202 protein-coding genes, 12 pseudogenes and 1 other annotated feature (2 of these 215 running past the window's edge) are annotated in these 230686 nt (G+C 63.5%); of the genes and pseudogenes, 85 read left to right on the top strand and 129 right to left on the bottom strand.

Features of this window, described 5'->3' with window-relative positions; genetic code table 11:
* The 6 genes and pseudogenes from ACYVB7_RS05775 to ACYVB7_RS05750 all read right to left on the bottom strand — a co-directional run.
* Positions 1-6438, bottom strand: partial view of an IPTL-CTERM sorting domain-containing protein gene (locus tag ACYVB7_RS05775; protein WP_460505677.1) — the 5' portion only. The gene continues 1515 nt to the left of window position 1, outside the view; only the first 6438 of its 7953 coding nucleotides appear in the window; it begins with the start codon at positions 6436-6438; its stop codon lies beyond the left edge, outside the window.
* 100 nt (positions 6439-6538) lie between these two features.
* Entirely contained in the window at positions 6539-9820 is a 3282-nt protein-coding gene (locus ACYVB7_RS05770) for an IPTL-CTERM sorting domain-containing protein (protein WP_460505675.1), read from the bottom strand.
* Positions 9821-9839: 19 nt separating this feature from the next.
* Positions 9840-10043: pseudogene (locus ACYVB7_RS05765) on the bottom strand (SDR family NAD(P)-dependent oxidoreductase); the annotation flags it as partial.
* Between the two features lie 201 nt (positions 10044-10244).
* Positions 10245-12224: a sensor histidine kinase gene (locus tag ACYVB7_RS05760; protein WP_460505673.1), complete on the bottom strand. Its 1980-nt coding sequence runs from the start codon at positions 12222-12224 to the stop codon at positions 10245-10247.
* Position 12225: 1 nt separating this feature from the next.
* On the bottom strand, positions 12226-12963 hold the full coding sequence (locus tag ACYVB7_RS05755; protein WP_460505671.1) for a response regulator transcription factor: 738 nt from the start codon (positions 12961-12963) through the stop codon (positions 12226-12228).
* A gap of 93 nt (positions 12964-13056) precedes the next feature.
* A complete protein-coding gene (locus tag ACYVB7_RS05750; protein WP_460505670.1) occupies positions 13057-14484 on the bottom strand; it encodes a leucine-rich repeat-containing protein kinase family protein in 1428 nt (475 codons plus the stop codon).
* An 88-nt stretch (positions 14485-14572) separates the two neighbouring features.
* Here ACYVB7_RS05750 and ACYVB7_RS05745 point away from each other — a divergent pair, with 88 nt between their 5' ends.
* From ACYVB7_RS05745 to ACYVB7_RS05735, 3 genes are read left to right on the top strand one after another with little or no spacing between them, the layout of a single operon-like run.
* Positions 14573-15232 (top strand): hypothetical protein, encoded by a 660-nt coding sequence (locus tag ACYVB7_RS05745; RefSeq protein WP_460505668.1) that lies wholly within the window; start codon positions 14573-14575, stop codon positions 15230-15232.
* Positions 15233-15271: 39 nt separating this feature from the next.
* Positions 15272-15766, top strand: a complete 495-nt coding sequence (locus ACYVB7_RS05740) for a YeeE/YedE family protein (RefSeq protein WP_460505667.1) — start codon at positions 15272-15274, stop codon at positions 15764-15766.
* Positions 15763-16179 carry a DUF6691 family protein gene (locus tag ACYVB7_RS05735; RefSeq protein WP_460505666.1) on the top strand — a complete coding sequence of 139 codons (417 nt, stop codon included), beginning with the start codon at positions 15763-15765 and terminating at the stop codon, positions 16177-16179. Before ACYVB7_RS05740 ends, ACYVB7_RS05735 begins: the two co-directional genes overlap by 4 nt.
* A gap of 100 nt (positions 16180-16279) precedes the next feature.
* Here ACYVB7_RS05735 and ACYVB7_RS05730 read toward each other — a convergent pair whose 3' ends face one another.
* The gene (locus ACYVB7_RS05730) at positions 16280-16876 is read right to left on the bottom strand and encodes an NAD(P)H-dependent oxidoreductase (protein ID WP_460505664.1); all 597 of its coding nucleotides are present in this window, start codon (positions 16874-16876) and stop codon (positions 16280-16282) included.
* Positions 16877-16927: 51 nt separating this feature from the next.
* Between ACYVB7_RS05730 and ACYVB7_RS05725 the strand changes: the two genes are divergently transcribed.
* Positions 16928-17581, top strand: a complete 654-nt coding sequence (locus tag ACYVB7_RS05725; protein ID WP_460505662.1) for a flavin reductase family protein — start codon at positions 16928-16930, stop codon at positions 17579-17581.
* Positions 17582-17883: 302 nt separating this feature from the next.
* Here ACYVB7_RS05725 and ACYVB7_RS05720 read toward each other — a convergent pair whose 3' ends face one another.
* Positions 17884-18285, bottom strand: coding sequence for a carboxymuconolactone decarboxylase family protein (locus ACYVB7_RS05720; protein ID WP_460505660.1), 402 nt, complete (start codon positions 18283-18285; stop codon positions 17884-17886).
* A 161-nt stretch (positions 18286-18446) separates the two neighbouring features.
* Between ACYVB7_RS05720 and ygiD the strand changes: the two genes are divergently transcribed.
* The gene (gene ygiD, locus ACYVB7_RS05715) at positions 18447-19313 is read left to right on the top strand and encodes a 4,5-DOPA-extradiol-dioxygenase (protein WP_460505714.1); all 867 of its coding nucleotides are present in this window, start codon (positions 18447-18449) and stop codon (positions 19311-19313) included.
* Between the two features lie 25 nt (positions 19314-19338).
* Positions 19339-19575 (top strand): DUF3079 domain-containing protein, encoded by a 237-nt coding sequence (locus ACYVB7_RS05710; protein ID WP_460505659.1) that lies wholly within the window; start codon positions 19339-19341, stop codon positions 19573-19575.
* Here ACYVB7_RS05710 and ACYVB7_RS05705 read toward each other — a convergent pair.
* A pseudogene (locus tag ACYVB7_RS05705) lies at positions 19509-20612 on the bottom strand (tRNA dihydrouridine synthase); the annotation flags it as partial. The gene ACYVB7_RS05710 and the pseudogene ACYVB7_RS05705 sit on opposite strands and share 67 nt — an antisense overlap.
* An 8-nt stretch (positions 20613-20620) precedes the next feature.
* A complete protein-coding gene (locus ACYVB7_RS05700; RefSeq protein ID WP_460505658.1) occupies positions 20621-21715 on the bottom strand; it encodes a YlqF/YawG family GTPase in 1095 nt (364 codons plus the stop codon).
* A 105-nt stretch (positions 21716-21820) separates the two neighbouring features.
* Here ACYVB7_RS05700 and ACYVB7_RS05695 point away from each other — a divergent pair, with 105 nt between their 5' ends.
* Both ACYVB7_RS05695 and cysC read left to right on the top strand, forming a co-directional pair.
* A complete protein-coding gene (locus tag ACYVB7_RS05695; protein ID WP_460505657.1) occupies positions 21821-23167 on the top strand; it encodes an aspartate aminotransferase family protein in 1347 nt (448 codons plus the stop codon).
* A 22-nt stretch (positions 23168-23189) separates the two neighbouring features.
* On the top strand, positions 23190-23708 hold the full coding sequence (cysC, locus tag ACYVB7_RS05690; protein ID WP_460505656.1) for an adenylyl-sulfate kinase: 519 nt from the start codon (positions 23190-23192) through the stop codon (positions 23706-23708).
* Here the strand turns inward: cysC and ACYVB7_RS05685 are convergent.
* The 4 genes from ACYVB7_RS05685 to ACYVB7_RS05670 all read right to left on the bottom strand — a co-directional run bounded on the left by ACYVB7_RS05685 (position 23697) and on the right by ACYVB7_RS05670 (position 26130).
* Entirely contained in the window at positions 23697-24239 is a 543-nt protein-coding gene (locus ACYVB7_RS05685) for a GNAT family N-acetyltransferase (protein WP_460505654.1), read from the bottom strand. The genes cysC and ACYVB7_RS05685 overlap by 12 nt on opposite strands.
* Positions 24240-24400: 161 nt before the next feature.
* A complete protein-coding gene (locus ACYVB7_RS05680) occupies positions 24401-24976 on the bottom strand; it encodes a phage tail protein (protein WP_460505652.1) in 576 nt (191 codons plus the stop codon).
* A gap of 10 nt (positions 24977-24986) precedes the next feature.
* Positions 24987-25553, bottom strand: coding sequence for a phage tail protein (locus tag ACYVB7_RS05675; RefSeq protein WP_460505651.1), 567 nt, complete (start codon positions 25551-25553; stop codon positions 24987-24989).
* Between the two features lie 28 nt (positions 25554-25581).
* Positions 25582-26130: a phage tail protein gene (locus ACYVB7_RS05670; RefSeq protein WP_460505650.1), complete on the bottom strand. Its 549-nt coding sequence runs from the start codon at positions 26128-26130 to the stop codon at positions 25582-25584.
* Positions 26131-26568: 438 nt separating this feature from the next.
* Between ACYVB7_RS05670 and ACYVB7_RS05665 the strand changes: the two genes are divergently transcribed.
* From ACYVB7_RS05665 to ACYVB7_RS05655, 3 genes are read left to right on the top strand one after another with little or no spacing between them, the layout of a single operon-like run.
* Complete coding sequence (locus tag ACYVB7_RS05665) at positions 26569-27942, top strand: S8 family peptidase (protein ID WP_460505649.1); 1374 nt, start codon at positions 26569-26571, stop codon at positions 27940-27942.
* Positions 27943-27944: 2 nt separating this feature from the next.
* Positions 27945-28985, top strand: a complete 1041-nt coding sequence (locus tag ACYVB7_RS05660) for a TIGR03032 family protein (protein WP_460505648.1) — start codon at positions 27945-27947, stop codon at positions 28983-28985.
* A 24-nt stretch (positions 28986-29009) separates the two neighbouring features.
* On the top strand, positions 29010-32672 hold the full coding sequence (locus ACYVB7_RS05655) for an IPTL-CTERM sorting domain-containing protein (protein ID WP_460505647.1): 3663 nt from the start codon (positions 29010-29012) through the stop codon (positions 32670-32672).
* Between the two features lie 72 nt (positions 32673-32744).
* Here ACYVB7_RS05655 and gshA read toward each other — a convergent pair whose 3' ends face one another.
* A complete protein-coding gene (gene gshA / locus ACYVB7_RS05650; protein WP_460505646.1) occupies positions 32745-34352 on the bottom strand; it encodes a glutamate--cysteine ligase in 1608 nt (535 codons plus the stop codon).
* 82 nt (positions 34353-34434) lie between these two features.
* Here gshA and ACYVB7_RS05645 point away from each other — a divergent pair, with 82 nt between their 5' ends.
* Together ACYVB7_RS05645 and ACYVB7_RS05640 are read left to right on the top strand one after the other, a co-directional pair.
* The gene (locus ACYVB7_RS05645; protein WP_460505644.1) at positions 34435-34863 is read left to right on the top strand and encodes an FKBP-type peptidyl-prolyl cis-trans isomerase; all 429 of its coding nucleotides are present in this window, start codon (positions 34435-34437) and stop codon (positions 34861-34863) included.
* 61 nt (positions 34864-34924) lie between these two features.
* Positions 34925-36217, top strand: coding sequence for an NAD(P)/FAD-dependent oxidoreductase (locus tag ACYVB7_RS05640; protein ID WP_460505643.1), 1293 nt, complete (start codon positions 34925-34927; stop codon positions 36215-36217).
* 3 nt (positions 36218-36220) lie between these two features.
* Here the strand turns inward: ACYVB7_RS05640 and selD are convergent, their stop codons facing one another.
* Complete coding sequence (gene selD / locus ACYVB7_RS05635) at positions 36221-37315, bottom strand: selenide, water dikinase (protein ID WP_460505642.1); 1095 nt, start codon at positions 37313-37315, stop codon at positions 36221-36223.
* A 268-nt stretch (positions 37316-37583) separates the two neighbouring features.
* Here selD and ACYVB7_RS05630 point away from each other — a divergent pair, with 268 nt between their 5' ends.
* The gene (locus ACYVB7_RS05630; protein WP_460505641.1) at positions 37584-40073 is read left to right on the top strand and encodes a protein kinase domain-containing protein; all 2490 of its coding nucleotides are present in this window, start codon (positions 37584-37586) and stop codon (positions 40071-40073) included.
* Between the two features lie 91 nt (positions 40074-40164).
* Here the strand turns inward: ACYVB7_RS05630 and ACYVB7_RS05625 are convergent, their stop codons facing one another.
* Positions 40165-40647: an Lrp/AsnC family transcriptional regulator gene (locus ACYVB7_RS05625; RefSeq protein ID WP_460505640.1), complete on the bottom strand. Its 483-nt coding sequence runs from the start codon at positions 40645-40647 to the stop codon at positions 40165-40167.
* Between the two features lie 86 nt (positions 40648-40733).
* Here ACYVB7_RS05625 and ACYVB7_RS05620 point away from each other — a divergent pair, with 86 nt between their 5' ends.
* Positions 40734-41681, top strand: coding sequence for an EamA family transporter (locus tag ACYVB7_RS05620; protein ID WP_460505713.1), 948 nt, complete (start codon positions 40734-40736; stop codon positions 41679-41681).
* On the opposite strand, the gene ACYVB7_RS05615 is transcribed toward ACYVB7_RS05620, so the two are convergent.
* The 4 genes from ACYVB7_RS05615 to ACYVB7_RS05600 are packed head-to-tail and all read right to left on the bottom strand — an operon-like array spanning position 41682 to position 46497.
* On the bottom strand, positions 41682-44642 hold the full coding sequence (locus ACYVB7_RS05615) for an IPTL-CTERM sorting domain-containing protein (RefSeq protein WP_460505639.1): 2961 nt from the start codon (positions 44640-44642) through the stop codon (positions 41682-41684).
* Between the two features lie 5 nt (positions 44643-44647).
* On the bottom strand, positions 44648-45253 hold the full coding sequence (locus ACYVB7_RS05610) for a phage tail protein (protein WP_460505637.1): 606 nt from the start codon (positions 45251-45253) through the stop codon (positions 44648-44650).
* Positions 45254-45265: 12 nt separating this feature from the next.
* The gene (locus ACYVB7_RS05605) at positions 45266-45859 is read right to left on the bottom strand and encodes a phage tail protein (protein ID WP_460505636.1); all 594 of its coding nucleotides are present in this window, start codon (positions 45857-45859) and stop codon (positions 45266-45268) included.
* Positions 45860-45870: 11 nt separating this feature from the next.
* Positions 45871-46497, bottom strand: coding sequence for a phage tail protein (locus tag ACYVB7_RS05600; RefSeq protein ID WP_460505635.1), 627 nt, complete (start codon positions 46495-46497; stop codon positions 45871-45873).
* A gap of 212 nt (positions 46498-46709) precedes the next feature.
* Here ACYVB7_RS05600 and rpoH point away from each other — a divergent pair, with 212 nt between their 5' ends.
* Entirely contained in the window at positions 46710-47648 is a 939-nt protein-coding gene (rpoH, locus tag ACYVB7_RS05595; RefSeq protein WP_460505634.1) for an RNA polymerase sigma factor RpoH, read from the top strand.
* Positions 47649-47801: 153 nt separating this feature from the next.
* Here rpoH and lysS read toward each other — a convergent pair whose 3' ends face one another.
* The 10 genes from lysS to ACYVB7_RS05545 form a co-directional block, all read right to left on the bottom strand.
* A complete protein-coding gene (gene lysS / locus ACYVB7_RS05590) occupies positions 47802-49394 on the bottom strand; it encodes a lysine--tRNA ligase (protein WP_460505633.1) in 1593 nt (530 codons plus the stop codon).
* A gap of 101 nt (positions 49395-49495) precedes the next feature.
* Positions 49496-50212 carry an ABC transporter ATP-binding protein gene (locus ACYVB7_RS05585; protein ID WP_460505632.1) on the bottom strand — a complete coding sequence of 239 codons (717 nt, stop codon included), beginning with the start codon at positions 50210-50212 and terminating at the stop codon, positions 49496-49498.
* A 19-nt stretch (positions 50213-50231) separates the two neighbouring features.
* Positions 50232-51002 (bottom strand): ABC transporter ATP-binding protein, encoded by a 771-nt coding sequence (locus ACYVB7_RS05580; RefSeq protein WP_460505631.1) that lies wholly within the window; start codon positions 51000-51002, stop codon positions 50232-50234.
* Positions 50999-52096, bottom strand: coding sequence for a branched-chain amino acid ABC transporter permease (locus ACYVB7_RS05575; protein WP_460505630.1), 1098 nt, complete (start codon positions 52094-52096; stop codon positions 50999-51001). Before ACYVB7_RS05575 ends, ACYVB7_RS05580 begins: the two co-directional genes overlap by 4 nt.
* A 19-nt stretch (positions 52097-52115) precedes the next feature.
* On the bottom strand, positions 52116-53045 hold the full coding sequence (locus tag ACYVB7_RS05570; RefSeq protein ID WP_460505629.1) for a branched-chain amino acid ABC transporter permease: 930 nt from the start codon (positions 53043-53045) through the stop codon (positions 52116-52118).
* A gap of 322 nt (positions 53046-53367) precedes the next feature.
* On the bottom strand, positions 53368-54672 hold the full coding sequence (locus ACYVB7_RS05565) for a replication-associated recombination protein A (protein ID WP_460505627.1): 1305 nt from the start codon (positions 54670-54672) through the stop codon (positions 53368-53370).
* Complete coding sequence (locus ACYVB7_RS05560; protein ID WP_460505626.1) at positions 54665-55360, bottom strand: glycine-rich domain-containing protein; 696 nt, start codon at positions 55358-55360, stop codon at positions 54665-54667. The genes ACYVB7_RS05565 and ACYVB7_RS05560 overlap by 8 nt, the downstream gene beginning before the upstream one ends.
* A gap of 24 nt (positions 55361-55384) precedes the next feature.
* Positions 55385-56020, bottom strand: coding sequence for a LolA family protein (gene lolA, locus ACYVB7_RS05555; protein ID WP_460505625.1), 636 nt, complete (start codon positions 56018-56020; stop codon positions 55385-55387).
* Positions 56021-56025: 5 nt separating this feature from the next.
* On the bottom strand, positions 56026-58530 hold the full coding sequence (locus tag ACYVB7_RS05550; RefSeq protein WP_460505624.1) for a DNA translocase FtsK: 2505 nt from the start codon (positions 58528-58530) through the stop codon (positions 56026-56028).
* Positions 58531-58564: 34 nt separating this feature from the next.
* Entirely contained in the window at positions 58565-59236 is a 672-nt protein-coding gene (locus ACYVB7_RS05545) for a Crp/Fnr family transcriptional regulator (RefSeq protein ID WP_460505623.1), read from the bottom strand.
* Positions 59237-59325: 89 nt separating this feature from the next.
* Between ACYVB7_RS05545 and trxB the strand changes: the two genes are divergently transcribed.
* The 3 genes from trxB (at position 59326) to rpmG (ending at position 60875) form a co-directional block, all read left to right on the top strand.
* The gene (gene trxB, locus ACYVB7_RS05540; RefSeq protein WP_460505621.1) at positions 59326-60273 is read left to right on the top strand and encodes an NAD(P)/FAD-dependent oxidoreductase; all 948 of its coding nucleotides are present in this window, start codon (positions 59326-59328) and stop codon (positions 60271-60273) included.
* A gap of 178 nt (positions 60274-60451) precedes the next feature.
* Positions 60452-60685 carry a large ribosomal subunit protein bL28 gene (rpmB, locus tag ACYVB7_RS05535; protein WP_460505620.1) on the top strand — a complete coding sequence of 78 codons (234 nt, stop codon included), beginning with the start codon at positions 60452-60454 and terminating at the stop codon, positions 60683-60685.
* 19 nt (positions 60686-60704) lie between these two features.
* The gene (rpmG, locus tag ACYVB7_RS05530) at positions 60705-60875 is read left to right on the top strand and encodes a 50S ribosomal protein L33 (protein WP_460505619.1); all 171 of its coding nucleotides are present in this window, start codon (positions 60705-60707) and stop codon (positions 60873-60875) included.
* A gap of 68 nt (positions 60876-60943) precedes the next feature.
* On the opposite strand, the gene ACYVB7_RS05525 is transcribed toward rpmG, so the two are convergent.
* Together ACYVB7_RS05525 and ACYVB7_RS05520 are read right to left on the bottom strand one after the other, a co-directional pair.
* Positions 60944-62152 (bottom strand): DesA family fatty acid desaturase, encoded by a 1209-nt coding sequence (locus ACYVB7_RS05525; RefSeq protein WP_460505618.1) that lies wholly within the window; start codon positions 62150-62152, stop codon positions 60944-60946.
* Between the two features lie 144 nt (positions 62153-62296).
* Positions 62297-63583, bottom strand: coding sequence for an RsmB/NOP family class I SAM-dependent RNA methyltransferase (locus ACYVB7_RS05520; protein WP_460505616.1), 1287 nt, complete (start codon positions 63581-63583; stop codon positions 62297-62299).
* Between the two features lie 68 nt (positions 63584-63651).
* Here ACYVB7_RS05520 and ACYVB7_RS05515 point away from each other — a divergent pair, with 68 nt between their 5' ends.
* The gene (locus tag ACYVB7_RS05515) at positions 63652-65271 is read left to right on the top strand and encodes a peptide chain release factor 3 (protein ID WP_460505615.1); all 1620 of its coding nucleotides are present in this window, start codon (positions 63652-63654) and stop codon (positions 65269-65271) included.
* A 106-nt stretch (positions 65272-65377) separates the two neighbouring features.
* Positions 65378-65926 (top strand): DUF2242 domain-containing protein, encoded by a 549-nt coding sequence (locus ACYVB7_RS05510; RefSeq protein WP_460505614.1) that lies wholly within the window; start codon positions 65378-65380, stop codon positions 65924-65926.
* Positions 65927-65937: 11 nt separating this feature from the next.
* On the opposite strand, the gene ACYVB7_RS05505 is transcribed toward ACYVB7_RS05510, so the two are convergent.
* Together ACYVB7_RS05505 and purN are read right to left on the bottom strand one after the other, a co-directional pair.
* The gene (locus ACYVB7_RS05505) at positions 65938-66399 is read right to left on the bottom strand and encodes an Lrp/AsnC family transcriptional regulator (protein ID WP_460505613.1); all 462 of its coding nucleotides are present in this window, start codon (positions 66397-66399) and stop codon (positions 65938-65940) included.
* 332 nt (positions 66400-66731) lie between these two features.
* Positions 66732-67334 carry a phosphoribosylglycinamide formyltransferase gene (gene purN / locus ACYVB7_RS05500; RefSeq protein WP_460505612.1) on the bottom strand — a complete coding sequence of 201 codons (603 nt, stop codon included), beginning with the start codon at positions 67332-67334 and terminating at the stop codon, positions 66732-66734.
* Positions 67335-67349: 15 nt separating this feature from the next.
* Here purN and ACYVB7_RS05495 point away from each other — a divergent pair, with 15 nt between their 5' ends.
* From ACYVB7_RS05495 to ACYVB7_RS05450, 10 genes are all read left to right on the top strand, one after another.
* Positions 67350-68051, top strand: coding sequence for a YceH family protein (locus ACYVB7_RS05495; protein ID WP_460505611.1), 702 nt, complete (start codon positions 67350-67352; stop codon positions 68049-68051).
* Positions 68052-68146: 95 nt separating this feature from the next.
* On the top strand, positions 68147-69349 hold the full coding sequence (locus tag ACYVB7_RS05490) for an acyl-CoA dehydrogenase family protein (protein ID WP_460505610.1): 1203 nt from the start codon (positions 68147-68149) through the stop codon (positions 69347-69349).
* 18 nt (positions 69350-69367) lie between these two features.
* Positions 69368-70483 carry an acyl-CoA dehydrogenase family protein gene (locus tag ACYVB7_RS05485; RefSeq protein WP_460505609.1) on the top strand — a complete coding sequence of 372 codons (1116 nt, stop codon included), beginning with the start codon at positions 69368-69370 and terminating at the stop codon, positions 70481-70483.
* Positions 70484-70502: 19 nt separating this feature from the next.
* The gene (locus ACYVB7_RS05480; RefSeq protein ID WP_460505608.1) at positions 70503-71570 is read left to right on the top strand and encodes a bifunctional riboflavin kinase/FMN adenylyltransferase; all 1068 of its coding nucleotides are present in this window, start codon (positions 70503-70505) and stop codon (positions 71568-71570) included.
* 135 nt (positions 71571-71705) lie between these two features.
* A complete protein-coding gene (gene ileS / locus ACYVB7_RS05475) occupies positions 71706-74597 on the top strand; it encodes an isoleucine--tRNA ligase (protein ID WP_460505607.1) in 2892 nt (963 codons plus the stop codon).
* Positions 74597-75169 (top strand): signal peptidase II, encoded by a 573-nt coding sequence (lspA, locus tag ACYVB7_RS05470; RefSeq protein ID WP_460505606.1) that lies wholly within the window; start codon positions 74597-74599, stop codon positions 75167-75169. The genes ileS and lspA overlap by 1 nt, the downstream gene beginning before the upstream one ends.
* Complete coding sequence (locus ACYVB7_RS05465; RefSeq protein ID WP_460505605.1) at positions 75127-76638, top strand: CapA family protein; 1512 nt, start codon at positions 75127-75129, stop codon at positions 76636-76638. The genes lspA and ACYVB7_RS05465 overlap by 43 nt, the downstream gene beginning before the upstream one ends.
* 113 nt (positions 76639-76751) lie before the next feature.
* Positions 76752-78029, top strand: coding sequence for a hypothetical protein (locus ACYVB7_RS05460; RefSeq protein ID WP_460505604.1), 1278 nt, complete (start codon positions 76752-76754; stop codon positions 78027-78029).
* Between the two features lie 12 nt (positions 78030-78041).
* A complete protein-coding gene (locus tag ACYVB7_RS05455; RefSeq protein WP_460505602.1) occupies positions 78042-78503 on the top strand; it encodes a hypothetical protein in 462 nt (153 codons plus the stop codon).
* The gene (locus ACYVB7_RS05450; protein WP_460505600.1) at positions 78493-80199 is read left to right on the top strand and encodes a diguanylate cyclase domain-containing protein; all 1707 of its coding nucleotides are present in this window, start codon (positions 78493-78495) and stop codon (positions 80197-80199) included. Before ACYVB7_RS05455 ends, ACYVB7_RS05450 begins: the two co-directional genes overlap by 11 nt.
* Here ACYVB7_RS05450 and ACYVB7_RS05445 read toward each other — a convergent pair.
* From ACYVB7_RS05445 to ACYVB7_RS05425, 5 genes are all read right to left on the bottom strand, one after another.
* A complete protein-coding gene (locus tag ACYVB7_RS05445) occupies positions 80141-80941 on the bottom strand; it encodes an NUDIX hydrolase (protein WP_460505598.1) in 801 nt (266 codons plus the stop codon). The genes ACYVB7_RS05450 and ACYVB7_RS05445 overlap by 59 nt on opposite strands.
* Complete coding sequence (locus ACYVB7_RS05440) at positions 80938-81159, bottom strand: YdcH family protein (RefSeq protein WP_460505597.1); 222 nt, start codon at positions 81157-81159, stop codon at positions 80938-80940. Before ACYVB7_RS05440 ends, ACYVB7_RS05445 begins: the two co-directional genes overlap by 4 nt.
* A 90-nt stretch (positions 81160-81249) precedes the next feature.
* Positions 81250-83679, bottom strand: a complete 2430-nt coding sequence (locus tag ACYVB7_RS05435) for a putative bifunctional diguanylate cyclase/phosphodiesterase (protein WP_460505596.1) — start codon at positions 83677-83679, stop codon at positions 81250-81252.
* 36 nt (positions 83680-83715) lie between these two features.
* Entirely contained in the window at positions 83716-84711 is a 996-nt protein-coding gene (locus tag ACYVB7_RS05430; protein ID WP_460505595.1) for a quinone oxidoreductase family protein, read from the bottom strand.
* Between the two features lie 25 nt (positions 84712-84736).
* Positions 84737-85606 (bottom strand): MipA/OmpV family protein, encoded by an 870-nt coding sequence (locus tag ACYVB7_RS05425; protein WP_460505594.1) that lies wholly within the window; start codon positions 85604-85606, stop codon positions 84737-84739.
* A gap of 91 nt (positions 85607-85697) precedes the next feature.
* On the opposite strand from ACYVB7_RS05425, the gene ACYVB7_RS05420 reads away from it, so the two are divergent.
* Positions 85698-86615, top strand: a complete 918-nt coding sequence (locus ACYVB7_RS05420; RefSeq protein ID WP_460505593.1) for a DMT family transporter — start codon at positions 85698-85700, stop codon at positions 86613-86615.
* A gap of 12 nt (positions 86616-86627) precedes the next feature.
* Here the strand turns inward: ACYVB7_RS05420 and ACYVB7_RS05415 are convergent, their stop codons facing one another.
* Genes ACYVB7_RS05415 through ACYVB7_RS05405 form a run of 3 tightly spaced genes read right to left on the bottom strand, consistent with a single transcriptional unit; the run spans position 86628 to position 88924 of the window.
* Positions 86628-87464, bottom strand: a complete 837-nt coding sequence (locus ACYVB7_RS05415; protein ID WP_460505592.1) for a Rossmann-fold NAD(P)-binding domain-containing protein — start codon at positions 87462-87464, stop codon at positions 86628-86630.
* Between the two features lie 13 nt (positions 87465-87477).
* Positions 87478-87984 (bottom strand): glutathione peroxidase, encoded by a 507-nt coding sequence (locus ACYVB7_RS05410; protein ID WP_460505591.1) that lies wholly within the window; start codon positions 87982-87984, stop codon positions 87478-87480.
* Positions 87985-88015: 31 nt separating this feature from the next.
* The gene (locus ACYVB7_RS05405) at positions 88016-88924 is read right to left on the bottom strand and encodes a DMT family transporter (protein WP_460505590.1); all 909 of its coding nucleotides are present in this window, start codon (positions 88922-88924) and stop codon (positions 88016-88018) included.
* A gap of 267 nt (positions 88925-89191) precedes the next feature.
* Between ACYVB7_RS05405 and ACYVB7_RS05400 the strand changes: the two genes are divergently transcribed.
* Genes ACYVB7_RS05400 through ACYVB7_RS05365 form a run of 8 tightly spaced genes read left to right on the top strand, consistent with a single transcriptional unit; the run spans position 89192 to position 94126 of the window.
* Positions 89192-89491: a hypothetical protein gene (locus ACYVB7_RS05400; RefSeq protein WP_460505588.1), complete on the top strand. Its 300-nt coding sequence runs from the start codon at positions 89192-89194 to the stop codon at positions 89489-89491.
* 3 nt (positions 89492-89494) lie between these two features.
* Positions 89495-90058: a GTP-binding protein gene (locus ACYVB7_RS05395; RefSeq protein WP_460505587.1), complete on the top strand. Its 564-nt coding sequence runs from the start codon at positions 89495-89497 to the stop codon at positions 90056-90058.
* Between the two features lie 13 nt (positions 90059-90071).
* A complete protein-coding gene (locus tag ACYVB7_RS05390; protein WP_460505586.1) occupies positions 90072-91448 on the top strand; it encodes a phosphatase domain-containing putative toxin in 1377 nt (458 codons plus the stop codon).
* Positions 91435-91842 (top strand): hypothetical protein, encoded by a 408-nt coding sequence (locus ACYVB7_RS05385; protein WP_460505585.1) that lies wholly within the window; start codon positions 91435-91437, stop codon positions 91840-91842. Before ACYVB7_RS05390 ends, ACYVB7_RS05385 begins: the two co-directional genes overlap by 14 nt.
* A gap of 47 nt (positions 91843-91889) precedes the next feature.
* Positions 91890-92285, top strand: a complete 396-nt coding sequence (locus tag ACYVB7_RS05380) for a roadblock/LC7 domain-containing protein (protein WP_460505584.1) — start codon at positions 91890-91892, stop codon at positions 92283-92285.
* 5 nt (positions 92286-92290) lie between these two features.
* Positions 92291-93157, top strand: a complete 867-nt coding sequence (locus ACYVB7_RS05375) for a 2Fe-2S iron-sulfur cluster-binding protein (RefSeq protein ID WP_460505583.1) — start codon at positions 92291-92293, stop codon at positions 93155-93157.
* Positions 93158-93203: 46 nt separating this feature from the next.
* Positions 93204-93749 carry a hypothetical protein gene (locus ACYVB7_RS05370; RefSeq protein ID WP_460505582.1) on the top strand — a complete coding sequence of 182 codons (546 nt, stop codon included), beginning with the start codon at positions 93204-93206 and terminating at the stop codon, positions 93747-93749.
* Positions 93746-94126 (top strand): roadblock/LC7 domain-containing protein, encoded by a 381-nt coding sequence (locus ACYVB7_RS05365; RefSeq protein WP_460505581.1) that lies wholly within the window; start codon positions 93746-93748, stop codon positions 94124-94126. Before ACYVB7_RS05370 ends, ACYVB7_RS05365 begins: the two co-directional genes overlap by 4 nt.
* 3 nt (positions 94127-94129) lie before the next feature.
* Here ACYVB7_RS05365 and ACYVB7_RS05360 read toward each other — a convergent pair whose 3' ends face one another.
* The 8 genes from ACYVB7_RS05360 to ACYVB7_RS05325 all read right to left on the bottom strand — a co-directional run bounded on the left by ACYVB7_RS05360 (position 94130) and on the right by ACYVB7_RS05325 (position 103221).
* Positions 94130-95809 (bottom strand): gamma-glutamyltransferase family protein, encoded by a 1680-nt coding sequence (locus ACYVB7_RS05360; RefSeq protein ID WP_460505580.1) that lies wholly within the window; start codon positions 95807-95809, stop codon positions 94130-94132.
* 71 nt (positions 95810-95880) lie between these two features.
* Entirely contained in the window at positions 95881-97392 is a 1512-nt protein-coding gene (locus tag ACYVB7_RS05355) for a tripartite tricarboxylate transporter permease (protein WP_460505578.1), read from the bottom strand.
* Between the two features lie 10 nt (positions 97393-97402).
* On the bottom strand, positions 97403-97891 hold the full coding sequence (locus ACYVB7_RS05350; RefSeq protein WP_460505577.1) for a tripartite tricarboxylate transporter TctB family protein: 489 nt from the start codon (positions 97889-97891) through the stop codon (positions 97403-97405).
* A gap of 102 nt (positions 97892-97993) precedes the next feature.
* The gene (locus ACYVB7_RS05345) at positions 97994-98710 is read right to left on the bottom strand and encodes a Crp/Fnr family transcriptional regulator (protein ID WP_460505576.1); all 717 of its coding nucleotides are present in this window, start codon (positions 98708-98710) and stop codon (positions 97994-97996) included.
* Between the two features lie 6 nt (positions 98711-98716).
* Positions 98717-99970, bottom strand: a complete 1254-nt coding sequence (locus ACYVB7_RS05340) for a GGDEF domain-containing protein (protein WP_460505575.1) — start codon at positions 99968-99970, stop codon at positions 98717-98719.
* A gap of 56 nt (positions 99971-100026) precedes the next feature.
* Entirely contained in the window at positions 100027-101823 is a 1797-nt protein-coding gene (locus tag ACYVB7_RS05335) for a GspE/PulE family protein (protein ID WP_460505574.1), read from the bottom strand.
* A gap of 62 nt (positions 101824-101885) precedes the next feature.
* Complete coding sequence (locus ACYVB7_RS05330; protein WP_460505573.1) at positions 101886-102200, bottom strand: c-type cytochrome; 315 nt, start codon at positions 102198-102200, stop codon at positions 101886-101888.
* Positions 102201-102408: 208 nt separating this feature from the next.
* A complete protein-coding gene (locus tag ACYVB7_RS05325; protein ID WP_460505572.1) occupies positions 102409-103221 on the bottom strand; it encodes a class I SAM-dependent methyltransferase in 813 nt (270 codons plus the stop codon).
* A gap of 173 nt (positions 103222-103394) precedes the next feature.
* On the opposite strand from ACYVB7_RS05325, the gene ACYVB7_RS05320 reads away from it, so the two are divergent.
* Positions 103395-104207 (top strand): mechanosensitive ion channel family protein, encoded by an 813-nt coding sequence (locus ACYVB7_RS05320; protein WP_460505571.1) that lies wholly within the window; start codon positions 103395-103397, stop codon positions 104205-104207.
* A gap of 9 nt (positions 104208-104216) precedes the next feature.
* Here ACYVB7_RS05320 and ACYVB7_RS05315 read toward each other — a convergent pair whose 3' ends face one another.
* Positions 104217-104873 carry a GntR family transcriptional regulator gene (locus ACYVB7_RS05315; RefSeq protein WP_460505570.1) on the bottom strand — a complete coding sequence of 219 codons (657 nt, stop codon included), beginning with the start codon at positions 104871-104873 and terminating at the stop codon, positions 104217-104219.
* Between the two features lie 69 nt (positions 104874-104942).
* Here ACYVB7_RS05315 and ACYVB7_RS05310 point away from each other — a divergent pair, with 69 nt between their 5' ends.
* Positions 104943-105416: an OsmC family protein gene (locus ACYVB7_RS05310; protein WP_460505569.1), complete on the top strand. Its 474-nt coding sequence runs from the start codon at positions 104943-104945 to the stop codon at positions 105414-105416.
* 23 nt (positions 105417-105439) lie between these two features.
* Here ACYVB7_RS05310 and ACYVB7_RS05305 read toward each other — a convergent pair whose 3' ends face one another.
* The 4 genes from ACYVB7_RS05305 to ACYVB7_RS05290 are packed head-to-tail and all read right to left on the bottom strand — an operon-like array spanning position 105440 to position 108882.
* Positions 105440-106018, bottom strand: a complete 579-nt coding sequence (locus ACYVB7_RS05305) for a uracil-DNA glycosylase family protein (RefSeq protein ID WP_460505568.1) — start codon at positions 106016-106018, stop codon at positions 105440-105442.
* Positions 106015-106881, bottom strand: coding sequence for a TatD family hydrolase (locus ACYVB7_RS05300; RefSeq protein WP_460505566.1), 867 nt, complete (start codon positions 106879-106881; stop codon positions 106015-106017). The genes ACYVB7_RS05305 and ACYVB7_RS05300 overlap by 4 nt, the downstream gene beginning before the upstream one ends.
* A 20-nt stretch (positions 106882-106901) precedes the next feature.
* A complete protein-coding gene (gene lolD / locus ACYVB7_RS05295; protein WP_460505564.1) occupies positions 106902-107627 on the bottom strand; it encodes an ATP-binding cassette domain-containing protein in 726 nt (241 codons plus the stop codon).
* A 4-nt stretch (positions 107628-107631) separates the two neighbouring features.
* Positions 107632-108882: an ABC transporter permease gene (locus tag ACYVB7_RS05290; RefSeq protein WP_460505563.1), complete on the bottom strand. Its 1251-nt coding sequence runs from the start codon at positions 108880-108882 to the stop codon at positions 107632-107634.
* 36 nt (positions 108883-108918) lie between these two features.
* Here ACYVB7_RS05290 and ACYVB7_RS05285 point away from each other — a divergent pair, with 36 nt between their 5' ends.
* Positions 108919-109977 carry a phosphoglycerate mutase gene (locus tag ACYVB7_RS05285; protein ID WP_460505562.1) on the top strand — a complete coding sequence of 353 codons (1059 nt, stop codon included), beginning with the start codon at positions 108919-108921 and terminating at the stop codon, positions 109975-109977.
* Positions 109974-111734, top strand: coding sequence for a single-stranded-DNA-specific exonuclease RecJ (recJ, locus tag ACYVB7_RS05280; RefSeq protein ID WP_460505561.1), 1761 nt, complete (start codon positions 109974-109976; stop codon positions 111732-111734). Before ACYVB7_RS05285 ends, recJ begins: the two co-directional genes overlap by 4 nt.
* 6 nt (positions 111735-111740) lie before the next feature.
* Here recJ and ACYVB7_RS05275 read toward each other — a convergent pair whose 3' ends face one another.
* Positions 111741-112538 (bottom strand): nucleoside-specific channel-forming Tsx family protein, encoded by a 798-nt coding sequence (locus ACYVB7_RS05275; RefSeq protein ID WP_460505559.1) that lies wholly within the window; start codon positions 112536-112538, stop codon positions 111741-111743.
* Positions 112539-112823: 285 nt separating this feature from the next.
* On the opposite strand from ACYVB7_RS05275, the gene ACYVB7_RS05270 reads away from it, so the two are divergent.
* The gene (locus tag ACYVB7_RS05270; RefSeq protein ID WP_460505558.1) at positions 112824-113708 is read left to right on the top strand and encodes a 3',5'-nucleoside bisphosphate phosphatase; all 885 of its coding nucleotides are present in this window, start codon (positions 112824-112826) and stop codon (positions 113706-113708) included.
* Positions 113709-113759: 51 nt separating this feature from the next.
* Positions 113760-114926: a S1C family serine protease gene (locus tag ACYVB7_RS05265; RefSeq protein ID WP_460505557.1), complete on the top strand. Its 1167-nt coding sequence runs from the start codon at positions 113760-113762 to the stop codon at positions 114924-114926.
* Between the two features lie 24 nt (positions 114927-114950).
* Here the strand turns inward: ACYVB7_RS05265 and tatC are convergent, their stop codons facing one another.
* The 13 genes from tatC to hisC form a co-directional block, all read right to left on the bottom strand.
* Positions 114951-115748, bottom strand: a complete 798-nt coding sequence (gene tatC, locus ACYVB7_RS05260) for a twin-arginine translocase subunit TatC (RefSeq protein ID WP_460505555.1) — start codon at positions 115746-115748, stop codon at positions 114951-114953.
* A gap of 3 nt (positions 115749-115751) precedes the next feature.
* Complete coding sequence (gene tatB / locus ACYVB7_RS05255; RefSeq protein ID WP_460505554.1) at positions 115752-116240, bottom strand: Sec-independent protein translocase subunit TatA/TatB; 489 nt, start codon at positions 116238-116240, stop codon at positions 115752-115754.
* A 3-nt stretch (positions 116241-116243) separates the two neighbouring features.
* Positions 116244-116480, bottom strand: coding sequence for a Sec-independent protein translocase subunit TatA (gene tatA, locus ACYVB7_RS05250; RefSeq protein WP_460505552.1), 237 nt, complete (start codon positions 116478-116480; stop codon positions 116244-116246).
* A gap of 96 nt (positions 116481-116576) precedes the next feature.
* Complete coding sequence (locus tag ACYVB7_RS05245) at positions 116577-116936, bottom strand: histidine triad nucleotide-binding protein (protein WP_460505551.1); 360 nt, start codon at positions 116934-116936, stop codon at positions 116577-116579.
* A gap of 40 nt (positions 116937-116976) precedes the next feature.
* Positions 116977-117351, bottom strand: a complete 375-nt coding sequence (locus ACYVB7_RS05240; protein ID WP_460505712.1) for a DUF4870 family protein — start codon at positions 117349-117351, stop codon at positions 116977-116979.
* A 53-nt stretch (positions 117352-117404) separates the two neighbouring features.
* On the bottom strand, positions 117405-117791 hold the full coding sequence (locus tag ACYVB7_RS05235; RefSeq protein WP_460505549.1) for a phosphoribosyl-ATP diphosphatase: 387 nt from the start codon (positions 117789-117791) through the stop codon (positions 117405-117407).
* A 5-nt stretch (positions 117792-117796) separates the two neighbouring features.
* The gene (gene hisI, locus ACYVB7_RS05230) at positions 117797-118204 is read right to left on the bottom strand and encodes a phosphoribosyl-AMP cyclohydrolase (protein ID WP_460505548.1); all 408 of its coding nucleotides are present in this window, start codon (positions 118202-118204) and stop codon (positions 117797-117799) included.
* A 45-nt stretch (positions 118205-118249) separates the two neighbouring features.
* Complete coding sequence (gene hisF / locus ACYVB7_RS05225; RefSeq protein WP_460505547.1) at positions 118250-119053, bottom strand: imidazole glycerol phosphate synthase subunit HisF; 804 nt, start codon at positions 119051-119053, stop codon at positions 118250-118252.
* 12 nt (positions 119054-119065) lie between these two features.
* Entirely contained in the window at positions 119066-120034 is a 969-nt protein-coding gene (locus ACYVB7_RS05220) for a D-hexose-6-phosphate mutarotase (protein ID WP_460505546.1), read from the bottom strand.
* Positions 120031-120771, bottom strand: coding sequence for a 1-(5-phosphoribosyl)-5-[(5-phosphoribosylamino)methylideneamino] imidazole-4-carboxamide isomerase (hisA, locus tag ACYVB7_RS05215; RefSeq protein WP_460505545.1), 741 nt, complete (start codon positions 120769-120771; stop codon positions 120031-120033). The genes ACYVB7_RS05220 and hisA overlap by 4 nt, the downstream gene beginning before the upstream one ends.
* 49 nt (positions 120772-120820) lie before the next feature.
* Complete coding sequence (gene hisH / locus ACYVB7_RS05210; protein ID WP_460505544.1) at positions 120821-121483, bottom strand: imidazole glycerol phosphate synthase subunit HisH; 663 nt, start codon at positions 121481-121483, stop codon at positions 120821-120823.
* 37 nt (positions 121484-121520) lie between these two features.
* Positions 121521-122135, bottom strand: a complete 615-nt coding sequence (gene hisB, locus ACYVB7_RS05205) for an imidazoleglycerol-phosphate dehydratase (RefSeq protein ID WP_460505542.1) — start codon at positions 122133-122135, stop codon at positions 121521-121523.
* Positions 122132-123229, bottom strand: a complete 1098-nt coding sequence (hisC, locus tag ACYVB7_RS05200) for a histidinol-phosphate transaminase (protein ID WP_460505540.1) — start codon at positions 123227-123229, stop codon at positions 122132-122134. The genes hisB and hisC overlap by 4 nt, the downstream gene beginning before the upstream one ends.
* Positions 123230-123527: 298 nt before the next feature.
* Between hisC and ilvA the strand changes: the two genes are divergently transcribed.
* Together ilvA and cobT are read left to right on the top strand one after the other, a co-directional pair.
* Positions 123528-125153 (top strand): threonine ammonia-lyase, encoded by a 1626-nt coding sequence (gene ilvA, locus ACYVB7_RS05195; RefSeq protein ID WP_460505538.1) that lies wholly within the window; start codon positions 123528-123530, stop codon positions 125151-125153.
* Positions 125154-125167: 14 nt separating this feature from the next.
* Complete coding sequence (cobT, locus tag ACYVB7_RS05190; RefSeq protein ID WP_460505536.1) at positions 125168-126331, top strand: nicotinate-nucleotide--dimethylbenzimidazole phosphoribosyltransferase; 1164 nt, start codon at positions 125168-125170, stop codon at positions 126329-126331.
* 12 nt (positions 126332-126343) lie between these two features.
* Here the strand turns inward: cobT and ACYVB7_RS05185 are convergent, their stop codons facing one another.
* Positions 126344-126835 carry a type II secretion system protein N gene (locus ACYVB7_RS05185; protein WP_460505534.1) on the bottom strand — a complete coding sequence of 164 codons (492 nt, stop codon included), beginning with the start codon at positions 126833-126835 and terminating at the stop codon, positions 126344-126346.
* 114 nt (positions 126836-126949) lie between these two features.
* Here ACYVB7_RS05185 and gspG point away from each other — a divergent pair, with 114 nt between their 5' ends.
* The 12 genes from gspG to ACYVB7_RS05125 all read left to right on the top strand — a co-directional run bounded on the left by gspG (position 126950) and on the right by ACYVB7_RS05125 (position 138302).
* The gene (gene gspG / locus ACYVB7_RS05180; RefSeq protein WP_460505711.1) at positions 126950-127408 is read left to right on the top strand and encodes a type II secretion system major pseudopilin GspG; all 459 of its coding nucleotides are present in this window, start codon (positions 126950-126952) and stop codon (positions 127406-127408) included.
* On the top strand, positions 127380-127826 hold the full coding sequence (locus tag ACYVB7_RS05175; protein ID WP_460505532.1) for a prepilin-type N-terminal cleavage/methylation domain-containing protein: 447 nt from the start codon (positions 127380-127382) through the stop codon (positions 127824-127826). Before gspG ends, ACYVB7_RS05175 begins: the two co-directional genes overlap by 29 nt.
* Positions 127823-128212 (top strand): type II secretion system minor pseudopilin GspI, encoded by a 390-nt coding sequence (gene gspI, locus ACYVB7_RS05170; RefSeq protein WP_460505531.1) that lies wholly within the window; start codon positions 127823-127825, stop codon positions 128210-128212. The genes ACYVB7_RS05175 and gspI overlap by 4 nt, the downstream gene beginning before the upstream one ends.
* A complete protein-coding gene (locus tag ACYVB7_RS05165) occupies positions 128212-128886 on the top strand; it encodes a PulJ/GspJ family protein (RefSeq protein WP_460505529.1) in 675 nt (224 codons plus the stop codon). Before gspI ends, ACYVB7_RS05165 begins: the two co-directional genes overlap by 1 nt.
* The gene (gene gspK, locus ACYVB7_RS05160; protein ID WP_460505527.1) at positions 128883-129902 is read left to right on the top strand and encodes a type II secretion system minor pseudopilin GspK; all 1020 of its coding nucleotides are present in this window, start codon (positions 128883-128885) and stop codon (positions 129900-129902) included. Before ACYVB7_RS05165 ends, gspK begins: the two co-directional genes overlap by 4 nt.
* Positions 129903-130050: 148 nt before the next feature.
* Positions 130051-131286 (top strand): type II secretion system protein L, encoded by a 1236-nt coding sequence (gspL, locus tag ACYVB7_RS05155; protein ID WP_460505526.1) that lies wholly within the window; start codon positions 130051-130053, stop codon positions 131284-131286.
* Positions 131283-131777 (top strand): type II secretion system protein GspM, encoded by a 495-nt coding sequence (gene gspM / locus ACYVB7_RS05150; protein ID WP_460505525.1) that lies wholly within the window; start codon positions 131283-131285, stop codon positions 131775-131777. The genes gspL and gspM overlap by 4 nt, the downstream gene beginning before the upstream one ends.
* 8 nt (positions 131778-131785) lie before the next feature.
* On the top strand, positions 131786-132664 hold the full coding sequence (gspN, locus tag ACYVB7_RS05145) for a type II secretion system protein N (RefSeq protein WP_460505524.1): 879 nt from the start codon (positions 131786-131788) through the stop codon (positions 132662-132664).
* A 5-nt stretch (positions 132665-132669) separates the two neighbouring features.
* The gene (gene gspD, locus ACYVB7_RS05140; protein ID WP_460505710.1) at positions 132670-134937 is read left to right on the top strand and encodes a type II secretion system secretin GspD; all 2268 of its coding nucleotides are present in this window, start codon (positions 132670-132672) and stop codon (positions 134935-134937) included.
* 10 nt (positions 134938-134947) lie between these two features.
* Positions 134948-136435 (top strand): GspE/PulE family protein, encoded by a 1488-nt coding sequence (gene gspE, locus ACYVB7_RS05135; RefSeq protein ID WP_460505523.1) that lies wholly within the window; start codon positions 134948-134950, stop codon positions 136433-136435.
* Positions 136436-136448: 13 nt separating this feature from the next.
* Complete coding sequence (gspF, locus tag ACYVB7_RS05130; protein ID WP_460505522.1) at positions 136449-137675, top strand: type II secretion system F family protein; 1227 nt, start codon at positions 136449-136451, stop codon at positions 137673-137675.
* Between the two features lie 3 nt (positions 137676-137678).
* A complete protein-coding gene (locus ACYVB7_RS05125; protein ID WP_460505521.1) occupies positions 137679-138302 on the top strand; it encodes a response regulator transcription factor in 624 nt (207 codons plus the stop codon).
* Here the strand turns inward: ACYVB7_RS05125 and ACYVB7_RS05120 are convergent.
* Positions 138270-140633: an ATP-binding protein gene (locus ACYVB7_RS05120; protein WP_460505520.1), complete on the bottom strand. Its 2364-nt coding sequence runs from the start codon at positions 140631-140633 to the stop codon at positions 138270-138272. The genes ACYVB7_RS05125 and ACYVB7_RS05120 overlap by 33 nt on opposite strands.
* A gap of 142 nt (positions 140634-140775) precedes the next feature.
* Between ACYVB7_RS05120 and ACYVB7_RS05115 the strand changes: the two genes are divergently transcribed.
* On the top strand, positions 140776-141684 hold the full coding sequence (locus tag ACYVB7_RS05115; RefSeq protein ID WP_460505518.1) for a 5'-nucleotidase: 909 nt from the start codon (positions 140776-140778) through the stop codon (positions 141682-141684).
* 12 nt (positions 141685-141696) lie between these two features.
* Here ACYVB7_RS05115 and ACYVB7_RS05110 read toward each other — a convergent pair whose 3' ends face one another.
* A complete protein-coding gene (locus tag ACYVB7_RS05110; protein ID WP_460505517.1) occupies positions 141697-143172 on the bottom strand; it encodes an RCC1 domain-containing protein in 1476 nt (491 codons plus the stop codon).
* 94 nt (positions 143173-143266) lie between these two features.
* Here ACYVB7_RS05110 and ACYVB7_RS05105 point away from each other — a divergent pair, with 94 nt between their 5' ends.
* Complete coding sequence (locus ACYVB7_RS05105; protein ID WP_460505516.1) at positions 143267-145096, top strand: ABC transporter ATP-binding protein/permease; 1830 nt, start codon at positions 143267-143269, stop codon at positions 145094-145096.
* Between the two features lie 742 nt (positions 145097-145838).
* Here the strand turns inward: ACYVB7_RS05105 and queC are convergent.
* The 13 genes from queC to flgB all read right to left on the bottom strand — a co-directional run bounded on the left by queC (position 145839) and on the right by flgB (position 158658).
* Complete coding sequence (queC, locus tag ACYVB7_RS05100) at positions 145839-146558, bottom strand: 7-cyano-7-deazaguanine synthase (protein ID WP_460505514.1); 720 nt, start codon at positions 146556-146558, stop codon at positions 145839-145841.
* 23 nt (positions 146559-146581) lie between these two features.
* Positions 146582-147853, bottom strand: a complete 1272-nt coding sequence (locus ACYVB7_RS05095) for a YuxH family protein (protein WP_460505513.1) — start codon at positions 147851-147853, stop codon at positions 146582-146584.
* Positions 147854-147862: 9 nt separating this feature from the next.
* Positions 147863-149182, bottom strand: a complete 1320-nt coding sequence (gene flgL, locus ACYVB7_RS05090; protein ID WP_460505511.1) for a flagellar hook-associated protein FlgL — start codon at positions 149180-149182, stop codon at positions 147863-147865.
* A gap of 24 nt (positions 149183-149206) precedes the next feature.
* Entirely contained in the window at positions 149207-151195 is a 1989-nt protein-coding gene (flgK, locus tag ACYVB7_RS05085; protein WP_460505510.1) for a flagellar hook-associated protein FlgK, read from the bottom strand.
* Between the two features lie 15 nt (positions 151196-151210).
* Positions 151211-152164 carry a flagellar assembly peptidoglycan hydrolase FlgJ gene (flgJ, locus tag ACYVB7_RS05080; RefSeq protein WP_460505509.1) on the bottom strand — a complete coding sequence of 318 codons (954 nt, stop codon included), beginning with the start codon at positions 152162-152164 and terminating at the stop codon, positions 151211-151213.
* A 1-nt stretch (position 152165) separates the two neighbouring features.
* Complete coding sequence (locus ACYVB7_RS05075; RefSeq protein ID WP_460505709.1) at positions 152166-153269, bottom strand: flagellar basal body P-ring protein FlgI; 1104 nt, start codon at positions 153267-153269, stop codon at positions 152166-152168.
* Between the two features lie 157 nt (positions 153270-153426).
* Positions 153427-154158, bottom strand: coding sequence for a flagellar basal body L-ring protein FlgH (locus ACYVB7_RS05070; RefSeq protein ID WP_460505507.1), 732 nt, complete (start codon positions 154156-154158; stop codon positions 153427-153429).
* 36 nt (positions 154159-154194) lie between these two features.
* Positions 154195-154977: a flagellar basal-body rod protein FlgG gene (gene flgG, locus ACYVB7_RS05065; RefSeq protein WP_460505506.1), complete on the bottom strand. Its 783-nt coding sequence runs from the start codon at positions 154975-154977 to the stop codon at positions 154195-154197.
* 38 nt (positions 154978-155015) lie between these two features.
* On the bottom strand, positions 155016-155750 hold the full coding sequence (flgF, locus tag ACYVB7_RS05060) for a flagellar basal body rod protein FlgF (RefSeq protein ID WP_460505505.1): 735 nt from the start codon (positions 155748-155750) through the stop codon (positions 155016-155018).
* A gap of 32 nt (positions 155751-155782) precedes the next feature.
* Positions 155783-157117 carry a flagellar hook protein FlgE gene (flgE, locus tag ACYVB7_RS05055; RefSeq protein WP_460505503.1) on the bottom strand — a complete coding sequence of 445 codons (1335 nt, stop codon included), beginning with the start codon at positions 157115-157117 and terminating at the stop codon, positions 155783-155785.
* A gap of 39 nt (positions 157118-157156) precedes the next feature.
* On the bottom strand, positions 157157-157813 hold the full coding sequence (locus ACYVB7_RS05050) for a flagellar hook assembly protein FlgD (RefSeq protein ID WP_460505502.1): 657 nt from the start codon (positions 157811-157813) through the stop codon (positions 157157-157159).
* A gap of 12 nt (positions 157814-157825) precedes the next feature.
* A complete protein-coding gene (gene flgC / locus ACYVB7_RS05045; protein WP_460505501.1) occupies positions 157826-158230 on the bottom strand; it encodes a flagellar basal body rod protein FlgC in 405 nt (134 codons plus the stop codon).
* A 23-nt stretch (positions 158231-158253) separates the two neighbouring features.
* Positions 158254-158658 (bottom strand): flagellar basal body rod protein FlgB, encoded by a 405-nt coding sequence (gene flgB, locus ACYVB7_RS05040; protein ID WP_460505499.1) that lies wholly within the window; start codon positions 158656-158658, stop codon positions 158254-158256.
* 207 nt (positions 158659-158865) lie between these two features.
* On the opposite strand from flgB, the gene flgA reads away from it, so the two are divergent.
* The 3 genes from flgA to ACYVB7_RS05025 all read left to right on the top strand — a co-directional run bounded on the left by flgA (position 158866) and on the right by ACYVB7_RS05025 (position 160469).
* The gene (gene flgA / locus ACYVB7_RS05035; RefSeq protein ID WP_460505498.1) at positions 158866-159594 is read left to right on the top strand and encodes a flagella basal body P-ring formation protein FlgA; all 729 of its coding nucleotides are present in this window, start codon (positions 158866-158868) and stop codon (positions 159592-159594) included.
* 141 nt (positions 159595-159735) lie between these two features.
* Complete coding sequence (gene flgM, locus ACYVB7_RS05030; protein WP_460505497.1) at positions 159736-160071, top strand: flagellar biosynthesis anti-sigma factor FlgM; 336 nt, start codon at positions 159736-159738, stop codon at positions 160069-160071.
* An 89-nt stretch (positions 160072-160160) separates the two neighbouring features.
* Positions 160161-160469 carry a hypothetical protein gene (locus ACYVB7_RS05025; protein ID WP_460505496.1) on the top strand — a complete coding sequence of 103 codons (309 nt, stop codon included), beginning with the start codon at positions 160161-160163 and terminating at the stop codon, positions 160467-160469.
* 6 nt (positions 160470-160475) lie between these two features.
* Here the strand turns inward: ACYVB7_RS05025 and ACYVB7_RS05020 are convergent, their stop codons facing one another.
* Positions 160476-161156, bottom strand: coding sequence for a hypothetical protein (locus ACYVB7_RS05020; RefSeq protein ID WP_460505495.1), 681 nt, complete (start codon positions 161154-161156; stop codon positions 160476-160478).
* A 115-nt stretch (positions 161157-161271) separates the two neighbouring features.
* Between ACYVB7_RS05020 and ACYVB7_RS05015 the strand changes: the two genes are divergently transcribed.
* Together ACYVB7_RS05015 and ACYVB7_RS05010 are read left to right on the top strand one after the other, a co-directional pair.
* Entirely contained in the window at positions 161272-161934 is a 663-nt protein-coding gene (locus ACYVB7_RS05015) for a MarC family protein (RefSeq protein WP_460505494.1), read from the top strand.
* 11 nt (positions 161935-161945) lie between these two features.
* Entirely contained in the window at positions 161946-162515 is a 570-nt protein-coding gene (locus ACYVB7_RS05010) for a CreA family protein (protein WP_460505493.1), read from the top strand.
* Positions 162516-162584: 69 nt separating this feature from the next.
* On the opposite strand, the gene ccoG is transcribed toward ACYVB7_RS05010, so the two are convergent.
* The 3 genes from ccoG to ACYVB7_RS04995 all read right to left on the bottom strand — a co-directional run bounded on the left by ccoG (position 162585) and on the right by ACYVB7_RS04995 (position 165422).
* A complete protein-coding gene (gene ccoG / locus ACYVB7_RS05005; RefSeq protein WP_460505492.1) occupies positions 162585-164027 on the bottom strand; it encodes a CcoG/RdxA/FixG family protein in 1443 nt (480 codons plus the stop codon).
* A gap of 230 nt (positions 164028-164257) precedes the next feature.
* Positions 164258-164800 carry a hemerythrin domain-containing protein gene (locus ACYVB7_RS05000; protein WP_460505491.1) on the bottom strand — a complete coding sequence of 181 codons (543 nt, stop codon included), beginning with the start codon at positions 164798-164800 and terminating at the stop codon, positions 164258-164260.
* 67 nt (positions 164801-164867) lie between these two features.
* A complete protein-coding gene (locus tag ACYVB7_RS04995; protein ID WP_460505708.1) occupies positions 164868-165422 on the bottom strand; it encodes a peroxiredoxin in 555 nt (184 codons plus the stop codon).
* Positions 165423-165490: 68 nt separating this feature from the next.
* On the opposite strand from ACYVB7_RS04995, the gene ACYVB7_RS04990 reads away from it, so the two are divergent.
* A complete protein-coding gene (locus ACYVB7_RS04990) occupies positions 165491-165790 on the top strand; it encodes an antibiotic biosynthesis monooxygenase family protein (RefSeq protein ID WP_460505490.1) in 300 nt (99 codons plus the stop codon).
* Positions 165791-165808: 18 nt separating this feature from the next.
* Here the strand turns inward: ACYVB7_RS04990 and ACYVB7_RS04985 are convergent, their stop codons facing one another.
* From ACYVB7_RS04985 to ACYVB7_RS04955, 7 genes and pseudogenes are all read right to left on the bottom strand, one after another.
* Positions 165809-165991 carry a hypothetical protein gene (locus ACYVB7_RS04985; RefSeq protein ID WP_460505489.1) on the bottom strand — a complete coding sequence of 61 codons (183 nt, stop codon included), beginning with the start codon at positions 165989-165991 and terminating at the stop codon, positions 165809-165811.
* Positions 165992-166334: 343 nt separating this feature from the next.
* Positions 166335-166859 (bottom strand): hypothetical protein, encoded by a 525-nt coding sequence (locus ACYVB7_RS04980; RefSeq protein ID WP_460505488.1) that lies wholly within the window; start codon positions 166857-166859, stop codon positions 166335-166337.
* 687 nt (positions 166860-167546) lie between these two features.
* A pseudogene (locus ACYVB7_RS04975) lies at positions 167547-168243 on the bottom strand (IS5 family transposase); the annotation flags it as partial.
* Between the two features lie 15 nt (positions 168244-168258).
* A pseudogene (tnpC, locus tag ACYVB7_RS04970) lies at positions 168259-169449 on the bottom strand (IS66 family transposase); the annotation flags it as partial.
* Between the two features lie 2 nt (positions 169450-169451).
* A pseudogene (locus ACYVB7_RS04965) lies at positions 169452-169697 on the bottom strand (DUF6444 domain-containing protein); the annotation flags it as partial.
* 75 nt (positions 169698-169772) lie between these two features.
* Positions 169773-169889, bottom strand: a pseudogene (locus ACYVB7_RS04960) (transposase); the annotation flags it as partial.
* A gap of 199 nt (positions 169890-170088) precedes the next feature.
* On the bottom strand, positions 170089-171033 hold the full coding sequence (locus tag ACYVB7_RS04955; protein ID WP_460505486.1) for a WYL domain-containing protein: 945 nt from the start codon (positions 171031-171033) through the stop codon (positions 170089-170091).
* Positions 171034-171133: 100 nt separating this feature from the next.
* On the opposite strand from ACYVB7_RS04955, the gene ACYVB7_RS04950 reads away from it, so the two are divergent.
* The 6 genes from ACYVB7_RS04950 (at position 171134) to ACYVB7_RS04925 (ending at position 175968) form a co-directional block, all read left to right on the top strand.
* The gene (locus ACYVB7_RS04950) at positions 171134-171307 is read left to right on the top strand and encodes a hypothetical protein (protein WP_460505485.1); all 174 of its coding nucleotides are present in this window, start codon (positions 171134-171136) and stop codon (positions 171305-171307) included.
* Positions 171308-171314: 7 nt separating this feature from the next.
* Entirely contained in the window at positions 171315-171632 is a 318-nt protein-coding gene (locus tag ACYVB7_RS04945; RefSeq protein ID WP_460505484.1) for a hypothetical protein, read from the top strand.
* Between the two features lie 38 nt (positions 171633-171670).
* Complete coding sequence (locus ACYVB7_RS04940) at positions 171671-172936, top strand: nucleotidyltransferase domain-containing protein (protein ID WP_460505483.1); 1266 nt, start codon at positions 171671-171673, stop codon at positions 172934-172936.
* Between the two features lie 508 nt (positions 172937-173444).
* On the top strand, positions 173445-174368 hold the full coding sequence (locus ACYVB7_RS04935) for an S-4TM family putative pore-forming effector (protein WP_460505482.1): 924 nt from the start codon (positions 173445-173447) through the stop codon (positions 174366-174368).
* A 238-nt stretch (positions 174369-174606) separates the two neighbouring features.
* Positions 174607-175632: a hypothetical protein gene (locus tag ACYVB7_RS04930; protein ID WP_460505480.1), complete on the top strand. Its 1026-nt coding sequence runs from the start codon at positions 174607-174609 to the stop codon at positions 175630-175632.
* Positions 175633-175641: 9 nt separating this feature from the next.
* Positions 175642-175968: a hypothetical protein gene (locus ACYVB7_RS04925; protein WP_460505715.1), complete on the top strand. Its 327-nt coding sequence runs from the start codon at positions 175642-175644 to the stop codon at positions 175966-175968.
* Positions 175969-175996: 28 nt separating this feature from the next.
* Here ACYVB7_RS04925 and ACYVB7_RS04920 read toward each other — a convergent pair.
* Positions 175997-176110: pseudogene (locus tag ACYVB7_RS04920) on the bottom strand (helix-turn-helix domain-containing protein); the annotation flags it as partial.
* A 204-nt stretch (positions 176111-176314) separates the two neighbouring features.
* Between ACYVB7_RS04920 and ACYVB7_RS04915 the strand changes: the two are divergent.
* A pseudogene (locus ACYVB7_RS04915) lies at positions 176315-177033 on the top strand (IS1634 family transposase); the annotation flags it as partial.
* Positions 177034-177108: 75 nt separating this feature from the next.
* On the opposite strand, the gene ACYVB7_RS04910 reads toward ACYVB7_RS04915, so the two are convergent.
* The 8 genes and pseudogenes from ACYVB7_RS04910 to ACYVB7_RS04875 all read right to left on the bottom strand — a co-directional run bounded on the left by ACYVB7_RS04910 (position 177109) and on the right by ACYVB7_RS04875 (position 186112).
* Positions 177109-178437, bottom strand: a complete 1329-nt coding sequence (locus ACYVB7_RS04910; protein WP_460505707.1) for an endonuclease/exonuclease/phosphatase family protein — start codon at positions 178435-178437, stop codon at positions 177109-177111.
* 397 nt (positions 178438-178834) lie between these two features.
* Positions 178835-179761 carry a zinc dependent phospholipase C family protein gene (locus tag ACYVB7_RS04905; RefSeq protein ID WP_460505479.1) on the bottom strand — a complete coding sequence of 309 codons (927 nt, stop codon included), beginning with the start codon at positions 179759-179761 and terminating at the stop codon, positions 178835-178837.
* Between the two features lie 12 nt (positions 179762-179773).
* The gene (locus tag ACYVB7_RS04900; RefSeq protein WP_460505477.1) at positions 179774-180805 is read right to left on the bottom strand and encodes a hypothetical protein; all 1032 of its coding nucleotides are present in this window, start codon (positions 180803-180805) and stop codon (positions 179774-179776) included.
* Between the two features lies 1 nt (position 180806).
* Positions 180807-181127, bottom strand: a complete 321-nt coding sequence (locus tag ACYVB7_RS04895; RefSeq protein WP_460505706.1) for a DUF2914 domain-containing protein — start codon at positions 181125-181127, stop codon at positions 180807-180809.
* 1343 nt (positions 181128-182470) lie between these two features.
* A pseudogene (locus tag ACYVB7_RS04890) lies at positions 182471-182977 on the bottom strand (IS5 family transposase); the annotation flags it as partial.
* A 977-nt stretch (positions 182978-183954) separates the two neighbouring features.
* Positions 183955-184647 carry an HAD family hydrolase gene (locus tag ACYVB7_RS04885; RefSeq protein ID WP_460505476.1) on the bottom strand — a complete coding sequence of 231 codons (693 nt, stop codon included), beginning with the start codon at positions 184645-184647 and terminating at the stop codon, positions 183955-183957.
* Positions 184648-184688: 41 nt separating this feature from the next.
* Positions 184689-185297 carry an HAD domain-containing protein gene (locus ACYVB7_RS04880; RefSeq protein ID WP_460505474.1) on the bottom strand — a complete coding sequence of 203 codons (609 nt, stop codon included), beginning with the start codon at positions 185295-185297 and terminating at the stop codon, positions 184689-184691.
* Complete coding sequence (locus ACYVB7_RS04875) at positions 185294-186112, bottom strand: hypothetical protein (RefSeq protein ID WP_460505473.1); 819 nt, start codon at positions 186110-186112, stop codon at positions 185294-185296. Before ACYVB7_RS04875 ends, ACYVB7_RS04880 begins: the two co-directional genes overlap by 4 nt.
* Positions 186113-187060: 948 nt before the next feature.
* On the opposite strand from ACYVB7_RS04875, the gene ACYVB7_RS04870 reads away from it, so the two are divergent.
* The 3 genes from ACYVB7_RS04870 (at position 187061) to ACYVB7_RS04860 (ending at position 191488) form a co-directional block, all read left to right on the top strand.
* Positions 187061-187969 (top strand): TnsA endonuclease N-terminal domain-containing protein, encoded by a 909-nt coding sequence (locus tag ACYVB7_RS04870; RefSeq protein ID WP_460505471.1) that lies wholly within the window; start codon positions 187061-187063, stop codon positions 187967-187969.
* Positions 187960-190218 carry a transposase gene (locus ACYVB7_RS04865; RefSeq protein WP_460505470.1) on the top strand — a complete coding sequence of 753 codons (2259 nt, stop codon included), beginning with the start codon at positions 187960-187962 and terminating at the stop codon, positions 190216-190218. The genes ACYVB7_RS04870 and ACYVB7_RS04865 overlap by 10 nt, the downstream gene beginning before the upstream one ends.
* A gap of 154 nt (positions 190219-190372) precedes the next feature.
* The gene (locus ACYVB7_RS04860; protein ID WP_460505468.1) at positions 190373-191488 is read left to right on the top strand and encodes an AAA family ATPase; all 1116 of its coding nucleotides are present in this window, start codon (positions 190373-190375) and stop codon (positions 191486-191488) included.
* A gap of 34 nt (positions 191489-191522) precedes the next feature.
* Here ACYVB7_RS04860 and ACYVB7_RS04855 read toward each other — a convergent pair whose 3' ends face one another.
* The 3 genes from ACYVB7_RS04855 to ACYVB7_RS04845 form a co-directional block, all read right to left on the bottom strand.
* Positions 191523-192875, bottom strand: coding sequence for a TniQ family protein (locus ACYVB7_RS04855; protein ID WP_460505466.1), 1353 nt, complete (start codon positions 192873-192875; stop codon positions 191523-191525).
* Positions 192876-193301: 426 nt separating this feature from the next.
* A complete protein-coding gene (locus ACYVB7_RS04850) occupies positions 193302-195041 on the bottom strand; it encodes a TnsD family Tn7-like transposition protein (protein ID WP_460505464.1) in 1740 nt (579 codons plus the stop codon).
* 188 nt (positions 195042-195229) lie between these two features.
* Positions 195230-195358, bottom strand: a complete 129-nt coding sequence (locus ACYVB7_RS04845; protein ID WP_460505463.1) for a hypothetical protein — start codon at positions 195356-195358, stop codon at positions 195230-195232.
* Positions 195359-195450: 92 nt separating this feature from the next.
* Here ACYVB7_RS04845 and ACYVB7_RS04840 point away from each other — a divergent pair, with 92 nt between their 5' ends.
* Entirely contained in the window at positions 195451-195870 is a 420-nt protein-coding gene (locus ACYVB7_RS04840) for a hypothetical protein (RefSeq protein WP_460505461.1), read from the top strand.
* On the opposite strand, the gene ACYVB7_RS04835 is transcribed toward ACYVB7_RS04840, so the two are convergent.
* Positions 195867-196622, bottom strand: coding sequence for a 4'-phosphopantetheinyl transferase family protein (locus tag ACYVB7_RS04835; RefSeq protein ID WP_460505459.1), 756 nt, complete (start codon positions 196620-196622; stop codon positions 195867-195869). The two genes, ACYVB7_RS04840 and ACYVB7_RS04835, sit on opposite strands and share 4 nt — an antisense overlap.
* 305 nt (positions 196623-196927) lie before the next feature.
* On the opposite strand from ACYVB7_RS04835, the gene istA reads away from it, so the two are divergent.
* Together istA and istB are read left to right on the top strand one after the other, a co-directional pair.
* Positions 196928-198532, top strand: coding sequence for an IS21 family transposase (istA, locus tag ACYVB7_RS04830; protein WP_460505457.1), 1605 nt, complete (start codon positions 196928-196930; stop codon positions 198530-198532).
* Positions 198522-199343: an ATP-binding protein gene (gene istB / locus ACYVB7_RS04825; RefSeq protein ID WP_460505455.1), complete on the top strand. Its 822-nt coding sequence runs from the start codon at positions 198522-198524 to the stop codon at positions 199341-199343. The genes istA and istB overlap by 11 nt, the downstream gene beginning before the upstream one ends.
* A gap of 110 nt (positions 199344-199453) precedes the next feature.
* On the opposite strand, the pseudogene ACYVB7_RS04820 reads toward istB, so the two are convergent.
* The 8 genes and pseudogenes from ACYVB7_RS04820 to ACYVB7_RS04785 form a co-directional block, all read right to left on the bottom strand.
* Positions 199454-199807, bottom strand: a pseudogene (locus ACYVB7_RS04820) (transposase family protein); the annotation flags it as partial.
* 146 nt (positions 199808-199953) lie between these two features.
* Entirely contained in the window at positions 199954-200334 is a 381-nt protein-coding gene (locus ACYVB7_RS04815) for a nuclear transport factor 2 family protein (protein ID WP_460505454.1), read from the bottom strand.
* Between the two features lie 50 nt (positions 200335-200384).
* Positions 200385-201320, bottom strand: a complete 936-nt coding sequence (locus tag ACYVB7_RS04810) for a DMT family transporter (protein ID WP_460505452.1) — start codon at positions 201318-201320, stop codon at positions 200385-200387.
* The gene (locus tag ACYVB7_RS04805) at positions 201320-202651 is read right to left on the bottom strand and encodes a zinc-binding metallopeptidase family protein (protein ID WP_460505451.1); all 1332 of its coding nucleotides are present in this window, start codon (positions 202649-202651) and stop codon (positions 201320-201322) included. Before ACYVB7_RS04805 ends, ACYVB7_RS04810 begins: the two co-directional genes overlap by 1 nt.
* 69 nt (positions 202652-202720) lie before the next feature.
* Positions 202721-203650, bottom strand: coding sequence for a fatty acid desaturase (locus tag ACYVB7_RS04800; protein WP_460505449.1), 930 nt, complete (start codon positions 203648-203650; stop codon positions 202721-202723).
* A 56-nt stretch (positions 203651-203706) separates the two neighbouring features.
* Positions 203707-214035 (bottom strand): amino acid adenylation domain-containing protein, encoded by a 10329-nt coding sequence (locus tag ACYVB7_RS04795; RefSeq protein ID WP_460505448.1) that lies wholly within the window; start codon positions 214033-214035, stop codon positions 203707-203709.
* Positions 214036-214099: 64 nt separating this feature from the next.
* Complete coding sequence (locus ACYVB7_RS04790; RefSeq protein WP_460505447.1) at positions 214100-214315, bottom strand: MbtH family protein; 216 nt, start codon at positions 214313-214315, stop codon at positions 214100-214102.
* Positions 214312-215058: a methyltransferase domain-containing protein gene (locus ACYVB7_RS04785; RefSeq protein WP_460505705.1), complete on the bottom strand. Its 747-nt coding sequence runs from the start codon at positions 215056-215058 to the stop codon at positions 214312-214314. The genes ACYVB7_RS04790 and ACYVB7_RS04785 overlap by 4 nt, the downstream gene beginning before the upstream one ends.
* A 111-nt stretch (positions 215059-215169) precedes the next feature.
* Between ACYVB7_RS04785 and ACYVB7_RS04780 the strand changes: the two are divergent.
* Positions 215170-215469 (top strand): annotated as a pseudogene (locus tag ACYVB7_RS04780) (hypothetical protein); the annotation flags it as partial.
* Positions 215470-215484: 15 nt separating this feature from the next.
* Here the strand turns inward: ACYVB7_RS04780 and ACYVB7_RS04775 are convergent.
* From ACYVB7_RS04775 to glmS, 8 genes and pseudogenes are all read right to left on the bottom strand, one after another.
* The gene (locus ACYVB7_RS04775; protein WP_460505446.1) at positions 215485-216756 is read right to left on the bottom strand and encodes an argininosuccinate synthase; all 1272 of its coding nucleotides are present in this window, start codon (positions 216754-216756) and stop codon (positions 215485-215487) included.
* Positions 216719-218146 (bottom strand): argininosuccinate lyase, encoded by a 1428-nt coding sequence (gene argH, locus ACYVB7_RS04770; RefSeq protein ID WP_460505445.1) that lies wholly within the window; start codon positions 218144-218146, stop codon positions 216719-216721. The genes ACYVB7_RS04775 and argH overlap by 38 nt, the downstream gene beginning before the upstream one ends.
* A gap of 25 nt (positions 218147-218171) precedes the next feature.
* Positions 218172-218753 (bottom strand): GNAT family N-acetyltransferase, encoded by a 582-nt coding sequence (locus ACYVB7_RS04765; RefSeq protein WP_460505444.1) that lies wholly within the window; start codon positions 218751-218753, stop codon positions 218172-218174.
* Positions 218740-219609 carry a DMT family transporter gene (locus tag ACYVB7_RS04760; protein WP_460505442.1) on the bottom strand — a complete coding sequence of 290 codons (870 nt, stop codon included), beginning with the start codon at positions 219607-219609 and terminating at the stop codon, positions 218740-218742. Before ACYVB7_RS04760 ends, ACYVB7_RS04765 begins: the two co-directional genes overlap by 14 nt.
* Positions 219610-219898: 289 nt before the next feature.
* The gene (locus ACYVB7_RS04755; RefSeq protein ID WP_460505441.1) at positions 219899-220336 is read right to left on the bottom strand and encodes a hypothetical protein; all 438 of its coding nucleotides are present in this window, start codon (positions 220334-220336) and stop codon (positions 219899-219901) included.
* 37 nt (positions 220337-220373) lie between these two features.
* Positions 220374-220625 (bottom strand): response regulator transcription factor, encoded by a 252-nt coding sequence (locus tag ACYVB7_RS04750; protein WP_460505440.1) that lies wholly within the window; start codon positions 220623-220625, stop codon positions 220374-220376.
* 597 nt (positions 220626-221222) lie between these two features.
* Positions 221223-222459: pseudogene (locus ACYVB7_RS04745) on the bottom strand (IS3 family transposase).
* Positions 222062-222178 (bottom strand) — a sequence feature (AL1L pseudoknot). It overlaps the preceding pseudogene by 117 nt.
* A gap of 464 nt (positions 222460-222923) precedes the next feature.
* Positions 222924-224825, bottom strand: coding sequence for a glutamine--fructose-6-phosphate aminotransferase (gene glmS / locus ACYVB7_RS04740; protein WP_460505439.1), 1902 nt, complete (start codon positions 224823-224825; stop codon positions 222924-222926).
* A 200-nt stretch (positions 224826-225025) separates the two neighbouring features.
* Here glmS and ACYVB7_RS04735 point away from each other — a divergent pair, with 200 nt between their 5' ends.
* Positions 225026-225508: an Lrp/AsnC family transcriptional regulator gene (locus tag ACYVB7_RS04735; RefSeq protein ID WP_460505438.1), complete on the top strand. Its 483-nt coding sequence runs from the start codon at positions 225026-225028 to the stop codon at positions 225506-225508.
* Between the two features lie 383 nt (positions 225509-225891).
* Here ACYVB7_RS04735 and ACYVB7_RS04730 read toward each other — a convergent pair whose 3' ends face one another.
* The gene (locus tag ACYVB7_RS04730; RefSeq protein ID WP_460505437.1) at positions 225892-227205 is read right to left on the bottom strand and encodes an Hsp70 family protein; all 1314 of its coding nucleotides are present in this window, start codon (positions 227203-227205) and stop codon (positions 225892-225894) included.
* A 95-nt stretch (positions 227206-227300) separates the two neighbouring features.
* Here ACYVB7_RS04730 and ACYVB7_RS04725 point away from each other — a divergent pair, with 95 nt between their 5' ends.
* Together ACYVB7_RS04725 and ACYVB7_RS04720 are read left to right on the top strand one after the other, a co-directional pair.
* Positions 227301-227552 (top strand): antitoxin, encoded by a 252-nt coding sequence (locus tag ACYVB7_RS04725; protein ID WP_460505435.1) that lies wholly within the window; start codon positions 227301-227303, stop codon positions 227550-227552.
* Between the two features lie 8 nt (positions 227553-227560).
* Positions 227561-227974: a type II toxin-antitoxin system VapC family toxin gene (locus ACYVB7_RS04720; protein WP_460505434.1), complete on the top strand. Its 414-nt coding sequence runs from the start codon at positions 227561-227563 to the stop codon at positions 227972-227974.
* 100 nt (positions 227975-228074) lie between these two features.
* Here the strand turns inward: ACYVB7_RS04720 and ACYVB7_RS04715 are convergent, their stop codons facing one another.
* Complete coding sequence (locus tag ACYVB7_RS04715) at positions 228075-229328, bottom strand: hypothetical protein (protein WP_460505432.1); 1254 nt, start codon at positions 229326-229328, stop codon at positions 228075-228077.
* An 85-nt stretch (positions 229329-229413) separates the two neighbouring features.
* Positions 229414-230686, bottom strand: the 3' end of a protein-coding gene (locus ACYVB7_RS04710) for a Dyp-type peroxidase (protein ID WP_460505431.1). Its footprint extends 2234 nt past the window's final position; only the last 1273 of its 3507 coding nucleotides appear in the window; its start codon lies off the right edge, out of view; the stop codon is at positions 229414-229416.

The following is a 230686-nucleotide window of genomic DNA, read 5'->3' as shown; positions in this document are numbered from 1 at the left end:
GCTGCTGTCGAGTTTGAGGGCGAAAACGTCCTGCGTGCCGGTCTTGGTCAAGGCCGGGGTGGTGAGGTTGGCATTGAACTGACCGCCCAGATAGACGTTTTCCGACGCATCGACGGCAATGCTGTTGGCCGGGGCCGTCGCCCCGCTGCCGCCGAAGTTCCTGGCCCAGGTGAGCACACCGCTGGCATTGAGCTTGAAGGCAAAGGCATCCTGCGTGCCGATCAGGGTCAAGGCCGGGGTGGTGAGGTTGCCGGTGTAGAACCAGCCGCCCAGGTACACATTGCCTGCACCATCCACGGCGATGCCACTGGCAACGGTGGTTGCCCCGCTGCCGCCAAAGTTTTTGGCCCAGGTCGTAGCACCGCTGCTGTCAAGCTTGAAAGCGAAAACGTCGGTGCCGCCCATCAGGGTCAAGGCCGGTGCGGTCAGGTTGGCTCCCTGGAAATAGCCCCCCAGATACACGTTGCCCGAGCCGTCCACGGCAATGCCTTTCGCATAGGCATTGGCCCCGCTGGCACCGTAGTTCTTTGCCCAGGTAGGGGTGCCGCTACCATCAAGCTTGAAAGCAAAGGCGTCCGTGCCACCCATCTTGACCAAGGCCGGGGTGGTGAGGTTGGCACCGCCAAAGTAGCCACTCAGGTAGGCATTGCCCGAGGCATCGACGGCGATGCCGGTGGTGACCACGGTGGCCCCGCTGCCACCGTAATTCTTTGCCCACAGCACGTTGCCCGCAGCGTTGAACTTGGCGGCAAAGGCATCCGTGGCACCGATGCGGGTCAACGTGGTTCCGCCCAGGGTCAACGTGGCACCCGTGAACATGCCACTCACATAGGTGTTGCCAGCGCCATCGACCGCCGTGGCGGTGATCAGGGTGTCGGCGCTCAGACTGCCGAAGCTTTCGCTGCCAAAGCTTGCCGGGGTGCTGGCGCTGGCACCGCTGGAAGGCGTGCTGCTGCCGATGGCGTTGGTGGCCACCACGGAAAAGCTGTACGTGGTCCCCGCGGCAAGGCCGACGATGCGGTGGGTGGTGGCAAGGCTGCCGGCGTCAATGTCAACGCCGCCCGCTGGGCTGGTGATCACCGTGTAGCCGGTGATCACCGAACCGTTGGCCGCCGGTGGGGTGAAGCTGACGAAGGCAATGTTGCCAATCAGTACAACCGTCGGTGCCGCCGGTTGAGCGGGGCCGTCGAGGTAGGCAAACAGCCCATTGCCAGCAAGGTTGCTGCCCGCGGCATTGGTAACCACCACATCAACCGCGCCGACACCTGTGCTGCTGGCTGGGGTGGTGACGGTGAGCGAAGTGGCTGAGTTGACGGTCAGTGCGGTGCCACTGTTGGCACCAAACTTGACGCCAGTGACACCAGAGAAGTTGAAACCGCTGAGAGTCGTCACCGTGCCGCCGCCAACAACGCCGCTGGCCGGGCTGAGGCCGACAACCAGAGGTACGGCGGTGTTCTGTTGGAGGATGTACGCATCCCGCGTGCCGAACTTGGTCAGCGCCGGTGCGCTGAGGTTGGCATTGAACTGACCGCCCAGATAGATGTTTTCCGACGCATCGACGGCAATGCTGTTGGCCGGGGCCGTCGCCCCGCTGCCGCCGAAGTTCCTGGCCCAGGTGAGCACACCGCTGGCATTGAGCTTGAAGGCAAAGGCATCCTGCGTGCCGATCAGGGTCAAGGCCGGGGTGGTGAGGTTGCCGGTGTAGAACCAGCCGCCCAGGTACACATTGCCTGCACCATCCACGGCGATGCCACTGGCAACGGTGGTTGCCCCGCTGCCGCCAAAGTTTTTGGCCCAGGTCGTAGCACCGCTGCTGTCAAGCTTGAAGGCGAAAACGTCGGTGCCGCCCATCAGGGTCAAGGCCGGTGCGCTCAGGTTGGCACCCTGGAAATAGCCCCCCAGATACACGTTGCCCGAGCCGTCCACAGCGATGCCCTTGGCATAGGCATTGGCCCCGCTGGAACCGTAGTTCTTTGCCCAGGTGGTGGCACCGGCGCTGTCTAGTTTGAAGGCGAAGCTGTCCCAATTGCCAATCTTGGTCAAGGCCGGGGTGGTGAGGTTGGCGCCGGTGAAAGAGCCGCTCAGGTAGGCGTTGCCCGAAGCATCGGCGGCGATGCCGCTGGCCTCAGCCATCACCCCGCTGCCGCCGTAGCTCTTGGCCCAGACCGTGGCACCGTTGCTGTCCAGCTTGAAGGCGAAGGCATCGCGAGCGCCGATCCGGGTCAGGCTGGGGGTGCTGAAATTGCCGTCCTGGTAATAGCCTCCAAGGAAGACGTTACCCGAGCCATCGACGGCGATGCCGGTGGCCCAGGCATTGGTCCCGCTGCCGCCAAAGTTCTTGGCCCACGTGACATTACCGCTGCTGTCGAGCTTGAAGGCAAAGACATCCTGAGCACCCATCAGAGTCAAGGCCGGGGTGGTGAGGTTGGAGCCGAAATGGCCGCCCAGATAGACGTTGCCCGAGCCATCGACCGCGATGCCGCCGGTCGAAGCCGTTGCTCCGTTGCCCCCAAAGTTCTTCGCCCACAGCACCGTGCCGCCAGCACCGATCTTCATCACAAAAACATCGATCGCGCCGATCTTGGTCAAGGTGACGGCACCCAGCGCCAGCGTGGCGCTGTTGAACGTACCCGCCACATAGGTGTTGCCGGTGCCATCGACCGCCGTGGTGGCGATGTTGGTGTCGCTCCCGGCCAAATTGCCAAAACTCAGCCCCACATAACGCGTCGGGCTGCCAGCGGTGACAACGGCGGTGGCACTGGACGAGGTGCTGCCACCGCCGTTGACGGCGACCACGGTGAAGTTGTAGGTGGTGCCCGCCACCAGGCCCACGATGCGGTGGGTGGTGGCGAGGCTGCCCGCATCCAGATCAACACCACCCGCAGGGCTGGTGATCACCGAATAACCCGTGATGGCCGAACCATTGGCCGCGGGCGGGGTGAAGCTGACGAGGGCAACGTTTCCAGTAACAGTCACGTTGGGTGCCGCCGCTTGCGCGGGCGGATCGAAGTAGTTGAACAGCCCATTGCCGCTGGCGTTGCTGCCGCTGGCATTGGTCACGACCACATCCACCGCGCCAAAGCCGGTGCTGCTGGCGGGCGTGGTGACAGTGAGCGAGTTGGTGGAATGAACGGTCAGCGCGGTGCCGCTGTTGGCACCGAATTTGACGCCGGTGGCGCCGGTGAAATTGAAGCCTGTGACCGTCACCGCCGTGCCACCCGCGGCAACGCCATGGGTCGGGCTGATGCTGGCGACAACGGGAAGCTGACTGCTTTGCACGCTTTGCTTGAAGAGGAAAGCATCTTGAGCCCCGATCAGGGTCAAGGCCGGGGTACTGAGATGGGTACCCTCGAAATACCCGCCAAGCATGAAGTTGCCCAACGCATCGACGGCAATGGCTTGCAGGTAGACCGCCGCCCCGCTGCCACCAAAGTTTTTGGTCCAGGTGGAGGTGCCGCCACTGTCGAGCTTGACGGCAAAGGCATCAGAGCCGCCGATCAGGCTCAAGCCCGGGGTGCTCAGGTTGGCCCCCTGGAAATAGCCGCCCAAATGAACGCTGCCCGAACCGTCAACGGCAACGCCAGTGGCATAGGCATTGGCCCCGGCGCCGCCGTAGCTTCTGGCCCAGGTGGTGCTGCCGGTGCTGTCGAGCTTGAAGGCAAAGGCATCGACGCCGCCGATCAACGTCAAGGCCGGCGTGGTCAGATTGGCCCATTCGAAGTAGCCCACCAGATAGACATTGCCCGTGCCATCGAGGGCCATGCCTTTGGCATAGACACTGGCTCCGCCGCTGCCGCCGAAGTTCCTGGCCCAGGTCGTGGTGCCGCTGCTGTCGAGCTTGAAGGCGAAGGCGTCCCGCGCTCCGATCAGGGTCACGGCCGGGGTGCTGAGGTTGGCCGTTTCCACATACCCACCCAGGTAGACGTTGCCCGAACTGTCCACGGCAATGGCGGTGGCAATGGCGGAGGCCCCAGCGCCACCAAAGTTCTTGGCCCAGGCAGTGGTGCCACTGCCATCAAGCTTGACGGCGAAAGCGTCTTGGGTGCCAAGCTTGGTCAGGGCCGGAACGGTCAGGTTGCCGCTGGAGAAATACCCGTCCAGATACACATTGCCCGAACCATCAATGGCAATGGCCTTGCCGAGGGCATGAGCCCCGGTGCCACCGAAGTTCTTGGCCCAGGTGAGGGTGCCGCTGCCATCAAGCTTGAAGGCAAAGGCATCCGTGAGACCGACTCTGGCCAGGGACGGGGTGCTCAGGTCGGCATTGAAAAAGCCGCCCAGATACACATTGCCTGAACCGTCGACAGCGATGCCGCTGGCTGCGGCATACCCGCCACTGCCGCCATAGTTCTTCGCCCACAACACGTTGCCGCTGCTGTTGAGCTTGGCGACAAAGGCGTCCTGGACGCCGATGCGGGTCAGCGTGGTCGCACCCAGCACCAACGTGGCGCCGGTGAACGTGCCGCTCACATAGGTGTTGCCGGTGCCATCAACCGCCGTGCCAGTGATGTTGGTGTTGGTTCCGAAGCTGCCAAAGCTCTCGTTGGCCAAACTGGCCGCCGTGCTGGCGCTGGTACCGCTGGAGGCAATGCTGCTGCCCATGGCGTTGGTGGCCACCACGGAAAAGCTGTACGTGGTCCCCGCGGCAAGGCCGACGATGCGGTGCGTGGTGGAAAGGCTGCCAGCGTCGATGTCAACGCCGCCCACGGGGCTGGAAATCACCGTGTACCCGGTGATGGTGGTGCCATTGGCCGCCGGAGCAGTGAAGCTGACAAGTGCGACGTTTCCCGTGACGGTCACGTTGGGGGCGGTCGGTTGGGCTGGAACGTCGAAGTACGAAAACAGCCCATTGCCGGCGGGATTGCTGCCGTTGGCGTGGGTGACGACCACATCGACCGCGCCGATGCCGCTGCTGCCAGCGGGCGTGGTGACGGTGATCGAGGTGGCGGAATTGACGGTCAGCGCCGTGCCGTTGTTGGCACCGAACTTGACGCTGGTGGCACCGGTGAAGTTGTAACCGGTGAGCGTCACCACCGTGCCGCCGGCGACGCTGCCACTGGTCGGGGCAATGCTGTTGAGGATGGGCGGCAGCGTGCTCTGCCTGAGAACCAAGGCGGTTTGGCTGCCGATCGCGGTCAAGGCCGGGGCGGTGAGGCTACCGCCGCTGAAATTCCCGCCCAGATACAGATTGCCCGAGCCATCCACGGCAATGCCGTTGGCCCAAGCCATCGTCCCGCCGGTACCGCCGTAGCGCTTGAGCCAGGCGGTTGTGCCACTGCTGTCGAGCTTGAAGGCGAAGACATCCCGCGCCCCCACGCGGGCCAAGGTCGGGGTGCTGAAGCTGCCATCCTGGAAATAGCCCCCCAGATACACATTGCCCGCGGCATCGACCGCGATGCCAGTGGCAAACGCATTGGTCCCGGCACCACCGTAGTTTTTGGCCCAGGCGGTGACACCACTGCTGTCGAGTTTGAGGGCGAAGGCGTCCTGAATGCCGATCCTGGTCAAGGCCGGTGTGGTGAGGTTGGCCGCGTTGAAAGTGCCCCCCAGATAGACGTTGCCCGATCCATCCACGGCAATGCCCTTGGCTTGCGCAATCGCGCCGCTGGCACCGTAGCCCTTGGCCCAGGTGATGGCACCGCTGGCGTCAAGCTTGAAGGCGAAAGCATCCTGCGCCCCCATGCGTGCCAACACTGGCGTGGTGAAGTCGCCATCCTGGTAATAGCCACCCAGATAGACGTTGCCCGAACCATCCGCGGCAATGCCGGTGGCCCAGGCACTGGTCCCGCTGCCGCCGTAGCTCTTGGCCCAGGTGGTGACGCCGCTGGCGTCGAGTTTGAAGGCGAAGGCGTCTTGCACGCCGATCCGGGTCAAGACCGGGGTGGTGAGGTTGGCGGTCTTGAAATAGCCGCCCAGATAGACATTGCCCGAGCCATCGACGGCAATGCCGTTGGCTTGGGCCGTCGCCCCACTGCCGCCGTAGTTCTTGCCCCAGACGACGGCGCCGCTGCCATCCAATTTGAGCGCAAAGGCATCCTGCGTGCCGATCTTGGTCAAGGTCGGCGTGGTGAGGTTGGCATTGAAATATCCGCCCAGAACCACATTGCCCGAAGCGTCGACGACGATGCCGGTGGCCCCAGCATTCGCCCCGCTTCCGCCGAAGTTCTTGGCCCACAGTACGCTGCCGTTGGCGTCGAGCTTGGCGGCGAAGGCATCTTGAGTGCCGATGCGGCTGAGCGTGGTCGTGCCCAGAGTCAAACTGGCGCCGGCAAAGTAGCCGGTGATATAGGTGTTGCCGCTGCCATCGACCGCCGTTCCGGTAATGGTGGTATCACCGCCGAAATTCTTCGCCCAGTCCGCCGCCAAGGCCGGGCGAGAAAACATCAAGGCCGTCAGCAGGGCAGCCAGGAACCACAAACCATAACGGCGTAACAACACGGTGATTTCTCCAAGAGACAGGAAGCGCAATGCGACCGCCGCCATGGCGGCGGCGCTGAATGTAGGCAACAGGAGGCTTTCTGTATGTAGCCAGAACTGACTACAAGCGCCGCACAGGCCGTGTGAACACAAACCCCATCAACATCAAGCCCGACAGGCACAGCAAGCCCCACTGACTCAGCGTGGGCACGCCCGCCACCCCGCCACCCAGCGGCACGCCCGGCCCCCCGGCGTCCACGATGGTGCCGTTGGCCAGCAGGTCGTCGTCACCCACACCCCCGTCGGTGATGGTCAGCGTGACCGTGTTGCCCGACACCACCGCCTGCGAGGCAGGCATGCGGTACCAGTGCGGTTCTGCACACGCCGGGGCGTTTGCACAGTCGTACCCCGCCGGGCTGGGGCCGTACTTCCAATACACCGTGCCTGCGGGCAAGGCGCTGGGGTAGGTCAGCACCAGCGTGGCGGTGGAGCCTGACGCGCCGCCAGTCAAGGTGAAGTCGAGCAAGCCGTGCGGAAAGCTGTAGCCCGCGGGTTGGGACGTTGGCGACTTGGCGTGCCCGGTGGCGGGAATGAACCCGGCGGTCTGCGCTGAGTTCAGCACCCAACTGCCCGCGCCCAGTGCGGCTTTTCGCCCGCCCGTGCCCACCACTGCGCCCGGCACCACCGCATTGGACGCCACCGAGGCCACGCTGTCGCCCACGCCGTTGGTGGCGACCACGGTGAAGGTGTAGCTGGTGCCGTTGGTCAGCCCGGTGACGGTGTGGCTCAAGGCTGTGGCACCGGCCTGGGCATCCACCCCGCCCGCGGGGTTGGAAACCACCGTGTACCCCGTGATGGCGCTGCCGCCGTTGCTGGCCGGGGCGCTGAAACTGACGGTGGCTTGCCCGTTGCTGGCGTTGGCACTGGCGCTGACCCCGGTGGGTGCGCCGGGAATGGTGGCGGGGGTGACGGCGTTGGACGCCGCCGAAACCGGCCCATCGCCCACGCCGTTGGTGGCCACCACGGTGAAGGTGTAGCTGGTGCCGTTGGTCAGGCCGGTGAGGGTGTGGCTGGTGGCCGTGGTGCCGGCCTGGGCATCCACCCCGCCTGCGGGGTTGGAGACCACCGTGTAGCGACTGATGGGCAGGCTGCCCGCCGCCGGCGCGGCAAAGTCCACGCGGGCCTGGGTGTCGCCCGCCGTTGCCACCACGGCGGTGGGGGCATTGGGCGTGTCGGCCAGGCGGCGCAGGCGACGGTTACCCTGATCTACAACATAGAGAATTCCGTTGACATCAATAGCCAGGTCGGTGGGGAGTTTCAGTTGCGCTGCCGTTGACGCGCCACCGTCCCCTCCGAAACCCGCCGTGCCCGTGCCCGCCACGGTGCTGATGAGGCCAGTGGCCGTATCCACCTTGCGGATGCGGTGATTTTGATAGTCGGCAATGAAGAGGCTGCCGGCACTGTCGAAGGCGATGCCCGTGGGATACTGGAGCTGCGCGGACGTCGCCGGGCCGCCGTCGCCGCTAAAGCCGCAGACGCTGCCGGCGATGGTGCTGATGACTCCGCTCGCCGCATCCACCTTGCGGATACGGCAATTGCCAGAATCGGCGATGTGAAGATTGCCGGCCGCGTCGAAGGCAAGACTGGCGAGCTGGTTTAACTTCGCCGCCGTGGCGAGGCCACCGTCGCCAGTAAACCCCTGGGTGGTGCCTGCGACGGTGCTGATGATCCCGCTCGCCGCACTCACTTTGCGCACCCGGACGCCGCCATCGGCGATGTAGAGGTTGCCCGCCGCATCCAGGGCCAACCCTTGCGGACGGTTCAGCGCCGCCGCAGTCGCCGCGCCACCATCGCCGCTCGAGCCCTGGGTACCGGTGCCGGCGACGGTGCTGATGAGGCCGCTCGCCGCATCCACTTTGCGCACCCGGTTGCCGTAGGTGTCGGCGATGTAGAGGTTGCCCTGTGCATCCCGCGCCACCCCTGTCGGCCCCGATAACTGCGCGGCAGTTGCGGGGCCGCCGTCGCCGCCGCTAGCAAAGACGCCCGTGCCGGCCACGGTATCCACCAGACCGGTGGAAAGATTCAACTGGTTGAGGAAATTTTTGCTCATGTCAGCGAAGTAGAGCTTGCCGCCCCCCAGCGCCAGGCCGACAGGCGCAGCCAGCGGTGCGGAGGCGGCCGCCATGGACTGAATGGGCGTCGCCGGGCCACCGGTGCCGATCAAGGTAGCGATGTTGCCGCTGGCGGCATCCACCTTGCGCACGCGATTGTTCTGGTTGTCGGCGATGTAGAGGTTGCCCGCCGCGTCCACCGCGATACCGGTAGGCCAGCTCAGTTGCGCCGCCGTGGCCACGCCGCCGTCGCCGCCGAAACCGGCCGTACCGTTGCCGGCCACGGTGCTGATGATTCCGGTAACCGCATCCACCTTGCGGATGCGGTTGTTGTCGTAGTCGGCGATGTAGAAGTTGCCGGCGGCGTCCCGTGCCACGCCGGAGGGCGACCCCAGTTTGGCCGCCGTCGCCGCGCCGCCGTCGCCGCTGTAACCCCATGTGCCGGTGCCGGCTACGGTGGTGATGGTGCCCGTGGCCGCATCCACCCTGCGGATGCGGGCGTTGTTCATGTCGGCGAAATAGAGGTCGCCGGAGGCGACGAGCGCCATGCCCATGGGAGAATTCAATGCCGCTGCCGTGGCCGGCCCCCCGTCGCCGCCGTAGCCTATGGTGCCGTTGCCGGCCACGGTGCTGATGAGGCCCGTGGCTGCAGCGACCTTGCGGATGCGACCGCCACCGGCGATGTAGAGGTTGCCGCTTGCATCCACAGCGACGCGGGTCGGGTAGGAGAGTTGCGCAGCGGTGGCCGCGCCGCCATCACCGCTGAAGCCTGCGGTGCCGTTGCCGGCCACGGTGCTGATGAGGCCCGTGACCGCATCCACCTTGCGCACCCGGTTGTTGTTGAAGTCGGCAATGTAGATGTTGCCAGCCGCGTCCACCGTCAGGCCAGGGTATGCATTGGCATCGGTGTCGCCCGAAATCTGGGCCAAGGTGGCCGGGCCACCATCCCCGCCAAAGTTGGGCTGCGGCCAGCCGCGTGAACAGGAGCCATCCCCCGCCACCCGGTTGACCTGGCTGCCATCGGCAGTCAAGCGGGCCACCCAGCACGCCACGCCGCCGGCCCCAAAGCCACTGGACATCACCACCAACCGCCCGGCCCCGTCCAGGGCCAGGTCGGAGGGGCCGTCCAGGCCAATGCTCAACGGCGGGCCGTCTGGTGGGCCGCTGGCACCGCCCCCCGCCACGGTGGTGATCAGGGTGGTGGCGTGGGCTGTGCCGCACAGGCCCAGCAGCATGGCGGCCAGGCACAGGGCGGTCCGGTGCATGGTGGTCTTGAGGGTGCAGGGCATCATGGCAACTCCGGGTTTGAGTGGGGGCGCGGTGCACGGCGTCGGCATCGCGCACGTCCAGCGCCAGGGCGGTGGCGTGTGGGCCGCAGTCGTGGACCACGCGTTGCGCGGCGTGTTCGTCCATGTCGGTCACGCACACGTGCACACCGCGTGCTGCCAATGCCCGGGCCAGTGCTCGCCCTATGCCCGAGCCACCACCCGTGATGAATGCAGTCTTTGGGGTCATTTCTGCTTGTGTGAAAAGCGCAATAAGCTATGCTTTCAATAGCATTCTCTGGCGCATCCATGCCGCTTCATGAAATCCATGTGAACGGGGAGGCTACCGCCATGCCCGCCAACGCGCTGTACCCAGAACTGGGGACACGCCGGGCGCAAAAGGGACTTGGATGTGACTGCAAACGCTGGGGGGGCGCTTGCGCAGGGCGCATCAGGTTTCGGGCTGGGTGGGCTGCGGCGGGTTCAGCGGCAGCCACAGGTGCAGCAGGGTGCCGTGGGGCGGCGTGGGTTGCGCAGGCCCCATGTGCAGCCGGGCGTGGATGGCCAGGGCACGCTGCTGCATGTTGTTCAGCCCCCGGCCTCGGGACGGAAGGTGCTGCGGCACGGGGCCGGGCGCTGCGGCGTCGGGGTTCAGGCCCACGCCGTTGTCCTGGATGCTGAGCCACACGCCGTCGCCCTCCACCCCGGTGAGCACCCGCACCTCGGTGGCGTGGGCGTGTTTCATGATGTTGGTGAGCGCCTCTTGCAGGATGCGCAGGATGTGCAAGGCGCTGTGGGGCTCCAGCCAGGGCAAGGCGGGCACGTCGGTCACGTCCCACCGCAGGCGGATGCCGGTGTTGTGAAGGCGTGGCTCCAGCCGAAACCGCCAGGTGGCCAGCAACAGCAGCAGGTCGGTCTGCACGGACTCCATGGAGTCGATGGCCAGCTTGAGGTCGTCAATGCAGTTCTTGAGGATGTCGGCCAGCATGGCCTCGTTTTGCTGGCCGTGTTCCACCGCCCACAGGGCCGATCGCAAGGACGAGCCCATGCCGTCGTGCATGTCTTGCATCAGGCGGGCGCGTTCGCGGTTGAGCAGTTCGCGCTGCTCGATTTCGCGCAGGCGTTCGTGGCTTTGGAGCAGTTCGGCCTCGCGCTCGGCCAGGCGCTGGGCCAAGGTGACGCTGGCCCGCCGAGCGGTCTGAATGGCGTCCACATAGCGGCGGTACATGATGTAGGCCAGCATCAGAAAGGCCAGCACGTTGGTGTAGGGGCCCAGGTAGTAGCCTTCAATGTCGATCAGGTTGTTCTGCAAGAACCAGTCGTAAATGCCCAAGCCCATGCCCACCCCGCCCCAGCTGGCCAGCAGCACGCCGTCACGCGACTGGTGCTGGCGGGACTTGCGCAAGTCCAGCACGGCGGCCATGCTGCCGTACACCAGCAAGACCACGTAGGCCAGCGCGGCCACGGTGTAGGCATCAAACGGGGCCCACGACACGGGCAGCGTGCACACGCCCACCACCACCGGGGTGAGCACCATCACCCGGGACAACCAGCGGGAGGGGTGGCCGTGCAGCATGTTCAAGAAGAAGTGCACCAGCGACACCATCCAGAACAGCGAGTTGAGGGTCAGCCAGCTGAACCATTCTTCGGGCAGGGGCAGGCGCTCGGTGCCCACATGGAAGTGCAGGGTGCGCAGGTACGAGGCCACCGACACCCAAAAGAACAGCGGGTACAGCGGCTCTTGTCGCTCTCGGAACCACACCAGCAATGCAAACAGCCCCACAGCCAGGAACGAGGCGCTGCTGAGGGCGGGGATGTCCAGTTGAACCAAGTGGCGCAGGCGGTAACGGATGTCCAGCGCTTGCTCCGGCCCCACCCACACGGAGGAGATGCCGCCGCCGGTGAGGCGGGGGCGCTCCAGGCGGAACAGCAGTTCAGTGGGGGCGGGGGCGTCGGCGGTTTCGTCCAGGGCAATGCGCAACGGGGTGTTCCAGCCGTTCCAGGCCATGCCCGCGTGCGACTGGTACAGCAACCGCCCATTGCCATAGATGGTCAGGGTGCCATCGGCTTTCCAACGGGGCAGGTACAGGGCCAGGGGGTTCGTGTGCGCCCTGCCCGAGCCTGCGGGCTCGGCCCAGGCGGCGAGCGGTATGCGCACGCGGTACCACTCCTGCACGGTGGGGGGGGGCAAGGTTTTGTCCCTCAAAGCATCGTCCACCCGCGATGGTTTGACGGCATGGGGCAGGGCCACCGTTTCCCACGGGCCGGTGAGCGTGCGGCTGTCGATGCTGTAGGGCGGGCGCGAGTAGCCGGTGCCGTCGATGTGCATGAACTCGGCCTGGGTGATGCGCTGGGGTTCTTGCGCCCACAACGTGCCGCAGCAGCCCCAAGCCAGCACACAGGCCAGAAGCCACCGGACCCAGACCTTCACGTCAGCGGTCCAGCAAGCCCATGGCCCGGGCTTCAAAAATGGCTTCGGCCTTGGAAGTGACTTCCAGCTTGGTGTAGATGCGGCGCACGTATGACAGCACGGTGTGGTGCGACACCCCCAGCAGGTTGCCGATTTCTTCCGCGGTGAAGCCTTTGGTGATGAGGCTGAGCACCTGGTTTTCCCGCGCCGACAAGGCCACCTTGGGCACGCGTGCGGTGCCCCCGTAGGCCATGGCCGTGGGGTTGAAGGTGGAGGGTGATTCGTCTGCAGGGGTGTCGGCGGTGGGCACGTCCTGGAACCGCATCAGCACCTTGCGGGCAATCATGGGGCTGATGGGGCTGCCCCCTGCGTGCAGGGTGCGAATCAGGTCGGCCACCCGGTGGGGAGGGGTGTCTTTGAGCAAGTAGCCCGTGGCTCCGGCCTCGATGGCCCGCATCACATGCGACTCGTCCCCAAACACGGTGCACACCATCACGGCGCAGGCGGGCCAACACTCGCGGGCGGCCCGAATCACGTCAACGCCCGAGCCGTCGGGCAAGCCCAGGTCCACCAGCAACACGTCGGCAGGCTCTTGGGCCAGCAGCGACAGGCCCTGGCTGCGGGAAGTGGCCGTGCCGGTGAGCACGATGTCGGGCACGTGGATGAGCGCACTCAGCAGCGCCTTTTGAAAGTCCTGGTCGTCCTCGACCACGACCACGCGAATGGGGGTCAGTGCCGTGATGGGGGACGGGGGGATCATGGTTCGTTGTCGAGCGCAATGGAGCCGATCCAGTCAGTTTGGCACGCTGAACTTAAGCGCTTGTCCCCATTTCTGGGGACAAGCGCCCCCTCCTCACACCCACGCGGCCAGCGTGGCCACCACCTCCGCCATGTGCGGGCGGGTCCGCACGTCGGCCTGCATGCAGGCCCGTGCCAGGTGCTGCAGCTCGCTCAGGGGGGCGGAGCCTTCGGCGTCCGGTTCAGGCGAGCACCGTTGGGCCAGCTCCAGCAGCAGCAGGCCAAAGGCCCGCACCTCCAGCGCCAGCAGGGCCTGGCGCGTGGGGGCGGGCAGGTGGGTGAGGACGGTGGCGGCCCCAAAGTCGCTCAAACAGGCGTGGCCGGTGGCGGGGTGCCACAGGGTGTTGTGGGCGTACAGGTCGCCGTGCATCACGCCGCGGGCGTGCAGGTGGGCCACGGCCTGGGCCACATCCCGTGCCAGCGTGTGGGCCACGGCGGGCGAGAGGCGCAGCGCGGGGGCGTACACGTCGCGGGTGCAGCTGGCCAGGCTGGGCGGACCGGCCAGCACGGTGTGGGTGGGGGGGATCAGCGGCAGCAGCACGCCGGGCAGGCCCTGGGGGTGGCCCACCACCTGCGCCACCGGGGTGCACAGCGCCGGGTGGGGCCCGGCGGCGAGGCTGGCGGCCAGTTCGTCGTGGGGCAGGCCGTCGCTGGTCATGGCCCCTTTGAACAGCTTGAGCGCCAGCGGCTGGCCGTGCAGCGCCTGGGTGGCCGGGTCGGCCACAGCCGCAGCGCCCACCGCCACCTGGGCCTGGTGGATGTGGCCCGAAGCGCCCTCCCCCAGCCGCGGCCCCACGGCCACCTGCGCCCAGTCCACACGGGGGACATTGGGCACATTGAGCACGGTGTCCGCGGGGAGCACGGTGTCTGCGGGGGCCACACCCCCGGGGCTGGCGGCGTCTGCCCGGGGCTGGCCGGGGGCCGCCACCGCCGGGTTGCCCGACAGCGCCAGCCAGGCCAGCGCAGGCAGTTCCGTCAGCCAGCCCGGCAGGGCCTGCAGCCGGTTGGCCGACAGGCGCAGCAGCTCCAGTTGGCTGGCCGCGGCCAGGGTGTCGGGCAAGCGGGTCAGCCGGTTGCCCGCCAGCATCAGCTTTTGCAGCGCCGGGCGCTGGCCCAGCTCGGGTGGGAGCTGTTCCACCGCGTTGTCGGTGAGGATGAGCCAGCGCAGCGCGGGGGGCAGCGCCGCCGCGCTGACGTGGGCGATGCGGTTGGCCTTGAAGCCCACCATCTGCAGCTGCGGGCAGTCGCCCAGCACCTCGGGCAAGTGGGTGAAGGCGTTGTCCGAGCCGAACACCACCTTCAGCTTCTTGAAGCGGGTGAGGTCGTGCGGCAGGTCGGTGAGGCGGTTGCCGCTGAGGTTGAGCACCTCCAGCGTGTCGGCCAGGCCATACACCTCGGGTGGCAGCGCCGTGAGGCCCGCGCACAGGTCCAGCCGGGTGAAGCCCGCCAGTGCGCCGCTGCGCAGTTGTTCAAGCGTGTGCATGGCCGTTCACTTGCCTGGTTTTTTCTGTAAACAGTTTATTTTTTATCGTCATACAATCATTTTTTTGATTCAACAGCTGACTGATCATATGAAGCATCCGGTCCTCCTTTCATTCGGCCGCTGGGCGTCCAACCGCGCCAAGCTGGGGGCTACAGTCTTGGCGGTGGCGGGTGTGCTGGCCGCCTGCTCGGGCGTGCCGCTGGGTTCGGTGCCGCGGCTGATGCAGTTGCCCAACCAGTTGGCCGATGCCGACCCCGCCGAGCTGCAGGTGGCCTTGCAGTTGGACCAGCGGCTGGTGCCCGCATCCGACGCCGCCCCGCAACTGCTGCTGAAACTCACGCCCAAAGACCCCCGGGCCTACGCCCCCATCGACCGCAAGCTGCCGTTGCAACTGGCCACCTCCACCGGAGCCCTGCTGGGGCTGGACGCCCCGCCACCCGGGCGGCGCTGGTGGGTGTACAGCCTGCCTGCCAGCTCGCAAGCGGAGCTGGTGCGCATCCAAACCTTGGTGAAGCAGGCGCGCGCCCAACCCGCTGGCCCCAGCCAAGCCCAGCGCGGCGGCACCCTGAGCCTGGGCATTGCGCAGGACGACCTGGCCAGCCGCCTGACCACCCGCGACCCCAGCCTGGCCGCCAGCCGCTGGGCCACCTGGATGCAGGTGCGCCGCGCCGAGGGTTTTTTTGAGGTGTGGACGGGCACCCTGGCCCAGGTGCGCGACGCAGCCACCCAAGCCGCCACAGGGCGCTGACCCCCCAGGCCATTGCATGGCGCACCCATAATCGGCGCCATGAATGCTTACCCCTCCCTGTTCCCCCTGGGCTGGCAGCACTACCTGCTGGGCGGCCTGCTGATCGGTGCCGGTGTGGCGCTGCTGTTCCTGTTCACAGGCCGTGTGGGCGGCATGAGTTCGGTGTTTTCCAGCACCTGGTCGTATGTGGTGCAGCGGCCCTACTTCCAGCAGCCGCGTTACACCGGTTCACGCGGCTGGCGGCTGGTGTACGCCGCCGGGCTGGTGGCCGGGGCGGCGGTGTGGTGGCTGTGGCTGGGCCGCGCGGCGGCGCAGGGCGTGGCCCCGTCCACCGGTCTGCCCGCCTGGCAACTGGTGGTGGGCGGCTTTTTTGTGGGGTATGGCGCCCGGTTGGGCAACGGCTGCACCTCGGGCCACGGCATTTGCGGGTTGGGCTCGCTGCAGTGGCCGTCGCTGATGGCGGTGCTGACCTTCATGGCCACGGCCTTCCTCACCGCCAACCTGTTCGCCTGGGCGCTGGGGGGTGGGGCATGAACGCACAACGCTTTGGCGCGGGCCTGGCCACGCTGGTGGCGGGCATGTTGTTCGGGTTTGGGCTGTCGCTGGCCACCATGATCCAGCCGCAGGTGGTGCTGAGCTTTCTGCGCTTTCAGGACTTCGGGCTGATGCTGGTGATGGGCGGCGCGGTGGCGGTGGCCCTGCTGGCCTACAAGGGCCTGCCCCGGCTGATGAAGCGCCCGCTGCTGGACGACCACTTCCACCCCCACCCCAGCGCCTGGAACCGCGACACCGCCATGGGCGCAGCCCTGTTCGGCGTGGGCTGGGGCCTGTGCGGCGTGTGCCCCGGCCCCGCCATCGCCGGGCTGGGCACCGGCAACCTGGACCTGCTGTGGGCACTGGGTGGCATTGCGCTGGGCGCACTGGCTCAAGGTTTGATGAAGAAATAAGCGTCTGGCGCTTTATATGAAAGCGCAAGCAGCTATCAAAAACAAAGCAAATCAGGCCATCCCCACCGCGGCCACCCCAGGGCGACCGGCCTGACCCCGCTCACACCGCATCCCGCCCCAGCTGGCGCAAGCGCCGCTCCCAGCGGGCCACACCGGCGGAGCCCAGCTTGTCCACCTGGCCCACCAGGGTGGAGTTGACCGGGGCAATGCCCACAAAACCCAGGATGTTGCGCTCCAGCGACTTGACGCTGTGCGCCCGGTAAAACCAGCGGTACAGGGCGGCGGGCATGCCCATGGTCACCACCACCCGGGCGCTGCGCCCGCTCAGGCCCTTGGCGGCAAACGGGTTGCCGGGCTGGGCCGGGTCGGGTTTGAAGGCAAAGTCGGGCCGCGCCACCTGCTCCAGAAAACCCTTGAGCAGCGCGGGCATGTCACCCAGCCACAACGGAAACAGCAGCACCAGGTGCTGCGCCCAAGCAATGTCGGCCTGCGCCTGGCGCAGCCCCAGGGGCACGGGGGTGGACTCCCATTCGCGCTGGCTGCGCAGCAGCGCAAAGTCCAGCTCGGCCACCCACAGGCGGCGCACGCTGTGGCCCGCCTCCACCGCGCCCTGGCAATAGGCGTCGGCCAACACATGGTTGAGGTGACGGCGGGCAGCGTCAGGGTGCCCTTCGATGAGCAGAATGTGGCGTGACATGCGACCATGTTGCGCCTGCCCCTCCCACCCTGTGTTGACACGGATCAGACCATGCCCCCCTCCAGCACCGCCCTGCCCGCCGGTTCAGTCCCCGCCACCGTGGCCCCGGTGGCCTTGCCCCACGCCTACCGGCTGCTCAACCACGGCCCCACGGTGCTGGTGAGCGCCGCTCACAACGGCCAGCGAAACCTGATGGCCGCCGCGTGGAACATGCCGCTGGATTTCGACCCACCCAAGGTGGCCGTGGTCATCGACAAAAGCACCTTCACCCGCGGGCTGGTCGAAGCCTCGGGCCGCTTCGCGCTGAACCTGCCGCCCGTGGCCCTGGCCGACGCCACGCTGACGGTGGGCAGCGTGTCCGCCCGCGACGGCGGCCCCGCCACCCAGCCCGACAAGTTCACCGCCCTCAACCTGCCCACCTGGCAGGCCACACCCGACGACCCGCCGCTGCTGCAAGGCTGCGTGGGCTGGCTGGTGTGCAAGCTGCTGCCGCAGCCCGAATTGCAGCAGGCACACGACCTGTTCCTGGCCCAGGTGGAAAGCGCCTGGGCCGACACCCGGGTGTTTGCCCAGGGCAAGTACCTGCCGGTGGCCGACATCCCGCCCGAGCTGCGCACGCTGCACCACCTGGGCGCCGGGGTGTTCGTGTCGCCCGGCTGGCAGTGGCAGGCCCGGCAGTTGGAGCCGGTCACGCCCTCGCACTGAACACGGGCGCTGAGGGCCTGCGATGGGCGGGGGCCGGGCCGTGTGTGGGAGCGGCTCCTGCGCCGGTGATCGGCTTTCAGCCGATTGCGCTGCGGTGCTCGACCGTGGGGCGTCGTCGCGGAACTCACGCCGCTTTGCTGCGCAAAGCTCTGTTCAGACAACCGCGACGAAGTCAGAGGTGGAAGCTGCGCTTTCGCGCAGCCGCCCCGCGGTCTGTGCGCCTCGCCACCGGCGAAGTCGCCGCCCCCACACACGGCCCGGCCCCCGCCCATCGCAGGCCCTCAGCGCCCGTGTTCCACGGCTCAGCCCCGGTCGAACACCGGGTCCACCGGCACTTGCAAGCCCACGGCCAGCTGGTTGGTCTTGGCCGCCAGGCCGATGATGGACAACAACTCGGCATGCTGCGCATCGGTCATGCCCTTGGCCTTGGCCGCCGCGGTGTGTGAATGCACACAGTAGCTGCAGCCGTTGACGATGGACGCGGTGATGTACACCAGCTCCTTGGTCAGCGGGTCCAGCGTGCTGGGCGTGGCCATCACCCGCTTGACCTCGGCCCAGGTCTGCGCCAGCAGCTCGGGGTTGAAGGACAGGTAGCGCCACATGTGGTTGATGAACTCGGTGTTGCGCGTGGCGCGGATGTCGTCAAACACCGCTTTGACGCGTGGATCGGCTTCGGGATCGGCAGGACGGGCAATGGTGGACACGGTGAACCTTCAAAACAATTGAATGTCGCCATCAAAGCCCCCCGGCCCGCTGGCGCGGGGCGCAGCATAACCTTGTGCCCATGTTGAACCGACGCCAAACCCTGCAAGCCTGCGCCGCCGCGGCCACCGCCGGGGCTGCCGCCACCCTGCCGAGCCTTGCCATGTCGCCCACCACCGCCCCCGTCCAAGCCCTGAGCCACCTGCCAGGCCTGCAACCCAGCCCCCGCATGCCCGTGGTGTTTGCCGGCCACGGCAGCCCCATGAACGTGATCGAGCCCACCCGCTGGCGTCAGGGCTGGGAAGCGCTGGGTCGCCAGTTTGGCGAGGGTCAGCGCTGGCCCACCCCGCAGCTGATCCTGTGCATTTCGGCCCACTGGATCACCCGGGGCTGGCACGTCACCGGCATGGACAAACCCGCCACCATCCACGACTTTGGCGGTTTTCCCCAGGCGCTGTTCGACATGCAGTACCCCGCCCCCGGTGCCCCTGCGGTGGCCCAGGCCCTGGCCGCGGCGCTGCGCCAACCGTCCACTCAACAGGCGGTGGGCGTGGACGATCACCAGTGGGGCCTGGACCATGGGGCCTGGGGCGTGCTGCTGCCCATGTTCCCCCAGGCCAACATCCCGGTCATCCAGCTCAGCATGGACTACCACCGTCCCCCGTCCGAGCACCTGGCGCTGGGTCGGCAGTTGCAGGCACTGCGCGAGCGGGGGGTGTTGATCGTGGGCAGCGGCAACATCGTGCACAACCTGGGGGCCATGGCGCGCACCGCCGCCGACAACCAGACCTACGACTGGGCGCTGGAGTTCGACGCCCAGACCGCCCGCCACCTCACCCAGGGCGATGCCGACGGCCTGGCGCGGTTCCTGGACTGGGGTCCGGCCACCCGCCTGGCCCACCCCACACACGACCACATGCTGCCCCTGCTGTACACCGCCGGGGCCGCCCAGGCGGGCGAAGCGGTGCAGTTCTTCAACGAGGGTTTCCAGATGGCCGCCATTTCCATGCGGTCGGTGGTTTGGGGGTGAGCCGCCTGGCAAGTTAGAGTGGGGCATGGCCACCAAGCGCTTCCCCGCCAACCCCGCGCACCCCGAGCGCCTGTGCTGGGGCTGCGACCGCTACTGCCCCGCCACCGACATGGCCTGCGGCAACGGCTCGGACCGCACGCAGCACCCGGCGGAGTTGTTCGGACCCGATTGGGCAACATGGATGCTGCTGGAGGATGCCGACAAAAACGCCTCCACGTCAGACACGTCGTTGGTGGTGCGCAAGCCCTCAAACGCGGCCTGAGCCTCGGGGTAGCGGCGGCGCAGCAGGTTGAGCCACTGCTTGAGCCGCCCGGCGCGGTGGCGGCGTTCCACCCGCTGGCCCACCAGCGCCCAGTAGCCTTGCATCAGCCCCAGCAGCTCGGGCCAGGGCACCTGCACCGGCCAGTCGGTGTTCACCTGGCCTTGCACATGGCAGGCCGACGGGCGTTGGGCCGGGGACTCAGGCGCGGCAGCGATTGCTACCAAAACAGGAGCTGCTTGCGCTTTTTCTGAAAGCGCCAGAGGCACTTTTTCCTTGAGATTTTTCCGCTGCCTCGCCACCGCGGCCCGCACGGCCAGGGCCAGGCCGGGGTCGGCCACCATGCCGCGGCCCAGCATCAGGTGGGTGCAGCCGCTGGCCTGCTGGCAGCGCAGCGCGTCTTCGGCGCTCCAGATTTCGCCATTGGCCACCAGCGGCACCTGCACCACGGTGCGCAGGTCGGCAATGCGCTCCCAGTAGGCGGGCGGACGGTAGCCGTGCACCTTGGTGCGGGCGTGCACCACGATTTCGGCCGCGCCCCCGGCTGCAATGGCCAGGGCGCAGTCTTCGGCCAGGGTGTCGTCGTGGAAGCCCAGCCGCATCTTGGCCGACACCGGCACCTGCGGCGGCAGGGCACGGCGCACCGCCCCCACGATGCGGTGCAGCAACTCGGGGTCTTGCAGCAGTGACGAGCCGCCGCCGTGGCGGTTGACCACCTGGGCCGGGCAGCCAAAGTTCAGGTCCACGCCGTGTGATCCCAGCTCGGCCAGGCGCACGGCGTTGGCGGCCAACAGCTCGGGGTCGGAGCCCAGCAGTTGCCCACGCACCGGCACGCCACTGGCGGTGCGCCCGCCGTTGAGCAGTTCGGGGATGGTGCGCACAAAGGCGCGGGCGGGCAGCACGGTGTCGGTGATGCGGATGAACTCGCTCACACAGCGGTCGATGCCGCTGGGGAGCCCACGGTGCGCGCCCACGCGGGTGAGGGTGTCGCGCAGCGCAAAGTCGAGCACGCCCTCCATGGGGGCCAGCAGCAGTTGCATGCGTGGCCTCAGGGTTTGCGGTGTGCGGCCTTGGCCTGCTTGTAGGCCTTGCGGCGCTCGCGCTCGCGTTCGGTCTTGGCGGCGGTGGCCTCGGCGTCGCGCTGGGCGGCGCTGGCCTGCCATTGGGCGAATTCGTCGGGCAGCTCCAGGGTGATGCGGCCCAGGGCGCCGGTGCGCAGGTCGGCAATCAGGCGTTCGCCCGCGCGGTGCCAGTCCATGCTGCCGCCTTTGCCGGTGGCCTTGACGGCCTTGGCCAAGGCTTCCATGGCGGCTTCGTCGCTGAGGGCCTGCACGGCGGCCACGTCCTTGAAGCCATAACGCTTTTGCAGCGCCTGCGGGTAGTGGCGTTGCAGGTAGGCCATGAGGTCCAGGGCCACCTCGGCCTCGTCGTAGGCGTTTTTGCCCACCGCGCCGCTGGCGGCCAGCCAGGTGCCGCTTTCGGTCACGGCAATGCGGGGCCACAACATGCCGGGGGTGTCGAACAGGTAGAAGTCGTCGGCCAGCACAAAACGTTGCTCGTGCCGGGTCACACCGGCTTCGTCACCCGTCTTGGCGGTTTTCTTGCCCACCAGGCTGTTGATGAGGGTGGACTTGCCCACGTTGGGCACGCCGCCGATCAGCACCCGCAGGGGCTTGGCCATGCCACCGCGCAACGGGGCCAGCTGGGTGCAGGCGTCGCGCAGGCGGGCGATGGCGGCCTTGGTATTGGGGCGGGTGGTGGCCAGTTGCGCGGTGGTTTGTGCGCCCGACTGGCCCCAGCCGCTCTTCTGGCCGCCACTGGCCGCACCCGCCTTGCCACCGCCCATGCCGGGCGATGGGGCGGCGCTGAATTCGGTGACCGCCGCCAGCCCGATGGCCCGGGTGTCGGGCCGGGCGTTGTAGTGCGCCAGCCAGAGGGCGGTGCGCTCGGGGTCGGCCAGGTCCTGCTTGTTGAGCACCTTGAGCGTGGGCAGCCCGGCAGTCAACTCGGCCAGCATGGGGTTGGCGCTGGAGCCGGGCAGGCGGGCGTCCAGCATCTCGACAAACACGTCAATGGCCTTGACCCGCTCGGCAACCGCCTGACGGGTGAGGTGCATGTGACCGGGAAACCATTGAACAGACATGGGCAGACAGGGCGGCAGCGGCGCGCAAACAAAACAACCCCCGATTGTCGGGCACCTGCCCGCTACCATGGTGGCCACCCCCTTCATCCATTGCGCGGTCACGCCATGCCCTCCACACCGTCCCCCACCGCTCCACACGCCACCCACGCCACCCGCGATGCCGCGCTGGACGCCGCCGTGGCCCAGGCCCACGCCCGCTTTGCCGCCGCCAACCCGCTCAGCCGCCAGCACTTCGAGCGCAACGCCGTGGTGATGCCCGGGGGCAACAGCCGCTCCACGCTGTTCCACACGCCGTTTCCACTCACCATGGCGTCGGGCAGCGGGGCCACGGTGCAGGACGTGGACGGGCACCGCTACACCAACTTCATTGGCGAGTACACGGCGGGCATCTACGGCCACTCGGCCCCCGAAATCCGCGAGGCCGTGGTGGCCGCCCTGGGCCAGGGCGTCAACCTGTGCGGGCACAACCTGCTGGAGGGTGAACTGGCGCGGCTGATCTGCGGGCGGTTTGCCTCGGTGGAACAGGTGCGCTTCACCAACTCAGGGACCGAGGCCAACCTGATGGCCCTCACCGCCGCGCTGCACTTCACCGGGCGGCGGCGCATCGCCGTGTTCAACGGGGCCTACCACGGCGGGGTGCTGACCTTCGGGGCCACGCCCTCGCCCACCACCGCGCCTTACGACTTTGTGGTGCTGGACTACAACGACGCCGAACAGGCCCGCACCCGCCTGATGGCCGAGGGCGAACGCCTGGCCGCCGTGCTGGTGGAGCCCATGCTGGGCGCGGGCGGCTGCATCCCCGGCGAGGCCGACTTTCTGCGCACCCTGCGCGAGGTCACCCAGTCGGTGGGGGCGCTGCTCATCTTCGACGAGGTGATGACCTCACGCCTGGGCGGCCATGGCCGTCAAGGGCAGCTGGGCATCCGCCCCGACCTCACCACCTTCGGCAAGTACCTGGGCGGCGGCATGTCGTTCGGGGCGTTTGGCGGGCGGGCCGACATCATGGCGCTGTACGACCCGCGCCTGGGCAGGCTGGCGCATTCGGGCACCTTCAACAACAACGTGGTGACCATGGCCGCGGGCATTGCAGGGCTGACCCGGCTGTACACCCCCGCCGCCGCAGAGGCCCTGACCCAACGCGGCGACGCCCTGCGCCAGCGCCTCAACGCCTTGTGCGCCGCCGAAGGCGTGGCCCTCCAGTACACCGGCCTGGGTTCGGTGATGAACGCGCACTTTGTGGCCCAGCCCATCCGCCGCCCGGCCGATGCCGCCGCGGGCGACGCACGCCTGAAGGAGCTGCTGTTCCACCACCTGCTGGCCCAGGGTTTTCACACCGCGGCCCGGGGCCTGGTGGCCCTGCCGCTGCCCCTGACCGACGCCGACCTGGACGCCTTTGTGGCCGCGGTGGGCTCGTTCATCCAGACGCACCGGGCACAATGTGGCGCAGCTTGAAACCCGCCCCTTGCGCTGACGCATGCATCCCCACGTCTATTGGCTCACCGGCCTGCCCGCCTCCGGCAAAACCACCCTGGCCCGCGCGTTGCACGCGCACATTGCCGACACCTTGCACCTGCCGGTGACGTGCCTGGATGGCGACGAGCTGCGCCAAGGGCTGTGCGCTGACCTGGGCCTGGACGATGCCAGCCGCACCGAAAACATCCGCCGCGCAGGGGAAGTGGCGCGGCTGATGCACCGTGCGGGGCTCACCGTCATCTGTGCCTTTGTGTCGCCGTTCCACGCCGACCGGCAGCGCGTGCGCGCCCTGTTTGGACCCTCCAATTTTTCCGAGGTGCACCTCGCCACCTCGCTTGAAGAATGCATTCGCCGCGACCCCAAAGGCCTTTACCGCAAGGCCCAACGAGGCGAGATTCAGGGCATGACCGGCTGGGACGCGCCCTTTGAGCCCCCCACGGCTGCCGAGTTTGTCTTCGACACCCAGCAACTGGCGTTGCCACAGATGGTGAGCGCCCTGACCCAACGGTTACAGGATTGATTCCATTGGACCGCAAGGGTCCGTCAAGTGGCGGCTTTGTGATGACACGGGCCTCCACTCCAGCAAAAGATGGCTGGGTTGCGAATCAATCACAACAAAACCCAGCCTTAAATAAAGGCTCAAGGCCCGATTGGAGGGCCGACATTGGAGTTGCAGGGGCAATTTTTTGGCAACAGCTTCCGCTTGCAATTCACCCATCAGGCGTTGGCCGTAACCCAGGTTCCGAAATTCGGGGAGCAAGCTCAGGTCAGCCAAATGCAAAACTTCACCGCGGCCAACAATCATTCGACCAATGGTTTGCGGAGCACCGCGCCGTGGTTCTGCCACAACAATGGAATCACTGACCGCCTTCTGAGCACGCCGATGGTGCTGCTCATGTGCGGCGAACTGCATGCGCATCATGTGGGTCAACATTGCTTCATCCCAATGGCTTGCTTGCAATTCCTCCAGTTTCACGACAGAAAAAAGATTGAAGCAAAAATCTCGATCATCTGGCAACGTGGGGCGCAGTGAAATGATTTTGACACTCATGACGAACCATTCCTTGATGAAGCGGCCACACTTCACCAGAGAAAATATTTCTCAGGCCAAACTCAGCATGGCCACAATCAACAAAACTGAAGGCCCACCACTTTGTCAGTGGTGGGCCATGACAAGATCAAACTGCATGCTCAGCAGTTGATGAAAACCCATCAGTCTGCCGGAGAAGGGAAATATCCACCATAGTTGATGCAATAAATCATGGGCAAATAGGGCTGGCGATTTTCATGCGCCTGACCAGTCCCAGGATTTGCCCCCAAAGTTGAAGGATGAAGGGGGGTATTGACCGGATCTTTGCTGAAATTGCTGATTGAGTTGAATGAGTTGTCACCGGTGATCTGCATCGGACGTGACAACCACGAACTGCCAGCCACCGGTGTCGCCAACGTGTTGGCCCGAGCGCCTGGAAGGCCCACCAACTCCATGACCATGGTGTGATGATGGACAGCCATTTGAGATTGCTGATTCAGCGCCACGGTTTCATGGCCATACGATTGACCCCGCGTTCGGGGCGTGAGGCCCGCTCCCTGCCCGTCCCCCACCACGGCATTTCCCCTCAGATCGGGTACGCCAAAAGTGGTTCTCCCATCTCCCCCGTAGACAGAACCTAGCACAGCAAACAGACCTTGATATTGCTGGATTGGGTAAGTTTGCCCATTGCATTCCAACCAACCTTCAGGTGCATATTGAAAACCAAATGCCCTGACCTCTCCTATGTATGCATCCATGGTGTCCTCCTCAAGATTCTTGTGGGTAAATGCCGTTGAGCGCAATGATGTAGCTCATGGCGGTACAGGGCATGATGTTGTCATGCGGCTGGCTGGCGCCCGCGTTGCCAATCGTGGTGTCCCCGGGACTGGCCTTGGTCACCGCCGTTGTGGGCAGCCCATCCTTCACATACATGGTGTTCGGGTCGGGGGCGTTGGCAAAGGTCACGTTCTGAGCCACGTTTGGGCTGTTGGCCGTGACACCGGCGGTGCAGAGCGCATGGGTGTGTGCTGGCATGGTGGCGTCGGTCAGCCCCACCGCCTCCACACCCCCCTTCTGCCCCAGCACCCGTGGCGTCAGCTTCGTCGTGGGATTGACAACGCCGGTACCCTGATTGATGGGAACGCGACCACGCAAATCTGGAAGCCCAAAGTCATTCCTGCCATCGCCACCATACGTGGTCCCCAACAGCGAGTAAAGCGCTTGATATTGGTTGATGGGCAGTTTCGAACCGTCGCAAACATGCCAATCCGCCGGAGGTTGCCCCTGGACCAGACCGGCCATGACACGAATTTCACCAATGAAATAGTCAGACATGTTCTTTCCTTTATTTCAAATCAAATCATCAAGGCCGAGGAGGAAAAACACCCTGATACGCGATGCACAGATTGAGCACCTGGAAAGGCTGCATGTTCTCGTGCCCCAAGCCGCCGCCTTCCGGCTGTACGCTGCCAGGATTCAAAGGCACCATGCTTGCTTGACTTGCTGGCGTTGCATAAATATTTTGTGAAGTCGGCACCTTGGCGTTGGCTCCCCACGAGGAAATGGAGCTTCCTGCGACTGCCAGCGTGGTGGCTGCGGCCACCACGGTTTGCACGGCATGCGTATGGGGAGGTATTTGCGCCTGGGTCAACACCACGGATTCGGTGCCACCAGCCGCCCCTTGTTTGTAGGTGGTCCCTTGCTTGCTGGTGCCTCGACCAATGGCGGTGCGTCCTCTGAGATCAGGCAACCCGAAGGTGGTTTTGCCGTCACCCCCATAGGTTGTGCCCAGCAAGGCATTCAGCGCTGCGTAGTTTTGAATATTGAGAACAGCGCCATTGCAGGCCAACCACCCTTGCGGTATTTTTCCATAAGGGAAGGCCCGAATTTCACCGACAAACCAATCTCCCATGACATGACTCCTCATGTGTTGACAACATATGGGAGCAATGTTCATGCGCACCCCTCCCACCTCTGTATCGTCCGCCGTCGTGATCGAAGGCTGGACTTGAAAAATGCTACTACACAAATATCTTTTGTGCCACCCTGCGATGAAACCGACATCACTTTTTTTCATCCCGAGGGGATTGAGTCGTCGTGCAGACTGAATTTGGTGCCCGATGACGAAGGATCCGAAGTGAAACCACTCAGTGGCCAGGCAAAGAGCCCCCACAACGCTGAGCGGCCGACAAATTCACAGCTTCAATCCATATTTCAACAAAAACCAGGTTAAGCTATTGAAACCTTCGTCCCAATCACCCTCCGCCACCTTGCCACATCACACTTTTCAGCCCGGCAACGCTGGCCAAACAAGCTGAGCAGCACAAATGCCCGCATTTGCAATAGCTTCATGAATTTTTTTTTCTCGCTTCCGCACATCGTTGCACTGACATTCATGGCAGTCATTTGTCAGCCAGTTCTGTCCGCATCGATTTCGCTGGAAAATAAGCTAGGTGGTTTGTCCCCCGGAACATCCGTCAGCTTTGCGAACCTGGGTGGTACCCTTGAGCTGAAAGAAGCCCCCACACCGCCTGACGCACCCACTCATCGCGGCGTGCGTTATTTCACGACACCCAACGGCGATGTCGTGGCGATGGCCAACCGTCTGCTGGTGGAGGTCAGGGACCCACACACCCTCAAAGCCGTTCTGGCTTTGCCACAGGTGCAAGACCACGCTGCGCTCGCGCACCTGGAAAAAACCCACATCGAACTGCTGGAAACCTCCGACGTGGCAACGGCGCTTGCGCTGCTTCCCACGCTTGTGCAAATGCCCGGGGTGGTGTCTGCTCAGCCTGATCTTGCTCAGAACGTCACCCGGCATGGCGACCGTCGCTACCTGGACTGGAAGCACTTTGACCTTGCCAAGGCCATTGGCCTGAACGACGCTTGGCGTTTGACACAGGGGCAAGGCGTGCGGATCGCCGTCATCGACAGCGGCATTGATCTGCAACACCCAGACTTGCGTGGCACCCAACTCCTGGCGAGCTTTAATGTGGAGCAACGCACCCGAAACACCACGCCAAAGGCGGCCGACGAAGGGCACGGCACGCTCGTTGCCGGGTTGATTTTTGCTCGCCACAACGGCATCGGAATCGATGGCGTGGCACCACAAGCGGGATTGATTGACATCCGACTGATGAGTGGATGGGCTTCCGCCACGGTCATCGGCTTGCAAGCGGCAGCGCAAGCCGGGGCAGATATCATCAACTGCAGTTGGACGTTTCCTCTGATGCTTGATCCGGTCGCGCATCTGGTGGATGAGCTTGTGAGCCGAGGCCGCCAGGGCCGTGGCATCTTGTTGGTTGTTTCAGCGGGGAATCGGCTGCGTGAAATCGTCCGACCGGATGAGTTTCCGGCCTATCCAGGGCTGCTGACGGTGACGGCGGTGGATCATCACGGCGCTCCTTATGGCGCGGCTTATGGCAAGGGGGTTTTCATTGCAGCGCCAGGCATGGTGAGAACCACGGGCCCCCATTTCGGAGGTTATGAACCTTTGGGAGGAACTTCAGCCGCGGCCGCCTTGGTCAGTGGCACCATTGCATTGATGCTGGCCGTGAATCCGCAACTCAGCCACATTCAGGTGCGAAAGCTGCTGACCGACACCGCTGAAGCCATTGCACCTGGAGAGTATTCTGACCGACGCAAACCCCTGGTGGGAATGGGTCACCTGCACGCAGGGCGAGCTGTCGCGGCAGCGGCAGCGGCAAAAAAGAACAAAGACTGACCATGACAGACCACGACAAAAACACCGACTTCGATCCCTCCTACCTGCATTCCGACAACTTTCCAGCGTTGCTGCAACGCTTGAACATCAGCTTGGCGCTGACCTCCTATCAGGCCAATCGGGTCATGTTCGTGCGCAGCGACGACGAGGGGCTGGACATGTTGTTTCAAGCCATGCCGCTGCCGATGGGAATGGCGGTCACCGACGACCGGCTGGTGCTGGGAAGTTGGGCACAAGTGCTTGACTACCGCAGACACGACGCACTTGCCGCCCAAATTGATCCCAAAGTGGATGCGTGTTTTGTGCCACGCGGCTCGTTGGTCACCGGAGCCATCAACATTCACGACATTGCCTGGGGCCCCGAAGGTTTGTGGGTGGTGAACTCCACGTTCTCCTGCCTGGCGACACTCAGCCCTGACCACAACTTTGTGCCGCGCTGGAAACCCCACTTTGTTGCCGACCTCAAGCCCGATGACTGTTGCCACCTCAACGGCATGGCCATGCGCAATGGTCGGCCTGCCTTTGTCACCACCTTCTGCCGTGACAACCAACCCAACGCATGGCGAGAGTTCAAAGGCGACGGCACGGTCATGACTGTGGCAGACAACCGGGTGATCGTGGATCAGTTGCTCCTTCCCCATTCGCCCCGTTGGATTGACGGGTGGTTGTACTACTGCGAATCCGGTCATGGGCGCGTGTGGCGCTGCCGCGAAGACGGCAGCGAACGTTCTTTGGTGGCCGAATTGCCGGGCTACACCCGCGGCATTGACCATCTGGGGTCGTTGCTCTTCGTGGGTTTGTCGCTCCCCCGAACGTCCCTGGGGGCGCCACGCCTTCCCCTGCTGGATCGGGTGGACGGCTGCGCATGCGGTCTTTGGGTGATTGACCTGAAAAAACTCACCGAGGTCGCCTGGTTGATGTTCACTGGCGATGTGCAACAGATATACGATGTGGTCCTTTTGCGAGACATGAAGTTTCCCCACTTGGTGGAGTGGGACAACGAGAAGCTTGAAAACTGTTATCGCTATCCACCGCTGGCTTAAACAACACGCTTGAAGGGAGTTCCCATGAAAAAGCCACAGACCACGTTGCGCCCGCTGGTCAAAATTGCCCTGCCGACGGTTGCCGTGGTGGTTGGGGCCGGGTTCATCGGCAGCAGCAACCAAAGCCGCAGTTCCGCCGGAAGTTCCCGCAAAGCCAAGACCGAAGTGGCCGCCGTGGTCACCCAGGACAAAACAACCACTTCGCACGACCCCCTGTTTTCTTTTTCGACACCGCCAGCCCAAACCACGCGCCAAGTGGCTCAAAGGCCGGTGGACACGGCCCCCATCGGGACGTGGAATGAAGACCAGCTCTGGCAAGGGCACCGTGCAGGACGCACCAGCGGCTCGCTGCTGAATCGGCTCAACGGCGGCGTGCGATTGGGGAAACCTGGTTTGGCTTGGACCTGCCAGACCTTTGCCTGCATCAGCGGTCCCAACAGCGGCTTAGGGTGCAGCACCGACGCCGACTGTGCTGGCACCCCCGCTCCCACCGTGACCGCCGCCAAGATCACCATCTCCGGAGCATCCGGCGCAGGCGGGGTGTTCATAATTGGCGACACCATCACCGCCACCTGGAACAACACAGCCAGCGGTGACAACAACACGGGCGTCACGGGTGTCACCGTGAATTTCAGCCAGTTCGGCGGTGGCGCAGCCGTTGTGGCAACCAACAGCGGTGGCACCTGGACGGCCACCTACACCATCGTGGCCGGTGGCAACAGCGGCTCCAACAAAAACGTCAGCGTCACCGCCACGAACGGCTCCGCGACCACCACCACCGACGACGCCAACGCCACGCTGGACAATGCGGTGCCCACGCTCTCGGCGGTCGGCGTTTCTGGCACCACAAGCACAGACACCACCTTGGCCGGTACGTCCAACGAAACCGGTACGGGCTACTGGATTGCCGTTGCCAATGGTTCCACCGCGCCCACCGCCGCACAGGTGGTTGCCGCCACAACGTACAGCGGTGTCACCATCGTCGCCAGCGGCAATGGGGCGATGACAGCCACCGTCGCCAAAAACTTCGCCGTCGCCGGACTGTCGGCCAGCACCACCTACACGCTGTACCTGGTGGCCAAAGACACCGCTGGCAATTCCAGCGCGGTGGCCAACACCAACGTCACCACCAATGCCCCGGCCAATGCCGCCCCTGTGGCCAGTGCGGTGACCATCACCGGTACCGCCAAGGTGGGTGTGCAGCTGACGGGCGGCTACACCTATTCCGACGCCAACGGCGACACGGAAGGCACGTCCACCTTCCGCTGGATGAGCGACACCCAAAGCAACGGGGCCACCAAGGCCGCCATCAGCGGAGCCACGGCCAGCACCTACACCCCTGTGGCGGGCGATCAGGGCAAATACCTGTTCTTCTGCGTCACCCCGGTGGCCACCAGTGGCACCTCGCCCGGCACCGAGGTCTGCTCCAGCGCCACAGCCGCTGTGGCCGTGGCCGAAGCCGCCCCCGTGGCCAGTGCGGTGACCATCACCGGCACCGCCAAGGTCGGTGTGCAGCTCACAGGCGGCTACACCTATTCCGACGTCAACGGCGACACGGAAGGCACGTCCACCTTCCGCTGGATGAGCGACACCCAAAGCAACGGGGCCACCAAGGCCGCCATCAGTGGCGCCACGGCCAGCACCTACACCCCTGTGGCGGGCGATCAGGGCAAATACCTGTTCTTCTGCGTCACCCCGGTGGCCACCAGTGGCACCTCGCCCGGCACCGAGGTCTGCTCCAGCGCCACGGCCACGGTGGCCGTGGCCGAAGCCGCGCCGGTGGCCAGTGCGGTGACCATCACCGGCACCGCCAAGGTGGGTGTGCAGCTGACGGGCGGCTACACCTATTCCGACGTCAACGGCGACACCCAAGGCACGTCCACCTTCCGCTGGATGAGCGACACCCAAAGCAACGGGGCCACCAAGGCCGCCATCAGTGGTGCCACGGCCAGCACCTACACACCCGTGGCGGGCGATCAGGGCAAATACCTGTTCTTCTGCGTCACCCCGGTGGCCACCAGTGGCACCTCGCCCGGGACCGAGGTCTGCTCCAGCGCCACAGCCGCTGTGGCCGTGGCCGAAGCCGCCCCCGTGGCCAGTGCGGTGACCATCACCGGCACCGCCAAGGTGGGTGTGCAGCTGACCGGCGGCTACACCTATTCCGACGTCAACGGCGACACGGAAGGCACGTCCACCTTCCGCTGGATGAGCGACACCCAAAGCAACGGGGCCACCAAGGCCGCCATCAGTGGCGCCACGGCCAACACCTACACCCCTGTGGCGGGCGATCAGGGCAAATACCTGTTCTTCTGCGTCACCCCGGTGGCCACCACGGGCACCTCGCCCGGCACCGAAGTCTGCTCCAGCGCCACAGCGGCTGTTGCGCCGGCCAACGTCACGCCGACGTTTGTCAGCGCCGGCGCTGGCTCGCTGACCGTGGCCCAAAGCGCCAGTGCCACCGACATCACCGGCCTGCTGCACGTGAGTGACAGCGACAGCGCCCAGACCGAAACGTGGACGCAAAGCGTGGCCCCCAGCCACGGCACGCTGAGTTTCGCCAGCGCCACAGCCAGCAGCGGGTCCACCGACATCACCCCGGGTGGCACCATCACCTACACCCCCACGGCCAGCTACGTGGGCAACGACAGCTTCACCGTCCAGGTCAGCGACGGCTCGGCCAGCGCCACCCGCGTCATCAACGTCACCGTCGGTTCCGCCCGGACCGTGACGGTGAATGCACTGACGCTCAATGCCATGGTGGCGAACACCCCGTTCGTCAGCCAGAGCTTCAGCGCCGCGGGCGGGTACGGGGCCTACACCTACAGCGTGTCTGCCGGGTCCCTGCCCGCAGGCATGTTGCTCAACACCAGCACCGGGGCGCTGTCGGGCACCCCCACCACCGCGGGTGCCTACAACTTCACCATCCAGGCCGCAGATTCGAGCACGGGCACGGGTCCGTTCAGCGGCACGCGCAACTTCACCGGCTCGGTCGTCCTCAATGGGACTTGCGGCACGGCCAACGGCACGGCCATTGCGTACCAACCCGCAGCGGCCAACCTGTGCAGTGCGGGCACCGCGAGTGCGGTCACGGTGGGCTCTCCGTGGACCTGGACCTGTGCGGGTGCCAGTGGGGGCACCACGGCGAACTGTTCCGCCCCCAATGGGTCCACGGCCACGGGCTCGGGCAGCGGTCGCATGGAAATCACCTCGTCCAGCGGTGGCACGGCCTGGCAGGTTCAAAGCGCTTCTTTCGTGTCCACCGCGTCCACGGGCAGCACCCCTCCGGCCGGTTACAGCTTCCCACACGGGTTGCTGGACCTGCGCCTGGACACCGGTACGGCCGGAACCAGCGCCACCGTCACCATCACCTACCCCTCAGCCTTGCCCGCAAACGCGGTGTATTGGAAATACGGCAGGACCACGGCCAACACCACGCCACATTGGTATCAGTACGCCGGTGCCACCATTTCGGGCAACACCGTCACCCTGACCCTGACCGATGGCGCCGATGGGGACGATGACTTGGACGCAACCAACAGCCTGATCACCGACCCGGGTGGCCCCGGCCTGCCTGGCGACCCGTCGGGGGTTCCCACCTTGTCTCAGTGGGGGCAGCTGGCACTGTCGGGCCTGTTGGCCATGGTGGGTGTGGGGGCGATGCGCCGTCGCCGCACCTTGAACAAGTGATTCAATCACTCCTGAAAAAATAGCACTCTGCGCTTTGTTTAAAATCGCCAGAGGCTATTTTTTTCAACAAACTCACACCGGCGCAGGCAGGTTTTCACCCAGCCGCTTTTCAGACACGTATTCCTGCCGGTAAAGCTCAAACGGCAGGGTGTCGGCGTCTTCAATGGCCTTCTGGGCAACCAGGGACTGGCGGCTTTCGGCTTCGCAGGCGGCCTGTTGCTCGGGCGTCCAAGGCAGATCGAGCAGGTGCTGCCGGGTGTGGGCAGCCTGCTCGCGCACAAAGCCCACAAACGACCGGTCTGACCGGGCCAGCAGCTGCGCCAGCACCTGGGCCGACGGGGCGGTGTCCAGCGCCGACAGGCGTTGCACCATGGCGGCCAGCGCCTGGGTGTGGCTGTGGGGGGCGTGCTCGTCCAGCCCTTGCACGGCGTCCAGCCGCTGGGCAATGGGGTGCATGGCAGACAACAGGTCGTGCCCCCAATCGGTGAGGCGAACGGGGTGGCCGTGGCGGCGCAGGGTCAGGCCCGGTTCGCGCCCGCGGGAGGCGGTGAGCTGCTGGTTGTGGGCCAGCTCGTGGAGTTCGTCGGGCGTGTCGGGCGGGCTGTCGGTCAGCAGACAGTGCAGCAGGAACACGTCCAGAAAGCGCAGCGTCTGGGCGTTGATGCCCACGGGCTCGAACGGGTCGAGGTCGAGCAGGCGCACCTCCACATACTCCACCCCACGCTCGCGCAGGGCGTGCAGGGGCCGTTCGCCCTGGAAGATGGTGCGCTTGGGGCGGATGGTGCCGTAGAACTCGTTTTCGATCTGCAGCAGCGTGGTGGCCAGTTGCAGGTAGTCGCCACCGGGGTTGACGATGCCCAGCGCGTCGTAGGCGGGCCAGGGGCGGGTGAGCGCGTCGTGCAGGCTGGCGGTGTAGCTGTCCAGGCTGTTGTAGCTGACGCAAAGCGAGGCCTGGGCGTCGCTCTGGTAACCCAGCTTGCCCATGCGCAGACTGGTGGCGTGCGGCAGATGCAGGGTGCCGCAGGTGCTGGCGTGTTGCGGGTCGATGGGCACCAGGGGATGGTCGCGCCCTTCCACAAAGGTTTTGCACACCGCGGGTGAGGCCCCCTGCAACGTCAGCAGCAAAAAGGCGTGGCGGCGGAAGTTGCGAATGAGCGCAAAGTACTCGGCACTGCTCACACCGGGCAGCGACCAGTTGTAGTGGATGCCCGAAATGGTCTGCATGCGCCGCCCATACCGCAGGCCCAGGCCCATGCGGTAGACGCTTTTGGCACGCCCCACGTTGGAGCTGCCGTAGCGGCCCAGCGGAATGGTTTCGTCGGTGGGCAGGCCGCAGGGCATGCTGGAGACCCACATCATTTCGTCGCCCTGGGCGGCCAGCACCCGTTGGGTGAACTGGTGGATGCGCGTCAGCTCGGCCAGGCAGTCGTCCACACTGGCGTGTACGCCGGTGATCAGCTCCAACTGGCTTTCGCTGTAGTCGGTGGTGATGTGGGGATGGGTCAGGGCCGACCCCAAGGCCACCGGGTGCGGCGTCAGGGCCAGGCCACCGTCGGGGCGGGCCCGCAGGCTTTCCTTCTCAATGCCCCTTCGCATGCCCAGCAGCCGCTGCTCAGTCAGGCGGTGCAGGGCCGTGCCAGGGTCCAGGGATGCGGGGGCGGAGAAGGTCTTGGCGCTCATGGGCTGGGAACTTACCATGCCGAGTACAGGCCAGCGTGACGCCGGTTTTTGCCGTTTCTGTTACGGTGGTATGGTTGCTGGCATGACTTCCATTCGTTCCACACACCTTCTTTTCACTGTCGCGCTGGCCGTGGCGGGGCCTTCCGTCTGGGCACAAACCACCGCGGCAGCGTCGGTGGAAACCCTGTCCAACGGCGTCAAGATCCAGCACATCACGGTGGGCACCGGCCCGCAGCCGTCCTACAAGGACACCGTGAAGGTGCACTACCGCGGCACGCTGGCCGACGGCAAGGAATTCGACAGCTCGTACAAGCGCAATGCGCCAGCCACCTTCCCGCTGTCCCGCGTGATCCCGTGCTGGACTGAAGGCGTTGCACGTTTGCGCGTGGGCGGCAAAGCGGTGCTGACCTGCCCACCCGCCAGCGCCTACGGCGAGCGAGGCGCGCCCGGAGCTGTGCCACCCAACGCCACCTTGACCTTCGAGGTGGAACTGCTGGGCATTGGCGGTTGAGTGCAGCGGTGAACGTTCAGCCCCCTTTACTGCATTCACAAAGCGTTCACAATATCACCCCATGAACCATCATCGCGACGAGCCTGAGTTCGGGGCCACCGGCCAGTTTGAGCTGACCGGGGTGTACTTCGTGGACAAGAAGGCCGAGTCCTCCTTTGCGACCACGCTGGGCATGGACCGGATCAAAACCCTGCTGATGGTCGGCATCGGGCCCGCACACCTGAAGGTGCTGACCCAATTGGCCGCCCATCGGCGCTCGGACGTGGACGTGACGCTGATCCACCCGTGGTCACACCTGACCCACCCGGCCATGGTGCCGGGTTTTGTGGCGGGACACTACCCCCTGGAGGCGTGCCAGATCAACCTGCAGGCGCTGTTGCGTGAAGCAGGGGTGCGCTGGATCAACGCACGCTGCGGTGGTCTGGACGCCAGCACCAACTCGGTCATGCTGGACTATGGCGGCAGTGGTCCCTCCCTCAGCGCGACCAACGCCGGGGTCATGGTGCCCCGACCGGCCATGCTGACCTACGACTTCCTGAGTGTGGACAGCCACACCGCCATGGAGCGCCGCCACCTGGATGCCCTGCTGCCCGGGGCCAGCGAACACGGCCTGCTGGCCTTGCCCTGCGAACAGTTCGTCAACCGCTGGTCGCAGTGGCTGCAACGGCTCAAGGCGCAGCCCGGCAAGGCATGGAACGTGTCGGTGGTGGGGGCCGATGCTGCGGCGCTGGAGCTGCTGTTTGCCATGCAGCAAGGCTTGCTGAAAGTGGGCATCCTGGCCCATCTCCGTCTGCTGACGCACGGAACGGAACTGGCCTCGGGCTTTTCTGCCGGGGTGCAGAAGCGGTTGATGGCCCGGCTTGAACACCACCACATCGACGTGTTCGCCCAGCGGTGTGCACGCATCCACGCCGATGCCGTGGAACTGGACGATGGCCAGCGCCTGCCTTCCGACCTGACCCTGATCGCCACCGGCGCCTGTGCGCCCGACTGGCTGCAACACAGTGGCCTGGCCCAGGACAGCCAGGGCCTCATCCAGGTCAACAGCCAGCTGCAAAGCGTGTCGTACCGCAACGTGTTTGCGTCCGGTGCCGTGGCCACCCGGGCCGACCGTCCCGGCGCCGCAGGCATGCAAGCCGACAACGTGGGCAGTGACCTCGCCATCAACCTGCTGGCGTCGTTGACCGAACAGCCCCTGTCGGAACACAAGCCCGCCGACCGGGCCATCCAGGTGATTGCCTGCGGCCCCGGGCACGCCATTGCCCAGTGGGGTTGGCTCCACGGCGAGGGCCGCTGGGCCTGGGGCCTGCGCGAAAAGCAGGACCGCGCCTTTGTGGCGCAGTTCAAACGCTGAGCGTCAGCCGCTCACCGTGAGCCGGGCGGCTTGCCCGGCGGGTGCGGGCAACACGGTACCCACCTCGGCCGCCTGTTCAAAGCCATGGCGGCGGAACACGGCCAGCACCTCGTCCACCGATGCTGCGCTGCAGGACACCAGCAACCCACCGCTGGTTTGCGGGTCGCTCAGCAGCGCCTGGTCCACCGGCGTCAGCCCGTCGCCCAGGGCCACCTCGGCGCCATACGCCGCCCAGTTGCGACCGGACGCCCCGGTGACCATGCCCTGTGCCACCAGGTCGCGCACACCGGGCAGCAACGGCACCCGGGACCAGTCGATGTGAACCCCGCACCCTGCGCCGCGGGCCAGCTCCAGCGCATGCCCAGCCAGGCCGAAGCCGGTCACGTCGGTCAGGGCATGCACCCCGGGCAGGGCCGCCAGCTCGGGGCCGGGGCGGTTCAGGCGGGTGGTGTTGGCGATCATCTGGGCATAACCTGCGGCATCCAGCGCGTTTTTCTTGAGGGCGGCGGACAGCACGCCCACCCCCAGGGGTTTGCCCAGCACCAGGCGGTCGCCCACCCGGGCGTCGGCGTTGCGCTTGACGCGCGAGGGGTGCACCAGCCCCATCACCACCAGACCGTAGATGGGTTCCACCGAGTCGATGGTGTGCCCCCCCGCGATGGGGATGCCCGCGTCGCGGCACACGCTTTGCCCACCTTCCAGGATGCGGCCAATGGTCTGCACACTCAGCACGTTGATGGGCATGCCCACCAAGGCCAGCGCCATGATGGGGGTGCCGCCCATGGCGTACACATCCGAAATGGCGTTGGTGGCCGCGATGCGTCCGAAATCGAACGGATCGTCCACGATGGGCATGAAAAAGTCGGTGGTGGCGATCAGCGCCTGTTCATCGTTCAGCCGGTACACCGCCGCATCGTCCGCGGTTTCGATGCCCACCATCAGCTCAGGGGGCAAGGGCATGCCCGGCATGCGTTGGAGGATGTCGGTCAGCACCCCTGGGGCAATCTTGCAACCACAGCCCCCGCCGTGGGACAACGAGGTCAGGCGCGGTTCTTCCGGGCGGGCAGAGGGGTTGGAGGGGGCAACGGGTTCGGACATGGCGCAATGGAAGGACGTGGACACAAGGGCGCCCACCGGGGCGCACGCAAGGTGGATTGTGCGGTAACGAGAAACCGCCCCAGGGCGCGGTCGGTGGCGGTCTGACAACAGGTGTTGACGTCTTCATGCACTCGACCGTGCCCGGTGTTGGCGAGCCGGAGGGCAGGCGATACGATCGTTCCATCACAGGGATGTGACATGAAGCCACACAGAGTGAACACACCACAGTCACCGTGACCCCAACGAGACAAGCCCCCTGACATCGCCCATGGCCAGCAACCCATTCCTCCAAACCGTGTCAGGCACACCACCCCGGCTGGGTCGTTTTGAACTGGTTCAACTGCTGGGCCGTGGTGCCCAGGCCGCCGTGTGGCTGGCGCACGACCCGCTGCTGGAGCGTGACGTGGCCCTCAAGCTGCTGCACGCGCCCGCCGACGGCAGCCTGCCGCCCGAGGCCCAGCAATGGCTCAAGGAGGCCCGCAACCTCAGCCGCCTGACGCACCCGCACATCGTCACCCTGTTCGAGGCCGACGTGTACGACGGCCGCCCGGGCCTGGTGCTGGAGTACGTCAACGGCCCGTCGCTGGCCCACCGGCTCAGGACCGACGGTGCCCTGCCCGCCCCCCAGGCGGTGGCCCTGATGCTGGAGGTGCTGGATGCCCTGGCCACCGCCCACGCCCAGGGTGTGGTGCACCGCGACCTCAAGCCCGCCAACATCCTGCTGGACCCCCAGGGGCATGCCAAGGTCAGTGACTTTGGCCTGGCCCTGCGCCTGAGCGGCACCCAGGCCGCGGCGCTGCCCCCCGGGGTGGAAGGCACCCCCGGTTACCTGTCGCCGGAGGCGGCCCGCGCCCAGCCGCCCGCCCCTGTGAGCGATGTGTTCAGCGCCGGGCTCATCCTGGCCGAGCTGCTCACCGGCCAGCCCGTGGTGGCCGAGACCGACCCGTTCCGGGCCATCTACCGGGCCGCGCACGAGGACCTGACGCTGCCACCCCACCCCGACCACCCGGTGGACGACGGCCTGCGGGCCCTGATCCACCGCGCCCTGGCGCGCGACCCCTCGCTGCGCTTTGCCGATGCCGCCGCCTTTTCCGACGCCCTGCGCCAGTGGGCCAGCCAGGCCGAGGTGGACGACAGCAGCGACGGCCAAAGCGCCACCCTGGCCTTCCTGCTGCGCCGCATGAAGCGCAACAGCGACTTTCCGGCCATGTCCGAGCAGATCATCCGGGTGCAGAACCTGGCCAGCTCCGAGACCGAAAGCCTCAACGGGCTGACCAACGAAATCCTGAAAGACGTGGCGCTGACCAACAAGGTGCTGCGCATCGTCAACTCGGCCCACTTCAGCCATGTGGGGGCGGGGAACATCAACACCGTGTCGCGGGCGGTCAGCCTCATCGGGTTTTCGGGCATCCGCAACGTGGCCACCAGCCTGGTGCTGCTGGACCACATGGAGAGCAAGGCCCACGCCAACCAGCTCAAGGGCGAGTTCCTGCGGGCCTTGCTGGCAGCGTCGCTGGCGTCGGACCTGCGCCCGGCCCAGCGCGAAGCCGAAGAGGTGTTCATCGGGGCCCTGTTCCAGAACCTGGGCCGCATGCTCACCGAGTTCTACCTGCCCGACGAAGCCCAGCAGGTGCGCCAGGCCATGGCCCCACCGCAACAGCTGAGCGAGGAACTGGCCTCGCGAACCGTGCTGGGCCTGTCGTTCGAGGGCCTGGGCCAGGGCGTGGGCCGGGCCTGGGGCCTGCCCGACACCTTGCTCAAGCTCATGCGCAAGCCCTTGGCCGCCCCCCCGATGCGCCAACCCGCCGACGTGCAGGAGCGCATGCAATGGGTGACGGTGGCCGCCAACGACATGGCGGACGCCTTCCTCAACGCCCCCGACGACCAGCTGGCCACCCAGCTGCGCAAGACCGCGGCCCGCTACGCCGGGGTGCTGGGGTCCAGCACCGACCAGCTCGAATCCGCCGCCCGCCTGGCCCGCGACAAGCTGGCCGCCACCGCCCAGGCCATTGGCCTGAGGGTGCCCGCCAACGCCCCCGGCGCTCGGCTGCTCAAACCGCCGTCACAACCCCTGGGGGCCTCGGCGAACCTGGTCGTGCCCGGCACCACCGAGCTGCATGCCACGGTGCATGCCAGTGTGGGCGCCGGGGCGGTGACACCGCCTGCCCCCCCTGCGGCGCCCCCGGTGGAGGCCCCGCCCGCACCGTCGGCCTCCAGTCAGCGCAAGCAGGCCGATGAAACCGCCTCGCTGCTGGCGCAAGGCATCCAGGATGTGACCAACGCCATGATGGACGAGGGTTTCAAGCTCAACGACGTGCTGCGCATGATCCTGGAAGCCATGTACCGGGCCCTGGGCTTCCGGCAGGTGGTGTTCTGCCTGAAAGACCCCCGCAGCGGCCTGATTCAGGGGCGGCTGGGCCTGGGCACGGGGGCCATGGACGCCGCCAAGGTGTTCCGCGTGGACCTCAGCGACCCACGCAACCTGTTTGCGCTGGTGTGCAACAAGGGGCTGGACACCCTGATCCACAACGCCGCCGACCCCAAGGTCATGAACAACCTGCCCGCGTGGTACCGCCAGCACATCAACGCGCCGTCGTTCATGCTGCTGCCCATGCAGTCCAAGGGCAGCCCCTACGGGCTGATCTACGCCGACCAGGCGCAGGCCGACGGCATCGTGCTGGACGACAAGGGCCTGTCCCTGCTGAAGACGCTGCGCAACCAGGCGGTCATGGCCTTCCGCCAAGCCCAAAAAGGCTGACGCCCTGAGGAAACTTCAAAAAAAAATAGCTGCTTACGCTTTCATACAAAGTGCTGGCAGCCATTTTTATATTGAATTTTTCCTCGACTTCTCAGGTCCCTGGCACGTTGCGGTCGCCCCCCAGTTGCAGGGGCCGGTCCTCAAACTCGGTGTTCAGCACCACCGTGCTGGTGGTGCGGGCCACCCCGGCAATGGCCTTGATCTGGTACAGCACATCCTCCAGGGCGCGGGCGTGGGTGACGCGGATCTTGGCCATGAAGTCGTATTCACCGGCCACGCTGTGCAGCTCCAGCACCTCGGGCATGGCCCGCAGGCGCGGAGCCACCTCCCGGCAGTGGATGCCGCCATCGTTGCGGATGGCCACAAAGGCGGTGAAGTTCAGACCCACGCGCTCAGGGGCCACGCGCAGCGAAAACCGCTCGATCACCCCGCGCTCCACCATCTTGCGCACCCGCTCGTGCACCGCCGCGGTGGACAACCCCACCTCTGCCCCCACATCGGCGTAGGAACGTCGGCTGTCTCCACTCAAGGCCGAAAGAATTCTGGCATCCACATCGTCAATCTGTAAATTCATCGAACAAACCTGGAGTTTCCGCGTTAAACTGGCCCACAACCCACCACATCAGTAAATTTTCCGGCCAAACACCCATCATGACAGACATGATTCAGCCACACCATCCCGCAAGTCACCCTTCATTCAGCCGAAAAGGGCCGCTGGTGGTGGCCCTGCTGCTGGTTTACGTGGTGTGGGGCACCACCTATTTTGGACTGTCGGTGGCGTTGAAAACCATGCCGCCCCTGTTCATGAACGCCAGCCGTTTCCTGGCCGCCGGGTGCCTGATGCTGCTGCTGGCCCGACGCCAAGGTGCCGCCTGGCCCACCGCCGCCCAGTGGCGGCAATCCGCCCTCATCGGTTGTCTGATGGTGTTTGTGGCCATGAACCTGGTGGGGTTTGCCCAAAAAATGGGCATCGGCTCCGGCCTGATGGCCACGGTGGTGGCCACCATGCCCATGTGGCTGACGCTGTGGACGCGCCTGGGCGGGGCCCGTGTGCCCGTCACCAGTTGGGTGGCCCTGGGGCTGGGGGTGGCCGGGGCGGGCCTGCTGGCCCTGGAAGGTGACTTTTCGGCCACCTGGCTGGGCGGCCTGCTGGCCTTTGGGGCCCCCTTGGCCTGGAGCCTGGGCTCCTACCTGTCCAAACACGCCGACCTGCCGCCAGGCCCCATGGCCCCCGCCACCCAATGGCTGTGCGGCGGCGTCCTGGGGGCCGCCACGTCGCTGGCGTTGGAGCCGGTGTCGGCGTGGTCTCACATCAGCACCACCTCGTGGCTGGCCTGGCTGTACCTGGTGGTGATGGGCACGCTGGTGGCCCTCAACGCCTACCTGTGGCTGCTGCAAAACACCTCGGCCACGCTGGCGGGCAGCTACTCGTTCGTCAACCCGGCGGTGGCCCTGCTGGTGGGCGTGGCCTTGGGCGGCGAACAACTCACCGGGTGGGTCTACCTGGCCCTGCCGCTGATCGTGGCCGCCCTGGTGCTGCTGCTGTTCGGGCCGCAGTGGGTGGCGTCGTTGCGCCGCCTCAAACGCACGGTGCAGCCCCTTCGCTGATCAGGCCGCCCTGGGGCGGCAGCGTCCCCACGCCACCATGCCCATCAATCCCGCCAGCAGCCACAGCGCCCACTCGCTCAGCGTGGGCACGCCCGACACGTCGGCCCCCGCCCCCAGACCCACCGGGTCGTCGATGGTGCCGTTGAGCGTCCAGTCGTTGTCCCCCTTTTGGCCGTCGGTCAGCACGTAGGTCACCGTGCCCGCGTTGCGGTCGATGGTGGCGGGGAACACAAACCATTGGCTGCTGGTGTCGGTGGCCGCTTGCTTGCCGTACTTGTAGAGCCGTGCCCCCGCCGGAATGCTGCTGAAGCGCAGCACCACCGTCGCCTGGCTGCCCAGGGTACCCCCGGTCAGCACCACCTTGGTGGCCCCCCCTGAGAACGTGACTCCCGCCGGAGCCGGGGCCGGCAAGGCGATGAACCCCGACGTGGCGGTGCTCACCTGCCAGTTGTTGGTGCTGGCCGCCTGAATGGCCCCCACCACCCCGTTGGTCCCGGGGATGGTTTCAAACGGGGCGGAACAGGTGGCGTGGGTACCGCCGTTGCTGCTGCCGCTGCACGTCCAACCCCAGGCGCTGCTGCCAGCGGTCACCGCGCTGGCGGTGCCACCGTTGGTGGCGCACAGATTGGCGCTGGCCGGGGTGTAAGCACTGGCGGTGTTGGCCGCGCTGCCACAGGTGCCGTTGACCACGGGGATGAACTGCGCCGTCACGGCCTTGGTGCTGGTCACGTTGCTCAGGCTGCAAGCGCCCGTGCCCGTGCAGTCGCCACCCCAACGGTCAAAGGTGTAACCGGCATTGGGGGCGGCGGTGCACGTCGCGCTGCTGCCGTGGGACACGGGGTTGGGCGAACAACTCACCGAGCCCCCGGCCAGCGGGTTGGCGGTGAGGGTGATGGTGTAGGTGTTGAGGGTGAAGGACGCGGCCACCGCGCAGTCGGCGGTGACCGCGCTGGTGGTGTAGGTGCCGCCGCTCAGGCTGCCGCCGCACGTGCCGCCCACGCTGGCGGTGTAACCGCTGTTGGCGGTGACGGTGAAGGCGGGCTGCGCGTTGTAGGCCACCACTTGCGCGGTGTTGGGGCTGATGCTGCCGTTGGCCCCGGCACTGGCGGTGACGGTGTAGCCACGGCCTGCCGAACAGGCATTGGCCGCGGTGCTGGTGCCGCCGTTCTGCCCGTTGCAGCCCCAGGTGTAGCTGCTGTTGCCCGTGGTCACGCTGGTGGGCGTGCCGCTGCTGCACAGGTTGGCACTGGGCGCGGTGGTCACCAGTGCGGCGTTGCTGGAACTGCCACAAGTGCCGTTGACAGGCGCGGCCAGGGTGGTGATGGCCACATTGGCCACGCTGCTGGGGTTGCCCGCCGCGTCTTTGGCCACGAAATACAGCTCGTAGGCGGTGCTGGGGCTCAGGCCGCTGAGGGTGATGGTGGCTGGGGTGTTGGCCACCAGGGCCAGGTTGTTGGCGGCCACCACGGTGACGGCACCGTAGTTGACCCCGGCCTGCACTTCGGCTGCGCTGGGGGCGGCAGAGCCTGCGGGCACCAGCACCCAATACCCGGTGCCGGCTTCATCGGCGGTGACGCTCAGGCTGGCCCCGACATGGCTGGGGCCGGTGCTGATGCTGGGGCCGGTGACGGTGGGGGCGGTGATGTCGGCAAAGCTGGCCGACACCGTGCAACTGGCGGTGACGGCGTTGGTGGTGTAGGTGCCGCTGCTCAGGCTGCCGCCGCAGGTGCCACCCACGCTGGCGGTGTAACCCCCGCTGGGGGTGACGGTGAAGGCGGGCTGCGCGTTGTGGGCCACCACCTGCACGGTGTTGGGGCTGATGCTGCCATTGGCCCCGGCGCTGGGGGTGACGGCGTAACCACGGCCCGCCGAACAGGCATTGGCTGCGGTGCTGGTGCCACCGTTCTGCCCGTTGCAGCCCCAGGTGTAGCTGGCCGTTCCCGGGGTCACGCTGGTGGCGTCTCCGGTGCTGCACAGGTTGGCCGCGGGCGCGGTGGTCACCAGCGTGGCGTTGCTGGCGCTGCCGCAGGCGCCATTGACTTGGGCCGCAAAGTGAGCGGTCACGCTGACGGTGCCCGTGACACCGGTCAGGGAGCAACTCGCCCCCGAACACCCGCCACTGAAGCCGGTGAAGGTGTAGCCACTGTTCGGCGTGGCGGTGCAGGTGGCATTGCCGCCATGGGTGACGGGATTGGGCGAGCAACTCACACCCCCACCCGCAACAGGACTGGCCGTGGCGCTGATGGCGTAGCTGGCCACCTCGAAGTGCGCCACCACATTTTTGGCCGACACCACGTTGCTCAGGACGCAACTGCCCCCGGTGCAGTCGCCACTGAAACCCGTGAAGCTGTAGCCCGCTTGGGGGGTGGCCGTGCAGGTGCTGCTGCCGCCCAGCGTCACACTGCTGGGCGAGCAGCTCACCGTGCCCCACCCCACCGGGTCTGCGGTGGCGGTGATGGCGAAGTCGCCCGCCAGGTCGCCGCTGAGGGAGACCGCGTAGTCGCCATCCCTGGGGAACACCGCGTCCACGCGGTCTGAATAACTGGTCAGCACCAGCTGATACGTGGTGTTGGCGGCCAAGTTGACACCAGAGAGGCGGGCATGCGGGTAGCCCCCGCTGTCGTCGTCTGCCGCAATGAGGTTGGCCCGGGGTTGGGCCGGATCAAACGCCGAATACAGCGCCAGGAAAGAATCGAACGCGGTGCTGCCATTCACGGTGAACGTGAATGTGCCTCCGCTGCTGCCGGTGGTGACGGGAATCACCACACGCGGCATGGCGGTGTTGGCAGAAGCCTGATAGCTGCCGCTGACCCACCGGTTGCTGGGCCGGTCAAACGTGGAAGCGCTGGCCGTGAGGGAGCCGTTGACCACCACATCCACGGCATGGGCGGAGCCCATGAAGCCCCAACAGGCCGCCAAGCCCCACAAAATCCGTCGGCAAAACGCTTGAAACACAGCCATGCCTCTCAGGGATGCGTGGGGAACACGCCTTGCACCGCGATGATGCAGCGCAGGGTGGTGTACGGCATCATGTTGTTGTGGGCTTGGCCACCGCCCACGCTCGCCAGTGCACCCGCGGCCAGGGTGCCGTCTGTCGAAGGGCTGTACAGGTGGCCACTGGCCGCAGCCCCCAGCACATGGTTGGCCGGGTCGGTCAAGGTGGCCGTCTGGGTGCTGACCTGCACGGCGTGGGTGTGCGCAGGGATTTCGTTCAGGGTCAGCGTGTGGGTGGCCTCACCACCCGACTGACCCAAGGTGTACGCCGACAATCCCGGGCCTTGACCGGCCTGCACAGGCACCCTTCCTCGCATGTCGGGCAGGGCAAAGGTGGTGATGCCGTCCCCGCCGAACCGGGTGCCCAACAACGAAAACAACGCCGAATTGGACGCAATGCTGAGCAGTTGCCCGTCACACGACGCCCACCCCGTCGGGGCGAAGTTGTAGGGCACCCACATGATTTCCCCCAGGATGGGCGATGACCCACCCGCCCGGCAGCCATCGGGCATGCCCAGCTGAAGGGCCGCCACCACGGCGGATGCAACGACACGCCAGTTCTTGTTTGTGATGTTCATTGGCAATGTCGCTCAGTTCTGACTGGGGAACACGCCTTGCAACGCGATGATGCAAGTCAACGCAATGAAGGGTTTCATGTTGGTGTGGGGTTGACCGCCCCCCACGGAGGTCACCGACTCCGCAGCCAGCGTTGTGCTGGGGGTGCTGCCGTAAGCCGAAGTGCCCCCGCTGGTCTTGGCCAGGTAGGCGGTGGTATCGGGGGTGGGCAGCGTCGCCTCGCGCCCGTCCACCTGCACCGCATGGGTGTGGGAGGGCAACTCGGCCAGGGTCAGCGTGTGGGCTTCGGTCCCACCCTTTTGCCCCAGAACGTACCCTCCTCCCGCATTCACGTGCAGTGGGGCTCGTCCCTGCAGATCCGGCAAGGCAAAGTTGGTCGTCCCATTGCCCCCATAGGTGGTCCCCAGCAACGAAAACAACGCCACGTTCTGGTTGATGGGCAGAATCTGACCTTTGCACAACGCCCAATTCTTTGGCGCATAGCCAAACGCCACCCAGCGAATCTCGCCCAAAAAGGGGTCGCCTTCCGCCCAGGACAACCCGGGCAGCAAAGCCAGCACCGCGGCCAACAACCGCACACTCAACCGCCACTGGCGTGGTTTCCACATGTGGTTCACCCTCAAGATGGCGTGGGAAAAACACCCTGCAGCGAAATGCAGCACTTCACCGCCAGATAGGGTTGGAGGTTGTTGTGGGGCTGGCTGCCGCCCACTGTGCTCACCGATGCAGGCGCCAACGAGGCGTTGGCACCTGTGCCGTAAATGGGGGCGCTGGCGGGTGCCACCCCTGGTACCCGATCCCGTGGGGTGGCGGCTTTCTCCGCACCGCTGTGCGCTTGCAAGCCATGGCTGTGACTGGGAATTTGCTGAGACGAAAGCACCACCTCCTCAACCCCCCCCGTCTCGCCCAGGGTCCGGCTTTGCAAGCCGGCGCCGGTGCCCATCCCGATCACCGTGCGACTTTGGATGTTGGGCAGCGCAAACGTAGACTGGCCATCCCCACCATAGGTGGTCCCCAGCAGGGTGAACAATGCGTCGTTGTCGGCAATGGGCACCTGCTGGCCATTGCATTCAGCCCACCCCGCGGGGCAGAAATCCCAGCCGCCGCACATCACTTCGCCAATGAACGGCCCGGTCTGTGCCCGCCCGACCAGGGGCAGAACGGACAGGCCGACCCAGCCGACCGCCACCACACCCCGCAAGGCGCGCCGCCATGGCGAGCTGCGGCGGCTCTCTGTTGTGAACATGCTTTTCAACCCCATGAATATGTTGGCCTTCCGGTGCCCAGCGTGATCCGCTGGCGCCACCAAATGCGAACTGTTCACCACAGGCGTCACAACAGCGTCACAACGCTCGCCAAACGCCACCGCGGTATGCTGAAACCCACGGCGCCACGGGAACTTGTGCTTTAGCACTCACTCACAGAGAGTGCTAACATTTGGATTGAGGAGGGTTCCACATGACCGCTGCATTCAACACCCCCGCCCTGGCGGCAGCCCAAACCTGGGCTTTGGTGCCGCCCCTGGGCCACCTGGACGCCTACATTTCGGCCGTCAACCGCATGCCCATGCTCACCCACGAGGAAGAGCAGGCTTACGCCCGCCGCCTGCGCGAGCAAAACGACCTGGATGCCGCCGGCAAGCTGGTGATGTCCCACCTGCGGCTGGTGGTGTCCATCTCCCGCCAGTACCTGGGTTACGGCCTGCCGCACGGCGACCTGATCCAGGAAGGCAACGTGGGCCTGATGAAGGCCGTCAAACGCTTCGACCCCGACCAGGGCGTGCGCCTGGTGAGCTACGCCATGCACTGGATCAAGGCCGAGATCCACGAATACATCCTGAAGAACTGGCGCATGGTCAAGGTGGCCACCACCAAGGCCCAGCGCAAGCTGTTCTTCAACCTGCGCAGCATGAAGCAGGGCTTCCAGGCCGATGCGGGCCTGGACGACAACGCCCCCCACCGCAGCACCCTGTCTGACCGCGAAATCGACGTGGTGGCCAGCGAGCTCAACGTCAAGCGCGAAGACGTCATCGAGATGGAAACCCGCCTGTCCGGCGGCGACGTGGTGCTGGACCCCACGCCCAACGACGATGGCGAGGAAGCCTTTGGCCCCATCGCCTACCTGAGCGACGCCAGCCACGAGCCCACCGCCGTGCTGGAGGCCCGCCGCCGCGACGCCCTGGCCACCGACGGCGTGGCCCAGGCCATGGCGGCGTTGGACGACCGCTCGCGCCGCATCGTGACCGAGCGCTGGCTCAAGGTGAACGACGACGGCACCGGCGGCATGACGCTGCACGAACTGGCCGCTGAATACGGTGTGAGCGCCGAACGCATCCGCCAGATTGAAGTGGCGGCCATGAAGAAGATGCGCAAGAGCCTGAGCGAATTTGCCGCCTGACGGCGCGGCGTTTCGCCTGCGTCATGCGCCCCGCCTCAGGCGGCCTGCAAAAAAACCACTGTCGCCCTCAGGGCCACAGTGGTTTTTTTCATGGAATTTGCAAACTTTTTTGTACCCTATCGCTTTATTGGCGGCACAAGTTTGCTATGGAAATCAAACTTCCCGGCGCAGTGCGGGGAACAGGATGATGTCTCGGATGCTGGGGCTGTCGGTCAACAGCATCATCAGGCGGTCCATGCCAATGCCACAGCCACCGGCCGGGGGCATGCCGTACTCCAGGGCGCGCACGAAGTCGTGGTCGAAGTACATGGCTTCGTCGTCCCCGCCGTCCTTCTGGGCCACCTGGGCATGGAAGCGGGCGGCCTGGTCTTCGGCGTCGTTCAACTCACTGAAGCCGTTGCCGAACTCGCGCCCGGTGATGTAGAGCTCAAAACGCTCGGTCACTTCGGGACGGGTGTCAGAGGCCCGGGCCAGCGGCGAAATTTCGGTGGGGTGCTCGCAGATGAAGGTGGGGTTCCACAACTTCTCTTCCACGGTTTCCTCGAAGTACAGCACCTGCAGCCCTGCCAGGGTGCGGGCGGAGAGTTTGTTCTTCTCTTCGCTCATGCCCAGCTTCTTCAGGGCGTTGATGAGCCACTCGCGATCGTCCACCGCGGCCACGCCATGGTGGCCCAGGTCGCCGCCCGCCGCGGTGTGCTTGAGGATGGCTTCGCGGATGGTCAGGCGCTCGAACGGTTGGCTCAGGTCCACCGGCTCGCCGTTGTAGGTGAGCTGCAGCGTGCCCGCCGCCTTCATGGCTGCATCACGGATCAACTTTTCGGTGAAGTCCATCAGGTCCTGGTAATTCCAGTACGCCGCGTAGAACTCCATCATGGTGAACTCGGGGTTGTGGCGGACGCTGATGCCTTCGTTGCGGAAGTTGCGGTTGATTTCAAACACCCGCTCGAACCCGCCCACCAGCAATCGCTTGAGGTACAGCTCGGGCGCAATGCGCAGGAACATCTGCTGGTCCAGCGCGTTGTGGTGCGTCTCGAACGGCTTGGCGTTGGCACCACCGGGAATGGGGTGGAGCATGGGGGTTTCCACTTCCAGGAAACCGTGTTCCACCATGAATTCGCGAATGCCACTGACCGCACGGCTGCGGGCCACAAACCGCTTGCGGGTGGCCTCGTCGGTCATCATGTCCACGTAGCGCTGGCGGTACTTGACCTCCTGGTCGTGGATGCCGTGGAACTTGTCGGGCAGCGGGCGCAGGCTCTTGGTCAGCAGGCGCACGCGGGTGGCGTGGATGGACAACTCGCCCGTGCGGGTCTTGAACACCTTGCCCTCGGCGGCAATGATGTCCCCCAGGTCCCAGTGCTTGAACTCCGCCAGCGCTTCGGCGCCCACGCTGTCGTTGTTCAGGTAGATCTGGATGCGGCCATTGCTGGGGCCAAACGAGGCGTCTTGCAGCGTGGCGAAACAAGCCTTGCCCATCACGCGCTTCAACATCATGCGACCGGCCACGCTGGCGGTGGCTGCCAGGGGCTCCAGTTCTTCCTGGCTCAGGGCATCAAAACGGCCAAACAGGTCTTCAGCCCGGTCGGCGGGCTTGAAATCGTTGGGAAATGCCACCCCGCCTTGGGCCTGGGCCTTCTCACGGATGCCTTTGAGCTTTTCGCGACGCTCGGCAATGAGCTGGTTGTCGTCAAAGGCTTCGGAGGCGTGGGCGTGCGCGGCAGACGCGGGAGGGGTTTGTGAAGTCATGATGGGGAAAAAGAAAATGGGCTGCGCCGTAAAGCGCAACCCATCATTTTAAGTTTGAACGACATGCGGGGACGAAACCCGCCCCGCACAGCGGAAAAACCTCACTCGCCCAGGTACGCGGCGCGAACCTTGGGGTCGTCCAGCATCAACTTGGCGTCGCCGGTCATGGTGATGAGACCGGAGTCCATCACGTAGCCACGGTCGGCAATCTTCAGGGCGCGGCTGGCGTTCTGTTCCACCAGGAGGATGGTCACGCCCTGGGCGTACACGTCGCGCACCACTTCGAAGATCTTGTCCACCATGATGGGGGACAAGCCCATGGAAGGTTCGTCCAGCAACAGCACCTTGGGGCGGCTCATCAGCGCACGCGCCATGGCCAGCATTTGCTGCTCGCCACCCGACATGGTGCCGGCCAGCTGGTCCTTGCGTTCGCGCAGACGCGGGAAGATGTTGAACATCTTTTCCATGTCGGCGGCAATGCCGTCGTTGTCGTTGCGGGTGAAAGCACCGATTTGCAGGTTTTCCGTGATGGTCATGCGGGTGAACACCCCACGACCTTCCGGCACCATGGCCAGGCCTTCCTTGACCAGGTCCCAAGAGCCCTTGCCCTTGATGCTCTGGCCCAGGTACTCGATGTCACCTTCGGCAAAGGGCAAGGTGCCCGTGATGGCCTTCATGGTGGTGGTCTTGCCTGCGCCGTTGGACCCGATCAGGGTGACCAACTCGCCCTCGTTCACCTCCAGATCGGCACCCTTGACGGCCTTGATGCCGCCGTAGTTGACCTTGAGGCCCTTGACTTTCAGCAGTGTTTTTGCCATTGGGAAGTTCTCGCTGCGTTCAGTGGCCCGTGCCCAGATAGGCTTCGATCACTTTTTCGTTCTTCTGCACCTCGGCCGGCGTGCCGCTGACCAGCGGCTTGCCATAGTCGAGCACGGTGACATGGTTGCACAGGCCCATGACCAGCTTGACGTCGTGCTCGATGAGCAGGATGGTGCGGTTGTCATTGCGGATGCGGTCGATCAGCTCGCGCAGCTGCACCTTTTCGGTCGCGTTCATGCCGGCGGCCGGTTCGTCCAGCGCAATCAATTGCGGGTCGGTGGCCAAGGCACGGGCAATTTCCAGACGACGCTGGTCGCCGTAGGACAGGGTGCGGGCCTTGAAGTCGGCATACTTGCCAATGCCCACGTAGTCCAGCAGCTCCTGGGCGCGCTTGGCAATGGCTTGCTCTTCTGCCTTGAAGGCGGGGGTGCGGAGCACCGCGCCCAGCAGGCCCGACTTGGTGCGCACATGGCGACCCACCATCACGTTTTCCAGCGCGGTCATTTCGGCAAACAACCGGATGTTCTGGAACGTGCGGGCAATACCGGCCTTGGCCACTTCATGCACCGCAGTGGGTGTGTAGGGCTTGCCAGCCAGCTCGAACGTTCCGCTGTCGGGCGTGTACAGCCCCGTCAGCACGTTGAAGAAGGTGGTTTTGCCAGCACCGTTGGGACCGATCAGGCCATAGACCTGACCCCGCTTGATGGTGATGCCCACATCGCTCAGGGCCTGGAGGCCACCGAACCGTTTGGACACACCCGCGACTTTCAGCACGATGTCAGCGCTCATGCTGCATCTCCTTTGCTCAGGGACTTGCCGTGCTCAGGCGCTGGCCACAGGCCGCGCGGACGAGACAGCATGATGATGATCATGGCCAGTGCAATCAGCAGCTGACGCAGGATTTCGGGGGCCAGACGGCCATCGGTCAGCATGGTCAGCGGACCGGCCATGTGACGCAGCAGCTCAGGCAGGGCCGCCAGCAACAGGGCACCCAGGACCACACCAGGGATGTGACCCAGACCACCCAGCGTGACCATGGCCACGATCATGGTGGACTCCATCAGGCTGAAGGACTCCGGAGACACAAACCCTTGGAAGCTGGCGAAGATCACGCCCGACACGCCACCGAACGACGCGCCCATGCCGAAGGCCAGCAACTTGAGGTTGCGGGTGTTCAGGCCCATGGCCTTGGCGGCAATTTCGTCTTCACGGATGGCCATCCAGGCACGGCCGATGCGCGAACGCTCCAGGCGGGTGGACACCAGCACGATCAGCAACACAAACAGCAGGATCAGGTAGTAATACAGCGTGACCGACTGGAACGTGATGCCGAAGAAGGTCTGCTTCTGGCCCAGGCTGACACCAAACACCGAAATGGCGTCGATCTGCATCAGACCCTTGGGGCCGTTGGTGATGTTGACCGGGCGGTCCAGGTTCAGCATGAAGATGCGGATGATTTCACCGAAGCCCAGGGTCACGATGGCCAGGTAGTCACCGCGCAGCTTGAGGGTGGGGGCACCCAGCAGCATGCCCACCGTTCCCGCGACCACCAAGGCGGCAATCAGGATCCACCACACGCTGTTGTGCATGCCGTTGGGGAACATCGCCGCCAACGCCGGAAAGGTGTCGGTCAGGTGGGGCGAGTTCAGCAAGCCCATCAGGTAGGCACCGGTGGCGAAGAACGCCACGTAGCCCAAGTCCAGCAGACCGGCAAAACCCACGATGATGTTCAGGCCCAAGGCCAGCATCACGTACAGCAGAGCCATGTCGACGATGCGAACCCAGGCGTTGCCAAAGGGTTGCAGCAGCAGGGGCAGCACCAGCAGCCCCAAGCCACAGAGCGCAAACCAAATGAATTTGCCTTGTTGATTTTTGTAGTTCATGAAGTTTCTCCTCGGTCGCTCAGGCGCGGTCCGCCACGCGCTCACCCAACAGACCCGAAGGACGCAGCGTCAGCACGATGATCAGCACGACAAACGCGAAGATGTCTGAATACTGGCTGCCCAGCACACCCCCGGTCAGGTCGCCCAGGTAACCCGCACCAATGCCTTCGATCAGGCCCAGGGAAATCCCCCCGACCACCGCACCGGCCAGGTTGCCGATGCCACCGAACACGGCTGCGGTGAAGGCCTTCAGACCCGGCATGAAGCCCATGGAGTGCTGCACGGTGCCGTAGTTGGCGGCCCACATCACGCCAGCCAGCGCGGCCAGCATGGCCCCGATGACGAAGGTGGCGGAAATCACGAAGTCGGGTTTGATGCCCATCAGGCCGGCCACGCGGGGGTTTTCAGCCGTGGCACGCATGGCACGCCCCAGCTTGGTGCTGTTGACCAGCCACATCAGCAGGGCCAGCGTGATGGCGGTGGAAGCCAGGATGAACACCTGGGTCACCGAAATCACCGCTCCGCCAATGGCAAAGGGCTCGGTGGACAGCACCGACGGATACGACTTGGGATTGGGTTTCCAGATGATCATGGCGATGGTCTGCAGCAGCAGCGACATGCCGATGGCCGTGATCAGCGGAGCCAGACGAGGCGAATTGCGCAGAGGCCGGTAGGCCAGCTTCTCGATGGTGAAGTTCAACACCGAGCACACCACCATCGCAATGAGGATGGCCAGCACCAGAACGATCCAACCCGGCGCACCGGGCATGGCCTCTTGCATGGCAATGATGATGGTCCAACTGGTGAGCGCACCCACCATCAGCACGTCACCGTGGGCAAAGTTGATCAGCCCGATGATGCCGTACACCATGGTGTATCCCAGCGCCACCAGTGCGTACATGCTGCCCAAGACCAGACCGTTGATGATCTGCTGTAGCAAGATATCCATATGTGTGTTTCTCCGTTGTTGGGGCACCTGCCAACCAGGTCCAAGTCGAACTGGCTAGCAAAAAACCCGCCAGCCAACTTCCTGTAGGAACCTGGCTGCGGGCTGGAGGCGGATTGTAGCCAAGGGGCTTACCCGAAAAACCGCCGCACGGCGCCGGATTGCTCGGGTTTTCCCGAGGGCATTGGGGTCATTTCAACCCGTTTCCCTGCTGCATCAGAGAAGCAGCATCTTCATCAGCCCGACTGATTATTCAGCAACACACTGAAGTCATGCTAATTTTTCATGAAGCTGTCATGCGCTTCGGCGGATAAACCCCAATGGGTCAGCACGGGTCGGCTTCATCGTCCAGTTTTTGCAGAAACGCCAGCTTTTCCCCGATCTTCGCTTCCAGCCCCCGCGGCACCGGCTGGTACCAATGTGGTGCAGCCATGCCCTCGGGCAGGTAGGTTTCGCCCGCCGCATAGGCATGGGGCTCATCGTGGGCGTAGCGGTATTCGCGGCCGTGCCCCAGCTCCTTCATGAGCTGGGTGGGCGCATTGCGAAGGTGGACAGGCACCTCGCGGCTCTTGTCCTGCTTCACAAAGCTGCGTGCGGCGTTGTAGGCCTTGTAGCCCGCGTTGCTTTTGGCGGCCACCGCCAGGTAGATGACCGCCTGCCCCAGCGCCAGCTCGCCCTCGGGGCTGCCCAAACGCTCAAAGGTGAGTGCAGCGTCGTTGGCCACCTGCAGGGCCCGCGGATCGGCCAAGCCGATGTCTTCCCAGGCCATGCGCACGATGCGGCGCGACAGGTAGCGAGGATCGGCACCGCCATCGAGCATGCGGCACAACCAGTACAGCGCAGCATCGGGGTTGGAGCCCCTGACCGACTTGTGCAAGGCGGAAATCTGGTCGTAGAAGTGATCCCCGCCTTTGTCGAAACGGCGGGCGTTCAAGCTCAGGGCGTTGGTGACGAACGCGGCGTCCACGGTCTGCGTGCCCGCCGCCCCGGCCGCCGTGCTGCACTGCTCCAGCAGGTTGAGAAAACGCCGTGCGTCGCCATCGGCATACCCCACCAAGGTGTCCACGGCCGCCGCCTCCAACTGAAGGTGGGCCAGGGCCTCGCGTTGCGCCCGCTGGAGCAGCAAACGCAGCTCGTCGTCGGTCAATGACTTCAGCACATACACCTGCGCCCGCGACAGCAGGGCCGAATTCACCTCGAACGAGGGGTTCTCGGTGGTGGCCCCGATGAAGGTGAACAGCCCCGATTCCACATGCGGCAGCAACGCGTCCTGCTGCGATTTGTTGAACCGGTGGATTTCATCCACGAACAGGATGGTGTGTTTGCCCTGGCTGAGGTGCTGCTGGGCCTGCTCCATGGCGGTGCGGATGTCCTTGACCCCCGAAAACACCGCCGACAGGGCAATGAACTCGCTGCCGAAGGCGTGGGCGGTCAGCCGGGCCAACGTGGTCTTGCCCACGCCGGGCGGCCCCCAGAAGATCATGGAATGGGCCTTGCCCGACTGGAACGCCAGCCGCAGCGGCTTGCCCGGCCCCAGCAAATGGCTTTGCCCCACCACCTCGTCCAACGTGCGGGGGCGCAACAGCTCGGCCAGCGGGGCCATGGGCTCCTGTGCAAACAAATCAGTCACCCCCACACCCTCCTCCGCTGCAACCACCGTCGCCCGAACCATCGCTTCCCGCATCCCCGGAAGTGCCGTCCGGACCCCAACCGTCGGTGGACCCATCCACCGAGGCGTCTGAAAAATCACCCGCGCACTGCGTCCCACCCGAGCCATCGTCCCGCCGCACGCCCGAGCAGTCGGGCACATACCGGTAGCCGTCGGGGATGCCGAACTTGGCGTCCAGCGCGAACAGCAGGGGCAGGCGCGACGGCTTGGCGGGTTGGATGGACTCGATGCGGCAACACCACCACCAGCAGCGCCGCAACCCGGCGTTGATGTCCCGCTTCTTGCCCAGCACCGCCGCTGGCGTGTGGTGGAAGAACCGCCCAAAGGCCTGGCGGCAGAACGCGTCGTAGGCCTTGGTGTACAGAATGAACTCGTGCCACAGGTCGTCGGCCAGCTGCGAGGGCATGGCCAGCGAGGCATGGCCGCTCATCTGGTAGGCCCGGAAGAACTGCCGCAGGCCCTGGGCCACCAGCTCGGTGTCTCGCGGGGTCAATTGCGGGCGACGCTTGCGCAAACGCTCCAGCAGGCCCCGGGGCCAGGGGTATTGGTCGAGAAACGCCGTGCGCCGCTGCCGCACCCGCATGCGCCACACCACACCGGCCAGGGTCACGGTGGCCAGCGCCAAGCCCCCGCTCAGAAGGCTTGCCAAGTTCAGGGCCACCGTTGGCCTGCCTCAGGGTTTGAGCACGTCCGCACCGGGCGGCGGCTTGAAATTGAAATGCCCCGCTTCAAACGCCGGGTTGGCCTTGAAGCCCTCGAACTTGAGCACCGAGCGCTGGCCAAAGCTGTCTTCCATTTCCAGCACCGCCAGCTGGCCGTCGGCAAAACCCACACGCACGCTGCGCAGCGTGCCATCGGCCTGGCGGGGCACGGCCTTGGCCCAGCTCAGGCCCTGGGCTTCGGGCTCGTCGGACAGTTCGAACACCTCGGCCAGCTTGGACAAACTGGCCGACGACGTGACCAGCGCCGCCGGTGCACTGCCCAGCGCCTGGGCCTGGGGCTTTTGGGTCACCTGGTTGAGGTCGCGGTCGAACAGCCACAGCGTCTTGCCATCGGCCACGATGGTCTGCTCGAACGGGCGGCTGTACTCGAAGCGAAAGCGGTCGGGCCGCTGAAACTCGAAACGCCCGCCCGAGGTCTTGGTGCGCGGCGCAGCCTGCCCGGCGCGGCTGGGCGCGGTCACGGTCTGGGTGAAGGCGGCACTGCCCGCCCGTGTGCCCGACAGAAAGTTTTCAAGGTCTTTCAGGCCTCCAGCGCTTGCATTGAAAGCGCAAGAAGCTATAAAAACAGAAGCAACTAGTTTGTGCATGTGGGTCAATCGGCGCGGGGCGCCACCAGGATGTCGCGCTGGCCGCTGCTGGTCAGGGCGCTCACCAGACCGGCTTTTTCCATGTCTTCCAGCAGGCGGGCCGAGCGGTTGTAGCCAATTTTCAGCTTGCGCTGCACATAGCTGATGCTGGCCTTGCGGTCTTTCAGGACGATTTCCACCGCCATGTCGTACATGGGGTCCTTTTCGCCGGAAGCGCCACCACCGTCGACCTCGCCACCAAAACCATCGCCCTCGCCCACCGGGGCTTCCAGCACGCCGTCGATGTAGTTGGGCTCGCCGCCTTGTTCTTTGAGATAAGCCACCACGCGGTGCACCTCTTCGTCGGACACAAACGCGCCGTGCACCCGCTGGGGGAAGCCCGTGCCACTGGGCATGTAGAGCATGTCACCCATGCCCAACAGGGCTTCGGCGCCCATCTGGTCGAGGATGGTTCGGCTGTCGATCTTGCTGGACACCTGGAAGCTGATGCGGGTGGGGATGTTGGCCTTGATGAGGCCGGTGATCACGTCCACGCTGGGCCGCTGCGTGGCCAGGATGAGGTGGATGCCCGCGGCCCGCGCCTTTTGCGCCAGGCGGGCAATGAGCTCTTCGATCTTCTTGCCCACCACCATCATCAGGTCGGCCAACTCGTCGATGACCACCACGATGTGCGGCAGGCGGTCCAGCGGTTCGGGCTGCTCAGGCGTGAGGCTGAAGGGGTTGCCAATGATCTCGCCCCGCGCCTTGGCCTCGTCGATCTTGGTGTTGAAACCGGCCAGGTTGCGCACGCCCATCTTGCTCATGAGCTTGTAGCGCTTTTCCATTTCGGCCACGCACCAGTTCAGGCCGTTGGCGGCCTGTTTCATGTCGGTGACCACCGGGCACAGCAGGTGCGGAATGCCCTCGTAGACGCTCATTTCCAGCATCTTGGGGTCGATGAGCATGAGGCGCACGTCGTGGGCGTCGGCCTTGTACAGCAGGCTCAGGATCATGGCGTTGATGCCCACCGACTTACCCGACCCCGTGGTGCCGGCCACCAGGCAGTGCGGCATCTTGGCCAGGTCGGCCACCACCGGGTTGCCCACGATGTCCTTGCCCAGACCCATGGTGAGCAGGCTCTTGGCGTCGTTGTAGACCTGCGAGCCCAGGATTTCGCTCAGGCGGATGGTCTGCCGCTTGGCGTTGGGCAGCTCCAGCGCCATGGTGTTCTTGCCCGGGATGGTCTCGATCACGCGGATGGACACCAGGCTCAAGGACCGCGCCAAGTCCTTGGCCAGGTTGACGACCTGCGCCCCCTTAACCCCGGTGGCGGGGTCGATTTCGTAGCGGGTGATGACCGGGCCGGGGGCCGCCGCCACCACCGTGACCTGCACACCAAAGTCAGAGAGCTTTTTCTCGATGAGGCGGCTGGTCATTTCCAGCGTTTCGGGCGACACCGTTTCCTGCCGTCCGGGCGGGCCATCCAGCAGGTCCACCTGGGGCAGGTGCGAATCGGGCATTTCGGAGAACAGCGGTTTTTGCCGTTCCTTCACCACCCGCTCGCTGACGGCAATGTCGGCGGCCACAGGCTCAATGTGAATCGCCCGCTCCACCCGGTGGGTGCTGGGTGCCGCTGCAACTGCCGCGGCATGGGCAGGGGCCTCGTCCCAGGGCGGGGTGAGCTCGTTGAGCAGGTCAGGTCCCGTGGGGGCCACGGGCAAGGGGCCGTCCAGGGTGGGTTCCTTGAACACCGCGGGTGATGGATGACCATGGGGCAAAGCCTCGGCCCAGTCGGCCACCGACTCTTCGCGCTGACGCACCGCCTGGCGCCCGATCTGGGCGTCTTCGTTCGCTTCCAGGCGGTCCTTGCGGGCCTGCCACCAACCGTCCAGGCGAGCACCGATGGATTCGGCCCAGTGCCCCCACGAAAACTGGAACACCCGGGCCGACGCCAGCACCATGACCACAATGGCCAGCAAGGCCGAACCGTTGAACCCCAGCCAGCGCACCGCCATGGGCCCCAGCCAATAGCCGAACGCCCCGCCCGCATGCCCGGGCAGCCAGGCCTCCAGCCGGTACAGGCGGCTCCATTCCAGCACCATGCTGGCCACCAGCAGCGCCAGAAACAGCGCCCAATAACCCAGGCGGCGCAAGGGAGCCGCATGCACCCAGGCCCAGCGGCCTTCGGGTTCAGGCTCAGTCGGCGCACGCTCGGTGCGCAGCCAGTTGGCCAGCGTGCCCAGCCACACCCGCACCCCCACCAGCACCATCCACCAGGACGACAGGCCAAACAGGTACAGCGCCATGTCGGACACATAGGCCCCCGCCCGGCCCGCCCAGTTGGTGACAGCGCCGCCTTGCCCTGTGGTGGACCAGGCCGGGTCGGACGCATGGTGCGTCAGCAAGGCCAGCAAGGCAAACACCAGCAGCACCAGCCCCACGACCAGGCCCATCTCCTGGGTGAAACGGCGAATGCCCGACGGGGGGGCCGTGGCGCGATCGGTGTTGAGGGTGTTGAGTGAATAAGTCATGCAAAAGGGGAAAGACGCGGATGTGCGTCAGGGCTCAGGGGCGAAGCAGGCGGTCGTGAACCAAGGTGCGGCCATCGGCCTGCACCTCGATGAAGCCCCGGTCCTCCAGGTCCTTGAAGACCCGGCTCACCATCTCACGAGAGGCACCGATCATCTTGGCCAGCTCCTGGCGGGACACCTTGCCCGCAATGACCCATTGCCCCGGGGCCTGTTCCACCGCCAGATCAGTCAGCGCACGCGCCACCCGGCCATAGACATCCATCAGCGCCAAAGATTCAATCTTGCGGTCGGCCTGTCGCAAACGCTGCACCAAACCCTTCATGATGGCGTAGGCCATGGCGTTGTTCTCGGGCAGGCAGCGGGCAAACTCGGTGCGCCCCAGCAACAACACGTCGGTCTGGATGTCGGCCCGCACCGTGGCCGAATGGGGCTGGTTGTCGATCAGGCTCATCTCGCCCAGGTGGTCACCGGGGTGCAAGGTGGCCAGGAACACCTCGCGCCCACGCTCGTCCGAAGTCAACACACGGGCGCGTCCGGTGAGCAGGATGGCCAGGAATCCCGACTTCTTGCCCTGCTCCACGATCACGTCGCCCCGGCGGTATCGCTGCTTGGTCACGGCGTCGGCCACAAACTGTGCCTGCGTGGGCGTCAGGGACGAAAACAGGGGAACCCTGCGGATCAGGTCAAGATTGGACAGAATCGACATGGTTGCCTGGACAGTGAGGGTGGTTGCGGGACCGCGAAGGTCGGAGCTTAAGGCCAGCCAAAGCTGTCTCCCTACAATGTTGAACCACCATGAAGCATTCTAAAGTTCTGATTCTGGGCTCCGGCCCTGCCGGTTACACCGCAGCCATTTACGCCGCCCGCGCCAACCTGTCGCCCACGCTGGTGACCGGCATCGCCCAAGGCGGACAACTCATGACCACCACCGAGGTGGACAACTGGCCCGCCGACGTCAACGGCGTGCAGGGTCCGGAACTGATGCAGCGCTTCCAGCAACATGCGGAACGCTTCAAGACCGACATGGTGTTCGACCACATCAACGCGGTGGACCTGTCCAAACGCCCGTTTGTGCTGACCGGCGACAGCGGCCAGTACAGCTGTGACGCCCTGGTGATTGCCACCGGTGCCTCGGCCAAATACCTGGGCCTGCCCTCCGAAGAAGCCTTCATGGGCAAGGGCGTGAGTGGTTGCGCCACCTGCGACGGCTTCTTCTACCGCGGCCAGCCCGTGGCGGTGGTGGGTGGCGGCAACACCGCCGTGGAAGAGGCGCTGTACCTCTCCAACATCGCCAGCAAGGTCACCCTGATCCACCGCCGAGACAAGTTCAAGGCCGAGGCCATCATGATCGACCACCTGATGGAAAAGGTGGAAGCCGGCAAGATTGAACTCAAACTGTTCAGCGTGCTCGACGAGGTGCTGGGCGACGACAAGGGCGTGAACGGCGTGCGCCTGAAAAACGTGCAGACCGGCGCCACCGAAAACGTGGACGTGCAAGGCTGCTTCATCGCCATCGGCCACCAGCCCAACACCGACATCTTCAAAGGCCAAGTGGAGATGAAGGACGGTTACATCATCACCCGCGGCGGCCACACCGGCTTTGCCACCATGACCAGCGTGCCCGGCGTGTTTGCCGCCGGGGACGTGCAGGACCATGTGTACCGCCAGGCCATCACCAGCGCCGGCACGGGCTGCATGGCCGCGCTGGACGCCCAGCGCTTCCTGGAACAAGGCGGGGCCTGAGCCCCGTTGGTCGGTCGACCACCCCGCATTTGCCCGGCTCTGCAAGGCCGGGCTATAATCGCAGGCTTTTCAGGGTTACCGCCACCCTTTTTTTGGCGAGGTGAAGCTGCCAAGCCCGGTGCAAACGGGCTTTCAGGCCGACAGGCCACGGCAGCTGTGTTTTTCGGAGTGTCCACACATGGCACGCGTCTGCGAAGTCACGGGCAAGAAGCCCATGGTGGGAAACAACGTTTCCCACGCCAACAACAAAACCAAGCGCCGTTTCCTGCCCAACCTGCAATACCGCCGGTTCTGGGTTGAGAGCGAAAACCGTTGGGTGCGCCTGCGCGTTTCCAGCGCTGCCCTGCGCCTGATCGACAAAAACGGCATTGAAGCCGTGCTCGCTGACATGCGTGCACGTGGTCAAGCCTGATCACTGAAAGGAACCGACCATGGCAACCAAAGGCGGACGCGAAAAGATCAAGCTGGAATCCACTGCGGGTACCGGCCACTTCTACACCACCAACAAGAACAAGAAGACCACGCCCGAAAAGCTGAGCTTCATGAAGTTCGACCCCAAGGCTCGCAAACACGTCGAGTACAAGGAAATCAAGCTGAAGTGATCCACTTCAACTGACCCACAAAAAAAGCCGCTGGATTCCAGCGGCTTTTTTGTTGCCTCCGGCAACCATCACACCCGCACGGCGCGCAGGGTGTACGAGAACTCTTTCAGCGCGGCCACGCCGCTGTCTTCCGCCCGGCGACACCAGGCTTGCAGTTCCTTGGCCAGCTGCTCGCGCGACAGCGTGGTGGACGACCAGAGCAGCCGCAACTCTTCACGCATGCTGTGCATCTTGTCCAGCACCGGGTGCTGGGCCCGCACCTGGGCCAGCTGCGGACGCAACGCGGCAGGCACCTTCTCGTCGTCACGCGGCAGCCAGCGGCGGGCCACCTTCAGCACAGACACATCGGCCAGATCGGCGCTGCGGGCTTTGGCGGCCTCCAGTTCGGCGGCACAGGCGCGGCGCATTTCCCGGGCGTACTGGGCCATGACCTCGTAGCGATGGGCGATGATGGCCTCCAGCGTTTTTTCGTCAGCCACCGGCTTCACGTCACCCAGCACCATGTGGGGCACGGTCTTGCGGGCCTTGGCCAGACCCAGCATTTCCAGGGCGCGGATGTAGACCCAGCCAATGTCGAACTCGTACGACTTGACCGACAGCTTGGCCGACGTGGGGTAGGTGTGGTGGTTGTTGTGCAACTCTTCGCCCCCAATCAGGACGCCCCAGGGCGAGACGTTGGTGCTGGCGTCGGCCGCCTCGAAGTTGCGGTAACCCCAATGGTGACCCAGCCCGTTGATGATGCCCGCGGCAGTGATGGGAATCCAGGCCATCTGCACGGCCCAGATGGTCAGGCCGATGGCACCGAACAGCAGCACGTCGATGATCAGCATCAGGCTCACCCCCAGCGCGGAATGGGGCGCGTAGACCTTGTTTTCCAGCCAGTCGTTGGGCGTGCCGTGGCCATAACGGGCCATGGTTTCGGCGTTTTTGGATTCGGCGCGGTACAGCTCGGCCCCTTGGGTCAGCACCTTCTTGATGCCGAACACCACCGGGCTGTGCGGGTCACCCTCCTGCTCACACTTGGCGTGGTGCTTGCGGTGGATGGATGCCCACTCCTTGGTGACCATGCCCGTGGTCATCCACAGCCAGAAACGGAAGAAATGGGAGGGAATGGGGTGCAGGTCCAGCGCCCGGTGCGCCTGATGGCGGTGCAGAAAGATGGTGACGCTGGCGATGGTGACGTGGGTCAACCCCAGGGTGATCAGCACCACTTGCCACCAGGTGGTGTTGATCAGACCATGGCCCAGCCAATGGACCAAGGTGTCCAGAACATTCATGTGTAGCCTACTTTCGCAAAACAATCCCTGCGCAGGCGTGTGCGCAGGAGCCCCAACGATGGGCTCTTGATTGTAGAGAGCGAAGCGGCTCAGCGCACCTGCCGCATGTCGCGCAGGCAACGAATGACGGATGGGGCCTGCCGGTCAGCCCTTGCGCTGCCAGACGGCCGCAAAAAAACCGTCGGTCTGGTGGCGGTGCGGCCACAGGCGCAAATGCGGGCCGTGGCACAGGCTTTGGGCCTGTTGGGCGGCCTCGGCCTCACTGGTGCCCTGCGCCAGCAAGCGGGCCAGGAGGTCGGGCACGGGCAGCACGTCAAAGTCGGGGTGTTCGGCGGTGAAGCGCTCGGCCACGGCCTCGTTTTCGTCGCTCAGGATGCTGCAGGTGGCGTACACCAGCCGCCCGCCCGCCTTCACCAGGCGCGAGGCGCTGGACAGGATGGCCAACTGCTTGGCCTGCAACTCGGCCACGGCCTGGGCGGTCTGCCGCCATTTCAGGTCGGGGTTGCGGCGCAGGGTGCCCAGGCCGGAACAAGGTGCGTCCACCAGCACCCGGTCCATCTTGCCGGCCAGGCGCTTGATGCGCTCGTCCCGCTCGTGGGCAATGGCCACCGGGTGCACGTTGGACAGGCCACTGCGCGCCAGACGGGGCTTGAGCGCATCCAGCCGGTGGGCCGACACGTCGAACGCATACAGGCGGCCCGTGCTGCGCATCATGGCACCCAGCGCCAGGGTTTTGCCCCCGGCCCCGGCACAGAAGTCGGTGACCATTTCGCCACGTTTGGCCTCGGTGAGCCAGGCCAGCAGTTGCGAGCCTTCGTCCTGCACCTCCAGCTCGCCGCTCAGGAAAGCGGGCAGCTTGTGGATGGCGGGTTTGCCGGGCACGCGAATGCCCCAGGGCGAATACGGCGTTGCTTCTGCTTCAATAGCAGCCTTCTTAAGCAGATCAAGCGCAGCAGGCCTTTTTTGCTTCAAATCGTTGACCCGCAAGTCCAGCGGCGCGGGCTGGTTGAGCGCCTCGGCCAAGGCCTGGAAGTCGTCGCCCACCTGGGCCTTGAGCGGCGGCACCATCCATTCCGGCAGGTTGTGGCGGTGGTGGGGTTGCAGGTCGCCCGAGGGCACCTGGTCGGTGGCGTCCAGCCAGGTTTTTTCGGCGTCGCTCAGGGCGGATTTGACAAACCCCCGGTCGCCATGGAAGCCCAGCACCGCCAGCTTGCGCTCGCGCGAACCGGGGCCGCTGCGGGCCAGGTACTCGAACAACAGCTTGTGGCGCAGCACCGCGTAGGCGGTTTCGGCCAGCGTGGCCCGCTCGCGGGGGCCCAGGTTGCGGTGTTCGCGGAAGTAGCGCGACACCACGGCGTCGGCGGGATGATCGAATTTCAGGACCAGCCTCACCAGGTCGGTGCAGGCGTCCAGCAAGGCTTTGGGATGCATGGGCCCGATTGTCCCATGGCCCCGCCCACCCGCCGGGCGCCCACCCCGGGCTGGGATAATCGCGCCCCATGTCCGACATTCAAGACCAAGTGCGCCGTCGCCGCACCTTCGCCATCATCTCCCACCCTGACGCGGGTAAAACCACCCTCACCGAAAAGCTGTTGCTGTTTTCGGGTGCCATCAACATCGCGGGTTCGGTCAAGGCCCGCAAGGCCGCCCGCCACGCCACCTCGGACTGGATGGAGATTGAAAAGCAGCGCGGCATTTCGGTCGCATCGAGCGTGATGCAGATGGAATACCGCGACTGCGTCATCAACCTGCTGGACACCCCGGGCCACCAGGACTTTTCGGAAGACACCTACCGCGTGCTGACCGCCGTGGACGCCGCGCTGATGGTGATTGACGCCGCCAACGGCGTGGAACCCCAAACCCGCCGCCTGCTCCAGGTCTGCCGCGCCCGCAACACGCCCATCCTGACCTTTGTGAACAAGATGGACCGCGAGGTGCAGGCCCCGCTGGACGTGATGGACGAAATCGAGCGCGAGCTGGGCATGACCGTCGTGCCCTTCACCTGGCCGGTGGGCATGGGCAAGCAGTTCCACGGTGTGTACGACCGCCGCACCGACCAGATGCGCGTGTTTGCCGCGGGTGAAGACCGCGCAGGCGGCGACGAAGAGGTGCTGGTGGGCCTGGACAATGCCGACACCGCCAGCCGCTTCGGCATGGAATGGACCCAGGCCAAGGACGAAATGGAGCTGGTGGAAGGTGCCAGCCCCGCGTTTGACGAAGCCGAGTTTTTGGCCGGGCGCCAAACGCCCATGCTGTTCGGCTCGGCCATCAACAACTTTGGCGTGCGCGAGGTGCTGGACGCCCTGGTGGACCTGGCCCCGCCGCCCGGCCCCAAGCCCGCCATCCAGCGCGTGGTGGAGCCGACTGAACCCAAGTTCAGCGGCGTGGTGTTCAAGATCCAGGCCAACATGGACCCGGCGCACCGCGACCGCATCGCCTTTGTGCGCGTGGCCAGCGGCAAGTTCGAACGCGGCATGCCCCTGAAGGTGGTGCGCAGCGGCAAGGTCATCAAGCCCAACACGGTGGTGACGTTCATGAGCCAGCGCCGCGAGCTGCTGGACGAGGCCTTTGCGGGCGACATCATCGGCATCCCCAACCACGGTGTGCTGCAACTGGGCGACACCCTCACCGAGGGCGAGCAACTCCAGTTCACCGGCCTGCCCTTCTTTGCGCCGGAAATCATCCGCAGCGTGGAAGTGGCCGACCCGCTGCGCACCAAGCAGCTCAAGGCCGGGCTCACCCAGCTGGGCGAGGAAGGGGCCATCCAGGTCTTCCGCCCCGTGGCAGGCAGCGTGCTGATGCTGGGGGCCGTGGGCCAGTTGCAGTTTGAGGTGGTGGCGCACCGGCTGGAAACCGAATACGGTGTGAAAGCTCGCATCACCCACAGCAACTACCAGGTGGCCCGCTGGGTGACCTGTGCGCCGGAAGACGGTGGCGAGCAGGAGCTGAAACGCTTCATCGACGCCAACCAGCACCGCGTGGCGCTGGACGCGGTGGACGCTCCCACCCTGCTGGTGGACCACAACGCCACCCTGCGCGCCGTGGAGGCCAACTGGCCCAAGATCAAGTTCCACGCCATGCGGGAACACGCGGGGCTGGTGTTCCACAAGGCAATGTGAGCCGTCGTCGCCCCCCGCCAGCCGCCCCGTGGGAACCGGGGCAGAATGAACGGGTCTCAGCGCCGATTCAGACTGCCTTGGAGTCCCCATTTTGACCATTCACCGAATGCCCCCTCTGTGGCGCTTTGCCGCCTGGGGTCTGGCCGCCCTCCTGACCCTGGGGCTGGGCGCTTGCGGCTCGCAGCCTCCCGTGCGCCCGCCTCTGCAGGAAAAATTCGACTCGGAAGAAACCTATTCCCGCCTCATTCCGGGATCGGCCCCGCAGAGTTGCGAGGCCGCGCGGCGGGCCCTGCTGAGCCAAGGCTACATCCTGGTCAACACCAAGCCCGACCTGATCGACGCCAAGAAGAGCTTCCAGCCCACGCCCGAGGCCCAGCAGGAAATTCTGATCCGGGTGGTTTGTGCGCCCGACACCCCGCCCGAACGGTGGAGCCTGGTGTTCGTCACCGCCATCAAGGACACCTATGCCCTGAAGAAGTCGGCGTCATCGGCCAGCGTGGGGCTGGGGGGCATCGGCTCGGTGTCGCTGCCGTTTTCGTCGACCGACGAAGCCCTGGTGAAGGTCGGCAGCGAAACCATTTCGGTGGAAAAGTTCTACGACAGCTTTTATGACCTGGTGCGCCGCTACCTGGCGGACGACACCAAGCCAGAGTAGTCCGCGCCCCCTCACACCGGCAAAGCCGTCTTGTCCACCACCCGGCGCAGCACAAAGCTGGAGTGCACGCCGGTCACCCCCTCGATGCGGGTGATCTTGTTGAGCAGCAGGTCCTGGTAGTGGTCCATGTCGCGCACGGCCACCTTCACCTGGTAGTCGGCATCCTGCCCGGTGATGAGCAGGCATTCCAGCACCTCGGGCAGCACGCTCACGGTGGCCTCGAAGTTGGCAAAACGCTCGGGCGTGTGCTGGTCCATGGAAATGTGGATGAGGGCCATGAGCGTCAGGCCCAGCTTTCGCGCGTCCAGCACGGCGCGGTAGCCCCGAATCAGGCCCGCCTCTTCCAGCGCCCGCACGCGGCGCAGGCAGGGTGAGGGCGACAGGCCGATGCGCTCGGCCAAGTCCTGGTTGGGAATACGCCCCTCGGCCTGCAAGATTTCCAAAATTTGCCGGTCATAGCGATCAATATCCATGATTCACCCAAAAAATGTATTTCATTGGCAGATTCTGCCAAATCCAATGGGTATTGACGCAACTTCGCAATCCACTGCCCCGCCCCGCGGCCTACACTTCTTTCCATCTGTTGATCGCAGCACATCCCCCGGCAGGGCCACCCGCCCCAGCCGACACACCCAGGCCTTACCGGGCCTGCCTGTGGCAAAAACAAGCCCCCACACTGTCACCACAGCGCGGGGGCTTTTTGTTGGGGGCGGGAGGGGCCGTGCCGGGCCCGGCACTCAGCCTTTGACGTCAATTTTCATAGCTATCAATGCTGATGGAAAAAGCGCCAGATGCCAAAAAACCTTCAAGCCTTCAACACATCTTCCACGGCCTTCGGGTACATCAGGTGCTCCTGCGACAACACCCGTGCGGCCAGCGCTGCCGCAGTGTCGCCGGGCAGGATGGGCACCACCGCCTGCGCGAGGATGTCGCCGTGGTCCAGCTCCGCCGTCACCCGGTGCACGGTGGCCCCGGCAAAACGACAGCCCATGTCAATGGCCCGTTGATGGGTGTTCAAGCCGGGGAATGCGGGCAACAGGCTGGGGTGGATGTTGAGCATGCGCCCGGCGTAATGCGCCACAAAGCCGGGGGTGAGGATGCGCATGAAGCCCGCCAGCACCACCAGATCGGGCTTGCCCTCGGGACGGCCCTGGCCGCCCAGGCGGTCGATCTCGGCGCTCAGCGCGGCGTCGAAGGCTTCGCGGCTGGGGTGGGACTTGTGGTCCACCACGGCGGTGGCCAGGCCGTGCTCGGCGGCAAACTTCAAGCCTGCGGCGTCGGCCTTGTTGCTGATGACCGCTGCCACACGCGCCCCCAGGCGTTGCGCCCAATCGTGGCGCTGGGCATGGCGGACGATGGCGGCCATGTTGGACCCCCCGCCAGAGATGAGAATGACGATGTTTTTCATGTCCGCCCGAGTGTAATGAACCCTACCCTGCGCCCCGACCTCCGCCCCCTGTCTGCCACCGAAGCCCGCGTGCTGGCCACGCTGATGGAAAAAGCCCGCACCGTGCCCGACAGCTACCCCCTGTCCATGCAGGCCCTGCTGACCGGCTGCAACCAGAAAACCACCCGCGACCCGGTGATGAACATCACCGAAGCCGAAGCCGCCGAGGCCATTGACGAGCTCAAGTCCCTGGCCCTGGTGGTGGAACAGAGCGGTGCCCGCGTGCCCCGCTACAGCCACAACTTTGTGCGCGGCGTGGGGGTGCCCGACCAGTCCGCCGTGCTGCTGGGCCTGCTGATGCTGCGCGGCCCGCAGACGGCGGGTGAGCTGCGCATCAACGCCGAGCGCTGGCACCGGTTTGCCGACATCTCGTCGGTGGACGCCTTTTTGGAAGAGCTGCAAGACCGCAGTGAGGACAAAGGCGGCCCGCTGGTGATCAAGCTGCCCCGGGCACCGGGTGCCCGCGAACAGCGCTGGGCCCACCTGCTGTGCGGCCCGGTGGACACCCAGGCCCTGGCCGCCCAGGCGGGGGCCACTGGCTCCACCGCCACCGAGGGCGAGGTGATCACCCTCACCCGCCGGGTGGCCGCGCTGGAGGCCGAAGTGTCCACCCTGCGCACCACGCTGGCCGACGTGTGCCAGCAGTTGGGGCTTACCCCGCCTGCCAGCGGCGACTGACTGGGGTTTACCCCGGGTTGTCCCGCCGTGGACAACCCAAAACCGAACGACCGTGCTAAAAAAGTCTCCTTTCAAATGCCGATGGAGACATGTGCATGGATCTGGCCTTCACGCCCGAAGAACAAGCGTTTCGCGAAGAGGTGCGCACCTGGGTGCGTGCCCACCTGCCCGCAGACATTGCCCACAAGGTGCACAACGCCCTGCGCCTGAGCCGCGACGACCTGCAACGATGGGCCAAGATCCTGGGGGCCAAGGGCTGGCTGGGCTTCGGCTGGCCCCAGCAGTTTGGCGGCCCGGGTTGGACCGCGGTGCAAAAGCATTTGTTCGAAGAGGAATGCGCCCTGGCCGGTGCGCCGCGCATCGTGCCCTTCGGGCCGGTGATGGTGGCCCCGGTCATCATGGCCTTTGGCACGCCCGAGCAGCACCAGCGCTTCCTACCCGGCATCGCCAGCGGTGAGGTGTGGTGGAGCCAGGGCTACAGCGAACCGGGCTCCGGTTCCGACCTGGCCAGCGTCAAGACCCGCGCCGAGCGGGTGGGCGACCACTACATCGTCAACGGCCAGAAGACCTGGACCACGCTGGGTCAGTACGGCGAGTGGATCTTCTGCCTGGTACGCACCAACACCGAGGTCAAGCCCCAGGCCGGCATCAGCTTCCTGCTGGTGGACATGAAAAGCCCGGGTGTGACGGTGCGCCCCATCAAGCTGCTGGATGGCGAGTGCGAGGTCAACGAGGTGTTCTTCGACAACGTCGAGGTGCCCGCCGAGAACCTGATTGGCGAGGAAAACAAGGGCTGGCACTACGCCAAACACCTGCTGGCCCACGAGCGCACCAACATCGCCGACGTGAACCGATCCAAACGCGAGCTGGAACGCCTGAAACGCATTGCCAAGGCCGAAGGCGTGTGGGAAGACAGCCGCTTTCGCGACCAGATCGCCCTGCTGGAGGTGGACATCGTGGCGCTGGAAATGCTGGTGCTGCGCGTGCTGAGTGCCGAGCGCTCGGGCAAGCCCTCGCTGGACCTGGCCGGGCTGCTGAAGATCCGCGGCAGCGAAATCCAGCAGCGTTACGCCGAGCTGATGATGCTGGCCGCCGGACCGTACAGCCTGCCCTTCATCTTCGACGCCATGGAAGCCGGTTGGCAGGGGGATGCGGCATTGGGCCTGTCGGAATTCCCCGGCGGCAACCTGGCCAACGCCCCGCTGGCCAGCACCTACTTCAATTACCGCAAGACCACCATCTACGGTGGCAGCAACGAAGTGCAACGCAACATCGTCGCGCAGACGGTGTTGGGCTGAAGCGAATCAGGAGACACCATGGACTTTGATTTTTCCGACGACCAACAGCAACTGCGCGACGCCGTCTCCCGCTGGGTGGACAAGGCCTACACCTTCGAACGCCGCCGCCGCATCGTGGCCCAGGGCGGCTTCGACCGCGTGGCCTGGGGCGAACTGGCCGAACTGGGCCTGACCGGCCTGTGCGTGCCCGCCGACCACGACGGCATGGACATGGGCCCGGTCGAGGCCATGGTGGTCATGGAGACGCTGGGCCAGGGCCTGGTGGTGGAGCCCTACGCCCAATGCCTGGTGGCCTCTGCCGTGCTGAGCCAGTTTGCGCCCGCCGACCTCCAGTCCACCTGGTTGCCCCGCATCGCCTCGGGCGACGCCCTGGTGGCCTTGGCCCACCAGGAACGCAAGGCCCGGTACCGGCTGAATGTTTGTGAAGCAAAAGCAACCCCAGCGCTTTCTGCATATGCGCTGACTGCTACCAAAAACATGGTACCCGCGGGCGACCAGGCCCAGGCCTGGATCGTCCCTGCCCAGCTGGACGGCCAACTGGCCCTGTTCCTGGTGGAGCGTGGGGCCACGGGTGTCAGCACCGCAGGTCACCCCTGCCAGGACGGCAGCCGCGCCGCCAACCTGGTGCTGGACAACGCCCCGGCCCAACTCATCACCCGCGACGGCCTCACCGCCCTGCAACTGGCCACCGACGTGGGAGTGGCTGCGTTGTGCGCCGAGGCCGTGGGCGTGATGGACAAGGTGTTTGCCCTGACCGCCGAGTACCTCAACACCCGCAAGCAGTTCGGCGTGCTGATCGGCAGCTTCCAGGCCCTGCGCCACCGCCTGGCCGACATGAAAATGCAGCTGGAACTGGCCCGCAGCATGAGCTACTACGCCACGCTGAAGCTGGGTGCCCCCGCCGACGAACGCCGCCTGGCCATGGCCCGCGCCAAGGTGCAACTGGGCCAGAGCATGCGCTTTGTGGGCCAGCAGGCGGTGCAATTGCACGGCGGCATCGGCGTGACCGACGAGTACATCGTCAGCCACTGCTTCAAGCGCCTGACCCAGATGGAAATGACCCTGGGCGACACCCTGCACCACCTGGGCGTGCTGAGCGACGGCCTGCAGGAGACGGCGGGCGTTTTCGCCTGAGCGGGCACAATCGGGGGCCATGAACATCCTTCGCGGCCACCCCCACCTCAAGCCCGCCCCGCTGACCGCGGGCGCAGTGGGACGGGCCATCACCATCGGCAACTTCGACGGCGTGCACCGGGGCCATCAGGCCATGCTGGCGCTGCTGATCAACGAAGCCCGCCACCGCGGCCTGCGCAGCTGCGTGATGACCTTCGAGCCCCACCCGCGCGACTACTTCGCCGGGGCACACCACAAGCCCGACCTGGCCCCGGCCCGCATCGCCACCCTGCGCGACAAGCTCACCGAGCTGCAACGCTGTGGCGTGGACGAGTGCCTGATCATGCCCTTCGACGCCCGGCTGGCCGCACAGACGGCCCAGTCGTTCATCCAGGACACGCTGGTGCGCGGGCTCAACGCCCGTTACGTGCTGGTGGGTGACGATTTCCGCTTTGGCGCGGGCCGCCAGGGCGACTACGCCATGCTGGACGCCGCGGGCGAAGCCAGCGGGTTTGATGTGGCCCGCATGCAGTCCTACGAGGTGCACAGCCTGCGCGTGTCCAGCTCCGCCGTGCGCGATGCCCTGGCCCAGGGCCGCATGAACGATGTGGCCGCCTTGTTGGGCAGGCCCTACAGCATCTCGGGCCATGTGGTGCATGGCCGCAAGCTGGGCCGCGAACTGGGGGCCAGCGCCCCGGGCAAGGGCGACGGTTTTCGCACCCTCAACCTGCGGTTCTCCCACTGGAAACCGGCGGCCAGCGGCATTTTTGCGGTGCAGGTGCACGGCCTGCACCCCGACCCCTCGGCCCCACCGCTGCCCGGCGTGGCCAACCTGGGCGTTCGCCCCTCGCTGGACCCCGACGACGTGAACGGGGGCCGCGTGCTGCTGGAAACCCACTGCCTGAGCTGGCCCGACGAGGTGGCCCGCCAGGAGGCCTACGGTAAAATTGTGCGCGTGGAGCTGCTGCACAAACTGCATGACGAACTGAAGTACAACAGTCTGGACGCCCTGACCCAGGGCATCGCCAAGGACTGCGACGACGCTCGTGCGTTTTTCGCCGACTCCCACACCCAGACCCGTCGCCAGACCACGCGCGACCGAATTTAACGCCCGCCCCACGCTTGTCGTGCCGGTGCCAGTCCGGCACGAAGAGCCCCTGCCGCGCCATGCGCCTCCTCCCCGTTGCCGACACGGGGCCCCGTTGTCCAGGGCATTGCCTGCCCACCGCCGTTTTCACCCACCATGTCCGACGCCAAACCCGAATACCGCAGCACCCTCAACCTGCCCGACACCCCTTTCCCCATGCGCGGCGACCTGCCCAAGCGCGAGCCGGGCTGGGTGAAGGCCTGGGACGACAACGGCCTGTACGCCAAGCTGCGCCAGGCACGTGAAGGTGCGCCCAAGTTCATCCTGCACGACGGCCCGCCCTATGCCAACGGCCAGATCCACATCGGCCACGCGGTGAACAAGGTGCTGAAGGACATGATCGTCAAGGCCCGCCAACTCAAGGGCCTGGACGCGCAGTACATCCCCGGCTGGGACTGCCACGGCCTGCCCATCGAAAACGCCATCGAAAAACTGCATGGCCGCAACCTCAGCCGCGACGACATGCAGGCCAAGGCCCGCGCCTTTGCCACCGAGCAGATCGCGCAGCAAATGGCCGACTTCAAGCGCCTGGGCGTGCTGGGCCAGTGGGACAAGCCCTACCGCACCATGGACTTCGCGACCGAGGCCAACGAAATCCGCGCCTTCAAGCGCGTGATGGAACGGGGCTTTGTGTACCGGGGCCTGAAGCCTGTGTACTGGTGTTTTGACTGCGGCAGCTCGCTGGCCGAATTCGAAATCGAATACCAGGACAAGAAGAGCCAGACGCTGGACGTGGCCTTCCCCTGCGCCGAACCCGACAAGCTGGCCGCTGCCTTCGGCCTGCCCGGTTTGAGCAAAGAGGCGTTTGTGGTCATCTGGACCACCACCGCCTGGACCATCCCCGCCAACCAGGCGCTCAACCTCAACCCCGAGCTGGTCTACGCCCTGGTGGACACGCCCAAGGGCCTGCTGATCCTGGCCGACACGCTGGTGGAGAAGTGCCTGGGCCGCTACGGCCTGGAAGGCCATGTGGTGGCCCGCGCCCAGGGGGCCAAGCTGGAAAAAATCAACTTCCGCCACCCACTGGCCCATGTGCACGAGGGCTACAACCGCCTGTCGCCCGTGTTCGTGGCCGACTACGCCACGGCGGACGACGGCACCGGCATCGTGCACTCGTCACCCGCCTACGGCGTGGACGACTTCAACAGCTGCGTGGCCAATGGTTTTGCCTACGACGACATCCTCAACCCCGTGCAGGGCAACGGCCAGTACGAGGCCGAACTGCCGCTGTTCGGCGGCATGAACATCTGGAAAGCCTGCCCCGTCATCATCGACACCCTGCGCGAGCACGGTCGGTTGATGGCCACCGAGGTCATCACCCACAGCTACCCGCACTGCTGGCGGCACAAGACGCCGGTGATCTACCGCGCCGCCGCCCAGTGGTTTGTGCGCATGGACGAAGGCGACGGCATCTTCACCACCGACAAGGCCCCGCAAACCCTGCGCCAGATGGCGCTGGCCGCCATCGACGACACCGGCTTCTTCCCCGAAAACGGCCGTGCCCGCCTGCGCGACATGATCGCCAACCGGCCCGACTGGTGCATCAGCCGCCAGCGCAGCTGGGGCGTTCCCCTGCCCTTCCTGCTGCACGTGGACACGGCCGAGCCGCACCCGCGCACGCCCGAGATCGTGGACCTGGCCGCCAGCGTGGTGGAGCAAGGCGGCATCGAGGCCTGGAGCAAGCTCAGCGTGGCCGACATCCTGGCGCGCATTGGCGACAGCGCCAACCCCGCCAGCTACACCAAGAGCACCGACATCCTGGAGGTGTGGTTCGACTCCGGCACCACCCACACCACCGTGCTCAAAGGCAGCCATGGCCAGAAGTGCGCCGACGGCAGCCTGGCCCACGCCCACGACGAGGGTTGCGAGGCCGATCTGTACCTGGAAGGCCACGACCAGCACCGCGGCTGGTTCCACAGCTCGCTGCTGACCGCCTGCGCCATGTATGGCCGCGCCCCGTACAAGGGCCTGCTGACCCACGGCTTCACCGTGGACGGCCAGGGCCGCAAGATGAGCAAGAGCGTGGGCAACGTGGTGGCCCCGCAGGAAATCAGCAACAAGATGGGGGCGGAAATCATCCGCCTGTGGGTGGCCGCCACCGACTACTCGGGCGACCTGGGCATTGACGACAAGATCCTGGCCCGCGTGGTGGACGCCTACCGCCGCATCCGCAACACGCTGCGCTTCTTGCTGGCCAACATCTCCGACTTCAACCCCGCCACCGACGCGGTGCCCGACGCCGAGCTGCTGGAAATCGACCGCTTTGCGCTGGCCCGTGCCGCGCAGCTGCAAGCCGACATCCTGGCGCACTACGAGAAGTACGAGTTCCACCCCGTGGTGGCCAAGCTGCAGGTGTACTGCTCGGAAGACCTGGGCGCGTTCTACCTGGACGTGCTGAAGGACCGCCTGTACACCACCGCCCCCCAGAGCCTGGCCCGCCGCAGCGCCCAGACCGCGCTGCACCGCATCACCCACACCATGGTGCGCTGGATGGCCCCGTTCCTGAGCTTCACCGCCGAAGAGGCCTGGGGCTTCATGGCGCAGGCCGGGCAGCCGCACAGCGAGTCCATCTTCATCGAGACCTACACCCAGTGGCCCGAGCCCACCGCTGCCAGCGAGGCCTTGCTGAACAAGTGGCAGCGCATCCGCACCCTGCGCGACGCCGTCAACAAGGAGATTGAAGCCGTTCGCACCACGGGTGCCGTGGGCTCCTCGCTGCAAGCCCATGTGACGCTGACGGTGCCTGGCGACGACCACGCCCTGCTGGCCAGCCTGGGTGACGACCTGAAGTTCGTCTTCATCGTCTCCACTATTGAATTGGTAGCTGGTGACGCTTTACAAATAAGCGTGGAAGCCTCAAAACACCAAAAATGCGAACGCTGCTGGCACTACCGGGACGACGTGGGCCACGACGCCGCCCACCCCGGCCTGTGTGGCCGCTGCACCAGCAACCTGCACGGGGCGGGTGAAGCCCGGGTCCACGCCTGATGGCCACGCGCAAACCCGGTGCCGCCAGTGGCCGCAGTGCGGGCAAACCCTCGGCGGGCGGCAGCCGCCCCGCCGACGGTGGGGCGCTGCTGTGGCCGTGGCTGATCTGGTCGGCCATCGTCATCGTGCTGGACCAGTTCACCAAGACGCTGATCGTGGGTTATTACCAGCTGGGCGACAGCACGGTGGTCACCCCGTTCTTCAACATCGTGCGGGCCCACAACATGGGGGCGGCGTTTTCCTTCCTGCACGACGCCGGGGGCTGGCAGCGCTGGGCCTTCACCGCCGTGGGCGTGCTGGCCGCGGGCTTCATGCTGTGGATGCTGAAGAGCCACCCCGGCCAGCGCCTGTTTGCCTTTGCCATCAGCAGCCTGCTGGGCGGGGCGCTGGGCAACGTGATCGACCGGGTGATGCACGGCTACGTGGTGGACTTTCTGGACTTCCACTGGCGCTGGCTGGAACCGCTGTTCCACGGCGGCCATTTCCCGGCGTTCAACCTGGCCGATTCGGCCATCACCCTGGGGGCCGCATGTTTGATCCTGGACGAAATCTTGAGGGTGCGCCGCGGCTGAACCGTCGGCTGAGCGCCCTGTGCATGGGCCTGGGGGTTTTGACCGCCCCGGCATGGGCCGCCTCCCCCGCCACACAGGCACCGGTCCCGTCGGTCGTCTGCCATGTGGACTACGGCGGCGAGGTGCGGCACATCGCCGCCCCCGCGGTCGATTCGCCCTACACCGTGGCCCCGGTGGAGGTGGGCTCGTACTTCCTGTTCCGCGTGGTCAACGAAACGCAGCCCGCGGACCTGGCCAGCGTCAAGGTGTATGTGCTGGCCAACCACGACACCGGGCCGGTGCCCATCCACCAGGCGCAATTCGCCCCCTCCGCACCGCAGCCCCTTTCAACCGGTTCGCCCGCTTCACGCCGCCCCCGGCCTGCGGGCAAAACGGCTTCCTCCCACGGCTTCACCGGCCTGCACCGGGTGTACGAGCCGCTGCGCGACGGCGAGCTGACGTATTGGTGTGAACACACCCGCGCCACCCTCGCGGCCCCGGCACCCGCCCCAAAAATATCAAATTTGATAGCACCTTACGCTTTATATGAAAGCGCTAGAGCACCAAAAGATACTAAAACGGTGAGCCTGCTGTTCGCGGGCGACCTGATGCTGGACGACGGCCCGGGCCGGGTGATTGCCCAGGGCGGGGACCCGCTGGCCGATTTCAACGCCGTGCTGCGCTCGGTGGACCACCGCATCGGCAACCTGGAGGTGCCGGTGGCCACGGTGGGCCAGCCCACGCCCAGCAAGATCTACAACTTCCGCGCCGACCCGCGCACGCTGAAGGTGCTGCAAGGCCGCTTCGATGCACTGTCGGTGGCCAACAACCACTCGGGCGACTACGGCCCCGCCGCCTTCCTGGAAACCCTGCAGCATGTGGCGCAGGCGGGCATCGCGTCCTTTGGCGGGGGGCGCAACCTGGTCGAAGCCCACCGCCCGCACTGGGTGGAGCGCAACGGCATTCGCATTGCGGTGCTGGGCTACAACGAGTTCAAGCCCCGCTCGTTCGAGGCCGGGGCCACCACCCCTGGCATCGCCTGGAGCGAGGACAGCCAGGTGGTGGCCGACATCCGCGCCGCCCGCGCCGCGGGGGCCGACCTGGTGATTCCCTTCATGCACTGGGGCTGGGAACGCGAACGCCAACCCTCTGAACGCCAGCGCCAGCTGGCCCGCACCCTGATCGACGCCGGGGCCGACGTGGTGGTGGGTGGCCACCCACACGTCACCCAGGGCGTGGACGCCTACAAGGGCAAGCTCATCGTCTACAGCCTGGGCAACTTTGTGTTCGACAGTTTTGACGACGTGCCCGGCGGCACCACCGGGTGGTTGCTGCGCCTGACGCTGGACCGCCGCGGCCTGGTCCGTTGGGACACGGTGGTGGCCGAAATGGACGCCGACGGCGTGCCCCACCGCCAGCCCGGGCTGCGCTCGCCCTGTGGCAGCGTGGTGAAACACCGCGTGACGTTGGAGGAATGCGTCAACCCCTGAGCACTGGGTCACGGTCCGTGAAACCACGGATGCGACGCAGCCCTCTAACCTTGATACTCGCCTTAAAGTATCATGAACAAACGTTTTCCCTGTCCAATATTCCGCGTTCCGCCGTGAACCTCATCCGCAACAATTCCCTGGCCTGGTTGCTCGGGCTGTCATGTGCCGTGGCGTCGGCACAAACCGACGATGCGCCTCCCCGTGTGCGCCTGAACGGCTTTGCCACCGTGGGCGTGGTGGAGGGCAGCTCCAATTTCGACGGCATTTTTGTGCGTGATGTGGCCCAGGTGGCCGACCGCGCAGGCCTGCAAACCAAGCCCGACAGTCGCCTGGGCCTGCAGGCCAACGTCAACGTCAACAGCGAACTGGAACTGGTCGGTCAGGTGGTGGCGCGCCCTCGCTCCCCAGGGGCCAAGCGCACCGACGCCGTGGAATGGGCCTTTGTGTCTTACCGCCCCACCAACGACATCAACATCCGGGCAGGGCGAACAGGGGTGGACCTGTTCCTCATGTCCGACCACCGCAACGTGGGTTATGCCTACCTGACAGCCCGCCCGCCGGTGGATTTTTATGGGGTGCTGTCGCTCACCAGCCTGGATGGCGTGGACATCACCAAAAGCTGGCAGACCGACGACGCCCTGTGGAAGCTGAAGGGCTTCACAGGCAACACGGCCTACGACATCAACCGCAACCGGGGCCAAGTCCGCCACATGACCGGCGTGGTGCTGTCCCGTGAAACCGAGGGACTGACCCTGCGCGGCACCTACGCCCGCGCCAAGCTCAACCTGACCTCGTTCACCGACGTGGAAATGGCCCGCCAGGGCCTGGAATCCCTCAGCAGAATCCCCATCCCCACGGTGGCGGCAAGGGCCGCCCAGCTGGCCACCGAACTCGATTTTCGCAACATCCCGGGCGTGTATTCGTCACTGGGCCTGTCCTATGACCGCGACAACTGGGTGGCCACCGCCGAACTGATGCGGGTCAGCGCCGCGTCGTCCGTCACCTCGGGCTCGGGGGCCTATGTGGTGCTGGGTCGGCGGCTGGGCAACGTCACACCTTATGTGGGCTTCAGCCGCAGCCGCCTGGGCAAGGGCATCGCCGCCGACCCCCAATGGGGTCAGGCCCTGGCCCCGCTCACCGGATTGCTGGGCCCCTCGGTGGTGCAACAGGCGGCCCTGCTGGGCACAGCCGCCGCCGACGCCATCAACAACGCCCGCGTCGATCAGCACACCCAAACCTTGGGCGTGCGCTGGGACTTCAGCCCGCAAGGCGCACTGAAATTCCAGCATGACCTGGTGCATGTGGCCAACAAAGGCAACGGCATGTGGCGCGGACAAAACACCGGGGGCCGTGCCCGGGTGACGTCTGTGGTGCTGGAACTGCTGTTCTGAGGAGGCGAGACCATGAAACGTGTCGCACTTCCCCTGCTCACCCTGTGCCTGTGGGTCGCCCTGCCTGCACAAGCCGACATCTATGTGGTGGCGTCTGCACAAAGCCCACTCAAGGCCGGATCGGTCAAAGACATCCAGGCCCTGTTCATGGGACGCACACGCACCTTGGGTGACGACAACACCGTGGCCCAGCCGGTGGACCTGCCCCGCGACAACGAGTTGCGCAACCAGTTCTACAAGCTGATCACGGGCTGGAGCCCCGCGCAGGTCAACAGCTACTGGGCGCGGCTGCTGTTCACCGGCCAGGTGACGCCGCCCCTGCCCTTGCCCACCGAGACCGCCGTGGTGGCCCACCTGAGCCGCAACCCCAAGTCCGTGGGTTACTTGCCACAGCCCCCCGTGGATGGCAAGCTGAAGGTGCTGCTGGTGCTGCGCGCCGATGCAGAACCTGACGACCCCCGCCGTGGCCCCTAACAGCCTGCAAATCCGGTTCATCCGCGCGCTGCTGGTGGCCGCGGGGGTGTTTGCGCTGGTGGCGGCCAGCCTGAGCTACCTGTTCAGCTACGAACGCGCCATTCGACAAGGGGAAGAGTCCTTGCAAAGCCTGTTGACGGCGGTGGAACGCACCGCCGTCATCGGGGCCTACGCGTCCGACAAGGTGCTGTTGAAAGAGGTGGCTGACGGCTTGGTGATGAACCACCTGGTGGACGAAGTCCGGGTGCTCGACGCCGCTGGGCAGGTGTTGCTGGTGGCCACGCACCCCCAGGTGTCCCCTGCCCCACGCCCCAGCACCGACACGTCGGTGCGGGCGGTGCGGACCTTGATGTCCCCGTTCGAATCAAGTGAGCAGGTGGGCAGCCTGGAAATCCGGGCCAACATGGCCAAACTCAAGGAAAACGCCCGAACCGAGGCCGTGATTTCCGCGTTGCTGATGCTGACCCAGGCCGTGGCCGTGGCGGCGGTGGTGTACTTGGTGGCCGCCAAGGTGGTGTCCAACCCCATCCTGAACATGGCCACCTCGTTGCGGGCCATGCAACCCGGCACCGCGCAGCGGGTGCCGCTGCCCCCCGAACACCAGAGCGACGAAATTGGCAGCCTCATCGTCAGTGCCAACCAGCTGTTGCAAGCCAACGAAGATGCACTGCTGCGCGAACGCCAGTTGCGCGAAGAAGTGGCCAGCATGGAGGCCCTGTACCGGGCCATTTTCGACGCCAGCAGCGCCGGCATTTTTGTGCTGGGGTTGGACCGGCGGCTCATCAACAGCAACCCCACGGCCTTGCAGGTGGCGGGTCTGGCTGAACACCCCATGGACGAGTTGCGGCAGGTGGATTTCATTGCCGCCACGTTTGCCACGCCTGAGGCGGTGCACGAGATGATCGAACGGGCCTCGGCCACCGGCCAGACCCTGACCGCCGACCTGGAGCTGCGCCAACCCCACCGCTTGGCCCGCTGGGTGCACTGCCTGATTTCCGTCCAACGGGGCACGAGGAGCCCGGCAGGTGCGCCAGGCACGCAAGGCACCCAACCCACCGAACGCATCGAAGGGGTGATGTACGACATCACCGACCGTCGCCAAGCCGAACGCGCCGCACTGCACCTGGCGTCTCACGACCTGCTGACGGGCCTGAAGAACCGCTCAGGGGCCGATGCAGCCATCGACCGCATGCTGGCCGAGGCCCGAGCCAGCCAGACCGCCGTGGCCCTGCTCTACATGGATTTGGATGGGTTCAAACAGGTCAACGACCTCCACGGGCACAAGGCCGGTGATGCGGTGCTGGCCGAATGCGCCCGCCGCATGAAAACCCAGGTGCGCCGGGCGTCCGACCTGTGCGCCCGCATCGGGGGGGACGAATTTGTGGTGGCCCTGCACCACACGGGACCGGACAGCCCCATCCTGTGCCGCATCGCCCAAGGGCTGCTGGCGCAATTCCAGGAGCCGTTTGAACTGGACGACGGCAGCCGGTTGCACGTCGGTCTGAGCATCGGCGTGGCCTGCTTCCCGCTGCATGGCCAGCAGCGCAAGCAACTGCTGCACATGGCCGACATGGCGTTGTACGAGGTCAAACGCACCGGCAAGCACTGCGTGGCCATGAGCTACGCGGCCGACCTGGTCATCCAGGCGGCGGCAATGCCAGGACCTGCGCCAACACCCAGTGGGCCTCCGGTGTGAACCGCCCCTGGGCCAGGGCTTCGGCCACCTGCGCGGGCGTCCAGGCCTCGAAATGGTCCACCTCGCCGTCCTGGTTGACTGGCGTTTGGTCGGCAGGCACGGTCACGGTGAACCAGTGGGTGTCTTCCACCAGGTAACCGGCGTGGTCGCCGTCGGGCACGGGCCGCGTGGCGGTGAAGCTGCCGCCGTGCTGCAAGCCAGGCAGGGTGTGGAGGTGCAGGCCCGCCTCCTCCCAGGTCTCGCGCTCCAGGGTGAGGACCAGCGTTTCCCCGGCTGACACGGTGCCCCCCATCAGGGTGTCCCACAAGCCGGGGTCGTTGGGCTTTTGCCAGGACCGCTGCTGCACCCAGAGGCATCCGTCGGGCCGCCAGCCCACCAGGTGAACCGCCTGCGTGCGAAAGCCCAGCACCCGGACGGCCCCGCGCTCCACCTCGGCCCAGGCACGCCCTTGGGCGTCGAACACCGGCAGGCGCTCGTGACGCCAGGGGCCACAACAGCCACAGGTGCGCAGGCTTTCGGCCAGGCTCGCCAGGCTTTGATTCAAATCACCCTCTGGCGCTTTTTCCAATTCACCTTTTTGCTGCAATTTTTGAAGCAAATCAGGCCACCCGCCCGATGCCGGGGGGGTGGCCTGACGCAGGGCGGCCAGCACGCGGGGCTCCACCGAGCCCACCTCGCCACCACCCGCCCACAGCGTGAGCCGAGGGGCGCACGGGGGGCGTTGAACGTCCGCCAGCTTCACTGCGCGGTTTCAACCTTTTTCAGGTGTGCGTAGATCTGGTCCTTGAGGGCGAGCTTTTCCTTCTTCAGGTTTTCGATGTCGGTCGCCGAACCGGGTTCGATGTGCGACTCGATGTTCTTGACCTTCTGATCCAGTTCGTTGTGCTTGTCGAACAGGCGGGTGAAGTGGGCATCGTGCCCTTTGAGTTGGCTGATCAGGTCGCGGTACTCGGGGAACATGGGTGTTTTCTCCTCAGGTTGAACACATTGGAAACGTCTGTGGCTCAGGTGTACCAGAACCCCACTCCTGCGGGGTTGACGCAATCGGCATCACAGCAAGGGCGCGGGGGATGTGGGCACCAGGTCCAACGCCTCATGCCCCCCGGCACATTTGACGGTGTAGGGCGACGACGCCAGCCAGTGCAGCAGGGCGGGGTCGGACATGGGACGGGCCACCCAGAACCCCTGGATGCGGTGCACGCCCAGGCGAAGCAGGTGGTCCAGTTCCACCTGGGTTTCCACCCCTTCGGCCACCACCTGCAAGTTGAGCTGTTCGGCCAGGTCCTTGACGGTGCGCACCATCACGTCGTCACCACGGTCCAGGGGCACCACAAAGCTGCGGTCGATCTTGAGGGTCTGGAACGGCAGGGCTTGCAGGCGGTACAGCGACGAATGGCCGGTGCCAAAGTCGTCAAGCATGAATTCAAAACCCTGACGGTGCAATTCGGTCATGGCCAGGGCCAGCTCGGCGTCGGAGTGGGCCACCAGGCTTTCGGTGATTTCGAGCCGGACAGCCGAATGGGGCAAGCCGTGTGAGGCCAGCACACGCGGAATGTCCTCGACCAGGTTGAACTCCAGGAACTGCCGCAGCGAGAGGTTGACGCTGCACGGCAGGTCCACACCCCGCCGGCGCAGCCGCGCCACCATGCCACAGGCTTTGTCCAGCACCTGCATGCCCAGCTTGCCGATCAGGCCCGACTCTTCGGCAATGGGAATGAACTCGGCCGGGGACACGGCCTCGCCATCCAGCGACCAGCGGGCCAGGGCCTCGATGCTCACCACACGCTGGGCCACCATGTCCACCACCGGCTGGTAGACCACCTGGATGCCATCTTCGACCACGGCTTGCTTGAGTGCCTGTTCCAGGCGGTTGCGGCGTTGGGCCTCGGTCTTCAAGGCGTCGTTGAAGGTGGCGCAGCTGTCACGCCCCTGCTGCTTGGCCTGGTACATGGCCAGGTCGGCGTTGCGCAGCAGCTCGGCAGGGCCGGAGACCCCGTCGCAAAAGGCCAGCCCCACCGACCCGGTGGTGGCCACCTGCATGTCGTTGTGGGTGAAGGGCTGGCGCAGGTGCTCCAGGATGCGCTGGGAAAAGCCCGCCACCGCCTCACGCTGCACGTTTTGCAGCAGCACGGCAAATTCGTCGCCGCCCAGCCGCGCCACGATGTCGCCCTGGCGCACCGCCAGGGTCAGTTGTCGCGCCACATGCACCAGCAGGGCATCACCCACGTCGTGGCCAAAGCCGTCGTTGACGATCTTGAAGTTGTCCAGGTCCATGAGCATCAGGCAGCTGGTGCGGCTGCGGTGCTCAAACCCGTAGTAGGGCAGCTCGGACAACACCCGCTCCAAGCCTTGGCGATTGAGCAGGCCGGTGAGCGGGTCGTGGGTGGCGTTGTGCTCCACCTGCCAATGCACCAGCTTGACCAGCTCGTTGAGCGAGTGCCCCAGGTTGTCGATTTCGTCGCGCCCGGAGGCGGGCCAGGAGATGGACCAGTCGCCCGTGATGCGGTACTCGTCGGCCAGGTAAGAAAACCGCATGAGGCGGCGGATCACCATGGCGTACAGCAGGCTGTACAAAACCATGCCCCCCACGCCCGCCAGCAGGGCAAAGCCCCCCACCATCCACCACATGACGCCCCGGCGCTCGTCGGCCAGGGACTCATCCACCCGCACCTGCAAGGTGGCTGGCCACGGAGACAGAAGCTGCTGACTCACCCAGTGACCCAGGCCATCCCGCTGGGTGGTCAGCAACGCACCGGCTTGCGGCAGCAGGTCGAACTTCACGCCCAGTTGAGGCTGCAAGGCGCCAATGTAGTCGGCGTCGATCAGGCGCATCATGACCAGGCAACCGCGCGAAGGCTTGTCGGCCGCGGTGTTGCGCATGGGTGACCAGGACACCATCAGGGCCTGTTCCTGCACCCAGACCAGGTCGTTCACCCGCCCCTGGCAACGGCCCAGCGCACGCTCGCCGGACACGGCATCGCGCCATGCGGGCGGCAACTCAGGCTCCAGCCCTCCTGCCGTGGCGTAACGGGCCTTGAGCACCTTCCCTTGCAAGTCCATGACCTGCACCGCCTGCACCCGGATGTTGCGCATGGACGAGGCGGTGAAGTTGTCGTCCATGAAGGTGTCGGACGGCTTGCGCAAGAAGGCATAAAAGTCGTCCCAGTGAGCGTAGTCCACCAGCAGCTCGCCCAGGGTCTGGCTGTCGCGCTGGAGCACGGTGCGCACGCGCACCAAAGCGTCGTCTGCCGCGGCACGCTCGAACGAATCGAACGACCGGTTGAGCAGGTACTGCCCCAAGGTGAGCACCGCCCCCCCCACCAGCAACAGCACCACCGCCAAGCGCCCCACCAACCGCCGCCCCAGGCGGCCTTGCAGGGGCATCATCCGCACAGGGGGAGCCGCAGGGGGTTGAATCGGTTCGTGCACCGCATCCACCGCTTCGGCACGGGTGTGGTGAGGGTGATCAGGCGCATCCATGGCGCTGCCAATATAGCCCACAAGCACCGCTCGGCGTCAGGGCAACAACACGGTGCAGCCGGTGGTCTGGCGGGCTTCCAGGCTGCGGTGGGCGGCCTGCACATCGGCCAGGGCAAAACGCTGGTCGATGTGGATGTTCACCTGCCCCGACTGCACCACGGCAAACAGCTCGTCGGCCATGGCCTGGGTGCGTTCACGGCTGGTGATGTGGCTGAACAAGGTCTGGCGCGTGACGTACAACGAGCCCTTGGGACCCAGGATGCCGGGGGCAAACGGCGGCACCGGGCCGGAGGCGTTGCCAAAACTCACCATCAGGCCAAAGGGGCGCAGGCAGTCCAGCGAGCCGTCCCAGGTGTCCTTGCCCACCGAGTCGTACACCACCTTGACGCCTTGGCCCGAGGTGATGTCCTTGACCCGCTGGCTGAAGTTCTCCGTTCTGTAATTGATAGCAAACTCTGCCCCATTGGAAAGCGCCAGTCGGCATTTTTCATCTGAACCTGCGGTGGCAATCAGCCGCAGCCCCAGCGCCTTGGCCCATTGGCAGGCGATCAGCCCCACCCCACCCGCGGCGGCGTGGAACAGCACGAAGTCCCCGGCCTCCAGGCCCTCCACCGGCTTGCAGCGGCGCAGCAGGTACTGGGCGGTCAAGCCCTTGAGCATCATGGCCGCGCCGGTCTCGAAGGAAATGCCGTCGGGCAGGCGGCACACGTTCATGGCGGGCATGACCCGGCGTTCGCAATAGCTGCCCGGCGGGTTGGCGGCATAGGCCACGCGGTCGCCCACCGTCAGGTGGGTGACGCCCTCGCCCACCGCCTCCACCGTGCCCGCACCTTCCATGCCCAGTTGCAGCGGCAGGGGCAAGGGGTACAGGCCGGTGCGCTGGTACACGTCGATGAAGTTGAGGCCGATGGCGGCGTGGGCAATGCGCACCTGCCCCGGGCCGGGTTCACCCACGGGCACGGTGACCTGTTGCATCTGCTCCGGGCCGCCGGGTTGCTGGATCTGGATGGCCAGGGTGTGTGTGAGGGTCATGTGTTGTCTCCTGAAAAAAGGCGGATCACCAGCCCACGTAGGCCAGCATCACCTGTCCGGTGGTGGACAGGCGGGAGGTGGTCAAGGGGCTGTGGGCGGCAGCCCCCAGCAAACGGCCTTGCCCCACCTGCACCGACACCCGCCAGTGCCGGTCCACGGCCTTGGACATGCCCAGCCCCCAATGCCATTGCTCCCAGCCGCCACCGGGTTGCCACAGAGGGCGACTGGCGTTGGCCTGGGCCGCAGTCACGCCGTGAAACGTCTGCATGGCCCGGGTGTTGGCCCAGGTGGCCCCCAGGCTGGCGTCCAACACCCAGCGGTCGGCCACCGGCTGCTGCCAGCCCACGCCCAAGGTGGCACGGCCCCCTTGCCTGTGGGCCAGGTCCTGCTGCCAACCCACGCTGGCACGCCATCGCTCGGACAAGGCATACCCCGCCGACAGGCGCATGGCCAAGGAGCGCTTCACGTCGGGCAGGCCGACCAACAGGGGATCGTCCGCGCTGGTGCGCCCGTGCGTGAGGCGGAACCCCACGCCCAGCTTCCACCGGTTGGCGGCTTCCCACTGGGTGCTGACACCGCCCGCCACCGAGCCGCCGCTGAGGCTGCGGGCCGACGAGGTGGCCAGCATCCAGCGCCCCACCCGTCCGGCCAACACGGGGCGCAAGCCCACACTGCGGTCACTGGCCCCTGCCCGGCTGGGGCTGGAGGTGATGGCCATGCCCAGCACCCAGCGGGCCCCGGCCTCGGGGTCCACCTGCAACGGCGGCAAGGCGGTGGCCTCGGCCTGTGCATCCAGGGGCTGGCCGGGCGCAAACGGCTGGGCCTGCACCCCCGAACCCCACAAGGCACCCAGCCCGATCAATCCCCCGCAAACACTTCGAAAACCGTGGTTCATGGGAACCAGTATGCAACACGCTCACGCCTCTGCGGTGCATCCATTACAGTGCCCGTTCTCCTGTCATTCCCCACCTCCCCTTGCCCCCACCATGTTTCCAGGACTGACCCCCCGCAGTGCCCTGCTGCTGTCCACGGCCCCCTTGCTGTGGGCCGGCAATGCGGTGGTCGGTCGGCTGATGAGCGACCAGCTGCCGCCCATCACCTTCAACCTGATGCGCTGGCTCACCGTGCTGGTGCTGCTGTGGCCCCTGGCGTCGTGGGTGCTGCGCCGCGACAGCCCGCTGTGGACGCGGTGGCGGCGCATGGCCTTGCTGGGTTTTCTGGGCATGGGTTGTTACAACGCCCTGCAATACGTGGCGCTGAAAACCTCCACGCCCCTCAACGTGACCCTGGTGGCCTCCAGCTCGCCCATCTTCATGCTGGGGCTGGGCAGGCTGTTTTTTGGCGCAGCCATCCACCGCAGGCAATGGTGGGGCGTGCTGCTGTCCACCGCCGGGGTGCTGGTGGTGCTGACCCGCGGTGAACTCTCCCAACTGGGCGCCCTGAGGCTGGTGCCCGGGGACGTGCTGATGCTGCTGGCCACCGCCACCTGGAGCTGGTACAGCTGGCTGCTGATTCGCCCCCCGGCCCAGCAGCCTGACCCCGCCGCGCTGCGCGGCAACTGGTCGGCCTGGCTGATGGCGCAGGTGCTGCCCGGGGTGTTGTGGTCCAGCCTGTTCACGGGCCTGGAATGGACGCTGATGCCCGGCCTGCACATCCAATGGGGCTGGCCCTTGGCCCTGGCGCTGGTGTACGTGGCGCTGGGCCCCTCCATCCTGGCGTACTACTGCTGGGGCAACGGCGTGGCCGCCGCAGGGCCGCAGGTGGCGGGCTTCTTCGTCAACCTCACCCCCCTGTTTGCCGCCGTGCTGTCGGCGGCGGTGCTGGGCGAATGGCCCCACCTGTACCACGGCGTGGCGTTTGCGCTGATCGTGGGCGGGATCGTGGTGTCCTCCGGTCGGCGTTGACGGGGCGCCGACTCAGTACGTGCCCGGGTAGGCCCCACCGTCCAGCAGGATGTTCTGCCCCGTGAGGTAGCCCGCCTGCTGGCTGCACAAAAACGCGCACACCTGGCCGAACTCCTGCGCCGTGCCGTAGCGGCGGGCGGGGATCTGCGCCACCTGGGCGGCGCGCACCTGGTCGGTGGTCTGGCCCGACTTGGCCGCTGCGCCGTCGATGGTGGCCTTGAGCCGGTCGGTGTCGAACTTGCCGGGCAGCAGGTTGTTGACGGTCACGCCCTGGGCCGCGATCTGCGGGTTGCGCGCCAGCCCGGCCACAAAGCCGGTGAGGCCGCTGCGTGCGCCGTTGGACAGGCCCAGGATGTCGATGGGTGCCTTCACCGCGCTGCTGGTGATGTTGACGATGCGCCCGAACCCGCGCTGGGCCATGCCGTCGATGGTGGCCTTGATGAGCTCGATGGGCGTGAGCATGTTGGCCTCCACCGCGGCCAACCAGGTGGTGCGGTCCCATTGGCGAAAGTCGCCCGGCGGCGGCCCGCCCGCGTTGGTGACCACAATGTCAAACGCCGCGCCCGGCCCGCCCGCCACCGCCAGTGCGGCCTCGCGCCCGGCGGGGGTGGTGATGTCGGCGGCCACCGTCAGGATGCGCTGATTTTCAGAATGTTTTTGGCCTCTAGCGCTTTCATTGAAAGCGCAAGCAGCTCTTATTTCAATAGCAGCCTGTTCCAGAGCCTCTGCGCCCCGGGCCACCATCACCAGGTTCACTCCCTCGGCCGCCAGGGCCTGGGCACAGCCCAGCCCCAGGCCTTTGCTGGCCCCGCAGACCAGCGCCCATTTGCCCGTCAAACCCAAATCCATGTCGTCTGTCCTTTCAGGCTGCCAAGGCCGCTTCGATGTCGGCCACCAACTTGGCCGGGGTGTCCTGGGGCGCATAGCGGCGAATCACCTGCCCGTTGCGGCCCACCAGAAATTTGGTGAAGTTCCACTTGATGCCCTCACTGCCCAGCAGCCCGGGGGCCTGCTGCTTGAGCCAGCGCCACAGGGGGTGGGCGTCGCCGCCATTGACGTTGACCTTGGCCATCATGGGAAAACTCACGCCGTAGTTGAGCTGGCAGAACTGGGCAATCTCGGCATCGCCCTTGGGGTCCTGCCCGCCAAACTGGTTGCAGGGAAAACCCAGCACCGCCAGCCCCTGCGGGCCATGGCTGCGGTGCAGCGCCTCCAGCCCCTCGAACTGGGGCGTGAAGCCGCAGGCGCTGGCGGTGTTGACGATCAGCATCACCTGACCGCGGTAACGGTCCAAGGACACCGGCTGACCGGTGATGTCGATGGCGGAAAAGTCGTACACGCTGGCCGGGGTGGCCGTATTTGAGCTCATGAAACAGTCTCCTGAAAGGGGAATGGCACGATCAACGCGCCTTGGACGACGCCCGGGTGACCACCAGCACACCGGCCACCACCAGCACCGTGCCCGCAATGATCCACGCATTGAAGGGTTCACCCAGCAGCCACACCCCCATGGCAATGGTGGACATGGGGCCAATCATGCCGGTCTGGGCGGCCAGGCCAGAGCCGATGCGCTCAATGGCCATCATCACCATCAGCACCGGGGCCGCCGTGCAGGCCACGGCATTGAGCACCGACAGCCACACCACCTCAGGGGCCACCACCGCCGCCGACAGCGGGCGCAGCAGCACAAACTGCGCCATGCACAGCACACAGGCCACGGTGGTGGCCAGTCCCACCAGGCGCAACGAGCCCAGGCGCTTGACCATTTCGCCGCTGTAGACCAGGTAGATGGCGTAACTGACCGCACTGGCAAACACCAGTGCGCCGCCCAGCAAGGTGTGGGGCCCGTCAAAACGGACCTCGTGCCCGAACACCAGCAGCACGCCGCCATAACTCACCGCCATGGCCACCGCCTGCACGTGCCCGATGCGACGCCCGTACAGCCACCACCCCAGCACCAGCACCAAGGTGGGGTTGAGGTACAGGATCAGCCGCTCCAGGCTGGCACTGATGTACTGCAAACCCCAGAAGTCCAGAAAGCTGGCCAGGTAGTAGCCCGAAAACCCCAGCCCCAGCACGCCCGCCCAGTCCTTGCGCGACAGCGGGGCCTTGCCCCGGCTGGCCCACCAGGCCATGGCCGCAAACAGCGGCAGCGCAAACAGCATGCGGTACATGATGAGCGTGACCGCATCCACCCCGTGGCGGTAGGCCAGCTTGACGATGATGGCCTTGCCGCTGAAGGCGATGGAGCCTGCGGCGGCCAGCGCGAGGCCCACGGCCGTGTGAGCCGTCGCTGTGGGGTCTTTCAAAACAACCTCTCTCTCTTCTTGTGGGGTGACACCTCATCACGCAACAGTTTTTGAGGAAGTCACCTAATTCATCTTGCGTTAATCTGATTTACACTGGCCGTTCATTATTCTTGTCAATGATCTGGATCAACGATGGCCCACCATGCTCAATCCACGATTTCGCCGCATCAGACCCATGCATGGGTTCATGCATCGACCCATGGTGTGGCACAAATCGGCCTTCAGCACAGTGTGGTTCGCCTGAGATCATGGCCCACACTGTCCACCATGCCGTCGGAACTGACGCCAGACATTGCCCGGGTTTGTGCTCTGTTGGCAGTGCGCCCCACGGGCGTTCCACTGGTGCACCTGCTGTTGGGCCTGCCTCGGGACCACGTGAGTGGCATCGTCGGCATGCTGCACGAATTGGGTCACCTGACCAGCGCGGCACACGTCAGCACCAAAACATCGGTCTCTCCACAACGTCCTGACGAACTTGTCTCGCCGAACCTCGCGCGAGACACCCTGCCCCCCCCTTCCACCCTGGTGCAACGTCTGTGGCGGCGACTGTCCGCGCATTCGGGGTAACGCATGGAGTGGTCTATCTTGTTCATGGGGCCTGTGGGTGCAGGCAAGACACAAGCCATACGCACCCTGTCGGACATCGAGACCGTCGGCACCGACGTGCAAGCGTCGGACTGGGCAAGCCTGATCAAACCCCAGACCACGGTGACCATGGACGTCGGCATGTTGGAGCTGGACCAAGGTGACCGGGTTCGCTTGCTGGGAGCCCCCGGACAAGACCGCTTCGACTTCATGTGGGACATCCTGCTGAAACAGGCGCAGGCGGTGGTGGTGCTGATTGACCACAGTCGGGACAGCCGTTTGGCCGACCTGGATCATTTCATTCGGCAAATCGGCTGGCGAGTCGAAAACCGTCGCCTGCCCTTGATCATCGGCGTCACCCATGTGGACATCCAGCCCACCCGGGATTTGGAGACGTACCACCGTCGCATCTACCAGCTGTCACCGCACTACGCTTGCGGTGTGGTTCCCGTTTTCCCGGTAGACGCCCGCAATGCCACCGACGTTCGTGCGCTGGTGATCAGCGTGGCGGCCATGCTGGAAATGGAGCAGCGTTTTGGTCAACGGTGAAACCGTCCCCGCCGTGCCACCGCAGCCTGTGCTCTCGCTCAACGGTGTGGGCTTGGCGTTCCATGAGCGCACCGTGCTGCGGTCGGTCAGCTTCCAGGTGCCCGCCACGGGCTGCACCGTGCTCCTGGGGCCAGCGGGCACCGGCAAATCCGCATTGCTGCGTACGCTGGCGGGCTACAACGACAACCACCCCGCGCTGCGACGTTGGGGCAACGTGCTGTACCAAGGACAAGCCCTGTCGCCTGCACACCGCCCGTCCATGGTGATGCAAAAAGCCCAGCTGATGGTGGCCAACGTGCTGGACAACCTGCAGGTGGGGCTGCCCGACCGAGCCCAATGGACGCGGGCGCAGCAGATGGAGCGCATCACCGCACACGTCAACGCCTGGGGCGAAGGCTGGGTGAGCTCGCTCTACGCCGTGCCCGTGGTCAGCTTGAGCCTGCACCAGCAACGCATCGTGGCCATCCTGCGTGAAACGCTGCGTCAGCCCGCGTTGCTGATGCTGGACGAACCCACGGCCGGATTGCCAGAGGCGGACGCGAACCGCGTGATCCAGCTGATGTCCCGCGTTGCCGAGCAACGGGCCGTGCTGGTGGTGATGCACCATTTGGCACAGGCCCGTGAACTGGCCCACCAAGTGGTGCTGCTGGCCTGTGGCAGCGTTCAGGAAGCGAGCGACGCCGCCCGCTTCTTCAGCGCGCCAAGCAGCGAAGCAGGACAGCAATTCCTTCGAACCGGCTCCTGTCCGGAAACCGCCACAGCCCGCCCATCAGCCGCCGGTGCAGGACGCTGGACAAGCTCTGCGTTGCCCCCCAGCGCGGGCCGTGGCCCCAACGGCTTCGTCTGGCTGATCCCCGGTGAACTGGCCGGTACGCCCTGGCCAGGCATCGTGAGTGATGTCACCCACGACCTGAAGGCCCTCCATGACGTGGGCATCACCCGCTTGATCAACCTCACGCCCGAACCCTTCAACGCCGCCTTGGCCAAAGGCTTTGGCATAGAGGTTTTCCAGAGCCCCATCGCCGATGGGCAAGCCCCCACCGCCACGCAGGCGGCCCTGCTGTGCACCCAGTTGGAGCAATGGATCCAAGCGGGCGAAGTCATTGCCCTGCATTGCCGTGCCGGGTTGGGCCGAACCGGCACGCTGTTGGGCGCCTTCTGGCTGTGGCGGGGCAATGGCACACGCAGCGCCGTGGAAAGCGTGGAAGTGATCCGGCGACTCAACCAAAACATGATTCAAACGATGGCGCAAGTGGAGTTTCTGCACACATTCGCCCAGCGCCTGTCGTCTGCCCCCAGCAAGCCGTTGTTGACGGCCTCCCCCAGTGACCATGGGCCATGGTCTGCCCCCTCCCCACACGAAAAGGAAAATTCCCATGAGCAAACTTGACGACAACCTGCAGCGCGCCATGACCAGCATCCCCGAATGCCTGGCTGCTGGCATGGTGGACCTGGCCTCTGGCATGGTCCTGAGCATCAAGACCGTGGACTCCCACCCCAGCCAAGTGTTTGACTTGCTGGCCGCGGCCACCTCCGACCTGTTCCAAGGCCCCAACGTGGTCGCCATTGAGCAGGTGTTCAAAAAAGCCCGCGGCCTGCCCGAAAGCCACGACCACCACTACTTTCAGGAAATCATCGTCAACAGCGACAACCTGATCCACGTGTTCCTGCGCGGCAAGCGCCAACAGCAGGTGGTGTGTTTTGTGTGCCGCAAAGGCGCCAACCTGGGCATGGTGCTCACCAAAGCCCGTTTGGCCATGCCCGACGTGGAAGCCGCCCTCTGAACCTGGGCGCCCCCACACGCACGGCAGATCCGTGGGCTGCGTGAACCATGCACAACACAGACAAAGAACAGTTGGTCAGCCGGTTGCGGGGGGTGCTGCGCAACCTCCAAGTGACGCTGCCCGACATTGAGGCCTCTGCGGTGGTGACGGTGGACGGCATCACCATCGCATCCCAACTGACCTCTTCAGCCGACCCAGACCGGCTGGGGGCCATGTGTGCCTCGTTGCTGGCCTTGGCCGACCGGGCGGGCCGGGAGGTGAACCGGGGCCGCCTGCGCCAGCTCATCCTGGATGGCAGCAGCGGCCCCATGCTGCTCACCCATGCGGGCGATACCGCCGTGCTGGCGGTGGCTGCCGCACCGTCCATCAACCTGGGACGGCTCATCTTGGAAACGCGCAAGGTGGCCGCTGAGGTGCAGGCACAGTTGCCCCATCCGGGCTGAGCACCATGCCCACCCTGACCTACCAGAGGCACTGCGTGCCATGCCACGACGGGGAAACCGTGCTGGCCGCACTGACCCGCCACGGCCTGAACATCCCTTTCTCGTGCAAAAGCGGCGTGTGCCGTCGCTGCATGCTGCGCTGCACCGACGGCGAGGTACCGCCCGCGATGGCCACTTTCCTGCCCCCACCACTGCTGGCACAAGGGCTCGTGCTCGCTTGCCAATGCAGACCACGGCACGACCTTGCGCTGGCCCCCGTCGACAAGCCCCCCGCCAACCCAACCCCGGAACCCGGGCTGCCACAGCCCGCAGACGCCCTGCAACCCAACCCCGCGCTGTGGGCCGCGCTGGGCCATGGTCAAGCCGTGCGCACCCTGCTGGAACGGTTTTATGCCCAGGTGTATGCCGACCCGGTGCTCAGCCCCTTTTTCGGACGGGTCACGCTGGATCGGGTTATCGACAAGCAATACGCCTTCATGCGCCAGTGCATCACCGGCGAACCCGTGTACCTGGGCGAGCAACCCGACAACGCCCACCACTGGATGGTCATCTCCGAAGAGGTGTTTGATCGACGCCAGCGCCTGATGCGCCAGACCCAGCAGGCCTGCGGCTGGAGCCCCGAACAGATGCACGCCTGGGCGCAAATTGAAGAACGGTTTCGCAACCACATCGTCAAGGCCCAGCCCCGCCCCAAACGCATCGGTCACCTGAGCGTGGACACCGAGGGCCTGGACTCGGTGGTCTTGGACGTGGGCACCGTTTGTGACCATTGCGGGCAGGAAATTCCTGCGAACACCCTCGTTCAGTTCCACAAACGGCTGGGGCTGGTGGGTTGCCGCGATTGCACACCGTTCATCCATGCCGCAACCTGACCCCACCCGGGCATCACCCACGCCCAGGCCACCCTGGCGCCCCCCTGTGGCACCACGTTACCTGCACGCCTTGCCCTGTGGGGTTGTCCGATGGTTGGGGCGAAAGCCGCCTGCCGACCCGGACGGCACCACCTTGCACCGGCTGTTCACCCACATCCTGTTCGCCCCCTCCCCGGTGGCCCTGGACTTGCCCACCTGGTCCCGCACCCTGAACATGCCGTCCCCGAACCTGGCCCAAGCCTTGTTCGCGCTGAACCGCGAACACTGCGTGCAGGTGGACACCCAAGCCCAAACCCAAGCCACACCAGGCTGGCACACCCTGCAAGAGCAACTTCATGCCATGTCTATCCGGCTGGGCCGCACCCCGCTGGTGCTGGCCGACCCGGATGGGCTCTGCATCCACGCCTGCCACGCCGCCGCCGAACCAGCCCAAGCGCTGGCTGCCTCGGACGCCCCCTTGTTGCACCGCATGCCCCTGTTCATGGGCGTGCGCCCCTTTCAACTGGTCAGCCCGGCTGCACTCCCCACCACCGACCCGGGTTGGACCGACATTGCCCGCAGCTTGTGGGTCCTGACGCCGCGCTCCGCATGAACATCGAAGACGCACTCCGCCCGATCACCCTCTGCCCCGGGGTGGAAGGTGTCGTGATCGCCTCCGCAGAAGGGCTGCTGCTCGCCGCTCACGGACAACTCCAGGGTGACGAAGCAGCCGCTTGCGCTGCCCAGCTCACCATTGAAACCCAGACCACCATGGCCATCCTGGGCCACGAGCGCCCCATGGAAGCCATGCTGTGGACGGACACCCACGTGTGGTACCAAACCCGCACCCCGTCCAACCACTCTGTGCTGGCGGTGTCAGCCAGCCACGCCCACGCCGGGGCCCTGCGAATGGCCGTGCTCTCGGCGCTCCCCGCCATTCAGGACGCCATGGACCAGCTGCACACCGACCCGGCCACCCACGGGGATTGACGCCTACCAACCCGCCGCCAAGCCATCGCGACGCGGATCGCTGGCGACCATGTAGCCCTCGGTGCCCGGATCGCCCAGACGCCAGATGAACTGCCCCGCCCCAAAGTCCTGGTAGCTGTCGTGGATCACCTCCACCCGGTGGCCCAGGGCCTGCAAACCGGCCACGGTGTCGGGGTTCATGCCCGCTTCCACGTTGAGGGACAGGCCGCTGTTGAAGCGCCAGCGCGGCGCGTCACAGGCCGCCTGCAAACCCTGGCCATGGTCCAGCAGGCGCACCAGCGTCTGCACATGGCCCTGTGGCTGCATGTTGGCCCCCATGACACCAAAGCTCATCACCGGCTCCAGCCCGCCGGTGGCCGTGGGCCGGGTCAGGAACGCCGGGATGATGGTGTGGAATGGCCGTTTGCCCGGGGCCACCAGGTTGGCTGGGTTGCCCGTGACCTGCCCGTCGGGCCCCATCAGACCGGCGGGCAAGGCAAAACCATGCCCCCGGTTTTGCAGGCTGATGCCGAACGTGGGCTCCACACAGCCCGAGCCAAAGCCCATGTAGTTGCTCTGGATGAAGCTGACCATCATGCCCTGCTCGTCGGCGGCGGTCAGGTAGATGGTGCCGCCACGGCGGTGGGTGTCGGCGGGGCTGCCTGCCTCGAAGGCCTGGGCCTTGCGGGGGTCGATCAGGCGGGCACGCTGGGCCAGGTAGTGCGGGTCCAGCATCTGCGCCACGCTGACGTGCATGGCGGCCGGGTCGGCCACAAAGCGGTAGACGTCGGCAAAGGCGAGCTTCATGGCCTCAATTTGCACATGCTGGGCAGCCACGCTGTCCACCGGCAGGCTGGCCACGTCCCAGTGCTGCAACAGCCCCAGGGTGATGAGGGCGGCAATGCCCTGGCCGTTGGGGGGAATCTCGTGCAGCGTGTGCCCCCGGTAGCCCTGGGCAATGGGTTGGACCCACTCGGGCTGGTGGGCGGCCAGGTCGGCCTCGGTCAGGGCACCGCCATGCCGGGCGGCAAAACGGGCCAGGGCCTGGGCGATCTCGCCCCGGTAGAACGCCTCGCCCCCGGTGGCGGCCAAGGCCTGGAACGCCCGGGCTGCGGCAGGGAAGCAGAAGCGCTCGCCCACCTGGGGCGCGCGCCCCCGGGGCAGGAAGGTCTGGGCAAAGCCGGGCTGGCCTTGCAGCTCGTCCACCACCGCGGCCCATTTTCCCTGCACCACAAAGGGCACGGCGTACCCGCGCTCGGCCACTTCGATGGCGGGTTGCATCAAATCGGCAAACGGCAGGCGGCCAAACCGCTGCGACAACGCCATCCAGCCGCTGACGGCACCGGGCACGGTCACGCTGTCGATGCCGCGTTTGGGCGGGGTGCGGGCGTCGGCGCCCCAGCGGCGGGCAAAGTACCCGGGCGTCCAGGCCTGGGGTGCGCGGCCTGAGGCGTTGAGGCCGTGCAGCTCGCCTCCCGCCCACACCAGGGCAAACGCATCGCTGCCCAGACCGTTGCTGACCGGCTCCACCACGGTCATGACGGCGGCGGCGGCCACCGCGGCATCCACGGCATTGCCGCCACTGCGCAGCATGTGCAGCCCCGCCTGCGCCGCCAGCGGGTGCGAGGTGGACACGGCGTTGCGCGCAAACACCGGCAGGCGCACGCTGGTGTAGGGGTTGGGGGTTTGAACAACGGAGGACATGGCAGGCACCATAAAACAAAACGGCACCCCGAGGGGTGCCGCTGGCCATACAAAGGGGCGTTGGGAGGGGATCAATCCTCCACAAACGCCTCCTCGCGTTTGCTCTTGACCGCAGGCAGGGTCACCACCACCAGCAGGGCCAGGGCGGCCACCAGCAACGAGGCCGACAGCGGACGGGTGACGAACACGCTCCAGTCACCACGCGACAGCAACAAGGCGCGGCGCAGGTTCTCTTCCATCATGGGGCCCAGGATGAAGCCCAGCAGCAGGGGCGCGGGCTCCAGCCCCAGCTTGATGAAGGTGTAACCCACCGCGCCAAAGGCAGCCACCATCCAGATGTCCCAGGTGTTGTTGTTGGTGGAATACACGCCGATGGCGCAGAACAGCACGATGGCCGGGAACAGCCAGCGGTAGGGCACCGACAGCAGCTTGATCCACAGGCCGATGAGCGGCAGGTTCAGGATCACCAGCATCAGGTTGCCGATCCACATCGAGGCGATCAGGCCCCAGAACAGCTCGGGGTTGCTGGTCATGACCTGCGGGCCGGGCTGGATGTTGTGGATGGTCATGGCACCCACCATCAGCGCCATCACGGCGTTGGGCGGAATGCCCAGCGTCAGCAGCGGGATGAACGAGGTCTGCGAACCCGCGTTGTTGGCCGCCTCAGGGGCCGCCACGCCGCGGATGTTGCCTTGGCCAAAAGGCACTTCGCCCGGTTTGACCTTGGTCTTCTTCTCGATGGAGTAGGCCGCAAAGGCCGACAGCAGCGCCCCACCACCGGGCAGGATGCCCAGCGCCGAGCCCAGCGCCGTGCCGCGCAACACGGCAGGCACCATGTTCTTGAAGTCTTCCTTGGTGGGGAACAGGCCCTGCACCTTGTCGGTGAACACTTCGCGTTTCTCTTCCCCGTGCGACAGGTTGCTGATGATTTCGCCGTAGCCGAACACGCCCATGGCAATCACCACAAAACCGATGCCGTCGGTCAGCTCGGCAATGTCAAAGCTGTAACGTGGCACGCCGGAGTTGACGTCGGTGCCCACCATGCCCAGCAGCAGCCCCAGCACGATCATGGCCAGCGCCTTGAGCAACGAGCCCGAGGCCAGCACCACCGCACCGATGAGGCCCAGAACCATGAGCGAGAAGTACTCGGCAGGGCCGAACTTGAAGGCCACTTCGGTCAGCGGCGCAGCAAAGGCCGCCAGAATCAGCGTGCCCACGCAACCGGCAAAGAACGACCCCAGTCCTGCCGCGGCCAGCGCCGGGCCCGCACGGCCCTTGCGGGCCATCTGGTAACCGTCGATCACCGTCACCACCGACGACGATTCACCGGGCAGGTTGACCAAAATGGCGGTGGTGGAGCCCCCGTACTGGGCCCCGTAATAGATGCCGGCCAGCATGATGAGCGCAGCCACCGGGGGCAGTGCGTAGGTGGCGGGCAGCAGCATGGCGATGGTGGCCACGGGGCCGATGCCGGGCAGCACCCCGATCAGCGTGCCCAGCAGGCAACCCACAAAGGCGTACATCAGGTTCTGGGCCGTGAAGGCCACGCTGAACCCGAGCGACAAGTTGTTGATGAGATCCATGTGCAGCTCCTCAGCCGGTGATGAAGGTGGGCCACACCGGGAACTGCAACTTCAGCGCCCAGACAAAAGCCACATAACTGCCTGCCGACAGGATGGCCGACAGGATGAGCACTTCCTTCAGGCGGAAGTCATCCCCTGCCAGGCTGGCAATGAAGGTCAATCCAAAAATGGCCACCACCAGACCCATGCCAGGCAAACCGATGCTGGGCAGGCCAACGAGCAGCACGCCAAACACCACGTTGGCCAGCAGCACAAAACTCAGGGGACGCCAGGCAATGGCCCCGATCTTGTCGCCATCGGGCGAGCCGTGCACAAACGACTTGGCCAGCACGGCCAAACCCATCAACGCCAGGATGACCCCCAGCATCAACGGAAAGTAACCGGGCCCCATGCGTGCGGCATCACCCACCTGGTACGTGGTGGCGCCATAGGCAAAACCACCGCCCACCACCGTGAACATGAGCCCTGCGCCGAAATCGCGCTGGCTTTTGATCGTCACATCGGTCTCCTCAGAAAATACAGACCGACCGATTGTGGGAGCGCTTGGCCTTCAGCGGGCCTGTGGTAAACACATACACCAACACCAGGGTTTACCCTGGATTCAAGACTTCGACAGCAGCGATCGATCCCGAATCCGGTAGCTGCGCCCCTGCCTGTCCACCGGCTCCAACGCACCTTCCCGGATGAACGCGCTCAGGGCACGGCTCACGGTTTCCAGTGTCAGGTTGAGCATGGAGCCCATGTCCTCACGCGAAAACAGGGTGACCAAGTCACTGTCCTCCGAGGTGGCGTGCCGTTCGTTCATCTTCAGCACCAGACCCGCCAGGCGCTGGCGGGCATTGCCGAAGTTCAGCTCGGCCAGCCAGTCGTCGGCCTCGCGCAGGCTTTGGTGCCATTTCTCCATCAGGCGCTGGTGCAGCCGCGGCGTTTCGCGGTTGAGGCGATGGATCACGTCCACCGGCAGGCGACACACCTTCACGTTCTGCAAGGCCACGGCCTCGGTCTCGTAGGCGGACACAAACAAGGCCTCCAGACCGATCACATCGCCAGGGCTGAGCACCCGCACGATGCGCTGTCGCCCATCCTGCATGTTGCGCACCAGCTTGACCATGCCCGTTCGCAAGGTCATGAGGCTGGAGGCCGCCTCACCCATGTGGAACAGGCTGTCGCCGGGGTTGAACTCCAGGTCGTCGATGGGGGAGTGGATGAGGTTGAAATCGTCCGCTTGCAGGTCGGCAAACAGCACCATGTCCCGGATGCCACAGGTGCGGCAATCGGCGGTGCCACGCCAGGCGGACTCGGTTTTGATGGGGATCATGCGCAATCAGGCGACGGGACGATCGGCAGTCAACGGTGTGCCGCCCGACGGTTGGAAGCGGGACGGCAGGGCCGCCGACTCGGACGAAGCCAGCCGGATGCGTGCGCCCCCTTCCCGGCGGGCCCGCAGCGCCGCCTGACTGGCCGATTCGACCAGGGCATCGACCGTCACGCTGCCGTCGTCCCAGCTGGCCAGCCCCATGCTCAGGGTGAGGTTGATGGCTTGCCCACGCCACAACATGGGGTTGGCCTTGACCGTGGCCTGGGTGCGCTCGGCCACCAGGGTGGCACCCACCGCCGGGGTGGAAGGCAAGAACAGCAGCAGCTCACCCTGCAGGGAACTGGCCAATCGGTCGGTCTTGCGCAGGTTTCGACCGATCACGCCCGTCACATGGCGCAAGGCCGCATCTCCGGCGGCAAAGCCCAACTGACGGTTGAGGGCGTCGTACTGGTCAATCTGGCACACCACCAAAGTCTGCATCTGCGGGTGGCGGCGCAGGCGCTCACGCTCGGCATTGAGCAGGTTGATGAAAGTGCGCATGTTCATGGCACCGGTCAGGTCGTCTTCGGTGCTGAGGTCGCGGATCTTGTCGATCAGCTTGAGCATCACCAGCCCCAGCAACGTGCCGTTGATCAGCGCCCAGGTCACCAGCCACACCAGGGCAAAAGGCACCCCCAGGATGTCTGCCGCCCCGCCCTGTCCCGCCCCACCCGAAAGCAGCGTGACACGCAACCCGGCCCAGACCATGCCCCCAATCCAGGCAAACCCGGCCATGCCCACGGGCATCAAGGCCCAACGCGCCGCCGACACCCCGGCCGACGCGGCAATGGACGGAAAGCCCTGCTGCACCGTCACCCCCAGCATCCACAGGCAGGCCCCGCAAGCGGCCATCAGGATGGACTGGCCGCTGCCATCCACCCAGGCCACCGCGGCCATCACCAACCCCAGAAAAGGCAGCATGAAGGGGGAAACCGCATAGGTGGCCTTGAAGTCGTGCAGTTTGTGCAAGCCCAGACACAGCCACTGCATGCCAGCCAGCAGGACCACCAGCCCCAGCGTGAGCCGATAGGTGGGGGGAAACGCATTGAGCACCGGCAGCGGCCACCACACCAGCGACGCCACAGCCACCAGCCCGTTGAAGACCACAAAGTCACGGGACGGGCGGGCAAACACATGCAGCGGCCCGGCCGCCACCATCCAGCCCATGGCACACAAACTGGCACCCAGCGTGAGGGCCTGGACCCAAACCTGGGCGTTCATGAGGGGTCACACCCGTAAGTTGTCAACATACCCGTAGCTTAACAAGGCCCAACCGATCAGGACAGCGGGGGCGTGCACAGCAACACCTCGTCCAGCGTCGTCAAGCCCTCGGCCACCCGCATGGCCCCGCCCACGCGCAAGGGCCGCATGCCGTCGGCCACGGCCTGGCGGCGCAGGGCGTCCATGCTGGGCTCGCGGTTCACCTTGTCTTTGAAGGTTTCGCTCAAGGCCATCAGCTCGTACAAGCCCATGCGGCCCTTGAAGCCGGTCATGCGGCAGTCCACACAACCCACCGGCTTGTACGGCGCGTAGTGGCCGTTGGCCTGCCAGGGTTTGATGACGTCGTCAAACGCCTGCCGCTTGGCATCAGGGTCGGGCTGCTTGCATTGCGGGCACAGGGTGCGCACCAGGCGCTGCGCCAGCACACCCAGCACCGTGGCGTTGATGAGGTAGGGCGGCACGCCCAACTCCATGAGCCGCATGATGGCCGAGGGGGCGTCGTTGGTGTGCAGCGTGGAGAACACCAGGTGCCCGGTCAGCGCCGCCTGCACCGCCATGTCGGCGGTGGGCAGGTCGCGGATTTCGCCCACCATGATGATGTCCGGGTCCTGCCGCATCAGCGCCCGCAGGCCCTGGGCAAAGTCAAAGTCCAGGTGGGCCTGCACCTGGGTCTGATTAAAGGCCGGTTCGATCATTTCGATCGGGTCTTCGATGGTGTTGACGTTGACCTCTTCGGTGGCCAGGCGCTTGAGCGTGGAGTACAGCGTGGTGGTCTTGCCCGACCCCGTGGGGCCGGTGACCAAAATGATGCCGTGGGGGCGGTGCACCAGGTCTTCCCAGCGGCGGGCGTCGTGGGCGGCAAAACCCAGCGCGTCCAGCGTCTTGACGGTGGTGTCGGGATCAAAAATCCGCATCACCGTTTTTTCGCCAAAGGCGGTGGGCAGGGTGGACAGGCGCATTTCCACCTCTTCCCCCCGCGGGCCTTTGGTCTTGATGCGACCGTCTTGCGGGCGGCGTTTTTCCACCACGTCCATGCGGCCCAGCAGCTTGATGCGCGCCGTCATGGCCGCCAGCACCGGCGTGGGCACCTGGTACACCGGGTGCAGCACCCCGTCGATGCGGAAGCGGATCACCCCCTGCTCGCGCCGGGGCTCCAGGTGGATGTCGCTGGCGCGTTGGTCAAAGGCGTACTGCCACAGCCAGTCCACCACCTGCACCACGCCCTGGTCGTTGGCGTCCAGCTGGCGGTTGCTGCGGCCCAGCTCCACCAACTGCTCGAAGCTGGCCTGCGCCACCGCACCGGCCTTGGTGGCCGCCCGCACCGATTTGGCCAGGGCAAAAAACTCGGCGGTGTAGCGCTTGATGTCCAGCGGGTTGGACACCACCAGACGCACCGTGCGCTTGCTCTGGCGCTCCACCTCGGGAATCCAATCGGTCAGGCCCGGCTCGGCCGTGGCCACCACCACCTCGGTGGGGGTGACCTGCACCGGCAGCACCTTGTGGCGCTCGGCATAGGCCGCGGACATGGCATCGGCCACCCGCCCCACGTCCACCTTGAGCGGGTCGATGCGCCAATACTCCATGCCCACATGCTGGGCCAGCCATTGGGTCAGGTCGTCCAGGGACAGGGTGGCCCCGTCGCTGGAACGCACCATGCCCACCACACTGAGGCGCTGCAACGGGGGCTGGCTGCTTTCCGCTGCCGAACAGCGAGCCAGGGTGCGGTCGGCCTCATCGGCGGAAATGACCTTGTCGTCGGCCAGCCACTGGATCAGCCGCTTCCAGTCCAGGGGACCGATGGGGCGTACGGGCAGCGCCGCTGCACTGCGATGGGGGGCGGAACCTGCTTTCATGCCGCCATGCTACGCCGCCGCCGCACCGCCCCGTCGACCCAGCGCCCGACTTTGCACGGCGTTCACATTTTCAGGATGGCTTCGATCACGGTTTTGAGGTCGGCGTCGCTGATCTTGTCGGGGCCGGTGGGCGTCATGGCCAGGGTGCCATACACCCCCGAGCCGCCCTTGCGCACACGCTCCATCAGCTTGGCCACCACATCCTGCCCCTTGTACTTGGCGGCAATGTCCTTCTGGGCCGGACCCACGGTTTTCTTGTCCTTGGCGTGGCACGCCACGCAACCGCCCTTGAGCATCAGCTGGTCCACCGTGTCGGCCTGGGCCCCGCAAGACCAGGCCAAAGCGGTGGCGGCCACCAGCAACGTGCGTGCAATCATGAAAAAAACTCCTGCAATGAGATGGGTTCATGGGCAGCCAACCGACCGCCCCTGTCCATGGTAGGCCCGCCCCGACCGACGTTGTGCAAGACCGAGTGAAACACTCCGGCGGACGGGCAACCAGCCGAGCCCCCCAACACACCCACACCATCACTTCAAATAACAGAGCACAGAGTGCAGAAAGAAAAAGCGCCAGGAGCCAAAAACATCACACATCCAGCGGCTTGAACACCTTGAGCCACTTGGGCGCGGGCAGGCCCCAGCGGGTCTGGATCTCGGCGGCGCGGTCTTCCAGCTCGGCTCGGGTGGGGCGGCTGGGGGTGGCCTGGGCCAGCACCACGGTGTTGCCTTCCTTGGTGGGCTTGAACAGCCACACCGCGTCGCGGCCAAAGGCGGCGGCGATTTCCTCCACGCTGTCGGGGTACTGGTTGCGCGAGCCAAACAGGTTGACCGTCATGCAGCCCTGCTCGGACAGGGCGGCGCGGCAGTCGCGGTAGAACTCGAAGCTGTCGAGCACCGGCGCGGCGGCCTCGTGGTCGTACAGGTCCACCTGCAAGGCGTCCACGCCCCCGGCCCACTCGGCGCTGCGGATTTCCTCGCCCGCGTCGGCCAGCACCACGCGCAGCTTGCTGTCGTCGGGCGGCAGCTTGAACCAGAAGCGGCAGGCGGCCAGCACCTGCGGGTTGAGCTCGATGGCGGTGGTGCACATCTTGAGCTTCTTGCGGCAGAACTTGGTCAAGGCCCCCGACCCCAGCCCCAGCTGCATGGCGTGCAGCTTGGCCACCTGCGCCGGGGGCATGAACAGCAGCCAGGCCATCATGCGCTGCACGTACTCCAGCTCGATGTCGTAGGGCCGGTCGATCAGCATGCTGCCCTGCACCCACTCGGTGCCCAGGTGCAGGCAGCGCACGTTGCCGTAGTCGGAGAAGTTGACATCGGGCAAGGCCGCGGCAGCAGCGCTGGCGCGGGCCGCGGCGGACGGGGTGGACGACAGGGGAGCGGGCTTGGCGGGTTTGACCATGGCGGGGCGGAAAGCGGTGAGGAAAGCAGAAAGGCCGAAGGAGCGACGCGGCGTTGCAACAGGCCCGCCACGTTCCGTGACAGGCCACACGGGGACTGGCCCCAGCCACAGCGTCCAAGCGACCTGGACGGGGACACTGTTCGGCTGGCTCAACCCGTGTGAAAGGACCGATTATGAACACCGAAGCCATCTGGACCTTCCTGTCCACCCAAGGGGCCGACTTTGGCCTGAAGCTGCTGGGTGCCATCGCCGCGTGGGTGGTGGGGCGCTGGCTCATCAACCTGGCGGTGAGCCTGATCGGCGGGGCCATGGAACGCGCCAAGAAGCTGGACCAGACGCTGATCCGCTACCTCAAGTCCATCATCGGCGTGGCGCTGACGGTGGTGCTGATCCTGGCCATCCTGGACATTTTTGGCGTCAAGACCACCTCGTTCGCCGCCCTGCTGGCCGGTGCGGGTCTGGCCATTGGCGCGGCCTGGAGCGGGCTGCTGGCCCACTTTGCCGCCGGGGTGTTCCTGCAGGTGCTGCGCCCCTACAAGGTGGGCGACTTCATCAGCGCGGGCGGCACCACCGGCACGGTGAAGGAGCTGGGGCTGTTTGCCACCACCATCCTCACGCCCGACAACGTGACCACCGTGGTGGGCAATAACAAGGTGTTTTCCGACAACATCCAGAACTTCAGCGCCGAGCCCTTCCGCCGCGTGGACTGCGTGGCCAAGGTGGCCAACGGCGTGGACGTGCAAGACGCCATGGCCCGCCTGCGCAGCGCCGTGGCCGCCATTCCCAACGTCAAGGCCAGCCCAGCGCCTGACGTGGAAATTTTGCAGTTCACCCCCGAAGGCCCGCTGCTGTGCGTGCGCCCCTACACCCACACCGACACCTACTGGCAGGTCTACTTCGACACCCACAAAGCCGTGGTCAGCACCTTTGGCGCGGCGGGCTACCCGGTGCCGGAAACGCCGGTGGCGCATCGGACGGTGGGGTGAGGCGCAGCATCAAACAGCCGACACGCCGTCTTTGCCGTTGATTGCCCTCAACACCACTTGTTTGGCTGACGTCAGGTGGCGCCTGACTTCAGCGCAGGCTTTCTCCGCATCGCCGACCTTGCACGCCGCCAAGATGGCTGCGTGTTCGGCTTGAAAAAACGCTGTGTTCACCAGCAGCCGGCTTTGCAAACGCTCATAACGCTCCATCTCGCCTCGCAACTCCCAAAGGGTTTTCAACAACCGTGTCTGCCCGCACGGCGCGTACAGCAGTGCATGAAACTGCCGATCCAACGCCCCCTGCTCGGATGCAGTGATCGCTTGCCCTAACTGTGCATGCACAGAATCCAGGGCAGAAAGTCCTGCTGCGTCCAACTTGGCCACGCTGCGGGCCATGGCCTCGCCCTCCAGCATCATGCGCAGGTCGTAGATTTCCAGTACGTCTTGCTCAGACAGCCCTCGAACGCTGGCCCCACGCTGTTTGGACACCTCGACCAAGCCTTCGCGCACCAGTCGCTGCAAAGCCTCGCGCAGCGGGACTCGACTCACTGCATACCGCTGAGCCAGATCGCGCTCCACCAAACGCGTTCCCACCGACAGAACACCGTCATTGATCTCTTGACGAAGCAGTGCCGTGACCACATCTGCCGCGGAATTTTTTGAACTCATAAAACAATATAATTTTGGTATACCAAAACAATTACAATGCAAACATCAGCATCCGAACAAGGAAACTTCATGATCAATCGCCAACACCATTATCAAGTCACCGTTCAATGGACTGGAAACAAAGGGAGCGGAACGTCGGCTTACAAGGCTTACGCGCGGGACCACATGATCAACGCCGAGCACAAGCCCTCCATTCAGGGATCATCCGACCCCGCTTTCCTGGGAGACCCCACCCGATGGAACCCGGAGGAATTGCTGCTCGCATCTGTCTCCGCATGTCATCAACTGTGGTATTTGCATTTGTGCGCAGACGCGGGCATTGTCGTGATTTCGTACGCCGATGAGGCAAAAGGCACCATGGTTGAAGATCCCCGAGGCCATTTCACCGACATCGTTTTACACCCACACATCACCATTCGCCCCGAAGACGACATTGAGCTTGCCACTCAATTGCATCACCTCGCTCACGAAAAGTGCTTCGTTGCAAACTCGCTCAACTTCCCGGTGCGTTGCGAGCCCGTCATCCGCACCGCAGCGATGTGACCCGCGCTCACCCGTTTCACCCTTCACGTCAACACTGACCCCACCAACACATCCCCCAAAGCCGCCCCCCACGCGGCTTTTTTTTGCTCCAGGCTCCAGCTGGCGTTGGCCGGGCTGGTGGAGGGCAGCTGAACCACCGCCACGCCCCGCGGACCGAACAGGGCGCGGGTGTGGCGGGCGTGTTTGCCACTCTCGCCACCGTTGTGGGCCACCAGGCGCAGCTGGGGGCACTGGGTCAGCAGGGCCGACAGGTCGTTGGGTTCGGCGGCGCGGATGTCGGCGTCCAGGCTGCCCGGGCGTTGGCAGGCGGCGTACACGTCCCACAGGCCCACGCCATGGGCCAGCAGCCAGGCGCAGCGCCAGGCGTAGTCCCTTGGCACACCATGCTCATCTTTTTGATAGCTGCTTGCGCTTTCAGAATAAGCGCCAGAGCCCAAAAAAGCTTGAAACACATGCGCCATCACCGGCCAGAACTGGTTGCGCGGATGCCCGTAGTACTGCTGGGCCGCCAGCGAGGCCACGCCCGGGAAGCTGCCCAGCACCAGCACGCGGGTGTGCGCGTCCACCAGCGGCGGCAGGCCGACCAGGCGGGGCGTGGTCACAGCAACGGCCCCAACCGGGGCAGCGCGGCCACGGCGTTGGTGGTGGTCTGGGCCGCCCAGTCGGCCACCGGCACGCCCCGCAGACCAGCCACCACCGCGCCCATGCGCGGCAGCTCTGCGGGGGTGTTGAGGCCCTGGGCTTGCCCTGCCTGACGCTGGGCGGCGGTGGCGTACAGCCACTGGGGCGGGATGTCCGGCGCGTCGGTTTCCATCACCGGCACGGTGGCGGGCAGCTGGGCGGCCAGGCGGCGGATCTGGCGCGAGGTGTCGAAGGTGACGGTGCCGCCAAACCCCAGCCTGAAACCCAGCGCCACAAAGGCCTGGGCCTGCACGTCGCTGCCGTTGAAGGCGTGGGCAATGCCCGCCTGGCCCGGCGGGGGGCAGCCCCCGGGGGCGTTGCACCAGACGTCGCGCAGGTGTTTGAGCAGCGCATCGGCACTGCGGCGCACGTGCAGCAGCACGGGCAGGCCGTGGTGGCGGGCCAGTTGCAATTGGGTGCGGTACACCTGGGCCTGGCGCTCGCGCAGGGCCGGGGTGCACAGCGCGGGCACAAAGAAGTCCAGCCCGATTTCGCCCACGGCCACCAGGCGCGGGTCGTCGCGGTGGCGGGTGAGGTGTTCGTCCAGCAGGGCCAGGTCGGCGGCCACCTGGGCGTCGGTCCGGTCCAGCAGGTACAGCGGGTGCAGGCCCAGGGCGTAGGCATCGCCCTGGGCATGGGCCAGCTGGCGCACGGTGTCGAAGTTGAAGGCCGCCACCGCGGGGATGACGCACAGGGCCACCCCGGTGGCGCGGGTGGCCTGGCAGCGCGGGGCCGCCTCCAACAGCTCGGGGGCGTCAAGGTGGGCGTGGGTGTCGATCCACATCGACTCGGCCTTTGCGCCCCTCAGCCCTCTTGCAAGCACCCGGCGGTCAGGCGGGCGCGGCGGGCGCAGCGGGCGGCCAGGGCCTCGTCGTGGGTGACCACCACAAAAGCCGTGCCCTGGCTGCGGGCCAGTTCCATCATCAGTTCGAACACGCCGTCGGCGGTGCTGCGGTCGAGGTTTCCGGTGGGCTCGTCGGCCAGCACGCAGGCGGGCTGGGTGACCAGTGCGCGCGCCATGGCCACACGCTGGCGCTCGCCGCCCGACAGTTCGGCGGGCCGGTGGTGCAGGCGCTCGGCCAGGCCCACGCGGGCCAGCATGGCGGCGGCCTGGGTGGCGGCCTGGGCACGGTCCATGCGGCGAATCCACAGCGGCATGGCCACGTTGTCCACCGCGCTGAACTCGGGCAGCAGGTGGTGGAACTGGTACACAAAACCCAGGTGGCGGTTGCGCAGCTCGCCTTGTTGCTGGGCGCTGAGGGCCGACAGGTCTTGCCCCATCAGCTGCACGCTGCCGCGGGTGGGGGCATCCAGCCCGCCCAGCAGGTGCAACAAGGTGCTTTTGCCCGAGCCCGAGGCCCCGACGATGGCCAGGGTGTCCCCGGCGCGCACGCTCAGGTCCACCCCGTGCAACACGGTCACGTCCAGGCGGCCTTCGGTGAAGCGTTTGGTCAGGCCCTGGGCCTGAAGCACCAAGGTTTTTTGGGCTTCAGCGCTTTCAGAAAAAGCGCAAGTAGCTACAACATTCATAGCATCACTCATAACGCAGGGCCTCCGCCGGGTTGACGCGGCTGGCCCGCCAGCTGGGGTACAGGGTGGCCACAAAGGCCAGCACCAGCGAGATGACGCCGATGGGCACGATGTCCGAGGCCAAGGGTTCGCTGGGCATGCGGCTGATGAGGTACATGTCCGGCGGCAAAAAACGGGTGCTGAACAGCCGCTCCAATGCGGGCACGATCACGTCGATGTTGAACGCCACCCCCAGCCCCAGCAGCAGGCCACCCAGGGTGCCGATCACCCCCACCATGGCCCCCTGAACCACAAACACCCCCATGATGCTGCGCGGGCTGGCCCCCAGCGTGCGCAGGATGGCGATGTCGGCCCGTTTGTCGGTCACCGTCATCACCAGGGTGGACACCAGGTTGAACGCCGCCACCGCCACGATGAGGGTGAGGATGATGAACATCATGCGTTTTTCCAGCTGCACGGCGGCGTACCAGGTGCGGTTGACGCGGGTCCAGTCGCGCACGAACAGGTCGCCGCTGAGGGTCTGCACCAGCTGCCGGGCCACGGTGGGGGCCTCGTGCAGGTTGGCGATTTTCAGGCGCAGGCCGGTGGGGCCTTCCAGGCGGAAGATGCGGGCCGCATCGTCCATGTGCAGCAGGGCCAACCCGGCGTCGTACTCGTAGTGGCCCGAGTCGAAGGTGCCCACCACCGTCATCTGCTTGAGGCGGGGCACCACGCCCGCCGGGGTCACCTGCCCGCTGGGGGCGATGAGGGTGATGGAGTCGCCCTCCATCACACCCAGGTTGCGCGCCAGGTCGGCCCCCAGCACGATGCCAAAGGCCCCGGGCTTGAGGCGTTGCAGCACGGGGTTGCGGGCAAACACGTCGCTCACCTCGCCCTCCAGCGCCGGGTCCACGCCGCGCACGATGGTGCCTTTCATGTCCTCGCCCCGCGCCAGCAGGCCCTGGGCGGCGATGAAGGGCGCGGCCCCGCGCACCTCGGGGTGGGCCTTCACCTCGGCCAGGGTGCGCGGCAGGTCGGGCAGGGCCGCGCCATTGGGCGCAAACACCTCGATGTGGGCCAGCACGCCCAGCATGCGGTCACGCACTTCCTTCTGAAAACCGTTCATCACGCTCAGCACGATGATGAGCGCCGCCACCCCCAGCGCAATGCCCAGCATGGACACGCCCGAGATGAAGGAGATGAAGCCGTTTTTGCGCGTGGCCCGACCGGCGCGGGTGTAGCGCCAGCCCAGGGAGAGTTCGTAGGGGAGGTTCATGGCGCTGGGGATTGTGGCATCCCCGACAATCCCCGCATGCCGCCCACCCCCTCCCCCGATCAGCCCTCCGCTCAGCCCCCCGCGCAGCCCCCGGCCCTGCACCTGGTGCTGCCCTTCGCCCAGACGGGCGGCGATCCGCACGAAGCCCCCGCCCTGGCCGCCTGGCCCGAGGCCCTGCCCCACCTCCAGGCCCTGCTGGCCCTGGCCAGCACCCGGCACTGGCACCGCGGCACACTGGACACCCGCACCCCACCGCACGAATGGGCCCTGGCCCTGGCCCAAGGCCAGCTGCCCAGCCTGCCCGCCACCTTGCCCGCCACCACCACCCTGCCCTGGGCGGCGTGGGAGGCCCGGGCACACCACGCCCACCGGCTGCCCGCACCCAACGCCGCTGCGGCCTGGTTCATGCCCGCCCACCAGGAGGTGGGCATGGACCATGTGTCGCTGCACCCGCCCGAATCGCTGCGGCTGGACGACGCCACCTCCCTGCAACTGATGCAGGCCCTGGCCCCGCTGGCGGCGGAAGACGGCATCACCTTGCACTGGGTGTCGGCCCACCGCTGGCTGGCCGTGGGCGAGGTGTTTCGCGGCCTGGCCGTGGCCTCGCCCGACCGCGTGACCAGCCCCAGCGGCGAGCGCTCCATTGGCCCCTGGATGGCCGACCTGCCCCCCAGCCTGCGCCGCCTGCAGACCGAGGCGCAAATGCTGTACTACACCCACCCCGCCCACGACCAGCGCAGCCAACAGGGCCTGCCCCCGGTCAACAGCGTGTGGATGGCGGGCACCGGTGCCGCCAGCGCGGACACCCCACCGCAAGCCATGCGCCCGGTGGACCTGGTGCATGGCTTGCGCCAAGCCGCGCTGGCGGGTGACGCCGCCGCCTGGACCCGCGCCTGGCTGCACACCGATGCCGAGGTGCTGCCCGCCTGGCTGGACCGCGCCCGGGCCGGAGAACCCATCACCATCTGCCTGTGCGGCGAGCGCAGCCTGCTGCGCTTGGGCTTTGGCCCCCGCAGCCTGGGCGAGCGCTGGGGCGCCAGAATTTCAAAACTTTTCAAGCCCCAGCGCTTGAATGACATTCAGAGTTTGCTATGAAATTCGTTACACGCACCACCGCACCCCGCGCCGCCTGGGCGCTGGAGCAGGCGGGTGTGCACCCGCTGCTGTCCCGCCTGTACGCGGCCCGCGGTGTGCAACAGCCCGACGAGCTGGACGACCAGTTGGGCCGTCTGCTGCCCCCCAGCACCCTGCTGCACGCCGACGCCGCCGCCCGCCTGCTGGCCGACGCCCTGCTGCAAGGCCAACGTGTGTGTGTGGTGGCCGACTACGACTGCGACGGGGCCACCGCCTGCGCCGTGGCGCTGCGCGGCCTCACCCAACTCGACGCCGCCGTGGCCCAGGCCCAGGGGCGTGCACCGCGGCCCGGCCACTTCAGCTTTCTGGTGCCCGACCGGGTGGCCGACGGCTATGGCCTCACGCCCAGCATTGCCCAACGCGTCAAGGCCAGCGGGGCCGACATCCTGATGACGGTGGACAACGGCATCGCCAGCCTGGACGGCGTGCAGGCCGCCCGCGAGCAGGGCCTGCAGGTGCTGGTGACCGACCACCACCTGCCCGCCCAGGTCAACGGCGAGGTGGTGCTGCCGCAGGACTGCGTCATCGTCAACCCCAACCAGCCCGGCTGCCCCTTCGAAAGCAAGGCCCTGGCCGGGGTGGGCGTGGTGTTCTACGTGCTGCTGGCCCTGCGCGCCGAGCTGCGTGCGCGTGAAGTCATCACACCGCAAAATCAACCCAAGCTCGACGCCCTGTTGCCCCTGGTGGCCCTGGGCACCGTGGCCGACGTGGTGCGGCTGGATGCCAACAACCGCCGTCTGGTGGCGCAGGGGCTCAAACGCATCCGCGCCGGGGCCCTGCCCCCGGGCCTGGCCGCGCTGTACGCGGTGGCCGCCCGCCAGACCGCCAAGGCCAACGCCTTCGACCTGGGGTTTGCCGTGGGCCCGCGCCTCAACGCCGCAGGCCGCCTGTCGGACATGACGCTGGGCATTGCCTGCCTGCTGACCGACGACCCCCAGCGCGCTGATGAGCTGGCCCGGGCACTGGACGGCATCAACCGCGAGCGCAAGGCCATCGAGGGCGACATGCGCGACCAGGCCCTGCAACTGGCCGACGAGCTGATGGACGACACCGACACCCCGCCCCCGGCGCTGTGCCTGTTCGACCCCGATTTCCACGAAGGTGTGGTGGGCATCGTGGCCTCACGCATCAAAGACAAGCTGCACCGCCCCACCTTTGTGTTTGCCCTGAGCCAGGCCGACGGTCACGAGGACGAACTGAAAGGGTCGGGCCGCAGCATCCCCGGTTTTCACCTGCGCGACGCGCTGGACCTGGTGGCCAAACGCTGCCCCGGCGTGCTGCGACGTTTTGGCGGGCATGCCATGGCCGCGGGCTGCACCATCGACGCCGACCGGCTGGACGAGTTCGAAGCCGCCCTGCAGCAGGTGGCGCACGAGTGGCTGGACGCCGCCACCCTCACCCGCCGACTGGAAACCGACGGCCCGCTGGACAAGGCCTTTCGCCGCCTGGACGTGGCCGAGCTGTTGCAGCAACCCGTGTGGGGCCAGGGTTTTGCCCCGCCCGTGTTTGCCGAGGAGGTGGAGGTGGTGGGCCAGCGCCTGGTGGCGGACAAGCACCTGGCGCTCAAACTCAAGCACCAGGGTGACCCGGTGGACGCCATGTGGTTCAACCGCACCGAGCCTCTGCCCCCCAAGGCCACCCTGGCCTTCCGCCTGGAGGCCGACGAGTGGCAGGGCCAGCGACGTCTGCGCTTCCTGGTGGAAGGCGTGGAGGGCTGAACCGCCTCAGAAGTTGTATTTGGCGGTGAAGATCAGGGCGTCCTGGTACGCCCCGTGGCCCAGCTTCTGGTCGGCGTAGCGGTAGGTGGCCCCCAGGGTGACCGTGGGGTTGAGGTGCCACCACAGCGACACCGCGCCGTTCTGAGCGGTCTTCTTGGCGGTGGTCACACCCCCGTTTTTGGCCACGGTCAGGTACTTGTCTTTGCGGCCAAACTCGGTTTCGTGCCAGTTGGTGAGCATGAAGGACTGGTCACCCACCTTGAAGCTGTAGCCCAGCACCCAACCCAGCATGCCCCCGTTCAGGCCTGCACCCAAACCGGTTTTATCCTCCTGGTGCAGGCCCACGAAGGGCTTGATCCAGTAACCGCCTTTGCCCAGGGTGGTGCCCAGACCCAGCACGCGGTTTTCGTCGCGGAAGCCGTGCTCCTCAAAGTGGTACACATGGCCGTACAGCTGCACCGGCACGCCTCCGGCCTCGGTCAGGTTGTAGCGGCCCACCACCTTGGTGGCAATGCGGCGCCCTTTGCCCACCGTGTTTTCCACGGGGCTGTTGGTGGGGTTCTCGATGTCGAAGAAGCCATACACATCCCCCCATTTGCCACCCATGCCCCCTTCCAGCTCCAGGAAGGTGAAGTCCTTCTTCTGCCCGAAGGGCCCGGTGCCGGTGTGGCGCTCGGTTTTGCCAGACCAATCCAGGTGATTGATGCTGACGTTCTTGAACGACCAGTCCTGGGCCATGGCGGCAGGACTGAACACGGCGGCGGCCAACAGGGCAGCAAGCAGAGACAAGCGTGGGGTTTTCATGGAGGGGTTCATCAAATGGACGGTGACAACAGGCCTGTCACCTTGGCGGGTGCCTCACAACGGCAAGCGTCAGGCATCAAGCAAACATTGCGCCAACTTCATGTAGCAAACATTTGCGCAAACGTTTGTACTTTAATTTTCTGGGTCAATTTCACCCCATTCAGGCAAATTTGGCAGAGACGCGCCAAGATCGTGTGAAATACAACATCACCCCTTGACGAGCCCCACCCCCGCGCACACCCGCATCGCTCCCCCGCCCACCCGGGCGCTCCCTACAATCTCCCCATGGCCCGTCCCAACCCTGCCGACCTGCTCAACGCCGACTTGCACTGCCATTCGGTGGTTTCCGATGGCACGCTGACCCCCGAAGCCCTGGCCCAGCGCGCCAAGGCCAACGGCGTGGAACTGTGGTCCCTGACCGACCACGACGAGGTGGGCGGGCAGCACCGGGCTTGTGCAGCCGCACTGTCCTTGGGACTCCCCTACGTCACGGGCACGGAGATTTCGGTCACCTTCGCCAGCGTGACGGTGCACATCGTGGGCCTGGGCTTCGACCCCGACCACCCCGCCCTCATCCAGGGCTTGGCCAACACCCGCGGGGGCCGCGGCGCCCGTGCGCTGGAAATGGCCGAGCAGTTGGCGGCCGTGGGCATCCCCGGCACCTATGAGGGTGCGCTGAAATACGTGGGCAACCCAGAGCTGATCTCCCGCACCCACTTCGCCCGCTACCTGGTGGAAACCGGGGTGTGCGCCGACACCCACGAGGTGTTTCGCCGCTTCCTGACCGAGGGCAAGCCGGGCTTCGTGCCGCACCGCTGGGCCAAGCTGGGCGATGCCGTGCGCTGGATTCGCGAGGCCGGTGGAGTGGCGGTCATTGCCCACCCCGCCCGTTACGACCACAGCCCCACCGCCGAGTACGCGCTGTTTTCCGAGTTCCAACGCCACGGCGGGCAGGCGGTGGAGGTGGTGACCGGCAGCCACACGCCCGACGAGTACCTCACCTACGCCGACATGGCGCAGGAGTTCGGCTTGGCCGCCTCGCGCGGCAGCGACTTCCACAGCCCCGAAGAAAGCCATTGTGATTTGGGCCAGTTGCCCCATCTGCAAGGGCGGCTCACGCCCGTGTGGACGCTGCTGGGCGACCGCATCCAGTGGCCTGCGGGCGTGTGACGCTGCTCAACGCTTCATTCTGTTCAACCCCCACCAGACGAAACTTTCACCATGAAGAAAGCCTGGCTGCTGTTTTCCCAGACCGTCACGGTGCTGCTGGCCGCGTATTTCGTGGTGGCCACCCTCAAACCCCAATGGTTGGACCGTCGGCCACGCCTGGCCTCGGTGGTGCCGGTGATCGAAGCCCCCGCCACCTCGTCCGAAGGACCGGGTGTCAGCAGCGGGGCCACGTCGTTCCGGCATGCGGCCCAGGTGGCCTCTGCCGCGGTGGTCAGCATCCGCACCAGCACCGCCCCCCAGCGCCACCCCAACAGCAACGACCCCTGGTTCCGCTTTTTCTTTGGCGAGCAGGGCATGGCCCAGCAACAGCCCCAAACCGGGCTGGGCTCGGGGGTGGTGGTCAGCCCCAATGGCTACCTGCTGACCAACAACCACGTGATTGAAGGGGCCGACGACATCGAAGTGATGTTCAACGACGGGCGGATCGTCAAAGCGTCGGTGATCGGTACCGACCCCGAAACCGATCTGGCCGTGCTGAAGGTGGAGCTGGACGGCCTGACCCCCGTGACCCTGGGCGACTCCGACGCCTTGCAAGTGGGCGACCCGGTGCTGGCCGTCGGCAATCCCTTCGGCGTGGGCAAGACCGTGACCAGCGGCATCGTCAGCGCCCTGGGCCGTTCCCAACTGGGTCTGAACACCTTCGAGAACTTCATCCAGACCGATGCCGCCATCAACCCCGGCAACTCCGGCGGGGCGCTGGTCGATGTCCACGGACACCTGGTGGGCATCAACACCGCCATCTATTCACGTTCGGGCGGCTCCATGGGCATTGGCTTTGCCATCCCCACCTCCACCGCCCGCACCGTGATGGAAGCCATTGTTCAAGAGGGCAAGGTCACCCGGGGCTGGATTGGCGTGGAACCCCGCGATCTGTCCCCCGAATTGGCCGAAACCTTTGGCCTGCCCCCACAAACCACCAACGGCGTGGTCATCGTCGGGGTGTTGCAAAACGGTCCGGCCGCACTGGCGGGCGTGAGGCCGGGTGACCTGGTCACCCAGATCAACGGCCATGCGGTGGACAACGTGCCGCAGCTGCTGGCGCAAGTGGCCTCGGTGAAACCCGGCTCCCCGGCCGACCTGACCGTGCTGCGCAACGGCAAGGAAACCCACCTGAGTGTGGTGGCGGGCAAACGCAACCCGGTGCGGGTGCAGCAGTGAGAAGCTGAGGGCTGAACGCCAGCGTCAGTTGGCCGCGTCGGTGCCGGATTCGCTGCTTTCGGGCGGGTGGACCTTGGCCATGTAAGCCGCCCCCAAAATGCCCAGCTCGTACAGCAGCGCCATGGGCACCGCCAAGGCCAGTTGCGAAATGACGTCGGGCGGCGTGACCACCGCGGCGATCACGAACGCCAGCACCACAAAGTAGCCGCGGAACTCGCGCAGCTTGTCCACCGTCACCAGCCCGAAGCGCACCAACAGCACCACCACGATGGGCACTTGGAAGGCCAAGCCGAACGCCAGATACAGCGACAGGATGGCCTCCACATACGACGCAATGTCGGGTGTGGCCGCCACACTGGCCGGGGTGAAGCTCTGGATGAAGGCGAACATGCGGTCCAGCACAAAAAACTGCACGAACGCAATGCCCGCATAGGCCAGTGCGCTGCCGAAGACAATGAGCGGCAGCGCAAACCTCTTCTCGTGGGAGTACAGCCCCGGGGCCACGAAGGCCCAGGCCTGGTACATCAGCCAGGGCAGCGACATCAGCACCCCGGTCATCATCAGCACCTTGAGGGGCACGAAAAACGGCGTGAACACGCCCACGGCAATCAGCTTGGCGTCGGGTGGCATGTGTGCCCGGATGGGCATGGCCACGAGGTCAATCAAGCCAGACGGACCCGGCCAGATGGCCAGCAAGGCCATGCAGGCCCCCACGCCGTACAGGGCATAGAGCATGCGGTCCCGCAGTTCAATGAGGTGCTGGACAAAAGGCTGCTCGGTGCCCGCCAGTTCGTCGTGCGGGTCGGGTTGGGATGAAGACATGGATCAGGAGGTCCGAGATTTGGGGCGGAAGCGCGCCACACGGGCGGCACCCGACTGCACCCGGCCCCGCACGCCAGCCCGGGCCTTGTACCACTGGGGCACCGCCCCCTGCTTGACACGCCACTTCTTGCCCGGGTGCTTGTACTGTGGCACCAGCGGTTGCCCCAATTCGGACAGTGCCGCACTGTGGTCGGTGGACGACGTGGTGTATTCGGTGGTGGCTTCGGCCCAGGATTTTTCAAAGTCGTTGGCCGACGACTGGATGGAGGACTCGACGTCGCGCGCCGCGCTGGTCATCGTGTCCTTCATCTTCTTGAGCTCTTCGAGCTCGATGGAGCGGTTGACCTCGGCCTTGACGTCGGCCACGTAGCGTTGTGCCTTGCCCAGCAAGGCGCCCACGGTGCGGGCCACCTTGGGCAACTTCTCAGGACCGATGACCACCAGGGCCACGGCCCCAATCATGGCCAACTTGGAGATGCCGAGGTCAATCATGCATCAGGACTTGGTCTTGGCTTCAACGTCGATGGTGGTCTTCTCGACCGCGGACTGGCCCACCTGAGGTTTGTCCGCAGCGGCCTGCTCTTCAGAGGCGGCACCGTCGCGCATGCCATCTTTGAAGCCCTTGACCGCGCTGCCCAGGTCGGAGCCCACGTTCTTGAGCTTCTTGGTGCCGAACACCAGCACCACGACCAGCAAGACGATCATCCAGTGCCAGATGGAAAAACTGCCCATGATTCAACTCCAGTGTGTTTCAGCGGGCCACAACGAGTGGCCGGTCTGCTTGGGATTCTAAGCCGTGGGGGAAGTTCGAGCCGGGCCCTGCCCCGCTCAACCTTTCAGCCACGGACGTGGACCGCCCATGACGTGAACGTGCAGGTGATGCACCTCCTGCCCCCCCTCGGTCCCGGTGTTGGACACGATGCGGAACCCCCCATCGGGGTAAGGGTTGCAGCCTTGCTCCAGCGCCAGCTTAGGGGCCAGCACCATCATGCGGCCCAGCAAGGCCTCGTGCTCGGGTCCCAACTGCGCCATCGACGGGATGTGCAGCTTGGGAATCAGCAGAAAGTGGACCGGGGCCCACGGGTGGATGTCGTGAAAGGCATAAATCTGATCGTCTTCATAGACCTTGCGGCTGGGGATGACCCCGGCGACGATTTTGCAGAAGATGCAGTTCGGATCGGCACTCACGTTGACTCACTCCAATGAAGTTTGCAGCCCGACACGGCGGTCAGGCCACCTCGCGCCCGGCATTGAGCGCCAGCATGCCTTTGACGATGCGGTACAGGAACCACACCGAAATCAGCCACCAGGCGATCTGCCCGGGCACAAACAGCAGCAAAAACAGCGGCGATGTCACCACATACAGCCCGCCGGCGATCAGCAGCGTCTGAAGCCGCCAGCGGAAATGGCTGGCGTGCCAGGTGCCCTTGGCGTCGTCACGCTTGACCAGGTCGATGATCACCGCCACCACCAGCAACACCACACCCGCCTGCGCCCCCGGGAACACGGCGGAAGCCGCCACCACCAGGTGCAGGATGTAGCTGACCATGCCCCAGGTGTTGAGGGCGTCGAGCAGGCGCACGTCCACGCCGTCTTCGGACACGGTGATGGGTTCTCGGTCGGTCATGATCGTTCTCCTGGGGGCTGGCGTGTGTGTCAGGCTTCCCCGGCGCGGGTCTTGGCCTTGCGCAGGGCTTTTTCTTCCAGGCCGCTCAGGCCCTCGCGGCGCACCAGCTCGGCCACCACGTCGGCGGGTGACAGGCCATAGTGGGCCAGGGCCACCATGCTGTGGAACCACAGGTCGGCCACCTCGCCCACCAGGGGCTGGGTGGGGGCACCGTGGCTGGCGTCCTTGGCGGCCAGCACCACCTCGGTGGCCTCTTCGCCGATTTTTTTCAGGAAGGCGTCGGGGCCCCTGTGCAGCAGCCGGGCCACGTAGCTCTTCTCCGGGTCGCCGCCGTTGGCGGGTTTGCGGCTTTCGATGACCTGGGCCAAGCGGTCCAGCGCATCGGTGGTGGCCAGGGTGGGGGTTTCAGCGGTCATGCCAGTCATTTGTAGATGTGTTCGGGGTCTTTCAGCACCGGGTCCACCGCTTGCCAGCGGTCGCCTTCCAGGCGTTGGAAAAAGCAGCTGTGGCGCCCGGTGTGGCAGGCGATGCCGGGTTCGTGCCCCAGCTGGGTGACCTTGAGCAACACCACGTCGTGGTCGCAATCGAGGCGGATGTCGTGCACCGTTTGCACATGGCCCGATTCCTCGCCCTTGAACCACAGCTTGCCGCGCGAGCGGCTGAAGTACACCGCACGCCCCAGCTCAGCGGTTTGGGCCAGGGCCTCGCGGTTCATCCAGGCGAACATCAGCACGTCGCCACTGCTGGCCTCCTGGGCGATGACCGGCACCAGGCCCTGGGCATCCCATTTGACCTGATCTAGCCAGGGCACAGAAACTACATTATTCATAGCATGCTGCGCTTACATAATAAGCGCTAGAAGGTTTTTTTGCCATCAATCCAGGCGCACCGGGATGCCGCGCTCCGCCATGCGGGCCTTGGCCTGTGCCACGGTGTATTCGCCGTAGTGGAAGATGCTGGCGGCCAGCACCGCATCGGCACCGCCTTGCTGCACGCCGTCGGCCAGGTGATCGAGGTTGCCGACGCCGCCCGAGGCGATCACGGGGATGTCGATGGCATCGGCCACCGCACGGGTCAGCGCCAGGTCAAAGCCAGACTTGGTGCCGTCCCGGTCCATGCTGGTCAGCAGGATTTCGCCAGCACCGCGGTAGGCCATGTCCTGGGCCCAGGCCAGCGCGTCCAGCCCGGTGTTCTTGCGTCCCCCGTGGCTGTACACGTCCCAGCCAGGCCCCACGGGCAGGCCCTGAGCGTCCAGACGAGCCTCGTCTGCAGCCGAGCGGCGCTTGGCGTCGATGGCCACCACGATGCACTGCGCCCCGTATTTGGCGGACGCGTCGTTGATGACCTGCGGGTTGGCAATGGCCGCCGAGTTGAAACTGGTCTTGTCTGCCCCGGCGTTGAGCAGGCGGCGCACGTCTTCCACTGTGCGCACGCCACCGCCCACCGTCAGCGGGATGAAGACCTGGCTGGCCACGGCTTCGATGATGTGCAGGATGAGGTCGCGCCCATCGCTGGTGGCGGTGATGTCCAGAAAGGTCAGTTCGTCGGCCCCCTGGTCGTTGTAGCGGGCGGCGATCTCCACCGGGTCACCGGCGTCGCGCAGCTCCACGAAGTTGACACCTTTGACCACGCGACCACCGGTCACGTCCAGGCAGGGGATGATGCGTTTGGCAAGCATGGGGCAATTGGATCAGAAATGAGCGACAGGGGGAGCGGCATCGTGCACGGTCAGGCGCTGCCAACCTTGCCACACAGCCCCCGGGGACACCGTGTGGGGCTGGTACACCCGGGCAGCTTCCACACACAGCATGTGGCGCCAGCCGTCATCCGGCAAGTCGTTCATGGCCGCGCTGTGGCGAACGCCGGGGTTCCAGACCACCACGTCGGGCCAGCCCGGCGAGTGGTCGATGCGCAATGAGCGGGGGCCGTCTTGCAGCCACAGCGGTGCGGGTTGCCCCGCCGCGTCGGGCCGGGTGTACACGCGATCAAAACCCAGGTCGGTCTCGTCACGCACCGGGGCGGCAAAACGCAAGGTGGGGGCCGCCGTGGCATGGGTGTCGGCCAGGGCGTCCCATTCGGGCTGGCCGCCCAGGCCAGACAGGGCCACGCGGTCGATGTCGTCCACCGCCAGGTAGGTGTGCAAGGCCCCGGTGAAGGCCCAGGCATCGGTCCCGGTGTTGCGGACGTGCAGCGTGACCTGCAAGCTGCCTGACCACAGCGAAACGGTGAGCAGCGCCGCAAAGGCATGGGGCCACACCGTCTGCGTGCCGGGGTTGCTGTCCAGCGCCAGGTGCACATGCCGAACGTCAGCGTCGGCAACGTCAGCAGGCAGCTCCACCACCAGCCCCGGCCAGCGTTCGGCCACCGTCGGTGCGCTGACCACCGCCCAGGGGAGGTTGCGCACCATGCCGTGTTTGGGCAGCCGCTCGGCCAGCGGGCCACGTTGGTTGAACTGGGGAAAACACACGGGCACGCCACCGCGAATGGGTGCGGAGCCATCCAGCGTGGCGCAAGGGCTGAGGTACAGGCGTTCCCGCCCCCTCGACACCCACGACAAGGCATGGGCTCCGTGCAACGCCACCCGAACCCGGTCACCCCCGGGCAAACCGACCTCGGCCTGGGCGTGCATGGGCCGCTCGCCGGAACGGGTGGTGCTCAACCGTTGAGCTCGTCGGCCAGCTGCTGGGCCGCTTCGAAGTCGAGGTCGCCGCTGTAGATGGAGCGACCGCAGATCACACCTTCCACACCTTCGTCCTCCACCGCACAGAGCTTGCGGATGTCGTCCAGGTTGGACAGACCACCCGAGGCAATGACGGGGATGGACAGCGCCTGCGCCAGCTTGACGGTGGCGTCGATGTTGATGCCGGTCAGCATGCCGTCGCGCCCGATGTCGGTGTAGATGACGGATTCGACGCCGTAGTCCTCGAACTTCTTGGCCAGGTCGATCACCTCGTGCCCGGTGAGCTTGCTCCAGCCGTCGGTGGCCACCTTGCCGTCCTTGGCGTCCAGGCCCACGATGATGTGGCCACCAAAAGCGGTGCAGGCGTCTTGCAAAAAGCCCGGGTTCTTGACCGCGGCGGTGCCGATGATGACGTAGCGCAGCCCGGCGTCCAGGTAGCGTTCGATGGTGTCCAGGTCGCGGATGCCACCACCCAGTTGCACGTCCACCTCGCTGCCCACCTCTTTCAGGATGCGCTTGATGGCGGCCTCGTTTTTGGGCTTGCCGGCAAAGGCCCCGTTGAGGTCCACCAGGTGAATGCGGCGTGCCCCCTTGTCCACCCAGCCCCGGGCCACGGCGGCGGGGTCGTCACCGAAGACCGTCGTCTGGTCCATGTCACCCTGTTTCAGGCGAACACACTGGCCGTCTTTCATGTCAATGGCGGGAATGAGCAACATGGCTGTAAAGGCTGAGGGGGTTGAAGAACAGGGGTTGAAGAAAAAACGTTCAGGGCTGCCAGTTCAGGAAGTTGCGGTACAGCCGCAAGCCCTGGTCGGCGCTCTTTTCAGGGTGAAACTGGGTGGCAAACAGGTTGTCACGGGCAATGGCGCAGGCAAAGCGCACGCCATAGTCGGTCTCGCCCACGCTGTGGCGGGGGTCGGCCACCCGCGCATGGTAGCTGTGCACAAAGTAGAAGTAGGCGCCGTCGGTGATGCCGTCCCACATGGGGTGCACCGGGCGGCCATCCAGCACATGGTGCACACGGTTCCAGCCCATCTGGGGCACCTTGTAGCGGCTGCCATCGGCCTGCAACTGCCCTTGCAGGCGAAAACGCACCACATCGCCGTCGATGAGGCCCAGGCCGTCGCACGGCCCTTCTTCGCTGTGCCCCAACAGCATCTGCATGCCCACGCACACCCCGAACAGGGGCTTGTGGGCCGCGGCGTGCAGCACGGCGTCTTTCAGGCCGGAGCGGGCCAGTTCGTTCATGCAGTCGGCCATGTGGCCTTGACCGGGAAGCACCACCCGTTCGGCGGCCATCACGTCATCGGCACGGCTGGTCACACGGACTTCCACATCTGCGGCCTGGGCCACATGCATCACCGCCTGGGACACGGAGCGGAGGTTGCCGCTGCCGTAGTCCACCACGGCCACCATTCGTCGGGTCATGTTGTTGCGCAGGTTGCGGGACGGTTTGCAAGGGGGCTCACAAGGAGCCCTTGGTCGAGGGGATCGTGTTGCCCATGCGGGGATCGGGCGTCAGGGCCATGCGCAGCGCCCGCGCAAAGGCCTTGAACACCGTTTCCGCCTGGTGATGGGCGTTGACGCCCTTGAGGTTGTCGATGTGCAGGGTCACACCCGCATGGTTGACGAAGCCCTGGAAAAACTCGAAGGTCAGCTGGGTGTCGAAGGCCCCCACCATGCCCGCCGTGAACGGCACGTGCATGTGCAACCCGGGGCGGCCTGAAAAATCGACCACCACGCGGGACAAGGCTTCATCCAGCGGCACATAGGCATGGCCGTAGCGGGTGATGCCTTTCTTGTCGCCCACAGCTTGGGCAAATGCCTGACCCAGGGTGATGCCCACGTCTTCCACGGTGTGGTGTCCGTCGATGTGAAGGTCACCTTCCACCTGGATGTCGAGATCGATCAGCCCATGGCGGGCGATCTGGTCGAGCATGTGGTCAAAAAAACCAATGCCCGTGGACAAACGGGATTGCCCGGTGCCATCAAGGTTGACCGTCACGCGGATGCGTGTCTCGGCGGTTTGGCGCGACACATCGGCACAACGGGGTGCCGGGGTCTGGCAGGATGCGTTCATAAGGTGGATTGAAGGGCCGCCAGCATCTGCCTGTTTTCGTCGGGGGTTCCAACGGTCAACCGCAGGCAGTGGTGCAGCAGTGGGTGCATTTTAGAAACATTCTTCACCAGCACACCCGCACGTTTCATGCCTTCAAAGCTGGCTGTGGCGTCCGGCACACGCACCAGGACCATGTTGGCCTCGCTGGGGAACACCTTGACACCGGGCAATGCGGCCAGATCCGTCAGCAATTGGGCCCGCCCCTGGCGAATGGCCTCGGCCTGTTGCGCAAACAAATCGGCATGCTCCAGCGCAAACAGCGCGCACTCGGCATTGAGCACACTGATGTTGTAGGGCGGACGCACCTTGTCCACTTCAGCCACCAGGGACTGGGGACCCACCATGTAGCCCAGCCGCACACCGGCCAGACCGAACTTGGAGAGCGTGCGCATCAACAGCACGTGGCGGTGCCGCGTCAACCGATCCAGGTAGCTGCGGGCGGCAAAAGGCTGGTAGGCCTCGTCCATCACCACCAGCCCCCCCAGTTCCCCCTGACGCACCACGATGCGCTCAATGACCTCGTCGTCCCACAGGTTGGCTGTGGGGTTGTTGGGGTAGGCCAGGTACACGATGGCCGGGCGGTGGGCGTCCAGTGCCGCCAGCATGGCCGCCTCGTCCAGCTCGAAGTCGGGCGTCAGGTCCACCCCCACGAAGCGCAACCCTTGCAGCTGGGCGCTCATGGCGTACATCACAAACCCGGGCAAAGGGGCCAGGATGGTGGCAGGGGTCCCGTCGTCGTTCGGCCGGTCGCAGGCCAGCGCCAGCAGGCTGATGAGTTCATCCGACCCGTTGCCCAGCATCAGGTCACACCCTTCGGGAACACCGACGTGGGCATGAATCGCACGTTTCAGGTCGTCAACACGGGTGCCCGGGTAGCGGTTGACCGCCACACGCCCGAGCCGCTGCCCCAATTCGTTTTGCAGCGATTCGGGCAGCGGATAGGGGTTCTCCATCGCATCCAGCTTGATGAGGCCGACCGCATCCTGGATGGCATAGGCATGCATGGACTGCACATCCTGACGGAGGCGCAACAGGGGATTGGGGGAGGAAGACATGCAAAAAGGGGGTTGTCGGCCACACCAAACGCCCGAAAAAACTGTGCCGTTCACGCCACGCTTTTAGGGGGCACCCCCCAAACGTGGCGACCAAACTGACCATTCGGGCAGCTTCGTGTTGCATTGCAACAAATTGCTGATAACATTCATTGTAAGTTTCCTGAACAGCCCGCCTCCGGCGGCCCTTCACGAAACATCGGTTGTCTCCTCCACCTTTTCTGTATCGGTGGATTCAGCCCCGAGCTTCACGCTCGGGGCTTTTTTTTGCCTCTTCTATGATGTGACCTCAGGACACACCATGAGCGCAACCCCGACCCCACCCTCTCCCTGCAACACCGCAGACACCCCCAATCCCCTGTCTCCCACCGACTACCTGGCTCGAATTCTGAACGCCCGTGTCTATGACGTGGCCATTGAATCGCCCCTGGAACCCGCCAAGGTGCTGAGCCAGCGCCTGGGCAACACCGTGTTGCTCAAGCGTGAAGACCAGCAGCCCGTGTTCAGTTTCAAGCTGCGGGGCGCCTACAACAAGATGGCCCACCTCAGTCCCGAGGCGCTGGCCCGGGGCGTCATTTGCGCCTCTGCAGGCAACCACGCCCAGGGCGTGGCCATGGGTGCCCGCAAGCTGGGCACCCGCGCGGTGATCGTGATGCCAGCCACCACGCCGCAAATCAAGATCGATGCCGTGAAAGCCTGGGGCGGCGAAGTGGTGCTGCACGGCACCAGCTACAACGATGCCTACGGCCATGCGGTGGAATTGCAGCAATCGCAGGGGCTGACCTTCGTCCACCCCTTCGACGACCCCGACGTGATCGCCGGCCAAGGCACCATTGCCATGGAAATCCTGCGCCAGCTCCAGAAGCTGGACCTTCAGCGGTTGGACGCGGTGTTTGTGGCCATCGGCGGCGGTGGCTTGATTTCGGGCGTGGCCAACTACATCAAGGCCGTGCGCCCGGAGATCAAGGTGATCGGGGTGCAGATGAACGACTCCGACGCCATGCGCCAGTCGGTGGCCGCAGGCCAGCGCGTCACGCTGCCCGATGTGGGGCTGTTTGCCGACGGCACCGCCGTGAAGCTGGTGGGAGAGGAAACCTTCCGTGTGGCCCGCGGGCTGGTCGATGGTTTCATCACCGTCGACACCGACACGGTGTGCGCCGCCATCAAGGACATTTTTGTGGACACCCGCAGCATCGTGGAGCCCTCGGGAGCCATGGCCGTGGCGGCCATCAAGCAGTACGTGGCCCAGCACGGCACGCAAGGGGAGACCTATGCGGCCATCCTCTGCGGGGCCAACATGAACTTCGACCGCCTGCGCTTTGTGGCCGAGCGTGCCGAGGTGGGGGAGGAGCGGGAAGCCCTGTTTGCCGTCACCATCCCAGAAGAGCGAGGCAGCTTCCGCCGCTTCTGCGGCCTCATCGGCAACCTGCCCAGCTTTGGCGGCGGCACCGGTCCACGCAACGTGACCGAGTTCAACTACCGCATCAGCGACCAGCAACAGGCCCATGTGTTCTTGGGCCTGACCACGCGCCACAAAGGCGAGAGCCCGCAGATTGCCCAGGCGTTCACCGAACAGGGCTTTCAAGCCATCGACCTCACCCACGACGAATTGGCCAAGGAACACGTCCGCCACATGGTGGGCGGGCCATCCAGCCTGGCCGAGAACGAACGTCTGTTGCGTTTTGTCTTCCCTGAACGGCCTGGCGCCCTGATGGCCTTCCTGAGCCAAATGCGCCCGGGCTGGAACATCAGCCTGTTCCACTACCGCAACCAGGGGGCCGACTACGGACGCATCCTGGTGGGCATCCAGGTCCCGCCCGCAGAAGACGCTGAATTTGCGAAGTTCCTGTCCACCCTGGGCTACCCCTGGGTGGAAGAAACCGACAACCCGGTGTACCGTCTGTTTCTGCGCCCGCTTGGCACCTGAAACGCCCGTTCACCATGCCCCCCCACCCCGATCCATCGTCCGCGGTCCAACTCCCCACCGTTGAACCGATTGCCAGTCCAACGCTGACCGCCGCGCTGCAACAGCGGGTGGACAGCTTGGCCAAACCCGTGGGCTCGCTGGGCCGGATGGAGTCGCTGGCGCGCCAGATCGGGCTGATCCAGCAAACCACCACCCCCACGCTGCAAACGCCGCAGGTGGTGTTGTTTGCAGGGGACCATGGCATTGTGGACGAAGGGGTGTCCCTGTACCCCCAGCGTGCCACGGTGGAGCGCATCGGCAATGTGCTGGGTGGCGGCGCCGCTGTCAGCGTGCTGGCACGCGACCATGGCTGGGGCCTGACCGTGGTGGACGCCGGGGTGGCCGCCCCCATCCCGCCCGCCCCCCACACCCAGGGCCAGCCCACGGCATCGCTGCTGAGCCGAAAAATCGGTTTTGGCACCCGCAACATGGCCCACGCACCTGCCATGACGGGCCAACGCGCTCTGGCGGCACTGGGTGCAGGCATGGACGTGATGCACCACCTGCCGGGCAATGTGGTGGCCATTGGCGACATCGGGGTGGGCAACTCGTCCAGTGCAGCCCTGCTGCTGTCACGCCTGTGCGCCGTGCCACTGGAAGATGCGGTCGGACGCGGCTACGGCCTGAGCGACCGCCAGATGGAACACAAGCTGCGTTTGCTGTTTGATGTGATGCGAAAGCACCGCAACGCCCACGCCCCGCTGGCCATCCTGGCCGCGCTGGGGGGCTTTGAAATTGCCATGATGGTGGGTGCCATGCTGCAAGCGGCGAGCGAGCGGCGGGTGATCCTGGTGGACGGCTTTGTGGCCGGTGCCGCGGCCCTCCTGGCCCGGGAATTGCGTCCGGCGGTGACCGATTACATGGTGTTCAGCCACCGGTCCACCGAGCAAGGGCATCGGCTGATGCTGATCCACCTCCAAGCGCTGCCGCTGCTGGACCTGGAAATTGCCCTGGGCGAAGGCACCGGCGCCTTGCTGGCTTGGCCGCTGCTGCAATCCGCGGTGCGCCTGATGAACCACATGGCGCTGGCCAACGAAGCCGAGCTCAGCCCCCCCGACACACCCGCCACCCCGCTGACCACCACCCCGCAGCCCCAGGAGCCACCGGCACTGCCGGATGCGTTGGCCACCCTGGTGTGACCCTCCGGCAACTCAGCGCCCGGGGGATTGGGGATCGGGCATGGACAAGGTCAAGCCCGCGCCGTCCGCAGCAGACGCGCCCTGTGGCTGCAAGGTGACACCGCGGGCCGTGACGCGCTGCACCACCCACTGACCATCCACCACGGAGCCCACCGCAAAGGGCCGGGGCTTTTGCCCCTCGACCGCAATCAGCGCCACGCCGTGGCCATCGGGGGTGGCCGCACCGGCCAGCACCCCCACCAACACGTAGCGGACATTCACATCGACCACCGGCGCGGCCGCCGGGGCGCTGCCACCAGCCCCCAACGCACGGGCCACCGCCTGCGTGTCGATGTCAGGGGCAGACACCGCCAGGGGCGCTCGCACAGGGCCATCGGCCTCGCGGGTGAGCCTCAGCCCCCAATAGAGCGTGGCGTATCCCGCCAAGCCCCACACCAGCACCGACGCCAGCCGGGGCCACCACACACCCCCAGCAAGCGCAGAGGCGGTCGAACGTGCCGACACAGGAGGCACCCCTTCAGAGGCAACGCGGGAACGCAGACCAAAGCTTGACATGCGGCCATTATCATTCAGCCCACTTTGCACGGAGTCACCGCCTTGGACCTCGAACGCCACCCCATCCCTCACACCGCCCATCCCGCCACCCGCCGCCCCTGGGGCCAGGCCGTGGCGCGCGGGTTCACCCTCATCGAACTGATGGTGGTGCTGGTCATCATCGGCGTGTTGGCGGCGCTGATCGTGCCCAACGTGCTGGACCGCGCCGACGACGCCCGCACCACAGCCGCCAAGACCGACGTCAACAACCTGATGCAGGCGCTCAAGCTCTACCGCCTGGACAACCAGCGCTACCCCACCACCGAACAAGGGCTGGCGGCGCTGACGGCCAAACCCGCTTCCGGCCCCGCAGCCCCCAACTGGCGCCCCTACCTGGACAAGCTGCCCGCCGACCCCTGGGGCCGTCCCTACCAGTACCTGAGCCCCGGCCTGCACGGCGAGGTGGACGTGCTGTCGCTGGGGGCCGATGGCCAGCCGGGCGGCGAAGGCAAAGATGCAGACATCGGCTCCTGGCAGCCCTGAGCGTCCCCAGGCCCGCGGCGCTCGCGGGTTCACGCTGCTGGAGCTGCTGGTGGTCGTCGCGCTGATTGCGCTGGCCACCACCGGCGTCAGCCTGGCCCTGCGCGACGGCCCCGACCGCGGCCTGGAGCGCGAGGCCCAGCGCCTGTCCGCGGTGCTGACCGCCACCCATGCCCAAGCCCGGTTGCGCGGAGTGCCGCTGACCTGGCAGGCGGGGGACCAAGGGTTCGAAGTGGACGGCCAGTTCCGCCCCTGGACACAACCCGGCATGCGGGTGAACCCCAGCCAACTGACCCTGAGCCCCGAGCCCCTGCTGCCCCCGACCCGGATCGCCCTGAGCCTGGGCGACCAGACCACCTGGCTGGCCACCGACGGCCTGCGCCCGTTCGCCCCGGCCCCTGCACCCGACGCCGCGCCATGACCGCCCCCCATCCTCACCGCGGGTTCACGCTGGTTGAAATCATGGTGGCGCTGGCCATCGTGGCCGTGGCGCTGACGGCGGGCCTGCGCGCCACCGGGTCACTGACCCAACTGTCCCAGCGCCAGCAAGACCAACTGCTGGCGCAACTGTGTGCCGACAACGCGCTGGCCCAGGTGCGGCTGTCGCGCACCCTGCCCGGCATTGGCACCAGCAGCCAAACCTGCGTGCAGGCCGGGCAAAGCCTGGAGGTGGTGCAGGACGTGCTGCCCACGCCCAACCCCAATTTCCGCCGCGTGGACGTGCGTGTGCGCCCGGGCGGCAGTGGCAGCGACGGGGCTCAGCCCATCAACCTCATGTTCGTGTCCACCGTGGTGGGGCGCTACTGATGAAGCGGCGACACGGGTTCACGCTGGTTGAGGTGCTGGTGGCCATTGCGGTGCTGTCGGTGCTGTCGGTCATGGCGTGGCGGGCCATCGACGGCCTCTCGCGCACCGAACGCCTCACCCGCGAACGCGGCGACGAGTTGCTGGCCCTGCAAGCGGGCCTGGGCCAATGGGCCGCCGACCTGGAGGCCATGACCGAAACCGGCCTGGTGCCCGCGGTCGATTTCGACGGCCGCACCCTGCGCCTGACCCGGCGCGACGCCCTGGACACCCCCAACGCCAGCCCAGGCCTGCAGGTGGTGGCCTGGACCCTGCGTGACGGCCAATGGCAGCGCTGGCTGCAAAACGGGGTGCGCACCCGCGGTGGTTTGACGCAAGCCTGGGAAGCCGCCAGCCGCTGGGGCCAACGCCCCTCGCAAGACGACCTGCCCCGCCAGGTGAGCGTGGCCCGCGCCAGCGGCTGGCAGATCTACTACCACCGAGGCGACAGCTGGACCCACCCACTGTCGTCCACCGGCGCTCCCAGCACGGGCATGCCCAACCCCAGCAGCAACAGCTCGGTGGGCACACCGCCCGAGGGCGTGCGTCTGGTGCTCACACTGGCCGGACCACAGGCGTTGACCGGCGACATCGTGCGCGACTGGGCCCGCCCCACCCTGGGAGGCGGCAAATCATGAAACAACGTGGTGCCGCCCTGCTGGTGGCCTTGTTGACCGTGGCCCTGGTGGCCACACTGGCCAGCGCCGCCGTGTGGCAGCAATGGCGCAGCACCGAGGTGGAACAGGCCGAACGCGACCGCCAGCAGGCCACCTGGGTGCTGACCGGCGCCCTGGACTGGGCGCGGCTGATCCTGCGTGAAGACGCCCGCACCAACCAGAACACCGGCGCGGGCGACCACCTGGCCGAGCCCTGGGCCGTGGGCCTGGAGGAAGCCCGGCTGTCCAGCTTCCTGGCCGCCGACAAGACCGGCGATCCGCCGCCTGCGCTGGACGCCTTCCTCTCCGGCGCCATCACCGACCAGCAAGGCTTGCTGAACGTGGCCAACCTGGACAAGCAAGGCGCGGTGTCCAAGGACGATGTGCAGGCGTTCGAGCGCTTGTTTGAACAACTGGGCCTGCCGCCCGAACAGGTGGCGCCCGCCGCACAGGCCTGGCTGCGCTCGTCCACCGTCGCCACCGCAGCAGCACCAGGGGGCACAGGGGCGTCACCCGGGGCCACAACCGCCGACGCCGCCCCCACCGGGGCCGAGCGGGTGTTGCGGCCCCAGCGGGTGTCGCAGCTGGTGTGGCTGGGCTGGTCACCCGCCACCGTGCGCCGCCTGGCCCCCTACGTCACGGTGCTGCCCGAACGCACCCCCGTCAACCTCAACACCGCCCCGGCGGTGGTGCTGCGGGCGGCCATTGCCGGGCTGGACCGGGCCCAGGCCGCCCGCTTGGTGTCGCAACGGGCGCTGCAACCGTTCAAGACCCTGACCGATGCCACGGCCCTGGTGGGGGGCCTGCCCCTCAATGGCGACGCCCACAGCACCCAAAGCCGGTATTTCACCGTGCTGGGCAAGCTGCGCCTGGGTGAGCGGGTGGTGGCCGAACAGTCGCTGGTGGTGCGCAACGGCCTGGACGTGCGCACCCTGTGGCGCGAGCGCGTTCCGCCCCCGGCGGAAGACCGTGCGGCCCGCCCAAGCCCAGCTTCATGAGCACTCCCTACAATGGTTCGCCCGGTCTTCTCCGGGTTTGCCTGCCCCCCGCTTCACCCCGCACCGCTGTCACTGCCGTCCCCGATCACATGCTGCCGACCCTCGAAGCCCTGAACCACGGCCTCACCCCCTTGCGGGAGGTGACCGGGTGCTGATCGTCCTGCCTGGCAGCGACACCGCGTCGCCGCTGACCGAACTCCACTGGGTGCAAAGCCGTGACGGCCTGCACCCTTCGCAACAAGGGCAGGACCCCGTCTCCCTGCTGCCCCCCGAAACCGACGTGGTGCTGGCCGTGCCCGCGCCCTTGCTCTCGTGGCATTGGGTGACCCTGCCCGCCACCGGCGCGGCGCGTGTGCGCCAGGTGCTGGACGGCCTGCTGGAAGACCTGCTGCTGGCCGACCCCGCCACCCTGCACCTGGCCCTGCAACCGGGGCTGGTGCCCGGGCAGGCCGGGTGGGTCTGCGCCTGCGACAAGGCGTGGCTGACGGGCTGGCTGGACGTGCTGCAAGCCGCCGGACGGCGGCTGGTGCGCATCGTCCCCGAAGCCGCCCCGAATGCGCTGCACCACCACGGCCTGTGGTCGGCCCTGGGCCAGGCCTGGCGGGTGGAAACCGGCCCCCGCGGCGTGTGCTGCACCCCGGTGCAGCGGGACGACGATGCCGCCACCCCGCAGCAAGCCCCGGCCTGCGCCTCCGCCCCCTCCACCGACCTGCCCCCCTGGACCGCCGAGCCCGCACTGACGGCGCTGGCCGAGCGCCTCAGCGGGCAAGCGGCCACGGTGCAAACCCCGGGGCAACGCCTGTTGGCCGCCAGCCAGTCCGCCTGGGACCTGGCGCAGTTCGAGCTGCGGCAGTCGGCCAGCATTCGCCAAGGCCAGCGGCTGCTGCAAGGCATGCGGGCCCTGGCGTTCGGCCCCGCGTGGCGGGCCGTTCGCCTGGGCCTGCTGGCCAGCGTGGCCGTGACCACCCTGGGCCTGGTGGCCGCCGCTTGGCAAGCCCAGCGCCAGATCGACGGCCAGGCCCAGCGCATCCGCCAGTTGCTGACCCAAACCTTCCCTTCGGTGACGCTGGTGCTGGACGCCCCCTTGCAAATGCAGCGGGAAGTGGAACGCCTGCAGCGCGCCAACGGTGTGGCGGGCCCCGCCGACCTGGAAACGTTCTTGATGGATTTTTCTGCCTCCGCGCTTTCCAATGTTGGTGTTTCTGCTCTTATTTTTGAGAATGGCACCGTCACCCTGACCCTGCCACCGGGCGCGGAAGCCGGACAGGCCGACGTGGTGGCCGGGCTGCAACAGCGCGGCTGGCAGGTGCAACAACAGGCCGCGGTGCTGACGGTTCGCCGGGCACCGTCCACCCCTGCCGCCCCTGTCGGAGGCCGCCCATGAGCGCATCCCCCCTGTCCCGCAGCTGGCAACGCCTGAACCCCCGGGAACGCCTGGGCGTGGGCCTGGCCGCCGCCGTGGTGGTGCTGGGCCTGCTGCTGGGCGGTGTCGTCTGGCCGGCCTGGAAACGGTTGCAAGCCGCCCCCGCCCAGCAGACCCGCCTGGATGCCCAGTGGCAGACCATGCAGGCCCTGGCCGCCCAGGCCAAGGCCCTGCAAGGGCAGCCGCCACGCCCCCGCGACGAACGCCTCAAGGCCCTGGAGACCGCCACCCGCCGCCACCTGGGCGCGGGCAGCAGCGTGAAGGGGGCCAACGACGATTTCACCGTGCAGATGCAGCCAACCTCGCCCCAGGCGGTGGCGCAGTGGCTGGCGGATGTGCGGGTCAACGCCCAGCTCACCCCCAACGGCGTGCGTCTGAACCGCCCCACCCCCGCCGCCAATGGCACGCCCAGCGCGTGGCAAGGCACGGTCCAGTTCAACCTGGGCGGTTGAGCCCTGCCATGAAAGCGCCCCAACCTTTTGTGTCCAAGCGCCGCCCGGAAGCCCCCCGGCTGCCGCAGGCGTCCCGCGCCGCCCACACCCTGCGCACGCCGGGCTGGGGCTGGGGGGTGGTGCCGGCCTGCGTGGGGGCCTTGTGTGCCGCCGTGGTGCACGCCCCGGCCGCGTGGCTGGCCGACCCCGTGACCCGGTTGACCCAGGGCCGATTGGTGTTGAGCCACGCCCAAGGCACGGTGTGGCGCGGGCAGGCCTGGCTCACCCTCACCGGCGGGGCCGACAGCACCGACCGCGTGACCCTGCCCACCCCGCTGTCGTGGCACCTGTCGCTGCAAGGGCGTGGCCTGGGCGTCAGCCTGGACACCGCCTGCTGTGTGGCCACCCCGGTGCAGTTGCACTGGACCCCCGGCTGGTCCCAGCAGACGCTGGCCATTGCCCCCCACCGCAGCCAATGGCCTGCCGGTTTGCTGGTGGGCCTGGGCACGCCCTGGAACACCTTGCAATTGCAGGCCCAGCTGGCCTTCCAGACCCCGGGCATGCAATGGGTGCTCAAGGGCAACGCCCCGGCACAAGGCAGCGGCAGCGCCACGCTGGACGTGGTGGACGCCAGCAGCCGCCTGTCCACCGTGCGCCCATTGGGCAGCTACCGCCTCCAGCTGGGCTGGCCCAGCGGTGGGAGCGACGGCACGGCCACCAGCCCCACGCTGAACCTGAGCACGCTGCAAGGCAGCCTGCTGCTCAGCGGCGAGGGCCAGTGGGTGGCCGGACGCCTGCGTTTTTCGGGCGAGGCCCAGGCGGCCAGCGAGCGCGGAGACGCCCTCAACAACCTCATGAACCTTCTGGGGCGGCGGGTCAATGGCCGCACCCTGATCAAGATCGGATGAACGACATGCAGACACCGTGGCACACCGCAGCACAGCCGGGTCCTCACCTGGCTCGCAATGCTATTGTTTCAGTAGCTGCTTACGCTTTCATTGCAAGCGCTACAGGCACTTTTTGCTTGAATTCCTGGGCACAAAACGCCGCGCCCGCCCCCATTCAACCCGCCTCCGCCGCATCCAGCACCGCGAACTGGAAGGCCGGTGAGCCGGTGGTGCTGAACTTTGCCAACGCCGACATCGAGGCCGTGGCCCGCGCCATGGCCACCCTCACCAAACGCAACGTGGTGGTGGACCCGCGGGTCAAGGGCCAGATCAACCTGACCACCGAGCGTGCCGTGTCCCCCGCGGCGGCGCTGAACCAGTTTGCCGCCGCCCTGCGCCTGCAAGGCTTTGCCCTGGTGGAAGCCGGGGGCTTGTACAAGGTGCTGCCCGAAGCCGACGCCAAGCTGATGGCCGGTGGCGTGAACGACGGCCCGCTGACCAACCTGCCCGGCTCCGCCGTGGGCGGCAACACCATGGTCACGCAGATTTTTTCGCTGCGCCACGAAAGTGCCAACAACCTGGTGCCGGTGCTGCGCCCGCTGATCGGCCCCAACCAGACCATCAACGTCAACCCCGGCACCAACGCGCTGGTCATCACCGACTACGCCGAAAACCTGCAACGGGTGGGCCGCATCATTGCGGCGCTGGACATTGCCAACGCCACCGACGTGGAGGTGATTCCCCTGCAACACGCCGTGGCCAGCGACATGGCCGTGCTGGTGCAGCGCCTGACCGAAGGCGGCGCCAACGGCGGGCCGGCCACCCAGGGGCAGGCCGACACCTCGTACAAGACCACCATCCTGGCCGAGCCGCGCAGCAACGCGCTGCTGGTGCGCACCGCCAACCCGTCACGCCTGGCGCTGGTGCGCGCCCTGGTGGAAAAACTCGACCGCCCCACGTCCGACAAGGCCAGCGGCACCATCCATGTGGTGCACCTGAAGAATGCCGACGCCACCCAGCTGGCCACCACGCTGCGGGCGGCCATGGCGGCCGACGGCTCGGGCGCAGGCGGAGCGGCAGGCACGGGGGGCAACGCCACCGCCCCACGCACCCCCCCCACCGCCAGCCCCCTGGGCACCACGCCCTCCGGCACCAGCAGCACCGCACTGGGCTCCACGGGCGGCTCGCTGGCCACCAGTGCCCCCAGCACGGGCGGGCAGATCCAGGCCGATGCGGCCACCAACTCGCTCATCATCACCGCGCCGGAACCGGTGTTCCGCCAGATGCGGGCCGTGATCGACATGCTGGACACCCGCCGCGCCCAGGTGTATGTGGAGAGCCTGATCGCCGAGGTCAACGCCGAGCGGGCCGCCGAGTTCGGCATTCAGTGGCAAGGCCCCTTGGGCAAGTCGGGCGACAACGTCATCGGCCTGCTGGGCACCAACTTCGGCACCGGGGGCAAGAACATCATCAACCTCGCCACCGGGGCGGCCAGCGGCACCACCCTGCCCGCCACGGGCATCAACTTCGGGCTGGCCCAGCAAAAGGGCGGGGTGTATGTGCTGGGCTTTCTGGCCCGGGCGCTGGAGGCCAACGGCGACGGCAACGTGCTCTCCACCCCCAACCTGCTGACGCTGGACAACGAGGAGGCCAAGATCGTCATCGGCCAGAACGTGCCCTTTGTCACCGGCCAGTTCACCAACACCGGGGCCACCACGGCCACGGTCAACCCGTTCCAGACCATCGAACGCAAGGACGTGGGCCTGACGCTGAAGGTCAAGCCCCAGATCAGCGAGAACGGCACCGTCAAGCTGAGCATCTACCAGGAGGTGTCCAGCATCGACGCTTCCACCAAGGCCAACACCAACGGCCCCACCACCAACAAGCGCTCCATCGAGTCGCAGGTGCTGGTGGAGGACGGCCAGATCGTGGTGCTGGGCGGGCTGCTGCAAGACGAATACGCGGGCAACGTGGACCAGGTACCCGGCCTGGGCAGCGTGCCCATCATCGGCAACCTGTTCAAAAGCCAGAGCCGCAGCCGCAAGAAGACCAACCTCATGGTGTTCCTGCGGCCCGTGGTGGTGCGCGACGCGCAGCAGACCGGCTCGCTGGCGCAAGACCGGTACGACGTGATGCGCACCATCCAGCAGCAGGCCCAGCCCAGCCAGAACAGCCTGCTGGGCATCAACGAAGCGCCGGTGCTGCCACAGCGCATGGACAACAGCTTGCGCCCGGCGGTGGATGCGCCCGCCACGCCCCCGGCTGCACCCGCCGCGGCCACCCCCGCCCAATGAGGACCGCACGGTGAGGTACCCGCTTCCCTACGCCTTTGCCCGCGAACACCTGCTGCTGCTGGAGCAGGACGGCCCCGACCTGACCCTGCACTGGGCCGGGCCCGACAGCGCCGCCACCGAAGCCGACGAGGCCCAGGCCATGCGGCGCCTGTCGGCCTTTGGCGAGGCCATGCGCCAGCACCGCCCGCAGCGCGTGCAAAGCCACCCGGCAGCCGACCTGGCCCAGCGCATCAGCGCCGCCTACGCCGCCCAGACCGGTGGGGGCAGCGCCGCCGCCGTGGTGAGCGAGGTGCAGAGCGACGCCGACCTCAGCCGCATGATGCAGGAGCTGCCCGCGGTGGAAGACCTGCTGGAAGCCGCGGACGACGCACCCATCATCCGCATGCTCAATGCCCTGCTGTCGCAAGCCGCCCGCGACGGGGCCAGCGACATCCACATCGAGCCCTACGAGCGCCATTCCGCCGTGCGCTTCCGGGTGGACGGCACGCTGCGCGACATCGTCCAGCCCAACCGGGCGCTGCACGCCGCGCTCATCAGCCGCCTGAAGATCATGGCCGAGCTGGACATCTCGGAAAAGCGCCTGCCGCAAGATGGCCGCATCAGCCTGCGCCTGGGCACCCGCGCCATCGACGTGCGGGTGAGCACCCTGCCCAGCGCCCATGGCGAACGCGCCGTGCTGCGCCTGTTGGACAAGACCGAAAGCAAACTCACGCTGGAAGCCGTGGGCATGCAGGGCGACACGCTGACGCGGTTCGAAAAACTCATTGCCCAGCCGCACGGCATCATCCTGGTCACCGGGCCCACCGGCTCCGGCAAGACCACCACGCTGTACTCGGCCCTGCAAAAGCTGGACGCCAGCACCAGCAACATCATGACGGTGGAAGACCCCATCGAGTACGAGCTGGCCGGAGTGGGGCAGACCCAGGTCAACGCCAAGATCGACCTGACCTTTGCCAAGGCCCTGCGCGCCATCCTCCGGCAAGACCCGGACGTGATCATGATTGGCGAAATCCGCGACTTCGAAACCGCGCAGATCGCCGTGCAGGCCTCGCTCACCGGCCACCTGGTGCTGGCCACGCTGCACACCAACGACTCGGCCAGCGCCGTCACACGGCTGACCGACATGGGCATTGAACCCTTCCTGCTCAGCTCCAGCCTGCTGGGCGTGCTGGCGCAGCGACTGGTGCGCAAACTCTGCCCGCATTGCCGCCGCCTGGAGGGTGACGGCTTGAGCGCCGGGCCGTCCCAAGCACCCGTTTGGCACCCGGTGGGTTGCGAGCACTGCGGCCACACCGGCTACGCCGGGCGCACCGGCGTGTTCGAGCTGCTCACGGTGGACGACACCCTGCGCGCCCTCATCCACAGCCGCGCCCCCGAGGCCGACCTGCTGGCCGCTGCCCAGGCCAACGGCCTGGCGCTGATGCGCGCCGACGGCGAGCGCCTGGTGGCCGAAGGCATCACCAGCCGCGAAGAGCTGCTGCGCGTCACGCGAGACTGAGCCCCGCCACGCCATGCCCGCCTACACCTTCGAAGCCCTCACCGCCAGCGGCCAGACCGAAAAAGGCCTGCTGGAGGCCGACACCGCCCGGGCCGCCCGCAGCCTGCTGCGCAGCCGTGGGCTGGTGCCGCTGGTGGTGGAGCCAGCCGTGGCCGCCGACAGCGCCAGCGGCTCGGGCCTGAACCGCACGCTGTGGCGCAGCCGCGCCTTCAACGCCGCGCAACTGGCGGTGTGGACGCGGCAGATGGCCGGGCTGGTCACTTCCGGCCTGCCGCTGGAGCGTGCACTCGGTGCCCTGGCCGACGAGGCCGAGGTGGACACCCAGCGCCACCTGTTGGCCGAGCTGCGCTCCGAGGTGAACGCCGGCTCCACCTTTGCCCGTGCGCTGGCGGCCCACCCGCGGGAGTTTTCCACCGTGTACACCGCCGTGGTGGCCGCGGGTGAACAAAGCGGTGCCCTGGGCACCGTGCTGGAGCGCCTGGCCGACGACCTGGAGGCGCGTGAAGCCCTCAAGGCCAAGCTTCTGGGTGCATCGCTGTACCCGGCCATCGTGAGCGTGGTAGCACTGGTCATCGTGCTCTTCCTCATGACCTATGTGGTGCCGCAGGTGGCCTCGGTGTTTGCCAGCAGCAAACGGGCCCTGCCCATCCTGACGGTGGTGATGCTGGGCCTGAGCAGCGCCATCCGCCAGTGGGGCTGGCTGGGCCTGTTGCTGGCCGTGATCACCGGCACCGGGGTGGTGCTGGCGCGGCGGCAGGACGGCCCGCGCCAGGCCATGGACGCCGCCTGGCTGCGCCTGCCCTTGGTGGGCAAGCTGGCCCGGGGCTACAACGCCGCCCGTTTTGCCGCCACCTTGGCCATGCTGGCCGGGGCGGGCGTGCCCATCCTCAAGGCCTTGCAGACCGCCGCCGAAACCCTGCACAACCGCGCCATGCGGGCCGATGCACTCGAAGCCCTGGTGCTGGTGCGCGAGGGCTCGCCCCTGGCCTCGGCCCTGGCCGGGCAGAAGCGTTTTCCGGGCCTGCTGACCCTGTTCGCCCGCCTGGGCGAACAGACCGGCCAGTTGCCCGCCATGCTGCAACGCGCCGCCACCCAGCTGGGCAACGAGGTGCAGCGCCGCGCCCTGCAAATGGCCACCATCCTGGAGCCGTTGCTGATTGTGGTGATGGGGGCCGTGGTGATGTTGATCGTGCTGGCGGTGCTGATGCCCATCATCCAGCTCAACCAGCTGGTGCGCTGAGCCATGTCCACATTGCTGCTGGTGGACGACCACGCCCTGTTCCGGGCCGCCCTGACGTCGGTGCTGGAGCACCTGGCCCCGGACCTGAACGTGGCGCACGCCCCCGACCTTCAGGCCGCGTTCCAGCATTGCCAGGACATGGGGCCGCCCGACCTGGTGCTGCTGGACCTGGGCCTGCCCGACGCCCAAGGGACCGAGGCCGTGAAGACCTGCCTGAACCGCCTGCCCGACGTGCCGGTGGTGATGCTCTCGGCCACCACCGATTCGGAACTGGTGCAACGCGGCCTGGCGGCGGGAGCCAAGGCCTTCATCCACAAATCGGACGAACCGCAACGCATGCTGGCCGCCCTGAGCCCCTGGCTGCCCGACGTGGCGCAGCCCCCCAGCCCCCGCCAGATGGAGGTGCTGAACTGCCTGTGCCGTGGCCTGACCACCAGCAAGGCCATCGCCCGCGAGCTGGGTTTGAGTGAGTACACGGTGCGCCAGCACCTGGCCGAGGTGTTCCGCAAGCTGGGCGTGCACAACCGGGCACAGGCCATGGTGGCCGCTCAGAGCTGGCTGGCACTGACAGGCGGGGCGCCGCCGCGCGAGGCTTCAATGCCCCTGGACGACGACCCCCAGGGCTGAAAGCACGTCGGCAATTCCCGCCGGTTTGAACAGCACCGGCCAGCCCAGCGAGGGAATGTCGGCCATGAACCCGGGCGAGGTGTTCCCCGTGACGATGACCGCCCGGATGGGCGCCCCCCGCAACTCGGCAATGCGGTTGAGCAACTCCGCACCGGAAACCGGTCCGGCCAGTTGCTGATCAACCACAAACGCGTCAAACCGCAGCAGCCACGCGTGGGCCAGGGCCTCGCCCACGTTGTGGCACACCACCGCGTTCAGCCCCTGGGCCTCCAGCGAGGCCTGCAGGGCCTCGGCCACAAACACATCGTCATCCACCACCAGCACCCAGCGATTGCGGTTGTCGACCACCGATGGCAGGGTGGACAACGGGGCCGACGCGGGCAAGGGTTGCACCGCGGGCGCGGGGGCCAGAGCGCCCCCCAGGTCGTCGCGGATGACGCGCCGGGGCGGCAGCCAGACCTCGAACACCGAGCCTGTCCCCATCACCGAGCGGCAAGACACCCGCAGCCCCAGCACCTCGCAGGTGCGCTGCACGATGGACAGCCCCAGCCCCAGGCCCTGCTCCCGGTCGCGCTGCGGGTTGTGGACTTGAAAAAACTCGTCGAACACCCGGCGGAGGTCGTCGGCGGCAATGCCCTGGCCGGTGTCCCACACCTGGCACAGCAAGCCCCCGTCTTTCGGGCGAATGGCCACCAACACGCCCCCCTGGTGGGTGTACTTCAGGGCGTTGGCCACCAAGTTGTTGAGCACACTCATCCACAGGCGCGGATCGATGTGCAGGGTCAGCGGGTGCTCGGGGTACCAGATGCGCAGCGACAGCCCCTTTTGCACCGCAATGGGGGCAAAGGCTTCGTGCAGCTCGGCCATCATGTCTTCGATGCGCAGCCATTCGTCGCGCGTCTTGACGGTGCCCGACTCCAGTTGCGACAGGTCCAGCAGCGCATCGAGCAGCTTGCGCAAGGACATCGACGCGCCTTCGACCGACTGCAAATACGCCTTGACGCGCACCGGGTCGTCCACCCGACGTGCGGCGTCGAACAGCAGGCGCATGGCATGCAAGGGCTGGCGCAGGTCGTGGCTGGCGGCGGTGAAGAAGCGGGTGCGGGCGCGCTCGCGCTCTTTCAGGTTGTCCAGCGCCTGGCCCAGGGATCGGTTGACCTGGTTCAACTCCCGGGTGCGGGCCTCCACGTCTTGCGCCAACTGGCGGGCGTGTCCGCGCAAGGTGTCCAGCAAGCGGTTCTGGGCCTCGTCGGCCCGTTCACGCGACAGGCGCAGGGCCCGCAAGGTCCGGTCGGCCAAGCCCCAGAAAAACACCACCGGAAGCCACAGGGTGCGAAACAGGTCGAAGGCCGACCCCATGGCCCACTCGGTGGGAATGGCATGGCGCAAGCCCACCGCCTGCAGGGCATACACCCCCCAATAGACCGCAATGGGTGCCAGGCCCACCAGCAGGATGGCGCAAGCCCGTTCGCCCCGCCGCCAACCCCGCGCATTGCCCCACACGGCCACGACAAAGTGCAAGGGCAGCCACACAAAAACCAGCGCATCGGCCCAGGCGGGTCGAACCAGCTGAAACACCGCCAACGCAGCAAACCCTGTGGCCACCACGCTCCCCGCCCGGGCCAGCAAGGGGCTGTGCGACCCAAAGCGCCCGTAGCGCACATAGAACCAGGCCGACAAGGCCGACACCACGTACTGCCAAAGCGCAGGGTTCAGCCAGCACCAGACGCCGTCGTCGAACACGAAGCCCAGCCCCGACTTGGCGAAATGGGTCAGCGCCTGGAACGTGGCATACGCGGCAAAAATGCTGTAGTCCAGGTCACGCAGCGCGAACTGGAAAAACACCGCCACCAACGCGGTGGTCAACAAAAACCAGACCGCCGCGGTGTTGATGTGGTCCACCTGCTGCTCGTGGCGCAGGTGGGACTCTTCCGTCACCCAGGCCATGCGCACGCGGGAGTCGGTGCCAGGAATGTCCAGGGTACCCTCCACCGGAGTCAGGCGTGCATACAGGCGAGCGGGTGCATGCCAGCCGCCCGAAAAGGTCGCCTGCCGCCCCGTCACCCAGGCGTTGGCGCTGGGCCCCAGGCGCACGGCACGCCCCAGGGCATGGCCCTGCCCGTGCAGCAGGTCGATGTCCACACGGGCCACATGCAAGTCGAAAAACGACAGCGACTGCCCGTCATGCGACGGCAGCACCGGCACCCGCACCCAGCAGGCCTGTGAGCGCGAGGGCAGGTGCACGCCCCCGTCCGTCACCGCCTGCCACCCCTCGGTCTGGGCCCAGGGGTCGGCACGCAACTGCTCGGTGGGGCCGCAGTGGTAGGCCATGCCGTCAACGTCCGCAGCCCAGGCGCCCCCCACCCCCAGCAAACACAGACACCAACAGCACCAGACAGCAAGGATTCGAGCCATGGAACACCCAAGAAAACGACGGGTGTATTCTTGCCGCAAACACCCCCACTCCTTCACCATGGCAGCATCCCTCGACGGCAAGCTGGTGGTGGCCATTTCATCCAGGGCCTTGTTCGACTTCGAAGAAGAGAACAACCTGTTTGAAGCCACCGACGACCAGGCCTACATGCAATTGCAACTCCAGCGTCTGGAGGTGCCCGCCCGCCCGGGGGTGGCCTTTTCGCTGATCAAGAAACTGCTGGACTTCAACCACAGCGGCGCCGAGGCCGGGCGCGAGCAGGTCGAGGTGGTGGTGCTGTCACGCAACGACCCGGTCAGCGGCATGCGGGTGTTCCGCTCGGCGCGGCACTACGGTCTGCCCATCGAGCGCGGGGCCTTCACCCGCGGGGCCCCGCCGTGGCGTTACCTCAAGCCCTTGCGGGCCAACCTGTTCCTCAGCGCCCACCTGAGCGACGTGCGGGCGGCCCTGGACGCCGGTGTGCCCGCGGCACGGGTGGTGCCGCTGGCGGCCCGGGCCAGCGATGCCCACCCCCACGAGGTGCGCATTGCCTTTGACGGCGATGCGGTGCTGTTTTCAGACGAAGCCGAACAGGTGTTCCAGAACCAGGGGCTGGACGCGTTTCACCGGCACGAAGCCGACCTGGCCGAGCAGCCGCTGGCCGACGGCCCGTTCAAACCCTTCCTGATGGCCTTGCAGCGCCTGCAGCAGACACCCCACACCCACATGCGGGTGCGCACCGCGCTGGTGACCGCCCGCAGCGCACCGGCCCACGAGCGGGCCATTCGCACGCTGATGAACTGGCGCATCAACGTGGACGAAGCGTTGTTCCTGGGCGGGCTGGACAAGGGCGAATTCCTGCGGGAATTCGAGCCCGATTTCTTTTTTGACGACCAGACCGGCCACGTCCAATCGGCCGGTCTGCACGTGCCCGCGGGCCACGTGGCCAGCGGGATCAAGAACACTTGAGGTGAATGACGCTCAGGGAATGGGCGTGGGCCGCAGCACCGCGGTGACCGACACCCCGCCATTGCCCTGCTGACCTTCCACGTTGCGGCCCCAGCCCATCAGCAGGCCATCGGTGCGGATGGCGTAGGTGGCAAATTTGCCAGCAGACAGCTTGCTCCAGTTGGTGGCCGTGCCCACCTGGGTGGGTGCTTTGCGGTTGCTGAGCGAGCCGTCGCCCAACTGTCCGTCGCCATTCTGGCCCCAGGCCCACAGGGTGCCGTTCTGGCGGATGGCGGCGCTGTGCCCCTCGCCTGCCGAGGCGGAGGCCCAGTCCTTGTCCGTGCCCACCGATTGCGGGGCGTTGGCAGCAGTCACACCCGTCTGCGTACCCAACTGGTCGTACAGGTTGCTACCCCAGGCGTACAGGGCACCGTCGGTGCGGATGGCCACCACATGGGCCGCCCCGGCACTCACCGACGACCACACATGCCCGCCCGTGACCTGCACCGGCACCAGCGAGTTGGTCGACGTGCCGGCCCCCAATTGCCCGTTGAAGTTGCTGCCCCAGGCCCACAGGTCGCCGTTGGACAACAGGCCCAGGGAGAAATCGGCCCCTGCCGCCACCGCCTTCCAGACGACGGTGGAACCGGCCGAGGTGCCGTAGGACGTGGGCACGGCAATCTGCACCAGCTCGGGATCGGCGTTGTCGCTGGTGGCGTTGTTGCCCAGTTGCCCGCTGGCGTTGCGGCCCCAGGCCCACAAGGTGCCGTCTTTCTTGACCGCCAGGGTGTGGTAGCTGCCGGCGGCCACGTCCACCCAGTCCTTGCCCTTGCCCACCTGGGTGGGCTCCAGCAGGTTGGCAAACTTGGTGGAACCCAGTTGGCCGTTGGTGTTGTAGCCCCAGGCCCACAGCGTGCCGTCGGTGCGCATGGCCACCGTGTGGAACTCACCCGCCACCACCTTGGACCAGGTCTTGGCAGTGCCCACGGTGGTGGGGGAGAGTTGATCGGTCTGGGTGCCCAGGCCCAACTGGCCCCAACGGTTCAGGCCCCAGCTTTTCAGGGTGCCATCGGTCTTGACCGCCAGCGCGTGAGACCCACCGCCGCCCACCGCCTGGTAGGGCGTGCTCACCACCACCTGGGCGGTGGCCGACAACGTGCCGTTGGTGGCGGTGAGGGTTTCCGTCCCGGCGGCCACCGCCGTGGCCACCCCGGTGGCCGCCCCCACCGTGGCTGCGGCCCCAGACGCTGCCGACCAGGTGATGCCCGAGGTGAGCGTGGCCGTGGTGCCGTTGGAGTAAGTGCCCACCACCGCAAAGGTCTGGGTGCCGCCGGGCACCAGGGTGACAGACGACGGGGTCACCGCCATGGAAGTCAGCGTCACCGCGGGCGGGGTGGGTGTTGGCGTGGGGGTGGGGGTGGTGTCCTTGTCACGTCCACCGCCGCAGGCCACCAGGCCCAGCGACAGCATCGACGCAAGCAGGGCGCGGCGCGAAGCACTCAAAGTCATGTTGTTCCCTCGAATCGAGATGATGGCGGCTTGAGTGTAGGCTTGGAACTGTCGGCCCAAACGCACAACAAAGCGGGTTTGCACCCCCTATTCCATGGCAACTCCTTCCGCGTCTACTCCCGGTCTCGGCACCCCTTCCGGCACATCTTCCGCCGCCGAGGCCATGCCCCCTTCCCCACCCCCACACAGCCCCCGCCTGCGCGACACCGTGCGCCATGTGTGGGCGCTGGCCGCGCCCTACTTTTCGTCGGACGACCGCTGGCGGGCCCGGGGCCTGCTGGCCGCCATCGTGGCGCTCAACCTGGCCGCGGTGTACATGCTGGTGCAGTTGAACGACTGGAACCGCCTGTTCTACGACGCCTTGCAAAACAAGGACCAGCCCGCCTTCTGGCGAGAACTCGGGCGCTTTGGCTGGCTGGCGGCGGGTTACATCGTCATTGCCGTCTACAAGTTCTACTTGACCCAGCTGCTGGAACTGCGCTGGCGCAACTGGATGACGCAACACCTGCTGGACCGCTGGCTGGCCCACGGGGCCTTCCACCGCATGGAACTGCTGCGTTTTGCCCACGGTGAGCAACGCCCCGCCGACAACCCCGACCAGCGCATTGCCGAAGACCTCAACCTGTTCACCGGGCACACCATGGCGCTGAGCATGGGCCTGCTCAACGCCGGGGTCACCCTGGTGAGTTTTGTGGGCATCCTGTGGGGGCTGTCTGGGGCGTTTTCGTTCGACTGGGGTGGCCAGACCGTCACCATCCCGGGCTTCATGGTGTGGGTGGCCTTGCTGTACTGCCTGGCGGGCAGCGTCATCAGCCACTGGGTGGGACGCCCGCTGTCGGGCCTGAACTTCGAGCAGCAACGCAGGGAAGCCAACTTCCGCCACCACCTGCTGCGGGTGCGGGAGTACAGCGAATCCATCGCGCTGGACCGCGGCGAAACCGTGGAACGCCAGCACCTGGGCCAACGTTTTGCCCGCGTGCTGGACAACGCCACCGCCCTCATCCACGCCCAAAAGCGCCTGACCTGGTTCACCAGCGGCTTTGGGCAGGCCGCCGTGGTCTTTCCCTTCATCGTGGCGGCACCGCGGTTCTTCAGCGGGGCCATTCAGCTGGGCGAGCTGATGCAGATCGCCTCGGCGTTTGGCCGGGTGCAGGACAGCCTGTCGTGGTTCGTGGACAACTACAGCACCCTGGCCACCTGGAAGGCCACCAGCGACCGGCTGGCGCAATTTCAACAGCAATTGTTGGACCCAGCGCTTTCAGAACAAGCGCAAGACGCTATCGTTTTCGAAAAACCCACCACCCCAGACACCTGGCAGGTCAACGACCTGACACTGAGGCTGCCCGGGGGGCAAACGCTGGGCACGCCCCACCAATGGACGCTGCACGCGGGCGACCGGGTGTGGGTGCAAGGCCCGTCGGGCAGCGGCAAGTCCACCTTCTTCCGGGCGCTGGGCGGCATCTGGCCCTGGGGCCATGGGCAGGTGACCCCGCCCGCCGACCACCCGCAACGCACCCTGTTCCTGCCCCAGCGCCCCTACCTGCCCCACGGCCCGCTGCGCGACGCGCTGGCCTACCCCGCCCCCGCCGACACCTACAGCGACGCCCAGCTCCGCCAGGCCCTCACCGACGCCCTGCTGCCCCACTGGGCGGACCGGCTGGACGAGGAAGCCGCCTGGGTTCAAACCCTGTCGGGCGGCGAACAACAGCGCCTGGCGGTGGCGCGCGCCTTGCTCAAGCGCCCGCGCTGGCTGTTTGTGGACGAGGCCACCAGTGCACTGGACACCGACGCTGAGCGCACGGTGTACGAGCGCCTGGACACCATGGTTCGGGCTGAGAACGGCGCGCTGGTGTCCATTGCGCACCGGGACGGGGTGGCGGGGTTTCACCGCCAGACCTTGGGGGTGACGGCGGGGCGGGGCTGAGGTCTCGCCCTTTTCTCGCGCTTCAGGGGCGGTTGCGGTCCTCGTGGCTTGCGGGGAACGTCCTCGCGGCGGGGTGGAGCGGGTGGGCTGTGGGGTGGGTGCCTCGCCGGGAGTCCGCTTTGCGGACTGCGCTGCGGTGCTCGACCGTGGGGCGGTGTCGCGGAACTCACTCCGTTTTGCCCTTGGCAAAACTCCGTTCAAACAGCCGCGACAAGTCAGAGGTGGAAGGTGCGCTGGTGCGCACCCGCCCCACGGTCTGTGCGCCTCGCCCCCGGCGAAGGCAACCACCCCACAGCCCACCCGCCCCACCCCGCTGAGGTGCTGCTGGTTCACCACCGGAGGCGAAGCCGGGGCCTGAGCTTGCGCCGCACATCACTATGCTTTTGGTAGCTGCTTGCGCTTATATAAAAAGCGCCAGAGGCACTTTTTGCTTGATATGTCCCACACAACCCACGGGTGGCCGCAGGCGGTGGGGGCGCGGGGCGCTGGGCCCTTGGGTGGGGGGTGCATGCGCAGCCGAGAAGCGCAGCCAGGGGGCCGCAGCGGGCGCAGCCCGCTTCCACCTCTGACTTGCGGCGGCTGTTTGAGCGGAGTTTTGCCTTCAGGCAAAACGCAGCGAGTTCCGCCGCACCGGCCCCCTGGCGAGCATCGCAGGGAACCCCGCAGGGGCCAGCATCCACCCCCCACCCAAGGGCCCAGCGCCCCGCGCCCCCACCGCCTGCGGCCGCCCGAACCCAAAAGCTCAGCGCCCCTCAACCCACCGCGCAAACCCCTTGGCACGCAAATCACAAGCCGGGCAGCTGCCACAGCCGTAACCCCAGGCGTGCCGATGCACCCGGTCGCCTTGGTAGCAGGTGTGGGTGTGTTCCACGATCAGGTCCACCAGCTGCTGCCCGCCGCCAGGCTGAGCGCGTTCGCCCAGGTCGTGCGCCAGCTGCCAGGTGGCGGCCTTGTCGATCCACATCAGCGGGGTGTCGATCAGGTAACGCTTGTCCATGCCCAGCGACAGCGCCAGCTGCATGGCCTTCATGGTGTCGTCGCGGCAATCGGGGTAGCCGGAAAAGTCGGTTTCGCACACGCCGGTGACGATCACCTGCAGCTCGCGCCGGTAGGCCAGGGCTGCGGCCAGGGTCAGGAACAGCAGGTTGCGCCCGGGCACAAAGGTGTTGGGCAGGCCGGTGCTTTCCATCTGGAAGGCCATGTCGCGGGTGAGCGAGGTTTCGCTCACCTGGCCCAGCACGGCCAGGTCCAGCACATGGTCGTCGCCCAGCTTGTCGGCCCAGGCGGGGAACTGGGTGCGCAATTCGGCCAGCACGCGCAGGCGGGCGTCCATTTCCACAAGGTGGCGCTGGCCGTAGTCGAAACCGATGGTTTCCACCCGCTGGAAGCGGCTGAGGGCGTGGGCCAGGCAGGTGGTGGAATCCTGCCCGCCCGAGAACAGAACGAGGGCGGTGGTGTGCATGATGGGGCGGGAGGATACCCGGCTCAGTGGCCAAGTTCGCGCCGTTTGACGAATTGCTGGTCCGACGGCTCACGTGCCGTGGCCAGCAGGTGGATGACGGCGCGGTTGGCCTCGTCCAGCCCGAAGCCGGTGCGGGCGCACACGTCGGCCAGTTCATGGATGCGGTGGGGCGCAGCCAGCGTGCGCGCCAGCTCCAGGTAGGCCACGTAGGGGCCGTCGCCACGCACCAGCGAGGCAAAGATGCGCCCGGGCAGGGGCAGCTGGTTGAGCATTTCGGCCAGCGGCTCCTTGGTCAGCAGGTCCAGCTGGGCAAACACGCCGGTGAGGTGGATTTCGGAGGCCACCAGGTCGTCGGCCTGGGCGTCCAGCAGCAGGCGCATGAGGCGGGCCCGCATGTGCATGGCGTGGCGCAAGGGGTGCAGCGACCGGTCGGTGCTGGCCCCGGCCTGGGAGGCTTGCAACCAGCTGCGCAGCTTGTCGTAGCCCAGCATCATGAGGGCGTGGCGGATGGTGCCCACCTCGTGCGTCAGGCCGAACGCAGCCGAATTGACCATGCGCAGCAGCCGATAGACGATGACCGGGTCTTGCGCCACCACGGCCACCAGGGTCTGGATGGGCACTTCGGCGTCCACGGCCTGCATGATCTGCCCGATGACGCGCTGGTCCATGCCAATGGCCTTGTGCGGCTGGGACAGCAGCAGCTCGTCGTCCGGCCAACCCACCACGCCCCAGACCTGCTTGCGGTCCAGGCAGTGGTCGGCCAGGGCCCGGTTGGACACCCCCACGTACAAGTGCCCGGGCAGGATGGGGCTGGCAATGCGCTGCACATGGGCCGGGATGGAGAACTCCCCCCCTTGCGAGGCCGATTGCAGGGCCTGGATGGCGTCGTCCAGCGACAGCTCCAGCACGGCCCGCAGGCCGGGAAACTTCTGGCCATAGGGCTCGAAGGCGGACAACTCCCCGCGCCACAACAGCTGGTGGCCGAAGCGGCGGGCCGCCATGATCAGCGCCAGCGTGGAGGGCTGCCGCCACAGGGGTTCGGGCACTTCCAGCCAGGTGTTGCGCACCGGGGCCTGCTTGAGCAGTTTGATGAGCAGCATGGGCTCATCGGTGGACAGCAGCAGGGGTGGGGCGTCGGGGGGAAAGCCGTCAATCAGCGCCGTGAGCAGCGCCACGATGTCCACCACCCCCGGGCGCAGCGCGTGGATGGTGAGGCGGGAGGCGCAGATGCGTCGGGTCTTGTCCCAGACGGGCTCGTAGGCAAAGGCGATGTCGTCAAGCGGCGAGTGCAGCATGCACCGACGTTACCGCAAATAGTCGAACATCGACAGTTTCTGTACCTGGGCGTAGGACTGCAGGGCCGCCTGGTAGGCCGTGGTGTTGCTCTGAAAGTCCGTCACGGCCTTGACCATGTCCACATCCACCAGCTCGGAGTTCTCTTTCTGGTAGGCCACGGTGCGGTCGGTGAAGTTGGACTCCATGGCATCGGCCCGGGTGAGCCAGTCGCCCAGCTGCCCGCGGACGGACAGCATCTGGTCCTGGCGCAGCGCCAACTGGTTGTGCACCACGTCCAGCTCTTGCGACAGGTCGTGCCCGGACTCGCCTTGCTCCAGCGCGCCAATGGCCCGGTCCATGGTTTCCCAGATGTCGCGGTCCACCGCGGGCGTGACGCTGAACGAGGCCGGGGTGTTCAGGTCGGCGAGCTCATCGGCATGCAGCGACACCTCCATGCCGTCGAAGTTCAGCACCACGTCCTGCCCCACGGTGGTCACCTGGGCGGGCAACAGGTTGTACGGTGCTGGCGCCGCCGGGGGCAAGGGTGCGTTGGTGCGGTTGGTCTGGGTGACGGTCCAAGTGGCGGGCGTGCCCGGTGTGTAGGTGATGGCGTACTTGCCCTGGGTGCCGCCCAGCGCGTCGGCCGTGGTGTCGAACACGTCGGGGTTGGGGGTGGTGACCTTGACCGACACGGCCTGGATGACCCCCGCGGTGGTGTCGGCGATGGCGGCGGGATCGCCCTTGACGCCTTTGAACACGCTGTAGCCGTCCACCCCCTGCGGCAGCGAGGTTTCGGTGGCCGCCTGCTGGCCCCGGGTGGCATCCCACTGCACGGCCCTGCCGTCGGGGCCATAGGTGGTCTGGTTGACCGCGGGGCTGCTGAGCTGCTCCACAAACGGGTTGCCCAGCGGGTTCAACGGGCCCATGCCCGCAAACAGCGGCTGGCCCGCCGTGTCCTTCTGGTTGGCCAGGCTCAGCAGGTGCTCGCGCACACCCTTCATTTCTTCGGCGATGGAGCGCTTGTCACTGGCGTTGAGCGTGGCATTGCCCGCCTTGACCACCAGCTCCTTGAAGTGGTCGTACAGGTCGGACACCGTGCCCAGCGTGCTTTCGGCCTGCGCCAGCGAACGCCGGGACGCCTCCAGCGAGCGCAAATCCGACTCGGTGCGGGCCAGGCGGTTGAGCGTGCGTTCGGACAGCGTGGCCGCCACCGCATCGTCGCTGGCTTGCTGGACGCGCTTGCCCGAACTCAGCTGGGCCTGGGACTTGCCCAGCTCCGACTGGCGCTGCTGGATGTTGAACAGCGCCCGGTCGTAGGTGTTGGCGGTGGAGACTCGGTAGATGGTCATGGCTCACTCCATTCAGAGTGTGGGTCAGCGGAAGGCCGAGATCAAGGTGTCGAACAGGCTTTGCACCGTGTTCATGTATTTGGCCGACGCCTGGTACGCCTGCTGGAACTGGATGAGCAGGGCGGCCTCCTCGTCCAGGTTGACGCCGGCAATGTTGGCGCGTTGGGTTTCGGCCTTGGCGGCCTGACCCGCCGAAAACTCGGCGGCAAACTTGGTTTCGTTGACGGTGGAAGCCACGGTGGAAAACGCCGCCACATAGGTGTCGGACAAGGCCACCGTGCCGTCCAGCACCTTGTGGTCGCGCACACCCAGCATGGCGGTGGCGTTGCCGCCGTTGAAACGTGCCGCAGTGGGGGTGGTGAGCCCAATGGCGAATTGGTCGCCGTTCTTGGGCTCGCCCCGCAAGTTCAGTTGGTAGGTGAACTTGTTGGCCGGGCTGCCCCCATCGTCGTAGGACCACACCAGTGGTTGGCCCGGCGTGTACGTGAGCGTGGTGGGGGCCTGGATGTTGGCCGGCACCGGGGCCACGATGCCAAACTGCCCCGTGCCCGCGTTGTATTGGATGTTGAAGGTGGGCACCGGTGCGGGCAGGTTGCCCTGCTGCACCGACAACCCCACCGATTGGATGGCCGTGCTGCCCGTGTTGGTGGACGCGGGTGACAGGCCGATGGCGCTGGCCACCGCCAGCTCGCTGGGCGCGCTCAAGGCCACCGCCAGGGTGCGCGCGGCGTCGCGGGTGGGGCTGAAACGGTAGGTTTCGCCCACCGTGGCGGCGGCGGTGGGCCGCAGCGAAATGCCGTCGAACTGCAACTGCGGGTCGCTGGGCGGGGTGAGCGTGGAGAAGTCGATGGTGGTCGGCGCGGTCTCGAAGGCGCTGGTGGCCGGGTTGTAGTACTTGCCGTCAGACAAGCGCTGCACCGTGGCCAGGCTGGCCGCGCTGTACTGCACCACGTAGTCGTCGGCTTGCAGGCCGGTGGATTGAAAGTCCAGCGAAAACCGCGAGGGTGCCGAGGGAGTGACCGGCACGGAGAACGAAAACAGTGCGCCGCCCACGGTGCCATCGGGCTTGAGGCCGCTCTTGTGCTGGTTGTTGACCTCGATGGCCGTGGCCAACGCCATCTGGCCCAGGGCTTCCTTGGCCTGGTTGAGGTCGGTGTTGACGAAGTCGATCAGGCCCTTGATTTCGCCGCCGCCCAGCAGCTCGGGGCTGATGTCGGTCTTGCTGCCTTCCATCACGAAGTTGAGCTGAAGGCGGTTTTCGGTGTCCAGCGGGTGGGGGTCCACGCTCATGCCATTGGCGCGGTTGCCGATCACCAGCGGTTGGCTGCTGGCCACGAACACGGTCAGGCTGCCGTCGTCCGCGGCCACGGTGGTGGTTTTCACCAGCTTGTTGAGGTCGGCCAGCAGCTTGTCACGCTGGTCCAGCAGGTCGTTGGGTGGCAGGCCCGACGAGAACACGCGGGAAATCTTGTCGTTCAGCTCGGCCAGCTGCGTGGCCATCTGGTTGATGGACTTGACCGTTTCCGTGGCCTGCAGCCGGGCGGTCTGCCCCACTTCGTCCAGGCGGGTGTAGGTGTCACGAACGCGGGCGGCAAACTGGTCGGCCGACGCAATGGCCACCTGCCGTGCGGTGGAGTCGGTGGGGGACGATTGCACGTCGGTCCAGGCATTGAGGGCCTTGTTCAACAAGGTGCCCAGGCTGCCGTCGCCCAAGGGGAACAGGCTTTCCACCTGCTGCATCTTCTGGTAGCGCACCGCGTCCGACGAGGCCACGGTTTGGGTGGCATTGGCCTGGCGGGCCAGAAACGCGTCATACGAGCGCTTGACCGCCAGAATCTCCACGCCCTTGCCGTAATACCCGGCACCGGCCTGCTGCCCTTCCACCGCGCTGAGGCTGACCGACTGGCGCGAATAGCCCACCGTGTTGGCGTTGGCAATGTTGTGCCCGATGACGTTCAGAACCGCCTGGTTGGTGTTCAGCGCCCGGGCGCCGATGTTGAGGCCTGCACTCATGCTGTGTTCTCCCCGTCAACCCTGCTGGGCCGGGCTCATGCGGCTGGCCATCAAGGCCCGCTGCAGGTGCAAGGTGGTGTTGATGGCCTTGCTCAGTTTGTTGGCGTACTGGGGGTCGGTGGCGTAGCCAGCCTTTTGCAGCTGGGTGGCAAACGCGTGGGCCGACCCCAGGTTCTGCATGGCCCCCTGGTAGCGGGTGTTGTTGCCCACCAGGTTGGCATAGTCGCGAAAGGCGTCTTCGTACGAGTCGTAGGCGCGGAACTTGGCCTTGACCTTGCGGGCCTCGCCGTTGACGTATTCGGTGGTGGTGACCTCGGCCACCTTGCCCTTCCAGCCGGCGTTGGCCTTGATGCCGAACAGGTTGAACGAGGTGCTGCCGTCGGCGTGGCGGATTTCACTGCGGCCCCAGCCGGTTTCGTGCCCGGCCTGCCCCAGCATGAAGCTGGCGGGAATGCCCACCTCGGCCGCCACCTGGTTGGCTGCGGCGGTGTGCTTGGCCACAAAGTGGGCCTGGGCATCGGTGACCTTGGCTGGCACTTGGCTGACGTCAATGCGCGGTGTGGCCACCGCACCGGCCTGGCGCTGGTAGGCCGACAGCCCACGGGCGGCAGCCCCGTTGACCGCCCCCGGCACGGCCCCGGCGGCGCCGTTGGGGTCCATCTGGCGGGACAGCTGGCGCTCGATGGCCTCGCTCAGCCCACCGGGCAAGCCGGTCATCTGGGTGGCCATCTGCTGGTCCAGCAAATCGGTGGCCAGGTTCTCGCCTTGGTCTCCGTCCATCAGGCCCGACTTGGCGGTGGCCTGGCGCATGCTCTTGATGAGTTCGCGCATGAACAGCGACTCGAACTGCTTGGCGGCCTCCTTCACGGCGCCTTTGCTGTCCTTGCCGGCCTGGAACTTGAGGGCGTTGAGCGAGTTGCCGTCGGCCGCCAGGCCCTGCGTGCCCAGGGGGTTGATTGAGGCGCTCATGTCAAATGACCTCCAACTCCGCGTTCAAGGCCCCCGCGGCCTTGATGGCCTGGAGGATGGCCAGCAGGTCTTGCGGCGTGGCCCCCAGGGCATTGAGTGCCTTGACCACGTCGCTGAGCTGAGCCCCGGCCTGCATCTGGATGAGGGCGCCGGGCTCCTGCTGAATCTTGATGTCGGCCCGTTCGGTCACCACCGTCTGGCCGCCGGTGGAAAACGCATTGGGCTGGCTGATGACCGGGGTGGCGCTGATGCTGACCGACAGGTTGCCGTGGGCCACGGCCACCGGGTTCAGGGTGACGGCCTGGTTCAACACCACCGAGCCGGTGCGGGCGTTGACGATCACGCGAGCGGCGGGCACGGTGTTTTCAAGGCGCAGCTCTTCCAACTCCGCCAGGAAGGCCACGCGGTTGACGCTGGCAGGCATTTGCAACTGCACGGTGCGCCCGTCCACCGCCACCGCCGTGCCATCACCCTTGGCGCGGTTGATGGCCTGGGCCACGCGGTTGGCGGTGGCGTAATCGGCACTGTTCAAGCCCAGCGTCAGGGTGTCGCCATTCAGGAACGGGGTGGGCACCGAGCGCTCCACCTGGGCACCCTGGGGCACGCGCCCGGCACTCAGGTGGTTGACCTGCACCTTGCTGCCGCCCCCGGAGGCCCCGGCCCCGCCCACGATCAGGTTGCCTTGGGCAATGGCATAAATTTCGCCGTCCAGGCCCTTGAGTGGCGTGGAAATCAGCGTTCCACCGCGCAAGGACTTGGCGTTGCCGATGGACGACACCGCCACGTCCACCATCTGCCCGGGCTGGGCAAACGGCGGCAACTGCGCGGTGACCAGCACCGCCGCCACGTTTTTCATTTGCGGGGTGATGCCCGCGGGCAAGGTGATGCCCAACTGCTGCAGGTAATTGCCCAGCGACTGGCTGGTGTACTGCATCTGGTTGGTCTGGTCCCCCGTGCCGTCCAGGCCCACCACCAGGCCATAACCGGTCAATTGGTTGGTGCGAACGCCTTGAACGGCGGCCACTTCCTTGATGCGCATGCTCTGGGCCGCAGCCACCGAAGGCCAGGCCACGGACACCGCGGCGCTGGCCGCCAGCACGCCCATGGCCGCCACCGCCCGCCCCAGACGCACCAAAGCCAGCCCGAGGCCCGTGCGCCCGGCTGGCTGGTGTTGGATGGTTGGGAACATGTCGGCACTCCTTGTCGGTTTCAGACCGATGCGAAAGGAGTCGCATCAGCCTGTTCGACAAGTTTGCCGAGAACTAAAACGGCAGAACGCTCAAAAAGAACCTTGAAAGCCAGCCAATTTGCTGTGCCTCGGCCTGCTGCCCGCGACCCCGCGACTGAATGCGGGCGTTGGCCACCTGGGTGGAGTTGACGACGTTGCCGGGGCGGATGTGGCGCGGGTCCACCGTGCCCGAAAACTGCAACACGTCCACATGCTGGTTGATGCCCACCTGCTTTTCGCCCACCACCACCAGGTGTCCGTTGGGCAGCACCTCCATCACCGTGGTGCTGATGGTGCCCTGGAAGGTCTGGTCGTTGGCGGTGTCGCCCGCGCCCTTGAAGGTGTTGGAGCTGTCGGCGCTGGCCCCCAGCTTGCCCAGCAGCGAGGCGTTGCTGCCCACGATGGGCAGCGCCGTGACGCCACTGTCCACCGCCCCGGTTTTGCTCACGTTGGACGTGGACTTCTGCGTGGCAGACACCCGCTCTTCAATGACGATGGTCAGGCTGTCACCCACCAACCGGGCCCGGGGGTCTTCAAACCCGGGGCGGTAGCTGGCGGCCTGGAACAGGCTGCCCGTGGCCGGGCGGGCCGCCACCGCTTGTTGCTGCTGGTTGACCTTGCGCCAGTCGATGGGCGCGGGCTCGGCCAAGTCCACCTTGGGCGTTTCCTGCAGCGACGCACAGGCCGACAGGCCCATGGCCAACCCCAACGCCAGGCCCAGCCGCCGACAAGCGGGGATTGAAACTACATTTTTAATAGCAAACATATCAACACCTAAAAGCGCTATATGCCAAAAATTCAATCAAAGTTGACCCAGCTTTTGCAGCATCTGGTCCGAGGTCTGGATGGCCTTGGAGTTCATCTCGTAAGCGCGTTGCGTCTGGATCATGTTGACCAGCTCCTGCACCACGTTCACGTTGGACGACTCCAGGTAGCCCTGCAGCACCGGCCCCAGGCCGTTGGCCCCGGGGGCGCCGGTTTGCGGCGCGCCGGACGAAGCCGTTTCGGTGTACAGGTTCTGCCCGCGGGGCTCCAGCCCGGCGGGGTTGATGAACGACGCCAGCTCCAGCTGCCCCACCACGGTGGGTGCCGGGTTGTTGCCCTGCACCACGCTGATCTGCCCGGTGTTGGAGATGGTGACGCTGCGCGCATCGGCCGGGATGGTGATGCCCCCGGACAGCAGGTAGCCCCCGGAGGTGACCATCTGTCCCTGCGAGTTGACCTGGAATGCGCCGTCGCGGGAGTAGCCCGTGGTGCCATCGGGCATCTGCACCTGGAAAAAGCCGTTGCCGTTGATGGCCACGTCCAGGTTGTTGCTGCTTTGTTGCAGGTTGCCCTGGGTGAAGGTGCGACTGGTGGCCACGGTGCGCACCCCCAGGCCCAGCTGCAAGCCGGTGGGCAGTTGCGTCTGCTCGGAACTGGCCGCGCCGGACTGGCGCAGGTTTTGGTAGATCAGGTCTTCGAACACCGCCTGGCCGCGTTTGAAGCCGTTGGTGGACACGTTGGCCAGGTTGTGCGAAATCACGTCCAGCTGGGTTTGCTGGGCCTGCATGCCGGTCTTGGCGACCCACAGTGAGTTGATCATGGTGAAGACTCCTTCTCAGCGATGATGCCCGTTCGGCATCAGCCCATTCCCAGCAATTGCGCCGCGGTTTGGTCGTTTTTCTCAGCCGTTTGCAGCAACTTCATCTGCTGCTCGAACTGGCGGGCCACCTGGATCATGCCCACCATGGCCTCGATGGGATTGACGTTGGAACCCTCCAGCGCACCGTCCTGCATGCGGGCGTTGAGGTCGGCATTCAAAGGCCCGTTGGCCGAGCGGAAGAAACCGTCTTCGCTGCGCGTGAGGCGTTCGTCCTCGTTGGGGGTGACCAGCTTCAGGCGCCCGATGGCCTGGGGACGCTCGGTGCCCACACGGGCGGTGATGGTGCCGTCGGCACCGAACTGCACCTGTGCCCCCTGCGGAATGCTGATGGGTGCGCCGCCGGTGTCCAGCACGGGCAAGCCCTGGGGGTTGACCAGGTTGCCGTCCTGGGTCACTTCCAGGGCACCGGCCCGGGTGTAGGCCTCGGTGCCATCCAACCCTTGAATGGCGAAGTACGAACCACCGCGGGCCGCCACGTCGAGGTTGCGCCCGGTCATGGTGATGGGCCCCGGCTTGTCCAGGTGGCCCGCCGTGGCCTCCAAGGCAAACACGCGGGTGCTGGCCCCCGAGCCCTCCAGCGGCACCGAACGGTGCGTGGACAACTCGGCCCGAAAGCCGGGTGTGGACACGTTGGCCAGGTTGTTGGACAGGGCCTGTTGGCGCGCCATGGCCGCATTCGCGCCCGAGGCGGCAAGGTAAATGATGCGGTCCATGGTGTGGTGTCCTCAATGCGTTGCCGCCGGGGTCAGCGGATGTTGACCAGGGTGGTCATCACCTGGTCCTGGGTCTTGATGGTCTGCGCGTTGGCCTGGTAGGAGCGCTGCGCCACGATCATGTTCACCAGCTCAGCCGTCAGGTCCACGTTGGACTCTTCCAGCGCACCCGCCCGGATCTGGCCAAACCGCCCTTCCAGCGCGGCCCCGTCGATGGGGTCGCCCGACGAGGCACTGGCCAGCCAATACCCGCCGTTGACCGCGGCCAAGCCCTGCGGGTTGCGGAAGCGGGTCAGCGCCACCTGGCCTGCCCCGAAACTTTCGCCGTTGGAGTAGTTGGCCGTCACCACCCCGGCTTCGCTGATGGAGATGTTGGTCAACTCACCGGCGGCGTAGCCGTCCTGGTTCAGGTCGAACACCGAGAAGTCCGAGCCGTACTGCGTGAGCGTCCAGCCCTTGGTGGCGTCGCCAAACGACATCTTCACGTCGGTCAACGTGGCGCTGGGAATGCCCAAGGCAATCGTGTCAGCCGGGATGGTGAACTGTGCCGGCACCGACGCCGCCACGGGTTGACCGGCGTAGGTGGGTGGCACAGCCAGCAGGTTGTCCACCGAGTTGAAGCTGACCGAGGTACCGGCCGACATGGCCAGCAGGTTCTTGCCGCCATCCACACTGGCACGCACCTGCCAGGTGTTGGGCACCACCGGGTCTTTGATGAAGTACATCTGCACCGGAATGGCGTTGCCCAGCGAGTCGTACACATTGATGGAGGTGCCGTACTTGCGCTGCTCGGCGGTCAGGGCGTGTGTGGCGGGCGCCACCGGCCCGGTGCCTGCTGCCGGAATGGCGGTGGACGACACCGGTGCCCGGGAGTCCAGGTTGGCCGTGGCCACGATGTCCGTGGTCACCTTGGGGGCCACCGTGGCCCCGGTGGGCAGCTTCAGGTCACCCGTGGTCACCCCGGCGCGCACGCCTTTGGTGTCGGTGGGGTAGCCCTGGAGCTTGGCCCCGTTGTTGGTGATGATGTAGCCGTCGGAGTTGAGCTTGAATTCGCCGTTGCGGGTGTAGGCGGTGCTGCCATCGGTCAGCGTGGTCTTGAAGAAACCTTCACCGTTGATGGCCATGTCCATGGTGCCACCCGTGACCTTGATGTTGCCCTGGGTGAACTGCTGCGCAATGGCCGCCACCGACACACCGATGCCCCCGTTGCTACCGCCTGCGGCCCCCAGCGCACTGGCGTACATCTCCGAAAACTCGGCGCGCCCGGCCTTCATGCCCGTGGTGTTGGCGTTGGCAATGTTGTGCCCGATGACATCCAAGTTCTTGGATGCGGCGTTCAGTCCGGAAAGTCCTGTTCCAAAGCCCATGATTGACTCCTGTAGGTTGTGTGAAGGGGGTGCGGGGGCTCAGCGGTAGCCCAGCACATCCGTGTACGCGAAGGTCTTTCCCGTGGCCGAGGTGAGCGACAACGTGCCGTCTTTCATGCCCACCGACGAAATGGCCTGCAAACTGATGTTCTTGACGGCCACGGTCGCGGTGCCGTTGGTGGCCGTCACCTTGAAGCTGGCCACCTTGGCGGGGTCCACCCCGGTCAGGGGCACCTCGAAGAAGTGCTGTCCGGCGGTCTGTGCGCCCATGTCCACCGTCCCCAGGATGTCGCCGCCCTTGCCCAGGATGTCGACCTTGACGCTGTTGGCGGCCTTGGTCAGCTCCAGGCCGCCATACGCTTTTTCGTTTTCCACCGTGGGGGTGTTGCCTTCGATCATGGCCACCTTGCCAATCAAGGACACCCCTTGCAAGGCCTGCAGGTTGCCGAACTGGGTGGCCATGGCCGCCATGGTCTTGTTGAGCTGCTCGATGCCGCTGACGGTGTTGATCTGCGCCATCTGGCTGGTCATCTGGGCGTTGTCCATGGGGTTCAACGGATCCTGGTTCTTCATCTGAGCCACCAGCATCTTCATGAACTTGTCCTGCATGGAGGACGCATCGGTCTGGTTCTTGTTCTTGGCCTTGTCGGCGTTGTAGGCGTCGATCTGGGCACTGCTCAAGGGTGAGGCGAACATGGCTTATTCCTTTCACTGGCCCATTTGCAGGGTCTTGAGCATCAGGCTCTTGGCGGTGTTCATCACTTCCACGTTGTTCTGGTAAGAGCGCGATGCCGAAATCATGTTGACCATCTCCTCCACCGGGTTCACGTTGGAGTGCGTCACATACCCTTCCGCATCGGCACTGGGGTGGTAGGGGTCGTGCACCTTGCGAAACGGGGCGTCGCTTTCGTTGATGGTTTTCACCTTCACCCCCGCGGTGCCCGGGTCGTTGCCGGGCAGACTTTGGAACAGCACCTGACGGGACTTGTACGCCTTGCCGTCCGGACCGGCCACCGCATCGGCGTTGGCCAGGTTGCTGGCCACCACGTTGAGTCGCTGGGCCTGTGCGCTGATGGCACTGCCTGACACCCCGAAAATGTTGAACATGGACATGTGAAACTCCTGCAAACGTGCGGTCACTGCCCCGTGATGGCACTCAACATGGTTTTGACGTGGCTGTTGATGAACCGCAACGTCGATTCGTAGCGGATGGCGTTGTCGGCAAAGTTGGCCCGCTGCTGATCCAGATCCACACTGTTGCCGTCCAGGCTGGGCTGGGTCTGCACCGTGTAGGCCATCGGGCTGCCGATCAACCCCGATGTGCTGGTCAATGTCAGGTGCCCTGTGGCGGTCTGCGACATCTTGGGAGCCGTCGCCCCCGACAGCGCATTGCGCAACGCCGCATTGAAATCAATGTCCCGCGCCACGTAACCGGGCGTGTCCACGTTGGCAATGTTGCTGGCCAACACCTGCTGGCGTGCTGCGCGCAGCTGCAAGGAATTGGACAACGTGTCCAACCGACCTGTCATTTGCTCCAGCATGGCGTGCTCCGTGCAAGGGTTGAGGTGCCTGTCCATCACACCCGCCAGAGACACCTTGAAACTGGCTGGTGAATCGATTATGGAAATCTTGAGGGTCAGCGATCCACGGATAAGGCACCCAATCCCCCCCCTTTTCCACCCCCCAAACCACACCGGAAAACCTACAGTCCAAACACCGTGAACGCGATACACCCGCTTGGAGGCCCCATGACCGCACACCCCCCCTCCATCAAGCCAGGCACCGTGTGCCGTGCACTGGCCATCGCTGGCCTGCTGCTGCCGTTCACCTCGCACAGCCAATCGCTGGACCACTTCGCGCGCGAATGGGTCGATCAGGCCATGGCCAGCGCCCCAACCAGCCAGGGAGGCATCACGCTCCGTCCCGAAGTGGTGATGGGCACCTTGGACCCCCGCCTCCAACTCGCACCGTGTGCCCGGGTGGAGCCCTACCTCCCCAGAGGCACGCAACTCTGGGGACGCAGCCGCATCGGCCTCAAATGCGTCGAGGGCCCTGTGGCCTGGAATGTGTTCCTGCCCATCACCGTCAAGGCCTGGGGCCCGGCGTGGGTGGTCAAACGGACAGTTCCAGCCAACACCCCCGTCACCCTGGCCGACGTGGAACAGGTGGCTGAAGTCGACTGGGCGGACCATCGGTCTGCCGTGTTGCCTCAGCTGGAACAATGGCAGGGCATGCTGGCGGCCTACACCTTGACACCCGGCCAACCCCTCAGGGAAAACAGCGTCCGCGCCCCCCAAGCGTTCGGGGCGGGCAGCCAAGTCAAAATTGTGGCGACGGGCCCTGGCTTCCAGTTGACGGCCAGTGGTCAAGCCATGACCACCGGTTATGTGGGGCAGGTCGCCCGGGTCAAGCTTGAAAATGGCAAGGTGCTGACCGGCAAAGTGCGCCCCGAGGGCAGTGTTGAAGTAAATATTTGATAGCATCCGGTTCATGCCATGTATGAACCGGACCACAAATAGGCTGGGTTTCTGCTTTTTTTTGAGCGATCGGGGTTAAAGTTTGGCGAAATCCCGCCGATAGTCTTTCCAAACCGCCCTGACGAGGGCTTGGAGAGTGCCATGAAACTTGACCTGATGTCCGAAATTCAGACTGGTACACCCCCAGCGGGTGCAACCAAGCCTGCGGAACGTCCTGCACCCAGTGGTGCAACGGGCGCAGGTCGTTCCACGTCCCGCAGCAACAGTGCCTCATCCACCGCAACGGGGGTCACGGTCACGTTGTCTGCACAAACGCAGTCTTTGTCCGCCCCCGGAACCAGTGAAGTGGTGGACACCGGCAAGGTGGAAGCCATGCGCTCTGCCATCCAGAGTGGCAGCTTCAAGGTCAATGCCGAAGCCATTGCCGACAAGCTGCTGTCCAACGCCAAGGAAATGCTCACCGCCGCTCGCCGTTGATGGCGTCACCACGGTATCCTCAGGGAATGCCAACGTCCGCAACACCACCCAGCGCGCTTTTTCAAACCCTCTCAGGCCTGCTGGATGGCGTGCAGGCCGCGCTTCTGCAGCAAGATGCCGATCAGGTTGAGCACGCCTGCAAAGCCCTGATGCAAGGGCTGTCGGCCGAGTTGAGCCCGCAGTCAAAAACCACCATCACCCGCGCCATGACAGGGGCCGAGGCCGAGTCACTGGCCAGCCGCTTATCGTTGCTTCGCCAAAGTCTTGCACAGCTGTCCGCCGCCAATGGCCGACAGCTGTCGGTGTTGCTGCCGGAGCAGTTGCCCAGCGCCTATGGTGGCAAATCGGCCTTCGGCTCTCCCAACCGATTCACCCACCTCAAGTCCTACCAAGCCTGAGTCCGATCACTCCAACGGCAGGAAATCCGTCTGATAGGTCCGTGAACCCACCTGCACGGGCTGCTGGTCCCCTTTGCTTTGGCGCATGGCCTGAGCAAACGCGGCAAGTTCGTCTGCCCCGATGGGCTCCACAGAGAGGCGACGATCCTCCAGCACGGTGTCCGGGAACCCATCCTTGCCACCGTCGGTGGCACGCCGGGTGGGCACAGGTCCGTCCCAGCTGGGCGGAACGGCGGGTTTGGGACCGGTCGGCCGTCGACGATCCGCCACCGGCACCGGAACCGCTGGAGCTGGCGCATCCAAGCTCTGCCGCTCAATGCGCCAATACACATTGGTCACTTTCACGCGGTAGCGGGTGGCCGCAGCATGGGTGATCTGGGCCTCCATGGCATTCCACTCCCCTGAGGCCTCCAACACCCGACCTGCAGACGGCGCCAACAAATCCACCATGACCGCATAACGATGCCCGCGTTCATCCAGGCGGGCCACGTTGAGGCGATACGCCAGCGGCGGCACACCATGGCTGGCCAACACCTCCCGGATGGACTCGAACACCATTTCCCGACGGAAGATCATGCGCTCTTCCAGGGTCATGAGTTTTTGTCCGGGCGGTGGCTCCTGTGCCACGACCGGTGCGCTTGACGACTTCACCCCCAGCAACCGCTTCAGCCAATTCACTTGAGACATTCGCGCCCCCTCCGATCACACACATCACCGGCACACCGCCGTCATGCGAGTGTAAGATGCCCAGCCCCCCTGCCCCGAACCCTCAACTGGAAACATTGCCCTGGTGGAACCTCTTTTGCCTTTCGTCAAAGCCCTGGCCATCGTGCCCTTGACGTTGCTGCCCATCATCAACCCCCTGAGCGGGGCGCCCGTGTTCATGACCACCACCGGTGGGCATGCCGCGGTGATCAAGCCGCTGGCCCGGCAAGTGGCCATCAACTGCTTTGTGGTGCTGGTGGTGTCCATGCTGGTGGGCACCTATGTCCTGGACCTGTTTGGCATCTCGTTGCCCATCGTCCGACTGGGGGGTGGGCTGCTGGTGGCCACCACCGGCTGGCGGATGTTGAACCACCAGGACAGTGACGATGTGAGGGCTGCCGTGGCCCACCAGACTGAAGTCGGGCTGACCGAGGTCGACATTGTTCGCCGGAGTTTCTTTCCCATCACCTTTCCCCTGACCACCGGACCGGGTTCCATTGCCGCCGCCATTGCGCTGGGGGCGAAACTGCCCAGCACACCCGCTTTGTATGTGGTGGGGGCGTTCGTGGCGCTGCTGGGAGCCGCCATCACCGCCGGTGTGATTTACCTGGTCTACAGAAACTCGGCCCGCCTGCTGGCGCACTTTGGCGAAATCGGCACCCTGGTGATGATGCGCCTGTCGGCATTTGTGCTGCTGTGCATCGGCATTGAAATCATGTGGACGGGCTGGACCGAGCTGAACGCACTGACCACCAACTGACGAGGCTCCACATGCACGCTGCGCCCCCAATGCCCATCCGGCAAAACGCCGTGCGTTCGTTCACCCACTCGGCCTTGTTTCCCGCATCAGCCCCCATCAAACGACATTGGACAAAACGCTTGGTCGTGACGCTGGCCTGCTTGGTCGCGGCGGTCCCCGGTTTGGCGGAGCAGGTGGGAGAAGTCACCACCGTGTTCAAATTTGTCGGCGCCAACCACAAGATCGTGGTCGACGCCTATGACGACCCCAAGGTCAACGGCGTCACCTGTTACGTCTCGCGGGCCAAGACTGGCGGACTGGCGGGCACCTTCGGCCTGGCCGAAGACAAGGCCGAAGCCTCCATCGCCTGCCGCCAGGTGGGCCCCATCTCGTTCACCGGCAAGCCGCTCAAGGTGCAAGAAGATGTCTTCAGCGAGCGCATTTCACTGGTGTTCAAGAAGCTCACCGTGGTTCGCATGGTGGACCCACGGCGCAACACCCTGGTGTACCTGACCTATTCTGACCGCCTCATTGAAGGTTCACCTCAGAACAGCGTCACCGCGGTGCCGTTGGACGCCTCCATCGTCATTCCCCTGAAATGAAAATCCCCCGGTCAGTGGGTTCACCGACCGGGGGATTGAAGCCTGACCACCGTCAGACCTCCGCCGCCATCAACGCGGCACCATGAACACCGCCTTTTCACGGACGCCGTGCGGATCGTCCCCGGTGCTCTTCACTTCAAAATGGATGGGATAGGTGCCCGGCTGCTCGGTCCCCGGAGGAACCTGCACACGCACGGCCACGGCGCGCACTTCGGTGGGCAGAACCTCCACCTGAGTCTCGGCGTCTGACCCCATTCGCAGCCCCGGCAAGCCTTCCACCGAAATGCTGTAGCGCTGCGTGCTTTCGGTCGCATTCATCACCTGCAAACGGTAGATGTTCTCGACATAGCCCTGGTCCACGATGCGCGCCAGAGCCCCGCGGTCACGGATCACATCGACCTTGAGCGGCACGCGCAGGTAGAGGCTGATGCCCAGCGCCACGCAGATGCCCGCCAGAATGCTGGTGTACACCAGCACCCGTGGCCTGAAGGCCCGGCGGATCATCTGGGCCGTGTTCCACCCGTTGTTCATGCCGTTCTGGGTGGAATACTTCACCAAACCACGGGCATACCCCACCTTGTCCATGACTTCGTCGCAGGCGTCGATGCAAGCACCGCAGCCAATGCACTCGTACTGCAGGCCCTTGCGAATGTCGATGCCCGTCGGGCAGACCTGAACACACGCATTGCAGTCCACACAAGCCCCCAGACCCAAGGCCGCAGAGTCGGCCCCCTTCTTGCGCACACCGCGCGGCTCACCGCGCTTGGTGTCGTAGGTGACGATCATGGTGTCCTTGTCGAACATCGCGCTCTGGAAGCGTGCGTACGGGCACATGTACTTGCAAACCTGTTCGCGCATGAAACCCGCGTTGCCGTAGGTTGCAAAGCCGTAGAAGAACACCCAGAAGGTCTGCCACGGCCCCAGGCTGGCGGCCAACGTCAGCTCTGCCAACTGGCGGATGGGGGTGAAGTAGCCCACAAAAGTGAAGCCCGTCCACAGGGCGAACAGCACCCACAACGCGTGCTTGGCCGTTTTGCGCCCGAATTTGCCCACGGAAAGATCGCTTTTGTCCAGACGAATTCGTGCTGCGCGATCACCCTCCACCTTGTGCTCAATCCACATGAAAATTTCGGTGTACACCGTCTGCGGGCAGGCGTAGCCACACCACAGCCGCCCGGCCACCGCGGTGAACAGGAACAACGCCAAGGCAGAAATGACCAGCAAGCCCGTCAGGTAGATGAAGTCCTGCGGATACAGCACCAACCCAAAGATGTAGAAGCGACGCGCCTCCAGGTCGAACAGCACCGCCTGCCGACTGTTCCAGTCCAGCCAGGGCAAGCCGTAGTACACGATCTGCGTCAGCCAGACCAAGGCCCAACGCCATTTCGAAAACAAGCCATGCACGGCCTTGGCATAAATGGCCTGACTGGACTGGTAAAGGGAAATCAGAACTTCCTTCTGGTCGTCAGGCTGCTCACTGCCTGACGTCGGAGACGGGGGAACTTGGGTCATGGTGGGGTCTGTCAAAAGGGGAAGTGGCCCGATTCTTTCCAATTTCCGTGCCAGACACGGTCGATCAGATCAAGGAAGGGGCGAATGCACGGTATTTTCGGCGAACAACGGCACTTGAAGCCTTAAAACCCGTCGGAGGTCAGGACAGAAGTGCCATCCCATGCAGCTGTTTACCCCCTCTGGCCCACGCCAGACTGACAACAATGGCAGTTTGACTGCCAGAGCCGTTTTCAGACGTAGCCCACCACCGGGGGGCGATGACGGATGTGCAGCGCCAGCCCCAGGGCATCCATGTGAGCCCCCTCCCGGCTCAGGATGGCGTGGGCCAGAGGCAAATAGCTGGACTCTTCACCGCGGGCATGCGCTTGGTAACGAGACACCAATTGGGCCAACGCCTCGGCGGGCAGTTCCACCTCCTGCCCCTTGGCCACCCGTTTGAGCGCGGGCTGAACCTGCTGCCACAGGGCCTCCAGCTCGCGGTGCTCGTGGGTGAGGGTTTGCGCCAACTCAACCATCCGTGCGCGTTCGTCTCCGGCAGCGGCGGCCGCTTCCACCGCCGGGAAGAGGGCCCGCTCTTCCTCTTCATGATGCTCATACATCACCAACTCGAAAAACCCCAACATCTCCTGCGCTGCGACCCGGGCTTTGGCGGCCGCTTCCACCCAGGCAGGCAGCTCGTGAAGCACAGACAACTTGCTCAGGATGCCCGCATGGCAGTTGGAGAAGTCATTCAAAGGGGTCTGGTCGGCGGCTGAGTGGGTGATGTTGTTCATGGTAGGGCTGACAGAGGGTTGAAAAATCGCAATTCATGCACCCCCAAAGTCTCCGTTCCCGCCGCCGTCAATGGCCTTGATTCACATCAAGCCTGCGCCACTGCTCCACCGCTTGAAGGGTGTTTTCCACGTGACGGTCCGGGCTGAGGCTGCTGTACACGTAAACGATTTTTCCCTGCGGACTGATCACGTAGGAGATGCGATCGGCCGTGTTCGGCATGATGAACAAGCCTGCGTCGTACAACTTGACGATGCGAGCGCCTTCGTCCGCGGCCACCATGAACTTGTTGCGGCACGCCTCGACCGAGAATTTCTTGAGGGTGTCGATGGTGTCGTTGGACACCCCCACCACCGTGGCGCCCAGGGCCGCAAATCGGTCTGTGGCTTCGGCAAAGTTGTGCGCCTCGATCGTGCAGCCCGAGGTGAAGGCCTTGGGGTAGAAGTACAGCACCACGGGCCCCTTCTTCAGGGTCTGGGCCAGCGAAAACGGCATGGCCTGGCCTGCCAGCGCGGCTTCGGTGCTGAAGTCCGGGGCGTCTGCACCCACCTTCAGCGCGGCCTGCGACGGCAGGGCAAAACCTGCGGCCAACACACACGCCAACACCCGTTTGAACCAGTCCATTGTGTTCATGCGGTTAATCTCCTGCAAAAGTTCCATCATCCCACCGAACCTTGATTGAGCACGCCACCATGATCATTGAAGTTGCCGACATCAGCATCCACCCCGAACAGCACGACGCCTTCAAAACGGCCATTGCCCACGGCGTCAAAACCGTGCTGTCTCAATCCAAGGGGTTTCTGGGCCACCAAATCCTGGCCGGGCATGAGAACCCGGGCCGCTTTGTGCTGGTGGTGAAGTGGGCCACCCTGGAAGACCACAACATCGGCTTCAGGGAGTCCCCCGCCTTTGCCGAGTGGCGCGGCATCATCGGCCCGTACTTTGCCAAGGCCCCGCATGTGGAGCACTTCCACCTGAGCGACCAAAGCTGAGGCCTGGCCGCGCAGCGCTCAGCGAGGGTCGTCCACCTTCATGTTGGACTTGACCACCTGGGCCAAAGCCGCAAAAGCCTTTTGCCGTTGCTCAGGCGACATGCGGGCCAGTTGGGCCTTGAATTCAGCCAGCGCAGCCAGTTGGCTTGAGCCTGCCGGTTGAGTCGGCGCGGGCGAAGGGGGCGGGGACTTGGGTTCCATGGACGGACTCGACAGGCAGTGAGATCCGCACAGTATCCACCGCAGGGGCGTCGGTGTCGAAACGCCCTGCCGACACCGCCCAAAAAACAGGCAAACTGTTTGCACCTCAAGCGGGACGCGGGTCCGGCACATCCATCCTCACCCTGTCCCCAACTTATCCACAGAGTTGGTCCCGAATGCCTGGGATAAGTTGAAAACCTACAGCCAACCCCAGATGCGCCGAATCCAGTGCGGCAGCGTCAGCACCTGGCCGGGACGGTAGGTCTGGCGATATTGGTCGTGCAAGCGCATGGTGAACTCCATCAAAGGCTGTTGTTACAAACAGTGTATGAATTTACAGTCCTCATGACAAGCCCTGGCCGCCGTTGGGGTGGGCGTCAGGCCCAGTCTGTGGCCGACGCAGTTGCGCCGCAGCGGTCTGTTCGGCCTGTACCCGGGCATCGGGTCGGCGCAGGTCACCCGTCAGCACCGGAAACGACGGCAGCGCCAAGGTGTCGGGGCGCTCGTTCAGGTCCAGGTCCAGCGTGTGGTTGACCGTCAACACGGCAGACAAGGCATGCGACTGCGTCTGCGGCGATTCATGGGTGTCCGCGTGCTGCGCCGCGTCCGGGTGCGGTACCCCCGCGGCAGGTGCACCCGCAGTTTTGCGGGACAACGACAGTGTGTTCAGCGGCTGGCGGGGCGCCACCGCCCCGGGTCGGTGCCCAGGCGAACGTTTCAGGGGCGGCAAACGCTCTGACGCCTGCGACGCAGGCAACGACGGGTGTGCGTGATCGTCGGTCTTTCGGCCCCGTGATGCCGTGGTTGTGGCGTCAACGCCGCCATCGGGCGGCGCTGCGGGTGGGGTGCAGGGCATCAGCGCGGGCATTCGTGTTCCTCTTTGCGCCAGCATGGGACACACCCACCCCCTGCACACCGAGGTTCACGAAGCGGGGTTGCACCACTATTCTGGGTAATTAAAGTTGTAAACACAGGCCCAGCATCCATGCGGGTTCCAGGCGATCGATTCTTGCGGTTTGCCGACTAAAGTCGTAAACACCCAGAGTTACTTCCACGCCTGAGCGTTCTTGCACGTGGGAATGTCCACCAGCAGATCCGGCGCGTAGATAAGGGCGGGAATCGGGCCTGAAGGCCCCGCGAACTGCCCAAATGGGGGCGCGAGAGGCCAAAACATCCAAACAACTGAGTCGTTTAGTGCCCCATGGCAAATTTCGACAGCTTGTTCAGCGTTGACCTAAGATTTGCTCCAAGGACGATGGATCGCACGCCATACCCATACCAAGGGAGCAAAGTAGTTCCGAACTGACTGTTTGGCAACATTACAAATGTTCATGTTGCCATGCGTACCTTTGCCTGCGTCAATACGCAACACAATCTCAACAGGCATGAGAGCCCTCCCTCCTGCATCAGCCACCACTAGGGAAGGTCTGCACAACACCCGCCGCGGCGTGAGTTGGTGCACTTGATGTCAGATGGCGGAGATTTCAGCATCTCGAGGGCCGTTTCAAGGCTGATTTCCCCCCATTTCGCGGCCCTTTGCCGCATTTGGACGCACTCATCCCCGCATCTCTTGCAGCAACGTGTGCCGCACCATCCACAGGTTGGACAGCGCGAACAGCGTGTGCAACTGCGCCGTGTTCTTGAGCAGGCCCCGGTAGCGCACCTTCACATGCCCGAACTGGCGCTTGATCACCCGGAACGGATGTTCAACCTTGGCACGGATGCGTGCTTTGACCTGCTCCAGCTGGTCCAGGATCGCACCCCTCGGCGAGCTCTTGTCCAGCGCCTTACGGTTGCCCGGTCGCATCGCCACGTACCAGTTGACGTCGAGTCCTTGGGTCTCTGTTCGCTTGTCCACGCCCTGGTAGCCCGCGTCGGCAAAGACATCCGTTTCCTCTCCGTGCACCAGTGCATGCGCCTGCGTTACGTCGTTGACGTTGGCCCCCGTGCCCACCACCGTGTGCACCAGGCCCGAGTCCGCATCAACGCCAATGTGGGCTTTCATTCCGAAGTGCCACTGGTTGCCCTTCTTGGTCTGGTGCATCTCGGGGTCTCGTTCACCGCTGCTGTTCTTGGTGGAACTCGGGGCCGCAATCAAGGTGGCATCGACCACTGTGCCGCTCTTGAGCAGCAGGCCCTTGGCGGCCAGCGTGGCGTTGACGGTGGCCAGGATCTGCAAGCCGAGGGTTGTGGGCTTCGAGCAGGTGGCGGAACCGAAGGATGGTGCTTTCGTCGGGGTAACTGTTCACCCCCCTCCCGGAGATGCCTCAGAAACAAGCTGAAGGGTGAAGATGGACGTGCTCAGGCACCAAGGAAGGCGGGTGGACGCTCTGCAACCAAGCCGTCATGCATTGGCCCATGTACTCAAAGCTGGAGAGGCCCTGCATCGCACAGGTCTGCACCGTGGACATGGCCGTCTCCCAAAACCGCATGCCCCGCCCTGATCGGGTGCAATACGAAATCTTTCGCTTGAGCACCAATGGCCTGAGCGCTTGCTCGGCCGCATTGTTGGTCGGCTCCACCAAGGCATTGCGTGTGAACATCCAAAGGGCATCCCACACCTTGATGAGGTTGGCGCAGGTGTTGGCCGTTTTGCTGCATGCGCTTTGGCCAGCCCCCAAGGTCAGCAGGCTGTGCATGCGCTTTTGCAGCCAGGCGGTGTGCTTGCCATCGAGCTTGTCCCGGCCCCGCCAGCGAAACAGCACATGCCCGTAAGTGCCCAGGCGTTTGCCGATTTGTCCTGCCTGGCCTGATCGCCCGGCCATGCGCTCGAAGTCGCGCAGCAAATGCGCCCAGCACACCTGGCGTTGTTGCAATGGCAGGTAGTTGTAGGCGGCGTAGCGGTCACTGACCAGGATGAAGTCAGGCCGCTCACCCAAAATGGCCTTGGCCGTGCTTTGACCGCGTGAGGGATCGATGGTGAACTTCACGCCCCAGTCACTGGCTTGAACCCAGGTCCACAGGGTGTGGGCATGGCTTTGGTGGCGGGTTTCGTCGGCATGGCACACAGGCACATGCCGCAGTTGGGCCTGGAGTTGGTGCACGGGGGCCTGGAGCCCTTGGGCCACCAGTCCGTGGGCTTGTGAGATGGCCCCCAGGCTGAAACGCATGCCCATGATGTGCGCCAGCACGGCCTGGACTTTGCGCTGGGTGAGGTGGAATTGGCTGGCCAGCGTGCCCACCAAGGCCAAGGCCCTGGGGCCCAGTTGCCCGCTGGGCACACCCACCGGCAAGGGGGCATGGTGTTTGCGTCCACAGGCGGTGCACACGCCACGCAACCTCACGTAGTCGGTGACGATGGGCTGGATCTGCGGCAGCTCGAACACCTGGTGGTGCATGGCGCTGTCCTGGCTTGCATCGGCCTGGATGGCTCCACCACAACCACAGTGAGGGGCCACTTCGCACACGACCACCTGGTGCACCTCGTCCTGGGGCAGCATGGCGCGGTGGCTGCCTTTGTGTCCTGGTTGTCCTCCGGCTTTCTTGCCGCTTCTGGGGCGCTGGCGTGGTGCGGGTGGTGTGCCGGGGCCGTCGCTGGAGGGGGCTTGGAGGAATTGCGGGAGTTGAGCTTGAGTCGTTCTTCCAACTGGCTCAGCCTCTGGTGCTGCTCCAGCATCGAATCCCAGAGCTTGCCTATGAGTTCATGGCAGGCATCCACGCTCTGCGGTAGCTCGGACGGCGGGGGCTTTGGTGGTTCGGAGGGCACGGGTCTCTACTGCTTGCTCTGGTTGATGACCATGCTATCAGTTTTGAAATCCCGTCCACCGGGCTGGGGGGGGTGAACAGTTACTTCGTCGGGCAGACTGTCCTCACCAGCATCCAGCCCCACGAACTCTCGAAACAGCGCCATGTCGTACAGCGTTTCTTCCATTGCAGGGTCCGAGAGGTTGAACCACTGGCAAGTGCTTGGCCAGACCCTGAACAAGGCCGTGCGCATCGGGACCCAGAGCGGCCAGCGCAAAGCGCCTGAGGGGCAACCCAAGCTTTATGCCTGGCACGCCCCGGAGGTGGACTGCATTTCAAAAGACAAGAGACACTACTTGGTTGCGCTATGCTGACATCTGTTCGATGGATTGAGAGATTTGCCGGTAGTACGTTCAGAGTGCCTTGACTTCTTGGTCTGAGCGTGGGGCCTGATATCCAGGAGCCAGCAGTGCGTTGCTTGCGCCGTAGAGCGCGAGCGGGTCGCGCAGCCATAGGGCGTACTCAAGACCACGCAGGTGGTGATCCGACGAACAGTCCACGGACCAGCGACGAAGCATGTACCCGGCGTTGGCTGCTCTGACGCGGACTCGAAGCACGCCATCCTCCGGGAACTCGTAATCCATTTTCACGATTTCCGGGCGGGGATACTCGGGGTGGGGTACTAGCTCCAGTTCAATGATGCGGCTCCATTGCACATCGAACTCAGCCGTCTCTTCGCGCTGAACGGAGCTGTCCTCAATAACTACAGGTTCGTCCATTCGAGTGAAAACGAAGTCGCGGAACTGCTTGTGTCTCCGGTCGAAGGCCCGGACGTGCCAGCGAATGCCTGTGTCTACCAACGCAAGAGGAACCAGCTCGCGTTCTGTGTGACCGCTGTCGATGGACGTGTAGCCGAGGCGCACAGCTTTGCCGCGGTTGATAGCTCGAGTGATGGGGGCCAGCACCGACATCTTCGGCAGGCTCAATGCGTTCGGAACCTCGCACCTCAGCATGGCTTGCGCCTCATCGCCTAGGAGCTCCCCCACCCCTTCTCCGTAGCCCTGCGTTAGGGCCGTAAGGACTCGACGAGGGTGGTGCTCAAACAGCGGTTTGAAGGCAGGGGTAGGCCGATAGACCTTATCGGAACTGTCCAATTCGAGGTTTTCAGGTGCAACTTCCCGGTAGAGCGCAATGTCCCGCGTAGCGCCGGCAGGGCCAGTGCCGAAGCGGTCAACAACGTCGGCTCGCCGGAGCTCGCCCAGAAAGTACAGCTTGAAGTCAATATGCGACAGCCGTTCCCGCTGCGTCTTGGTTAAGTCGGCGAGGAACTGCGCTCGCCGGTCAAGATTTTTTGCCATCCCCGCATCATAGAAGACGCGACATAAGAGGACCAGAAAAATATACCATTATCATCAATTTGATGAGATATACTGAGCACGATCGAAACATGAGGTCGCAATGGCAAAAAACAATCCGTCCGGCGACGGGTACCGAATCGGCGCTGCGCGCGAGCGCAACCAGAATGTCACGCCCTCGGGGCACCACGTCAAGCGTGATACGCAGACGGGGAGCTTCATGGACGTGAAGGCTGACAAGACGCCTTTCAAGGGCGTCCGGCGCGAAAAGAAGTGAGCCGACCATGCTCGAACGTCTGACCGATTACTTCATCACCAAGCCAAGGTACCTCGTCACGATTGGGGCAGGACTGGTGAGTGCTGGCGGTTTCCTCGCGATCGCTGGCCTCGTAGGGCGGGTAGCAACCACAGGTGCATCGGCCGTTAAAAGGCTGGGCGGCAGCATGCAAGCCGAGGTCGCGCTGTCAGATGTGCTGCCCGGCTACCTCAGCGTCTGGATGCCGGAGAGTGCGCATGGCTTTGCTGTAGCGATGCTGTTGCTAATTGCAGGCTTGATTGCGTCTCGCACAGGACGCGTCTACGAGCGCTACCTGAGCAACTGACGCCTTTTTTGAACGACAGCCCTACCGCCGACCTCCTCATGAACCGAACCGGCTACTTCCCTCGCGCTATTCGCAAAGTCACTGCCTCAGCGTCGGCTCGCTTTACGTACCTGGCAGAAGCCATCGCGAGGGCCTTCGAGCCCACGGCCACACAACTTCAGGAGCTTGAGCGGGCCTATAAAGCGACTGGCGAGTACCTCATCGACTGCATTGAATTCGAAGGGTTAGTGGAACAGGTACACGCACAGGGTTCCCGCCAAATGGGAACCATCGTCCGGCCTATGGAAGCGAACCGCGAGGGCTTCGACATTGACCTTGTGGTGCGATTGTCCAAGGCCGCGCTCGTCAGATATGGCGGCCCCGGCGGTGCGGCGCTGTTGCTCGAGCACTTGTATGTCGTATTGAAGCGCTATGCCGAGCGGCATGGACTTGCCATCGAGCGATGGGAGCGGTGCGTGACGCTCATCTACTCGGGCGGCATGCGAGCCGACTTTGCCCCGGTCATTGACGACCCGCGGCATGGGCTTCCTCATGGCGAGTACCACGGGCGGATCCCTGATCGCGAGCGCAAGAACTATCTTTCGACCAATCCGAAGGGATACTGCCTGGGATTCGATGCGGCTGCAGAGGTGTCGCCAGTTTTCCGGCTTTCTGAGGCCCTGACTGCGAATTTTGCACAGGAGCGCAAGGCTGATCTCGTGCCGCTACCCGAGGCGGATGAGGTATTTGCCCGTCTTCTGAGCAGGTTCGTCCAGTTGGGGAAGGTGCACCGCAACATTTCATTCGGAGAACTGGAGGCAGGTTCAGATATTGCACCGACGTCGGTCTTTCTGACGAGCCTGTTTGCGAAAGCGTACGCCATCTTGGCGCCGCAGCCGCACGATGGTCCTCTGGATTTGTTCTTCGACATCGTGGAGCTCCTGCCGGAGCTGTTTGAGCGGGAGGTTCTCCAGTCCGGCAAAGAAATCTGGATGTTGATGAACCCGTGTGCGCAGGCTGACAACCTTGCCGCCTCCATGAACGAGTCGAAACGCCAGCAAGCGTTTTCTCAATGGCAGCAGAAGTTCATGGCCGACCTCGACGGCTTGTTGGTTGCCATTGAGGGCAACCAGGGACTTGACACCGTATCGAAGGCAGTGGAAAACGCGTTCGGCCCGCGAGCGAAACAGGCTGTTCTGGAGCGTAGCGCACAACGACGTGAGAGTCACCGGGCGTTGAAGCAGTCCGGCTTTGTGGTTGCAGGTGCGGCGTCGGTCGTCACCCTGGCGCGCGCCCACACCTACTTCGGAGGGCCCGCCGATTGAGGCCGTCGCCGCGTCTTCCAAGACTTGCCCTGCGCCACGCGGAATTGAAAGCACTGCGGTGGCCAGAGTCGACGCTGGAGTTTGTCCAGGGCCGAGAGCTCCGATTCAGATTCAAAGTGGCGCCGACACCAATGGCCAGGGTTTATCAATGTCTTTTAAAGGTTTACCCCACCGACTTTCCTGAGTTGATGGTGATGAACCCGGACCCAAAGGAGCTCGCGGTAGGTCGGACGCTTCCACATGTCTATCCGCATGAAGGGCCGGGGACCAAGTTGTGCCTTTGGCTCCCAAGGACGCACGAATGGGTACACCAGATGCGCTTCAGCGATACCTATCTGCCCTGGGCCGCTGAGTGGCTTGATTACTTCGAGGAATGGCTCGCGACGGATGTTTGGTCGGGCGGGGGTGAGCATCCAGAGCCCAAGACAAGGAGGTGGGGGCGGCGACCACCACTCATCCTGAACGCCGTAGCCACCTCCCAAAAACACTGAATAGGGAAGGACCACCAATGACCGCCGAGCATCGAATCGACATCGAGCAGAACAAGCCCGAACGACTGGAACTGTTGCGCGCGCAGCGGCGCTTCTATTCCCGCGCGAAGAACTATCAAAACTTCGTGGCCATCACGGCGCTGCTGCTACCGTTGCTGGGCATTTTGTTCGGCGCAGAGTTCCCTGCAATCCGGCCCTATCTTGGCTTCGCGTCTATTGCCCTACTGCTTCTTGATGTGGCGGTCCTCTCGCCGAAGCAGCGTGCCAATAGCAAGGCGGGAGCCAAGGTTCAGGAGCAGTTCGACACCGAGGTTTTGAGGCTGGACTGGAACAAGTTGGTCGCTGGTAGCCGCGTTGACCCTGAAGAGCTGCGTGCAATTACGTCAGGCCAGATGTCCGACAAGGAGAAGAAGGAACTGAAAGACTGGTACGACGGTGCCATCTCTCGTCTGCCGTTGCCGGTGGGGCGGCTCCTGTGCCAACGAACGAATGTGGTCTACGACTTGCGGGTACGCCGAATGTATTCAGGGGCACTCTTTTTCATTGCGGGTCTTCTGGTTGCAGTGCTGCTGGCCGTTGGCCTGTACCACGGACTCAAGGTCGACCAGCTCATCATTTCAGTGGGGCTTCCCGTCTTGCCGCTGGCCAGTTTTGTTCTGCGGGAATACCGCAAACAGGAGGACACCATCGAGTCGTTGACGACGCTGAAGGATGAAATTGAGAAGGTTTGGGACAAAGCTCTCGCTGGCGCTTCGACGGGGGACCTGACGCTGAGCTCGCGCGCATTGCAAGACGCCATCTACCGACACCGCGCGAGCAACCCACTGGTGTTCGATTGGCTCTACAACCGGCTTCGTAAGAACTCCGAAGCGGAGGCCAAGCAAGCAGCTGAGACGCGTGTGGCCGAAGCTGTGAGCAAGCTAACCCTGTCGGGGGTCTGATGAAGCTGCACGAACACTTCAGCCTCCCCGTTGAACCGAAGGAAGGGTAAACACAGGTGCCGCGCATCGGGCGGGCCCGGCGTGACACGCAAATGCCCCCTGGCTGCGCACTGGCGGGATTGCGCATTGCGCTAGCCCAGCCGAAGCGCAAAATGGCCGTAGCCAACGCTCCGTTTCTGCAACGCAGCGAAGTCACGAATCACCTCTTTGGTCTAGGTCTGTTTGGGAGACATCACGAATGCCAACGGCATCTGACTACTTCGATGTGCTGTCCAAGAACGCTCGGCGCGAGCACGATGCGTGGTGGTTGGTCAGCGAGAGGACTGGCACACCGGAGAGCCGCCGCGCCAAGCTTCAGGCCACGCTTCGGTACTTCGGGCAGGATAAAAAGTTCGATGCCTTATCCGACGCCCTAGAGACCTTGCCAGCCAAGTCCGACCTGAGTCCCGAACTACGCGGTCTGCTAGACCAACTGGTCAGCGACCTTGTGGACTACGTGCGGCCTGGCGATCTGGACCTGTATCGAAAAATCCACTTTGGCATGCTTCCACTGAGCTCAGTAGATGGATTCTGCGTGAATCGAACACTGACCGGTGAGCAACTCGACGGCTATCTTGTGGTCATAAACGAAGGGCTTTGGGTATGTGCTCAGCTGTTGGCCAAAGCGTTCGTCTTGGAGAACCTCGGCGGAGATTTTGAAGAGTTCAAGCGGTCCGGTCGGGCCGACTTTGACGCCGCGCTCTCCCACTATTTGTCGCCGTCGGTCATTAACGCCCAAAAAGTCTTCTTCGAGAGTGTTCCTCCGGATGTGGAAGGTGCCTTGTCGGCGGCGCAGTCGTCAATGGCCATCCTCATCATGCAGTTCGTAGTCATGCATGAAGTGGGCCATGTGGTAGGCCAGGACTTCGACTTGCTCGGGGCTTATCGACTTCACCTTGACCATGCCTTCGATGGTCCGCCCGTAGCCACGGATCAACATTGGGTGGCAGAGTACGCTGCGGACGCCTACTCGCTTCAAGCCATCTGCGAACGGTCGGGTACTGACGTCAGTCGTTGGGCGAACTTCATAACCGTCTATGTCTTTTTCAACTGGCTCGCTAGGATAGAGGCCGTGCTTAGAAGGTCGTTGTGCCCCCTCCATCCGCCACCGTCTGAGCGCGGAGAGCGCCTCCTGCAGTGGATGCTGGCAAGATACCCCGGTGCATCCGAGTCAAGAGAGTTCTTGACGCAAACAAGAAGCATCCTAGCTACTTGGTCAGCCTAAGAGGAAGTTATGCAGAACGTCACCTTCGTGATCAAAACCAAAGCCCCCGAAAGCCTACTCACGTCCCCTGCGAAGCGCGGTCCAGATGACCCGGACGTGGTCCTTGAGTTTGGGCTCGCCCGACATGCGCCAGGAATCTCGACGACCGAGGTACTCATCAACGTTGCGATTGGTCTTGCTAGCGGAGTTCCAGCTGGCGTTGCAGCGAACTGGCTCTTCGTGAGGCTAGGCCTCGGCCGTGACACAAAGCTCTACGACCAAACCGGAACTCTTCTGGCATCCGTCAAGGAAATTGAGTCCAAGTTGGAGACATTGAGCAAACAGGTGCCGAACTGAGTGGACTGGCAGCCGCTTGGGGTCGGGCAGCATGGAGCCACTTCCTGACCGTGTTTCTGGACAGCCCCGGTCTTTTGGCTATCTCGCTGTTGCTCAAGCCGTCTCGCAGCTTCATGCGCCGCACTCTTCCCATCATTTCCATGGTGATCACCTTTGGTTTGCTCCTGCCAAAAAATTCAGCAGTCGCGTGATACACCCTGGTCAATTTTGGGTTGGCACACCCCTTATAAAGTGGTCAGTTTTCGGTTGGCGTCAACACATCCTGGAGCCGATCAATGCACAGGCCAAGACCTTGGCAAAGGATGGTAGCGAGGCCACGGACACGGAGGTGCAGGACTTGATTGCAGAAGTCCAGTGGCAGGGCTTGCGTTTGGTGGTGGCACACAACCCACAGCAGGCGGCTGAGCAAACCGCCCAGCGCCAATCGCGCATCGATCAATTGCAACAACGTGCCCAGCAGCTGGTGGGCAAGCTGGACTCGCAGGATGCGGGCAAGGTGTACCGGGGCCGAAAGCTGTCGGATGCGGGGGTGACGGCACGCTTATTCCATGAGGTGAGCGAGGCACACCTGTCACGCATCATCAAGGTGGATTTGCAGGCCACACTGTTCACCTATGACATTGATCAGGCCGCCCTGGCGCGTGCCCAGGCCATGGATGGCAAGTTGTTGCTGGTGACCAATGTGGCGGATTTGACGCCAAGCGAGGTGGTGCGCCGCTACAAGGCGTTGGCCGACATTGAGCGGGGCTTTCGGGTGCTGAAGTCCGAGATCGAGATTGCCCCGGTGTTCCACCGCTTGCCCAGCGCATCAAGGCGCATGCGAGCATTTGCATGCTGGCTTTGATCCTGTACCGGGTGATGCGTCAACGCCTGAAGATGAGTGGCAGCGATTTGTCGCCTGAGGCCGCTTTGGCTGACTTGTGCCGCATTCAGCATCACAGCGTGAGCATCAACAACGCCGCACCCATTGAGGGTGTTTCCTCCATAGCCCAACGTCAGAAGGATGTGCTGGCCGCATTGAAGATCAAGAAGCCTCTCCAAGACACCCAATTGAGCCTGTTGTAGTGGCAGCCGAGAGGCTTGGCCTATACAAATCAATGACTTAGCGTGGTTGGTGTCGAACTCGGGCGACCACGATTGCTATAACTTAATCTCAGTTACCAACGGACAGTGATCTGATACTGCAATCAAGGGGTCTGGACGACTGGCCGTTGACTGAAGAGAACTTCCAAGAACCCCAATCCCAATCTTGTTTGTGCTCACCACTGCGGTTGCTAGGTTCTGCGACACAAGGATGTGATCCAGACCGACCGGGTTCCGGCAGCCAAGGCCTGCCTTACTGCTCAAGAGCTTTTGCTGCTCAATGGTTGGTATCCCTGTTTTGGAAGCGCCGCAGGCTGCTTCAAGCTCCACTGAGCCAGAGCACTTGGGCGTGAGCAGCTCGGCCTTGGATGAAACCGGCTGACCATCGTTGACTTCCATGAGCAGGTTACGGGTGCGAACCCCGATCACCAGCGGCGTTGTGAGGTCTGCGGACTGGTCACTTCGCACTGGTTCTGCACCTGAGACTTGGTTGAGTTCGTGTGCCAGATTGCGGTTGAAGTCACCCAGAACCACAAAGTGATCCACACCAAGGCCAAGCTTCTCGAATGCGCTTTCGAGTGGCCGCACCTGCTGCTGCAGCACCGCGCAGGCGGCCACGGACTCATCGTCTAGACGTCCCGGATTCTTGTCGAGAGGGCTGACGCAGCTCGACTTCAGATGGACCGTAAGGAAACGCACCTTTTTGCCAGCCAGCGTGAGCGTTACGCTGTACGCTGGACGTACCTGATCTTTGGGAAGTGCGTCAGGCAGCGACACCTCGTGAACCGCACGGCAGGTCTCAGCCGCGTCACCGAACTTCTTGCGCCAAGCAAAAGCCAAGCGCTGAATCTTGTAATTACCATCGAACGAGCACACGTTGTAATCGGCGGCGGCGCCCCCGAGCGCTTCGACCACAGCCTGTGTTCCCGACACCTCCTGGAACGCGATAACGTCTGGCTGCACGTCACGTGTGAGAACCTGACTGAGCTGCTGAACACGCCTTGCGTATGCTCCAGGAGTGATCGCAATACCCTTGTGGTTGGCGGTCTGATAGACGCTACATGGCGGCATGATCGCCAAGTCAACCCCTTCGAGAGTGGCTCGCGATTCAGTGATTTCCCAACCGCGCTTGGCATTAGGTGCACCCTCCTGCGTGAGATCCCAAACTTTGGTCGCCCGATTCTTGACATAGAACTTTTCGCATTGGGTAATCCAAGCTGGCACCTCTGCTTTTGAAACATGCCAGCCAAGATTCCAGGTTGCAATGCGGAAGGTTTCGGCCGATGCAGGCAAGGAAAGAGCCGTGAACAAGATGGCACACGCTGCGCAAATCGTAGAGTGAATCCGGATCATAAATACCCCCTCAAAATCCAGAAATAAGGTCACGGACAAGCCGTTGGACTCAGCGAAAAAGTGCAAGTGCGACCTGGTTCGTCTCGCCATGGATGTTTGTCCATGCCAGGAGTACAGGACAGGTCCTCAAGAAGCGCCTTCGTACCATCCTCAGTGCAAACCATCAATACGACACCCTTCTCACCACGCTGCAGACGAAGTGTGTCTGAGCCGAGTTGCGGCTTGAGTAACGGATTGTCTGCAAACGCTTTGTCGAATAGGGTTTGATCGCTATCCGACGCGCCCGTCGGGCTATACAGGACTGCAGCATCGACGTAGGCCGTTAGCTTCGTAAGTGCCGACGCTTTGTCGAACATCTGCTGGGGCTCTACAACATTCGAGCAAGCCAGAACGACTATTGCCGAGGTGGCGATGAGCCAGAGTCTCCTCATCATTCTTGGCTCCTCCAGAACACGTACTTGCCTGTCGACACCGACCTTCCGGTGTCCAGGTTCCAGTCTTGAAGACCATCAAGGAAAGCCCTGTTGTTGCCACTCAATGCGTTGTCGATTCCCGACCAGACACTGATGATGTTGACCACTGCACGGTCAAACAGTTGCTCGTACTTCATGAACCCTTCAGGAGTCTTGAGGTTCTCCGTGTACGCTTTGTTCAGACTCTTCACATCCGGGTACAGCAACCCCTCATTGGCGGCCACGTGCCGTGCGAACGGAAACAATCGCGTAGCTGCCCCGACACCCTTTAGCACTGTGCAAAATCCCGTGTGCCAAAGGTCTGGCTTGGCCTCCGGGCCACCGTCCTTTGCGGCATTCGGGTAGCTTGTGGCGAGCATCTGGAGCCACATCGTCTTGACAGTGGGATCCAGTAAGAGCCCATTGTTCGACGCACTACAACTTGCGATCCCCGTGTTCAGGTGCTTCGTCAGTCCGACGTCTCCCAAGTCCATTGAGTTGAAAATCAGCGAATCCTGATGCATCTCGCATTCCCGGTGTGCTGCCTTATTCTGCTCATAGGGACCCACGATGCCTTCGACGATGGGGTGAATGGTCATGTCTGTCGTCATGTGACACGCAAAACCGAAGAGCCAACTGATTCCCTTCTCTCTTTCCACTCCTTGGAGCTTCTGCACTGCATCGACGCCCGCGCGCAGCAGGGTGGCTGTGTTCTTGTAGTGCATTTGGTCTGCCCAGAAACCCTGCCCAGGACCTCCCAAGTACGGATAGTCGGGGCTAACGCACCCGAGTTCAGCAAACGCAAGCCTAGTGCCCAGCGCGTAAAGGCTCGAATTGCTCAACTTTCCTCTGGCTTGGCTTTTTGCCCTGTTGACAGCAGTAATGTGTGCATAGGCACCTGACATCTTCAATTCCCCCTACTTTGTCGAGAACGCACCAATCAAACGGTCCAAAAGGGTAAATAACACTTCCACGCTGTAGCCGACCAGGAGGGCCACCGCAAAGGTGCTGACCGCCCCCTCGGAAATACCTGTGCTGGACGGAAACAACTTCGCGGCTGTAAAGCCGGCAACCATGCCCATGTAGTACCTGGAGCGATGTAGGATGGCCCGCTCGGGTGCGTACGCCATCGCTCGGATGTCTTCAGCCAACGCGCGGCTCACGTATAGTGCGGCCCCAAGGAAGCTCCATGTGATGGGGAGGATGAAGGCCCCCAGCAGGGTGAGCAAGCCCTCGAGCACACTGAGAACGCGCTGGGACAGCTCGAAGCTGGCTTGCGGGTCGCCGGGGTCCTTGATGGTCCAGTCCTGCCAGTACAGCAGCTTCTTCATCCACTGAACTCGCCTCTCGGTCTGCTCATTCGCGTCTTCAATCGTCAAACGGGAAACGGCGATTTCCCTGTTCAGCCGACTGATTTCTTCGGGACCCGCCTTGGCTGCCTCTGCCTTATTTTTTGCTTGTTCCAGTTCGTTCAAACGATTAAGGTTCGTTCGAACGATCGCTTGCGCTTCCTTGTACTTGGCGGTGGTGCTCTCACCTGCTTCGTAGTACGACTGGAAGACAGCAACCAAGAACAAGCCAATGAGCGCCCAGAAGCGTGCCCGTCCGACAGCAGCCTCGGACATGCTTTTCATGATTGGCATGTCCGCGCCGCTTCGACTCAACTTGGCCCAGAGCGTCGCCCAGGTTGCCGATGTGGTTTCTGCCGCATAACGAACACTCTCTGAAGTTGCGGGCTTGGTCAATGCCGAGAGCTTCGCCAGGGCAGCCCAGAAAGACTCCTGAGTTTCAAATGTTTCTTTTTCCGTCGTCTGCCTACCGATTAGGGTTTGTGCGCCAACAATCTGGGTTACTAGCGCGGCAGGTATTTCGATGCCCTTGACACTGGCGTATTCCAGTAATCGCTGAGCGTCCTGAACGGCCTTATCAAGTGAGGTCTTGTCGGTCATATCAGCGTACAAAGAAGGTCCACCGGCAAGGCGGCGTTTCACAGGGGACTGGCTTACCGTCTGCGTATAGAACCCGAACGACCCAGGTGCCTCGCCAAAGATTCTGCTTGTGGCTCCACGTTCGCCAGCGGAAATCCCTCCCTTCTGCGACCGAGGAGACCAGACCACCTCGGTCAACGATTGCACCAACACCCAAGAGTTTTGCGACTTCCTGCTCGTTCTCTTGCTCTGGAGACAAGGTGTCCGGGTCCACAAGCAAAGGCGACTTGAAGGCCCATTCATGAACAATGGGTAGCTTGCCTCTCGTCTGCAACTCAGTCATCGTCTTCGGACCTCCTTTCAGGAGTGTCCAAAAGTGAAGCGTCCCCACGACAACACCTGACCTGAGTTGGTCGATGAACTGACGGTCATGGACGCCCGATGTCCAGACACCCTGAACCACCCGCATGTCCTGTGCTGCTACTTGAACCGGAGCAAGCGGAGCCCCTCCCAGGATGGCCAACACCACACCCAAAACTCGAGACCTATTACCAAAAGCGAATTTCATGTCTTGTCGCTCCTATACCGGCCGACGGTCACAGGAGGCAATAGTCAGGACGCTTTCCTGGTAGGTCTGTCCAGCATCTCTATAACTGGAGACCTCGACAGCAGTCCCACCAAATTCGCGGACCGCATCCAGATGGGTGCACCCTTGCACTAAGCCTAGCATTAGCAGAATCAAGCCAAATCGGGCCAGTGCAGGGGCTGCTGATGTGCATCTTCTTGTCATAACCTCCCCTCGAAATACGAAGCCGAAACGGCGCAAGCGCTGCTTCGAGTGATGCGGTCGCAGAGTGATCTGGACGACCAACGCACATAGGGGGAGAACTGGCGGACAAGTCGCGCGAACGCTTTTCGCAAAAGTGAAACAGCCATCCGGTCTGAGCGGACTCAGTTAGCTGTGATTTCGGGCATTGAAGCCCCCTCCCGTTTGTGTTTGCTCATTTCAAGCGCTCACCGAGAATTTGTCAATCGGTATTCTTCCTGAACGGGCGGCTACAAGGGGCGACCGAATCCAGTGGTTCCAACTTGGAATGCTCCTGCTTAGCGCAGCAGCCTGCACCGCGCGTGTAAAGCGGGAGCCAACTGCGCTCGGTTTCAACGCAATGCCATGCTGAGTAATGAAGAGGTGCGGGCTCCCTGCCCCGTGGATAACTAGCTGTGGTCGGACTCTTTGCAGGTACCAGCTCAACATGGCCGCAGCTTGCTGTGCTGTTTCGATTCGGTTCCAAAACGAAAACCGAGTACAGCTCACACCAATAAATGCGTTCGGATCAAGCCTCAACAACAGTGGAATGTTCAAATGCATGCACCGTGCGGCAATAAACATCACTTTGTCGCGAAGGAGGAGACGTCGGTAGATTCCGATGCGCCGACTCACCTCATGATCAATAGAAGCTATCAACAGATCTACTGTGTCGTCCAACACGCCGTGACGCACAACCGCTCGATATCTCTACCAGACAGCATACGAGCGCCAGAAATTGTTAAGGAAGGTCTGCACAACACCCGCCGCGTCGTGAGTTGGCGTACTTGATGCCAGATGGCGGAGATTTCAGCATTTCGAGGGCCGTTTCAAGGCTGATTTCCCCCCATTTCGCGGCCCTTTGCCGCATTTGGACGCACTCATCCCCGCATCTCTTGCAGCAACGTGCGCCGCACCATCCACAGGTTGGACAGCGCGAACAGCGTGTGCAACTGCGCCGTGTTCTTGAGCAGGCCCCGGTAGCGCACCTTCACATGCCCGAACTGGCGCTTGATCACCCGGAACGGATGTTCAACCTTGGCACGGATGCGTGCTTTGACCTGCTCCAGCTGGTCCAGGATCGCGCCCCTCGGCGTGCTCTTGTCCAGCGCCTTGCGCTTGCCCGGCCGCATGGCCACGTGCCAGTTGACGTCGAGTCCTTGGGTCTGTGCTCGCTTGTCCACGCCCTGGTAGCCCGCGTCGGCAAAGACATCCGTTTCCTCTCCGTGCACCAGTGCATGCGCCTGCGTTACGTCGTTGACGTTGGCCCCCGTGCCCACCACCGTGTGCACCAGGCCCGAGTCCGCATCAACGCCAATGTGGGCTTTCATTCCGAAGTGCCACTGGTTGCCCTTCTTGGTCTGGTGCATCTCGGGGTCTCGTTCACCGGGTAATCCCCCAAAATCACAATTTTCGGATCTGTACTGACTTTTTCAACGGCCTATTAGGGCGAACACGAAATACCACGCGCATGTTTCATACTAGGCGCACGATAGATATCTTGCGAGCGCGTTATGGAACATGCGCGTGATATGCACCATTCGCCATGCCCATATTGAACAAGTCTCACGAGTGCGAAGACTCGGACATTGCCATCCGGAACGCCGCGTCGATTTACTGCCTGACAGAAGTTCATGAGTACCAATGCGGCCCTGCCAGGCAGGTCCGGATATCGTGTTCAGCGATGGCCGATGGGCTCGGTACGTGGCAATGGCAAAGTTCGTTAGGGGTGGCCGGGCTGATCGTGTAATCGCCCAGCTCAGTGTGGCAATCATCCAGACCAACTACCATGCCAAGCTGATTCCTGGATCAGATTCATCTCCAGCTACGACCGCACACGCTCGAATCCTGATGCGGAACGGGCGCAGTCTTCGTGTGTCATCCCGCTCAGATCAGGATTCAGCGTATCGAGCCACGCCCGAGCCGCCTCCAAACTGTCCTGGCGATGAACGCGAGGTGGCCAAGCTCCGACAGGCGCTCATACTCCGGGCTGCCAGACTCTGCACCCACCGGGGCCATGCTGTCCCATGCGAGCATCTCAGCCTGGAAAGCCTTTTCTTGTTGGACTTGGGCGAGGATAGCCCGCCTGGCGTCATCGGACAGCAAGCAGGACAGTGGTGACGCTTGCCTCAACTGGTTGCCCACCTCGGAGGTGTCCAATGCGGCTGCCTAGTCCCGATCGCCAATGATCTGCGCCCAGCGCTCGCGCAACGGCCTGGATCGGCTACAGACATGCGTGTCCCAACGGGCCAGGGTGGCCAAGGCTTTGTCACATAAGGTCGGATCAGCCTGCAGCATGCGCACCGCTTCCTGGTGCATAAGCCAGCTTTGTCGGTCTTGCCAGTCATGTCCCTGTTTGATGCCATCAGGACAGTTCATGTGAGACCCTCCTTCCATCTGCAAGTTGGTGTGACCCAAACGCCCGCAGATCAGGGAAACACGCATCCGCACACTCCAGCATCTTCCCAGTGTTCGGACTGCCATCAGGATCCCGCGTGATCAGCACCCGGTGGATCCGCTCATCCACCCCCATCAGGTAAGGCGCATAGTCATCGACAAAGCAGGCAGGCAGCAAGTCATTGAGCAAAGCGGCCTTCGGGCTGGTACCCGTTGCCGTGGGCACACTGTCTGTGGCGTACACGTGTGACAGCGGAAAGCCCAGTTCGCGCAGGTTGTGCCGACGGGCTTCCAGATGGCGGTCCTCCAGGGCCGTCACACAGATCAGTTTGTATCCCGCACGCACCAGTTGCTCGCAAGCCTCCACCGCACCGTAGACCGCGGGAATCGTGCGCCAGAACGTCTCATCGAACACCGCGCGGAACTGTTCCAGCGCCTGGCCGCTCAGGCGCGGCACCCCCCACCGATCCATGGGCCAGTAGGCGTGTGGGTTCACCAGCGTCGGTCTGTCACCGAATGCTCGCTCCCATGCCGCTCCGTAGGCGGTTGCGTAGTCCAGCAAGACACCGTCACAGTCCAGTGCGATGAGCTGGGAAGACTGAGAAGGCCGGGAGGATCGTGAAGATTGGGAGGTCTGTTTCATCAGGTTCATCTGCTTCATGGTTCTGACTGTTCAGTTTCATCCACTGAATGGTTTTTCGCTCAGCTGCACATCGCATCCAGCTGGGCGGCCAGCGCAGGCAGTTGGTCTGGCTGCAAGCCTTGTGTGCCATCGGTCTCGAACAACTGCGGGCAAAAAGGAGAGAACAGCCAGGACCGGTCATCCAGGGCCAGCCAGTGCAGACGTGACGGACGCCATGCCCGCAGCCAGGCAAGACACTGGGCTTCACGCTCATAGGCCAGTATCCGGTCTGGCAACTGGGAGTGGTCGGGCATCAAGGGATTGATGCCCACCACCCGCTGGCAAAGCAGTGGTTCGGCCTGCAGCCACTCGTTCACCTTCACCATGGGTTTCAACCGCCAAACAGAAGTCGCGCTTGTGGTGACGGTAGTGGCGGGAAGGGTTGTGGAACCAGTGGTTGCAGCGTCAGCCCGCTCATAGCGCCAGTTGCTCGACACGACCACTTCCACCCATGGTCGGGGGAGCAACACGGTTGCCAACAGCGGCAGTGCTTCGAAGAACCGGCTGGGGTGACCGTACTCCGGGTGCAAGACACCATCGAAATCCAGGAACAGGGTGGCGGTGGCAGCGGCTGGTTCAGGCATGCCGATCCCCCACTCCAGTGGGGTGTGGACGACATCAGCGGTCATGACTTGGCATCCCTGGCCGCTTTTTTATCAGACCTTGTCCGATTTCCAGATATTTGTCGGAAGCGTGTTGAAGGATCCAGTTCAAGCGCCAACAAGTTGTCGCGAATCACCTCCAGCGGAAACTTGAAATAGCTTCCGTTGAAGTAAACACGGTTCCAATACAACCTTTCGATGCAGACGAACAAGCCCTCCCAGCGATATCGCAGAGGGGGATAGCTGTAAAGGATGCGTGGAAAGATGTCAAACGCGCACGCAGACGCCAAAAAATGCAGCGGATCATCCTCCAGTTCTTCACCTTTTCTGGCTAAGCAAATCAGCACGAGGAAAGCGTCAAGGGAGTACAGGTTTCGGATGCCAAGGATCTGGTCGCGAGTTGGGTTGGTATGGTGAAATCTGCCCCCCCAGCGACCATCTTTATCGACGAACAGGATCTGGCGGATGTTCATCGGGGATTCTTCAAGCAGCCGCAGCATCCAAGACATCCTCGGAGCTTGAGGGGCTAGCAGCGGCCATAAGGGCAGGTCACGCCAGAAATCAAGCTTTACCGCACCTGACGTTCGGGCATGGATGTGGGCGACTGTCGTGTCGTTGGGTAGTGCCTTGCCTTGCCGCCAACGCAAATACTTGTTGGACGACGATGGCTCACCAAACTTGGTGAAGGGCTGACGTCGATCCGCCCGCCACTCAATCCACTTGGCAGACTCAGTCCCGAAGTGGGAAGCCAGTGCCCCGAAGCAAACAGTGCCGCAGGCGCGTTTTACTTGATTTTTATGAGTCCCCCAATCACTGGGTTGATTGCGAAAATCAATAGGCATCCCTGATCTTCACGCATCGGGCTGCCTTTGTCACGCCCAGTTTCGTTTGAGCGGCAGGGTACAAGTTTTTTGAAACCCGTCCACTTTGCCATGCGCCGAAGCTCGCACTAACATTTGTAACCGTTTGCCCTGTCCTGGACAGTCCCTGTTTATGACGCATTTACCCATCAATCCAGACGCCTCTCCATCTGAGACCTCGTATGAAGGTTTCGAGCTCAGCTTGATCAGGGCCTTGGGCACAACAGTCGGCGGAAGCGAATTGTCCAGGGCGTTGGGTTACCCGACCCAAGAGGCATTTCGCAAGGCCTATCAACGAGGTCGCTTGCCAATCGCCACGTTTTTATTGGCTGGCCGACGCGGACGATTTGCCGCGGTACCAGACATTGCACGATGGATATGGCTACAGCGTTCAAACGAGTCGAACAAATGCGCCATGAGTACTGGAGGTGTGCAATGAGTCCCTGATTGAACCCCAAGGGCTGATAGTCAGGCGCAAAAATGAGAACGCCCTGAAGTTCGCGACACTTCAGGGCGTTAGGGTCTTTCGACACCACTCAATCGAAATTCTCCCCCGCTACCCAGCCGGTGTCAAGCCGCGTGCTCGCCTGTTTTCAAAATTCGATCCGCCGGAGCCACAGCCGCTCCTTGGGCGGCGGATCGTCGTGGGAGAAAGACTGTGAACACGATTTACATCACCATCGGGCTGATGTCGCTTTCGGCTAGCTGCCAGCGCAAGATTTTTCGGGTCCAAGATAGCGATTGGAAGCCCAAACACAAAGGCCAGGGGCTCCTCAGCCCAAAAAGAAACGGAAGCCGCGTCTTCGCGCAGACAGCGGATTCGACGCCAGAACTCGGAAAGACTGGGTTTCATTGGCCAGAAGCCACCTTTGAATCTCCGTGCGAATGCAGCTCAAGCCGCTCTTCAGACATTGGATGGGGAGGCGGCAAATGAGAACGGAGAAGAAATTTACGCCAAAAGTCCTTGCTCGTTTCCTGAAAGTGGGACGCGGCCTTGGCACCAATACGGACTACGTCCCATGGCACCGTGTTTCAAGATCTGATCCATCCAGTCACGGCAGATCCCACCTTCTTGTGTGGCGTGACCGTCAGCGGGAGTTGCTATCGGACGGGGAATGGACTGGACTTAACTTTGCATCGATGCTGCCTGGCTTGGCTGACCTCGTGGAGCAGTACCCGATCAGCAAAGAGGATGGCGCGCACGAGCTGAGCCGCTGGCGGGTTGGGATTGGCAAGCAAACCTATCCAGGTACCCTGAATTTGGCACGCCAGATGGGTATCAAACATCCCGTCGTGACCGATATCGACGAGACGGCCATCTGGACCAGCACCACAGACCTCTTGCTGGTTCTTCAAACGCCGGGGGCAAGAAAAATGAACCTGCTGGCAGTCTCATGTAAACCGAGCGAAGCCCTGGCTCCCCGTGCTAAACAGCTCCTAACTCTAGAAAAAACGTACTGGGAAGTGCGGGGCGTGACATGGCTGTTGATCACACCAGCACAGTATGACAAACGCGTCGCGCTGACCCTTCGCAGCACGTCCGCCTGGGGCTTGGCGAAGCCTGCCGCCGCACCCGAACTTGATATCGCCGCGCACGTCGTCCGGTCTATGCCCTTTCATCCTTACTCCGACGTGATCAATCGATTGGCCTGTATTTTCGGTGGGGCAGAGCAGCATGTCTACATTGCCCAGCGTGCACTTTGGCAAGCCGTTTGGCAAGGCAAATTGCCGCTTGATTTGCGCCGGAGTTGGCGCCCTCACCTGCCTCTCACACTGCTGCCGATGACGGAATTCATTGAATTAAATCCAATTGCATCCAGGAGGTCGGCATGTCTCTGATGAGCAATCAATCATTTCGCCTTGCAGGGGATGCTTTGGGCTTGAAAGCAGGGATCATTCGTATTGTGATGGATGCCCCGGAAACCAACGTCGTCTATTGCGTCCAGTTTTACCCTTCACTTCCGCCCGAGATCAAAAAGGGGGGCCGCCCGCGACTAGAACACACCAAGCGGGAGAAAAGGATTGTCAAACCACCGCTGGTAGGTCAGCTATTGCGCGTCCCCCGGCTGGAGCTGCAAGAGCTCTATGACGCCCATGAGTTAGTAGCAGTCAGCCTAGAGCTGCCAGCAATCTACTATCAATCACTCGCTGATCGAAAAACCGCTGAAACATTTGAACATCGATGCAATGTCATGAGCGAGTTCCTTGATTTGGAAAAGCTCAAGGAGGAACTGGTAGTGCGTGGCAACCTGGGGCGCCTGGTTCAAAACGCCGTGGTGAAACACAAGGTGAGCCGAGGCTACGTTTACAACCTTTGGTCCTTGTTGTGTAGGTTCGGATTGACATCTACAAGCCTGCGTCCCCGGTGGTATCTATGCGGAGCAAGAGGAAAACCTCGTGACCTTGGCAAAGATGGGCGCAAGAACAAGGCGGGTCGGAAGACCCTCGCACAAAGGATCAACAAAAAAATATACGGACACTGGGGAGAACCTGTTCAGCCGGGCATGAATGCAGACTGGCGCGCCCAAATCATCTCTGCAGACAAGCGCATCCCAATCCCCAAGCCGTCAATGCGCGAGCGGTTCAAGCAGATCGTGGCGAGCCATTTCGTGAAAAGCCTGACCTACGACGATGCAGGGAAGATCGTGGCGCTGGATCTTAAGCAAGGGGAGTACCCGAACTACCAACAGGTCAAACGCATCCTCACTGTCGAGACCAGCGCCCTAGAAAAAATCCTTCAGAAAACAAGCAAAGGTCACTTCAAACGCTCGCTACGCGGCATGAACAGTTGCAGTTGGCAAGGCTCCCCGGGCCCCGGCCTTCTGTATGCCATCGACAGCACCATCGGTGACATCTACTTGAGATCATCGGTGAACCCCGAGTGGATCATTGGTCGACCGATTGTCTACATCATCGTCGATGTGTGGTCCACGGCGATTGTTGGCTTCTATGTCTGCCTGACTGGGCCGAGCTGGGACACAGCCCAGGTGAGCCTGTTCAATGCAACGGCATCACCAGCGTTGTTGAGCGATCTCTGGGGTTACGAGATGCGCCAGTCCCTGTTTCCAGCCCCCACTCTGCCGGCCCGTCTTCTCTGTGATCGAGGCGAATACCTCTCCAAACGTGCGAAGGCAACGGGTATGAAGCTGTTTCTGGATCTGCAATACACGCCGCCTTTTCGCCCCGATCTGAAAGGCATTGTGGAGGTTCTTCATCGCATCTTGAAAGACAGTCAATACAACTTCTTACCCGGCGCAATGGACGCCCGCCGTGTGGAGTACGACCTCCGCCGCTCAAACCCCGCCGCCGCAACCATGAACGTTCGACAGTACACGCAGTACTTGAGCGAACGCTTCTTTATTTACAACCTCACAGCGGATCGAACAAATCGAATTGACGCCCATATGGCCGCAGCGGGTGTATTCCCCAGTCCTGCCGGACTCTGGCGCTGGGGCCACGCGATGGGTATCGGCTACTTGCGTGCCACTGCTCACGCAGAACTGGTCAGTCAACTCCTTCCAGCCGCTGAGGCTCGTGTAACACCACGCGGCGTACGGTTCAGGGGCAACTACTACGAGTCACCGCTCGTGGAAAAGGAACATTGGTCCACCTTCGCACGGACCTCTGGAGGCCGAGAGATTCCTGCTCAGTACTACCCAGGATCCGTATCGACCATCTGGACTCCAAACGTCAACGGTGATGGCCTCATCGACCTGCGGATCGCCGACCATGCGAATGCCTCACCGGAGATCACTTATGACGATATGGCTGACGCATTCGCCTTTCAACAATTAAAGGCTGCCGACATTGAGCACCAACGAGTATCTGACGCCGTACTGGGCTTGAAGCGCATGGAGGCTATCCGCCAGCAATCTATAGAACAGACTCGTATCGCTCTTGAGCGAACCAGAGGCCGAGCCCCTTCGATCACAGAGGCCCGCTCCATCGAAAATGAAATCGCGGCGCAGCTGGATCACAACGAATTTCGTGGCACTCGAAAAGCCCGAGTCGAGGTTCAGGAGTCACATGTCCGAATGATGGAGGACATCTTTGCGGCAAAGGACAGGGAGGATGCCAATGACCGCTGAACCCACATCTCCACACGACCCGTATGCTGACAATATTTTAGTTAAGGGGCTCGGCCCAATCCGTGCTCGGCAGGAGGTTGCGAGTTCACTCGTTGCGCTGCCCAAAAGGCCGCCCAAAGATATCGGAAACGTTCCGCGTCATCTTCGATTGCACATGCTGATGGACGTACGCAACCTTTACATTCCGAGCATCGAAGGGCTTCAACTCTTCGAGTCCATCGACATGATGATCCGTCAAAACTATCACCATCTGCACCCTTCGTCTGCGAGCACCTGGAGCAAAATCAGTGGTGAGCCAGTTCAATTCCAGCTACCTCTTAACGCTCCGGCCTTCGGAGCCGCCGTGGAGGGTGTATCGGGCGCCGGTAAGACTCAAGCAATCAGAAGATGCTTGGGGAGCTACCCACAGCAGGTCATCAAGCATGCGTCGTTCTTTCGGATGACAAATGGCTTGCAACAAGTTGTCTGGCTATCGCTCGACGTCCCTGCAAGTGGCAAAGCAACTGACCTGGCTGCCGCACTAATGACTGCCTGGAAACGGGTCACAGGGAGCACCCGCTTTGACAACACCCTGCATGGAGAGTGGCGCAACGGGATGCAGATGCTGGAAGAATGGAGACAGGTTGCATCAACCCATTTCCTGGGGCTGCTGCATCTCGATGAAATCCAGAATTTCTTCAAGCTTTCAACTCTGGATCGACGTAGGCGGCGCAAAGTGGGAGAAGCGCCGCCAGAGCTCAGCATTGTGGAGGATCAGTGCATCAAGTGGATCCTCACATTGATGAACACATGGCAAATTCCGCTGCTGGTTTCCGGCACGCCCGATGGCATCAGCGCGTTGACCAGGCGACTGAGCAACGCCGAGCGAATCGTGACCTCCGGCTATCACGCGTTCAAGCACTTTACGGACGTTGAGGACCCGGTGTTTCGACAGCAATTTCTGCCCAGGTTGGGCCTTTATCAGTACGTCGCACGGCCCTTACCGGTTTCGAATGAACTGGCTGAACTCATCCTGGAAAAAACTGCAGGTGTGCAACGTTTGATCATTGCCTTGTGGGTCGCCGCCCATCGTGTGGCTTTTGAACGCAAAGAAGATGACCTGCGGCTTGATGATTTCCGCGTGGCGGCGGACTCCTATCTCGCTCCCGTGGGTCCCGCCGTCGATGCCCTGCTCAGTAACGATCCCAAGCGCATGGACAAATACGAAGACCTGGTCACCCGGGACCAAAGCTTCTGGGCTCAGTTCTGGGGCCCTGTCGGGAGTACTTGAGAGCGAATATGTGAGTATCAATGATGGAGCCCGTTCAATGAACTGACTCCATCATTGCGACCATCTGCGTTGGCAAGATCTGCTTTGCTCGTCGGGCCCTAGGCCTTTCGCTGTGTTGCGGATTCATCTTCTTCAAGGCTTTGGGCAAATTGGGACCGCACATTCGCAGCAACCCCTCGAACCTGTGCTCAGACAGCCCTGCAACCCTCGCACTGGCTGCAAAAGAAAGCCGTTGAAGATAAAAAGCTCTCAAGCCTGCAACGCTGCCAATCGCCTGCGGGTCGTCCACATCTGAAAGCGTCGGGAGCCCGAGGTCTAAAAGTGCCTTTCTCACTGTGTAAGCCGGAAGATCCAACTTCTTCATCACTTCACTATGAGCACCCATGGCCTCGACATACAGATCTATCAAGGTATCGTCATCAGGTAAATTGTGTACGCGTCGATGGCGGCGTCCAACTGGTGCAGGGCTACTGTGACAAGCATCTGATAGCGCGTTAATCCCCGCGTCAGCACTGTCAAACAGTACGGCCAAGACCAAGAGGTAAGCGGTGACAGAGGACGCCGAAGTTCTCAGATACATCACACCGTCGATCTGGTGTGAGAAAGAACCAGGCTCCTTGTCCAAGATTCCATGGAAAACCGACCCGAGCCATTGGCGAGGAAACACCTCGATGATTCGGTCGCTGATCAGACCTCCCTTGCTCTGCCCCGGATTGGTCTTGAACCCCAGGGACCGGCCCAGGTCACCCAACATTGGAGCCAGTAGCGCAACGCTGAATGGATTTGGTTGATCGTAAAGTGCAGCTGCTAAATCCAGGAACCTCAGAACATACCTGTTTTTCAATGCCTCATCCACCCACCCGTACGGGATGGCTTCACTGGTGCCGACGAACTGAACTGGTGCATGTAGAAACGGATCCCCGGACGACACAAAGTGCAACGGCGTCATGTGCTTTGAGCACCATAGCTGCCCGGGGGTTTGATGGTCTCGGCGCCAATAACTCACCCCATGAAAGTGAACATCGGCACCCACACAATCTTTACAGAAGTACGCTGCGTGATACGTTCTCTGCATCGCCGTGTAGTTGAGTGCCGTGCCTTCCCCCTCACTGCCATGGGCAACTTCCGGGCGGTATGAAGTAATTCCTCGTCGCAACGGCAAGGTGGTGTGCCGCTGTGCAAACTGAACTTCAGACATGGCCGCCATTCGACTAAGCAGCGCATGGACGGTCAGCTCGCGTCTGCTGGTTCCTTCGTGCCCAAAGTGCGCTGCCATGGCCTCCGTCATTTCCTTCAGATGCCTGTAGCCATTGATCCTCATGATCCGGCCCAGGTATCCGCGATCCAATTCCTCTGGCAAAGGCGAAGGCTGCACAAGCATGTTCATGACCGTTCTCCTCGTTGTGGTGAACCAGGTATCGTGTGATTCAGGACAGCCAGTGACCGAATGACAGCTGCCAAGGCCTTGGCATGTGAAGCTGACCCATTCCACGTCGCTTGAAGTGCCTCAATAAGGTCTGGGTTGGCCCGCACAGCGTCCGCGGTGACCCCACCCTGAAACCGTTCAACAAAGAGGCAGACCTCTTCAAACAAGCGCGAAGCCCTTACCGCATCTCCTTTGAGAATCCGACTGACCTGGGGTTGACTTGCACCGACATGTGCGGCGATGTCGGCTTGTGCGATCCCATGGGCTTTGCAGACTCGGCGCGCGTTTTCGGCACGGGCGCGTAACTTTGATTCGATCATTCGTAAAGCATATCTCAATACATATTTGCATATCAAGTACACAACAAGTTGCCGAGGCAGGACAGAGTTAGATAAAGGAATCGGCGGAAGGCGGCGTGGCCTTCATGGCAAGCTCAATGGCCAGCCGCGTCATGGGCAAGGAATCCAGCGAATTCATCTTGGCCCTGAGCTCTGGGATAGCTTGATACAGCTGCCAAAGCCGGACGCGACGCAGACCTCGCTCCGTCATCAGATGTAGCGCAGTCTCACTGACTTGGGTGCTCAAGTCCTGGTCACGGGCAGTCCAGTCCACGGGCGACGTCCGCTTACGATTCCTAGGTGGAATCGGGGCAGGTTTGTGGGTGTTCAACCATGCACGATCATTGCGATACAACCACGCATATTCTCTCGGTACCATCTCCCTCATCCACTTGAGGCCGAGGGCTCCATTGGCCTCAAGCTGAGTCAGCCAAGCATCCCTCGCACGGTCACGCACTTTGGCCTCTCTTGATGCGCTCCAGGCAGCGTGCAGACCTGGCTCTCCCAGCAGTATCCGTGTGACGGTTTCGACTGATACACCAGCTGCTGCCGCGACATCAGCTTTGTCTGCGCCAAATTGCAACTGCCTCACTGCCTGCGCTCGCACAATCGGAGAGAGCTTCTTTGGTCTTTTTGACAGGTGGAGACCCATGCTTCCCGCCCAAACTATCGCGGTCTGGGTATCGATGCAGATCGCGCGGGCTGCCTGCCGCACTGACCGACCCTCTTCACGAATCAATCGAGCTAAGAGTTCTCGACGCGAATCCTCGACGTCAATCTCCGGTGCAGGTCTACTTTCGATCCTTGGCAATTCTGCTGATTTGAATACCTGCGCGCATACCTCTTCGAACTTCGCTGCCGTTCCAAACAACCAATGGATGAGCATCAAGTGGCGTAAGGGATGAGTGCCAGAGCGCGGAGGACTGAGCAATCGTGACAGTAGAGTCGATGCTTCCGCAGCATCTTTGGGTAGTCCGGAAAATTCCGGAACACCCCTGATGAGTTCAGCGTACTTGAGAAACGCACCGGAGATCTCAAACCTCCTGAGGTGGCCAGCACTTGTGATCCAATTACGATGCCGCAGCTCATGCCGGTAAACCTCGTGCAGGCGAGCAACAGCAAGCGGTTGTTCAGCACCTCGACGGACGATGTTCTGAACAAGCGTTGAAAGGCTCATCAGCGCATCGAGGGTACGAGCATTGTCTATTGGCACGTGCTGCAAGTCACCGCTATTGGGTAACAGCCACTGAAAACGCTGGACCCCCGTCGCCTTGAGTGTTGATTGAAGCAAAGGCAATCTGTGCGATCCGCACGCCCAGATACCTGGATATTGATGCTGCAAGTGCCAATAAGCCCAACCGGTGGTCTGTGCATCATGCTCCATGCATAGGGGACATGCCTTGAGGGGATGGTTCGACCGAAATCGACTGGTCAGGATTCCCAATCTCAGCTTGAGATGGGACACGTTGGGCCCGGCCATGGTGCATATGGCATCATCGACTTCATTCGACGCCATGAAGGATTGGTAGTACCTCAGCAGGGTATGTACTTGCGCGATGGTTCGAACGTCACCTGCAGCCTCGCCCGTTCGGTCGACGAATGCCTGCAGAGCGTTCGGAAAATCGTGATGGGCACCTGCACGTGGTCGCCCGAAGAGCAACTCACTGGTCTTTGCCGCAGTGGTGTGCCCCCAAAGAAAATGGTGCCGACTCACCAGGCTGAAGAATGTCTCATCTGGAAGCCAAGACAGCAGCTGATACTGAGGGAAAAGGCCGTCGAAGGGGCGCATTTTCGAAATCTACCAGGGCTTCTCTGGGCAGGATAAAGACATCGGCTCCAGTCACCCTGGTCTATACATCCAAGGCTGGCACCACTTGAAAGGCACCTGTATTCAGAACCCAGTCGATCGGTAACCGGGAAGCTGAGCAACGCTTAGCATCTCACATTAGTTTTAGGTCAGCTCTGCAGCGATTGCAGTCATTGACCCGGCACCGGCGAACTCACGGTCACCGACACAAAGCTGACCTTCAGCCAGATGACCGGTTCCGGCGTGAATGTCAGCGATGCGGTGAACACATGCCGCCCGCAATCCGACTCGACCGCCATGTTGCGTCAATGGCCGGCCTTTCCCGGGGCGGCTGACTCGGAAGCATCCCCAACGTGGCGGCAGGCGGGTCCAAGAAAGAGGAGATAGCACCATGAACGGATATCGGCGAAGCCATACCACTTACCTGGAGCCCATTGATGGCTCAGAAGATCTGCTGCTGACCATTCCCGACGAGATCCTGGCCGCCGAAGACTGGCGAGTCGGGGATGTGCTGGAGGTGGAAGCCAGCGGGGGACGCATCCTCTTCACCAATAGGTACAAGCGTGAACGGAAGCGCTCCTGTGGCGATGCGAACGTGGGTGCAGATACAGACGCGCAAAAGAACGCGGATGCTCAGCCAGCAACCCAACGTGACCCACAACGTCGCCGAACATTGCGCTCCAATCGGGTCAAACTGGCGAAATTGAATCAGACTCCATCCGTCACACCATTGAAAGGTAAGGCGGCATTGAATTTGTTGAAAAAACTGGGGATCGTTGGGGATGCGACAGCTATTGAAATCGCGAATTAAGGTTGCAATATAAAAAAAGTACAGACTACATCCGGGCGGAGCAAACGAAATTCAACCATACATCGACGACCGTGCTGGAAGTTCTTTCCAAGATCTTCAGCAATTACGAGCGTCAGTCTCCCAGTATCGTCAGGAGGCTCAATTACACGTGCAGCGCTGAAATCAAAGAATCGTCCAACCGAAGAAAATGCCGCCTTGTAGATACTTTCTTTTGCAGAAAATGCAATAGTTGAAAGCATTGCGTCAGTGAATTTAGCAGGAGAACCCTGCAGGCATGCGCGCTCCCTTTCATCAATAACTAATTCGTGCAACGCCTCAAAATCACAACGTCTGGCGACTCGCTCTATATCGATGCCTATTCCACTAAATGCATCTGTTTTAGGAGCAAAAACGGCAGCCGCAAGACCGGCAGTATGAGTAATACTCCCTATGTAACCAAGCGGCCACAAGGGTTCGCCCGATGATCCAATCAAAACATCGTTATGATTAACACCAATATCGGACATAACCAACTTAGCAGCCAAGCGGCCGTAAAAGAACTCAGCCATACGCTTATTAACACTCTTAGTGATAATCGGAGGTTGAGCAATCGTCGCAAGTTCAAAATACGAACTATCAAATTTAAGTTCGTTGAAAGTCAGCAAGCAAGTGGCTATATCTGACTCAAACAATGGTATAGGCAACCTATCAACTGTATGAACACCAACAGAAGATAGGCCCTCGCAAAGTTCGGTGGATTCAGGAAAGCCCAAGAAGCGTTTGGTATGTCTCTGAATGGCAGATCCCTTTGACAGATATGAATTAAACAGGCTGACTCACGCAAATTATAGCGCCGAAAGCTACAGTGCCTACACCTACAGTAACGGCTGCAGGCCAGCTAAGCGCGCGGACAAGCAAAGACCAGAACAGCACTTGCTCCCTGACGAATCTCAACGCCTGATTGTTGACGCCAACCGAAAACTGACCACTTTATGAGGGGTGTGCCAACCCAAAATTGACCAGGGTGTATCACGCGGCTGCTGAATTTTTTGGCAGGAGCAAACCAAAGGTGATCACCATGGAAATGATGGGAAGAGTGAGGCGCATGAAGCTGCGCGACGGCATGAGCAACAGCGAAATTGCCAAGAGAACAGGTCTGTCCAGAAACACGGTCAAGAAGTGGCTCAAGGCTGCGGAAGACGAGGCACCGAAATACAAGCGGTCGTCAGGCAAGCCCACCAAGCTCAGCGCGTATGAAGACACGGTGGTTGCGGCGCTCAAAGCCGACGCACACCGCCCCAAGGAACACAGGCGCACGGCACGCGCCCTGTTCGCCCAGATCAAGGCGCAGGGCTATCAGGGCGGGTACACCGCGCTGACCAACTTCATCCGGGCCTGGCGTGAGCAATCCGGCAAAGAACCCCAGCGGGCATTCGTGCCGCTGAGCTTCGAGCTCGGCGAGGCCTTCCAGTTCGATTGGAGTGAAGAAGGCATCGTCGTGGGCGGGGTGTACTACCAGGCCCAGGTGTCCCACATGAAACTGTGTGCCAGCCGGGCGTTCTGGTTGGTGGCCTACCCCAGCCAGGGGCACGAAATGCTGTTTGACGCCCACACCCGATCCTTTGCGGCATTGGGCGGCGTGGCCAGACGGGGCATCTACGACAACATGCGAACAGCGGTCGACAAGGTCAAGAAAGGCAAAGGCCGCGTGGTCAACGCCCGCTTTGCCGCCATGTGCAGCCACTACCTGTTCGATGCCGATTTCTGCAACGTCGCCAGCGGCTGGGAGAAGGGAGTCGTTGAGAAGAATGTGCAAGACAGTCGTCGGCGCATCTGGATCGAAGCCCGGGAGAGGAAGTTTGGCAGCTTTGCCGAGCTCAACGCCTGGCTGGGCGAACGCTGCAAAGCCATCTGGGCCGACACGCCACACCCGCAGCACCGACATTGCAGCATCGCAGATGTGCTGTTGCTGGAGCAAGAGCACCTCATGGGCATGCCACATCCCTTTGATGGCTACGTGGACAAGCCCGCCCGTGTCAGCAGCACCTGCCTGGTCACGGTGGCGCGCAACCGATATTCGGTGCCCTGCGAATGGGCGGGCACAGTGGTCAGTACGCGGCTGTATCCGAACAAGGTCGAGGTAGTGGCGACCGAGCGAACCGTCTCAGGGCGCGCAGGACGCGAGCGTGTGGTGGCCAGCCATGCCCGTCTGGCTGACCGTGGGCACACCGCTTACGACTGGCAGCACTACATCGATCTGGTGCAAAGAAAGCCAGGGGCCTTGCGCAACGGCGCCCCGTTCATGGACCTGCCAGCGCCCTTGGCCAGTTTGCGTCAGGCACTGATGCGCCGTGAAGGAGGAGACCGGCTCATGGCCGAGGTGCTGTCACTGGTGCCTGCCTCCGGGCTGGATGCGGTGCTGGTGGCGGTGGAATTGGTGCTGGAGCATGCATCGCCCAGTGGCCAGATCAGTGTCGAACACATCCAGAACGTGCTGGCCCGCCTGAAAGACCCACAGCGTCCACCACCGGTACACACCCACCTGACGCTCAAGGATGCGCCGCGGGCCGACACCACGCGGTATGACCGATTGCGTTGTCTTGGTGGTGCTGAGGCCACGGATTCAGCAGAGTCCACCGCCCTGGTTGCCGTGGACACACAGGGGGATGAGCATGCGAACTGACGTACTGGCTGAACTCAAGGCCTTGCGACTGCATGGCATGGCACAGGCCTGGAGCGAATTGCAGGCCCAGGGCAACCACCACGGGCTCCAGACTGAAGGCTGGCTGATGGAGCATTTGCTGCGGGCTGAACATGCCGAGAGGCACATGCGCTCCATCGCTCACCAGATGAAGAGCGCCCGGTTTCCGTTGCACAGGGATCTGGCCGGATTTGACTTCACGGGCTCAGTGGTGGACCGTTCATTGATCGAACAACTGTCCGACCTGTCGTTCACCGAGGCCGCTCACAACGTGGTGCTCATCGGTGGTCCTGGCACGGGCAAAACCCATCTGGCCATTGCCTTGGGTGTGGCGGGCGTCACCCGCCAAAGCAGACGTGTTCGGTTTTACTCGACTGTGGATTTGGTCAATGCGCTGGAGCAGGAGAAGGCGCAGGGCAAGGCTGGACGCATTGCTGCTGCACTGCTCAACGTGGATCTGGTGGTGTTGGATGAACTGGGGTATTTGCCGTTCAGCCAAGCCGGTGGTGCACTGCTGTTTCACCTGCTGTCCAAGCTGTACGAACACACCAGTGTGCTGATCACGACCAATCTGGCGTTTGCCGAATGGTCCAGTGTGTTTGGCGATGCCAAGATGACCACGGCACTGCTGGACAGGTTGACCCACCACTGCCACATCCTGGAAACGGGAAACGATTCATACCGTTTCCGGTACAGCTCCAAGCAGACACGGGTTCAGGGCAAAGCCCGGGAGAAGGCCAGACAGCAGGCAGGAAAAGATGCCGTCCAGACTTCGTTGGATGAGCCCTTCTGATGGCGTCAATCAGGTAGCCAAAATCAAGACCAAACCCAAAAGAAGGTAGAGTTATCCACAGCCGGGTGCCAAACACCCGGCCTTCGATCCCTGGTCAAAATTCAGTTGGCACAGGTGGTCAATTTTGAATTGGCACCAACAAGCAGGGTAAAGCCGCTGCCTTCGCGCGCCCAGGGAGCCGCCACCATGGTGGTCTTGCCACAGGCGGTGCAAGCCACACGGGGAACATCGGCATGTAGCCAGGCTTCGTACTGAAAGAAGTCCAGGTGCCGCCAGGATTTGCTGACCCTATCGTGTATGCCTTGGGCCTCATGGCCGCAGTGTGGGCAGCTCAGGCGCTTGGCATTGCATTGCACCTCGAAGTCGATGCGGCGCTTGGCTGTGCTGAGCTCGACGTGTTTGACTTGCCAAGGAGTTTGCAAACCAAGGGCTGCGGTGAACAGGGCTTCTGTGCTCAGGCTCATCGGGGTGAATGGGTGTGCGTGGTCTTGTGGGGCTACCAATTTATAACCAGTACGGCAACCAGCAGCCACTTCCATCATGAGGTGTGTGTGATGTCAAGTTCCACTCAAAACGTCATAGAGCCCCAGAAGGCAACACCGATGGATGTTTAAGCGCCAGAATGTAGCCTTCGCTCTCCCATCTTGAACCAAGCCTTAGCGATCTTGCCGTGTTCGACCTCGTAGATGCAAAGTACGTCTATCTCACCTGGTCCCTCGGGGAATGTGCGCGTCACGGTCTCGTGATCGATCACGACGTTGCCGACAACCAACCGCGCCAACAGCACACCATGGAGGTTCACCTCCTTGAAACGCTCGATATGCCGCTCGCGAATTTCGGCAGCACCGTCCGCCAAAAGCGTGGACGGGAAGGCATAGTATTGGCAGTCATTCGCCCACCATGTCATGAAGCCATCGATGTCGCGGGCGTTGTAAGCTTCAAGTTGATTTTGAACGGGAAAGTCGATTTGATCTGTGCTTGCGTTTGACATTACATACTCTTTAAATTAATGATTTTCACTTCAATAAATTACCCTACACACTATATGCGACGAAAACCCATCTTTTTAACTCGGGCGTACCAATCGGCGGGGGAAAGAATGACGATAACCCCCAATGCAACAAGAAAAGAACCGAGAATTACCATCAGGCCGACCTTCTCATCGAGGAAAAATACACCGAAAGCAATTCCAACAGGAAGCCTTAAATAAACTTGGGATGAAGCTGCCATCGAACCCAATGAATTTCTAACCTTGAAGAGGATCCAGAATCCGACTCCCGTGCAGAACACCCCCAAAATCAATACAGTCGACATCGAATTCAAGGTGAATCTAGCAAGCCTCCAATCCTCGAATAAAACGCTCATCGTGAGGAGCACTAGTGAGGCCCATAGCATGGAACCTGCTGCAGCAAACAGAGAAGGTACGCGAGCCAGATTCTTTGCATAGATCGCAGCCACGGCATAGGACAAGCTCGATAGCAATAACGCGGCGTATGGCAGGATATTTTCCCAGGTGAAAGCGCCGATCCCATCACCAGTCGCCAAGACGACGCCCAAGAATCCAAAAACCGCGCCGACGCAGGTTTTGATTGAAATCTTCTCGCCCTCGAAGAGTGCCATCAGGAAAATGAACAATGGAATTGTGCTTCCGAAAATAGTTGCCATGGCGCTCGGGACACTTTTTTGCGCCCAGGCAACGAGCAGCATCGGAATCGTGTTCCCGACCAAGCTTTGCCAGAACAACATACGCCACAACTCGACGCTGTGGTTCACTCGAACCCGTGTTATGGAAAAAATGGCAAACAGCGCAAGGCAAGCCACAAGACTTCTCAAGGCCATCAAAGTCACGAAAGGAAATTCCCGCAAGCCAAGTGCGATCAAGCCGTAAGAGCACCCCCATAGCAGAGACAGGACCAACAACAGAGCAACATTAAATGCCATCGAATCCTGAAATGATTTCACCCGCATTATTTTCATCAACCTCTGTAGCGATCGTTAAATGAACCGATCACAGCGGCTCCTTTCTCCAGCCCGTCCATCGGCACGCGCTCATCGGCTCCATGGATAATCGACATGAAATCAAAATTCGAGGGCAGGATCATCGGAAGAAAACCGTATGTCTGGATATCGAGTGAAGCAAAATGCCGGGAATCGGTCACAGTCGGCAGAAGCATGGGTATAGGAGTCACGTCCGGAAAGAACTCCTGCGCAATTTTTGCAAGAAGAGGGAACTGACTAGAATCGACCTCCTTTGTTATTTGCGCGGAGGGCCTTATTTCTATTTCACAGTTCAACGGCACGTGACGTCGAATGCAATTTTCCAGATCCTCCGCCGTGTCCCCCTGTATCAGTCGGCAATCACACTTGACCGATATCGAATGGGGCAGAACATTTCGCGAAACTCCACTAGAAATCAGGGTCGGAGTGATGACGGTTCGCAACAGTGGCTCAATGACACGCCGCATTTGCGGTCCCATCGCACTCAGTACGAAAGGCGCAAGTGCCCTGCTCTTGAGTTGAGTGAAAAGAATTTTCTTCGACGGGATTTTCATCAAGTCCGCCAAGGCGGACAGCATCTGCCGAGCGGGTTCTGATACACGTATGGGCATCGGATGCCTGGCCATCGCAACAAGAAACCTTCCAACATCCGAGGTGGCCGTGGTCGATGGTGGTGTCGCCGCATGTCCACCGCCGCCATGAAATACCAAATCAATGCAGCAGTAGGCTATTTCCGAGATCTGGATGGGCATAATCTTCCGGCCGCCAATCGACATGGTGAAACCACCGAACACCCCAATCGCGTGTCTGACCCCTTCAAAAGCATCGGCGTGATTCGCAGCCAGATACTCTGCGCCGTATTGGCCGCCTCTTTCCTCATCGCCTACCACAGCCAGGATCAAGTCACCCGGCGGCGAAGTCTTCGCGGCTTTCAGAAAAGCCACAATCAGCATGGCGAGGTCACCCTTCATGTCGAGAGCACCCCGCCCCCATACGAATCCATCCTGAATCCGCCCTTCAAACGGAGGAACCGACCAATTCTGGCCATCCACCGGTACAACATCGGCATGTCCATACAAGAGCAGCGGCGGAGCCATACCTGCACCGGGAATTCTGGCAATGAGATTCGGCCGATTCTCATCGAGCGCATGCATTTGCACTGGTATCCTGTGTCGAAGAAGCAGGTCGCGCGCATAGTGCACACAATCAAGCTCTTTCCCTGATGGGTTGATGCTCTCGAACCTAATCAATTCTTGAAGCAGCTCGGTGAATTCCGGGAGAGGAGTCATATCGCGTTCGGAAAGATGCATCCCGCCCCGAAATATCCTGCATTCGGGCAAGCACAATGAATAATCACCCACATCCCGTACTTCGACACTTCACGCACGTCGTGCTCTCCCCCAAACACGCATCGTGCTCCAGGGGCCATTCGAATACTGGCTTCCGGCAACAAATCGCCGGTCGGAGGGTAATGTCTTCGTGATTTCCGGAAGTTTTCTCCAATGCAAACCGGGCTTGACATGATGTTCTTGGTGATACCCAAGATTGAAAGTCAGCAAGTTCCAAAAGAACCCATATGCGCTGACCGAATCTCTCATTTCATCGAATGGATCCAGCGCGCCCCAGTGCTGGAAATAGTTATCCGCATCCCTTATTTTCGTGATGATGTAGGTCACGGGAATGAAGAAAACGAAGAAAAACCTCCAGTCCAGGATGCACAAAGTCACGCGAAACCCCAGCCAAACAGCGATATCGGCATACGCCTTCTTCAGCATGTCTGAAGACTTCAACCGTTGAAACAGCTTTGTAGCCGTTTCCATTTCATTCGGTGCAGCCAGCGTGGCAACACGCTCCACCGACCAATAGCGTAGAAGCACGAGTAGCACGATGTACTTCAAACCTGTTGCCTCCGTCACGTACAAGGCAAAATCGACCAATTGGGAAAATGGATTTGTCTTGATCCCCAGCATCTGGCGCAGGGAAACATCGTTGAAAGAACGCTGAGTCGCATGGTGAATGCCGTGGCGTATATTAAAAGGTGTCTTCGGGCTTCCCGTCAGAGAAAACCCAAGACGCGCGAGCGTATTTAGGAATCTGTAATTGAATATCGGTGTGTGGTAATGATTATGGTTGGCACCAGCATTCTGCACCGAAAACAGGAACATCAGGATTGGTGCAAAGATCAACCAAACCCAATCCATTGAATGATACCAATACGCGAGAGCAACAAATGACATCACCTGCAACGGTATCGTGAGAATCAGGAATATATCAATTGGATCATTTCTAAAAACTCCAGTCAATCTCATTTTCTACCTTCTGTTGGTTTTCTAAAATTTCTGGGAATGATTTTATTGAAAATCATTCACTCAGATTCAAAAATAGTATCAAGCTCAACGAGACGGCTTGCATCTAGCGCGCGTGAGATGAAGGGGCCAGCCTGCAAGAGAACCTTGCGGTGCGTTGGGGCAATGACTTCGATCACATCCAAACTCGGCAGAAGCTCGCTCCAGGATTGTGTGTCCTTTGCGGAAGCAGCATAGGCAATGCTTGCAGAGACTCTTGCGATCCCCGTGGGCATGTAATTCGTCATCAGTTCACGATTTTTTTCGTAGATCGCGGACCGCTGCAGGATGAAATGCTTTGACAACGTCGCTGGCAAAAGACCAAGAGATCGCGCAAAAGCAATCGCGACCTCGTCCCGGTCGGGCCTAGCCTGGATATCTTCAAGAACCTCAACATCTGGCCGCGCCAAGTTCGCATCGTCCATGGCATCAGCCAGGAACAGTCCAAGTGGCCAGATGTTGTCAACCATGTTCTTACCGAGATCGAAACCTGGAGAAGGTGGATCGAGCAGGATCAATCGCTCGATAACAAAGCTGTGCGCTTCCATCTGTTTCGCGGTCTCAAAAGCAAGGATGGCACCAAACGACCAGCCGGCTAGAGCGCATGAGCCTGACTGGTGGTGCGTCAAGATCTTGACCGCGTACTGCCTTGCCATTTCCGAGACCGATGAAGGAAGCTCGCCGAGCGCATCCACCGTCAAGCAATAGACGGATATGTCACTGCGCAGTGTATTGATTGCAGCGGAATAATCGGCCACACCTCCTCCGAGTGCATGGAATAAATATAGCGAATGGGCACCGCTACCTTGTTTGAGGCAAGAAATCCCGCTCGCACGCAACGGCGCCTGCGCCAGGCGAACAACAAAATCAGCCAGGTTTCTCGCTTCGAAAATATGCCTCACATGCACTTCCTTTTGAAGTCGGGAGGAGACCGCCGACGCAACCGCAACTGCGGAAAGGGAATTTCCTCCGATTTCAAAGAAATTCTCTTCGAGAAAGATTTCCTTTCTGCCAAGCACCTCCGCCCAGATGCCCGCCACCTCGACTTCGAGGTCCGATATAGGTTTCGCCCCCTTCGATCCGCTCGAAATCTCATAAAGAGTTAGGGATTTTCTGTCGATTTTTCCATTTGCGGTTAGCGGCAGCTTATCGAGCAGCCTAACCGTGATCGGGACCATGTAGGTTGGCAAAAACTCACGGGCATGCGCAAGAATGGACGCGGTATCTTCAAAGCTATCGCGCTTGGTGGTGACGTACGCGGCAATCACCTGCTGATCGCACTGCAGACTCACGACGACCACTGCTTGTTCGATCATGGGGTGGGTCTCCAACACGGCTTCGATTTCACCGAGTTCGATTCTCATGCCCCGAATCTTGACCTGGCTGTCGGCCCGTCCCATAAACACAAGCTCCCCATCGGAGGTTCTCTTTACGACGTCGCCGGTCCTATAAAGTCGCTCTCCGGGTTTGCCATCCGACGACGGGATGAATTTTTCGGCTGTCAGCGCAGGGCGACCCAGATAGCCATCGGCGAGCCCCTCCCCACCGATAAGAAGTTCGCCGACAACGCCCGTCGGACACGGTGCCCCACTCTTACCCACGACATGGATCGTAGTGTTTCGAATCGGCCGGCCGAGGCCTATCCGGTCGGGATCGACGATCCGCTTGATGAGCGACCAGATTGTGGTCTCGGTGGGACCGTACATGTTCCACAACTCGTCGCAACGCTCGAGAAGCTGGCGGGCCAGTTCCTTCGGGAGCGCTTCTCCACCGCAAAGCAATCGCAATCCTCGACGGCCAGCCCATTCGTTCTTCAGCATCAGCGAATAGGTCGAGGGCGTTGCCTGAACAAGCGTCACGGAATGCTCTTCTATCCGATTCGCGAGAAACGCTCCGTCCTTGGCATCTTCCGAACCAACGAGGACCACTGCAGCCCCGACGATCAACGGAAGATATATCTCCAGGGCGGAAATATCGAAGGATATTGAAGTAATCGCCATGACGGTGTCTTCCGCACCGATCCCCGGAGCACTGCGCATCGCCAGCAAAAAATTGACTAGTGCTTTGTGGCTGATCACGGTGCCCTTTGGCGATCCAGTAGAGCCCGATGTGTAGATTGCGTAAGCGGGATCCCCCTCCGCTATCGAAACATATGCTCCACTCCTCTCAACGAACGGCATCCGGATCAAGTCGTCAACACCGCACATTTCCAACCTTGAGATTCGGGCAATTCTGTCGATTTGCTCGCTGCTCCCGATAATCAGCGCAGCCCCTGAATCCTCCAGGATGTAACTTATCCGCTGGTCCGGCAGGCTCGGATCGATCGGCAGATAGAAGTTTCCGCTTTTCTGGACACCCAGAAGAGCTGCGAGCAGTTCAACCGTTCGATCCAGAATGATCGCGATAGGTCGGCCGACAAAACACGGTCGCGCCAATAGGCCGTTGGCGACAAGGGTCGCCTGATGGACCAAATCTCGGTAACTTACGCGACGATTGCGGTGAATGATGGCCACAGACTCGGGCTGGCTCTGTGCCCGTTCCTCGACCATCTGAACGATGGACCTGAATTCCTCGTGACGTGCCGTGTTGTTCCACGCTGAGATCTGCTGCTTTTCCTGTTCTGTCAGGATGTCGATCTCCGACAGGCGAACCCACGGATTCGCTGTCATCGCATCGACCACCCGCCTGAAGTGCTGGCGCATGCGCTCCACGGTCGCCGACTCAAACAAATCCGCGTTGTATTCCCATCTCAGACTGTAGCCCTTCGCCCCCGCTGGACTCGCATAGAGGCTGAGATCGAATTTGGCAGTGCTCGAAACCGGGTCCACCGCCTCGACCTCCAGTCCCGTCAGCGCAAGTTGCGATGGCGGTGTGTTCTGGAACGCAAACAGCACCTGGAACAGAGGTGAGCGGCTCAAGTCGCGAGGAAGATGAAGGCTTTCCACCACTTTCTCGAAAGGCATATCCTGATGGGCGTAGCCCGCCAGCGTGATCGCCTTCACACGCTCCAACAAATCGACAATGCGCGGGTCTCCCGATGCGTCCACGCGCAAGGCCAGCGTGTTCACGAACAGTCCGGCCAAGGGTTCAATTTGCGCGTGATTCCTGTTGGCGATCGGCGTGCCGATGATCAGATCCTCTTGGTTCGCATATCTGCCCAGCAGCACATAGAACGCCGACAACAGCACCATGAATGTCGTCGCCTCGAATTTCTGCCCCAACAGATCAAGCTGCCGCGACAGCGATGCGTCGAAGCTGTCCAGAACGACCCCGCCCCTGAAGGTCTGCATGGCTGGACGCGGCCGATCGAAAGGCAACTCCGTAGCTGCCGGAGGTGATGCCAGGTGCTGTGTCCAATAGGCGCTCAGATGATCCAAGCGCTTGCCCGTCAATGCCTGCCTTTGCCAAGCGGCATAGTCGCCATACTGGATGCTCAGTGGTGCCAGCCCCGGCGCACGCGCCGCGCAACGCGCCGCATAGAACTCCTGAATCTCCGCAACCAGGATGGACATGGACCAGCCATCGGTCACGATGTGATGCATCGCCACCATCAGGACATGGTCTTCCTGCCCGACCTTGAACAACCTAGCCCTGAGCAACGGACCTTGCCGCAGATCGAAGGCTTCGTGCGCCTCGCGCTCGGCGCTAGCCAGCGCGTTGCCCACGGGATCAGCAAGGCCGCTGTAGTCCTCCATCTCAAGCACTGCCAGAGGCGCGTCGTGAACCGTAACATAGCAGCCCCCGTCGGGCTTATCCTCGAACGTCGTCCGGAGTGTCTCATGCCTAAGTTGCAGATCCCGCACGCTGGAACTCAGTGCTTGGAGATCGAGTCTGCCCCTGAGACGAAACACCGCCGGCACGTTGTACACGGCGCTGCCAGGATCGAGCTTGTGCAGGAAATGCATGCGCTCCTGAGCGAACGACGGCCGTAGCGCCTGCGATATATCCCGCCGTGCAATGCTCCAGTGCCCTTCGACGGGCACCATGCTGTCTATCAGACGCGCAAGCTTCTCCACCGTGGGTGCCTCGAAGAGAGCCTTGAGTGGAACGTCCCGTTCGAAGCTCTGGCGCACCTTGGATATAACCTGAGTCGCAAGCAGCGAGTGCCCGCCAAGCTCAAAGAAGTTGTCCTCGATGCCAACCGCCTCCATGCCAAGAACATCGCCCCATATCCTCGACAACCTCGCTTCCGTCTCCGTCCTCGGAGCAATGCGGTCATTTGCAATGACGGAAATATTCTGGACGAGGGAAAGCCGATCGATCTTTCCACTCGGCGTCAAAGGCAGCGCGTTAATGGCCTGAATCCGGCTCGGCACCATATGGTCTGGCAGGATCGAACCAACATGGTCCTTGATGGACTTCAATCGGCCATCCTCGCCTGTTTTGAAGACTACAAAGGCGCAAAGGGATTTGATTCCGCTTGCGGACTTCTGGACCACCACTGCACAAGCAACGAGATGTCCGGTTGACATGAAAGCCTGCTCCACTTCTGCAAGCTCGACGCGATAGCCACGGATTTTCACTTGGCTGTCCGCTCTCCCGAGGTATTCGATGTCCCCGTTAGATCGGATTTTCCCGACATCACCAGTCCGGTACATCCGTTCCCCCGGACGTCCAAAAGGATCCGGAAGAAATCGTTCTGCCGTCAGCGAAGGTCGCCCGAAATAATCTCGCGCGATATTGTCTCCACTCAGATATAGCTCACCGAATACGTTGATCGGCACCCGATTCAGATACTGGTCAAGTACATGAACAATAGAGTTGTTGATAGACCTTCCGATCGGCGGTATATCCTCCCAATCGAACGGATTTCCTTCCAGACGATGCCCCGTGATGAAATGAGATTCGGTAGGGCCGTATTGGTTGTGCAGCAACGCTCCGTCGAGCTTTGCGAACATGCTCCGTATTTGCCCAGAAACCTGTAGCTGTTCCCCTCCACAAACTACTTCCTTGAGTCGCAGACTGCCCATGGATTTCAACAACAACGCGGCCTCGGCAATGCCTTGCAGTGCAACATACGGGACAAATATTCTCTCGACCTCCCGAGCTTGGATGAGGCTCAGCAAATCGAAGGAATCCTTACGAGTCCCTTCGTCTACCAACACCAATTCCCCTGCGGCAAGCCAGGTAGAAAACAGTTCATCGAAGAATACGTCGAAGCTCATCGGAGAGAATTGGAGCGTTCGACTTTCCGCTGGTAGCTTCGATTCAGCGAGCTGCCAGGCCACCAGATTAGCCAGCATTTTATGGGTCTGCCCGACACCCTTCGGGCGACCGGTTGAGCCGGAAGTGAAAATTATGTAGGACAGGTCCTCAGGTCGCGAAGGATAGTTTAAGCTCTCTTCTGGTTCTGTCGATTGTTGAAATTCCTCATCTGCAAAAATTATCTGGATCGAACTGGATATATCTAAGTGCGACAGGCTTCTTTGCGTTATCAGGACCTTGATATTGGCATCACTGACCATGAATCGAAGGCGATCCATCGGGTAGCTGGTATCCAGCGGTACACATACCGCCCCCGCCTTGAGAACGGCCAGGATTGCAATGGGGAGCTGGATGCTTCTTTCCAAACACAATCCGACTGTATCGCTTGGACAGACACCCGCTCGCGCAAGATAATTCGCAAGCCGACCGGATTGCTTGTCTAGCGCCTCGAAGGACAGGTACTCGTCCCCCAACGACACTGCGCGTGATTTCGGGTATTTCTTTGCAACCAGTGAAAATTTCCGGTGCACCGGAGACTGATCGTAAATTTGTGCCGTGTTGTTCCACGCTGAGATCTGCTGCTTTTCCTGTTCTGTCAGGATGTCGATCTCCGACAGGCGAACCCACGGATTCGCTGTCATCGCATCGACCACCCGCCTGAAGTGCTGGCGCATGCGCTCCACGGTCGCCGACTCAAACAAATCCGCGTTGTATTCCCATCTCAGACTGTAGCCCTTCGCCCCCGCTGGACTCGCATAGAGGCTGAGATCGAATTTGGCAGTGCTCGAAACCGGGTCCACCGCCTCGACCTCCAGTCCCGTCAGCGCAAGTTGCGATGGCGGTGTGTTCTGGAACGCAAACAGCACCTGGAACAGAGGTGAGCGGCTCAAGTCGCGAGGAAGATGAAGGCTTTCCACCACTTTCTCGAAAGGCATATCCTGATGGGCGTAGCCCGCCAGCGTGATCGCCTTCACACGCTCCAACAAATCGACAATGCGCGGGTCTCCCGATGCGTCCACGCGCAAGGCCAGCGTGTTCACGAACAGTCCGGCCAAGGGTTCAATTTGCGCGTGATTCCTGTTGGCGATCGGCGTGCCGATGATCAGATCCTCTTGGTTCGCATATCTGCCCAGCAGCACATAGAACGCCGACAACAGCACCATGAATGTCGTCGCCTCGAATTTCTGCCCCAACAGATCAAGCTGCCGCGACAGCGATGCGTCGAAGCTGTCCAGAACGACCCCGCCCCTGAAGGTCTGCATGGCTGGACGCGGCCGATCGAAAGGCAACTCCGTAGCTGCCGGAGGTGATGCCAGGTGCTGTGTCCAATAGGCGCTCAGATGATCCAAGCGCTTGCCCGTCAATGCCTGCCTTTGCCAAGCGGCATAGTCGCCATACTGGATGCTCAGTGGTGCCAGCCCCGGCGCACGCGCCGCGCAACGCGCCGCATAGAACTCCTGAATCTCCGCAACCAGGATGGACATGGACCAGCCATCGGTCACGATGTGATGCATCGCCACCATCAGGACATGGTCTTCCTGCCCGACCTTGAACAACCTAGCCCTGAGCAACGGACCTTGCCGCAGATCGAAGGCTTCGTGCGCCTCGCGCTCGGCGCTAGCCAGCGCGTTGCCCACGGGATCAGCAAGGCCGCTGTAGTCCTCCATCTCAAGCACTGCCAGAGGCGCGTCGTGAACCGTAACATAGCAGCCCCCGTCGGGCTTATCCTCGAACGTCGTCCGGAGTGTCTCATGCCTAAGTTGCAGATCCCGCACGCTGGAACTCAGTGCTTGGAGATCGAGTCTGCCCCTGAGACGAAACACCGCCGGCACGTTGTACACGGCGCTGCCAGGATCGAGCTTGTGCAGGAAATGCATGCGCTCCTGAGCGAACGACGGCCGTAGCGCCTGCGATATATCCCGCCGTGCAATGCTCCAGTGCCCTTCGACGGGCACCATGCTGTCTATCAGACGCGCAAGCTTCTCCACCGTGGGTGCCTCGAAGAGAGCCTTGAGTGGAACGTCCCGTTCGAAGCTCTGGCGCACCTTGGATATAACCTGAGTCGCAAGCAGCGAGTGCCCGCCAAGCTCAAAGAAGTTGTCCTCGATGCCAACCGCCTCCATGCCAAGAACATCGCCCCATATCCTCGACAACCTCGCTTCCGTCTCCGTCCTCGGAGAAATCTTCGACAGCGTTGACTGTGAGATTTCCATAGCGCGGCGAGCGAGCTCCGCGCGATCGACCTTGGCGTTTCGCGTGAGCGGAATCCGGTCGACGCTCCAAATGACGTTCGGCACTTTGTAGGAAGGCAGGATCGCAGCCAGGGCATCGCCGTACCGTCGAACAATATCCGGCTCCTGTCCCGGGCAAACCATGTAGGCGGCCAGCACGTTTTCGCCTCGGGCGTTGAGAAACGGGAGCACTGCAACGGCGGTGGCACCCAGACCGAGCTCGAGTATCAGATCTTCGATCTCCGAACAATTCACCCTAAAACCACGGAGCTTGACCTCGGTGTCCTTTCGACCACAAAAGATGACGGAGCCATCGATGCCGAGCCGCCCCCCGTCGCCGGTCCGGTAGATCCTTCCACCCAAGGCGCACGGAGCAGGAATAAACTTGAGCGCGGTGTTGCGCGCGTCCCCGACATAGCCCAAGGAGAGGTATTCGGTCGCCACATGGATTTCACCCAGCTCCCCGATCGCACAGGGCACCCCCACAGGATTGAGGACCAGCAACTGGACATCGCTGATAGGTTTGCCGACGAGGTTGTCGCGCTGTTCTGCGGCATCGAATCGATGCCAAGCCATGGCCTGGGGCGTCTCAGTCGCGCCGTAGAACCCGATTACGTCCGCATTGGGAGCGATTCTTCGTATAGCGGCAACATCGCTTGCCAGGACGCTCTCCCCCGCCAGGAAGATGAGCCTGAGTGCGCACAGTTCGCGCGCTTCGAGCACCGCCAAGCGCGCCAGTGCCGGGGTAACGTGCATCACCGTGATTTGGCTTTTCGCGACCCATTCGCCCAAACCGACGTCGCGCCTTGTTTCCTCTAATGGAAGACAACAGGTTGCGCCGGACCACAGTGGTGCAAAGAGATCCCTGTATATCGGATCGTGGCCGATCCCCGAGAGGACTGAGACCCGATCGGATCGGGAAATCTCGAAAACCCTCGCTTGCCATTCAAGAAAATGGCTCAGGGCGCGGTGCGAGGTCGCCACAATCTTTGGCTCTCCCGTGGTGCCGGATGTCGAGACTAAATAGGCCACCTGCTCGGGAGCGGGCCGCTGTTGCACAGGGAGCGGGGGTGACGGGTCAACTTGGGCCGGAATCAGAAAACCGATGGACGGAATATCCAGCAGAAGCAGTCGATCGGGGACGGCAAGTTCCAGAGCAACCTCCCTTGTTCCACCCCCTACCGAAATGATGCCACTGACCCTGGCAGCAGAAAGAAGGCGCTCGACATGCGCTTTCGGAGAAGCAGGATCGACGATGAATACGGTCCCTCCTGCCTGCCATATACCCAATATGGCCGCAGGGAGGGCGCTGCAGCGAGTCGCGAGCAACGCAACGGCATCACCGCGTTGGAAGCCACCACTGCACAACGTCTCCGAAATGATGGACACCGCACTGGCCAGCTGCCCATAGGTCCATTTGCCTTCGGCATCTTGAACAGCGTAAGCGTCCGCTCGACCCTCATGAAGATGACGATAAAATTTTTCCAATACTAGGGGATCAGACGAATGTTTTTCAGACCTGACGATGGCACCGTCGGGTACGGATTTTCGCAAATCCACTCGCTGGACAAGTACCTTCGGATCCTCCAAGACTGCCGCGAGCATTGCTTCTGTTTGCCTGGCAAGTTCGTCGATGGTTTCGGACTTGAAGAGCGCGATGTCATATTGCAGGGTGAGGTTTATGCCGCCATCAATCGACTTTTCGATGTACAGCGTAATGTCGAGCGGGGACAGATTTCGGGAAATTTCTATCTGCTGAAATTTAAGATTCGTGCTGCGCAACTGCCGCTCGGCATAGGGAACATAATTGATCATCACCTGAAATACAGGATGCTGCGATCGATCAAACACATTCCCGAGATCCTTGACGACCCTTTCAAAGGGAATCGCTTCGTAAGTCCTAGCCTCCCGTAGTGTTTTCGATATTTTATCGAAGCGCAGATCGGCCGTATCACCATCATCAAGTACGCTTTTGACAACGACAGGATTCACGAAGAGTCCGAGAGTCCGTCTTTCCAAGCGATCGCTACGGCCGGAAAACGGAATTCCCACGAGAATTTCATTTTGTCCGCTCCATCTGTGAAGAACAGATGTGAAGGCAGTTGCAATGATCTCGAACAACGTAAGGCCGCGGTCGCGTGCGTGTCTCCGAGCCTTTTCCAAAACGCAGGAATCAAGACTACGCTTCAAAGAAGCTCCAAGGAATGACCGGGACGATGCACGGCGAAAATCAGTAGGCAGTTCGAGCTGTGTGGGCGCGCCGACAATACGCTCGATCCATTTCGATTGGAGATCTTTCAAACCAGCCTGCACATGCGGCGCTCGTTGCTCGATCGAGTAACTTCCGTACTGTCTGGCAGGCGCTTTTTTTTCGACTTTCCCGATACCTTGAAAACCCTCATAGTATTCAAAAAGCTCCTCAAAAAACAGCCGCACGGACCAGCCATCCGTGATGATGTGATGCATGCACACGACAATGACGAACTGATCGATGGACTGACGCAACAAATCAAGACGCCACAGCGGTGGCGCGCACAGATCAATTTTTTCGTTGAGCCTTTTATTAATGACATCTTCTATTTCTTCCTCGGTAACTTCACCCGTGAACAACGGAATCTCAATTTGCCGCTGAATCTCCATCCGCGGCGTGCCATCGTTAGAGCAGAAAATTCGGCTTCGGAGAACTTCGTGCCGCTCGGTAATTTCTCGAAGCGCTGAAAGAAAGCAGGCGGAGTCGAGGGGACCGTAGATTCGTGCCGCGAAGGTTATGTTGTAAGCGGCCCCAGAGTTTCCCACTTCATCCATGAACCACATGCGCTCCTGCGCAGAGGAAAGTGGGTAGCTCGTTGCTTTACCGATCAAATTCGCTGCATTAGCATCTGCAGCAGCGAAGTCAGCAATTAACGTATTCATTTCTCAGCAGCCCCGGCATAACCAATTTATTGGAGAAAGTGGTTGGAGTATAGAAATCAAGAAATCAATCACGGAATTTTTCACCGACCCGATCGAGCCCCTGCAAACTAGCCGGCCGCATGTCCAGCCAGTTCGACTCTATGTACTTCAGGCAATTCTCTCTGGACATCGGATTTCCGATCTGATACCAGCCAGAAGGTATTTTTTTACTCGCAACCCAGATTGAATACTGGCCTTCGTCATTGCGAACCACAACATGGTCTTCCTGAAATTCGATCATCTCCACCCCTCGACTGGTACTTTTGAAATGACATGCAACTCACCATATTTCGTATGGTGGTTACAGGAAAAATTGCCTACACCAACATACTCGACAATGCTGCGCAATTTTTCGGAACTGTAGGCCATAGATTGAAAAACATCCCCGACCCTGAACAAGATTCCATCACCCGTCTCGTGTACCTCGATTTCCTCCTCCGTTCCGAAGCATCTTTGATAGTACAGATGCCTTCCAACCACCGTTTCGGACTTTGTATTGAACACAGACATCACGATATCAAAATTTGCATCGAAGAAATTTTTGAGGATTCCCGCTGGGTTAATGAAATTGCCAACAATATTGAATGGTAGAAAAACCGCTTTTCTTTTGAAGCCTTCGAGACTTGATCGCAGAACAGGAACAAAGTTTTCGGCAGAAATGCATAGAAACTTCACATTGGCATCCGCACGACCGAGTCGAGCAGCCCGTGAAATTGCCTCACTGTTTACGTCTATTCCGTAATATTGAATGCAGAAATCCCGAACCCAAGTGGAATTCGATCCATCAAAGCATCCTATTTCCACGATGCAATCGTAGGAAATTCGCCTAAATATTGACTCCAAGCCCCCCTTCTCCTGCATTAGAAACTGTTCGATCTGCTTGGGGTAGTTTTTCGGATTCATGATCCTGTTTGCCCCGTCGAGTAGTCGGTAAAATTCCTGATTCGGAAACAAAGTATTGGGAACATATTCAGCATTCAGCATACGCAACAACACCTTTCCTCTAGCCACGATAAAGAATGGGGGTTTTCTTCTTTGGTACATCCCAAAAACAAGCTGCAGTAAGCAATGCGCAACGCCTTCAAGCGAATCTTGCGCTGTTCAGCCATCGAGCCAATCATTGGTCACCTCAAGGCCGATCACCGCATGGACTGCTATCACGTCAAGGGTGAAACCGGTGACCGGCTGCATGCTGTGCTGTGCGCCGCGGGTCACAACATCCAATGGTTGCTTCGCATAAACCCCAGGATGGGGCTGGCCTCTTTGCCCATGCTTACTTTGCGGGTATGCGAGATGGTGGGGTGTCAGCGAACTAGCCAGGAACGCTGGGCGCTTTGCTTGTCCACCCACTCCCTGGCCTTATTCCGCGTCCTGTCGGCGTGCACTTTTGAATAATTCAGGGCCGAATTATTATACGTGTTCGGGAGTCTTTTCAAGGTTCGGGCGCGCATGAATCTCTGACCAAATTCTGTGAGGTAAGCCGAAAATATCGATGAATCCTGTGGAGCTGGACTGATTAAAGTCACATCCACGATCATAGGTAACAAGGCTCAGCCGATACAGCGACTGATCAACCGTACGTTTAACAATGGTGGCACAGCCCTTAAAAAGCCGTAGAGTGATTGAACCATTCACGAACTGTTGCCCATATGAAATGAAGGCATCAATGGATTGCTTAAGCGGCGTAAACCACAGGCCTTGATAAATTAGGCGGGCATAGGAGTCTTCTAAGGCATGCTTTTGCTGTAACAGATCTGCAGGAAGCGTCAACGACTCCAAATCTTGATGGGCTTGAATCAAAACCTGCATTGCAGGTGCCTCGTATAACTCACGAGTTTTTACACCGACAACACGATTCTCGATCATGTCAATGCGACCGATACCGTGCGTACCAGCCAGGTGGTTCAAGGTAGCAACAAGCTTAAGGGGGCTCAACACCTTACCATCAATAGCCACCGGGTAGCCTTGCTCAAATCGGAGTGATACATATGCTGGTTTTTCTGGAGCGTCTTGAACCGACCGAGTAAGGGACCAAACCTCCTCAGTAGGCTCCCAGTTGAGGTCCTCAATCAGCCCTGCTTCAACATTTCGCCCGAGAATGTTCAGATCAATAGCCCAGGGACGCTCTTTTGTGACATGCGGCGGAATACCGAAACGTTCTGAATAGGCAATTGTCTCTGAGCGTGTAAAACCCCATTCCCGCGCAGGGGCGAGGATGTTCAAATTCGGATCGCCTAGTGCAACAGTTAGATCAAGGCGCACCTGGTCATTGCCTTTTCCTGTACACCCGTGTGCAACTGAGCCACATTTGTACTCATGAGCATACTTGACCAATAAGTCGCCAATCAAAGGTCGGCCAAGTGCAGAACTCAATGGGTATCGTTTATCATAAAGAGCGTTGGCACGCAAGGCAGTGAAACCGTAGTCACGAACAAAGTGATCCTTGACGTCGACGGCAATAGCCACATCTGCACCGGCAAGCTTTGCCTTTTCACAGATGGGTCCAAGCTCGTCTCCCTGACCCAAGTCAGCAACCATTGCCACGATGTAATCGCAGCCCATTTCATGCCGCAAATAAGGGATGCATGCTGTTGTATCTACGCCGCCTGAATACGCAAGTACAACTCGTTTCTTATCATTCATCTTATACACCTTCATTGATAGATTGTCCAAAAGAATCATTGCGAATTTGGAGTTCGTTGGCGGCAGCAAAGACTAGTGTGGGAGCAGTTCCACCAAGCGATTGCCGGGATGCCAGAGAGCGGTCCAGTGTAAGAAAATCCATGGGCAAATTTGCGAGGAGGGGCTCCAACTCTCTTAGCAGATCAATCGGCGCAGTCTTAAGCTCCATTCCTTGGGCTTCAATAAATTTAATGACCCGGCCAACGACATGATGCGCTTCGCGAAATGGAACATTTTCATGAGCGACTAACCAGTCAGCTAGGTCAGTAGCCAAGGTGTTGCCAACCAAAGCATCTTCACGCATTCGATGGGGATTGAAGTGCAAACCGCTAAGAATGGCGGTGCTGACGCGAACACACAGATTAACTGTGTTAGCTGCGTCAAAACTAGCTTCCTTGTCTTCTTGCATATCCCTGCTATATGCCAAGGGCAAGCCCTTCATCACTGTAAGAAGCGTAACCAAGCTTCCAACGACCCGACCACTCTTCGCTCGGATCAGTTCGGCCGCATCCGGATTCTTCTTTTGCGGCATGATCGATGAGCCAGCTGAAAGGTCATCGGATAGGCTTGCATAGGCAAACTGACTGCTACACCAGATGACAACTTCTTCTCCTAACCTCGACATATGAATTGCAAGTATAGATGCCACAGCTAAAAACTCAAGAAGAAAATCTCGATCAGAAACTGCATCAATCGAGTTTTTCGCAGGACCAGAAAATCCTAGCAATGACGCAGTCATTTCTCTGTCAATTGGATGCGATGTACCCGCCAATGCAGCAGCTCCCAGTGGGCTCTCATTAAGCCTATTCCGTGCATCAGCTAGGCGCCCTCTGTCACGCATGAACATTTCGCCATAGGCAAGCAAATGGTGACCCAATGTCACAGGCTGAGCTGCTTGCATGTGTGTAAACCCAGGCATCGCAGTCGCATGATGAGAGCCCGCCAATTTTGCAATAGTCGATATGAGTTTATGTAACTCAACGTCCAAAGCATCAATTATTTGCCTTGCCCATAGTTTCATATCGAGAGCTACTTGGTCATTCCGCGACCTAGCTGTGTGGAGCTTGCGTGCCGGTAAACCAATATCCTTATATAACGCGTTCTCGATGTTCATGTGCACATCCTCAAGTTGTGCACTAAACGAAAATCTACCAGCTGCAATCGACAAAGCAATCTTTTCCAGTCCTGTTTCTATTTGAGTAAGCTCTTCCTTATTAAGTACGCCTACTCGATAAAGCATTTTCGCATGCGCTATCGAGCCATCAATGTCTTGATTAGCAAGCTGATGATCAAAGTGAATCGATGAATTTATTTCCTCCAAGAGACTGGAAGCGCCTGCGCTAAACCGAGCACCCCAAAGGGGATTTGTAGGAATGTCGAGATTTTTCATGTTCATTGTTGATTGAGTTGCAAAATTACGGCTGCGTAATTAAAACGCCAACGCTGAAGCAAAAACTCTTTTCATAAATTCGCTGTTTGCGTTGGAGTTCTCTGATCCGATAGACATTGAGAAGCCACTGGGGCTTATAGAGCAGCCGGAAGTAGATTCCCCAGTCTGTTCGCTGTTTGGCAAAGTCGTCCAGTTCGCGATACAGGGTGAAGCCGATTGACCGTAGCATTCCCTCCATGCTACTGGTGCTGTAAAAAATCACATACCGACGTCCCGAAAACCGTAAAGTGTCCATGGCTAATTGCAATAGCCGCCGTCCCAACTGCTGCCCCCGATAGGCTGGACTGACGAAAACCACAGCAATCTCGCTCCATAAGCCAAATAGGTGGTGAACGAGAATTGCAGCTGCGATGCAGTTAGAACTCCAGTCATACAGCAAGAAGACATCTTTTCCCCCAGTCCACTCAGCGCAGCTATATCCTGTAATGTTTGGCTCTGCCGCTATTTCTTTGATTATTTGATTGGCTTCACTTGTAGTAAGTGGGCGACGTTGAAACCAAAATTTGTCATCCGCACGTGGAAAGCCCGGCGATTTAAGTGAATGCACTAGAGATGCTCCATATTGCCAAAAATGCGAAGCCCATGCCGATATATTGCAGTCTACCAATGGCTTCTTTGATCACAAAAACTGCCAGCAGCACTGTAAAGACTGGATATAGGGATATGAGTACGCTGGTTGTGGACAGTTGGGCTCCCTGGAGTGCAAAGTACATTGCCGAGTTAGCTATGGCGTCCAGTATGCCGATCAGAAGGGAATAGCGAATCAGTGATATCGGTGTTTTACGCAATGTTTTCAAGCGGGTTCGACCAGCTAGAAAAACAAGCACAGTAGCTGAAACGCGGGCCATGAGAATGGGCCATAGTCCTGCACCTGCGGGGACCTGATGGGCAAACATAAAGCTCAACGCGAAGGCTGTACCGGCGCCCACGGTCAGCAGCAGTACTTGTCTCGTAAAGGGAAGCAGAGATGCAGGCATAGCCAAGGTACTACTCTGATCGGTTGGCTGCCAGCTGACTAAAGCAATTGCGCCAATGGCGAGTATGACTCCTGCCAAAGCCAGACTTGATAGGGGCTCACCTAATCCAAGACCAACAAGCACTGGCAATGCAGCAGTCAATACTGAGGTGATTGGCGATACGATGCTCATAGGTCCACGTGCTAAGGCTGCATAAAACCACCATATAGCAACTGCCATAGCCACCCCCGAAGACATGCCCCATGTCATCGATGTTGCATCCAACTGTCCGCCAAAAATTGGGCACACCAAAAGAACAAGTACAGCCGAGATTGGATACGAAATGATAATGATATCAAGCGCAGGGTATTTACGTGCGGCATAGCCACCAATAAAATCACTCACACCATAAGCCAGAGCGGCGATAAATGCCATTAAAATATTCATGGATTTTTTTGGTTGCAATATATTTCTTGCAAGTAATGAAATGATCTTATGAGGAATGAATGGTCACATTTCAATTTAATATGTGATCGTTGGCAAGTGCCCCGGCTTTCGATCTCTCACATGACAAGCAGCTCGGGTTTGTGATATGTTTGTCACTTGACTTACTTCGGGCAACTTAAAAACGGCAACCAGCAGCCGAAGATTCAGTAGAGTCATGACGAATACTCGATGCGGTCATTGGTGGTTTTTTGAGTCAGATAGGCGCGTCTAGGGGAGTGCGACGTCAGCACTAAACCACCATAACGTACCGGTCAAGTTCGAGCAGAAAGATCAGTGACACCACTCCGGCCAAAAGACTGGCCGAAATTTCTTGCGGCAGGAGTGCCGCGAAGATCACGGCGTACTGGACGGAGGCTTTGGGATTACTTAGCATTGTCATGAAGGCCAGTCCAATAGTCTGCTTTTCGATTCCACGCCGATACGGCGTGAGCTGGCGATGTATGTCTGTGCAACCATCGAAAAGTTGTGGCTGTGGCTGATGTCTCCGGTCGCCAACACGCTGAGCAGCGTGCTGATTGCAAGCAAATTGTTCAATTCGCGCGTTGCTCAAAGTACCAAAGGCCAGCTGTGTCAGCGCCATACCCATGGCGGCAGCAACCAGTGCCGTAAAAGACACGGGCCGTTGCGCCGAGTGGGCTTGGCGAACCTTTTCCCTGAACAATTTCATGCCGCCAGTTTGGCGTTGGCGGCTTGCGTGGGCAATCCTACAGATGTAGCTCTACACCTGTAGCCCTGCATGTGTAGGGGGGGGGGTGATGCGCCTCTGCGCTGGCTGCTGGCTGTCCGTGCTGCATGGCCAACTGCGTGCGTGTGACACAGCCTGTGCGCTGCAACATGGATGAAATGTGGTCGCGCACGGTGTGGGGACTGATGCCCAGAATGGACGCCATGGTTTTGTTGTTCAGCCCTTGTGACAGCAGGTGCAGAACATCGTGTTCCCTACGGGTGAAATGCATGGTTTTTCTTTGAGTGAATTCGGCATAAGCCGATTGCGTATGAACAAAAAGTGAAGGGGTACCAATGTGCCGTGTTTCAGTCGTTTGCGCCATCCCTCAAATGGGGGAGGCCGAGAAGCAATCCAATCCACCGAACTTATGCTGTTAAAATACACAAGCTGTTGATTTTATTTAATATTCTCAAGAGGTCGGCATGAATTCTGCCTCGAAGCTGTGTTTCCTTCCAGTCTGTTCTGACTCGGTTTGCCCAACACAACCAAAGCCCGGCGTTCTTGGCTGAGGCACGTCACCCTGCTTGTCGGCACCAATTCAAAATTGACCACCTGTGCCAACTGATTTTTGACCAGGGATCGAAGGCCGGGTGCTTGGCACCCAATCCACCGAACTTAAGCCGCCCGCTTGTAAGCCTGTGAGGGATGAGGCTTGTGGCGGGTGTTCTGTCGAGGTTGACTTCCGCCCGGCAAATGGCGCACGAGCGAACGGCCCATCATGGCCACCCAGTCACGGATGAGCGCAGGCAACTCATGAACGTGCAGCAGCAACACACGCACACAGCGCGACAGTGAACCGCCCCGGCTTTCAAGGAGGCCGGTTGGTTTAAGTTGACACCTCTGGCGAGGTGTCGGTGACGGCGAGTTGCCCCCAGTAGTTTGCCTCAGCCTCTGCCGGGGGATGCCCCCAATCGGCGTGAGCAGTCGGGTGTGGTTGAACCAGTGCACCCACTGCAGGGTGGCCAGTTCCACGGATTCCCTGGTCTTCCAGGGTCCCCGGCGGTGAATCATCTCGGCCTTGTACAGCCCGTTGATGGTCTCGGCCAGTGCGTTGTCATAGCTGTCACCCCTGCTGCCCACCGAGGGCCGTATGCCCGCCTGGTCCAGGCGCTCGGTGTAGCGTATGGAAACGTACTGACTGCCCCTGTCGGAATGGTGCGTCAAGGCATGGGCCGCAGGCTGGCGGTCATACAAGGCCTGCTCCAGCGCATCCAGCACAAAGTCCGTCTGCATGCTGCGGCTGACCCGCCAGCCCACGATACGCCGGGCGTACACGTCCATCACGAAGGCCACGTACAGCCAACCCTGCCAAGTCGAAACATAGGTGAAGTCCGAAACCCACAGCTCGTTGGGGCGACTGGCCTTGAACTGCCGGTTGACGTGGTCCAGCGGGCATGGTGCCGATGTGTCCGCAGTGGTGGTGCGCACTGTCTTGCCACGGCGCGCCCCTTGCAATCCCATGGTGCGCATGAGCCGCTCAACGGTGCAACGTGCCACCCGTATGCCCTCACGGTTCATTTGGAGCCAGACCTTGTCGGCTCCGTAGACCTGCCAGTTGGCGTGCCACACGCGCTGGATGTCGGCCTTCAAACCCTCGTCACGATGAGCGCGTTGACTGCGCAGTTGCGGGTTGCGTTGCCGGGCTGCGTGGCGCCAGTAACACGACGGGGCCATCTGCAACACCCCGCAGATGGGCTCGACCCCGTAGGCATCACGGTGGCGGTCAATGTAGTTCTTCAAGACTTCAATCGGCGGTCGAGCTCCGCCTGTGCGAAAAACGCGCTGGCCGTCTTCAGGATGTCGTTGGCCCGGCGCAGCTCCTTGACCTCTCGCTCCAGTTCCTTGATGCGCTGGGCATCCGAACTGGTGGTGCCGACACGCTGGCCGCTGTCGACCTCGGCCTTCTTGACCCACTCGTTCAAGGTCTGCGGCACGCAGCCAATCTTGGGTGCAATCGATTCAATGGCTGCCCACAGCGACGGGTAGTCGGCTCGGTGCTCCTGCACCATGCGAACTGCGCGTTCGCGTACCTCGGGTGAAAACTGGTTCGACTTCTTGCTCATGGCTCCATCCTCTCAGAGAAAAGAGCCTCCTCAAATCCCGGGGCGGTTCATCTTGCTTTGCCAACTCCTGGCGGATGCACTGCTAAGACTAGGCTGCCCCAGATTTGCGTAATCGGGAGCGACTGCATTTGCGCGCGACAGTCACTCGCCGGTAGATTTCTAACGGCAGCAACCAGCCTCTTGCAGTCATTGCGGCATGTGGGGCCTGCTCGAACCTCAAGAAGCTCTCGCAAAATAGAGCGCTCAAAATTATCGCTCTATTTTTTATAGCAGCAAATCCAAATGGATCTGTGGTTAGCTCCGCATATCCAGGTCTTCTCTACCTGTGGGATTCGAGTTTACGACTTTGCCGTTACAAATGACCACCCTGCAGACCCGCATGAATACTGGAGGCTTGTTTACGACTTTATTTGGGTGTTTACGACTTTAATTACCCAAAATAACCACGCGAACCCCTGCCTCCCTCACTCCACCGTGACGCTCTTGGCCAGGTTGCGGGGTTTGTCCACGTCGGTGCCCCGCGCACAGGCGGTGTGGTAGGCCAGCAATTGCAGCGGCACCACGTGCAGGATGGGGCTCAGGTGCCCATAGTGCTCGGGCATGCGGATGACGTGCAGGCCCTCACCACTCTCGATGCGGGTGTCGGCATCGGCCAGCACGTACAGCACACCGCCGCGCGCGCGCACCTCTTGCAGGTTGCTTTTCAGCTTTTCCAGCAGCGCATCGTTGGGGGCCACCGTCACCACCGGCATGGCACTGGTCACCAGCGCCAGCGGGCCGTGTTTCAATTCGCCCGCGGGGTAGGCCTCGGCATGGATGTAGCTGATTTCCTTGAGCTTCAGCGCCCCCTCCAGCGCAATGGGGTAGTGCATGCCCCGCCCCAGGAACAGGGCGTTTTCCTTGGCCACGAACTGCTCGGCCCAGCCCATGATTTGCGGCTCCAGCGCCAGCACCGCCTGCAAGGCCACCGGCAGGTGCCGCATGGCCTTGAGGTGCTGCGCCTCCTGCGCTGGGCTGAGGCGGCCCTTGGCCTGGGCCAGCGCCAGCGTCAGCAGGAACAGCCCGGCCAGCTGGGTGGTGAAGGCCTTGGTGCTGGCCACGCCAATTTCCACCCCGGCGCGGGTGATGTAGGCCAGCTTGCACTCGCGCACCATGGCGCTGGTGGACACGTTGCAGATGGTCAGCGTGTGCGTGTGGCCTTGGGCTTGCGCGTGGCGCAGCGCGGCCAGGGTGTCGGCGGTCTCGCCGCTTTGGCTGATGACCACCACCAGCTGGCGCGGGTTGGGCACGCTGGTGCGGTAGCGGTATTCGCTGGCCACCTCCACCTGGCAGGGCAGGCCCGCCAGATCTTCCAACCAATACTTGGCCACGCAGCCGCTGTAGTAGCTGGTGCCGCAGGCCAGGATGAGCACGCTGTCCACCGCCTGGAAGGTGGCGTGGGCGCCCTGCCCCGGCGGGGGCAGGTTGACGGCCTCAAACAGCTCGGGCGTGATGCCTTCCACGCCTTCCAGCGTGTCGGCCACGGCGCGGGGCTGCTCGAAAATTTCCTTTTGCATGTAGTGGCGGTAAGGCCCCAGCTCCGCCGCGCCGCTGTGGGCGTGCACAGTGCGCACGGGGCGCTGCACCGGGCGGCCGCTGGCGTCGGTGATCCACAGCTTGCCCAGTTGCAGGTCGGCCAGGTCGCCCTCTTCCAGGTAGATGATCTGGTCGGTCACCCCCGCCAGGGCCATGGCGTCGCTGGCCAGGAAATGCTCGCCCGCATGTTCGCCTTCGCCCTGCCCCACACCCACGATGAGAGGTGACCCCGAGCGTGCGGCCACCACGCGGTGCGGCTCGTCCTTGTGCAGCACCGCAATGGCATAGGCCCCGTGCAGGCGCTGGGTGGCGGCCAGCACGGCGGCGAACAGGTCGCCGTCGTACAGGGCATCCACCAGGTGGGCAATGACCTCGGTGTCGGTCTGGCTGGCAAACACGTAACCCTTGGCTTGCAACTCGGCGCGCAGTTCCTCGTGGTTTTCGATGATGCCGTTGTGCACCAGCGCCACCCGGGCGGGGGCTTCAGCGCCCTCGGCCCCGGGCCGTGCGCCCAGGCTGAAATGCGGGTGGGCGTTGTGCACCGCCGGGGCCCCGTGTGTGGCCCAGCGGGTGTGGGCAATGCCGGTGCCGCTGGCAATGGACTCGGCCTGCACCTGCGCCAGCAACTCCGCCACCCGGGCGGTGCTGCGGGCACGCGTCAAACCGCCCTGCCCGCCCTGGTGAATGGCCAGGCCGCAGGAGTCGTAACCGCGGTACTCCAGGCGCTGCAAGCCCTGAACCAGAACCGGAACCATGTTTAGGCGCGACACAGCGCCCACGATGCCACACATACCCACACCTCCTGAAAACGGATGAACCCATCGGCACACGGCCACAACCGGGTCGAACAACGACCGTCCTTGGGCCGCTACAGGGTTGGCATGTTAGGCGAGCACCACAATCCATGGATTTTGTTTCATGGTTTTGTTTTTTCTGAAAATTTCACAATCATGGCATGATGAAATTTATAGAAAAACAAAGTTACTTTCACATGAATGAATTTCTCTTGGATGCCATCGACATTGCCCTGCTGTCGCAGCTGCAAACCAACGCCACCCTGAGCAACCAGGACTTGGCCGCGGCGGTGCAGGTGTCGCCCCCCACCGCGCTGCGCCGGGTGCGGCGGCTGCACGAGGCCGGGCTGATCGAGCGGCAGGTGGCGGTGCTGAACGCCGACCGGTTGGGGGCCTTGCGGGGCCATGGCCTGACGGCGCTGGCCGAGGTGTCGCTGGACCGGCAGGACGCCGCCGCACTGGACGCCTTTGAGGCCCGCGCCGTGGCCGACGACGCGGTGCAGCAGTGTTACCGCGTGAGCCCAGGGCCCGACTTTGTGCTGGTGCTGGCCGTGGCCGACATGCCGGGCTACCACGCGCTGGCGCAGCGGCTGTTCAACACCGACGTCAATGTGCGCAATGTGAAGGCGTTTTTCAGCGTGAAGCGGGCGAAGTTCGACACGCGGGTGGTGTTGGGGTGAGTCCTCGCGGCGGGGTGGGGCGGGTGGGCTGTGGGGTGGGCGCCTCGCCGGGGGTCCGCTTTGCGGACTTCGCTGCGGTGCTCGACCGTGGGGCGGCGTCGCGGAACTCACTGCGTTTTGCCCTTGGGCAAAACTCCGCTCAAACAACCGCGACAAGTCAGAGGTGGAAGGTGCGCTGGCGCGCACCCCGCCCCCCGGTCTGTGCGCCTCGCCCCCGGCGAAGGCACCCGCCCCACAGCCCACCCGCCCCACCCCGCTGAGGGGCTGCTGATTCACCACGGGGAGAAAAGCCCCGGTGCAGGCTGGCCACCGCGCATGCGCCAATTACTATCGTTTTGATAGCTGCTTGCGCTTTCATAAAAAGCGCTAGAGGCACATTTTCCTTACAAATTCCAGCCCGTCACCGCCAGTCCGGCGGCCACGCCGCCGAAGCGGTTGCCGGGCACCAGCTTGGCTTGGGGCATGGCCTGTTGGAGCGCGTCCACCAGGGGGCGCAGGGCGGAGGAGCCACCGGTCAGGTACACCTCGTCCACCGCGTCCAGACCTGAGCGCTGCACACACAGCTGGGCGCAGGCCACCACCTGGGCCAGGGCGGGTTGCAGGGCTTGGGCCAGGGCGTCGGCATCCATCCAGGCCGACAAGGGCTGGGGGGCCGCGCCCGGTGCAGCAGGAGCGGACGGTGCGGGCGGATCGGGCAAGAGGCAGTCCAGCAGCACCTGGGCGGGTTGGCCGGATTGCGAGCAGGCGATCTTGGCCGCCTCCACCCCCGCCAGCAAGCGGTGGCCGTGCTGGCCGTGCAGCGCGTCCATCAGCCGGGCGTGCAGGTGGCGGTTGGCGTAGTGTGTGCCCAGGCTTTGGGCAAACAGCATGGATTTGCGGCTGTACGCCTGGTGGATGAGGTGCCAGGTGCTCAGGTCAAAAAACACACTGCTGGGCACGGGGCGGCCCGCGGCGTCGGTGTGGCGGTAGCCCATGAGGGGCATGACGCGGTCCAGGTCCAGCAGCCGGTCGAAGTTGGTGCCGCCAATGTGCACACCCGTGGTGGCGAGGATGTCGCCCACCCGGTCGGCCTGGCGGCTGCGTGCGGGGTGCAGGCGGATCACGGTGAAGTCGGACGTGCCGCCGCCAATGTCCACCACCAGCACCGTGGTTTCGCCGCTCAGGCGCTGCTCGTGGTCCAGTGCGGCGGCAATGGGCTCCAGCTGAAAGCTGAAGTCGGTGAACCCCGCCTGCCGCGCGGCTCGGCCCAGGGCGTCCTGCGCCTGGGCGTCGCGGGCGGGGTCTTCGTCCACAAAGTGCACGGGGCGGCCCAGCACGGCGCGGGTGATGGGCTGGCCCACATGCGCTTCGCTGCGGCGCTTCAGCTCCTTGAAGAACAGCACCACGATGTCGAAAAAGCGCATGGCCTCGCCGTTGACCGAGGTGACTTCGTCCATCAACGGGCTGCCCAGCAGGCTTTTGAGGGCGCGCAGCAAGCGCCCCTCGGCCCCCGACAGGTAGGCCTGCATGGCCTCGTGGCCGTACAGCACGGCGTGGGTTTCGGCGTCGAAAAACAGGGCGGTGGGCATTTCAGCCCGGCCCTGGCCCAGCGGCACTTCCTGGAGTTGGCCGTTGGCGTCCATGTAGGCGGCGGCGGAGTTGGAGGTGCCGAAATCAATGCCCAGCACAGGGGCGGCAACGGGCGCGGTGGAGGTCAAAACAGGTGGGGGGTGTGGTCGAAAGGGGCCGCATTGTCCACCACACCGCGGGGCTCGTGATGTAGTATGGCAACGGCATATCACAGGAGAACACCATGACCACCACTGCCCGCATCTTCATGAGTGGCCGCAGCCAGGCGCTGCGCCTGCCCGCCAAGTTGCGCATGCCCACCCAAGAGGTCCGCATTGAGCAAATTGGCAATGCCCTGTGGATACAACCCCAGACCGAACCCGCCGCCGACATGGGCCAGTGGCTGCAAACGTTTTATGCCGACACCGAACCCTTGCCCCCCGACTTCCTGGCCGAGCGCTCCGACCCCCCTGCCCAAGAACGCGACTGGTCTTGAGCGCCCCCATGAACCGCACCCTGGACACCAACATTTGCAGCTACATCCTGCGCCAACGCCCGGCAGGCATGGTGGAACGGTTTTCTCGGCTGAACCGCCATCAGCTTTGGTTGTCTGCGGTGGTGGCTGCAGAGTTGCGCTATGGCGCAGCCAAGCTGGGGCAGCCCCGATTTCACGCCGCGGTGGAGGCCTGGCTGGCGGGTTTTGAGGTGCGAGACTGGTCCTCCGACGCCTCGCACCACTACGCCGCATTGCGCGCGGCCCTGGAACGCCAAGGCAAGCCCATCGGGGGCATGGACATGATGATTGCCGCCCACGCCATGGCGGAAGACAGCGTGCTCATCACCAACAACGCCCGGGAATTCCACCGGGTACCCGGGTTGGCGGTGGAGGAATGGGGGCTGGACACCCCCGATCGCTGAAACACCGCTCCCGTCAACCCCCACCCTGCGCCAGCCACACATGCCGGGGGCGCGAGGGGGCACCGACTTCGAGGGAGCCATGCGTTTCAGGCCTCACAGGTCACTGGAAAAAAGCCGGGCAGGTGCTGGGCAGGGCTGCGGTGGGAATGGCTTCGCAGGTGTTGCGGAAGGTCAGGTGGCCGTGTTTGTCGGTGGACAGCTCCCACACGCTGTCGTAATCCTCAAAACCCCAGGCGGGCACCTGCGCTGCGGCAGCGGCGTTCTGGTACATGCTGGTCAGCAGGTATTTCACGGCTTTTTCAATGTGGGCGTGTTCCCACCCCACGAGGATGGTGCTGCCGCTCTCGGAGTGCTTGAAATGCGGTGAGGCGCGGTTGAACAGGGCCTGCGCCAGATCGACGGCGTCGTTCCACTGGAAATCGGCCAGGGTGAGGGGCAGGTTGTGTTGGATGGCAAACGGGGCCACCGTGAGCGAAGGCCGGATGTACGAACACGTGCCGCTGCACCCAATGATGTTGTTGGGGTTGGAGGTGAAGATGTGATCGGGCTTGCGTTGGCCCATGAGGTCGCTCAGCCGCCCATTGGCCCCCAGCGCACGCCACTGGCCTTGGCACACGTAGTTGCCGTTTTCAAAGTTGCCGCTGGGGTGGGCTTCCACATGGCGCACCAGGTACACCTTTTGCTCGGTATAGGGCTGCCAGCCCCCGGGGGCCATGGCGTGCACGGTGACGGCGGGTTGCGAACAGGCGCTGCGCTTGGGCAGGGGCACGGCGGGAAAGTGGGCGTCGTCGGCAATGCCATCGTCGTAACTGCCCACGGCAAACGGTGCGCCTTGGCCCGACAGCACCACGTACTGATGGGTGCCGTTGAGGGCCAGCGTGCCGTTGCTGACGGCGCTGACCATGGCCTGAAGCATGTCGGGCGGCAGGGCCATGACGTAGGTGCCCCGGGGCTGGTTGCCCAGCAGCTGCAGCAAGAAGTAGGCAGGGGAGTTGTACACGCTGGCATCGCCCGGGCTGAGGCTTTGTGAGGTGACGCCCAGGTTGTTCAGCAGCGCATACGGCTCGATGGTTTCCAGCGGCACCATGCTGGACGACCCCGACGGCGTGAAGGCGTACACCTGCCGCACCTGCGCCTGCTTGCCCGCCAGTTGGGCGTTGAGCAGTTGCCCGAACCGCAGCGCGTGGTTGAGCCCGGTGGGCGAGAGGTTGTTGCCGGTGCCGCTTTGGCTTTCAAAGCTGGGCACCAGCACAAAGTTCCAGTCGTTGGGGTTGAGCGCGGGGGTGGCGGCCAGCGCCGCGCGGCTGAAGCACAGGGTGCACCACAGCAGCAGGAAGAAGAATCGGTTTTTCATCAGGAGGTCTCTGGGTGGGCCAGCCCACACCATGGCGATGTGGGCTGGCGAGTTGGAGAAAAAAGGAATCAAGGAGGGGAAGAAATCAGGGGGTGAAGTACTGGCGCCGCTGGTGCTGTTCCTGGTGCATGGGGAACATCACGGCGTAAAACTCGGTCCAGCCCCCCATGCGCACCCGCAGCAGGTCGTAACGCTCGGGGTCTTGGCTGGCGGCCTGGTAGGTGGCCAGGTCGGCACAGGTCAGGGTGACCAGGTTGGAGCCGGTGCCGCCATCGGCGTACACGCGCAAAAAGCGCTTGAGGTCGTTGAGCGGGAAGTTTTCCGGGATGTTCATGTCCACGGGCGAGGCGTTGGAGAGCCCGTAGTCAATCGCATCGTTGCGCCAGCTTTCCAGAGACTGGTAGATGTTGCGGAACGCGGGGGCGGCGGGCAAGTCCTGCGGGGCGGGAACCGGCGAGAGGTCGGACGCGATGGGCATGCCGTTGCGGCGGCCATCGGCCGTGGCACCACACGGGGCACCGTCGCCCACATAACCTTCAAAGGTGCCAATGCCGGGGGTGATCACAAATTCAAAGGCCCCGTAGGTCTTGGCAATGCCCTCCAGCACCGGCTGCAGCGCGGGGTGGGGTTTGCGCACCACGTCCACACACAAGCGGATGAGCTGTTCCATCACCCAGTTGCCCAGCGCGTCCACGTCCGGGTGCCCGCTGCCCCATTTGGGCAGTTGCAGGGCGATGTCGCGCCATTCCTGGTAACGGCGGGCACGTTCACCGGCGGCGGCGGAGCCCATCAGCTCGTTCTGGTAGGGCTCGATCGGGGTGAAGCCCCAGTCGTTGATGAGGCAGTCCACCAACTCCGGCAGGGTGGCGATGGCGGTGTCGCGGTCGTACACCAGCTTTTTGATGGCGTAGAGCGAGTCGATGGTGTTGGAAACCCCCACACACAGCGGCGCAATCATGTGGAAGCGGGCACCGGCCTGGGTGAGGTCGCGGCCCGATTCGACACAGCCGTCGATCAGCGTGGACAACAAGGGGCTGGGGCAGATGTCGCCCAGGTTGCCGTAGGCCCCGAGGATGACGTTGTAGGTCTGGATCACCAGCCATTCCAGTTGGTGCAGGAACTGGGCTTGCAGCTTTTCAAAGGTGTCGATGTCCTGCGCCGGTGGGGAGCGGAAGGTCTGCTTCAGGCCACGCAGGTAAATGGGCCCGGCAGCACCGTAGGTGGCCCCCTGGTTCAGCGCTTGCTCCAGCGCGGCCATGGGGGTGACGTTGGCAAAGGCAAATTCGGTGGCCCCGGCCAGCATGGGTTCGTAACAACCGTCGGCAGCGTAGTCGCGAGACCAGCGCAGCGACACGTCC

The organism is Hydrogenophaga soli, assembly GCF_054777695.1.
Note: the sequence above shows the minus strand (reverse complement) of the source record. Positions and strands in the feature narration are given on the sequence as shown.

Bases quoted from the DNA above. Each gene is read 5' to 3' on its own strand.
- ACYVB7_RS05770 (WP_460505675.1), bottom strand. From the start codon at position 9,820: ATGATGCCCTGCACCCTCAAGACCACCATGCACCGGACCGCCCTGTGC.
- ACYVB7_RS05755 (WP_460505671.1), bottom strand. From the start codon at position 12,963: ATGATCCCCCCGTCCCCCATCACGGCACTGACCCCCATTCGCGTGGTC.
- ACYVB7_RS05750 (WP_460505670.1), bottom strand. From the start codon at position 14,484: ATGCACACGCTTGAACAACTGCGCAGCGGCGCACTGGCGGGCTTCACC.
- ACYVB7_RS05745 (WP_460505668.1), top strand. From the start codon at position 14,573: ATGAAGCATCCGGTCCTCCTTTCATTCGGCCGCTGGGCGTCCAACCGC.
- ACYVB7_RS05740 (WP_460505667.1), top strand. From the start codon at position 15,272: ATGAATGCTTACCCCTCCCTGTTCCCCCTGGGCTGGCAGCACTACCTG.
- ACYVB7_RS05735 (WP_460505666.1), top strand. From the start codon at position 15,763: ATGAACGCACAACGCTTTGGCGCGGGCCTGGCCACGCTGGTGGCGGGC.
- ACYVB7_RS05730 (WP_460505664.1), bottom strand. From the start codon at position 16,876: ATGTCACGCCACATTCTGCTCATCGAAGGGCACCCTGACGCTGCCCGC.
- ACYVB7_RS05725 (WP_460505662.1), top strand. From the start codon at position 16,928: ATGCCCCCCTCCAGCACCGCCCTGCCCGCCGGTTCAGTCCCCGCCACC.
- ygiD (WP_460505714.1), top strand. From the start codon at position 18,447: ATGTCGCCCACCACCGCCCCCGTCCAAGCCCTGAGCCACCTGCCAGGC.
- ACYVB7_RS05710 (WP_460505659.1), top strand. From the start codon at position 19,339: ATGGCCACCAAGCGCTTCCCCGCCAACCCCGCGCACCCCGAGCGCCTG.
- ACYVB7_RS05700 (WP_460505658.1), bottom strand. From the start codon at position 21,715: ATGTCTGTTCAATGGTTTCCCGGTCACATGCACCTCACCCGTCAGGCG.
- ACYVB7_RS05695 (WP_460505657.1), top strand. From the start codon at position 21,821: ATGCCCTCCACACCGTCCCCCACCGCTCCACACGCCACCCACGCCACC.
- cysC (WP_460505656.1), top strand. From the start codon at position 23,190: ATGCATCCCCACGTCTATTGGCTCACCGGCCTGCCCGCCTCCGGCAAA.
- ACYVB7_RS05685 (WP_460505654.1), bottom strand. From the start codon at position 24,239: ATGAGTGTCAAAATCATTTCACTGCGCCCCACGTTGCCAGATGATCGA.
- ACYVB7_RS05680 (WP_460505652.1), bottom strand. From the start codon at position 24,976: ATGGATGCATACATAGGAGAGGTCAGGGCATTTGGTTTTCAATATGCA.
- ACYVB7_RS05675 (WP_460505651.1), bottom strand. From the start codon at position 25,553: ATGTCTGACTATTTCATTGGTGAAATTCGTGTCATGGCCGGTCTGGTC.
- ACYVB7_RS05670 (WP_460505650.1), bottom strand. From the start codon at position 26,130: ATGGGAGATTGGTTTGTCGGTGAAATTCGGGCCTTCCCTTATGGAAAA.
- ACYVB7_RS05665 (WP_460505649.1), top strand. From the start codon at position 26,569: ATGAATTTTTTTTTCTCGCTTCCGCACATCGTTGCACTGACATTCATG.
- ACYVB7_RS05660 (WP_460505648.1), top strand. From the start codon at position 27,945: ATGACAGACCACGACAAAAACACCGACTTCGATCCCTCCTACCTGCAT.
- ACYVB7_RS05655 (WP_460505647.1), top strand. From the start codon at position 29,010: ATGAAAAAGCCACAGACCACGTTGCGCCCGCTGGTCAAAATTGCCCTG.
- gshA (WP_460505646.1), bottom strand. From the start codon at position 34,352: ATGAGCGCCAAGACCTTCTCCGCCCCCGCATCCCTGGACCCTGGCACG.
- ACYVB7_RS05645 (WP_460505644.1), top strand. From the start codon at position 34,435: ATGACTTCCATTCGTTCCACACACCTTCTTTTCACTGTCGCGCTGGCC.
- ACYVB7_RS05640 (WP_460505643.1), top strand. From the start codon at position 34,925: ATGAACCATCATCGCGACGAGCCTGAGTTCGGGGCCACCGGCCAGTTT.
- selD (WP_460505642.1), bottom strand. From the start codon at position 37,315: ATGTCCGAACCCGTTGCCCCCTCCAACCCCTCTGCCCGCCCGGAAGAA.
- ACYVB7_RS05630 (WP_460505641.1), top strand. From the start codon at position 37,584: ATGGCCAGCAACCCATTCCTCCAAACCGTGTCAGGCACACCACCCCGG.
- ACYVB7_RS05625 (WP_460505640.1), bottom strand. From the start codon at position 40,647: ATGAATTTACAGATTGACGATGTGGATGCCAGAATTCTTTCGGCCTTG.
- ACYVB7_RS05620 (WP_460505713.1), top strand. From the start codon at position 40,734: ATGATTCAGCCACACCATCCCGCAAGTCACCCTTCATTCAGCCGAAAA.
- ACYVB7_RS05615 (WP_460505639.1), bottom strand. From the start codon at position 44,642: ATGGCTGTGTTTCAAGCGTTTTGCCGACGGATTTTGTGGGGCTTGGCG.
- ACYVB7_RS05610 (WP_460505637.1), bottom strand. From the start codon at position 45,253: ATGAACATCACAAACAAGAACTGGCGTGTCGTTGCATCCGCCGTGGTG.
- ACYVB7_RS05605 (WP_460505636.1), bottom strand. From the start codon at position 45,859: ATGTGGAAACCACGCCAGTGGCGGTTGAGTGTGCGGTTGTTGGCCGCG.
- ACYVB7_RS05600 (WP_460505635.1), bottom strand. From the start codon at position 46,497: ATGTTCACAACAGAGAGCCGCCGCAGCTCGCCATGGCGGCGCGCCTTG.
- rpoH (WP_460505634.1), top strand. From the start codon at position 46,710: ATGACCGCTGCATTCAACACCCCCGCCCTGGCGGCAGCCCAAACCTGG.
- lysS (WP_460505633.1), bottom strand. From the start codon at position 49,394: ATGACTTCACAAACCCCTCCCGCGTCTGCCGCGCACGCCCACGCCTCC.
- ACYVB7_RS05585 (WP_460505632.1), bottom strand. From the start codon at position 50,212: ATGGCAAAAACACTGCTGAAAGTCAAGGGCCTCAAGGTCAACTACGGC.
- ACYVB7_RS05580 (WP_460505631.1), bottom strand. From the start codon at position 51,002: ATGAGCGCTGACATCGTGCTGAAAGTCGCGGGTGTGTCCAAACGGTTC.
- ACYVB7_RS05575 (WP_460505630.1), bottom strand. From the start codon at position 52,096: ATGAACTACAAAAATCAACAAGGCAAATTCATTTGGTTTGCGCTCTGT.
- ACYVB7_RS05570 (WP_460505629.1), bottom strand. From the start codon at position 53,045: ATGGATATCTTGCTACAGCAGATCATCAACGGTCTGGTCTTGGGCAGC.
- lolA (WP_460505625.1), bottom strand. From the start codon at position 56,020: ATGCACAAACTAGTTGCTTCTGTTTTTATAGCTTCTTGCGCTTTCAAT.
- ACYVB7_RS05550 (WP_460505624.1), bottom strand. From the start codon at position 58,530: ATGACTTATTCACTCAACACCCTCAACACCGATCGCGCCACGGCCCCC.
- ACYVB7_RS05545 (WP_460505623.1), bottom strand. From the start codon at position 59,236: ATGTCGATTCTGTCCAATCTTGACCTGATCCGCAGGGTTCCCCTGTTT.
- trxB (WP_460505621.1), top strand. From the start codon at position 59,326: ATGAAGCATTCTAAAGTTCTGATTCTGGGCTCCGGCCCTGCCGGTTAC.
- rpmB (WP_460505620.1), top strand. From the start codon at position 60,452: ATGGCACGCGTCTGCGAAGTCACGGGCAAGAAGCCCATGGTGGGAAAC.
- rpmG (WP_460505619.1), top strand. From the start codon at position 60,705: ATGGCAACCAAAGGCGGACGCGAAAAGATCAAGCTGGAATCCACTGCG.
- ACYVB7_RS05525 (WP_460505618.1), bottom strand. From the start codon at position 62,152: ATGAATGTTCTGGACACCTTGGTCCATTGGCTGGGCCATGGTCTGATC.
- ACYVB7_RS05520 (WP_460505616.1), bottom strand. From the start codon at position 63,583: ATGCATCCCAAAGCCTTGCTGGACGCCTGCACCGACCTGGTGAGGCTG.
- ACYVB7_RS05515 (WP_460505615.1), top strand. From the start codon at position 63,652: ATGTCCGACATTCAAGACCAAGTGCGCCGTCGCCGCACCTTCGCCATC.
- ACYVB7_RS05510 (WP_460505614.1), top strand. From the start codon at position 65,378: ATGCCCCCTCTGTGGCGCTTTGCCGCCTGGGGTCTGGCCGCCCTCCTG.
- ACYVB7_RS05505 (WP_460505613.1), bottom strand. From the start codon at position 66,399: ATGGATATTGATCGCTATGACCGGCAAATTTTGGAAATCTTGCAGGCC.
- purN (WP_460505612.1), bottom strand. From the start codon at position 67,334: ATGAAAAACATCGTCATTCTCATCTCTGGCGGGGGGTCCAACATGGCC.
- ACYVB7_RS05495 (WP_460505611.1), top strand. From the start codon at position 67,350: ATGAACCCTACCCTGCGCCCCGACCTCCGCCCCCTGTCTGCCACCGAA.
- ACYVB7_RS05490 (WP_460505610.1), top strand. From the start codon at position 68,147: ATGGATCTGGCCTTCACGCCCGAAGAACAAGCGTTTCGCGAAGAGGTG.
- ACYVB7_RS05485 (WP_460505609.1), top strand. From the start codon at position 69,368: ATGGACTTTGATTTTTCCGACGACCAACAGCAACTGCGCGACGCCGTC.
- ACYVB7_RS05480 (WP_460505608.1), top strand. From the start codon at position 70,503: ATGAACATCCTTCGCGGCCACCCCCACCTCAAGCCCGCCCCGCTGACC.
- ileS (WP_460505607.1), top strand. From the start codon at position 71,706: ATGTCCGACGCCAAACCCGAATACCGCAGCACCCTCAACCTGCCCGAC.
- lspA (WP_460505606.1), top strand. From the start codon at position 74,597: ATGGCCACGCGCAAACCCGGTGCCGCCAGTGGCCGCAGTGCGGGCAAA.
- ACYVB7_RS05465 (WP_460505605.1), top strand. From the start codon at position 75,127: ATGTTTGATCCTGGACGAAATCTTGAGGGTGCGCCGCGGCTGAACCGT.
- ACYVB7_RS05455 (WP_460505602.1), top strand. From the start codon at position 78,042: ATGAAACGTGTCGCACTTCCCCTGCTCACCCTGTGCCTGTGGGTCGCC.
- ACYVB7_RS05440 (WP_460505597.1), bottom strand. From the start codon at position 81,159: ATGTTCCCCGAGTACCGCGACCTGATCAGCCAACTCAAAGGGCACGAT.
- ACYVB7_RS05435 (WP_460505596.1), bottom strand. From the start codon at position 83,679: ATGGATGCGCCTGATCACCCTCACCACACCCGTGCCGAAGCGGTGGAT.
- ACYVB7_RS05430 (WP_460505595.1), bottom strand. From the start codon at position 84,711: ATGACCCTCACACACACCCTGGCCATCCAGATCCAGCAACCCGGCGGC.
- ACYVB7_RS05425 (WP_460505594.1), bottom strand. From the start codon at position 85,606: ATGAACCACGGTTTTCGAAGTGTTTGCGGGGGATTGATCGGGCTGGGT.
- ACYVB7_RS05420 (WP_460505593.1), top strand. From the start codon at position 85,698: ATGTTTCCAGGACTGACCCCCCGCAGTGCCCTGCTGCTGTCCACGGCC.
- ACYVB7_RS05415 (WP_460505592.1), bottom strand. From the start codon at position 87,464: ATGGATTTGGGTTTGACGGGCAAATGGGCGCTGGTCTGCGGGGCCAGC.
- ACYVB7_RS05410 (WP_460505591.1), bottom strand. From the start codon at position 87,984: ATGAGCTCAAATACGGCCACCCCGGCCAGCGTGTACGACTTTTCCGCC.
- ACYVB7_RS05400 (WP_460505588.1), top strand. From the start codon at position 89,192: ATGCCGTCGGAACTGACGCCAGACATTGCCCGGGTTTGTGCTCTGTTG.
- ACYVB7_RS05395 (WP_460505587.1), top strand. From the start codon at position 89,495: ATGGAGTGGTCTATCTTGTTCATGGGGCCTGTGGGTGCAGGCAAGACA.
- ACYVB7_RS05385 (WP_460505585.1), top strand. From the start codon at position 91,435: ATGAGCAAACTTGACGACAACCTGCAGCGCGCCATGACCAGCATCCCC.
- ACYVB7_RS05380 (WP_460505584.1), top strand. From the start codon at position 91,890: ATGCACAACACAGACAAAGAACAGTTGGTCAGCCGGTTGCGGGGGGTG.
- ACYVB7_RS05375 (WP_460505583.1), top strand. From the start codon at position 92,291: ATGCCCACCCTGACCTACCAGAGGCACTGCGTGCCATGCCACGACGGG.
- ACYVB7_RS05365 (WP_460505581.1), top strand. From the start codon at position 93,746: ATGAACATCGAAGACGCACTCCGCCCGATCACCCTCTGCCCCGGGGTG.
- ACYVB7_RS05360 (WP_460505580.1), bottom strand. From the start codon at position 95,809: ATGTCCTCCGTTGTTCAAACCCCCAACCCCTACACCAGCGTGCGCCTG.
- ACYVB7_RS05355 (WP_460505578.1), bottom strand. From the start codon at position 97,392: ATGGATCTCATCAACAACTTGTCGCTCGGGTTCAGCGTGGCCTTCACG.
- ACYVB7_RS05345 (WP_460505576.1), bottom strand. From the start codon at position 98,710: ATGATCCCCATCAAAACCGAGTCCGCCTGGCGTGGCACCGCCGATTGC.
- ACYVB7_RS05340 (WP_460505575.1), bottom strand. From the start codon at position 99,970: ATGAACGCCCAGGTTTGGGTCCAGGCCCTCACGCTGGGTGCCAGTTTG.
- ACYVB7_RS05335 (WP_460505574.1), bottom strand. From the start codon at position 101,823: ATGAAAGCAGGTTCCGCCCCCCATCGCAGTGCAGCGGCGCTGCCCGTA.
- ACYVB7_RS05330 (WP_460505573.1), bottom strand. From the start codon at position 102,200: ATGATTGCACGCACGTTGCTGGTGGCCGCCACCGCTTTGGCCTGGTCT.
- ACYVB7_RS05325 (WP_460505572.1), bottom strand. From the start codon at position 103,221: ATGGTCAAACCCGCCAAGCCCGCTCCCCTGTCGTCCACCCCGTCCGCC.
- ACYVB7_RS05320 (WP_460505571.1), top strand. From the start codon at position 103,395: ATGAACACCGAAGCCATCTGGACCTTCCTGTCCACCCAAGGGGCCGAC.
- ACYVB7_RS05315 (WP_460505570.1), bottom strand. From the start codon at position 104,873: ATGAGTTCAAAAAATTCCGCGGCAGATGTGGTCACGGCACTGCTTCGT.
- ACYVB7_RS05310 (WP_460505569.1), top strand. From the start codon at position 104,943: ATGATCAATCGCCAACACCATTATCAAGTCACCGTTCAATGGACTGGA.
- ACYVB7_RS05300 (WP_460505566.1), bottom strand. From the start codon at position 106,881: ATGTGGATCGACACCCACGCCCACCTTGACGCCCCCGAGCTGTTGGAG.
- lolD (WP_460505564.1), bottom strand. From the start codon at position 107,627: ATGAATGTTGTAGCTACTTGCGCTTTTTCTGAAAGCGCTGAAGCCCAA.
- ACYVB7_RS05290 (WP_460505563.1), bottom strand. From the start codon at position 108,882: ATGAACCTCCCCTACGAACTCTCCCTGGGCTGGCGCTACACCCGCGCC.
- ACYVB7_RS05285 (WP_460505562.1), top strand. From the start codon at position 108,919: ATGCCGCCCACCCCCTCCCCCGATCAGCCCTCCGCTCAGCCCCCCGCG.
- recJ (WP_460505561.1), top strand. From the start codon at position 109,974: ATGAAATTCGTTACACGCACCACCGCACCCCGCGCCGCCTGGGCGCTG.
- ACYVB7_RS05275 (WP_460505559.1), bottom strand. From the start codon at position 112,538: ATGAAAACCCCACGCTTGTCTCTGCTTGCTGCCCTGTTGGCCGCCGCC.
- ACYVB7_RS05270 (WP_460505558.1), top strand. From the start codon at position 112,824: ATGGCCCGTCCCAACCCTGCCGACCTGCTCAACGCCGACTTGCACTGC.
- ACYVB7_RS05265 (WP_460505557.1), top strand. From the start codon at position 113,760: ATGAAGAAAGCCTGGCTGCTGTTTTCCCAGACCGTCACGGTGCTGCTG.
- tatC (WP_460505555.1), bottom strand. From the start codon at position 115,748: ATGTCTTCATCCCAACCCGACCCGCACGACGAACTGGCGGGCACCGAG.
- tatB (WP_460505554.1), bottom strand. From the start codon at position 116,240: ATGATTGACCTCGGCATCTCCAAGTTGGCCATGATTGGGGCCGTGGCC.
- tatA (WP_460505552.1), bottom strand. From the start codon at position 116,480: ATGGGCAGTTTTTCCATCTGGCACTGGATGATCGTCTTGCTGGTCGTG.
- ACYVB7_RS05235 (WP_460505549.1), bottom strand. From the start codon at position 117,791: ATGACCGCTGAAACCCCCACCCTGGCCACCACCGATGCGCTGGACCGC.
- hisI (WP_460505548.1), bottom strand. From the start codon at position 118,204: ATGAATAATGTAGTTTCTGTGCCCTGGCTAGATCAGGTCAAATGGGAT.
- hisF (WP_460505547.1), bottom strand. From the start codon at position 119,053: ATGCTTGCCAAACGCATCATCCCCTGCCTGGACGTGACCGGTGGTCGC.
- hisA (WP_460505545.1), bottom strand. From the start codon at position 120,771: ATGTTGCTCATTCCCGCCATTGACATGAAAGACGGCCAGTGTGTTCGC.
- hisH (WP_460505544.1), bottom strand. From the start codon at position 121,483: ATGACCCGACGAATGGTGGCCGTGGTGGACTACGGCAGCGGCAACCTC.
- hisB (WP_460505542.1), bottom strand. From the start codon at position 122,135: ATGAACGCATCCTGCCAGACCCCGGCACCCCGTTGTGCCGATGTGTCG.
- hisC (WP_460505540.1), bottom strand. From the start codon at position 123,229: ATGTCTTCCTCCCCCAATCCCCTGTTGCGCCTCCGTCAGGATGTGCAG.
- ilvA (WP_460505538.1), top strand. From the start codon at position 123,528: ATGAGCGCAACCCCGACCCCACCCTCTCCCTGCAACACCGCAGACACC.
- cobT (WP_460505536.1), top strand. From the start codon at position 125,168: ATGCCCCCCCACCCCGATCCATCGTCCGCGGTCCAACTCCCCACCGTT.
- ACYVB7_RS05175 (WP_460505532.1), top strand. From the start codon at position 127,380: ATGCAGACATCGGCTCCTGGCAGCCCTGAGCGTCCCCAGGCCCGCGGC.
- gspI (WP_460505531.1), top strand. From the start codon at position 127,823: ATGACCGCCCCCCATCCTCACCGCGGGTTCACGCTGGTTGAAATCATG.
- ACYVB7_RS05165 (WP_460505529.1), top strand. From the start codon at position 128,212: ATGAAGCGGCGACACGGGTTCACGCTGGTTGAGGTGCTGGTGGCCATT.
- gspK (WP_460505527.1), top strand. From the start codon at position 128,883: ATGAAACAACGTGGTGCCGCCCTGCTGGTGGCCTTGTTGACCGTGGCC.
- gspM (WP_460505525.1), top strand. From the start codon at position 131,283: ATGAGCGCATCCCCCCTGTCCCGCAGCTGGCAACGCCTGAACCCCCGG.
- gspN (WP_460505524.1), top strand. From the start codon at position 131,786: ATGAAAGCGCCCCAACCTTTTGTGTCCAAGCGCCGCCCGGAAGCCCCC.
- gspD (WP_460505710.1), top strand. From the start codon at position 132,670: ATGCAGACACCGTGGCACACCGCAGCACAGCCGGGTCCTCACCTGGCT.
- gspF (WP_460505522.1), top strand. From the start codon at position 136,449: ATGCCCGCCTACACCTTCGAAGCCCTCACCGCCAGCGGCCAGACCGAA.
- ACYVB7_RS05125 (WP_460505521.1), top strand. From the start codon at position 137,679: ATGTCCACATTGCTGCTGGTGGACGACCACGCCCTGTTCCGGGCCGCC.
- ACYVB7_RS05120 (WP_460505520.1), bottom strand. From the start codon at position 140,633: ATGGCCTACCACTGCGGCCCCACCGAGCAGTTGCGTGCCGACCCCTGG.
- ACYVB7_RS05115 (WP_460505518.1), top strand. From the start codon at position 140,776: ATGGCAGCATCCCTCGACGGCAAGCTGGTGGTGGCCATTTCATCCAGG.
- ACYVB7_RS05110 (WP_460505517.1), bottom strand. From the start codon at position 143,172: ATGACTTTGAGTGCTTCGCGCCGCGCCCTGCTTGCGTCGATGCTGTCG.
- ACYVB7_RS05105 (WP_460505516.1), top strand. From the start codon at position 143,267: ATGGCAACTCCTTCCGCGTCTACTCCCGGTCTCGGCACCCCTTCCGGC.
- queC (WP_460505514.1), bottom strand. From the start codon at position 146,558: ATGCACACCACCGCCCTCGTTCTGTTCTCGGGCGGGCAGGATTCCACC.
- ACYVB7_RS05095 (WP_460505513.1), bottom strand. From the start codon at position 147,853: ATGCTGCACTCGCCGCTTGACGACATCGCCTTTGCCTACGAGCCCGTC.
- flgL (WP_460505511.1), bottom strand. From the start codon at position 149,182: ATGACCATCTACCGAGTCTCCACCGCCAACACCTACGACCGGGCGCTG.
- flgK (WP_460505510.1), bottom strand. From the start codon at position 151,195: ATGAGTGCAGGCCTCAACATCGGCGCCCGGGCGCTGAACACCAACCAG.
- flgJ (WP_460505509.1), bottom strand. From the start codon at position 152,164: ATGAGCGCCTCAATCAACCCCCTGGGCACGCAGGGCCTGGCGGCCGAC.
- ACYVB7_RS05075 (WP_460505709.1), bottom strand. From the start codon at position 153,269: ATGGGCGTGCTGGCGGCCAGCGCCGCGGTGTCCGTGGCCTGGCCTTCG.
- ACYVB7_RS05070 (WP_460505507.1), bottom strand. From the start codon at position 154,158: ATGTTTGCTATTAAAAATGTAGTTTCAATCCCCGCTTGTCGGCGGCTG.
- flgG (WP_460505506.1), bottom strand. From the start codon at position 154,977: ATGATCAACTCACTGTGGGTCGCCAAGACCGGCATGCAGGCCCAGCAA.
- flgF (WP_460505505.1), bottom strand. From the start codon at position 155,750: ATGGACCGCATCATTTACCTTGCCGCCTCGGGCGCGAATGCGGCCATG.
- flgE (WP_460505503.1), bottom strand. From the start codon at position 157,117: ATGGGCTTTGGAACAGGACTTTCCGGACTGAACGCCGCATCCAAGAAC.
- ACYVB7_RS05050 (WP_460505502.1), bottom strand. From the start codon at position 157,813: ATGTTCGCCTCACCCTTGAGCAGTGCCCAGATCGACGCCTACAACGCC.
- flgC (WP_460505501.1), bottom strand. From the start codon at position 158,230: ATGTCCATGTTCAACATTTTCGGGGTGTCAGGCAGTGCCATCAGCGCA.
- flgB (WP_460505499.1), bottom strand. From the start codon at position 158,658: ATGCTGGAGCAAATGACAGGTCGGTTGGACACGTTGTCCAATTCCTTG.
- flgA (WP_460505498.1), top strand. From the start codon at position 158,866: ATGACCGCACACCCCCCCTCCATCAAGCCAGGCACCGTGTGCCGTGCA.
- flgM (WP_460505497.1), top strand. From the start codon at position 159,736: ATGAAACTTGACCTGATGTCCGAAATTCAGACTGGTACACCCCCAGCG.
- ACYVB7_RS05020 (WP_460505495.1), bottom strand. From the start codon at position 161,156: ATGTCTCAAGTGAATTGGCTGAAGCGGTTGCTGGGGGTGAAGTCGTCA.
- ACYVB7_RS05010 (WP_460505493.1), top strand. From the start codon at position 161,946: ATGCACGCTGCGCCCCCAATGCCCATCCGGCAAAACGCCGTGCGTTCG.
- ccoG (WP_460505492.1), bottom strand. From the start codon at position 164,027: ATGACCCAAGTTCCCCCGTCTCCGACGTCAGGCAGTGAGCAGCCTGAC.
- ACYVB7_RS05000 (WP_460505491.1), bottom strand. From the start codon at position 164,800: ATGAACAACATCACCCACTCAGCCGCCGACCAGACCCCTTTGAATGAC.
- ACYVB7_RS04995 (WP_460505708.1), bottom strand. From the start codon at position 165,422: ATGGACTGGTTCAAACGGGTGTTGGCGTGTGTGTTGGCCGCAGGTTTT.
- ACYVB7_RS04990 (WP_460505490.1), top strand. From the start codon at position 165,491: ATGATCATTGAAGTTGCCGACATCAGCATCCACCCCGAACAGCACGAC.
- ACYVB7_RS04985 (WP_460505489.1), bottom strand. From the start codon at position 165,991: ATGGAACCCAAGTCCCCGCCCCCTTCGCCCGCGCCGACTCAACCGGCA.
- ACYVB7_RS04980 (WP_460505488.1), bottom strand. From the start codon at position 166,859: ATGCCCGCGCTGATGCCCTGCACCCCACCCGCAGCGCCGCCCGATGGC.
- ACYVB7_RS04955 (WP_460505486.1), bottom strand. From the start codon at position 171,033: ATGGCAAAAAATCTTGACCGGCGAGCGCAGTTCCTCGCCGACTTAACC.
- ACYVB7_RS04950 (WP_460505485.1), top strand. From the start codon at position 171,134: ATGGCAAAAAACAATCCGTCCGGCGACGGGTACCGAATCGGCGCTGCG.
- ACYVB7_RS04945 (WP_460505484.1), top strand. From the start codon at position 171,315: ATGCTCGAACGTCTGACCGATTACTTCATCACCAAGCCAAGGTACCTC.
- ACYVB7_RS04940 (WP_460505483.1), top strand. From the start codon at position 171,671: ATGAACCGAACCGGCTACTTCCCTCGCGCTATTCGCAAAGTCACTGCC.
- ACYVB7_RS04935 (WP_460505482.1), top strand. From the start codon at position 173,445: ATGACCGCCGAGCATCGAATCGACATCGAGCAGAACAAGCCCGAACGA.
- ACYVB7_RS04930 (WP_460505480.1), top strand. From the start codon at position 174,607: ATGCCAACGGCATCTGACTACTTCGATGTGCTGTCCAAGAACGCTCGG.
- ACYVB7_RS04925 (WP_460505715.1), top strand. From the start codon at position 175,642: ATGCAGAACGTCACCTTCGTGATCAAAACCAAAGCCCCCGAAAGCCTA.
- ACYVB7_RS04905 (WP_460505479.1), bottom strand. From the start codon at position 179,761: ATGTCAGGTGCCTATGCACACATTACTGCTGTCAACAGGGCAAAAAGC.
- ACYVB7_RS04900 (WP_460505477.1), bottom strand. From the start codon at position 180,805: ATGACCGACAAGACCTCACTTGATAAGGCCGTTCAGGACGCTCAGCGA.
- ACYVB7_RS04895 (WP_460505706.1), bottom strand. From the start codon at position 181,127: ATGACTGAGTTGCAGACGAGAGGCAAGCTACCCATTGTTCATGAATGG.
- ACYVB7_RS04885 (WP_460505476.1), bottom strand. From the start codon at position 184,647: ATGAAGCAGATGAACCTGATGAAACAGACCTCCCAATCTTCACGATCC.
- ACYVB7_RS04880 (WP_460505474.1), bottom strand. From the start codon at position 185,297: ATGACCGCTGATGTCGTCCACACCCCACTGGAGTGGGGGATCGGCATG.
- ACYVB7_RS04875 (WP_460505473.1), bottom strand. From the start codon at position 186,112: ATGCCTATTGATTTTCGCAATCAACCCAGTGATTGGGGGACTCATAAA.
- ACYVB7_RS04870 (WP_460505471.1), top strand. From the start codon at position 187,061: ATGAGAACGGAGAAGAAATTTACGCCAAAAGTCCTTGCTCGTTTCCTG.
- ACYVB7_RS04865 (WP_460505470.1), top strand. From the start codon at position 187,960: ATGTCTCTGATGAGCAATCAATCATTTCGCCTTGCAGGGGATGCTTTG.
- ACYVB7_RS04860 (WP_460505468.1), top strand. From the start codon at position 190,373: ATGCTGATGGACGTACGCAACCTTTACATTCCGAGCATCGAAGGGCTT.
- ACYVB7_RS04855 (WP_460505466.1), bottom strand. From the start codon at position 192,875: ATGAACATGCTTGTGCAGCCTTCGCCTTTGCCAGAGGAATTGGATCGC.
- ACYVB7_RS04850 (WP_460505464.1), bottom strand. From the start codon at position 195,041: ATGCGCCCCTTCGACGGCCTTTTCCCTCAGTATCAGCTGCTGTCTTGG.
- ACYVB7_RS04845 (WP_460505463.1), bottom strand. From the start codon at position 195,358: ATGGCGGTCGAGTCGGATTGCGGGCGGCATGTGTTCACCGCATCGCTG.
- ACYVB7_RS04840 (WP_460505461.1), top strand. From the start codon at position 195,451: ATGAACGGATATCGGCGAAGCCATACCACTTACCTGGAGCCCATTGAT.
- istA (WP_460505457.1), top strand. From the start codon at position 196,928: ATGGAAATGATGGGAAGAGTGAGGCGCATGAAGCTGCGCGACGGCATG.
- istB (WP_460505455.1), top strand. From the start codon at position 198,522: ATGCGAACTGACGTACTGGCTGAACTCAAGGCCTTGCGACTGCATGGC.
- ACYVB7_RS04815 (WP_460505454.1), bottom strand. From the start codon at position 200,334: ATGTCAAACGCAAGCACAGATCAAATCGACTTTCCCGTTCAAAATCAA.
- ACYVB7_RS04810 (WP_460505452.1), bottom strand. From the start codon at position 201,320: ATGAAAATAATGCGGGTGAAATCATTTCAGGATTCGATGGCATTTAAT.
- ACYVB7_RS04805 (WP_460505451.1), bottom strand. From the start codon at position 202,651: ATGCATCTTTCCGAACGCGATATGACTCCTCTCCCGGAATTCACCGAG.
- ACYVB7_RS04800 (WP_460505449.1), bottom strand. From the start codon at position 203,650: ATGAGATTGACTGGAGTTTTTAGAAATGATCCAATTGATATATTCCTG.
- ACYVB7_RS04795 (WP_460505448.1), bottom strand. From the start codon at position 214,035: ATGAATACGTTAATTGCTGACTTCGCTGCTGCAGATGCTAATGCAGCG.
- ACYVB7_RS04790 (WP_460505447.1), bottom strand. From the start codon at position 214,315: ATGATCGAATTTCAGGAAGACCATGTTGTGGTTCGCAATGACGAAGGC.
- ACYVB7_RS04785 (WP_460505705.1), bottom strand. From the start codon at position 215,058: ATGCTGAATGCTGAATATGTTCCCAATACTTTGTTTCCGAATCAGGAA.
- ACYVB7_RS04775 (WP_460505446.1), bottom strand. From the start codon at position 216,756: ATGATTCTTTTGGACAATCTATCAATGAAGGTGTATAAGATGAATGAT.
- argH (WP_460505445.1), bottom strand. From the start codon at position 218,146: ATGAAAAATCTCGACATTCCTACAAATCCCCTTTGGGGTGCTCGGTTT.
- ACYVB7_RS04760 (WP_460505442.1), bottom strand. From the start codon at position 219,609: ATGAATATTTTAATGGCATTTATCGCCGCTCTGGCTTATGGTGTGAGT.
- ACYVB7_RS04755 (WP_460505441.1), bottom strand. From the start codon at position 220,336: ATGAAATTGTTCAGGGAAAAGGTTCGCCAAGCCCACTCGGCGCAACGG.
- ACYVB7_RS04750 (WP_460505440.1), bottom strand. From the start codon at position 220,625: ATGCATTTCACCCGTAGGGAACACGATGTTCTGCACCTGCTGTCACAA.
- glmS (WP_460505439.1), bottom strand. From the start codon at position 224,825: ATGTGTGGCATCGTGGGCGCTGTGTCGCGCCTAAACATGGTTCCGGTT.
- ACYVB7_RS04735 (WP_460505438.1), top strand. From the start codon at position 225,026: ATGAATGAATTTCTCTTGGATGCCATCGACATTGCCCTGCTGTCGCAG.
- ACYVB7_RS04725 (WP_460505435.1), top strand. From the start codon at position 227,301: ATGACCACCACTGCCCGCATCTTCATGAGTGGCCGCAGCCAGGCGCTG.
- ACYVB7_RS04720 (WP_460505434.1), top strand. From the start codon at position 227,561: ATGAACCGCACCCTGGACACCAACATTTGCAGCTACATCCTGCGCCAA.
- ACYVB7_RS04715 (WP_460505432.1), bottom strand. From the start codon at position 229,328: ATGAAAAACCGATTCTTCTTCCTGCTGCTGTGGTGCACCCTGTGCTTC.